Source organism: Microbacterium neungamense, from assembly GCF_024971095.1.
In the GTDB taxonomy this organism is placed as follows: domain Bacteria; phylum Actinomycetota; class Actinomycetes; order Actinomycetales; family Microbacteriaceae; genus Microbacterium; species Microbacterium neungamense.
This window is the reverse complement of record NZ_CP069717.1, coordinates 55,474-283,563: the sequence shown is the minus strand read 5'-3', so window position 1 is coordinate 283,563 and position 228,090 is coordinate 55,474. Positions and strand designations below refer to the sequence as shown.

Genomic DNA, 228,090 nt, shown 5'->3' with positions numbered 1-228,090 from the left:
CTCCTCGATCGGGCTGACGCGCTGGATCCCGGCGTTGTTGACCAGGATGTCCACGTCGGCGAGCACCTCCGCCAGCCGGTCGTCGGCGACGGCCGCAGGGTCGAGCAGGTCGACGGTCCAGGCGGAACCGCCCATGGCATCCGCGGCCGCCTGGCATCCGTCGCGGTCCCGGTCGGCGACGACGACGTGGGCGCCGCGCGCTGCGAGCGCGTGCGCGACGGCGAGGCCGATGCCGCTCGCGCCGCCGGTGACGAGGGCGCGTCGTCCGGCGAGCGGCCTCCCCGACACGGGCACCGCGCCCGCCCCTGCGTCCAGCTCAGCGGATGCCATCGCCGACCCTGGCGGTGGTGAGCCCGTGCGCGCGGGCGTCGGCGTCGTCGACGTCCTGCAGCGCGATGCCCCGGGTCTCCTTCAGGGTGATCACGGCGACGGCTGTGATGGCGCAGGCGATCGCGACGTAGATCGCCACCGGCACCCCGGAGCCGTACTGCTGCAGCAGCGCGGTCGCGATGATGGGCGCCAGCGAGCCGGCGACGATGGAGGTGACCTGGTAGCCCAGCGAGACGCCCGAGTACCGCATCCGGGTGGGGAACAATTCGGCCATGATGGCGGGCTGACCCGCGTACATCAGCGCGTGGAAGCAGAGGCCGATGGTGACCGCGGCGATGATGACGAACGGGTTCAGGGTGTCGAACATCGGGAAGGCGAAGAAGGCCCACGAGGCGCCGAGCACCGCACCGGCGAGGTAGACCGGACGGCGGCCCAGGGCATCCGACAACCGGCCGACCTGCGGGATCACCAGGAAGTGGATGACGTGCGCGACGAGCAGCGCGAGCAGCAGCTGGCTGGTGTCGTACGCGTGCACGGTCTTCAGGTACACGATCGAGAACGACACGATGATGTAGTACAGGATGTTCTCCGCGAAGCGCAGGCCCATGGCGCCGAAGATGCCGCGCGGGTACGTGCGCACCACTTCGAGCACACCGTAGCGGGTGGCCTTGCCGGCCTCCACCTGAGCGCGGGCCTCGAGGAAGATCGGCGCCTCGCTGACGTGGGTGCGGATGTAGTAGCCGATGACCACGACGATGGCGGATGCCCAGAACGCGACCCGCCAGCCCCAGCTCTGGAACTGGTCGGCGGGGAGGATCCACGACATGCCGAGCAGCACGAGGGTCGCCAGCAGGTTGCCGACCGGGACCGCGGCCTGCGGCCAGCTGGACCAGAAGGCGCGCGAGCGGTCCGGGCTGTGCTCGGCGACCAGCAGCACGGCGCCGCCCCACTCGCCGCCGACGGCGAAGCCCTGCACGAAGCGCAGGATCACCAGCAGCACGGGCGCCCAGTATCCGATGGCGTTGAAGCCGGGCAGGCAGCCCATCAGGAAGGTGGCGACGCCGACCAGGATGATCGTGATCTGCAGCGTGTGCTTGCGGCCGAGCCGGTCGCCGATCTGTCCGAACACGATGCCGCCGAGCGGCCGCGCGATGAAGCCGACGGCGTAGGTGAGGAACGCGGCGATGATGCCGTCCAGCTCGGTGCCGGCGTTCGGGAAGAAGAGGGTGCCGAAGATCAGCGAGGCGGCGGTGGCGTAGAGGAAGAACTCGTACCACTCGACGACGGTGCCCACCATCGAGGCGGCCACGATCTTCTTCAGCCCTGAGGTCTCGGTCTCGGGCGGGGTCGTCCTGTTGACGCTCATCGATGCACTCCTTCGTGATTGCGCGGATGCCCTCGTCGGCATCCGCCAAGCGGTCCGGCAGCCCTCCTGAGGGCCGGCCTCCGTCAGTATGGGCACGACGCCGCGTGTGCATCAATGACCAGAGCGGCACATATCGAGTGCAGAATTGCACACATGGTTCCTGGAGCCGCCTCTCCGCATCCGGACGATCTGCTGATCCTCCTCGCCGTCGCGCGCACCGGCCGCTTCACCACCGCCGGCGAGAGCCTGGGTCTGAACCACACCACCGTCTCGCGACGTATCGCCGCCCTGGAGAACGACCTCGGCGGACGCGTCCTCGCCCGCGCCACCGGCGGCTGGGAGCTGACCGACCTGGGGCGCCGCGCGGTGCGCGCCGCGGAGGACGTCGAGGCGGCCGTCGCGACGATCCACGAGGGCGAGGAGGAGGCCGACCAGATCGCGGGCGTCGTGCGGATGTCGGCGACGGACGGGTTCAGCGCGTTCGTGGTGGTGCCGGCGGTCGCGGAGCTGCGGCGACGGCATCCGCGGCTCAGTGTGGAGATCGTCAACGTGACCCGCCGCGCCCTGCAGCACCGCTCCGGACTGGACCTGGAGGTCGTGGTCGGGCAGCCCCAGGTGCACCGCGCGGAGGCGATCCGGCTCGGCGACTACGTGCTGGGCATGTACGCCTCGCGCGACTACCTCGCCGAGTACGGCACGCCGTCCGGCATCGGCGAGCTCAGCCGGCATCCGCTGGTGTACTTCGTCGACTCGATGCTGCAAGTCGACGACCTGGACGCCCCGCGGCGGCTGGTGCCCGGGATGATGGACTCGCTCAGCTCCACCAACGTGTTCGTGCACGTCGAGGCCACCCGGGCGGGGGCCGGAATCGGCTTCCTGCCGTGCTTCATGGCCGACCGTCATCCCGACCTGGTCCGCCTGCTGCCGGAGGAGTTCGCGGAGCGGCTGCCGTACTGGATGGTGCTGCGGCCGGATTCCCTGCGCCAGCCCGCGGTCGCGGCGGTGGCGGATGCCCTGCGCCGGCGCACCGCCGCCGTGCAGGACGCGCTCCTCGGCCGCGGCGCTCACGCCGACTGAGCAGCGGGGACGGGTGTGACAGCACGTCGCCGGTAGGCTGGTCCCCGGCATCCGACCGATCTTTCCCTGAGGAGCACACGCATGGGCGCACACGACGCCGTCATCGAGATCCCGCGCGGCAGCCGGGTGAAGTACGAGGTCGACCACGAGACCGGGCGAGTCCACCTCGACCGCGTCCTGTACACGACGTTCGGCTACCCGGCCGACTACGGGTACTTCGACAACACGCTCGGCGAGGACGGCGACCCGCTGGACGTGCTGGTGCTGCTCGACCACACGATCTTCCCGGGCGTCGTGGTGAACGTCCGCCCGGTCGCCGTGCTGAAGATGAGCGACGAGGCCGGCGGCGACGACAAGCTCGTCGCGGTGCTGTCGAAGGACCCGCGCTGGCAGCACATCCAGGACATCGCCGACATCCCGGAGTACACCAAGAAGGAGATCGAGCACTTCTTCGAGCACTACAAGGACCTCGAGCCCGGCAAGTGGGTCAAGGTCGACGCGTGGGGCGACGCCGCCGAGGCGCAGCGCATCCTCGACGAGGCCATCGAGCGCTTCGGCTCGCAGGGCCACTGACCCCGCGGGACGCTGAGCCTGTCGAAGCGTCCGCCTCAACCCCGGACGCTGAGCCTGTCGAAGCGTCCGCCTCAACCCCGGACGCTGAGCCTGTCGAAGCGTCATACACACACGAAACCCCCGGTCACCGCCGGGGGTTTCGTCGTTCGGACGCGATCAGATCGCGCCGCGGTCGGCGAGGAACGGATACGGGTTGATGGTGCCCCATCCGCGGTACACCTCGAAGTGCAGATGGCATCCGTAGGAGCGGCCGGTATTGCCCGCCCAGCCGATCACCTGGCCGGCGGAGACCCACTGCCCGTAGCCGACGCCGATCGAGTCGATGTGGGCGTAACCGGTCGAGACGTCGCCGTGGTTGATCCTCACGTATTTGCCGTAGCCGCCGTTCCAGCCGGCGTAGGTGACGGTGCCGGATGCCGCGGCGAAGATGGGCGCGCCGCATCCGTTGGCGAAGTCGAGGCCCTCATGGAAGCTCGAGCTGCAGTAGCCGTTCGAGCAGTTCGAGGCGCGGGGACCGTATCCGGAGGAGATCCAGCCGCCATGCGGGCGGACCCAGCCGCTTCCGCCGCCGCCTCCTCCGCCGCCACCGCCGCCTCCGCCGCCGCCACCGCCACCGCCACCGGCGTTGTTGCGGGCGGCCTCCTCGGCCTCACGGCGACGACGCTCCTCTTCGGCCTTGCGGCGCGCCTCCTCCTCGCGGCGGATGCGCTCGCCCTCCTGGTAGGCGGCGACGGTCTGCGCCGTGGTGTCCTTGAGCGCGGCGAGCTGAGCCTCGAGGGTGACGAGGTTCGCCTGCTTCTCGGCGAGCGCGGCCTGCGCGGCATCCGCTGCCTGCTGCGCCTTGATCATCTTCTCTTCGGCGATCTTCTGCAGCCGGTCGCGCTCGTCGCGGGCGGCCGCCGCCTGGTCGCTGAGCGCCTGGGCGGAATCGCGCGCGGCGACGGCGTTGTCGTAGACCGAGCGGTTGAACTCGAGGAACTTGTCCATCGTGCCCAGCCGCGTGAGCAGGTCGTCGGCGCTGTTCGCCGAGCCGGAGAAGAAGAGCTCGAGTGCGGCGTCATCGCCGCCGTTGCGGTAGAGCTGCGTGGCGACCTGGCCGGCCTTGCGGGAGCTCTCCTCGGCGATCTTCGCCTGCTCGTCGGCCTGCGCCTGGAGCTCCTCGGCCTTGCGTGCCTGGTCGAAGTAGGCCTGCTGCGCCTCGTAGAACTCCTGTCCGGCGACGCGCGCGGCCTCCTCGGCGGCGGCGGCCTGCTCGGTGAGGGTCTGGATGAGTCCCTGGATGCGGGAGATCTCAGCGGCCTTGGCGGCCTCGTTCTGCATCGCCGCCTGCACCTCGTCCCAGCTCGGGTACGTGGCCGCGTGGGCGGCGCTGATGCCCGACGAGACGCCGAAGGCGCTGATCGCGACGGCGCTCAGCGCGCCGAGGGCGAGGGCGCCGCGGCGGCTGACCTTCGCGGTGTGCCAGAGGGCGCGTCGTTCGGCGGGGCTGGGCGCGCAGCCGCATTCCTCGGATGCCGTCGGGGTAGCATCCTTCGTCGCTTCGTCGTTCACTCGGCCCCTTCCGCCGGTTTCACACACGTAACAGTAACAACAAGCGTCACGTTTGCAACAGGAAGCGCACGATCCTGCCCGGCCGCGCGGACACACGTGCCTCCTCCATGGTGCGCCCGAAACGCCCGGGATGCGAGTAGCTGTGCGCTCGATTCGCGTTTCGCCGCACGGATCCCTTATGCTTGAGCGTCGGCAAGGGAAACCTTCACCGGGAACCCTGCGGCCCCATCGTTTAGCGGCCTAGGACGCCGCCCTTTCACGGCGGTAGCACGGGTTCGAATCCCGTTGGGGTCACTCATCCGATACAATTCAATAGTTCTGGCCCTGTAGCGCAGTTGGTTAGCGTGCCGCCCTGTCACGGCGGAGGTCGCGGGTTCAAGTCCCGTCAGGGTCGCTCCGAGCGACGGGCCTTCTTTCGAGGAGGCCTTTCGTCTAGGACGCGACAGGCTCGCCCGTCGCGCGGCTCTGTAGCTCAGTTGGTAGAGCGTTCGACTGAAAATCGAAAGGTCACCGGATCGATGCCGGTCGGAGCCACACCCTGAAACCCCCGGTCCCCCGGGGGTTTCCTCGTTCCGGACCATCCCGCCCTTTCCGGTCGCCCCTCCCCGGTCGTTGAGCGAGCACCGCCGCAGGCGGAGCGAGACGAAACGCCCCGCCCGAACTCGCGGTCGTGCACCGGTGGCACTCGCTAGACCCTCAGGCCGCCGCGGACCGCGCTCGGCTTCCGGATCCGGAGAGTACCCGCGAGAAGCGATCGCAGGGACGGGCGTGAGGTAACCAGTACGCCCCAAGCTGCCGGCCGGTGGAGACCTGGGGGTACCCGTTGAGCATCGTCCAGCTGTCGACGCCGTTGTCGACTGCGAAGTTGTTGCCCGTCGACTGGGGCGTCCGGAACGCTCGCTACAGCGTTGAGCGTGTTCAAACCGAAGCGGCCGAACGAGTCTCACCCACGGTATTGAGCACCAGCGTGCAAAGCCGTCGACGCCCCCGTTCCACTGGGTCATGGGGCACCGTTCATGCCCTCAGGGCGCCAACGAGATGCTTCAGCGGCCATGACTGCGCGTGCCCGGGAAAGCCGAGCGAGCTTGCCAGGGTTCTTGTCGAGATTGATCGGCAGCCTGAAGTGGACGATGACTTCAGTCTCGACCCGGCCGAGCGGCACCGGAACGCCCGCGGGCGCTGGCCAGACCGCGAGCGTCAATCGGGCATGCATCCATTCACTGAGCCGCGCGTCTCCCCCCTCCGCCAGGGCGTAATTGGCGAAGCGCTCAGGCCGAGCGAGGTTGCGGGGCACCGCCTGCAGGTCGAGGGTGTCGCGCAAGAGCGCCGCGAACGACCGGCGGACGGTCGAGCTCCCGGTGCGGGGCTTCGCCTTCGGGTTGGTGGCGAAGTGGTCGTTGATGTCACGGGAGACCAGGCTGTCCTCGGCCTTCCCGACGTATAGCGGCCGGTTCAGCACCGGCTCGAATTGGAGGTCGCTCCACGCTTGCTCGTCACCGTAGATGGCGTACAAGCCGGGGCAGGCCGGTACTTGCTGCGCTGCATCCGCGATCGCCCAACGCTCTCCGCTGAGCGCTAGGACTGCAGCTGCGGCAAGGTCATGCGGTGAGGGCGCGAGCGTGCTCACCGCCGAATTCCTGCGGAAGTGTGCGCGGACCCTGTGCGTCAGGATGGGGTGAGACACCAGCACTGCTGACCTTCGCACTGCACGGGGCGAGAACGGACCAATACTGAGATGACGATGACGGTTGCTGACGTCGGCACCGATGATGGGGCTATGGCTCCTCGTGCTGACCGGCCCAAGAGGCGGACGTTCACCGCCGAGTTCAAAGCGGCGATCCTGGCCGAGTACGACGCCGCGGACCGCTCTGGGCGTGGGGAGATCCTGCGCCGGGAGGGCCTGTACACCTCCCACATCATCGAGTGGCGCAAGGCCGCGGCCGCCGGCTCGCTGTCCGGGCTGGGCAGCAAGCCGCGGGACCGGCGCGAGCGGGAGCTGCAGGCGCTACGGGCCCGGGCGGAGAAGGCCGAGGCCGAGCTGGCCAAGACCAGGGCGGCGCTGGACCTGATGGGAAAAGCACACGCGCTCTTGGAGACGCTCTCCGAGAGCGCGGACAAGCCGCCGCGGTCGCCGCGGTGATCAACCCGGCCGTCGACGGGCTGGCCGAGCACGTCGGCACCGCGGCTGCGTGCGCGCTGCTGGGTCGCTCCCGCGCCAGTCACTACCGGGCCAAGAACCCGCCACCGCCACGTCCACGGACACCGCGGCCGGCACCGGCGAACAAGCTGTCCGCCGCCGAGCGGGCCCACGTGCTGGCCGTGTTGACCAGCCAGCGGTTCGCGGACAAGTCGGTCGCCCAGGTCTGGGCCACGCTGCTGGACGAGGGCACCTACCTGTGCTCGATGTCCACGATGCACCGGATCCTGCGCGAGCACGACATGGCCGGGGAACGGCGCCGGCAGGCGAGCCACCCGCCCCGGACCCGGCCCGAGCTCGTCGCGACGGCGCCGGGGCAGGTGTGGAGTTGGGACATCACAAAGCTCAAGGGGCCGGAGCGGGGCGTGTACTACGACCTGTACGTCGTGCTCGACATCTTCTCCAGGTTCGTCGTGGGCTGGACCATCGCGGCCCGCGAGGACGCCGAGATCGCCAAGAACCTGCTCGAGCACGCCATGGGCATCCATGGCGTGCCGGAGGCGATCCACGCCGACCGCGGGACCTCGATGACCTCCAAACCGGTCGCTCAGCTGCTCGTCGACCTCGGGGTGGCCAGGTCGCACTCCCGCCCGCACGTGTCGAACGACAACCCTTACAGCGAGGCGGCGTTCAAGACGCTGAAGTACGCCCCGGTCTTCCCCGAGCGCTTCGGGTCCCTGGCCGACGCCGGCGCGTTCGCCGAGCAGTTCTTCGCCTACTACAACCACGAGCACCGCCACTGCGGGATCGGGCTGCACACCCCCGCCAGCGTCCACTTCGGCACCGCCGGGCAGGTCCGCGCCCAGCGCCAGACCACCCTGGACGCGGCCTACGCCGCCCGTCCCGAGCGCTTCGGCCACCGCCGACCCCAGGCGCCCACGCTGCCCGAGGCCGCCTGGATCAACCAGCCCTCACAGGAGGCCCTCATACAGACCGCCTGACGGAATCTGTCTCACCCGCCTTGACACTTTCCGGGACGTCGTCGGCCTCTTCAGGTGTCAGTTCCCAGCGCTGGTTCTTGGGGTGATCAGGGTAACGCTGGCGCAGGTACCGACGCACTGTGATTCCCGGTCGATCACCGTCGTTGTGCCCGAGCTCACGGCCGAGTTCGGCTGGGGTGATGACGTCGTGCGATGTGCTCATGAGGTCATGATGCACGATGCCCTCGCTGACCGCATTCGCCCTGATAGCCCGCGAAGTCCCGCGGTGATCCGATGAGGGTCGCGGGTTCTCTGGAGGTATCGGTGAGCGACCAGCTGCTCCGCAGATCACACGGCGTGCTCATGCCGCCAGCCAAGCCGCGCAGCCCAGCCCGAGTCCGAGTCCGAGGGAGTCTCCGCCCTCCTCCGGTCGTTGAATGCGCATCGCCCCAGGCGGAGTGAAACGCAGGCCATACGGCAATGACCCCGGCGTCCTACGGAATCACCTCGGCCATGACACCGCGAAGCCAGCCCGTGCTCGTCTCGCCGTCGATTGTGGGCCTCAACGGATTCCACCACCAGTCGACCGTGGTTCCGTCGGTCCACCCTGCGGCTTCAAACTCATTGTCGTTGCAGCTAGGCGCGAGCATATCCAATCGTGAGGCTGGTGAGGATCGCGGAACGCTGGGGCGAGGTCAGCCGCTGCAGAGGCCGGTCACCCTCCGCTAACCTCGGCTGAGAGTGACCCGACGATGGAGGAAACATGGGCCTGTTCGACAAGGTGAAGGACGCTGCCTCGCAGGCGGCCCAAGCTGGCATCGAGAAGGCACGAGCTGCCGTGCCCGGAGTGGCGCCTGCTGTTCCGACCGACTTCGCGCCGGCTGCTCCCGAGCCCTCTGAGCCGCAGCCGGTCTTGGAGCTGGAGAGCCACATCGACGGCAGGAACGCCAAGGTGCGGTTGTGGCCTGACCGACTGGAGTGGGAGCGTCCCCGCGGCGTCTCCGGCGGGAAGATCACCGCCGGCCTGCTGACCGGCGGAGCGTCGCTCCTCGTCACCGGAGTGAAGGGCGGCAACGACGAGCACGAGATGGTCCTGCTCAAGCACGTCACGAACGTCACCAGCCGCAAGGACGGCCTGATGTATTACGCCGTCGACGTGCAGACCTCGTCGGGAGCGGTGGTGAACACGATCACGTTCCGAGTGAGTAAGGACGAGGCCGCGCAGTTCCGGTCGGCGATCCTCAGCGCGATGCAGGAGCAGGAGGCGAAGGCTTCGGCGCCGGCGGTCGTTCAGGCCGCGGCACCCGCACCGGCGCCGGCCGCAGTTCCGGATCTCACCTCACAGCTGCAGCAGCTCGCAGCTCTCCGCGACGCTGGCGTACTCACCGAGGAGGAGTTCGCGGCAAAGAAGGCAGACATCCTGTCCAGGATCTGATCCTGTTTGCAGCACGCTACGGCGAACCGCCCGGACGACGATGGCCGGGCGGTTCTTCGATATGTAGATGCGGCCGACGCAGCGTCTCACCCAAACTGATCCATTCGCACCCCGGCTCTGACCCTGATCTGGCCGAACTCCTGCTCGGGTGGCTTCGATTGAGGACCCGCCTCACTCCGGCACCCCCTTCTCGCCGTACTGCCCGGCGATCCAGCGGCAGATCACCTCGACCACGTACTCCTTCTCCGCGGCATCCAGGTCCCTACCGGCGGGAATGCCGTGCCATTTGCTCAGGCAGGCGCGGCAGCAGGTGGCGGTGGCGTGCTGGGCGACGAAGACCGGATGCCCCCGGTACGGCGTCTGGCGGCCGTCGTTGCGGGGCGCGGCGGGCGCGAGCCTGGTCTCGATGATCTCCGCGGCATGCCGGCGGACCGTCGCCATGCCGCGGAGGTCGACGATGGCGCGGTCGCGGCCGTACAGGCGGAACTTCGCGCGGAACGGGTGCTTCCCGATCCGCTGCAGCCGTGCGTCGAGCTCATCCATCGCCACGTCGCTCACCCTAGGCCCGACCGCCGACACCCGGCGCGGCCGGCCACGACGGACCCGGCATGCGCAGCCAGCGCCACGCGTCAGCCTCATCCGGCATCCCGGAACCCCGGCAGCACCCACGACGCCACGGCCAGCACCGCGAACGCACCCGCGCACACGGCGACGGCGACCGTCACACCCACCTGGTCGACGATGCCGCCGATCGCGGCCGGCGCCAGCGGCGCGAACGCCCCGGTGACCAGCGTCACGGCCGACTGCGCTCGCCCCACCAGTTCGTCGGGACACCGTCTCGACACCTCGCCGAACACGGATGCTGTCACCGCCGGCGCCAGGAAGAACGCCGCCGCTCCGAGCATCCCGATCACATACGGCGAACGGACCGGCAGGATCGCCACCGTGGCCGACACGTCGACGAGCACCGCGACCTGCAGAATGCGCGCAGGCGGGAGCCGTCGCTGCACTGCCGGCGTGAGGATCGCCCCGGCGAGGCCGCCGGCGGCGCTGATCGCGAACATGGCTCCGATCTCCGCAGGCTCCGCACCGCGATCACGGGCGAAGATCAGCAGGGCGAGACCGACCGCCCCGAAGACCGCGGTGAGGGCCGACACCCAGATCGCCGCCGTGAGCAGGAATCTCTCCTGCCGCACCCATCGCCATCCGGCCAGCACTCCGGCCCGCCGGGCATCCGCCCTCGAGGCGCGAAGCCCGCCCGTCCCGCGCATCGCCGCCACGAGCGCCGCGGAGACCACGTAGGAACCCGCATCCACCAGGAACGGCAGCGCCGGCCAGACCCCGTACAGTGCACCGCCGAGCGCCGGGCCGATCAGCCCTGCGAGGGCCGACCGCGACTGCATCCGCCCCACGGCGAGCGCCCGCTCCCCCGGCTCGACGATCAGCCGCAGCAGCGAGAACTCGGCCGGACCGAACATCGACCCCAGTGCGACCTCCACAGCGACGGCGATGAGGATGAGCGGCAGCGAGATCGAACCGACAACCACGGTCACGGCGAGCGTCCCGACCACGAGCGCCCGCGCCGCATCCGCGAACAGCATCACCCGCCGGTAGCGGAAGCGATCCGCGACGACCCCACCGGGCAGTCGCGTGACCAGGCCGGTCGCCGCGGTCACGGTGCCCACCAGACCGGCCTCGAGCGCCGTCCCGCCGATGTCGAGCACCAGCAGCGGGTACGCCAGCGACGACACGCTCGTCCCCAGCGCCGACAGCGCCTGCGAGATCCACAGCAGCGCGACGTTCGCGCGGGACGTCCCCATAGCGGGAAGCCTAGGCACAGGCCCGCCGGCCGCGTCAGTGCCGGTTCGCCGCTGGTTCGGTTCAGCGAGGCCTCAGCACCGGCCCGCCGCGTCAGTGCCCTGATACCGTACCGGGAGCCGCCCCTTCCCCGCCAGGAGCCATGCCCACCGAACGCCGCCGCCGACTGCTCGCCTCCGTGCACCGGGTGATCCGCACCGACCCGTCGCAGGTCGCCCCCACCCAGGCGCTGCCGGTGATCGACGACGCCCGCATCCTGAAGATCCTCGACCTGGCCATGCGCATCGGCGAATCGCTGTTCGCCGTCGGGGCATCCGCGCACGACGTCGCGTTCGCGATCACGCGCGTCGCCGACGCCTACCACCTGCACTGCGTCCAGGTCGACGTCACCTACAACTCGATCACGGTGTCGTACCACCGCGGCGACGAGGACCGCCCCACCACCCTGCTGCGCGTGGTGTGAGTCGCCTCCCCCGACCACGCGAAGCTGCAGCGGCTGCAGGCGCTGCTCGTCGAGATCGACGACGGCCTCGACCTGGATGCCGCACGGACGGCCTTCCGCGCCATCCGCGGCATCCCGTTCCTGTACCGGCCGGTGGTCGTGATCGTCGCCCGCGCGCTGCTCGCGGTCGGCGTCGCCCTGATGTTCGACGCCGCGCCCGTCATCGTGCTGCTGAGCTTCATCGCGGCGCTGTGTGCGGCGTTCACGCAGGCCGGACTGGCGCGGATGCAGGTGCCGTCGTTCTTCAGCCAGATCGCGGGCGCCTTCGTGACGACCGTGGTCGCGCTCATCGTCTCCGCGCTCGGCACCGCCGGGATCGAGCCGTTCACCGGCATCCGTCCATCCATCATCGTCGCCTCCGGGATCGTGCTGATGCTCGCCGGCCTCACCGTGGTCGGCGCAGCGCAGGACGCGATCGACGGGTTCGCGCTCACCGCGGGCGGGCGCATCCTCGACCTCACGATGCAGACCATCGGGGTCGTGCTCGGCATCCTCATCGGCCTCGAGTTCGCCCGCGTCCTCGGCTTCGGGATGTCCACGCCGATCGAACCGATCCCGTTCGGCCCGCTCCCCGCCCAGCTCGCCGGGGCGGCGATCGTCGCCGTCGCGGTCGCGCTGTTCAACGGCGCGGGCCTGCGGATCATCCTCGTCAGCGCGGCCCTCAGCCTGATCGCGATCGCGGGCTACAACGGGATGCTGCTGCTCTCGGTGCACGAGGCCGCGGCGAGCGCGATCGGCGCCCTGCTCGCCAGCTTCACCGGCATCGTCGTCGCGCGACGGATGCACGTGCCGTCGGTCGCCGTGACGACCGCCGCCATCGTGCCGCTGGTCCCCGGACTCGCCGTCTTCCGCGGGCTGCTCGGGCTGATGCAGTCCGACGGGACGGCGGAGGGGATGCTGGTGGGCGTCGGACCGCTCGTGCTCGCGGCATCCATCGGCATCGCGCTCGCGGCCGGCGCCTCGTTCGGGCTGTTCCTGGGCACGCCGGTGCAGGCCACCCTCTCCAGCGTCGCCAAGTCGCGCGCGCGGGTGCGGCGGTAGGGACGCCGCCGAGAATCAGCCACGCGCGCGAGAATCAGTCCGCCGGGCTGATTCTCGCGCCGGGAACTGATTCTCGCGGGTAGGCCCGTCGCCGGGCCGCGGTTCAGACCACGTCGTCGTCCACCACGGTGCCGTCGACGGTCCTGCGGTTGCGGCGGACAAGCAGCATGATGATGCCGATCAGGAAGACGACGGCCCCGGCGCCCATCAGGATGTAGCCGATGAGGTCGAGGTCGGCCCACTCCACCTGCACGTTGATCGCGAAGGTGAGGATGGCGCCGATGACGAACAGGACGATTCCGGTGCCGATGCTCATACGAGTTCTCCTTCCGGGACGCGAGTCGCCTGCAGGCGCCGCACTCCCCACGATCCGCGGGAAGCGGCCGGGGAGGGAGGGGCTTGACACCCGCCCCCGAGGCTTGCCGTTGCGCATGAGACGGCGCTGTCAGCACACTGTCTCACGCAGTACGGCAGGTTTCGCCGGCCGCCGCCGCGGCCGGGGGCGCGGTGCGCTACCTCCGCGCGGCCACCGGGGGCCGCAGCACCAGCACCACGACGATCGCCACCAGGATCAGCGCCGTGAGGGTCACCGACAGCGGCAGGATCGGGTCGAACAGCACCAGCAGCGCGCCGAGCGGCACGACCGTGTTCACCACCCGGTCGGCGTTGTCTCGGATCGCGACGAACCAGACCGCGAGCAGGAACACCGCGATCGGCACCGACACCGTGAACGACGCCGCAACCCCGTCGAGCTCGGAGGCGCCGGTCAGCCGATCGATCTCCACCTCCACACCGGCGGAGAACGCGGCGGCCGCGGCGAAGATCAGATAGTGCGTGTACCCGTACCGCAGTGATCGCCGGAGGGTGAAGATGGCCCGGTGGTGCGGCGGCCAGAAGTAGATCCACCACAGTGCCGCCGTCGCCACCAGCGTGAGCACGGCGATCGAGATGAGCGGCCCGAGAGCGTCCACCTTCTCGATCGCCCCGATGATCGCGTTGGACGAGGCCAGCAGGCTCTCGCCCAGCACGATGAGGGTGAACAGTCCGTAGCGCTCGGTGATGTGGTGCGGATGCCACGGCGTCTGCCCCCGCAGCTCCGCCACCACCGGCACCGCGATCTCGACAAGAGCGAGCACGATGAACACCACCATCTGCGCCTCGGCGGGCACGAACAGGAATGCGATCCAGAGCAGCTGCGCGATCGCGATCCCCAGCGCGTACAGCCGGGCCGTGCGCCGCGTGGCATCCGACGCGCCCGAGGCCCGCAGCCACTGCACGATCATCGCCACCCGCATCACCACGTAGGCGAGCACGAGCACGGTGAAGTCGTGGTGGTGAAAGGCCGGGCCGATGCCGGCGGCAAGCACCAGCACGCCACCCATCTGCACGATGGTGAGCACGCGATAGAGCCAGTCGTCGGTGCCGAACGACGTGGCGAACCAGGCGAAGTTCATCCAGGCCCACCAGATGCCGAAGAACACCATGAGGTACATCGACACGCCCTCGACCGGATGCCCGGCTGCCAGCTCGTGGTGCAGCTGCCCGGCCGCGGTGCTCACGGCGACGACGAACACGAGGTCGAAGAACAGCTCCAGGGGGCTGGCGGTGCGGTGCGGCTCGTGCGGGTAACGCGGTCGCATCCGGAGCAGGCGGAACCGCGCGGTGTCGGCGTTCTCGGTCACGGGCAAGGATAGCGAGGGCGCGTCCACGGACGCCTCCCGCGTCTGCGCTCACGATCCGACCCGCGTCAGAGCTCCCCCGGGCGCATCGCCTCGGCGTCGATCGCCTGCACGATCCGCTGGCCCGCCGTGACGACCGGCGGCTCCCCGGCATCCCGCCGTCGACGCGGCGCGTACACGACCAGCGCGTGGAACAGGAACCGCGCGAAAAACGCCACCACGAGCGACAGCGCGGTCGCCAGCACGCTCGAGATGTGCCAGGACTCCACCATCAGCGCCATCACCGGGATGCGCAGCGCCGCCTCGACGTTGTTGAAGGTGAAGGATGCCGCGAACCGCACCCACAGCCGCGAGGCATCCGCCCGCACGTCGTCGAAGACGAAGCGCTCCTGCAGCACGAAGTTGCCGATGATGGTGGCCTCGGCCCCGACGATCGCGGCCCAGATGTAGTCCACGCCCAGGCTGGTGAGCAGCCACATGATGCCGATGTTCGCGATCGCCCCGATGCCGCCGATGAGCGCGAACAGCGACATCTTGCCGAACCGCAGCCGTGCCAGGTGCGCGACGAACGTCGCCCCTTGACGGATGCTCGCCTTCGAGGTGCCGTGCCGGCGCTCCCCGAACGCCATCGGCACCTCGGCGACGCGCACGTCCGACCGCACCAGGATCTCCAGCAGGATCTTGAAGCCCTGCGGTCGCAGCGCGGCGAGGTCGAGACGGGAGCGGTCGACCAGGAAGTACCCGGTCATCGGGTCGGTGCTGCGCCACAGCCTGCGGGGGAACATCGCCCGCGCCAGACCGGTCGCCGCACGCGAGACGCCGAACCGGAGCGCCGTGCCCAGGCCCGCGGCGTTCCCGCCGCCGACGTAGCGCGACGCGGCGACGACGTCGGCATCGCCGCGCTCGTACCGCTCGAGCAGCTCGGGCAGGAGCTCGGGCGGATGCTGCAGGTCGCCGTCCATGACGATGCAGACGTCGTGCGCCGCCTCACGCAGGCCGACCACCACGGCTCCGCCCAGCCCGCCGGTGTTGACGTCGCGGTGGATGCCGCGGACGGGCAGCGGTGCGGATGCCGCGACCCGGGTCACCTCGCCGATGGTGCCGTCGCTGCTGTCGTCGACGAACAGGATCTCCGCCTCACGGCCCTCGAGCGCCGCCGTGACCCGCCGGACGAGCTCGGCGACGTTGTCGCGCTCGTTGAAGGTCGGCACGATCACCGTGACGGGTGCGCCCACGTGCTTCCCTCCCGATCCGCGTGCCGTGTCCGGCATCCATCGTTTCACGTCCGTCTGTGCGTCCGTCGCACTCGGCGCCCTCCCTGCCGGCACGTCCTACCCTGGATGTATGACTTCTCCCGCATCCGACACGATCACGATGTTCGGCGCCGACTGGTGCCGCGACTGCATCCGCACGAAGAAGCAGCTCGACGAGCTCGGCATCGAGTACACCTACGTCGACCTGGTCGCCGACCCGGCCGCCGCGGAGGTGGCGAAGGAGATCTCGGGCCGCACGAACATCCCGGTGGTGGTCTACCCGGACGCCTCGCACCACGTCGAGCCCTCGAACGCGGACGTCGAGGCGAAGCTGCGCGAGCTGTCGCTCATCTGACGGGCCGGCCCGCCGCGGCGAAGCGGTCGGTCGCCTCGCGGAGGGCGCGCGCGATGCCGGGCTCGGATGCCGCGTGCCCGGCGTCGTCCACGATGACCAGCTCCGCCTCGGGCCACGCCCGGTGCAGATCCCACGCGGTCATCATCGGCGTGCACACGTCGTAGCGCCCCTGCACGATGACGGCCGGGATGCCGCGGATCGCGTCGACGTTCTCGATGAGCTGTCCCTCGCGCAACCAGCCGCCGTGCATGAAGTAGTGGTTCTCGATCCGCGCGAACGCGGTGGCATCCGCCGGCTGCGTCATCCGCTCGATGAGCTCCGCATCCGGCCGCAGCGTGATCGCCGTGGCCTCCCAGCGCGTCCACGCCTGCGCCGCCGGCACGTGCACCGCCGGGTCGGGGTCGAACAGCCGGCGATGGTAGGCCTCGATCATCCGGCTCCGCTCGAGCACCGGGATCTGCTCCTCGTACCCCGCCCAGGCGTCGGGGAAGAGAGCGGATGCCCCGCCCTCGTAGAACCACTCCAGCTCGTGCTTGCGGAGCGTGAAGATCCCGCGCAGGACCAGGTCGCTCACGGCATCCGGGTGCGTCTGCGCATACGCGAGCGCGAGCGTGCTGCCCCACGAGCCGCCGAAGACCTGCCAGGTCTGGATGCCGAGGTTCTTGCGCAGCAACTCGATGTCGGCGACGAGGTGCCAGGTCGTGTTGTAGCGCAGGTCCGCGGCGGGGTCGCTGGCGTGCGGGGTGCTGCGGCCGCATCCGCGCTGGTCGAAAAGCACGATCCGGTACTTCTCCGGGTCGAAGAAGCGCCGGTGCCAGTCCGAGGTGCCGCCGCCGGGGCCGCCGTGCAGGAACACGACCGGCTTGCCGTCGGGGTTGCCGCTGCACTCCCAGTAGACGCGGTTGCCGTCCCCGACGAGCAGCTCGCCCGTCTCGTACGGTTCGATCGGCGGATACAGGGCGTCCAGGTTCATTCGTGTCCCTCCCCGGCCCGGTGCTGCTGGGCCACCTCTCACCGTAGCGCGGCGGGCGCGGGCCCGCGGGCGACGCGGCCTAGAGCTGGTCGGCGGGGACCGCGAACGTGTCGCACACGCCGAGGCCGTTCTTGTAGCCGTTCGCGAACCAGTACTGACGCTGCTCGCTCGTGCCGTGCGTGAAGCTCTCCGGGTTGACGAAGCCGGACTGCTCCTGGATGTGGTCGTCGCCGACCGTGAACGCCGCGTTCAGGGCATCCTGGAGCTGGGCTTCGGTGGGCGTCTCGAGGTAGGGCACGCCGTTCTCGTCGGTCAGCGTGGTGACATCGCCGAGCCACGCGCCGGCGTAGCAGTCGGCCTGCAGCTCCATGCGGACGCCGTTGCTGTCGGGCCCGGTGCCGTTGTTCGGATGCTGCTGCATGACGCCGGTGATGTTCTGGATGTGGTGCCCCCACTCGTGCCCCACGATGTAGAGCTGCGCGAGCTCACCGGCGCTCGCGCCGAACTGCTCGCGCATGATGTCGAAGAACGTCGGGTCGAGGTACACGCCCTCCTCGGGCGGGCAGTAGAACGGTCCGACCGCGTTGGACGCGGTGCCGCACTGCGTCGGCGTCTGGCCGTCGACCACCGTCATCGTGGGGGCGCGGTAGCCGTCGACGTGCTGCGCCCAGTAGTCGTCGAGCACGACCTGGGCTCCGGCCATGCGGCAGTCGTCGCGGGTGTTGGCGTCCTCGCCGGTCTTGCACTCCAGGATCGCCTCCGAGGTCGGCGCCGGCACCGGCGCGCCGCCGCCCCCGAGCAGTCCGGTGAGGTCGACCCCGGTGAACATGCTGATCAGCAGCACCGCGATGCCGCCCAGACCGACCACCCCGCCGCCGGCGATGGCCGCGTTGCGGCCGCGGCGTCGCGTCGAGTGGCCTGAGATGTCGGCATCCGGATTGAAGGTCATGTAGGAACGGTACTCCGCCCCTCCGGGCCTGTCGAAGGGCGCCGGTCGCGACGTACGCTCGAACCATGACGACGACGATCACCATCACCGGCGCGGGCGGGCAGATCGGCTACGCGCTGCTGTTCCGGATCGCGGCCGGCGACATGCTCGGCCCCGGCGAGCCCGTCCGGCTGCGGCTGCTGGAGATCCCGCAGGGCCTGGCCTCCGCCGAAGGCGCGGCCCTGGAGCTGCAGGACGGCGCGTTCCCGCTGCTGGACGACGTGGAGGTGACCGACGACGCGGCCGTCGGCTTCGACGGCTGCGACATCGCCCTGCTGGTCGGCGCGCGCCCGCGGGGGCCGGGGATGGAGCGGAGCGACCTGCTCACCGCGAACGCCGGGATCTTCGCCCCGCAGGGCAGGGCGATCGCCGAGAACGCCGCCCCGGGAGTGCGCGTGGCCGTCGTCGGCAACCCGGCGAACACGAACGCTCTCATCGCGGCCTCCGCCGCCGAGGGCATCCCCGCGGAGCGGTTCACCGCGCTCACCCGGCTCGACGAGAACCGCGCCCGTGCGCAGCTGGCGCTGACGCTCGGCGTGCCGGTCGCCGAGGTGCGGCGCGTGACCATCTGGGGCAACCACTCGGCGACGCAGTTCCCCGACATCTCGCACGCCACGGTCGGCGGCCGCCCCGCGGCGGAGGTGCTGGCGGAGCGCGTCGGCGACGTGCGGGCTTGGCAGGAGGAGACCTTCATCCCGCGGGTCGCGAAGCGCGGCGCCGAGATCATCGAGGTGCGCGGATCGTCGTCGGTGGCATCCGCAGCGAGCGCGACCATCGACCACGTGCGCGACTGGGTGCACGGCACCGCCGACGGCGACTGGACGAGCGCGGGGATCGTCTCGCGCGGCGAGTACGGGGTGCCCGAGGGGCTGGTGTCGTCGTTCCCGGTGCGGTCGGTCGACGGCCGGTGGCAGGTGGTCGAAGGTCTCGAGATCGACGAGTGGGCGCGCACCCGCATCGACGCGTCGGTGACCGAGCTGATCGAGGAGCGCGACGCGGTCCGCGAACTCGGCGTGCTGTGAACGGGTCCGCCCGCGCGGACCGGGCGTGAGCGCGGATGCCGGCGCCCTGCGGCATCCGTCTGCGGCGTCCGGCGTCCCCGGACTCAGGCAGAATGGATGCCGGAGGTGCGACGATGAGCGATGCGACGACGACGGAGACCGGCGAGGTCGACGCCGCGCTGACGAGTCCGCTGCATCTCCCGCATGCAGCGGCGGAATGCCCCCAGTGTCTTGCGAACACCGAGCACGACTGGTGGTCGGCCCGGCCGGAAGGCGCACGTCTCGTGGGTCTGGTCGTGGCCCGTGAGGGCATGCCGTCGGTGGTGGAGCAGCGTGACGAGCTGGCGCGCTTCGGCGTGCCGATCGAAGGGTTCCGGCATCCCGCGCCGGAGATCCTGGAGAGCTGGAGCGACCGCCTCGCCCGGCTGATGGACACCCTGCAGCGCGGCGACGTACTGGTGGTCGCGAACGTGCATGCGCTCGGCCGCGACCTCGACGAGGAGACCCGCACCGTGGCGGAGCTGCGGCGCCGCGGCATCATGGTGAAGGTGCTCGGGCACAAGGCGCGCCACCTGGCGGACGCCGGACGCTGAGGTCGGACCTCAGTCGCCGTCGGCGTCGCTCTGGCTGCGCAGCGCTTCGTCGTCGAGGAGCGGCAGGTCCGCGCGGGTGATCACCTGCGAGGTGACCGCGTATTCGACCAGCCGGGCGCGGCGGTTGGTCGCGAGCTTGCCGGGGCCGCCGCGGAGACCCTGCACCCCCATGCGGTCGAGCTTGTCGCAGACGTTGTCGAGCTTGCGGTTGAACTTGCTCATCGTCCAGCCCAGGCGCTTGGCGGCCTCGCTCGAGGACGGCAGCTCGTTCATGCTCACGCCCTCGCGGCGCAGCATCGGCTCGGCGAGGGCGACCATCAGCTGCTTCTGCATCGGGGTGAAGCTGACCGGCATGACCGTGGTCTCGCCGCTCATCGACGCCTCCACCTGGTGGGACACCTCGTACGGCGCCTCCTCGGTGTGCAGGCTCAGCTCGTAGGTGATCGGGCCGGCCGTGAACACGATGACGTTGCGCTCGAACACGAGCGGCATCCGCGCGCCCGGCGACAGCCACGACTGCACGGCTCCGCCTGCGCTCGAGATGGTGGCCGCGAGGCGCACGCCGATGTTCGCCAGCCACCACAGTCCGTCGCGGTGCTGCAGTTCGAGGAAGTGGCGGTGCAGATACGGGTTGTCGTCGATCTCGAGGTCGCCTTCGCGGCCGATGATGAACGGATGCCCCGAGGGCACGTCGAACCATTCGCCCGCGAACTCGAGCCGAAGCGGCGGAACCCGCTTCGTCGTCGTCGCGGAGCCCCCCTCGAGCCCGGTCCCGGAATTCACATCAGTCACGTCGCGACCCCCTCGGCACATATCCTGCCACGGGGGCCCGGTCGACGGAGTCAGTGGCCGATGACGCCCTGCAGGTCGACCGCGACCTGGATCGCAGGGATGGTCTCCCGCTTGTGCAGGTTCTCGACCTTCGCGGCGCCGCCCAGCGAGAGCAGCGGCACGAAGATGAACGACTGGTCGTAGGGCAGCTCACCGTGCGCCGCAACAGCCTCCGGGAAGATCTCGGCCTTCAGATCTTCGAGGATCAGTTCGTCCTCGACCCGCCGGAACAGACTGCGGAAACGGCTTCCGAGTCCCACGGTGGTGCCCAGGCGGTAGAGGATGGCCGTCAGTCCCGGACGGCTGGGTTCCCACGTGATGAGGTCGCCGAGCCCGGTGACCATGATCGGGATGGCGATCCCGTCGCCCTGGGTCTTGCCGATGCAGTCGCCGACCTCGGTCTCGTAGAGCTTGGGGTCGATGATGCGCAGGAAACCGTCCGCGAAGGTACCGTAGCCGTACTTCTCCCAGACTTCGACGAGTTCGTCCGGAACGCGTCCCCGGTACTCCTCGACGATCTCGGCCGGAACCGGCGCGTGCGGAACGAAGTCAGCGATCTCAACCATGGTTCAAACCTATCGAAGGATGACGTTGATGAAGGTGTTGTCCAGATCCACGCCCGGATTCGCGTTGAGGTAGTCGATCACGGCCCGATCGATGTCGCCGACGCGGCTTCGCCACTGCGAACCGAGTGAGGAATTGATGCGGGTGTCTCCGACGCGTGAGATGTCGGTGACGTCCCCGCCGGCGATTCCATCCAGCCGATGCAGCGCCGCCTGGCTCTTGAGCCATTCCTGCGCCTTCTTGGTCGCTTCGTCCTTGCTGAAACCCTGGTCTCGCAGGTCGTCATACATGTCTCGGAATGCGTCATCGCGCGCGTTCTGCTGCGCCCGGAGCGAGTCCGAGGTGCGCCCGTTCTCGAGATACTCGATCCGGTTCGCCAGCCAGTCGGACAGCGGCATCCTCTGCAGCGTGTCCATCTGCTCGTCGTACTGCCTCTGGTACTCCGCCGAGTCGTGCTTGCTGTTCCTCTTGAACCGCTTCAGCTTGACATCGACCTTGCCGTCGTAGTTGTCGAGGTCGCGAACCTGGCGCACGACAGTGTCGAGGTGGCCGTCGAGGTTCGCGGTGAGCTGGTGCAGCTTGTGGTCTGCGTGAGCGAACCCCTTCAGCGCGGCCTGCTTGAGTTCGCGGATGATGGGTTTGACCGCGCTCATCAGTCGTCCCCTCCGAAGTCGAGGGCGGAGAACTCCGCGAAGAACGTCGACGTCAAGGTCTGGATGTCCGCACCATGCACCTTCATCGTCGACTGCGCCTCCTCCAGCGCCTGCAGATCCGCGTAGAACTCATCCGAGTCCCCGGCCGTGGACTCCACCATCGGCGCATCCAGAATCGCGTCGATCACTGCCGGCAGCTCCTCCGCCAACGGCTCGATCGCCATCGGCGCGAGCTGATTGATCAGCTGCTCCACCGCGATGTCCACCGCCGCGTTCAACAGCTTCTTCTTGATCAACAGCATCGGCCCGGCGCCCGCCGCCGTGATCGGGTTCGTCAGCATCGCCACCAGCGTGATCATCGTCGACGTCACATCCACGATGACCTTGATCTTCAACGCCAGAATCGCATCCGCGGCGACGTCCATCGCCGTCGCCGCCGGCGGCATGATATCCACCAGCTTCTGCAGATTCTGCGACCGGTTGGCATTCCACGCGCTCAACGTCGCCGGCCCCGTCTGCCCGCGCATCGCCGCGCCGATGTCGCCGTTCATCTTCCGGTCGACGGCCTGGATCACACCCTCCAGATCCGACCCGAAATTGCGCACCAGCGTCGCACCCTTGCGGACCTCGTCCTCATCCACATCCGGCCACTCGAACCCGAGCTTCTCCATCACCCAGACGAGCTCGTTCGGCAACATCATTCCCACGGCGCCACCTCCTGAATCGAGGGTACTTTCCGGTCATCGAGGCCACCATGGGTAGCACTTCCCACCCGCACAGCTCCGCCGGCCCTCGCCATCAGTCCCCGGGGACGTCGAACTCGATGCTCACGAACCGCGAATCGGGGATGGTCTTGATCTCGACCTTCGCGCCGTCCAGCGCGCCCGGCGGCAGGTCGAATCGCGTCTCGAGCTCGGCCTGGCTGAGCGCGCTCAGGGCATCCGCTTCGCCGGCGGGGGCGAGGAAGCTCATATCGCCCGCGCTCTTCGCCCCGTACTTGTCCGGGCTGTCCTGCCCGATCGCGTCCTCATAGAGCTCTTCGACGAGCTGTCCGGGCACCTTCTTCGGCGTGCCCTTCACCTCGTCCGCGATGTCGCCCGGCAGCGACCTCACCTCGTTGCCGACGGAGCGGCCGAGATCGCGCGCCAGGTCGTAGTCGGGGTCGCGGTGCCGCGGCTGGTACCCGCGCAACTGCGCGTCGACCCCTCGGCTGACATCGCGCAGGACGTGGTACTCCTTGGCATGGGAGGTCGGCTTCTTGCCGTCTCGTCCACATCGCCCACCGCGCCCTCGACGACCGGGGCGTCGAGCATCGCCGCGACCAGTCCCGGGACCTGCTCGGCGAGCGGCTCGAGCGTCAGCGGCCGCGGTCCGGGAGGTCGCGCGCTGTCGAAGACGCCTCAGTCCTCGGATGCCCGGGGAGGATCCCCCGGCACGAAGTACCGCAGCGGAGAGAGCCCGGTGCGCACGACGGCGTCGCCTGCGGCATCCAGGAACTGATCCATGGTCGCGACGCTGAGCGCGCCCGACGGGTCGGCGATGATCACGTTGTCCACGACGGGGAGGAGCGTCGCGGTCCCCTTGGGCCATGCCGCGAACGTCGTGGTGACCCCGCCGTCCAGCACCCGGATCTTCGGATCCGCCAGGTGCACGTCCGGTCGCTGCAGCGCGACGGACTGTGCCTCGTACGCGCGAACGGCGAACAGCCTCAGCACCCGCTCGAAACGCATCTCCAGCGACGGATGCCGCTCGCGCCACGGGTACGGAGCCCAGGCGCCGTCCGAGAGCACCACTGGATGCGCGCTCACCAGTCGCCCGCCCTCGTCGTAGAGCTGCTCCGCCAGGTCCAGCACACGGGCGATCCCCGTTTCGTCGTCCGTGCCGACGATCGCGAGCCGCTGCCGGGAGAGCGCGAAGACGACCGGTGATCCGGTCACGTCGCCGACGTCGATCCGGGACGGTTCGACGAGCACGGATGCCGCCACCTGCTCGTCCTCGATGAGGATCACCCCGTCCACAGGGTCCGGAACGGAACCGGCGGATGCCACGGCCGCCGCGACCATCTCGGCGAACGGCTGCGACCAGGCTTCGGCCTGCCCTTGCGTCACCGCGGACCCGTCGCGCTCGTCAAGACCCACGAACAGCTCGCCGCCGACGTACTCGACGCGCGGATGCGCGTCGCCAGGGGCGGTGATCGCGAGCACTCCGAGCTCACTCGCGCCGTAGACGCGCGCGACCGCGTCCACGGTCAGGTTCCCGAACGTGCCTGTCATGCGTCCCGCTCCTCTTCCTCTGCCGCCAGACTACCGGCGGCATCGGCGTCCGCTCCTGCCGCGTCCGGCCCGATGCCGGTCCGAGCCGCGTAGAGGTTCACGACCTCGTCCCAGGACCAGTTCACGTCGATTCCACGGACCGCCTTCCCGGCCCGTCGTTCGGTCACCCAGCCGGCCGGCACCACATGCATGGCCAGCGACATCGTGCCCTCCTGCTCGACCCCTGCCCACACCAGCGCCAGCCCGACGGTCTCCGAGTACGTCCAGAAGTTCACGCGCTGCGCCCCGGCCGCATGGAGCGCCGCCGTGTACGAGCCGATGCTGTCCCCTCGATGCCCACGGAGATCGTCGAGAACCCGCCAATTGCCCGCCCAGTACATCGCTGCGGACTGCACCTGGGACGCGAAGGCGGCGATCTCCTCGGTGGAGACGCCCGCCCCGCCGGCTTCCCCTCGCCATGCCAGCGGCAGGATCCGGGCCTGACCGCGCACCAGTATCGGGTTGCTCGGCGCGATCCAGCCATCGTCCTCGGCGTCGAAAACGGCCGAAGGCAGGCCGTCCGGACCCAGCATCAGCGTACGACCCTCGTACGGAAGCAGCGCTCCCGCAGTGACAGACGCGGGGCCGAAGGCTGCCGCATCGTCTCTCTCCAGGTCCATGTCCAGGTTCACGCGCGCCTGCCTAGATGCTGAACTCTCGCGGGCTTCCCGGCCACTGCGAGGGCATGTACTCGCCGTTGCGCAGTCCTCTCGCCGTCTCCGGGATGTCGATCACGGCCTCCGGGATGCCGGTCGGGAGATATCCTCCGGGGATCCATTTCTCCGTGTCGGTACCGCCTTCATTGCCGGACGGCATCCGCAGGCCGTCCAACTCGTGGGGCGCGAAGTCCCGCAGTTCCACCTCGGCACCCTCGAAGAACCCGTCGGGCAGCCCCAGCGCCTCAGCAAGCTCAGCGGGGCTGTTAACCTGCTGCATCAGGGTGTTCAGCTGATCCGTGGGAAAGACGTACGTGGTGTTGTCGTTCCCCGGCCCGTAGTTGTCGAGGCTGTCCTTCTTGTAGATCCGCGTAGCGCCGTCCGCGAACTGGTCGAGGTGCTTCGCGATGTAGTCGGCGTCCAGATACTCGTGCGGGTCGGGTCGGTTGCCTTTCCCCCAGGCGACGACCTCGTTCGGCTCCCACTTGCCGTCCTTCTTCCAGCCGTCCTTGAGCGGATGCACGATGTCCGGCGAGTCGAGGTTCTGCACCTCGCTCGTATTGCGGTGCTGCTTCTTGCCGTGCTTGCGGAACATCTCCGCCAGCTGCTTCACATGCACCGGAGCGTCATCCAGCGCGCGCAGCAGCGGCTTGATCGCTTCGTCACCGATGCTTCTGCCCATGTCTCAGTCCCCCGTGATGTTCAAGCTCGAAAGGTCCGCGAGCAGCCGCTCGGTCAGCGTCTCGACATCCGACGCATGCATCTCCATCTCGCTCTCCGCCTGCTCCAGCGCCTGCAGATCCGCGAAGAACTCGTCCGGGTCACCCGCGACCGCCTCCACGATCGGCGAGTCCAGCGCCGCCATCACGACACCCGGCAGCTCCTCCGCCAGCGGCTCGATCGCCATCGGCAGGAGCTGATTCAGCAGCTGCTCGATCGCGACATCCACCGCCGCATTCAGCAGCTTCTTCTTCAGGATCAGCATCGGACCGGCGCCCACCGCCGTGATCGGGTTCGTCAGCATCCCGACCAGGGCGATCATCGTCGTCGTGACATCCGCGATCACCTTGATCTTCAACGCGAACACCGCGCCCGCCGCGATGTCCATCGCCGGCGGCACCGGACCCAGCAGATCCACCAGCCGCTGCAGGTTCTGCGACCGGTTCGTGTTCCACGCGCTCACATACGCCGGGCCCGCCTTGCCCCGCATCGCCGCGGCCAGGTCGCCGTTCACCTTCCGGTCCATCACCTGGATCTTCGCCTCGAGGTCGTCGCGGAAGTCGCTGACCATCCCCGCACCCCGGCGCAGCTCGTCCTCATCGACATCCGGCCAGTCGAACCCGAGCTTCTCCATCACCCAGATGAGCTCGTTCGGCAACATCATTCCCACGCGAAAACCTCCGCCGACGACCCTATGCGCCGGCGGGATGCCGTCGCGATGGGGAGAACAGCCCACATCCGCCGCGTCACTTCACGGCCGCCCACTGCACGATGCCGTACGTGAGGGGCGCCAGAGCGCCGTTGCGGGCGGTCACGCCGGTCACGTCACGGTCGACGATCGTGATCCGCGGGTTCGTCGCGATCGGCAGGGCCAGTGCGGCGCGGACGATCGTGGACTCGATCAGCGCGCGGATGTCGCGCGCCTCGTAGACGTCGACCGTCTGGGCGAGCTGCGCGATGAGCGTGTCGCGCTCGGCATCCGCATGCCCGGTGACGGATGCCCGGCCCTGCGTGCCCCACTGCGCGGCGATCTGGGCCGGAGATTCCGGGATCGGCACCCGGGCGATCACCGCGTTCCACCCGCGCTGCGCCAGCGCACCGTCGACGTCGTCGCTGCCGCAGTCGGCGACGCCCCACCCGGCCTCGGCCGCAGCACCCCGCAGCGCGGTGAACGCCCCGGCGGCGAACTCGCTGCCGCGGTCGTACAGCACGCACACCCGGGTTCCCGGGCCCACACCGGCGGACTGGCGCTCGAGCGCCGGGTCGTCGCTCTGTGTGCCGAGGGTCTGGGCGAAGCCGGAGTCCTCGTTCACGATGTCGTAGGCGCGGGAGCCCGGGGCGGACACCATCGACGTGGTGGCGGTGTAGGCCGCGGCCCATTCACCCCCACCCGCTTCCGCGAGCGCCCGCACCGGAAGGGCGCGGAGGAAGGCGGAGCGGGCCCGCTCGTCCGCGAACACTCCGGCCGGGTTCAGCAGCACCGCCCAGACGGTGCCGTCGTGCGTGGTCTGCACGGCGAAGTCCCGGCGTTCGAGTTCGCGGATGACCCCGCGGTTGGACGCCACCGGGGTCACCTGGGCGATGTCCAGCCGGTCGCCGATCGCGCCGGCGGGATCGCTCCCCGGCGGGACGAGCTCGATCCGCGCGACCTGCGGGGTGACCGCCCCACGATAGGACGGGTTGGGAACCAGCGTCACGCTCTGACCGGTCTCCTCGTCGCGCACCCGGTCGACGAGGTACGGGCCGCTGGAGAGCCGCAGGTCCTCCGGGATCGCCTTCTTCTCGGGCAGTGCGAAGCCCTCGTTCCACACCGCGGCGAGATCGTCGAGAGCCTCGGGGTCGGCCTCCTGGATCGCGCGGATGACGGCCTGCTTCGCCTCCATCGCGTCATCCGTCCCGAACGCCCGCCTGCCGGCGACGTGCGCGGGCACCGGGGCCGTCACCGCCTGCTGCCAGTCGATCGCCGGCTGCGGGAAGGTCACCTCGATCGCCCGCGCGAACTCGTCGACCTCCGGGACCTCGAGGGCGATCTCGGGCGCGTGCGCTCCAGCATCCGCACCCTCCTCGTCCCGCTCGAAGAGACCAGATGCCCCGGCCCAGCCCAGCAGCAGATCGGCGGCGTCGAGGGGGATGCCGTCCGACCAGGTGGGCTCGGCGAGGTCGTACCGCACCGTGAACGGGTCCTCCGACACGATGCGGACCGCGCCGAAGCTCTCATCCGGGACGAACTCGCCGTCGACGACGTCGCCGAAGTCGGCGCGGATCGTCTGGGCGATGTCGATGTTGCCGGGTGTGGGCGAAGCCAGGGCGTTCACGGAGGTGAACCCGCCGCTCCATCCCACGGCGACCTCCGTGCCGGGCACGACGGTCTGCGGCAGCGCCGGCGCGCAGGCGACCAGGCCTGCCGCCAGCAGCACGACCAGCGGTCCCGCGATGCGGCGATGCGCTCTCATCGCGTCGCTTCAGACGAGGTCGGTGCCGTCGTCGCTCTCGGCCGCCATCTCGCGGAACCGCTCGCTCTCCTCGCTCTCGAGCCACGCGCGCGCGTGCTCCAGCAGGATGGCCGGCGACTCCTCCGCCTCCTCGGCGGTCGAGAACGGCCCGATCGTGTCCTCGGAGGGGCGCTCGTCCGCGCGCACCACCGACTGCGTCGAGAGGTTGTACCAGTAGTAGCTCTGCGTCCCGCTCATCAGCCCCGTGCTCCGATCATCTTCCCGATTCTATGCGCCGCCCTCGGCGGTCCCACACAGAAGGCGGCCCGCGCAAAAGGAGAGGTCGCGACGCCGGTCCGTGACCGACGCCGCGACCTCTGCCGATGCGATGGCTCAGCCGCCGGCGAGCTCCGAGTCCTTGTCGCGGATGGAGTCGGCCATGCGGTCCAGAGCGTCGGCCATGTCGTTGACGGCCTCAGCGGCGTCGTCGAGCGACGAGGTGAGCTCCTGGTAGGCCGTGTTGTACGCGTCCGAGGCGTTCTCGGTCTTGAACCCGTCCTGGACGAGCTCGTCGATGATGCCCTGGAGCTCCTTCAGGGTGTCGCCGATGGAGCTGCGACCGTCGCGGAGTCGCGCAGCCGCGCCCTCCATCTCGCTGTACGTTGCACCGAAATCGTGTCCGGCCATGAGAACCGCCTCCCGCGTTCGTCTTGTTCAGGCCCCTTCGGCCTCTCTCACGACGAGGTTAGCCAATCATCCCCACCCCGCAAACGGGGAGCGGTACCCATGCACCTCTACCCATTCGCCGGGGTGGCGGGGACGAACGGCACCTGCATCGTGATGGCGCGGCCCGCCTGCACGAAGATCCCGCGCCCGACCGGGAAGTCCGTCCGCTTGACGCGGCCGAACGGGGTCTTGAAGATCGCGTCGCCGTCGTAGGTGTCGGGCTTGAGCACGATCCCCTGCCGACCCGTCTTCCACTCGCCGAGCACGCCGATGCTGCCGCTGGCGCGGCTGATCTCCGCCTCGCCGATGAGCAGGTGGTCGCTGTTGTTCATCGCCTGCAGCAGCGTCCGCATCTGACGGTCGGCCGGGCCGTCGGCCAGGTGCGGGATGTCCTCGATGACGATCATGATGCGGCCGCCGGGGTTGTCGGCGACGACGAGCTCGGCCAGCTCCGCGGCGAGCTCCTTCTCGTCCTCGGGCTTCGTGGCGCTGCGCACCCACGGGCGGAAGTCCTTCAGCTCGGCGCGGCGGCTGCCGAAGTGGTACATCCGCACGTTCGGGTCGAAGCGCTCCATGGCCACGATGAGCGCCCGCAGCGTGTTCGTGCGGCCGGAGGCCGGCGGCCCGGTGATGACGAACGACCCGATCGGCTCGAAGCCGTGCGGGGCGAGCGACTCGTCGGCCACGCCGAACACCGGCATCCCGTCCACCTGCGCGGGCATGTCGGATGCCGGCACCATGGTGGGCAGCGCGCCGATCTCGGGCAGGTCGCGCACGCCCTGCTCGCGGAGCCGATCGCCGAGCGCGCTGAGCGCCTTGGTCTGCTCGACCGCGTTCGACGTGCCGCCCAGCACGGCGATCTGCGCCTCGTGCCCGTCGATCACCGCGCGACCGGGCACCGACTGCTCGTCCAGGACGTCCCGGGGCACGCCCAGCAGCATGTACTGGCTGGCATCCCCCATCCGCAGCACGACGCGACGCGAGATGTTCGAGGCGACCGCGCTGGGCACGGCGTTGCCGCGGTCGGTGGTGATCACGGTGTGCAGGCCCAGCGTGCGGCCCTCGCCGAGGATCCGCATGAAGATGCGGTAGAACGGCCCGCGGCCCGGAGCCACCTCCCAGTCCTTCTTGAACTCGGGGTAGTTGTCGATCAGCAGCAGGATGCGCGGCATCCGCGGGTCCCGCAGTTCGCGGTACTCCTGCACGGATGCGGCGCTGGCCGCCGCGAACGCCGCGGAGCGGCGGTCCATCTCGCGGTCCAGGGTGCGGAACAGCCGCTGGATGCGCTCGACGTCGCCGCCGTCGACCACCGAGCCGACGTGCGGCAGCGCCGACAGCGCCGACAGCGAGCCCGAGGCGAAGTCGAGGCAGTAGACGTGCACGCGACCGAGGTCGGGGCGCATGCCGGCGGCCGTGCCGATGGTCTTCAGCAGCGTCGACTTGCCCGAGCCGGAGGTGCCGTAGATCACCAGCGAGCCGTCCCGGTCGGGCACGAACACCGCCGGCTCCTGCAGCTGCTTCTCCGGCACGTCGACCATGGCGATCGGGATGCGCGTGTCGCCCTCGTTCGGCAGGTCGCGCAGATCCACCAGCGGCGAGAGATCGTCCAGCCAGGGGCGGCGGGGCCGCTGCAGCCGCGCGGCATCCGCGGCCCGGATCAGGGTCGACACGATGCGCTTCTGATCGTTCGGGCCGAGGTCCTCCTCGTGGGCATCCGACTCGGCGGGACGGTCCGGCTCCCACTCGCGGGTCGCACCGAACCGCAGCTCCGCGACGCGCACCTCGGCCGCGGCCGCGTCGTCGTCGGTGCTCCAGCCGCCCGTGTAGGCCGACTGGAACGGCACCAGACGGCCGGGGCCGGTCTTCGCGATCGCCCGGCCCGGGATCGACGGCGGGAAGGTCGCCGCGATGGCGTCATCCACGACGTCACGGGAGTCGGACTCGTCCGCCATGCGCAGGGCGATGCGGAGGTTGGTGTTCGCGCGCAGGTTGTCCTTGATGACGCCGGCGGGGCGCTGCGTCGCCATGATGAGGTGGATGCCGAGGGACCGGCCGCGCTGGGCGATGTCGACGACGCCGTCCACGAACTCCGGCATCTCGGATGCCAGGGCGGCGAACTCGTCGATGACGAGCACCAGCGCCGGCGGGCACTCCGGGTCCTGGCGCTTCTCGAGCTCGAGGAGGTCCTTCGCCTTCTTCCGGTTGAGCAGATGCTCGCGGTGCTGGAGCTCCGCGCGGAGGCTGGTCAGTGCGCGGCGGACCAGGTGCGGGCTCAGGTCCGTCACCAGGCCGACGCAGTGCGGCAGCTCGACGCAGTCGGCGAAGGCGGAGCCGCCCTTGTAGTCGACGAAGAGGAAGGTGACCCGGTCGGGGCTGTGCGCGGCGGCCATGCCGAGCACCCACGCCTGCAAGAACTCCGACTTGCCGGCGCCGGTGGTGCCGCCGACGAGGGCGTGCGGTCCGTGCGTGCGCAGATCCAGCGCCATCGCGTCGCTCGCCCCCTGCCCGATGATGGCGCGGAGGGTGCCTGCCTTCTTCAGCCGGGGACGCGGCGCGGGCGTCCGGTCCACGATGGTGTTGTTCTGCCGCCACCGCTCGATCACCACCTGCGGGTCCTCCGCGATCGCGGGGTCCACCAGCTGCAGGAACATCACCGAGCTGGGGATGTCGGAGGCGTCGTGCACCACGGTGCTGGCGTCCACGACCGGCGCGAGGCGGCGGGCGAGCATCTGCATGTACGCGTTGGAGACGCCCTCGACCTTGACGTGCTCGAACTTCTCGCCGTTGCGGACCAGGCCGACCTCGGCGTCCTCGAGGCCGCCGGTGACGTCGATGTAGCTGCGGCAGACGGCGGGCAGCGACTCCACGGTCGGGGAGATGAAGACCGCGTGCACACCGCGATCCGCGCCGCGCTCCAGCACGTCGGTGAGCCGCCCGCGGTCGACGGGGGCGTCGCTGGTGACGAACACGATCACCGAGACCGGCGGGGTGTTCTTGTGCTCGCCGGCCGCGCGGGCGACGTCCGTGCCGTACAGCAGCGGATTCCAGTCCTCCTTGAACGGGCCGCGCGGCTCACCGCCGCCCTCCGGCCCCGCCCGCAGGACGTACTCCTCGAGGCTGCTCAGCAGCGCGGCGGCGGTCGGGGCCGAGTCGGCGAGGGCCATGTCGCGGAACGGGCTGCGCTCGCTGGAGGTGTGCGGCATCCACTTCAGCCAGTCCAGCTCCGGCGTCCACGCCGAATCCGCGAACGCGACGGCGACGACGTCGTTCGGCGCGTGCATCCCGAACAGCTGCACCGCGAGCCCGCGCATGGCGTCCGCGACCGGAGCGTGGGGTCCGGCGACGCCCACGGAACCGGCATCCGGGAGCGTGTCGAACACCGGCACGTCGTCGACGAACTCGTAGCGCTCGCGCAGCCGGTCGACGCGTTCGATGAACTCGGGCAGCCCGTCCGGGACGTCGGCGTCGTCGATCCGGTTGCGCGCCGGGAGCCGGCAGCTGCCGAGCCGCACGCCGAGGAAGTTCCAGTGCTCGGGGCGGCGCGTCCACAGCATCGGCCCCAGACGCATCGCGTGGTCGAAGACCTCCGCGACGGGGGGCGCCTCGGCGTTGCGGGCCTGCTCCTCCTCCGGCTTGCCGTGGAAGAGGTCCTCCTCGAGCTGCTCGAACTGCCGCTCGAAGAGCAGGAACTCGTGGTTCTGGCTCTTCTTGCTCTGCACCGACTGGTTGATCAGGTTGCCGAACGCCATCAGCGGCGTCATCACGATCAACAGCAGAGAGCGGGGGTTGCCGTTCATGGCGTACAGCGCCATGCCCATCAGGATCGGCGCGACCAGGATCGGCCAGGGGAACATCTTGCCGATCTTCTCGGTGGGCAGCCGCGGCGGCTTGAACAGCGTGCCCGGGTAGCGCACCTCGACCCGGGGGCTGCGGTTGAACAGCAGCCCCCCGCCGCGCTCGATGATCGGCTCCTCGGCGGCCGAGCCGTCGAAGGAGCGGGCCAGGCGGAGCACGAGCGTGGTGCCGCCGATGACGAACGGCTCGCCCTCCTCGATGCGGACACGCTGCACCGCGATGCCGTCCACCAGCACGCCGTTGGCGGAGTTCAGGTCCACGACTTCGATGTGCGTGCCGACCTCCAGGCGCGCGTGCCGCTTGGAGACCATCGGGTCGGAAAGGACGACGTCGTTGGAGGCGTCGCGGCCGAGGAACACGTGCCCGGACGCGATCGGGAACTCCTGCCCGGCGAGCGTCCCGCCCACCGCGCGGAGCACGCCGACGATCTGGCGCTGTCCGGCGGACGCGTAGTCCGGCCCGTAGTTGAGAACGGATGCCGCGAAGCCGGAGCCGATCGGCGCTTCGCCGATCGGGACGTCGGGCTGCAGCGGCACCAGACGATCGCCGGTGGGCGGCGCCACCGCGAGCGTGAGGACATCGCCCTCGGCCACCGGCGTCGACCGCGTCGGGTCGGCCTCGGCGATGTGTCGCGCCACATCCCCCGCCGTGGCGGTGGAGTCGGTCGTGATCACGATGTCGACAGGGTCGCCCGCCTGGCGGTGCAGGGTCAGCTTCAGCCTCATCCGTTGTCCTCAGTCACGCTCTGTTCGTCCGTCGTCGTCATCGTCCGCCGCTCGCATCCGCGCTCATGCGCACGACCGCCGCGACCCGGTCGCCGAGGCGGATCATGTCGCCCTCGGTGGTCACGATCGGCCGGCCGGCCGCGATGCCGTACTCGGTGCCGCCGCGGATGAGCCCCGAGCCGTTCGTGGACCGGCAGTCGACGACCTCGAGCCCGCCCTCCACCGGCCGCACCAGCAGGTGCGTCTTGGAGAGCGAGCGGGTCTCGTCGGGCAGCGGGATCGGGCGCGCGCCGGGGTGCTGCGCCGCATCGGGGTTGCGCCCGAGCAGGACCGGCTCGGCGATCGGGATGCTGTCGCCGGTGTCGAACCGCAGCCCGAAGCGCACGGCCGGCGCGCCTTGCGGGGCGGGGGCCTGCGCCGGCTGCGGGGCGGGGGCGGGCGCCGGCTGCGGGGCGGGGGCGGGCGCCGACGCGGGACTCTGTACCACGGCGGGCTGGCCTGCCGGTGCGGGCTGGGCGGCGGGAGCCGGCTGCGGCGCCGGCGCCAGCGCGGCGACGGGTGCGGCCGCCGGCGCGGATGCCGGGGCGGCGGGCACCACCGGCACCACGGGCGATGCTGGGGACGACGACGGCACGGGAGCCGACGGCCGGTCGGACGCCTCCCGTGCGCGCGGGTCATGTGGCCGGGCCACGCCGACGACCCCGGCGCTCAGCCGGCTGCCCGGCCGGTACTCGGGCTGCGCTCCCGGGTCCACCGGCGTCGCGAGCGAGGGCAGCGGGGCGCGCTCCGGCACCGGTTCGGCCTTCACGGCTTTGCGGGCCACCCGCATCCGCTTCTCGTCGTACGGGTGCAGCCCCTTGCGCACGTCCACGAGCCACACGTTCGTGGCCTTGTCGTGCCAGCCGCGTCCGCGGCCCTGCGGATCGAACGTGGGCGAGATCAGGAAGGCGGGGGCCAGCAGCGGGATGAGCCCGGCCGCGGAGACCATGAGGAAGCGCAGCAGCACGGGGCCGACGCCGGGACGCTCCAGCGTGCGCACGTTCACCGTCCGGATGCCGGCGACGGCCTTGCCCACGGTCACGCCCTTGCGGCCGTGCAGGATCAGCTGCACGACGCCGAAGACGAGGGTGAGCAGCACCGTGATGGCGGCCATCACGACCGCGAGCGTGAAGTCCGGGTGGTTCAGGAACCCGTACGGCGAGACCGCTCCGGTGGCGAGCTTGAGCAGCAGCGGGACCCCGCCGAGCCACAGCGGCAGCTGCAGCAGCAGCCAGATCGCGCCGTCGCAGGCGGCGGCGAGGGCACGGCGGCCGAACGGCGCGCGCCGCAGTCCGAGCGCAGCCGCGTACGCGGGGTCGGGTCGTCCCGCCGCGTCGACGCCCTCGATCGTCGGCTTCTTCTCGTCGATCTCCCAGATCTCCTGAGTCACTCGACGCATCCCCTGCTCTCCGGTGAGGCCCGCCCGTCGGCGCGCTTGAGGATGACCTCGATGCACGTGCGCTCCGGGTGCGCGCCGGGGAGCGTGACGGTGTTCTCGGTGGTGTTCGCGGGATCCCCCGGCCCGTCCAGCGTCACCTGGTACCAGATGTAGGAGTCGCCCTCCTGCGGATCGGGGTTGGTCCAGCGGAAGCTCACGGTCTCGCCGCTCCGGCTGCCGGTCAGCTCGGTCACCGGGGGCACGATCGCGGAGATCGGATCCTGCGGGTCGACCGGCTCGGCAGAGGTCTCCGCCGGTTCCGGCACGAGCATGTCGGCGAGGGAGCTGCTGAACCAGAGCACCAGGACGAGCATCAGCACGCCGAGGGCGGTGATCAGCCAGCCCCACCAGGGCATCCCCCTCGAGCGCTTGTGCTCGACGGATGCCGACGCCGGCGCGGCCTCGGTCGCGGCCGCCGCGGCCTGCGCCGCCGGGGCCTCGGGGGCGAGGATCGTCGGCGGGCGCAGGAGGGTGCGGTCGTCCTCGGCCGCCGGCGCGGGAGCCTGGCTCGGGGCGTACGACGGCGGCGGGGCGGCCGGCGGGGACGCCGGCGGCGCGTCGAAGCGCGGAATGCCGCCGGGGCCGGCATCCGGCCGCTTCCGCTCCGTCGCGGCGGACGGTCGCGTCGCCGTCTGCGCCTCCGGGCTGATCGACTGCACCTGCCGCACCCGCGTCAGTCCGTCGCCGTCGTCCTCGACCTCGTCCGGGTGCGGATGCTCGTCGACGATGTCGATCGGCGTGACCGAATGCGCCAGCTCGATCTGCACCTTCTGCAGCGCCCGCGCGAACGCGACCGCGCTCGGATAGCGGTCGTCGGGATTCTTCGCCATCGACCGTTCGAGCACGGCCTGCAGACTGTCCGGAGAGTCGGCCCGGTTCAGCCGCGGCAGCGCGGCGCGCTCGATGCGCTCGATGAGGTCGGCGCTGGTGTTGCGCTCACCGGGGCGCTCGAACGGCGAGCGTCCCGCGAGGAGGGTGTACAGGGTGGCGCCGAGCGCCCAGACGTCGGTGCGCGGGCCGCTGGTGGGCGGGTCGGCGAACGACTCCGGCGGCGACCACGGGATGGACATGCCGGATGCCTCGCCGGTCGCGCCCGTGGTCGAGGCGATCCCGAAGTCGGTCAGCGCGGGCCGGTTGTACTCGGTGACGAGGATGTTGGCCGGCTTGATGTCGCGGTGCAGCACCCCGGCGCGGTGCGCCGTCTCCACGGCACCCGCGACCTGGATGCCCACGCGCAGCGCCTCGGCCACCGAGAACGGCTCCCGACGGGCACGGATCTGCAGGTTCGGGCGCGGGCAGTACTCCATCACCAGGTACGGCCGGCCGTCCGCCGCGACGCCCGCCTGGTAGATCGTGACGATGGCCGGATGCGTGGAGAGCATGGCCATCACGTTCGCCTCGTCGGTGAACTCCTGCGCGGCTCCGCTGGAGATCCGCTCGGCGAGCAGCACCTTCACCGCCACGCGGCGGCGGGGCATGTGCTGCTCGTACAGGAAGACGTCGGCGAACCCGCCGGTGCCGAGCGGCTCGAGGTAGGTGAAGCCGGGCAGGTCCGGCGGCGGAGAGGGCGGCCGGTTCACGGCAGATCCTCGAAGGCGACTGTCACGCCGTCCCCGAGGTCGACCACGTCGCCGGACACCACGATGGTGGGCTCACCCGGGTGCAGACGCACCGGATCGGCGCCGGCGCGCAGCAGAGTGGAGCCGTTCGTGGTGTGCAGGTCGACCACCACGGCCGTGTCGCCCTCGGGCCGGATCTCCAGGTGGCTGCGGGAGATGTCCTGCTGCGGGCTCTCCACGGCCACCAGGTGCGGCATGTTCGCCCCGCTCGCGCGGGTGGAGCGCGGGCGGCGGCCGATGATCACGGTGCGGTCGAGCGTGACGACCTGTCCGGTGGACACCCGGATGCGGCCCGACGGCGCGACCGGGATGACGGCGGTGGGCGCCTCCGGCGGCGCGGCCGGCGGAGCCTGACGCAGATTGCGGAGCTCGGATGCCGCGATGGTGGCGCCGTCGTGGTCGCCGAAGACCGGCGGTGCCGGAGCCGGCGAGACGGGAGCGGGCGGCGCCGGCGGCTTCGGCGGGGTGTGCACGGTGGCGCCGAAGAGCTGGTCGAAGTCGTCCTCCGCCGGGGCGTAGGTGACCTCGGTGGGCAGCAGGGTCACGCCGTTGTCGGCTGCGGGCGCCGCAGGCTCGGACTCTGAGCTCGTCGAAGGCTCCGGGGAAACAGGGGACGCTTCGACGGGCTCAGCGTCCGGCTGGGACTCGGACCCTGAGCTTGTCGAAAGGTGGGACGCTTCGACGGGCTCAGCGTCCGTCTGGGGCTCGGCGCCCGTCGCGGGGAAGACGGGCGGGGCGAGCGGGTCGGAGTCGGCGCGGAGGTCCGCCTCGGCGGAGGCGGCGAGCACGATGCCGCTCTGCAGCGGGAGTGCGGCCGGCGAGGCGGGCTCCTCGGCGGCGATCTCGACCCGCGTCGCGTTCGCGGCGAAGCGCTCGCTCCAGGTGGTGACGTCCGCTCCCGACACGGTCTCGCTGCCGGCATCCGCGGTGACCGTCACCGCGACCTCGCCGCGCACGGCGACGCGCACATCCTCACCCTCGGCGATCGCGGCGGCGAACGAGGGCATGCCGGTGAACGATCCGGCGCCGCCCGCCAGCACGTCGATCGCGGTCGCCAGGCTCGGCTTCTCGGCGAGCCGGTCCCACAGCGCGCGGACGATCTCGCCCTCCGCCTCGGCGGGCACGGTCACGAGCACGCCCGGCATGGCGATCAGGTACCACGATCCCGGTCGGTAGGTCGTCTGCATCAGCGGGTCCCTCCTGCTGCGATCTCACGCCGGTGCGTGTCCGCGTCGATGTCCGTCTCGTCGTCCGCCTGCATCGGCGTTCCCGGTCGCGACGCGACCGCGACGGCGTCCACCACCACGACGGTGATGTTGTCCCGTCCCCCCGCGCGCAGGGCCTCGTCCACCAGCGCCTGTGCGGCGGCCTGAGGATCCGGCTCGTCGTAGAGGATCTCACGGATCCTCGCGATCGGCACCTCGGACGACAGTCCGTCCGAGCAGATCAGCATCCGGTCGCCGAGCTCGGCGGGGAACAGCCAGTAGTCCGCCTCGCCGGTGCTGCTGGCGCCGATCGCCCGCGTGATGATGTTGCGGCGGCGGTCGGTGAGCGCCTCCTCGGCGGTGATCTCGCCCGCCTCGATGAGCTCCTGCACGACGGAGTGGTCGACCGTGATCTGCTCGAGCTCGCCGTCCGCGAGGCGGTAGGTGCGCGAGTCGCCGATGTTCAGCGCGAGCCAGTACCCCATCCCGTCGACGGAGGCGATCACCACTCCGCTCAGCGTGGTGCCGGCCCGGCCGTCGAGGGCGCTGGAGAGGCTGTCGACGGCGGCGTGCGCGCGGGCGACGGCGAGCCGCACGTCGTCGAGCTCGAGCGCGGTGCGCCCGATGAACGGGAGGAACTCGGCGATCGCGGTGGCGCTCGCACGCGCGCCCGCCTCGTGTCCGCCCATGCCGTCGGCGACGAGGAACACCGGCGCGCTGGCCAGGTGCGCATCCTCGTTCACGGAGCGGCGGACGCCGGGGTGGGTCGCCGATCCGGGCGCGGCGACGAGGGGAAGTGTCATGCGTAACCGCCGATCGTCACCACGCGATCGCCGATCTCGATCGCGTCGCCGAGCCGCACCGGCACCTGCTGCCCGGCCGGACAGGCGATGCGCTGACCGTCGCGGACGATCGTCATGCCGTTCGTGGAGTGCAGGTCGCGCACCCACCCGCCGGATGCCTCGGCCGCCGCCTCGAAGTGCGTCTTCGACAGCGACAGGGTCTCGTCGCGGACGGCGACGGCCAGCGCCCCCGGCTCCGCGTTCGGGTTGCGGCCGAACACCGTGCGCCGCGAGACGGTGACGCGGGTGCCGTCGTCCCAGGTGAAGACGAGGCGATGGCCGGGGACGCTGATCCGCGTCTCCTCGATGTCGTCGGCGGCATCCGCCGCGGATGCCGGGGCCGCCGGAGCCGGGACCGCGGGAGGTTCGACGGCCGGCGCGGGCACGGCGGGCGGCTCGACCGCGGGCGCCGGCTCGGCCGGGGTGGCGGGTTCCGGCACCGGGGATGCCGGCGGCGCGGGCGCCGGAACGGCGGGCAGGTCCGGCCCCGGGGCGGCCGGGGCGGCGGGCGGCGGCACGGCAGGACCGGTGGGTGTCTGCGGTGCCGGCGGGGCGTCCGCGCGCTGCGGCGGGCCGTCCTGGGTGACGCCGGGGACGAACGCGATCAGCCCGGCATCCGGCGCCGCGCTCGGCGCGGGACGGTGCTGCAGCTGCGTCTCCTCGATGTCGCTCACCGGCGCTGCGGCGGCCGGGGCTGCCGGCTCTGGCAGCGGCGGGCGCGGCGGCGCGGGGAACGCCGGCTGCGGGAACGCCGGCTGCGGGAACGCCAGCGCCGACGGGGCCGGATCGGCGGGCTGCCGGGAGGCCGGGCTCGCCAGGTCCGGGCGGGCCGGTACGGCGGAGGGCGGCGTCGGGAACCCGGGCGGGGGCGTCCGCTCGAACGCGGGCTGGGGAAGGGCCGGCGACGCGGGCGCGGTCATCGCGTCGGGCGTCCGCGCGGTCCTGGCGTCGAGCATGAGGGAGCCCGCCACCTTGTCGTGCCAGCCCTGGAATCGGCCCGAGCCGTCGAACAGCGGCGTGAAATAGCCGACCACGATCGAGGCCGCCAGGCCGAAGATGACGTTCCGCAGCAGCGTACGGCCGAACCCCAGCGGTCCGCCGTCGTCGGCGCGCACCAGGCGCAGACCCTGCGCCCGCATCCCGATCGACCCCGAGCGGGACTGCATCAGCGTGTACACGACGAACCAGCCGAGCATCAGCAGGCTGATCAGGGGGGCGCCGAGCGCGAGCGTGGCCAGCATCCCCTCGGGCGAACCGGAGAGCGTGGCCGCGACCACCAGCACCGTCCCCAGGACGATGCCGAGACCGGCGGCGATCAGGGCGTCGATGACGTAGGCCACGGCGCGCCGTGAAACCGGGGCGACCTGCCCGAACGCAACCTGTGTCATGACGTCGTCTCGCTCTCCGCTGGGGTGGATGTGGTGGTCTCGATGCTGGCACGTCCGCCGCGCACGCGCGCGGCCGCGGCGTCCTTGAGCTCCTGCAGGCGCCCGCTGATCGCGCTGCCGCCGAGCACCGAGCGCAGGTTCAGCCGCGCCTTGGTGCGCTTCCAGAAGCCGGCCTGCGCGCCAAGGCCGGCGACGATTCCGTCGACCTCGTTCCAGAACGCGTCGACCTCCTCCGGCGTGGGCTCGGCGGGTCCGAACACCTCGGCGTCGGCGCGGTCGGCCAGCGCGGTGACGGCGGGTACGGTGAATGTCTCGGCGACGCGGGCCGCCTCCTCGGTGCGGGTGGCGCCGGCAGGCAGGCGCGCGCCGTAGTCGATGGCGCGGTCGGTGAGCTCGTCCCAGCCGCCGCTGATCCGGTCGGCGGTACGCTCGGCCGCACGGCGGGCGCGCCGCTTCGCCGCCTTCCAGGCGCCGATCACGATGAACGGGGATGCCAGCAGCGCGAGGATCGCGAAGGAGATCCCGGTGATCGCCAGGATGGTGCCGATGATGCCGAGGATGTTCAGCGACTCGTCCTCGGACTCGCGGTCGTCCGGCAGCGTGGGCGGCAGGTCGACCGGCTCCTGCGGCGGGGGCGGCGGCTGCAGCACCTGCGGCTTCGGGTCCACCCGAGGCTTGGTGTTCTGGTCGTTGGGCACCTTGTCCTCGGGCGGCGTCGGGTTGAAGGTGAGCCATCCGAAGCCGGCGAAGTTGATCTCGGTCCAGGCGTGCAGGGTGTCGCCGGTGGCTTCGAAGACAGCCTGGTCCTTCTGCTCCTCGTCCGGGTAGAAGCCCATCACGACGCGCGCCGGGATGCCGACCTCGCGCGCGAGCAGCGCCATCGCGACGGCGTACTGCTCGTCGTCGCCGATCATCTGGTCCCCGCCGAGGAGGGTGGAGATGCGCTCGGAGGTGTGGCCGGCCCGCGAGATCACCTCACCCTCGAGGCCGTGGCTGAAGAAGCCACCCTCGGCGAGGAAGGTCTCCAGCGCCCGCACCTGCTCGATGGGCGTCTCGGCGCCGGCGACGATCTCGGATGCCAGGGCGGAGAGCTCCTGCGGGACGTTGCTCTGCTTGGGCATCGGCACCTTGCCGAAGTCCGCGTCGCCCAGCCGGTCGTCGTCGGGAGTGGCCGGGATGATCGTCTCCACCGTGTAGGCGTCGCCGCGGGCGAGCTTCGAGGTGGCCACCGCGGTGCCGGTGGCGGGGTTGTAGTAGGTGCTGCGGCGCAGCTCCTCGGCGCGGTCGCCCTGGAAGCGGATCGCCGAGACGTGCCCGGCATCCGGCACCCACACGGCGTTGTACTCCGCGATCTCGATCTTCAGCGTGGCGGGCACGCCCTCCGCATCCGGCGCCATGTTCGAGCGCAGCGGCGTGAACGCGCTCGAGGATCCCGGTCCCCCGTCGGTGACGTTGTAGACCATGCCGTCGAACTGATCCATGGTGCCGATGCGGATGCGGGCGTCCTCGGGGAGTCCGCGCACGGTGAACAGCGTCTTGTTCTTGTGGTCGCGGACGTGCTTGCGGAACGACTGCAGCGGGCTGGGGTAGTCGCGGATGTCGAACGGCGGGATGATCACGTCCCGGAACACGTGGCGGGGCTGCTGCGGGGTCGCGAACGCGCTCGTGGCGACGCCGGCGCCGCCGGCGATGACGAGCACCGCGGCGCCGGCGACGATCCGCCGCATCCGCATGTGCGCGGCGCGCGCCGGGTCGACCTCGCCCACCGACACGGCGGCGTTGCGCGGCGCCCAGATCTGCCGCACGGCGAGCCAGACGATGGAGAGGACGGCCACGAGGAGCCCCTGCGCCACCGGCATCGCCGGCTCCGGGGTGCCGAGGGCGATGACCAGCGCGAGCGTCGCCGCGACGGGCAGGAGGGCCCACACGACGCGCTCCAGGCGCAGCGCGAGGGACGCGGTGACGGAGCTCGCGACGAGCGCGAGCAGGAACGGCACGATGAGGTGACCGTCGGCGGCCGACACCGGAGCCACCGTGGTGAGGAGCTGCTTCCAGGAGGTCACCACGCCGAGCGCCAGCAGCCGCAGCGTCTCCAGGCTGGGGAGGAACCCGAGGAGGGCGGTGTGCGGCAGGGCGAGCGCGCCGCCGAACACGAAGTAGGCGGCGATGACCAGCCCGGTGACGATGAGCACGCCCCATCGGCGGAGGGCGCAGACGGCGGCGATGGCGAGGCCGAGCAGGATGCCGCCGACCGCGGCCGGCAGGTAGGACGGCCCCGCGAACGTGGGCAGGAAGCCGACCATCGCGACGCCGATGAGCAGCGCGGTCATGCCGAGATCGAGGATCCAGCGGCGCGGGGCGAGAGTCATGCGAGCACCTTCCGCAGGGCGAGCGGGATCTGCTCGAGCGCACCGACGGAGACGACGTCGGCATCGCCGATGCGGCGCAGGGCGGGCAGGTCGACCGACGTGTCGGCGACGACGACCATCACGCGGGCGCCGAACGGCAGCCGCGAGCAGGCGAGGCGGAGGTCGTCCGGGGACACCTTCGACCCGCAGACGAGCACCACCACGCTGGCCAGGGGCATCGTCGCGGCGACGACGCCGGCCAGCTCGGCGACACCGCCCTCGCGCGGCCTGCTGCTCTCCAGCGCGGAGAGCGAGTCGAGCATCTGCTTGCCGGTGCGAGCGGGCAGCTCCCGGCCCTGCACGCGCAGGTCCACGCGCTGGGAGTCGCGGAGGGCGCGCAGGCCGATCGACCCGGCGGCCGAGATGCCGAGCTCGAAGTCGTCATCGGAGGCGTAGTCGCCGGTGGAGCGGGACAGGCCGATCACGAAGTGCGAGCGCCGGGTCTCCTCGAACTGGCGCACCATCATCACGCCGGTGCGCGCCGTCGAGCGCCAGTGCACATGGCGGAGGTCATCGCCCGGCTGGTATTCGTTGAGCGCGTGGAAGGACACGTCGTCGCGGGACAGGTCGGTGGCCGGCAGCCCCTCCAGATCGCGCAGGTAGCCGAGGGACTGCCCCTCGAACAGGATCGTCCGCGGGTGCACGTACAGGTCGACCGGATCGTCGCGGCGGTGGGCGCGTTCGAAGAGGCCGAGCGGATCGCCGCGCACGACGCTCACCGGCCCGACCTTGACCACGCCGCGCTTCTGCGTCGGGATGGCGAACAGCTCCTCGGCCTCCTCGCCGGGGGCGAGGCGGCCGATGCCGAACTCGCCGCGTCCCGACCCGACGGGCAGCACGACGCGGGAGGGCAGGATCGCCCGGGTGCCGCGGTTGGCGAGGGTCAGGGCGCCGACGGCGCGCTCCCCCACCACGACGCGGGTGCGCGCGAGGTCGAGGGACACGTCGTACTCGGTGCGCCCGATGAGGAACAAGGAGCACAGCACGAGGACGATGGCCATGACGGCCGCGGCGACGGTGAGCTCGACCCATCCGAGCAGCTGCCCGGTGATCCAGAACAGCGCCGTGGTGCCGATCAGCACCCACGCCAGCGGACGGATCACCGCGGCGATGCGGCGGAGACGCTCGAGGACGCGCACCCCGATGACGGCCGCGATGTCACGCCACCCGGCGTCTCGCTCCGTGGTCGCGGGTGCCGCCGGAAGCGTCTCCGCCGTCATCAGGCCGCCGCTCGGGCCTGCGGTGCGGCGACGCCGTCGAGCACACGGGCGATGACGGCGTCGGCCGTCGTGCCGGCGAACTCCGCCTCAGCGTCCAGCAGCAGGCGGTGCTGCCAGACCGGGCGGGCGAGGGCCTTGATGTCGTCGGGCAGCACATAGTGCCGTCCGTGCGCGGCGGCCCACACCTTCGCGATGCGGATCATCGCGATCGCCCCGCGGACGGAGACGCCCAGGCGGATGGCGGGATCGGTGCGGGTGGCCTCGGCGAGCTCGGCGACGTACCGCAGCACCGCTGCCTCGACATGTGTGGTGGCGCCGAGGTCGGCCATGTCGGCGACGGCGCTGGTGGTGATGATCGCCGACAGGGATGCGGACGGGTTGCGGTGCGACGCGCCCCGAAGGATGCTCTCGGTCACCTCGAGGTCGGGGTAGCCGATCGAGGTCTTGATGAGGAAGCGGTCCAGCTGAGCCTCCGGCAGCTTGTACGTGCCGGCCTGCTCGATGGGGTTCTGCGTGGCGATCACCAGGAACGGACGTCCGGTCTCGTGGGTGACGCCGTCGACGGTGACGCGGGATTCCTCCATCACCTCGAGCAGCGCCGACTGGGTCTTCGGCGAGGCGCGGTTGATCTCGTCGGCGAGCACGATCGACGCGAAGATCGGGCCCTTGTGGAACTGGAAGCGGTGCGACTGCTGGTCGTAGATCGTGACGCCGGTGACGTCGGACGGCAGCAGGTCGGGCGTGAACTGGATGCGGGAGCTCGTGCCCTGCACGGTGGCCGCCAGCGCCTTCGCCAGGCTCGTCTTCCCGGTGCCCGGGGCGTCCTCGAGCAGCACGTGCCCCTCGGCGAGCATCGACGCGAGCACCAGGCTCACCACGTCGCGCTTGCCCTGCACGGCCTTGTCGACGTTGTCGACGAGGCGGTGGAAGGTCCCCTGGAACCAGGCGGCCTGTTCGGGTGTCATCGTCATCGGTTCATTCCTCTTGTGTGTTCCGTCCGTCTGCTGGGCACGGCTAGGGCCGTGGCCAGAATCTCTTCTCGGTGTCGACGTCGTCCCCCCAGCCGGCGATGTCGACCCAGACGTCCACGCCGTCGCGACCCTGCCAGCAGGAGATCTGCGTGGATCCGCTGCCGTCGAAGTTGACGGTGTGCGAGCTGCTGCCGATGGTGCCGTAGGCGCTGGACTTGCACCACACCTGCTTGGACCCGATGTTCAGGTTCTTCCAGTTCACGACGAACATCCGGCATCCGTTCACGCAGCTCTCGGGCGCGGGGTCGCCCTGCGTGACCCACACCTCGGGGGCGGGCGGGGCATTGGTGGTGGCGGATGCCGACGCGACCGGCGTCCACTGGCCAGCGGCGTCCTGCGCGCGCACCTGGATGCTGTGGGTCTCGTTGTAGCCGTTGCCGCGGACGACGGACCCCTCGATCGCGGCGTCGCGCCAGCCGTTGCCGTTGATGTTGATCTGGGTGAGCACGATCGCACGGCCGTTGTCGGAGACCCGGGCGTTCCAGCTCAGTTCGACGCTGGTACCGAGGTTCCGGGCTCGGGCGACCGGAGCGTGCGGCGGACCGTACGGGATCTCGGAGATGGCGTTCGAGGGCCCGCTGGCGTACGCCGATCCGCCGACGTTCGACACCGCGCGCAGCTCAACCGTGTACCGGGTGCCGTTGGTCAGGCCGCCGATCACCTGGTTCCCGGGCAGGCCCGCCCAGCCGCCGCCGTTGAGGCGGTACTGGTAGCTGACCTCGGTCGTCCGGGCGCCGTTGCGGTCGCCGGGGGTGTATTCGATGCCGAGAGCGCGGTCACGGGCGTGCACGGCCGTGAGCCTCGGCGGGTCGGGTGCGATCACGCCGCGGCGCTCCGCGGACGGCGGGCTGAACTCGCCCCAGCCCGCCTTGTTCTGCGCGCGGATGCGGTAGGTGTACGCCGTCTCGGAGGTGTCGACCACGACCGCCTGGCTGGTCGCCCCGGCCGCCGGATAGAGCGTGTCCACCACGGTGCCGCCGCGGAGCACATCCAGCTGGTAGCCGTCGATCGCATCGCCGTTGCTGTTCGGAGCGACCCAGTTGACCTGCATCTGGGCGCGGTCGCCGACCGGCGCGAGCTCCTGCGTGGTGGGCGCGGCGGGCTGCAGCGGCGGCCCCGCGGGGATCTCCGCGGTCGACCAGGCGCTCCAGCTGGAGGGCTCGGGGGCGCGGTTGTGCGCCTGCACGCGCACCTTGTAGCTGGTGCCGTTCTCCAGACCCTCCCAGACCAGCGAGTTGCCGGTGGTCTCCTTCTGCGCGATGCCGGACGGCGGCACCGGGGAGATCTCGAGCGTGTACCGATCCACCGGCGACCCCGGAGTGGTCGGGGTGGTCCAGGCCACCTTCAGCGACTTGTCGCCGAACGCCAGGGTGGGCGGGTTCGGGGTGTCCGGCCGGGCATCCGGGCGGGCCGGTTCGGATGTGCCCGACGGCTCCGACTCGCCGACGCGGTTGGTGGCCGTCACCTGGAAGGCGTACTCGACGTTGTTGGTGAGCCCGTCCAGGGTGCATGTCGTCGAGGAACACTGCTTCGAGTAGGGGTTCCCCTGCACCGAGCGCACCGTGTAGTGGGTGATCTCGGCGCCGTTGTTGGACGGCGGCGTGAACGAGACGACCACGGTGCGGTCCTGCACGCTGGTGACCGACGGGGTGCCGGGAGCCTCCGGCACGCCCTGCACCGTGACCACGATCTTGCCGTTCGCCTCGCGGTCGGGGTCCTCGGTCGCATCCTGGATGCGGTAGGCGACGACCAGCGTGCCCACGAACTTCGCGCCCGGCGTGACGACGACCTCGTCACCGCGCACGTCGACCCGGCCCTCGCCGGATTCCGTCGCGGCCGACAGGATCTTCAGCGGCGTCTCCGGGAACGGGTTGAAGTCGTTCGCGAGGACGGGGACGGTGATGGACTCCCCCTGGTCGGCCTCGGCGATGGTGTCGGTGTTGGCCGCCGGCATGGCACGGTTCGAGGCTGTCACCCGCACGGTGACGGTGCCCTCGATCGGCTCGGTCTCGCCGTCGCTGATGCGCAGCGTCAGGGTGACGCCGGTGCCCTTGCGGGCGTTCGAGGATGCCTGGACCGACAGCTTGTCTCCGTCGATGCTCGCCGAGACGCCGCTGCCCTCGCCGTCGACCAGCGTGTAGCGGTGCTTGCCGGCGTCCTCCGGGTCGGGGTCGGTGGTGAGCTTGCCGAGGTCGAGCACGGTGGCGTCCTCGCCCGGCGACACGTTCACCTCGCCCGAGACGAACGTCGGCTGCTGGTTGTCCGGCGGCAGCACGGTGATCGGGATGGTCAGGGTCGCCTTGCGCCCCTCGGGGTCGTCGGGCCCGGTGCCGTCGGTCACCTCGAAGGTCAGACCGTCTTCGCCGAAGTATCCGGGCGCGGAGGTGTAGACGAGGGTGCGTTCGTCTTTGACGAGGTTCGAGCCGTCCGCGTGCGCGGCGGTCACTTTCGCGTGCTCGGTGATCACCACGGACCCGCCCCCGGCGACGGTGACGTAGTCGTCCAGCGGCAGCTCCTTCGTCTCGCCGCTGACCACCTCCACCGGCTTCGTCGAGGTGAGCGTGGGACGCAGCCCGTCCACCGCGGGGACGAAGATGAACGCGGATGCCGCCAGCCCGTCCTGATCGGTGAGGGTGTAGCGGATCAGCTGCATCTCCTCGCGGACGGTGACGCGCACCGTGCCGTTCTTCTGCACCGTCGCGCCCTCGCCCACCTCGAGTTCCAGCGCCTCGGTGGTGCCGTCGGGGTCCTCGTCGTTGCCGAGGATGTCGATCTCGGCGACGAGTGAGTCCTCGGCGATGTCCGTGGGCAGGACGCGATCGTCACGGGCGATGGGCGCCTGCAGCGGCACGTCCTCGTCGACGGTGATCTGCAGCACGGCGGTGGCGGTGGCACCCCGGCTGTCGGTGATCGTGTACTGCAGCGACGTCTCGACGGCGCGGTCCGGTGCCTGCACCAGGACCCGGTCGCCCGAGACGCGCGCCGACAGGCCGCCGACCTCCGGCGTCTCCAGGCCGTTCTTCACGAGCGCGACCTGATCGCCCTCGGGGTCGGAGTCGTTCTCCAGCACCGGCACCGCGATCTCCCGGCCAGGGCGCACCACCACGGCATCCTTCACCGCGTACGGCGCCTGATTCGCCTGCTCGGCCGGAGCGATGCCGACCCGGATGGTCGCGGTGCCCTCCTTGCCGAGCCGGTCGCGGACGCGGTAGGTGAACGTGTCGACGCCGCTGGAGTCGTCGAAGGCCTCGTAGCTGAAGTAGTTCTGGGCGGTCTCGGTGATGCGGCCCTTGGTGGGGCTGGAGGCCAGGCCGAGCAGTTCGACCGAGTCGCCGTCCTCATCGATGCCGTCCAGCGGCACGGCGATGTTCACCTCGGTGCCGGCGAGGGCGCGCGCGGTGATGTCCCGCGGCCGGGGAGCGGCGTTCTTCTCCTCGTTCACCGGGAGGATCTGGATGGTGATGTAGCCGGCATCCTTCTGCTGCCGCGAGTCGACGACCTCGTACGTGGCGTAGACCGTCTTCGCCTCGGGGCCCGCCTTGAATCGCACGGTGTCCTGCGAGACGAACGCCTCGCCGTCCTCCGGGTCGACGAGCGGTTCGATCAGCTCGGGGGCGACGTGCATCGCGTCGTCGTTCGGGTGGGTGTCGTTGTCGAGCACGGGGATCGTCACGACGTCCCCGGCACGGACGACGACCTGGTCGTCGTTGGCGACCGGCGGCAGGATCTCGTCGGGCGCGGGGATCGGGATGACCACCACCTCGCCCTCGGCCGACTGGGCGCCGTTCGAGATGCGGTAGGTCAGCCGCACCTGCTCGTCGAGCGCACCCTGGTCGGTGATGCGCAGGGTCTCGTGGTTCAGCACCGAGACCGAGATGCCGCTGCCCGGTTCGACCGTCACGGACTGGACGACGAGGATGCCGCCCGCCGGGTCGGTGTCGTTGCCGAGCACCCCGATGAGGACGTCGCCGCCGATGGGCAGCAGGGCCACGTCGCGCACCGCGACCGGGGGCTGGGTCTTGTCGGCGGCCTCGGTGACGTCGACCCGGACGATGCCGCGGCCGTTCTTCGCCCCCGCCGTGACGAGATACTGCACGTAGTAGACGCCGGGTGCGGGGGCGCTGAAGGTGAAGGTCTTGTTGGCGAAGTCGGCCTGCACGGTGGCACCGGGGACCTCGTCGACGCGGGCGAGGCGGAGGGGTTCGCGGCCGCTGCTGGTGTCGTTCGCGAGCGGCGAGACCGTCACCTGCTCGCCGACGCGGGTCACCACGTGGTCCGCGTTCGTCTTCGGGTCGGTCGTCCCGGGCGGGCGGACGTCGAGGACGATCGTGCCGGTGGCCGTCTCGCCGAGACCGTCCGCCACGGTCACCTGGACATCCTTCCGGCCCTGCAGGCTGGCCACGGCGTGGTAGGTGATCTGGCCGTCGGTGGTGAAGTCGACCTCGTCGCCGGGAGCGGCGATGACCTCCTTCAGATAGATGTCGTCGCCGTCCGGATCGATCCAGTCCGGAAGGATGTTGTACGACACCGTCCCACCCGACTCCACCGCCAGCGTGGTCTTCCGCTTCGGAACCGGTGCACCGTTCTGATCCCAGTCGTGCACCGAGACCGTCACCGTCGCGGTGTCCTTCCCACCCCGACCATCATCGGCCTCGTACCCGAACGATGCCGACCCCGACGCATCCTCCTCCACCGCCATCTGCAACGACGCCCCGTTGTGGATCGGCTGCACCGACCCCAGCGACGGCCCCTCCCCCGTCACCGTCGCCACCAGCACGTCACCGTCCGGATCGTTGTCGTTATCCAGCACCGGCAGCACCGCCGTGCCCCCCGGACGCACCCCGAACGAATCATCCTCCGCCACCGGCGGAGTGTTCACCTCACTGCGCTCAGGAAGAGTGGTCTCCACCGTCTCCTCGGTGGTCTCCTCCTCGTTCTCCGTCTCCCCCTCCGGCGGAGTGATGTCATTCCAGTTGTCGACCCGCTGCAGACTCTCATCCGCCGTCCACGCCGCACCACCGACCGCATCGTTCAGGATGATCACATCCCGATTCACCCGGAACGTCAGCGACGACGCCCCCTCCGCGCCCTCGATCCCCGCGACCACATCACTGGACTCCCCCGGGCACTCCCGCACGAACATCGCCGACCCGGCCCACGCCCCATACACGCAGCCCCGCAACGACACCGGCACCGCCGGCGACCCCGACCCCCCGGCATCCGTCACCTGCGGCTCCCCGCCATCCAACGGCACCCGCACCAACGACGACCCCGTCGCCACCGCCACCGCATCCCCCGGCGCCGACGCGTACTGCAACACCGCATCCTCCGCCGCACCGATCTCCGTCCGGAACCCACCCGGCGTGGTCACCACACCCGCCGCATCCAACACCACCGGCACCCGACCCACGGCCGTCACCTGCACCGGGCCCTCAAGCTCCCCCACCGACGACACGGCCGGCTCCAACGGAGCACCCTCCGCATCCACCGGCACCGTGACGACCTCACCGCGCGACCCCGACACCCCGAACACCGTGCCATCCCGCGCCACCACGACATCCGAAACCTCGCCCAACTCGGCCACCGGCTCGGCGCCCTCGATCTCGAAGCCCGCGATGCCCTTCACCGGCACCACCCAGAGCTCGCCCGACCTGCGGTCCAGCACGGCCACGGTCTCGTTGCCCAGCGCCACCTCCGCAGACCCGGGGACCCCCGTGCTGTCACCGAGCGCGATCCGCGCCGGATCCACGGCCGTGATCGCGGCATTGCCCTTGTCGACGACCACCACATTGGTGCCGTCCTGCAGGATGTCGAAGTCCTCACCCGAGGTCCGCAGACCCCCGTCGAGCACCGTCGACTCGTTGTTGAAATGCCCCACCAGCAGGCTCGACGACTTCGTGATCCACACACCGCCATCGTGCAGATCCACCTTCGTCGTCGGGAACCCGTCATAGCTGAACGCCATCGTCGTGATCGCGACCACGCCCGCCGTCACGCCCGCGGCGGACGCGAGCGTCTTCGGGCGCGCCCGCAGCCACGACATCGCCTTCATTCCCGGTTCCCCCTGTGGGATCGCTCTTCATCGGAGTTCACGCCGCCCCGAGGATGGGCCCACGACGCACCGGAACATCCTAACCGGGGCGTTCGCCGGGCGCCGATGGGGAGATATGCCCCAATCCCCGCTCGGTCCGTACATGGTCGTGACGGCGGCGGTGTTCACGATCGTTGCGCCGCGCGCGAGCACCGGGTCGGGACGCTGCTCGACGCTCCAGTCGTTCAGCTGCGCGGACCAGTGCGTGTGGCTGTTCAGCATGACGACGTTCGGGTTCTCCGCCACCAGCGCCGCGAACCGCTCGGTGTCGGCGCCGAAGTCGTTCGCGTAGAAGCGGGCATAGGTGCCCGACACCGAGTACGGCAGCACGTGATGGGAGAAGAGGAGCACGGGCTTGCCCTGCTCGCGCCAGTGCGCGAGTCGACCCTCGAGCCAGGCGAACTGCTCGTCGGACAGCTCCACGAACGGCCCGGCGCCGGTCTTGGCGGCGTAGTCGTAGAACTCGCTGCCGATCCAGAGTAGCGGCAGTTCGCCGTCGACGAGCACCTCGCCCCAGAGTCCGCCCTGGCCGCCTACCCCGCGCATGCCGGTGCGGTCCAGGAACCGGTCGAGGTATACGTCCGACCCCTCCCAGCCGTAGAACTCGTGGTTCCCGGCGGTCGAGACGACCGTTCCGTACTCGTCGCCACCGCCCGCGCGGAACGCGCTCAGATAGGCGTCGTAGTTCGCGGTCGCGCCGTTGCTGACGAGGTCGCCGTTCACGACGAGGGTGTCGGCCGGATGCGGCAGCGACCGCAGCCCGGGAAGCACGAGGTCGCGCATCCGGGTCGTCGCGCCCTGGATGTCGCTGAACACGTCGACGGTCGCCTTCGGCGCCTCGTCGTCGGCCAGGGGCCGGAGGGGACGGACCACCTGGACGTCGTCGATCATCCACGACCCGGCGGCGCCCTCGGTGCGCAGCTCGAAGCGGATCGTCATCGACTTCGCACCGGCCGGGACGACGACGCGGAGCCGCGGCTGCGCGGACTCCTCGTCGCTGCCGGCATACTGGCGCAGCACGACCGGGGCACCGCGGTCGAAGGCGACGGTCACCGTGCCGGTCTGCGCCGCGCCGCGGGCACGGTAGTGGCTGTCGAAGCGCAGCTCCAGCTCGTCGCCGCCTTCGACGGCGATGGGGCTGCTCGTCAGCGAGCCGGCGAGCGCGGCATCCGTCGCCTCGGCCACCGCGATGGTGCCGGATGCCCGGGTGAACGCCTGCCGGCGGTCGGTGCCGTGAGCGGCGACCACCTCGGAGAGGGTGGAGCGCTGCCAGGCGCCGTCGACCGTCCACGGGTCGGTGGCGCCGTCGAAGCCGTCGAACCAGACGAGCCGCTCGGTCGTGACGCGGGACGCGGCGGTCGGATCGGTGCCGGCCGCCGCGGCCGCGGGCGAGATCACGGCGGTGACGAGCAGGGCGGCGGATGCGGAGATCGCGCCAAGGGTGCGTCTGGGTGCCATCACTTCTTCCTGGGAGTGAAGGGGAATGCGTCGCCTTCGAGCATGCGAGGCGGTGAGAAGTGCAGACAACTTCCCGCGCGGATGTTCGCGCGGAAGTCACCGGGGCCGGTCGTCGCGCGGTGACGGCACAGTGAAGGAACGGTGCAGTGAAGGAACGGTGCAGTGAAGCAAGGGTGCAGTGAAGAGGAACTGTGCACCGATGTCAGCCGGCCGCGGCCGCCCGCCAGCACCCTTCGACGTGGTCGTCGACCATGCCGGCCGACTGCATCAGGGCGTACATCGTGGTCGGGCCGACGAACCGGAAGCCGCGGCGGCGCAGCTCGCGGCTGAGGGCGTCGGATGCCGGGGTGACGGCGGGCACGTCGGCGAGCGTGCGCGGCCGCGGCCGCTCCGAGGGGTCGGGGGCGAACGACCACATCAGCGCGTCGAGCTCCCCCTCCGCCATGCCGGCGACGAGGGAGGCGTTGGCGATGGTGGCCTCGATCTTCGCCCGGTTGCGGATGATGCCGGCATCCGTCATCATCCGTTCGACGTCGTCCGCGCCGAAGGCGGCGACGGCGACCGGGTCGAAACCGGCGAACGCCTCACGGAAGCGCGGGCGCTTGCGGAGGATCGTGATCCAGGACAGCCCCGCCTGGAAGCCCTCGAGCGCCATCTTCTCGAACAGTGCCCGGTCGCCGTGCAGCGGGGTGCCCCACTCCTCGTCGTGGTACCGACGGTACTCGGCGTCGTCGCCCACCCAGGCGCAGCGGGCGCGGGCATCGGGGCCGGTGCGGAGGGATTCCATCCCGCCACGCTAGCGCCGGCGCCCCCCGGTCGTTGAGCGAGCGAAGCGAGACGAAACGCCCCGACGGAGAAGGGGCGCGCCACCCCCGGTCGTTGAGCGAGCGAAGCGAGACGAAACGCCCCACGGAGCAGTGCGTTTCGTCTCGGTCGGCTTCGCCGCCTCGCTCAACGACCGGAAAGACGCTTCTTCAGCTGCTTCTCGGTGATCGGGGCGTTGCCGGAGGCGCGGAGAGCGGCGTAGTGGGCGCGCGCCTCGTCCTGCCGCTGCTCCTCGATGCCGGACGCGATCGGGGCGCGGACGTGCTCGGGCTCGTAGCCGAACGCGGCCACCAGATCCAGCGCGTGCGGACGCAGCCGGGCACACAGCCGGTCGATGTACCGCGACACGGCGGCTGCCCGCTGCGTCGACAGCCGCCCGTTGATGAGGTACCAGGCCAGGTGCTTCTCGATGACGTGCAGCCCGAACAGATCCCGCAGCCAGGTCAGCACCTGCTTCGTGCCGGCATCCGTCGTCTGGTGCACGACATCGGTGAACGCCTCCCACTGCAGCAGCTCGCCGTGCGCGCGGGCGGCCTCGATGAGCTCGGCCTGGTTCTCGTTGAACAGCCTCTCGCCGAGCACCCTGTCCTTGCCGGCCGCGCGCAGCCGGCCGGCGATGTCGGCGACCATCTGCTGCACGCGCTCGGTGAGCAGCTCGTGCTGCTGCTCCTCGCGCAGCCCGAGCTCCACCGAGCGCGACACCTGGCCCAGGTCCGCCACGGCCTGGCCGAGCGCGCGGAGCCCGGCACCGTGGAACACCTTGCCGGCGGTCTGCCCGACCGCGTAGGCGGCGAGCGCCCGGGCATCCTTCCCCTTGAACTGCGCCGCGAAGTCGGAGAGCAGCCGCTTGCCGACCAGCTGCAGCAGCACGTTGTTGTCGCCCTCGAAGGTGACGTAGATGTCGAGGTCCTGCCGCAACCCGACCAGCCGGTTCTCGAACATGAACCCGGCGCCGCCGCACGCCTCGCGGCACTCCTGCAGCGTGTCGAGGGCATGCCAGGTGGACAGCGGCTTGAGCGCGGCGGCGAGCGTCTCGAGGTCCTCGCGGTCGTCGGGGGTGTCGGTGCGGCCGGAGAACACGCCGTCGAACTTCTGCAGGAACTCGTCGTGCGCGAAGATCTGCGCGTAGGTCGTCGCGAGGCGCGGCAGCAGGCGCCGCTGGTGCTTGCCGTAGTCGAGCAGCACCGTCTCCTGCCCGTCGGCGCCGTCGAACTGGCGGCGCTGCGTGGCGTAGGTGATCGCGATGTGCAGGCCGAGAGCGGATGCCCAGGACGCGGCGCCGTCGAGCGATACGCGGCCCTGCACGAGCGTGCCGAGCATGGTGAAGAAGCGGCGGCCCGGGCTGTCGATCGCGCTCGAGTAGGTGCCGTCGGGGGCGACGTCGCCGTAGCGGTTCAGCAGGTTGGTGCGCGGGATGCGCACGTGGTCGAAGCTGAGCCGGCCGTTGTCGATGCCGTTCAGGCCGCCCTTGAGCCCGTCATCCTCACGGCCGATGCCGGGCAGGTCCGTGCCGTCCTCACCGCGCAGCGGCACGTAGAAGCAGTGCACGCCGTGGTTCACGCCGTTCGTGATCAGCTGCGCGAACACCGTGGCGGCCACGCCATGCAGGGCCGCGTTGCCGAGGTACTCCTTGGTCGCGCCGCGGAACGGCGTGTGGATGACGAACTCCTCCGTCTCCGGGTCGTAGGTCGCGGTGGTGCCGATGGATGCCACGTCCGAGCCGTGCCCGATCTCGGTCATCGCGAACGCGCCGGGGATGGAGAGGTCCATGATGCCCGGCAGCCACCGCCGGTGGTGCTCCTCCGTGCCCAGCTGCAGGACGGCGGAGCCGAACAGGCCCCACTGCACCCCGGACTTGATCTGCAGGCTGGGGTCGGCGACGACGAGCTCCTCGAAGCCGGCGATGTTGCCGCCGTTGTCCTCCTCGCCGCCGAACGCCTTCGGGAAGGCCCGGTGCACGGCGTTGTTCTGCACCAGCAGGTGCAGCTGCGACAGCACGCGCTCGCGGTGCTCGTCCTTGCCGAGCGCGTCGTCGCGCCAGAACGCCGGGTCCTTGATCATCTCGCGGGCCTTGCGGCGGGTGTCGGCCCACGTGCCGAGGAGGCGCTCGGTGACCTGAGCGACGTCGATGCGGATGTCGTCGTACTCGGCGGATGCCGGATCGGGGCGGACGGCGGCGTCGACCATGGCGGTTCCTCTCGAAGGATGTCGGGACACCCTCATGGTAGGACTGCCACAACGGCCGTCGAAGTCGACTGTGGAGTCGCGCCAACCGCGGGGAGGGACCTCCTCCGCCGCGATTGTCGCGACTCCACAGCCCTCCGGGTCAGATGCTCAGGCCGTGCCCGAACCGGAACAGCGGGTCGGCGGTGTCGAACGGCACGTCGGGCCGGGACTCTTCGACCGCCGCCATGGACCGCGGCAGGTCGAAGGGCAGTCGTCCCTTCGCCTCGGCCGCGCCGGTGAGCACGTCGAGCAGGGCCGCACCGGACGCCCCCCAGTTGACGGTGATCGCGGAGGCGGAGCTGACGAACGGCGTGAGGATCGCCGGGCGGTCGCACAGCACGTCGACCACGGTGGCGACCTGGTCGGCCACCGCGCGCACGTGGGCGACGACGTCCTCGGGGAAGTCCAGCGAGCCCGCGTGGAAGAAGTTCTCGAACGCCGTCGCACGCTGCTCGTACGGCGCGTGCAGCCGGATCACCGCGAGGTCGGCATCCGCCGGGGAGGAGACGACCTCGCCGTACGCGGCCGCCACCTCGGGCTCGATCCCCTCGACGTACAGGCGGCGCCCGCGAGCTGCGGGGAGCACGCCGTCGTTGGTGAGCACCGTGATCGAGGCGCGCTGCGCGGCCTCGCCGGCGGCGCGGAAGTCGGCGCGCCCGACGATCGCATCCGCGGCGTCCTCGTCCACGTACGGATTCTCGAACAGGCCGAGCGCGCGCATCCGGACCGCGCCGCCGACGCGCTGCGCGAGCTGCCCGCGGACGCCGAGGAGAACGCGGCGAGCGAGGCGGGGCTGATCGAGGTGTACGCCGTGCTGTCCTGTGAGGCGGTGCCCGCCGGGCATCCGGCGCACGACTACTTCGCCGGGCGGTTCACCCGCACGATCGAGCACTTCGCCGAGCTGTTCCGGCTCGCCCAGCGGGACGGCGACCTGCCCTCGCACCGCGACCCGGAGCAGGAGGCGGTGTGGCTGGTGGCGCTGTGGGACGGCCTGCAGTACCGCTGGCTGTACGACCGGGACGCCGTGGACGTCGCCGCCCACCTGCGCGCGCACCTCGACGACGTGCTCCCGCGCTTGTGAGCGACGGACCGCAGTTGCTACGGTTTTCGCTACGCGACGGAGCGAACCGGCCTCGCCGCACACGTGTCCATGAGACGCGGATGTCCGGCCACCGACTCGCGGCGTCCCGTCGCCTCGTCATGGGAGCACCCCCGCTCCTCCCCGCCGCGCTCGCGCGGTGACCCGGCCGGTCATTCGTCAGGATCGGCCGCGAGCCGAAGCGGTCCACGAGCATCCCGCCGAAGACCGCGCCGACGACGGAGCCGACCATGATCGCGGCGTTCACGAAGCCGGTCATCAGCGGGTCGAGGCCGAACTCCTCCTTGACGGCCGTGATGCCGAAGGCGAGGGAGGAGAAGTCGTAGGCGTCCATGAAGATGCCGCCCAGGGCGAGGATGATGATCGCCTTGGTCCGCGTGCCCTGCGATCCCTTCTCGGCGAGCAGGGCGTGCACGTCGCGGGAGGTGCGGATGACGGTCGGCGCGGTGACGGTCGCGCGGGTACTCATGGGCTCGGCGTTGCTCATGTGCGCCCACACTACGGCCTGTCATGACATCTCGCCGCGCGGGATGTCACATCGCGAAACACGGATGCCGGAGCGCTTCGGCGGCGCGGAGCCTGCCGCGGATGCGGCCAGGTCAGGCGCCCGCGCCGGCGATGACGGCGAGCACCGCCTCGCCGTAGGCCTCGCGCTTCTTCTCGCCGATGCCCGTGATCCCGGAGAGCTCGGCGACGGACGCCGGCCGGTGCGCGGCGAGCGCGCGCAGCGTGGCATCCCCGAACACGATGTACGCGGGGACGCCCTGCTCGCGCGCGGTCTCGGCACGCCAGGCGCGCAGCGCCTCGAACACGCCGCGGTCCGCCGCATCCACCGTGTCCGCCGCCGACGCCTCGCGCACGCGTCCCGCGCTCACCCGGCCGATCGAGTCGCGCCGCAGCGGCACCGCCGTCTCCCCGCGCAGCACGCCGGCCGCGCCCTCGCCGGGCGCGAGCGTGCCGTACTCTCCCTGCGCGACGAGGATGCCGCGGGCGAGCAGCTGCCGGATGACGCTGCGCCAGTCCTGCTCGGACAAGTCGGCGCCGATGCCGTAGGTGGCGATCCGCTCGTGCCCCATCTTGCGGATGCGGTCGGTGGACGAGCCGCGCAGGATGTCGATCAGGTGGCCGGCGCCGAAGGCCTGATTGCGCTCGCGCTTGAGCCGCACGATCGTGGAGAGCAGCTTCTGGGCGGGGATGAGGCCGTCGAACGTCTCCGGCGGCTCGAGGCAGGTGTCGCAGTTCCCACAGCGGTCGACGGCGTCGGCGCCTTCGCCCGCGGATCGGGTTCGGTCCAGGCTCTGCCCGAAGTAGTTCAGCAGGTTCTGCCGGCGGCACTGCACCGTCTCGCACAGTGCGAGCATGGCGTCCAGGTGCTGGCCCATCCGCATCTTGAAGGTGCGGTCGCCCGGGCTCTGGTCGATGAGCCGCCGCTGCTGCACGACGTCGCCGAGGCCGTACGCCATCCAGGCGATGGACGGCTCGCCGTCGCGGCCGGCGCGTCCGGTCTCCTGGTAGTAGCCCTCGACGGACTTCGGCAGGTCGATGTGAGCGACGAACCGGACGTCGGGTTTGTCGATGCCCATGCCGAAGGCGATCGTCGCGACCATGACCACGCCGTCCTCGCGGAGGAACCGCGCCTGGTTCGCCGCCCGCACCTCGGCCGGGAGCCCGGCGTGGTACGGCAGCGCGTCGACCCCCTGCGCGACGAGGTGATCGGCGGTCTGCTCGACCGACTTGCGGCTGAGCGCGTAGACGATTCCGGACGGCGCGGCCCCCGCCGGCGCGTCGGGCAGCAGTTCGGGCACGCTCCGGATGAACGACAGCAGCTGACGCCGGGGGTCGACCTTCGGCACGATCCGGTACTGGATGTTGGGCCGGTCGAAGCTCGCCACGAAATGCTTCGCGTCGCCGAGCTGCAGGCGCTCGGTGATCTCGCGGTGTGTGGCCTTGGTCGCCGTCGCCGTGAGCGCCATCCGCGGCACCCCGGGGAAGCGCTCGGCGAGATCGCCGAGCGCGAGGTAGTCGGGGCGGAAGTCGTGCCCCCACTGCGACACGCAGTGCGCCTCGTCGATGGCGATGAGGCTGAGCACTCCGCGCTGCAGCAGGCGCGTCGTCTGCGGGCTGGACAGACGCTCGGGGGCGACGTAGAGCAGGTCCAGCTCGCCGGCGAGATAGGCGCGCTCGGTGTCCGCCCGTTCCTGCGGCGACTGGGTGGAGTTCAGGTACGCCGCGTTCACGCCGTTCGCGCGTAGCGCGTCGACCTGGTCGTGCATGAGCGCGATCAACGGGCTGATCACGAGACCGGTGCCCGGCCGGACCAGCGCGGGCACCTGGTACGTGACGCTCTTGCCACCGCCGGTCGGCATGAGCACGACGGCGTCGCCGCCGGCGACGACCTGGTCCACGATGGCGGCCTGGTCGCCGCGGAACTCGTCGTACCCGAACACCGTGCGCAGCGCCTCGAGCGGCGTGGCGTACCGGGCGGGTGCGGCCGTCGGAGTCTGCGGCACGTCGCGGGCGGGCGCGGCAACGACGCGGGTCGCCGCGGCGGCGGGCGCCGGGGGCGCGCCCCAGTCGAGCGGGGGCGCGTATCCGTCGTCCGGCGGAACCCAGTCCATGGGCTCGGGCGCGCCCTGATACGGATCAAGGAGGGGATCGCCCCACGGCTCGTCGTCGTACGGCAGATCCTCGTACGGATCGCGGGAGGCCTGCGGCATCCCTCCACCCTAACCATCGCCGACGACGCCGGGACCCGCTCTCCACAGCCCGGGCCGCCGTGTGCGGGCGTAGGTTGGACGCGTACGCCGGAAGGAGCCGCCTTGGCAGACATCACCGTGACCCGCAACGACGACGCGTCCCGCTACGAGATCCACCACGACGGCACGCTCGCCGGTTTCGCCGAGTTCGACCGCCGTCCCGGCGAGATCCGGTTCACGCACACCGAGGTCGATCCCGCCTTCGAGGGCAAGGGCCTCGCCGGCCGGCTCGTCCAGGACGCGCTGGCGGATGCCGTGGCATCCCGCGACACGATCGTGCCGTACTGCCCGTACGTGCGGAGGTACCTCGAGACCCACGACGTTCCCGGCGCCGACGTCCGCTGGCCGAAGCGATGATCGGCCGGCACCGCGTCCTGCTCGAACCGCGCGAGGTGCCGCTCGGCGGGGTGCGGAACATGCACGTGCTGCGCACGCTGCCGCACCGGAACCTCCCCACCATCGGGGCGTGGTGCTTCCTCGACCGCTTCGGACCCGCGCAGGTGCGGATGCGTCTGGAGCCGCATCCGCACATCGGACTGCAGACCGTCACCTGGCCGCTCGTCGGGGAGATCCGGCACCGGGACAGCGTGGGCAGCGACGTCGACCTGCGTCGCGGCCAGCTGAACCTGATGACCGCCGGGAACGGCATCGTGCATTCCGAGTACTCCGTGGGCGAGGATGCCGGACCCCTCGACGCCCTGCAGCTGTGGGTCGCCCTGCCGGAGGGTGCGCGCACGCACGCGCACGGCTTCGAGCAGCACACCAGCCTGCCCGCGGTGCAGCTGGCCGCCGCCGAAGGCGAGGACGCGACCGCGATCGTCGTGCTCGGGCGATTCGCCGGCGTGGACTCCCCCGCCACCGTGCACACCCCGATCGTCGGCGCGGAGGTCCGGGCCACGGCCGGGTCGCGGGTGGCGCTGCCGCTGGATGCCCGGTGGGAGCACGCGGTCCTGCTCGTGGAGGGCGACGCCGAGGTGGACGGGCATCGCCTGGACGTGAACGGCATGCTGTATCTCGGCGACTCCCGGGACGACGTCGAGGTGTCGACGGATGCCGGTGCCCTGCTGTTCCTGCTGGGCGGGGAGCCGTTCGCCGAGGACCTGGTGATGTGGTGGAACTTCGCCGCCCGCAGCCACGACGAGATCGTCGAGGCCCGGGAGGCGTGGGAGGCCGCCGGCGCCTCCGGCTCGGACCGCTTCGGGCACGTCCCGGGGCACGGGGAGGAGCGCATCCCGGCCCCGCCGATCCCGCCGGTGCGCCTGCTCCCCCGCATCCGCAAGCTCTGACCCGAGCCGCCGGCCCGCCGCCGCCGCCCTCTGCCGCACCGCCGCCGTCACCCCGCCGGGAGAAGAACGCACCGCGCAGCGCCCCGCGGATGCGGGAAGCTCCCGCCGACGGAGAGGGCCGACCCCGCCGGGAGAAGAACGCATCGTGCAGCGGCCCCGCGGATGCGGGAAGCTCCCGGCGACACAACGGCGGCGAGCGCCGCGGGCGGGGCCGGAGACGCGGGAAGGCCGGATGCCCGGCGAGGGGCATCCGGCCTTCCGTGGCGCGTCAGCGCGCGTCGACCGTGACGATCGTGCGCACGTCGGAGTCGCCGTACTGCACCACGCCGAGGTGCTTACGGGCGTCCAGCCCCGACCAGCTGAGGTCGTAGCTCGTCGCCTCACCGCGGGTGACGGTCAGCGGGTTCGGGGTGGCCGTGAACCCGCCCTCCCCGGCCGGCTGCACGTTGGCGTAGGTCATGTCCCACGTCATCGGGCCGGTGGTGGAGTACATGTTCGCGACGACGAGGTACGTGCCCGCCGTCGGCGACGGGATGGTCACCTGCTCGTCCGCCGCACCGGTCGCCGACTGCCAGCGCTCGTAGTAGCGCAAGTCCTCCGGCGACACCACGCGGTACACGGTGAGGTCGAGGTCGCTGCCCTCGTCGTCCGAGGAGTCGAGGTCGAACCGCGAGAGCGTGGTGCCCTCGGGCACCTCGACGATCCACGACACGTCCTTGTTCTCGTCGCCGGACTTCTCGTTCCCGGAGTGCCCGGGCACGGGGTTCGCCTCGTCGACCAGCAGCTCGAACGGCGTGAGACCGCTGAGGTTCAGCGGCAGCTCCCCGTCGACGCCGGGGGTGATCTCCACCGTCGTGGAGCCGTCGGCACCCGTCGCGGCGACCTCACCCGGAGCGGCGGCCGTGACCGGGAACACCGCGATCGGCGAGCGGACGTCGCCGCCCTCGCCCTTCCAGGTGAGCATGCCCGTGGCCCACTGCTCGGCCGGGGCGCCGGCGTTGTCGAAGGTGACCGTGAAGGTCTGCGACTCGCCGGCCTCCGAGAACGTCAGCGTCGACGGCTCGACCGTCGCGTTCACACCCGGCACCGACACCTCGGCGGTGTAGGTGCCCGGCGCGGTCGCGGTCACCGTGCGGGTGACCGTCTGCGCACTGGCGAGCATGCCGATCGAGATCGATGCGCCGTTCAGGTCGCTGCCGTCGATCGGCTCGATGCCGTCGAAGTCCGCCAGGCCCTTGCCCTCGATGAACGCGGCCCAGTCCGCCGGTCCGCTGAGATACAGCAGGCCGGGCTCGAAGTAGCGCGTCGGGTCGACCTGGCCGGCGCCCTGCGCGAACGGGTCGGTGTTCGCCGAGCCGTCGGCGTCGACCGTGTCGCACGCCGTGGTCATCAGCGCCGACTTGATCTCCGCCGGCGTGGCATCCGGGCGCTCCCCGAGGTACAGCGCGGCGAGGCCCGCCACGTGCGGCGAGGCCATCGACGTGCCGGACAGGATGCCGTAGGTCGGCTCCCCCTCCGCGGCGTTGTGCGTCGCGGCGAGGATCGCCACGCCCGGTGCGGCCACGTCCGGCTTCATGATGTCGGAGCCGTCCGCGTTCATCGGGCCACGGCTGGAGAAGCCGGCGACCTGCGGCACCGGCGTGGTCTCACCGGTCACGTTCTCGCCGATCAGCGTGATCGGACGGTCGGCGCCGCCCTGCACGTACGCCAGCACGGCGTCACGGTGCACCGAGGACAGGTGCACGGTGGGCACCGCGTGGAAGTCGTTGTCCAGCGAGTCCGCACCGCCGGGCACGTTCACCAGGACCATGCCGATGCCTCCGGCATCCTTCACGACCTGCGACTTCTCGGCGCGCGCGTTGCTGCCGCGATCGCACACCACGATGTGCCCGGCGACCTTCGCCGCGTCCAGCGTGCCGGGCAGGCACAGGTTCGCGCCCTCCGCCGCGGCGGCGTCGCCGGCGTAGATCGAGGGCCCGGTGACCTCCTCGCCGAACGGCACGCTCACCGAGGCGCCGGCCTCCTCGAAGCCGTCGAAGCGGACGGTGCCCTCCCAGGTCGGGATGGTGGATGCCGCGACAGTGGTGTACCAGGGCGAGGCGTGGTCGGCCGTGGCCGGGTCCGGGCCGCTGTTGCCGGCGCTCACGGCGACGAACACGCCGGCCGCCGCCGCGTTGAAGAACGCGATGTCGTCGGGCTCAAGGACGCTCGTGGCCGCCCCGCCGCCGATCGAGTAGTTGATCACGTCGACGCCGTCCGCGACGGCCGCGTCGATCGCGGCGACGAGGTCGCTCAGCGCGCAGATGTCGTCGTCGCTGACGCTGGTGTCCGGGCCGACGTAGCAGGCCTTGTAGGCCGCCACCTTCGCCGCCGGCGCGACGCCGGAGATGGTGCCGAAGTCGACGCCGTTGACGGATGCCGGAACCCCGAAGTTCCCGGCCGCGGTGCTCGCGGTGTGCGAGCCGTGCCCGTCGCCGTCGCGCGGGGACAGGTAGTCGTGCTGGAAGTCGAAGCCGGCCGCCTGAGCGCCGGTGTGGAAGTACCGGCCGCCGACCAGCTTGGTGGAGTAGTCGTTCTTGTTCCACTCCTGGCCCCGCACGATCGGGCTGCGGAAGGTGCCGCCGTCCGCCTTCTGGTAGACGACGTGGTCGCCGTCCGCGTACGGCTGCCCCTGGGACTTCTTGTGGTCCTTCTTCTTCAGGCCGTGCCCCGCGAAGGACGGGCTCTCGGGGGCGATGCCGGTGTCGATCACGCCCACGACCACGCCGTCACCGGCGGTGCCGACGCCGCCGATCTCCTCCCAGACGCCGCCGGTGCCGTCCACGTCGGAGCCGAGGCCGAGGAAGTCGGTGGACGACTGCGCCTGCGGATGCCGGATCTCGTCGGGGAACACGCCGAGGACGTCCTTGGATGCCCGGAGCGCGTCCACCTGCTCACCAGTGAGCTCGGCACTGAAGCCGTTCAGGGTGACCTGGTAGCTGGCGTCCGGGGTGACGCCGGCCTGCTGGGCGAGCTTGCGCTGCTCGTTCTTCAGGTGCGCGATGTACTTCTGCGAGTTCTCGGAGTGGGCGTCCAGCTGCTTGCCCTTCTCCGGCTTCGTCGCGCGGAGTCCCTTCGCGTCGCCGTCGTAGGTCGCGAGCGGGTCGCCCTTCAGGACCACGATGTAGTGGCCGGGGGTGCCCTCAACCGGCGCGGGGTGTGTCACCCCCTCGTCCGCGAATCCTGCTGTCGCCGTCGATCCGATGAACAACACGGCCAGGGATGCGGCCGCTGTCGCCCTGAGGGGTGTTCGTCTCATGAGCTCTCCCGATGTGTCCGATGCGGCGTCGTCGCCACAACGTCGCTCAACCTACCCGGCATCGCGGACAGCACGCCACCGCACACGGCGGACGCCGCAGATCGGCCGCGTCGGACCCCCGCCGATAGGCTGAACCGGTGAGCACCCGCACCGTTCTCAGCACGCGCGCGCTGCTCGTCTGCGCGGCGATCGGCGTGGCGACGGGCATCCTGGGCGGCGTCGCCGGGCTGCTCACGGTGCCGGTGATCGCGGGGCCGCTCGCGTTCCTGTACGGCCTGGTGCTGGGGGTGCACGTGCTGCCCGGCATCGTCGCGCAGGAGGTGCTGCGCCAGCCGCTGGTCGCCCTGGTCACGCATGTGATCGCCGCGCTCATCTCCAGCGCGTTCAACCCCGCCTGGACGGTGCGCTTCATCGGCACGGCCCTGCTGTTCGGCGCCGTGCAGGAGGGCGTGGCGGCGCTCACCCGGTACCGGTCCTGGGGCGCCTGGCGCTTCTTCGTCTCGGCGATCGTCATCGGCGGCCTCATCGGCGTGATCGTCTGGTTCGCCGTCGACCTGGAGCGCTTCCCCGCCTGGGCGCAGCTCGCCTATCTCGCGTTCTCGCTCGTCGGGCCGGTCGCCTGGACCGCGGTCGGGCTCGCGACCGGCTCAGCGCTCACGCGCGCGGGCGTCACCCGGCGCTGACCGTCCGCCCCGCCGGATATCGTGGAGGGCATGTCCCGCATCCTCGTCCGCCGTCCCTCGCCCCGTCTCGCCGAAGGCGAGCTCACCCACATCGAGCGCGTCCCGGTGGACGCGGAGCTCGCGCAGCGGCAGTGGGAGCAGTACGTCGACGCGTACCGGTCCCGCGGCTGGGACGTGGTCGAGATCGAGCCGGCGGATGCCCACCCCGACGGCGTCTTCGTGGAGGACACCGTGGTGATGTTCGGCGACCTGGCCGTGCTCACCCGCCCCGGCGCCGACTCGCGTCGCGGGGAGATCGACACCACCCGGGCGGCGCTGGAGCGCGCGGGCATCCCGTTCGAGCGGATCGAGGAGCCGGGCACCCTCGACGGCGGCGACGTGCTCAAGGTGGGCCGCACCGTCTACGTCGGACGCACGCTGCGCACCAACGATGAGGGCATCGCCCAGCTCGACGCGCTGCTCTCGCCCCGCGGCTGGACCGTTGTCCCGGTGCCGGTCACCAAGGTGCTGCATCTGAAGAGCGGGGTCACCGCGCTGCCCGACGGCACCGTGATCGGCTACCCGCCGCTGGTGGACGACCCGTCGATCTACCCGGAGTTCCTGCCGGTGCCCGAGGAGCACGGCACCGCGGTGGTCGTCCTCGACGACGACACCGTGCTGATGTCGTCCGACGCCCCGCAGAGCGCCCAGCTGTTCCGCGACCGCGGCCTCACCGTGATCGAGACCCCGATCAGCGAGTTCGAGAAGCTCGAGGGCTGCGTCACCTGCCTGTCCGTCCGCGTCCGCGACTGACAGTGCGCGGCGCACGCGGCCCCGACATGACGGTGCGGGTGCGCGTCATCCGCTGACGCGCACCCGCACCGCTTCCGTTCAGCGCCCGTCGGCGACCGGGGCGCCCTCCTCCGCGGCATCCGCGAGCTCCGCCGCCGCCCGGCGGGGGACGATGACCGCCGGGACCGGCGAGTGCCGCACGACCTTTGTCGCGTGCGACCCGATGAAGACCCGCGCGAGCGGTCCGAGCGTACTGGAGCCGACGACGAGCACATCCCCAGCGCGCCACTCCACGTCCTCCAGCGCGGTGGCCCAGGAGTCGCCCAGGCCGACGACGGCGCCCTCGAGCCGGGGCGGGCGCGGCAGCGCCGCGACGTCGTCGAGCAGGGAGCGGACGTGGTCCTCGATGTCGCGCACCCACTCGTCCGCGATGCCGCGGTCTGCCGAGCGGCCGACGCCCGCGGTCACGCTGCCGGAGGGCGTCACGGCGAACGAGGCGATCCGCAGCGACGCGCCGATGGTCCCCGCGACGACGGCGGCTCCCCGCACGACGTCGGCGGCCGCATCCGAGCCGCCGTAGGCGGCCGTGACGCGCGTGACCCGCGCGGCACCAGACGCCCGGAAGCCGCGGGGCGCGATCGCGACCGGCACCGGCGACGCGTGCAGCAGCGCGTCGCTGACCGAGCCCAGCGAGATCTGCCCCAGCGACCCGGCCGAGGACGAGCCGAGCACCACCAGGTCGGGCTTGTGCTCCTCGATCAGCTCGAGCAGGCCCTTGTGCGCGGAACGGGCGGTGTGCTGCACGAACGTCGCCTTCACGCCGACGAGCACGGATGCGGCGTGGTCGAGCACCACGTCGGCGGACTGCCGCACGTGATCGCGCCACTCGCGGTCGGTGTTGTGGGTGAGCGGCGACCACGACTGCGGCAGCACCGCGGCGACGACCAGCGGGGTGTCCAGCGACCGGGCCAGCATCGCGGCCAGGTGCATCACCGAGGTGGAGCGCTGCCCCGGGCTGACCCCGACGAGAATGCTCATCGGTCGGCGTCCTTCGGCTGCACCACGGTCGAGGTGAACGGCACGTCGGCCGGCTCGGGGGCGCCGCCGAGCACCGAGTGCCGGCGCCCGTAGAACCAGTAGAACACCAGCACCACGGCCGTCCAGACGACGAACACGATGATCGTGATCGGGCGCAGCTGAGAGATGATCCAGAGGCAGCCGAGGATGGACAGGATCGGGATCAGCGGGTGCAGCGGCAGGGTGAAGCCGCGCTCCATGTCCGGCTCGCGACGGCGCAGGATGATCACGGCGACGGCGACGACGAGGAACGCCACCAGGGTGCCGATGCTGGTCATCTCGAGCAGGAAGTTGATCGGGACCAGGGCCGCGAGGACAGCGATCACGGCGGTGACGATCATGGTGTTCGCGGCCGGCGCCAGGGTGCGGCGGTCGACGCGGGCGAACACCGGGGGCAGCATGCCGTCGCGCGACATCGCGAACAGGATGCGGGTCTGCCCGTAAAGGGTGACCAGGGTGACGCTGAAGATCGAGATCACGGCGCCGGCGGCGACGACGGTGCCGGGCCAGGACGATCCGATGATCGCCTCGAGGATCGCGGCGAGGCCGGCGCTCTGGCCTTCGAACTTCTCCGGCGACTGCGCGCCGACCGCGGAGATGGCGACGGCGACGTACATCACCACGACGACGAGGAGGGCGAACAGGATCGCGAGCGGCAGGTTGCGCTTCGGGTTCTTCGCCTCGCCACCGGCGGTGGACACCGCGTCCAGGCCGATGAAGGAGAAGAAGATGAGACCGGCGGCGGCGACGATGCCCTGGAACCCGGCGGGCGCGAAGTTCGCGAAGTGGTCGGCGTTCCAGCCGGTGAGCGCCACGGCGACGAAGAACAGCAGCACGGCGACCTTGATGACCACCATCACGGCGTTCGCGGTGGCGGACTCGCCCGCGCCGCGCAGCAGCAGCAGGCCGCAGAGCACGATCACGATGACGGCGGGCAGGTTGATGATGCCGCCCTGCTCGGGGGCGTTCGACAGCACCTCGGGGATGCGGAAGCCGAAGAGGTTGAACAGCAGCTGGTTCACGTACTGCGACCAGCCCACCGCGACACCGGCGGTGGAGACGCCGTACTCGAGCAGCAGGCAGGCCGCGACGCCCATCGCCGGCGCCTCGCCGAGGGTCGTGTACGCGTAGGAGTAGGTCGATCCGGACACCGGGACGGAACCGGCCAGCTCCGCGTAGCAGAGCGCCGTGACGCCGGCCACGGCCCCGGCGATCACGAACGACCAGACCACGGCGGGTCCGGCGATCGGGACGGCTCCGGAGAGGACGTAGAAGATGCCGGTGCCGATCGTGGCGCCGATGCCGATCATCGTGAGCGCGAACAGGCCGATGCTGCGCTTCAGATGCGAGTCCTCGACCCCTTCGAGCGGGGCGGGTTTGCGGCGGAGAAGCTGGTGACGCACAGAGGTCATGAGTGTTTGCTCCCGGGTATACAGCGCCGGTCCGCGTTGACCGACCGGTCGATGGTACCCGCGATGCGAATTTTTGACAATTGCGTCAAAGATCGCGGGCGAGCAGCTCGTCCCAGGTCTCACGGCGTACCACGGCCCTCGCCTCGCCGTCCCTGGCGAAGACCACAGGCGGACGCCGGGCGCCGTTGTAGTTGTTCGCCATGGTGTGGGTGTAGGCGCCGGTGGCCGCCACGACGAGGAGATCCCCCACCTTCGCCTCCGGCAGACGGATGCCGTCGATGAGCACGTCGCCGCTCTCGCAGTGCCGCCCGACGACGATCGTGTCCTCCGTCGCCTCCTCGGTCATGCGGGCGGCGAGCGCCGCCTCGTAGCGCTGGCCGAACATCGCCACCTCGAGGTTGTCGCCCATCCCGCCGTCGACGGCGACGAAGGTGCGTGCGTCGCGCTTGACCGTGGTGACCGTGTACAGCGTCGCGGCGGTGGCGTTCACCATGCTGCGTCCGGGTTCGATGATGAGCTCCGCGGATGCCGGCAGGTGGGCGCGGGCCGCGTCGATCAGCGCGTCCAGGTATGAAGCCACCGAGGGCGGCTGCTCGGCGTACGTGTACCGGGCGCCGAGCCCGCCGCCCAGGTCGTACACCGGGAACTCGCCCATCGCCGCGAGCGGCTCGATCGCCGCGGCGAGCTCGGCGGGCTCAAGGATCTGCGAGCCGACGTGGGCGTGCACGCCCCGCATCCGCAGTCGGTCGCTGCGCTCGATGCGCGTGATCAACGCGCGGGCGGCATCCGGCGTGAGCCCGAACTTCGACCCGAGCTGGCCGGTGGCGACGTGCGGATGCGTGGACGAGACGATGCCGGGCACGATCCGCACCAGCACGTCCTGCCTCCGCCCTGGCGGCACGATCGCCTCCAGGCGGTCGACATCGTCGGCGTTGTCGACCACCACGAGCCCGGCGCCGATCCGCACCGCGTACTCGATCTCGTCCGTCGACTTCGCGTTGCCATGCAGCACGATCAGGGCCGGGTCGACGCCCGCCTTGACGGCGCTGCGCAGCTCCCCTCCGCCGGCGACGTCGAGCCCGAGTCCCTCCTCCACCATCACCCGCTGCACCGCCGTGGCGGGGAACGCCTTGGACGCGAACACCACCCGCGACCGCGGCCAGCGCGCGGTCAGCCCCTCCCGGTACTCGCGGGCCCGCGCGCGCAGCGCCGGCTCGGCGACGACGATCGCGGGGGTGCCGAACTCGCGGGCGAGGTCGTCCACGCGGCATCCGGAGATCCGGAGCACGCCGTCCTCGACGTCGGAGCCGGGCGGCAGCAGGGACAGCAGGTCGTTCATGGCGCTCCTTCGGGTGGGCGGCTTCACTCTAGCGGCGCCCAGCCGCGGCACGAGGGGAAGCGTCGGATGCCAGGTGAGGTTGGGCTAAGTTAGGTGTGCCGGCGCGCGCCGGCAGCCGCACCGAACCGGGTTCTCACCGTGCACTCCTCCCCGCCTCTGCTCCGCGTGCGTGACCTCAGCGTCACCCACGCCGGTGCCGCGAGGCCCTCGCCGCAGGCGGTGTCCTTCGATGTGCATCCCGGCGAGGTGGTGCTGCTGCTCGGACCGAGCGGATCGGGGAAGTCCACGCTCACGCTCGCGCTGAACGGGCTCGTGCCGCAGTCGGTGCCGGCCGAGCTCTCCGGCACCGTCGTCGTCGCCGGGCGCGACACCCGGTCGACCCCGGTCGCACAGCTGAGCACGGATGTCGCGATGGTGTTCCAGGATCCGGACGCACAGCTGGTCACCGGCACGGTGCTGGACGAGGTGGCCTTCGCGCTGGAGAACCTGCTGCTGCCGGTGCCCGAGATCCTGCACCGCAGCGAGCAGGCGCTGCGGCAGGTGGGCCTGTGGGAGCGGCGCTCATGGAACCCGGATCTCCTCTCCGGCGGCGCCCGTCAGCGGCTCGCGATCGCCTGCGCGCTCGCAATGCGCCCGCGGGTGATCGTCCTCGACGAGCCGACCGCGAACCTCGACCCGCGCGGCATCGACGACGTGTACGACGCGCTGTCGACGCTGGTGACCGATGCCGGCAGGGCCGTCGTCCTGGTGGAGCACAACCTGGACGCCGCGATGCGGTTCGCGACCCGGGCGATCGCGCTCGACGCGGAGGGCCGCATGGCCTTCGACGGCCCGGCGGCGCAGGTGATCCGCGAGCACGCGGAGGAGCTGCTCTCGCTCGGGGTGTGGCTGCCCTCGAGCACCCTGGCCGCGTTGCGGCTGCGCGCTCTCGGCGCGTGGAGCGGACCGCTGCCGGTCACTGCGGAGGAGTTCGCGGAACGGATGCCGGGGACACGGCGGGGTCCGGGCGGGGCGCCGGCCGACGCGGAGCGGTCCGCGGCCGGGCACTCCGCGGCCGGGCCCTCCGTAGCGGAGCGCTCCGCGGGGGAGCGCACCGAGCCGGCCGTCGTCGTGCGCGATCTCGTGGTGCGCAAGGGCGGGACGAGCGTGCTGACGGTGGAGTCGCTCGACATCCCACGGAGCGCGTTCACCGCGGTGATCGGCGTCAACGGGGCCGGCAAGACCACCCTCATCCAGGCGCTGGGCGGCGTCGCGCCGCCCCCGCGAGGCACGGTCCGCGTGGCCGGGATCGACGTCGGCGCGGCCTCACCGCGCCGGCTGGTCTCGCGGATCGGGTTCGTCTTCCAGAACCCGGAGCACCAGTTCATCGCGCACACCGTGCGCGATGAACTGGCCCACGGCCTGCGGCTGCAGCACCGCCCCGCCGCCGAGATCGACGCCCGCGTGGATCAGATGCTCGACCGGTTCGGTCTCGCCGGCAAGGCCGGCGTGCATCCGTTCCTGCTGTCGGGCGGGGAGAAGCGGCGGCTGTCCGTGGGCACGGCGCTGATCACGCAGCCGGAGGTGCTGGCGCTGGACGAGCCGACGTTCGGTCAAGACCGCGCCCGGGCCGCCGAGATGCTCGAGCTGCTGACCGGACTGCGCGCCGACGGCACCACGATCGTGATCGTCACCCACGATCTGCAGCTCGTCGCCGAGTACAGCACGCACGCCGTCGTCCTCGCCGGCGGCCGGCTGCACGCCGCCGGCGAGACGGCGCGGCTGCTCGCCGACGAGGCCCTGCTGCACGGCGCCGGACTGCGAATGCCGCCCGTGCTGCGGATGCTCAGCGCCGCCGGAGCCGCCTCATGACCGGCACGCCGCCGCCGGAGGCGAGGATCGGTCGGGGCTCGGAGGCGGGGACCGGACGGCAGCCGCTGGCGGCGGCCGGCCGGGACCCGTACGCGGAGATCTCCGCTCCGGCATCCCGCTTCCTGCACCACCTCAACCCGCTGGCCAAGGTGGGCGCCGTGCTGCCGGCCATGGTGCTGCTGGTCTTCACGCGCGACCTCGTCGCGCCCACCGCGTTCCTCCTGCTGGCGTACCTGCTCGTGCTCACCGGAGCGCGCCTCACCGCTCGCGCGCTCGCGCTGCTGCTGCTCGGGATGCCGATCGCCGTCGCCGTGGTGACGGTCGGGTTCGCGATCTGGGTCGACCCCGCTCAGGTGGCGGACACGCCGGCGGTGCTGACGCTCGGCGGGTGGACGCTGCATCAGGGCGCCCTCGCCGTGGGACTGGCCACCGGGCTGCGGCTGGCTGCGATCCTCGGCCTGGCCCTGATCGGCGGGCTGAGCACCACCGGCCCCGATCTGGTGCGCGCCGCCGTGCAGCAGCTGCACGTGCCCTACCGGATCGGGTATACGGCTCTGGCCGCCTATCGGTTCGTGCCGCGGTTCCGGTACGAACTGTCGGTGATCCGGGCGGCGCACCGAGTGCGCGGCCACCACGGCGGACGCGGACCGTTCGCGCGGCTCGCCCGCGGCTGGGGGTACATCGTCCCGCTGCTGGCGAGCGCCATCCGGCACGCCGAGCGCGTCGCCCTGTCGATGGACTCCCGCGCCTTCGGCGCCCACCCCACCCGCACCGAGCGGCACCTCGTGCCCTTCCAGATCCGGGACGTCGTGTTCATCGCGGCAGTGCTCGCGGCATCCGCGCTCATCCTCGCGCTCACCTTCCCCTGGCAGCTCCCCTGACGCTCAGCGCGTGCTCAGCGCTTGCCCGCGATCTGGCGACCGACGATCTCGCGCATGATCTCGTTGGTGCCGCCGTAGATGCGGTGCACCCGGGCGTCCAGGAAGGCGCGGGCGATCGGGTACTCCATGATGTAGCCGTATCCGCCGTGCAGCTGCACGCAGGTGTCGAGCACCTCCCATTCGCGTTCGGTGGCCCAGAACTTGACCTTCGCCGCCTCCTCGGCGGAGAGCCTGCCGTCCTTGTAGGCCATCAGCGCGCGGTCGATGTACGCCCACAGCGCGTCGACCGTGGTGGCGACGTCGGCGAGCTGGAACCGGGTGTTCTGGAAGTCGATGATCCGCTCGCCGAACGCCTCGCGGTCGCGGGTGTAGGCGACCGTCCAGTCCAGCGCGGCCTGCGCGGCGGCGGCGCCGGCCACCCCGATCGACAGGCGCTCGAGCGGCAGGTTCATCATCAGCTGCACGAAGCCCTGACCCTCGGTGCCGCCGATGAGGTTCTCCGCCGGCACGAACACGTCGCTGAAGCTGAGCTCGGCGGTGTCGTGGCCGTGGAAGCCCATCTTGTGCAGCTTCTTTCCGTGCTCGAAGCCCTCCATGCCGTTCTCGATGAGCAGCAGGCTGAACGCGTCGGGCCGGTTGCCCTCGCCGGTCTTCACGAAGGTGACGACGAGGTCGGCGGTGGCACCCGAGGAGATGAAGGTCTTGGCGCCGTTGACGATGTAGCCGCCGTCGACCTTCTTCGCCGTCGTGGTGATGCCGCGCAGGTCGCTGCCGGCGCCGGGCTCGGTCATGGCGAGGGCGCCGATCACCTCGCCCGTGGCCATGCGGGGCAGCCACTTCTGCTTCTGCTCCTGCGTACCCATGTGCACGAGGTAGGGCACCGCCAGGTCGTCCTGGATGCCGAAGGCACCCGCGAGGGATCCCGCGCCGGCGGCGATGACCTCCTCCATCACCACGGTGCGGAAGCGGTAATCCTGCAGCATGCCGGCGCCGCCGAACTCCTCCGGCACGGACAGCCCGATCAGGCCCGCCTCGCCCGCGGCGCGCATGGTGTCCCGGTCGATCTCCCCGTCGGCATCCCACTTCTCGCGCGCCTCGTTTGTGACGTGGCGCTTGATGAAGTCCTTCACCAGGTCGCGGAAGGCTTCGTGGTCCTCTTCGTAGATGTCCCGTTCCATGGCATCCTCTCGCCTGAAAATGCGTCGTCGCACCCGCGATTCTAGGTCTGCGCACGCCGCACCGGCAGTCGATTGTGGGAATGCATCCCACAATCCGTGACACTCGGTTCCGACGTTGTGGGATGCCTCAGGACCCGGTCAGAACGGGTAATCGGGTGCCGGCGGCAGGCCGAAGAAGTCCTCCAGGCTGCGGTATCCACCGTGATGGTAGGCAGCCGCGAGCTGGGGACCGATGTAGCGCAGATGCCACGGCTCAGGGGCGTAGCCCGTCGTCCCGGTGGCGCCGCTCTCGTAGCGGACGATGAAGCCGAACTCCCACGCGTGCTCGGCGACCCAGCGCCCCTGGGCGGTGCCGCCGAAGTCGTCGAGCCCGCCGCATCCGTCGTCGCAGGCCACCAGGTCGACGGCGAGGCCGGTCTGGTGCTCGCTGTGCCCGGGTCGCGCCGAGCCGGCATCCGCCTCCTGCTGGCCGAGATCGCGCACATAGTCGGCGTACGTGCTCTGCTGCAGCCCGTAGGAACGGTAGCCGTTGTTCGCGCCGAGCACCCCCGCGCCCGCACCCTGCGAGGCCGCCGCCATCGCGGCGAGCGCCTGCGCCACCTCGGGCCGGACGTCGTCGGAGGGGGATGTGGAGCGCACTTGATACGGCTGGAGGGAGGCCGGCACGAAGTCGACCGGCGACAGCGGTCTGCCCTTGTTCACGACCACCCAGAGCCGCGCGGGGTCGGAGAGGGAGATGCACGGCGCGTTGCCCGTGGTGACTGCCGCGCGGAACGCCTCGCCGCCGCCGAACGCCGCGATCGCCGCCTCGTCGTCGCCGGAGGCCAGCGCCGCCTGCACGCCGGCATCCCCACAGGGATCGGCGACCGGCTGCTGGGCGACGTCGGGGGCGGGCAGGCGCAGCGCCGCAGCGGGCACGGGCGGCGTCACCGGCTCGGCGACGGGCGCCGCGGCGAGCGCGCCGAGCGAGGCGGCGGCCGTGAACAGCAGTCCGAGCGGGACCGCCACCGACAGCGCGGCGGGGCGCGACGCAGCGTGCCGGGGCTGCGTGACGGGCATGGTTCCATTGTGCCCCGGATGCGGGGCGTTTTCGATGGTCGTAGAGAGATTCGATGAGAGCTTGACTTCTGTTCGATTCTTTGTTCGACTGTGAGCATGCGGTGGCAGGGACAGGCGATCGACGAGACGGATGGCGACGCGCTGCCCGGCCTTGAGAACCGCAGCGGCCTGGTGCGATCGGTGACGACGCCCGAGTTCGCCGGCGTCACCTTCCACGAGGTGCTCGCCCGGTCCGCGCTGAACCGGGTGCCCGGCCCGTCGCGGATGCCGTTCAACTGGACGATCAATCCGTACCGCGGCTGCAGTCACGCCTGCGTCTATTGCCTGGATCCCGCGACGCCGGTCCTCTGCACCGACGGCCGGCAGCGGCCGATCGGGGAGCTGGAGGTCGGCATGGAGATCATCGGCACGGAGATCATCGGCACGGAGATCATCGGCACGGAGATCATCGGCACGGAGATCATCGGCACGGAGATCATCGGCAGGGAGATCCTCGGCGCGGAGCGACGCGGCGCGTACCGCCGTTACGTGCGCACGAGTGTCGAGGCGAAGTGGTCCACGCGGAAGGCCGCCTACCGGGTGACGCTCGCCGACGGGACGACGCTGATCGCGAGCGGCGATCACCGTTTCCTCACCGAACGGGGGTGGAAGCACGTCGCCGATGCGCACGAGGGTCAACGTCCCCATCTGACGTCGAACGACCGGCTGATGGGGCTCGGGACGGGATTCTTGGCGGAAGCCGACCTGACCGGTCTCGAAGGAACCGCGGTCACCTCGGTCGCCGACCTGGTGTCGATCGAGCCGCTTCCAGGCGTCCGGGATCTGGTCGACATCACCACGGGTACCGGAGATTTCGTGGCCAACGGCGTGATCAGCCACAACTGCTTCGCTCGCGGGACGCATGAGTATCTCGATCTGGACGGCGGGGCGGATTTCGACTCGCAGATCGTGGTGAAGACCAACATCGTCGAGGTGCTGCAGCGCGAGCTGCGGCGCGGATCGTGGCAGCGCGAGACGGTTGCGCTCGGAACCAACACCGACCCGTACCAGCGCGCCGAGGGGCGGTACCGGCTGATGCCCGGGATCATCCGTGCGCTCGCGGACTCGGGCACGCCGATGTCGATCCTGACCAAGGGGACGCTGATCCGTCGCGACATCCCGCTGCTCAGGGATGCGGCCACGCAGGTGCCCATCGACGTGCAGATGTCGATCGCCATGTACGACGACGCGTTGCAGCACTCGATCGAGCCGGGCACACCGACGACGCAAGCGCGGCTCGACACGGTGCACGCGCTCACGGATGCCGGGTTCCGCGTCGGCGTCTTCCTCATGCCGGTGCTCCCCCATCTGACCGACTCGATCGCCGCGATCGACGACGCGCTGCGGAGGATCAAGGAGGCCGGCGCCGACCATGCGGTCTACGGTGCGCTGCACCTGCGGCCGGGTGTGAAGCCGTGGTTCTTCCAGTGGCTTCAGCGCGAGCGGCCCGACCTCGTGTCGTCCTATCGGGGGCTCTACCCGGGCGCGGCGGTCGAGGCGCCGAAGGCGTACCGGCAATGGCTCGCGAAGCGGATGCGGCCGCTCATCCGCGCCCACGGCCTGCACGCGCAGTCCGAGCAGGAGCACGACCAGGCGCGCAGCATCCTGCGCATGCGAACCGCGCCTCCCGCAGCGACGCCGGCCCCGGCTCCCACGCTGTTCTGACACCCTCCACCCGTTTGGGGCGGGATTTCACGTTCGGGGCGGGCCAGAGCCGCCCCGAACGTGAGAATCCGCCCCAAACCTCGGAGGGACCGGGAAGGTGTCAGGACGTGAGGGCGGCGTCGGTCGGCATCCGTCCGGCGATCTCCTCGATCACGTCGTCGCCGGGCTGCGCCGTCTCGAACGGTGCGTCGATCTCGGCGCGGTCGAGCAGGTCCTCCATGCGGCGACGACGGTGCCGGGTGATCAGCGTGACCACGCGGCCCTGACGCCCGGCGCGGCCGGTGCGGCCGGCGCGATGCAGGTACGTCTTGTACTCGTCGGGTGCGTCGGCCTGGACGACGAGGTCGATGTCATCGACGTGGATGCCGCGGGCGGCCACATCCGTCGCGACGAGCACCTGCACCTTGCCGGAGGTGAGCTTCTGCAGATTGCGCGTGCGCTTGGCCTGGTTCAGATCGCCGTGCAGCGAGACGGCGGCGATGCCGGCGTCCTCGAACTGCTCGGCGAGCATCTCGGCGTAGGCGCGGGTGCGCGCGAACACGAGCGTCTGCCCGTCCCGGTCGACCAGGGAGGTGAGCACCTCGGCCTTGTCGCGGTGCTCGATCACGAGCACGCGGTGGTCGATCGTGCTGGACTCCTGGGTCTCGCCGGCGACCTCGTAGACGGCCGGGTCGACCAGGAACTCGTCGACGAGCGCGGCGACCTCGCGGTCGAGGGTCGCCGAGAACAGCAGCTTCTGACTGCCCTCCCCGGTGCGGCGGAGGATCCGCTGCACCGGCTCGACGAAGCCCAGCTCGCACATGTGATCGGCCTCGTCGAGCACGACGATGCGCACCTCGGAGAGGTCGAGCTTGCCCTGGTCGATGAGATCCTCGATGCGGCCGGGGGTGCCGATCACGATGTCGACGCCCTTCTTCAGGGCACCGACCTGCCGCGCCTGCGGGACGCCGCCGTAGATCTGCGTCGTGAACAGGCCGACGCTGCGGGCGATCGGCTGCACCGTGCGGTCGATCTGCAGGGCGAGCTCGCGGGTCGGGGCGAGGATGATCGCGCGCGGCTTGCGTCCGATCTGGCGGCGGGTGCCCTTCTGCGAGGTCAGGATGCTCTCCACCAGCGGGGCGCCGAAGGCGATCGTCTTGCCCGAGCCGGTGCGGCCGCGGCCGAGGACGTCGCGACCCGCCAGGATCGGCGGGATCGTCGCGGCCTGGATCGGGAACGGCTTCTCGGCCCCCATGTTCGTGAGGATCTCGGTGATGTTCGAGCCGAGGCCGAGGTCGGCGAAGGTCACGTCCGCGACCTCGCCGGCCTGCACGGCCTGGGCCTCGAGCCGCTCGTGCACGACGTCCTCCGCCTGCTCGCGGGCTGCGGATGCCGTGCCGGTCCAGTCGCTCCGGGTGGGACGGGTCTCGCGGGCGGGACGCGCCGGGCGGTCGTCGCGGTCGGTCCGGGCGCGGTCGGCGCGCACGGTCCGCGGGCGGTCGTCGCGATCGAAACCGGGACGGTCGGCTCGACGGTCGTCGCGGTCGAAACGGGGACGCTCGGTACGGTCGCCGCGGTCGAAGCGCTGTCGGTCGTCCCGCTCGAACCGCGGACGGTCGGTGCGGGCGCGATCGTCACGGTCGAAGCGCTGTCGGTCATCGCGCTCGAAGCGGGGACGCTCCGCACGATCCGCGCGCTCGAACCGCGGACGCTCCGTCCGCTCGAACCGCGGACGCTCCGCCCGGCGGTCGCCGCGGTCGAAGCGCTGTCGGTCGTCCCGCTCGAACCGCGGACGCTCCGCCCGGCGGTCGTCGCGCTCGAAGCGCGGGCGCTCGGCTCGATGGTGCGGCGCTTCGCGGCATCCGCCCTCGGCGCGGTTGCGGATGCCGCGGGCCTCGTCGCGGCCGGCCTTCTCCGGCGCGGTCCAGCGGCGCTTGGGCGCGCCGGACTCCGTGTCGGCGGGTCGGTAGCCGCGGTGCTTCGGGCTGATCAAGCCCGGTCGGCGGTCACCGCCGAACGGCCGCCGCTCGCCGGCATCCGCCCTCTCGTCACGGCCGCCGGGACGAGGGCCGGCATGGCGGTCGTGGAACGGGGTCTTCTTCGCGCCGTAGCGGGGGTCGAAGTTGCGCGCGGGGCGTCCGCCCTTGGGCTTGCTGTTCTTGGGCATGGTGTTTCCTGACTGTCTCTGACACGAGAACAGCATCCGTCCGCGCAGAGCGCGGACCGCGCGCACAGAGCTCAGCGCGCGGCGGACATACCCGGGCATCCGTCGGCCGGGGCCATTCATGTGATGGTTGATGAACCATCGGCCCCTGGACTCACAAACGGAGTGCGCACACTCGCAAACGAACCGCCCCTCGAGGGGGCGGATGTCCGAAGCCGACCCGATCAGTCTACCGCCCTGACCTGGGAGACCTCCGGGTCGTACGATGGCGACGTGACTTCCCCCACCGGCATCCAGATCCACCTCCGGCGCGGCGACGTGACCGCGCAGATCGCGCAGGTCGGCGCCTCGCTCCGCCACCTGACCGTGGGCGGCGTCACCATCGTGCCGCCCTACCCGGAGGACGAACCGACGCCGATGTGCTCCGGTGTCGTGCTCGTCCCCTGGCCGAACCGCATCCGCGACGGGGTGTGGCAGGACGGCGAGACCACGCGCGCCCTCGCCGTCAGCGAGCCGAAGTTCCGCAACGCCAGCCACGGACTGCTGCGGTTCACCGCGTACGAGATCGCCGAGCAGACGGATGCCGCGGTCACGCTCGCCGCTTCCGTGGTGCCGCAGACGGGGTACCCGTACCTCCTCGAGACGTCGGTGCGCTATGCGCTGACGGATGCCGGGCTCGAGGTCGAGCACCGTCTCACGAACCGTTCGGCCGAGGCCGCGCCGGTGGCCCTCGGGACGCACCCGTTCCTGACGATCGGCGACGTGGACCCGCGACAGCTGGTGCTGCGGATCCCCGCCGAGACGTACTTCGAGACCGACGAGCGGATGCTGCCGGTCGGCGAGTCCCCGGTCTCGAGCGGCACGGACCTGCGCGCAGGTGTCCGCATCGGCGATGTGCAGCTGGACACCGGGTTCGCGAACCTGCGGCGGGACGCGGACGGGCGCGTGCGTTCCACGCTCACCGCCCCGGACGGACGCGCGGTCACGCTGTGGCAGGGCGAGGGCTTCGACTTCGTGCAGGCGTTCACGACCGACCGGTACCCCGGCCAGCCCCTCGCGGTCGCGGTCGAGCCGATGACCGCGCCGGCCGAGGCCTTCAACTCCGGACGCGGGCTGCGCCGCCTCGCGCAGGACGAGACCTGGCGGCTGCACTGGGGCATCGAGTTCGCCTGACCGGCGGGGTCAGCCCACGTCGCGACCCGGGCCCGCCGCGGTGCGATCCGCGCGGCGGGCGGCGCGGCGCTCCTTCGCGCCCTCGACGAGGTTGTACAGCGTCGGCAGGACGATCAGGGTCAGCACGGTCGAGGACACCAGTCCGCCGATCACGACGATCGCGAGCGGCTGGGAGATGAAACCACCGTGTCCGGTGATCCCGAGCGCCATCGGCGTGAGCGCGAAGATCGTCGCGAGCGCGGTCATCAGGATCGGCCGCAGGCGCTTCTCACCCCCGGCCATCACCGCCTCGGGCGTGGAGAGCCCCTTCTCGCGATACTGGTTCACGAGGTCGACCAGCACGATCGCGTTCGTCACCACGATGCCGATCAGCATCAGCACGCCGATCAGCGACGCCACTCCCAGCGGCACGCCGGTCACGATCTGCAGCAGGATCGCCCCGGTCGCCGCGAACGGCACCGACACCAGCAGCAGCAGCGGCTGCCGCAGCGACTTGAAGGTCGCCACCATCACGACGTAGACGATGAGGATCGCCGCCAGCATCGCCAGCCCCAGCTGCGAGAACGACTCGGCCTGCTGTTCGGCGACGCCGCCGACGGTCGCGCGGGCGCCGTCGGGCAGGTCGACAGACGCGATCGCCGCGGTCACCGCCGCCGTGGCGACGGCGAGGTCGTCGGATGCCGGCGGCACGGTGATCGTGGCGGTGCGCCGCCCCTGCTCGGTCGAGATCGAGGTCGGCCCTTCGCGCTGCTCGACCACTGCGATCTCCGCCAGCCGCACCGGGCCGGCGACGGTCGGCACGAGGAGCTCGCGCAGCTCGTCCACGGTCGCCGGCGGCTCCGCCGCGACCAGGTAGACGGTCAGCGTGGTGTCGTCGATCTCGACCGTGCCGAGCTGCTGCGCTCGCATCGCGTTCGACACGATCGACCCCACGGCCACCTCGGACAGTCCGCGCTCCGCGGCGGCGGCGCGGTCCACGACCACCGCGATGTAGGGCAGCGACGCGGCGAGGTTGTCGGTGACGACGCCGACGCCCTCCCGCTCGCGGAGGTCGGCGACGAGGGCATCCGTCGCCTGGCGCAGCGCCTGCGCGTCGGGAGCCGTGACCGTCACCTCGATGTCGCTCGACCCGAACCCGCGCGACCCGCTCACGGTCACCTCCCCGACGCCGTCGAGCTCGTCGATGGACCGCTGCACCCGGGCGCGCAGCGCCTCCTGATCCTCGCCCTCCGCGGTCTGGATCGAGTAGGTCACGCCCGCGCCGCCGGAGAACGCGTCGCGCAGCGCCGAACCGCTCGAGCCGATCGACGCCTGGACGTGCTCGATGCCGTCCACCTCGGCCAGCGCGTCCTCCACCTTCGCGGCGGCATCCGACTTCGCCTGCAGGCTCGCGGACGGGCCGAGGTCCTGACTGACCGTCATCGTGTTCTGCCCCGAGTCGCTGAGGAAGTTGACCTTCATCAGCGGGGCGGCCGCCAGCGTCGCGCCCAGCACGAGCACCGCGAGCACGACCGTGATCGCCGAATGCCGCAGCGTCCAGCCGAGGATCGGGCGGTACAGCCGCTGCAGCGGCGTCGGCGGCGCCAGCGGGCTCTCCGGATCGATCCGGCGGCCGTCGGCGTCGCGCAGCGGCCTGCCCGGCCGCAGGAACCAGTACGCCAGCACCGGCACGATCGTGAGGGCCACCAGCAGGGATGCGGTCATCGCGATCGTCACGGTCATCGCGAACGGGCGGAACAGCTCGCCGACCATGTCGCCGACGAACACGATCGGCAGGAACACGGCCACCGTCGTGATGGTCGACGCCGTGATCGCCGCGGCCACCTCGCGCACCGCGAGACGGATGGCCTCGGCCTTGTCGGCGCCCTCGACGTAGTGGCGCTTGATGTTCTCGATCACGACGATCGAGTCGTCGACCACCCGCCCGATCGCGATCGTCAGCGCCCCGAGGGTGAGCACGTTGAGCGAGTACCCGAACGCCTGCAGCCCGATGAACGTGACCAGCACCGAGGTCGGGATCGAGATCGCGGTGACCAGGGTGGAGCGGATCGACAGCAGGAACACCAGGATCACGACCACCGCGAACGTGAGCCCGAGCAGCCCCTCGGTGGCCAGCGTCTCGATGGACTGCTGGATGTACGGGGCCTGATCGAAGACGACCGTGAACTCGGCATCCGGGAAGGCGTCGGCGAGCCCGTCGAGCGCGGCGAGCACGCCGCTCGACACGTCCACCGTGTTCGCCGCCGGCAGCTTCGTCACCGCGACCGACAGCGCGTCCTCCCCGTCCACGCGCGACAGCGAGGTGACCGGGTCGCTCGTCCGCGCCACCGTCGCGACGTCGCCGATCACGGCATCCGTCCCCACCAGGGGCAGGGCGGCGATCTCGCCGACGGAGGTGATCTTCGCGCCGGTCTGCACAGTGAGCGTGCGGTCGCCCTCGGTGATGTCGCCGCCGGGGAACAGCGTGCCGTTCTGCTGCAGCGCCTGCGCGATGGCCTGGGTGCTCGCGCCCGCGGCGGCGAGCCGTGCCGGATCGGGGGTGATCGTGATCCGCTGTCCGGTGCCGCCCACGATCTGCGCGGTGTTCACGCCGTCGACGTCCTCGAGGTCGGGGATGACGACGCTCTCCAGGTCGGCCTGCGCGGATTCGGCGTCGTCGAAGCCGGTCACCGCGATCTGGATCACCGGGAAGTCGTCGATGGAGACGCTGAGCACCTGCGGCGCGACATCCGCGGGCAGCTGCCGGGCGATCCGGTTGATCGCCTGCTGCATCTTCTGCTCGGCGGTGGCGAGGTCGGTGCCGTACGCGAACATCGCCTGCACGACCGACGCGTCGGTCGTGCTGGTGGCGCTGGTCGACTCCAGCCCGGGCACACCCTGGATCGCGGTCTCGATCGGGGTGGACACGTCGTTCTCGACCACCTCGGGCGAGGCGCCCGGGTAGTTCGTCATCACCACCAGCGCCGGCAGCTCGAGCGACGGGATGAGCTCCTGCTTCAGGTCGGTGAGCGCGAGTCCGCCGAAGACGGCGGCGACGATCGTGATCAGCGCGATCAGCGCGCGGTTGCGCAGGCTCAGGATGGCGAGTTTCGACACCGACGTCCCCCGTTCTGCACGTTGGTACCCTACCGCCTGATTCAGGGCCTGAGTGCCGCCCCCAGCGCGAGCCCCAGCGCCGCCGCGAGGACCCCCAGCAGCAGCATGCCGAGCGCGTTGACCACGGATGCCGGCCGCTCCCCGTCCCGCCACAGCGCGACCGTGTCGATCATCGCCGTGCTGAACGTCGTGTAGCCGCCGAGGAACCCGGTGCCGAGGACGAACGCGGACCCCGGCAGCGCCCCGGTGAGGACGCCGAGCAGGAGGGAGCCGGAGAGGTTGATCACGAACACGCCCCACGGGAACCGGGTGCCGGCGAGCCGGGCGACGCCGATGTCCACGACGTAGCGCGCGGCGGCGCCGAGACCGCCGGCCGCGGCCGCCAGCAGCAGGACGAGCGGGCTCACGGCGCATCTCCTGCCCGGCCCTGCCCGGCCCCGCCGCCGAGCCGCAGCCCGGCCGCCGCGGCCGCCAGGCCGAGCGCGACGCTGCCAACCGCGTACGAGACGGCGAGCAGGGGCGCCGAGGTCCACAGTTCGACCGTGCCGACGGCGAGCGCGCTGTACGTCGTGAAGCCGCCGAGCACGCCGGTGCCGAACAGGAGCCGCATCTCTTCCGCCGGCACCCGCGCGGTGACGACGCCGAGCAGCAGCGCGCCGAGGACGTTCGCGACGAGCACATCCCACGGGAGCGCACCGGCGGGCAGGGCGAGGCCGAGCAGCATCCGCGCGGCCGTCCCCAGCGTCCCGCCGACGGCGACGAGCAGGACGCGGAGCGGGGTCACGCGGCCACTCTAGCCGCCGGGGGCCGGGTCCCCGATCCGTCGTCCGGGGACGGGGCCCGTCTTCCGGGACGACCTCGGCGAGGCGTTCCGTAGACTCGGCGGTGGGGGCGACCCGCCGAGCCGAGCAGGAGGACGACCCGCGCGTGATCACGAGAAGGGCCTTCGGCTGGGCGCGTCTGCTCACGGCGGCCGTGTGCGTCGCGGCCCTCGTCCACCGGCTCCTCTGGGGCCTCGGATCGCAGTCGCTGGCGAGCCAGAACTTCTTCGCCTACCTGACCATCCAGTCGAACGTCGCCTTCGCCGCGCTCGCCGTCATCGCCGGGATCATCGCCCTGCACACCCCCGAGGATCCGCCGTGGCTCACCACGGCCCGGGCGATCGTGCTCAGCTGGACGATCACCGCCGGGCTCGCGTTCGCTCTGATCGTGTGGCAGGCGGGCATGCGCGGCATCCCGATCACGGTGCCCTGGTCGGACGTGGTGCTGCACTTCGTGCTGCCGGCGTGGACGGTCGTGGCGTGGATCCTCGGCCCGGGGCGGCGGGCGGCGTCATGGCGGATCGTGCCGTTCGTGCTGCTGTACCCGATCGGATGGGGGCTGTTCACGATCTGGCGGGGCACGCTGATCGGCTGGTACCCGTACTACTTCCTCGACCCGCGGCAGGTCTCCGGCATCGCGGAGCTCGCCGCGACCTGCGCCGTCGCGCTCGCGATCTTCGCGCTCGTCGCGACCGGCCTCGTGGTGCTCAGCCGGGTCTACCCGACGGTGCCCGCCGAGAACGGAGGCTGAGCGACCGCCCCTGTCGTTGAGCGAGGACGGCGCAGCCGACCGAGACGAAACGCACTGTGCGACCGCCCCTTCGGTCGTTGAGCGAGGACGGCGGAGCCGACCGAGACGAAACGCACTGTGCGACCGCCCCTTCGGTCGTTGAGCGAGGACGGCGCAGCCGACCGAGACGAAACGCACTCCCCCGGACCCGGCGTTTCGGCTCGTCAGGCGGGGTCCGGGGCGACGAAGGCGAGCGAGGCGCGCGCCGCATCCTCGGCCTCCCGGTCACCCAGGGCGGCGAAGCCGACGGCATCCGGCCCGCCCACGAGGCCGACGAGGATCGGCTCGCCGATCGCGATCTCCAGGTTGAGCCACGTGCGGATCGGCCCGTCCCCGCCGACGATGTGCCAGATGGCGGCACCGGCGTCCCAGAACGGCTCGTCGAAGCGCAGCCACACCGTCTCCACCGCGCCGGAGGCGAGCAGCGAGATCGCGCTGCGGTGCTCGAACGGCAGCTCCGGATCGAACTCGATGCCGTCCGTCTTCAGCACCCCGAGCGGCACGGTGACGATCACGCGGTCGAACGACTGCGACTCCCCCGTGCCCAGCCGCAGGCTGACGCCCTCCTCGTCGTGGACGATCCGCACCACCGGTGCGCCCAGCGCGACGTCCAGATCCTTCGCCGCCTCGGCGACCAGGGCGCCGACGTCGCCGTCCGCGCCGGTGAGCGCGGGGGCCAGGAAGGCGGGCGGATGCCGGGTGGACGCCCGCGAGGCATCCGCACCGGTCGTCGCCTCGAGCCAGGCGAGCGCCGCGACGAGCGCCGGATCCTGCAGGTCGGCGCCCACGGCGATCAGCGCGTCGGTGAGCGGGGAATCCGCGGGCTGCTGCTGCGCCTGCGCGATCGCGCCCTCGAGCACCGCGCCGTCCACCGGCGGGACGGGACCCTCCGCCGACCAGCCGGTCGCCGAGTCGAACGCGATCTCGCCGATCCCGAGGTCGAGCAGCCGGTCGCGCAGCGCGTCCGCCTGACCCTGCACCGTGAGCCAGGCGCCCAGCTGCACCGGCAGCGGCCAGTCGTCGTCGATCACCGAATGGATGCGGCCGCCGATCCGGTCCCGCGCCTCGAGCACGGTCACCCGGTGCCCGGCGTCGGCGAGCACGCGCCCGGCGACCGCTCCGGCGACCCCCGCACCCACGACCGCGATCCGCTCCTCGTCGCCGGCGACCTCGATAGCCGCCTCGGCGGCCCGGCGTCCGGAGTCCACGGCCCCGAGCACGGTGGCCGGGCGTCCGGCATCCGTCGCCTCCCCGGCGAAGAACAGGCGGTCGCCGACGGGCGCGGCGAGCGCTTCGCGGTGCTGAGGGTCGCCGCCGGCCGGGATGTAGCTCATCGACCCGCGCGCGTACGGGTCGGCCGACCAGCGGCTGCGCGCGAGACCGGCCGGCCGGGGGACGGCGCCGGGTGCCGGCGGGGGCGTCGGGCCCGGCGAGGACGTCCGGGTCGCGGTCGGCCGGGGGCTCGCCGACGGCGCCGGCTCCCCGGTGCACGACGCGAGCAGCACCGAGACGGCACCGACGCCGGCGCCGACGAGCAGAGTGCGGCGCGTGATGCTCATCGTGCTGCCAGACTAACCCCCGCCCGGCCCGAACGCGCGCCCCGGCCGTCCGGAACGGAAGCGACCGGCGTCAGCCGCCCGCCGCCTCGGGAGGAGAACGCGCGGAGGGGAGGAGCCTCAGCCCGGAAATCACCTCCCGAGCGTGAGAACTCCTCCCCTCCGTGTGTGCGTCAGCGGCCTACAGGTTGGCCTCCGCATAGATGCGGAGCGCGTCGCGGACGAACTCGGCGCCGGCCGTGCCGCCCTCGCTCGTGGCGTAGTTCGCCCCGAAGCGCGGGTCGGCGACGTACATCTCGCCGAGGCCGATCACGTAGCCCTTGACGTCGCCGCCCGGCGCCGCGGCGGGCGTGCCGCCGATGCCGGTGAGCCACTCGACGTGACGGCGGGCGAGCGCCTGCGCCTCGTCGGATGCCGGGTCGACGCCGCGCTCGGCGGCGGCGATCCAGTCGCGGCCGAGGTCGGAGGCGCGCTGCTGCCAGGCGGCGCGCTCCTCCTCGGTCATCCCGCGCCACCAGCGGTCGCCGTCGGCGTAGGCCTTCTTTCCCCAGCGCTCCTCCACCTCGTCCTTGTACTGGGTGTGGTCGAAGCCGTCGAACATGTTCTCTGCCATGAGGGGTCCCCCTCCTTTCAATGCGGTGATGGTGTTCTCGACGGAGGCGATCTGCCGGTTCAGCCGGTCCTGCTCCTGGCGCAGCCAGGACAGGTGCGCCTCGAGAGCGGATGCCTCGCTGCGCTCGCGGTCGATCACCTCGGCGATCTGCGGCAGCCCGAGTCCGAGCTCGCGCAGCAGCAGGATGCGCTGCAGGCGCACGAGCGCGGCCTCGTCGTAGTGCCGGTAGCCGTTGTAGGCGATCCGCGAGGGCTTGAGCAGCCCGATGTCGTCGTAGTGACGCAGCGTCCTGCTCGTGGTGCCCGCGATCCGGGCCACCTCCTGAATCGACCAGTCCATGGCATCCCTCCTCTCGTTCCGTTGATGCTCGTTCCGTCGCTGAGTCCACCGTAGAAGTTGACGCAACGTCAAGGTCAACTCCTCCCCCCGGGAAATCTCCGTGCGAATCCGGCCTCCGGTCGCTACGGTCGAACCGTGCCCGAAGACGTCACCCACCCGCTCGCCCTCGCACCGGTGATCGCTCCGCCCGCGACCGTCGACGGCTTCGTCGCCGAGTTCCTGCGCAACCTGAACTTCGATCGCGGTGTTGCCCTTTCCGCCTCGACGCCGAACGACCGCTACCTCGCTCTGGCGTACACCGTGCGCGACTACCTGATGTCGCGCTGGCTGGAGGACCAGCGGCACCAGATGCAGACCCAGGCGAAGGGCGTCTGCTACCTGTCCGCCGAGTACCTGCTCGGCCGTCAGCTCGACAACAACCTGCTCGCCAGCGGGCTCGCCGGGGTCGCCGCCGAGGCGATGTCGGCCTGCGGCCTCGACCTCGACGAGCTCCGCGAGCTCGAGATCGAGCCCGGCCTCGGCAACGGCGGCCTCGGTCGCCTGGCGGCATGCTTCGTCGACTCCCTGGCCACGCTCGGCGTGCCGAGCATCGGCTATGGCATCCGCTACGAGTACGGCATCTTCCGGCAGACCTTCGTGGACGGACAGCAGGTCGAGCAGCCCGACACCTGGCTCGATCTCGGATCGCCGTGGGAGTTCCCGCGGCCCGAGCACGCGCAGCTCGTCTCCTTCGGCGGGCGCACCGAGACCTACGACGACGCGGGCGTCACCCGCAGCCGGTGGATCCCGGCGTGGAGCGTGCGCGCCGTGCCGTACAACTACATGGTCCCCGGCTTCCAGAACGGCCGGGTGAACACGCTGCGGCTGTGGAGCGCGGAGGCGACGGATGCCTTCGACCTGCGCATCTTCAACTCCGGCGACTACGAGGAGGCGGTCCGGGCCCGCACCTTCGCCGAGAACATCTCCAAGGTGCTCTACCCGGAGGACTCCACCCCGCAGGGCAAGGAGCTGCGGCTGCAGCAGCAGTACTTCTTCGTCGCGGCATCCCTGCACGACTTCCTCGACCACATGCTCGCCGAGGGCTACGACCTGGAGGCCCTCCCCGAGCGGGTGATCTTCCAGCTCAACGACACGCATCCGGTCATCGCCGTGCCCGAGCTGATGCGCGTGCTGGTCGACGAGAAGGGCATGGCGTGGGATGCCGCGTGGCGGGTCACCCAGGGCTGCTTCGCGTACACCTGCCACACCCTGCTGCCGGAGGCCCTCGAGGTCTGGCCGGTCGAGCTGCTCGGGCGCCTGCTGCCCCGGCACCTCGAGATCATCTACCGGATCAACGAGGAGTTCCTCGACCGGGTGCGCGAGCGCTTCGGCGAGGACGAGCGCCGCATCCGGGACATGTCGATCATCGCCGAGTCGCCGGTGCGCGCGGTGCGGATGGCGCACCTGGCCACCGTCGCCGGCGCGCGCGTGAACGGCGTGGCCGAGCTGCACTCGCAGCTGCTGCGCGACACCGTGCTGCCGGATTTCGCCGCGTTCGCGCCCGAGAAGTTCACGAACGTCACCAACGGGGTCACCCCGCGCCGCTTCCTGCGCCTGGCGAATCCGGGGCTGTCCGAGCTCATCACGGCGGCGATCGGCGACGGCTGGATCACGGATCTGGAACGGCTGCGCGAGCTGGAGCCCTTCGCCGACGACGCGGACTTCCGCGCCGCGTTCGCCCGTGTCAAGCACGACAACAAGCGCCGTCTGCGCGACGTGCTGCAGGCCAGGGACGGGTTCGAGGTGGGCGACGGGCATCTGCTCGACGTGATGGTGAAGCGCCTGCACGAGTACAAGCGGCAGCTGCTGAAGGTGCTGCACGTGGTCAGCGCGTACGAGGGTGTCGTGTCGGGCCGCGTCCCAGCATCCGCCCTCACGCCGCGGACCGTGATCTTCGGCGCGAAAGCCGCGCCGGGGTACGCGATGGCGAAGCGCATCATCCACCTCATCAACGCGGTGGGCGCGGTGGTGAACGCCGACGAGCGCCTCGAGGGGCGATTGCGGATGCTGTTCCCGCCGAACTACAACGTCACCCTCGCTGAGCGCGTGATCCCGGCGGCCGACCTGTCCGAGCAGATCTCCCTCGCCGGCAAGGAGGCCTCCGGCACCGGGAACATGAAGTTCGCGCTCAACGGCGCCCTCACGATCGGGACGGACGACGGCGCGAACGTGGAGATCCGCGAGCTCGTCGGCGACGAGAACTTCTTCCTGTTCGGGATGCGGGAGCCGCAGGTCGCCGAGCTGGCCCGCCGCGGCTACCGCCCGCGCGACTTCTACGAGAGCGACGAGGGTCTGCGCCGCGCGATCGACCTGATCGCCTCGGGTGCGTTCTCGGGCGGCGACGCGGCGGTGTTCGCGCCGGTGGTCGCGAACCTGCTCGACGAGGACCGGTTCATGGTGCTCGCGGACTACGGCTCCTACATCGCCGCGCAGGAGCGGGTGGATGCCGCATACGCCGACCCGGATGCCTGGACCCGCTCGGCGATCCTGAACGTCGCCCGGTGTGGCTTCTTCTCGTCCGACCGTTCGATCCGCGACTACATCGACCGCATCTGGCACACCCCGCCGCTCGGCTGAGACCCCTCCCTGACGGCACCCACCCTTCCCGGCACATTGTGTCGCGTCGTGCCCTTCCCGCCACATTGTGTCACGTCGTGCGGGTTCGATGGTGGCTCACCCGCACGACGTGACACAAAGTGACGGAACTCGAGGGTTGACAAGGTCGAGATATATCGTGTTACGCTCGGTGCAACGCGATATATCTCGTTATCGCGGAACAGGAGAGAGCAGACATGACCGAGAAGTGGCTCATCGCCCCGGGCGAGGAACGCGTCATCGACATCGCCGCCGCGTCGCGCCTGAAGGTCGGGCTCGTCGGCGGGCAGGTCGACATCGTCGCGCACGACGAACCCGGCATCCGCATCGAGGTGCGCGGCGTCACCATCAAGGACCTCCGCGTCGAGTCCGACGGCAGCCAGGTCGAGATCGACCACCCGCAGCTGGGCTGGGACAACTTCCTGGAGGTGTTCCGCAACTTCGGCTCCGGCGGCCCGCGTGCCGAGGTGAGCGTCGCAGTGCCCCGCGGCATCGCCCTCACCCTCGGCGTCGTCAGCGCCGGGGCGCTGGTCTCCGGCATCCGCAACGACGTCCGGCTGAACACCGTCTCGGGCGAGATCATCGCCGACACCCTCGCCGGCGACCTCACCGTCAACTCCGTCTCCGGGGACGTGCAGATCCGCGGGCTGGTCGGCTCGATCAACGCCAACAGCGTCTCCGGCGACGTGGCGGTGACCGGCTCGCTGCGCAAGGCGACCATCGACACGGTCTCCGGGGCGATCCTCGTGGACGCCATGGGCGACGTGAACACCATCAACCTCAACGCCGTGTCCGGCGCGAGCACGATCCGGCTGGACGAGAGCCTCGCCGCCAACTACGTGCTGCGCTCGCTCAGCGGCAAGATGCTCGTGGACGGCGTGGAGCGCTCCAGCGGAGGCCCCAGCTCGTACAGCGGGCAGACCGGCGAGCTCGCCGGCAGCTTCGTGGATGTCCGGGCCAACTCGGTCTCCGGCGCCATCACCGTGCTGCGCCGGCCGCAGACCTCGGTCGCCGACGACGCGGAGTGGGAATCATGAGCCCCGCGGTGTTCTCGCACGGCGACCTGCGCCTGTACCTGCTGTCGCTCCTCGCCGAGTCGCCGCAGCACGGGTACGGCATCATCCAGGCGCTCTCCGACCGCACCGGCGGCACGTACACGCCGAGCGCCGGCACCATCTACCCCCGGCTGGCGAAGCTGGAGGAGGAGGGCCTGGTCACGAAGACCATCGAAGGCCGCACCACGATCTATGCGATCACGGATGCCGGCCGCGCCGAGCTCGAGGCGCGCCGCGGCGATCTCGCCGGGATCGAGGAGGGCCTCGCCGACTCGGTCCGCCTGATCGCGAACGAGGTGCGCCAGAGCGTGCAGGAGGCGATGAAAAGCCTGCGGGCCGATCTCGCCGCGGCGGCGCACGAGGAGAAGCGGTCGGCGTCGCGGGCGCGCGCGGCATCCGTGCGCGACGAGGCCGTCGAGAGCCGGGAGAACCTGCACCGGGCGGATGCATCGATCAACGCCTTCCGGGCGCGCGTGCGCGCGGACCTGCGCACGCACGTCGCCCGCGGCGGGAGGCTCCCGACGTCGGTCGTCAGCGCCCTCGAGGACGCGATGGATGCCGCCGCCCGCGCGGTCACGGAAGCGCTGGCGGATCCGGGTCGCTGACGCGTTTCGACTCGCTCCGCTCGCTCCACGACCGGGCACCCGCTCACCGGTCGCCTCGATCCGCTCGCTCCACGACCGGGCACCCGCTCACCGGTCGCCTCGATCCGCTCGCTCGACGACCGGGCACCGGCTCACCGGTCGTTGAGCGAGCACGCCGAAGGCGAGCGAGACGAAACGCCTATTCGGGCCAGAACCGCCTATTCGGGCCAGATCTCCTTCTGGTCGTCCGGCACCAGGTCGTGCTGCGGCACGACGAGGATCGACCGGTGCTGACGGTGCGCGAGCCGCGCGGCGACCGATCCGGTGAAGAACTCGCGGATCGACTCGCCGATCCCGCGCTTGCGGGTGCCGATCACGATGAGCTGGGCGTCGAGCTTGTTCGCGAGCTGCTTGATCGCCAGGGCGGGGTCCCCGACGAGCTGCCGGGCCGTCCAGGTGAGGCCGCTGTCGCGCAGCTTCGCCTCCGCGGCCTTCTGCACCTCTTCGAACTCGGCCACGCCCGCCTCGATGTTCAGGTCGATGGGCGCCGAGTGCACGTAGCCGTCCGGGTCCTCGTAGGTGACGAAGCGCGTGACGTCGACGTGGACGACGACGAGCGGCGCCCCGAGGAGTCGGGCGTAGCGGACCGCCTCGTCGAGCACGTGCTCGGGCTGGCCGGGCTGGACGCCGACGATGACGGCCTTCTGCAGGGCGGCGTTCTGGGCCGCTTCTTCGGATGCTGTGGGTGCGGAATCTGTCATGGCGATCGTTCCCTTCACCGGGCTGGAGGACGGCTTCGGCCTCTGGCGTGCGTGGTATCCTGAATGCTACTCTTACCGGCCGCGAGCCGGTGCCATGAATAAGCATCGGGCCCCGCACAGCCCGCTGCTGAACTCGTAAGGGGGTCTCGCGCATGGGGCGTGGCCGTCAGAAGGCGAAGCACACAAAGATCGCTCGCGAACTCAAGGCGTACAGTCCTGAGGTGAACTACGCGGCGCTCGAGCGAGAGCTCGCGCACCCGAGCACCGAGGACGACCCGTACGTCGACCGCTGGGCCGACGAGTACGCCGACGAGGACGAGGACGAGCTCGAACGAGCCTGATCCCGTTCCCGAGGCGGACGACACGGGCCGGCATTCGCCGACCGCACAACCGCACAACCGCACAACACAGCAAGGAGCCGCCGGGTCACCGCCCGGCGGCTCCTTCGCGTCGGGTCACGCCCAGCGGATGGACGAGGCCCGGTTCCGCCACGACCCCATGTCGCTGCTGTAGCTGTAGTACCCGTAGTAGGCGCCGCTGAAGCTGGTGTGCTCCCAGACCCGGGTGGCGCAGCCGTTGTAGCTCCGGAACGAGTCGATGTCGTCGTTCCAGCCGATGCTGCCCAGGTTGGAGAAGCTGTACGAGTAGCCGGCGCTGCACGGGTTGCTCGCGGTCGCGGTGTAGGAGCGCCCGCCGTACCCCGGGTACGAGTAGATCGTCCCGAGCGCGTAGCTGGCGGCCGCGCTGACGGATTCGTCGCGTTCGCGGAGGATCAGTGCGCCACGCTCTGGCGCGTCGGCATCCTCGCCGAGGGCGACGCCGCCTCCGCTGCACCCGGCGGAGGGCACGACGTGCCGACGCTGTTCACGTGCGTCCTCGCGGACGGACGCCTGGGCGTCTTCCCGGTCGAGGGCGCCGCGACCTGCGACCGACTCGGACTGCGCGAGCCCTGACCGCGGTCCTCACCACGGCCCGTGGCGGCGCTCCCACTCGTCCTCGACGGTTCCGCGGCGGCCGGCCATCATGCCCGCCGGGATGGCGCCGAGGAGCAGGGCGACGATCACCAGCAGCGGCACAGCCCATCCGCCGGTCGCCTCGTGCAGCACGCCGACGAGCACCGGGAAGATCGCGGCCACCGTGTATCCGACGCTCTGCACCAGGCTGCTCAGCAGCACCGCGCTCTCGGCGGTGCGCGAACGGATGCTGATGAGCACGAGGCTCAGCGGGAAGAGCAGACCGGCCAGGCCGTAGAGCACCACCCAGAGCCAGAGCAGGGCCGGCGTCGGAGCGATCAGCAGGCCGACGAGCCCGCCGGCGCCGCCGAGCGCGCCGAGCAGGAACAGCGGCCGTGTGGCCTGGAACCGCACCACGAGCACCGGGACGAGCATGGATGCCGGAAGCCCGATGAGCGCGAACAGCGACAGCAGCAGGCCGGCGGTGGCGGCACTCACCCCGGAGACGTCGATGAGGATCGCGGGCAGCCAGGCGAAGGCGACGTAGGCCATCGTCGCCGAGGTGCCGAACGTGACCGCGAGGGCCCACACCAGTGGGAGGCGCAGCAGCCGGGCGAACAGCCAGCGGTTCTCGGGTGAGGTGGCGATCGGGCCGGTGGCGGTGACGTCGGAGCGCGGATGCGCCGGCGTCTCGTCCTCGCCGGCCGGGCGCGCGCCCGGCGACGCCGGAGCGACGACGGACTCGGCCGACGACGACGCGGCCGCGCCGCCGCGCTGCTGCACGAGCATGACGAGCCAGGGGATCACCCCCGCCACCGCGAAGACCGCCCAGAGCGCGAGCGAGACGCGCCAGCCCGCGGCATCCGCCACCGGCACCGCGACCAGCGGCGGCACGAACGTGGAGACCGCCATCGCCGTCGTGTACAGCGTCATCATCACGCCGATGCGGTCCGGGAAATGCGCCTTGACCAGCGGAGGCAGCAGGATGTTGCCCATCCCGACGCCGGCGAACACGAGAGCCGTGGCCAGCAGCAGCGTCGTCGCGTCACCGGCGAGGCCTCGCAGCAGCAGACCCGCGGTGATGGCGGTGAGGGCGACGATCGTCAGTCGCTCCAGGCCGAGCCAGCGCTCCAGGATCGGCGTCAGCAGGCCGAAGACGGCGAAGCACACCGGCGGCAGCGTGCCGATCACGCCGACCACGGCGGAGGGCAGCGGGAAATCCGCCGCGATGTGGTCGATCACCGGCGACAGCGAGGCGACCGCTGAGCGCAGCGAGAATGCACAGAGCAGGATGCCGAGGACCGCGAGCGCCCGCCCGCGCCAGAGCGGTCGGCCCGTCGACGAGCTCGGGGGCCGACCCCCGCTTATGACGACTGCGACCTCTCCACCCAGTCCAGGTATTCGTCGGTCACGGTGCCCGTGACGTACCGGCCGTCGAAGCAGCTCATGTCCAGGTCGGTGAGCGAGGAGCCCTCGATGATCGCGGCCTTGAGGTCCTCCACCTCCTGGTAGACGATCCGGTCGCAGCCGAGCTCCTCCGCGATCTCGGGGATGGTCCTCCCGTGGGCGACCAGCTCGTGACGCGAGGGCATGTTGATGCCGTAGACGTGCGGATGCCGCACCGGCGGCGCCGCGGACGCGAAGATGACCGACGTGGCCCCGGCATCCCGCGCCATCTGGATGATCTGCTTGCTCGTCGTGCCGCGCACGATCGAGTCGTCGATGAGGAGCACGTTCTTGCCGCGGAACTCCGACGACATCGCGTTCAGCTTCTGCCGCACGCTCTTCTTGCGCACCGCCTGCCCGGGCATGATGAAGGTCCGGCCCACGTAGCGGTTCTTGTAGAAGCCCTCGCGGTACTCCTTGCCGAGCTTGCGTGCGACCTCCATCGCCGACGGGCGCGACGAGTCCGGGATCGGCATGACCACGTCGATCTCGTCCAGCGGCACGTGCTTGGCGATGGTGTCGGCGAGCCGCTCCCCCATCCGCAGCCGGGACTCGTACACCGAGACGCCGTTCATCACCGAGTCGGGTCGCGCGAGGTACACGTACTCGAACGCGCACGGGGTCAGCTGCGTCTCCTCGGCGCACTGGCGGGTGAACAGCTCGCCGTCGTTCGTGATGAACACGGCCTCGCCCGCCTCGACCTCGCGCACGATCTCGTAGTCGCCGTTCTCCAGCACCAGCGACTCGCTGCTGACCACCCACTCGTCATGCAGGGGCGTCGCGGGGGACGCGGAGCCCGTCGAAGCGTCGGCGCCTCCGGCGTCCACGGGCGTCGCCTTGCGGCGCCCGAGGATCATCGGACGGATGCCGAAGGGGTCGCGGAACGCGAGCAGGCCGTAGCCGGCGATGATCGAGATCACCGCGTAGGCGCCCTCGATGCGCTTGTGCGTGCGGGAGACCGCCTCGAAGATGCGCTCCGGGTCGAGATCGACGGTGGAGGTGGTGGCCTGCAGCTCGTTCGCGAGCACGTTCAGCAGCAGCTCGGTGTCGCTGGACGAGTTCAAGTGCCGGCGGTCGCGCCGCTCCATGTCGGCGGTGAGCTCACGCGTATTGGTGAGGTTGCCGTTGTGCACGAGCACGATGCCGTAGGGCGCGTTCACGTAGAACGGCTGCATCTCCTCCTCGCTGGAGGCGGTGCCCTTGGTGGCGTAGCGGACGTGCCCGAGGCCCACGCTCCCGAGCAGCGACCGCATGTCGCGGGTGCGGAAGGCCTCGCGCACCATGCCGCTGGCCTTCGCCATGTGCATCACGCCGTTGCGTTCGGCGGTCGCGATGCCGGTGGCGTCCTGGCCGCGGTGCTGCAGCAGCAGGAGCGCGTCGTAGATGTCCTGGTTGACCGGGCCGTTCCCGACCATTCCGACGATGCCGCACATGGAGTGTTATGTCATCCGTTCTTTCACTGGCCGCGGGCGCTGTCCGGGTACGCGCCCACCAGGCGCACCGCGCCGCCGTCGACGCCCTTGGCGCCCTCTTCGAAATCCCCGTCGGGCCGCGCTCCGGTGTGCACCGTGGCCACCTGCCACGCCGGGATGCCCTCCGCCTGGGTCGCCGCGATCGCGGCATCCTTCCGGTCCTCGGCGACCACGGCGAGGAAGCCGATGCCGAGGTTCCAGGTGCCCTCGGTCTGCTCGAGGGGCGTGCCGGAGACGTCGGCGAGCACGCGGAAGACCGCGCTCGGCGACCAGGTCGACCGGTCCACCTCCGCCCAGCTGCCGCGGGGCAGCACGCGGGCGAGGTTCGCGGCGATGCCGCCGCCGGTGACGTGGCTGAGGGAGTGCACGCCGCCGGGCACCGCGTCCAGCAGACGCAGCAGCGGCGTCGTGTACAGGCGGGTGGGCTCGAGCAGGGCCTCGCCCCACGTGGTGCCGAAGTCGGGGGCGTTGTCGCCGTAGGAGATCCCCGCGTTCGCCACGATGTGGCGCACGAGCGAGTAGCCGTTGGAGTGCAGGCCGCTGGAGGCCAGGGCGATGACGGCGTCGCCGTCCTGCACGCGGTCGGCGCCGAGCACGGCATCCGCCTCGACCACGCCGGTCGCCGCACCGGCGACGTCGTAGTCGCGCGGGCCGAGCAGGCCGGGGTGCTCGGCGGTCTCCCCGCCGACGAGCGCGGTGCCGGTGGCCGCGCACGCGTCGGCGATGCCGCGGACGATGTCGGCGATGCGCTCGGGCACCACCTTGCCGCACGCGATGTAGTCGGTCATGAACAGCGGCTTCGCGCCGACCACGACGATGTCGTCGACGACCATGCCGACCAGGTCCTGCCCGATCGTGTCGTGCTTGTCGATCGCCTGCGCGATCGCGACCTTGGTGCCGACGCCGTCGGTGCTGGTCGCCAGCAGCGGGCGGGCGTAGCCGCGCAGGGCGCTGGCATCGAAGAGGCCGGCGAAGCCGCCGACGCCGCCGAGCACCTCGGGCCCGTGCGTCGCCCGCACGGAGGTCTTCATCAGTTCGACGGCGAGGTCGCCGGCAGCCGTGTCGACGCCGGCCGCGGCGTACGGGTTGGTGGGGGATTCTGCCACCAGACAAGACTACCGGGCGTGTCCGCGACCCGGCGCCGCGCCGGCGGATGCCCCGGCACCCCCGACCGACCTACGATGGGGCCATGGTCGACAAGCCGCAGTGGCTGATCCGCGAGGACGCGAGCACGCCGGTGCTGGTCGCGCTCGCTCTGCGCCAGCTGCTCGGCGTCCGCGCCCCGGACGACCTGCCGGCCCTGCGCGGCCTGGAGGTGCGCGCACCGGACGCGGCGGAGGCGAACCCGGCTGTGGAGCGGCAGTGGCGCGACTTCTGGGACATGACCGTGGAGCCGCGCGCGCACCGCTCCGATGTGCCGCTCGAGCTGGTGGACGGCTTCGACACGCTCGTCGCCCTGCCGGCGACCGGGGCCGAGGAGCTCCGCGAGGCGATCGTCCCGCACGCGGAGACCGCGCTGCGGTACGCGCACGACGCGCGCCGCCGGTACGTGGACTCGGTGAGCTCCGCCGGCGACGCGTACCGCGCCTACGCCAGCGCGATCGCCGAGTTCGAGCGGGAGGTGGGCCGGCGCGCTCACTCCTTCGAGCTGAACGTGCAGGTGCTGCCGTTCACCCAGCGCGGCATCTGGTGGATCGGCGCGCTCACGGTCGCCGTCACCGACACGCTCCGGCGCGACGTGGTCGCGTTCGACGTGGCGATCCGCCCTGTGATCGGCGAGCTGGCCTGACGGCGCGGGCTCGTGGCGGCGAGGCTCAGTCGGCGTCGGTGACGCGCTCGTGGTCGACGCGCACCACGCGGGCATGCTTGCGCGAGGCGCGGTCGAGCATCAGCGCGACGATCCCGCCCGCGGCGATGCCGATCGGCACGGTCCACAGCAGCGCGAACCCGAACACCTGGCCCGGCGGGTAGACGACGTCGAGCGCCTGGGACGGCTCGTAGCTGCCGACCGCGGTGAGGATCGCCGCGGTGATGATCCCGAGCACGACGCCCAGTCCGATGAACACGCCGTAGCGCGGGACGGGACGGATCCGCGCCTCGACGGTCTCGTGGGTTGCGTTGCGGGCCATGCCTCCATTGTCCCACGACCCGCGCGCGGTGTCCCGGGTCGGTCGGGGGGCCGCGCCCCGGCCCGGGCCGGGGCCGGCTAGGGCCGGAGGGGCAGCAGGTCGGACAGATCGGCACGGATGCCGGATGCCCGCACGCGGCCTGCGGCGACGGCATCCGCCCACTGCTCGGCGCCGGTGGCGAGGGCGATCCAGGTCGCGGCATCCGTCTCGACCACGTTCGGCGGCGTGCCGCGCGTGTGCCGCGGACCCTGCACCACCTGCACCGCACCGAAGGGCGGCACGCGCACCTCGACGCTGTTGCCCGGCGCCTTCTCGTCGAGCAGCTGCAGCAGGTAGCGCACCGCGGTGGCGGTGTCGTTCCGCGCAACGGTGCCGGCGGCCACGGCGGCGAGCGCGGCACGGCCCTGTGCGACGTCGATCCTGCGGGCGGGCATGGCATCCAGGGTACTTTCCGTGCTGTGTCCTCGGCGCGGCGAAGCGACGTAGGCTCGACAACGATGAGCCCTGCAGCCGAGACGCTCCGCGGAGCGCGCGCCGAACTGGCCGCCGCGGCCGGGCGCGCGGAAGACCTGCCGTCGCGCTTCGCCCCCGTCGTCGGGCCTTCCCGCCCGGCGGCGGTGCTGATGCTGTTCGGCCGCCTGGACAGCATCCCGGCCGGCACCGATGAGAGCACGGTCGCGGCCGACCTCGACGTACTGCTGCAGCGACGCTCGGCGACCCTGTCCTCGCACGCCGGCCAGGTCTCGTTCCCCGGCGGACGCCGCGACCCGCAGGATGCGGATGCCGTCGCGACGGCGCTCCGCGAGGCGCGGGAGGAGACCGGCCTCGATCCCGCCGGAGTGGAGGTGCTCGGCGTCCTCCCCGACCTGCCGGTCATGCCCAGCCGCTACATCGTCACCCCGGTCCTCGCCTGGTGGCGCTCCCCCTCCCGGGTCGCCGCGGTCGATCACGCCGAGACGGTGGACGTGTTCCGGGTGCCCGTCGCGCAGCTGCTCGAGCCCGCCAACCGCTTCACGTCCACGGTGCACCGCGTCGGGCGCACCTTCCGCGGGCCCGCGTTCGATATCGACGGCACGATCGTGTGGGGCTTCACGGCGATGGTCCTGGACGGCCTCTTCGACGCGGCCGGGTGGACCCTCCCGTGGGACCGTTCGGTGGAGCGCCCCCTCGAGCCGTGATCCCGCGTGGTCATCGACGGGAGCGGTGACCGCCCTGCTCGGTAGGCTGGCGGCATGAAGATCCTGGTCCTCGGTTCCGGCGCGCGCGAGCACGCGATCATCCTGTCGCTGCGGTCGGAGCACACCGCGCACGAGATCTTCGCGGCCCCCGGCAACGCCGGCATCGCCCAGGATGCGACGCTCGTCGACGTCGACCCGCTCGACGGCGCCGCTGTCGAGGCCTTCGCGAACGAGCACGCCATCGACCTCGTCGTCATCGGCCCGGAGGCGCCGCTCGTCGCCGGCGTCGCGGACGTGCTGCGCGAGCACGGCATCCCCGTCTTCGGACCCGGCCGGGCCGCGGCGCAGCTGGAGGGCTCGAAGGCGTTCGCCAAGCGGATCATGGAGGCGGCGGGCGTCCCCACCGGCCGGGCCGTGCGCGCGGCATCCGTCGCCGAGGTCGAGGCGGCCTTCGACGAGCTCGGCGCCCCCCACGTGGTGAAGGCCGACGGCCTCGCCGCCGGCAAGGGGGTCATCGTCACCTCCGACCGCGCCGAGGCGCTCGCCCACGCCGAGCACTACCTGCCGTCGGGCCCGGTGCTCGTGGAGGAGTTCCTCTCCGGCCCGGAGGTGTCGCTGTTCTTCCTCAGCGACGGCGACACCGTGCGCGCGCTCAGCCCCGCGCAGGACTTCAAGCGCGCCCATGACGGTGACGAGGGCCCGAACACCGGCGGCATGGGGGCGTACTCGCCGCTGCCGTGGCTCGCCGAGCAGTTCGGCGGGGAGGACGAGTTCGTGGCGCACGTCACCGAGCGGATCGCGCTGCCGGTGATCCGGCAGCTGGACGCCGAGGGCACGCCCTTCATCGGGCTGCTCTACGCCGGCCTCATCCTCACGCCGGCCGGGGTGCGGGTGATCGAGTTCAACGCCCGGTTCGGCGACCCGGAGACGCAGGTCGTGCTGCCCCGGCTGCGCACGCCGCTGTCGGAGCTGCTGCTGGCGGCGGCATCCGGCACTCTCGAGGCCCAGCCGCAGCCCGAGTTCTCCGACGACGTCGCGATCACGGTCGTGCTCGCGAGCGAGGGCTACCCGGAGGCGCCGCAGACCGGCCGGCTCATCGAGGGCCTCGAGGAGGCGGCATCCGTCGAGGGCGTGCGCATCGTGCACGCCGCGACCGGCGGGCCGGATGCTCCCGGCGGCGCCCTGGTCGCGACCGGCGGCCGCGTGCTGAACGTCGTGGCGACGGGTTCGGACTTCGCGGATGCCCGGGACCGGGCGTACCGGGCGATCGAGCGGATCCGCCTGGACGGCGCTCACTTCCGCCGCGACATCGCCGCCCGCGTCGCCCGCTGATCAGCCCCGGCGTCCCGGCACCGGCGTGTCGTTGCTGGGACGGATGCGGGTCAGAGCGCGATCCAGTAGCGGCGGAGCGCCGGATGCCCGGCATCCGCGGCGTCGATGACGTCCTCGAGCAGGCCGCCGGCGCCCTCGATGGTGCGCGCGGAGCCGACGTTGTCGTCGTCGCAGGTGAGCATGACGCGGTCGTGCCCGGCGGCGCGGGCCCGGTCGAGCACGAGCCTGAGGGCGGTGCGGGCGATGCCCTCGCGGCGGCGCGACGGCCGCACCGAGTAGCCGATGTGCCCGCCGACGCGGCGCAGATGGTCGTTGAGCTCACGGCGGAACGCGATGAAGCCGACCACGCGGCCGTCGTCCGTGATCCAGTAGTGGTCGCACGGGACGTGGCCCTCGGGCAGGTCGGCGCCCGGACGGCTGTACAGCGCAGCCTTCGCGATGAACGCCTCGCAGCTGAGCCGGTCCGGGCGCACTCCGCGGTCGAGACCGGCGCCGTCGATGTGCACGTCGCCGAACTCGGCGACCGTCTCCGCCCAGGAGTCGAAGAGGTCGAGGGAGGGGGATGCCAGCGCGATCGTCATCCGCTCAGTCAAGCACGGGTGCCGCCGGTGTCCTGACGGTACCGCCCGAGGAACAGCGACGCGATCAGCGCCAGGGCCAGCACCGCGGCCGGCAGCAGCATCGCCTGGGCCATGCCGGCGGAGAAGCCCTGCGCCACGGCATCCGGCAGCGTCCCGCCCCCGAAACCGGTGGGCGCCTCGGCCAGGCCGGGAAGGTTGGCCTCCAGCCGGTCCTGCATGAACGCGGCGATCGCGGCGGAGCCGACCACCGAGCCGATCGTGCGCGTGGTGTTGTAGATGCCCGCGCCGGCGCCGGCCTGCCGCGGCGGCAGCTGCCGGGTCGCGGTCGTGGCCAGCGGGCCCCACATGCCGGCGTTGCCGACGCCGAGCAGTGCGGACGGGAGCAGGAACATCCAGACCGGCGTGCCCGGGTTCATCAACGCCGCGTTCCAGAGCACGCCGCCGGCGACGCACAGCAGCCCGGGGATGAGGATGAGCCGCGGGTCGATCCGGTCGAGCAGCTTGCCCGCCAGCGGCGCGAGCCCGCCGGAGATCACCGCCATCGGGATCATCAGCAGCGCCGCCTGGGTGGGCGTGAGGCCGCGTGCCAGCTGCAGGAAGAACATGAACGGCAGCGACATGCCGGTGACAGTGAAGCCGACCGCGGCGATCGCCACGTTCGCGCCGGAGAAGTTGCGGTCGCGGAACAGCTCCAGCGGCACCAGCGGCTCGCTGCGGGTCACCGCCTGCTGCGCCACGAACACCGCGAGCACGACGACCCCGGCGATGATGAGCCCCCACACCGAGATCGGGCCGGCGATCACGCCCCAGTCGTACTTCTCGCCCTCCTGCAGCCCGAACACGATGAGGAACAGCGCCACGGCGCTGAGCACCACGCCGACGACGTCGAACCGGTGCGCGTGGGTCTCCAGCCTGGGCACGAACAGCCACGCGAGCACGAACCCGGCGATCCCGACCGGCAGGTTGACGAAGAAGATCCACTCCCAGCCGAGGGCGTCCACGAGGAAGCCGCCGAGCAGCGGCCCCACCAGCGTCGCGACGCCCGCGGTCGCGCCCCACAGCCCCATCGCCGCGCCGCGGCGCTGCGCGGGGAAGGTGCGGGTGATCACCGCCATCGTCTGCGGCGTCATGAACGCCGCGCCCAGCCCCTGCACCGCCCGCGCCGCGATCAGCCCCTCGAGCGTCGTCGACAGACCGCACCAGAGGGACGCCGCGGTGAAGACGGCGAGGCCGATGAGGTAGATGTTCTTCGGCCCGAACCGGTCGCCGAGCCGCCCGGTGATCAGCAGCGGCACCGCATAGGCGAGCAGGTAGGCGCTGGTGACCCAGACGACGTTGTCGAGGTTGTTGGTGTCCGGGTCGAGCGCGGCCTTGATGGCGGGGTTCGCCACCGACACGATGGTCGTGTCCACGAGGATCATGAAGAACCCGATGACGAGCGCCCACAGCGCCGGCCACGGGCTCCGGACGGTCGTCTCGGATGCCGCGGGAGAAGTCACCCGGCCACGGTACACCCGGCATCCGACGACGCCCGCGGACGCCGAGCCCCGCGGACGCCGAGCCCGTCGGACGCCGAGCCCGTCGGACGCTGGGCCCGTCGAAGCGTCCGGCCCCCGGCGATGCGATGATGTGGGGGTGAGCACTCCCTCCGAGAACCCCGCACCGAGCATCCCCGGCTGGCGGCACATCTACTCCGGCAAGGTCCGCGACCTCTACGCGTCGGAGGATCCCGGCGACACCCGCATCCTCGTGGTGGCGTCCGACCGGGTGAGCGCGTTCGACCACGTGCTCTCCCCCGGCATCCCGGAGAAGGGGGCGCTGCTGACCCGGCTCAGCCGGTGGTGGTTCGACCGCCTCTCCGACGTCCCGAACCACCTCGCCGACGGCGAGCCGCCCGCATCCGTCGCCGACCGCGCGATGCTCGCGCAGTCGCTGGAGATGCTGCCGATCGAATGCGTGGTGCGCGGATACCTCACCGGGTCCGGGTGGGCCGAGTATCGGGCATCCGGCACCGTCTGCGGCATCCCCCTGCCGGCCGGACTGGAGAACGGCGACCGCCTGCCCGAGCCGCTGTTCACCCCCGCATACAAGGCCCCGATGGGGGAGCACGACGAGAACATCACGTACGAGCGAGCCGCCGAGCTGGTCGGGCCCGAGCGCGCGGCCGAGCTGCAGGAGGCGTCGCTGTCGATCTACCGTCGCGCGGCGGAGATCGCCGAGGCGAAGGGGCTGATCCTCGCCGACACCAAGTTCGAGTTCGGTCTCGACGCCGACGGCACCCTGCGCCTGGCGGACGAGGTGCTCACCAGCGACTCGTCACGGTACTGGGATGCCGAGGCGTGGCGCACCGGCGCCACCCCCGAGGAGCGGATGGCGAGCTTCGACAAGCAGATCGTGCGCGACTGGCTGGCCTCGCACTGGGACAGGCAGGGCGAGCCGCCGGCGCTGCCGGACGAGATCGTGGAGCGCACCGCCGACCGGTACCGGGAGCTGATCGACCGGCTCACCGCCTGACGGCATCCGCCACGCGGCGGCATCCGCCCGGCATCCGCCCGGCATCACGCACGCCGAACCACGCGCTTCACGCGGAACCACGCAATACGGGCGAAACGGGCGGTTCCGCGTGAAGTCCGTGGTTCCGGGCGGGGGTGCGGATGCCCGGGGCCGTGGTTCCGGGCGGGGGTGCGGATGCCCGGGGCGCGGGCGATAGGGTTTTCCACGGTCCAGAACCCCACCCCGGAGGAGCCCCCATGCCGTTGTGGCAGATCCATGGCGACGGCCGCACCGTCGCGCCCGGCCAGGTCGTCAAGCCCGAGGAGCGGCTGAGCTGGCCGGCGACGATCGCGATCGGCGCCCAGCATGTCGTGGCCATGTTCGGCGCGACCTTCCTGGTGCCGATCCTCACCGGATTCCCGGTGTCGACGACCCTGCTCTTCTCGGGTCTCGGGACGCTGCTGTTCCTGCTGCTCACCCGCAACCGGCTGCCCAGCTACCTCGGCTCGTCGTTCGCGTTCATCGCGCCGATCACGGCGCTGAACGCCGGGCAGGCGCTGGAGACGGGCGAGCAGATCGCCCAGGCGCTCGTCGGGGTGGCCGCGGCCGGCATCCTGCTCGCGGCGATCGGCTTCCTGGTGCAGGCGGTCGGCACCGGCTGGATCGACCGGCTGATGCCCCCGGTGGTGGCCGGCTCGATCGTGGCGCTGATCGGGTTCAACCTGGCGCCCGCCGCGTGGAACAACTTCAAGGCGCAGCCCGAGCTCGCCACCGTCACGCTCGTGGCGGTGGTCCTGTTCAGCGTGCTGTTCCGCGGGTTCCTCGGCCGCATCTCGATCTTCCTCGGCGTCGTGGTCGGCTACCTCGTCGCCGTCGCCACCGGGCAGGTCGACTTCTCCGCCGTCGGGGATGCCGCGTGGATCGGGTTCCCCGACTTCCATCTCGCCGCCGTCGCCGACCCCGCGGCGTGGGCGCTGGTGCCGATGTTCCTGCCCGTCGTGCTGGTGCTCATCGCCGAGAACGTGGGACACGTGCGCGGCGTGGCGACGATGACGGAGGACCCCTCGATCAACCGCCGCACCGGCCGCGCCCTCGTCGCCGACGGCCTGGCGACCACGATCGCGGGCGGCTTCGGCGGATCGGGCACCACCACCTACGGCGAGAACATCGGCGTGATGGCCGCGACCCGGGTGTACTCGACGGCGGCGTACTGGGTGGCCGGCATCGTCGCGATCCTGCTCGCGTTCTCGCCCAAGATCGGCGTCATCTTCAACACCATCCCCGCCGGCGTGCTCGGCGGGGTGACCACCGCGCTCTACGGGCTCATCGGCGTGATCGGCATCAAGATCTGGGTGGACAACCGGGTCGATTTCTCCCGCCCGGTGAACCAGTACACCGTGGCGGTGTCGTTCGTCATCGCGATCGCCGGGTTCGCGATGGGCTGGGGAGCGTTCCAGCTCGGCGCGATCGTCCTCGGCACGGTCGCCGCGCTGCTGATCTACCACCTGGGCAACGCGATCGCCCGGTGGCGCAGGACCGGCGCCGACGACGGCGGCCCGATCCCCGCGGTCGGCCCGCTCGGCGGCGACCCCGAGTAGCGCACCCTCTCTACGGCCACACACCCTCCCCCTACGGCCACAATGTGTCCCGTCCTGCGGGTTCGCGGTGCGACCACCCGCAGAACGGGACACAATGTGGCGCGAGTCAGGGGAAATCGCTCAGCGCCGGATGATGCGCTGCTCGATCGCTGCGGCGACCGCCCCGGCCCTGGTGTCGACGCCGAGCTTGGCGTAGATGTGCGAGAGGTGCGACTTGACCGTCGCCTCCGACACGAACAGCGCCTTCGCCAGCTCGCGGTTGCCCAGCCCCTCCGCCAGCAGCTCGAGCACCTCCACCTCGCGCTCGGTCATCCGCGGCTCCGGCGACGCGGCGCGCCGCATCAGCACGCCCGCCACGGAGGGGGCGAGTGCCGGCTCCCCCTTCGCCACCGCACGGATGCCGGCGAAGAGCTGCTCCGGCGGGGCATCCTTCAGCAGGTAGCCGGCGGCCCCAGCATCCAGGGCCCGCAGGATGTCGGACTCGCTGTCGTACGTGGTCAGCACGAGCACCGCAGGGGCGGGGTCGAGCTCGCGCAGCCGCGCGGTCGCCGCGATGCCGCCCACGCCGTCGCCGAGGCTCAGGTCCATCAGGACGACATCCGGATGCCGCTCGGCCACCACCCGCACGGCCTCGAGCGGAGGCCTCCCCGACCACCTCGAGGTCGTCGCTCGACTCGATCAGCGCGCGCACCCCGGCGCGCACCACCGGGTGGTCGTCCACGAGCACCAGCCGCAGCGTCATCCGGCCTCCCTCCCCCGCGCCGGGAACACGGCCGACAGCGTCGTCCCCTCCCCCGGCGCGTTCTCGATCTCCAGCGTGCCGCCGACGGCGGCGATGCGCTCCGCGATGCCGTCCAGCCCGCGGCCGCGGCCCTGCGCGCGGCGCTGCGCAGCGGCCTGTCGCATCGCCGGCTCGCGGGCGTCGAATCCGATCCCGTCGTCGCGGACGTCCAGCCGCAGCTCCTCCGGCTGAGCGGTCAGGCTGACCACGGCGCGGTGCGCGCGCGTGCTCGGCGACGTTCGCGAGGGCGCCGCGGGCGGTGCGGATGATCGCGGATGCCACCGGCAGCGGCACATCGGCCGGCGCCCCGTGGCTGCGGAACTCGACCGGAAGGCCCTGCTGCGCGGCATCCGCCACCACCTTCTGCAGAGCTGCGGGCAGCGACCCGGCGGTGCCGTCGAGCTCGCCCGGGGCGAGATCGCGCACCATGCGGATGCCGGCATCCGACGTCTTCGTGAACGACGTGATCATCGGCCCGGACGGCGCCGCCTACTTCACCGACTCGAACGACCCCCGCATCTACCGCGTCGCGCAGACCGACGGCGCGTGGACGGCGACGGTGTGGGCGGATGCCGCCGGCACGATCACCCGCCAGCAGGGCTTCAACCTCGGCGGCATCGAGGTGGCGACCGACGGCAGCGCGTTCATCGTCGCGCAGGGGAACGTCGGCAAGCTGTGGCGGTTCGGCATGGACGGCAGCATCGCCGAGATCCCGACCGGCGGGGCGAACCTCGTCAATGCCGACGGGCTCGTGCTGCAGGGGACGACGCTCACGGTCGTCCGCAACTTCTCCCGTGTGATCACCGAGCTGCGGGTCGCGGCCGACGGGTCAGGCGCGAGCCTCATCGCGGAGACCCCGAGCTCCCCGACGCGGGTGCTCACCACCGCCGCCGAGCTGCGCGGCGAGATCCTCTACGTCGACAGCGAGTTCGGCCCGAACCCGCCGGTGCCGCCGTACGAGGTCGTCACGAACCCGTTCAGCTGAGGCGGCGGCGTCGCCGTCGGGGTCGCCCGCGCGCGTCGCGCCTCCAGGACAGGACGTCTCGCCGGGACAGGAGGAGCCGCCACGGATCGTCCTGCACCCGCGAGACTTCCTGTGCCGGGGAGCAGGCGGATGCCGGGGAGAGGGCGGATGCCGGTGCGGGTGGCCGTCGGGACGGCATGGCGGTCAGACGATCCGGGCGATCACGGCATCCGGGGCGACGGTGGCGCCGACCTCGACGGCGTGCGCGAGGACACCGGAGCGGTGGGCGGTGACCGGGGTCTCCATCTTCATGGCGTCCAGCACCGCCACCGCGTCGCCCTCGGCGACCTCGGCCCCGTCCTCGACGAGCCAGCGCACCAGGGTGCCCGGGGCGGGCGCGCGCAACGCGGCCGGGTCGGATGCCGACGCCCGCCCGGCATCCGACGACGAGGCATCCGCACCTCCCGCACCGAACGCACCAAGCCCGCCCGCACCGAACGCGCCGGCAGCGGCACCCGCCGCGAACCCCCGCAGCAGGCTCACCGGCAGCCCGAGCGTCACCCGCCGGCCGTCGATCTCGACCGGGAACCGCTGCAGGCGCTGCTCGTCCTCCGGCGCCGGGCGCAGCTGCGGCTCGAGCCGCGGCAGCAGGGCGCTCTCGATCCACTGCGTGTGCACCGCGAAGCCGGTGGTCGAGAACTCGGGCTGCGCGATCGCGAGCCGGTCGAACGGGACGACCGTCGCCGGGCCGTCGATCCGCAGCTCGCGCAGCGCGCGGCGAGCGCGCACCAGGGCGGCGTCGCGCGAGTCGGCGTGCACGATCAGCTTGGCGATCATCGAGTCGAACGCCGGCTGCACGGCATCCCCCGCCTCCACGCCGCTGTCCCACCGCACCCCGGGGCCGCCGGGCACGCGCAGGTCGTCCACGCGGCCGGGGCTCGGCAGGAAGCCGCGGCCCGGATCCTCGGCGTTGATCCGGAACTCGAACGCATGCCCCCGCGGCTTGGGCGTCGCGGTGAGCGAGACCCCCTCGCCGAAGGCGATGCGGAACTGCTCCCGCACGAGGTCGACGCCGGTCACCTCCTCGGTCACCGGATGCTCGACCTGCAGCCGCGTGTTCACCTCGAGGAACGAGATCGTGCCGTCCGCGGCGAGCAGGAACTCGACCGTGCCGGCGCCGCGGTAGTGCACCTCGGCGCAGATGCGACGGGCCGCGTCGTGGAGGCGCTGGCGCTGGTCGGGCGTGAGCCCCGGCGCCGGCGCCTCCTCGATGAGCTTCTGGTTGCGGCGCTGCATCGAGCAGTCCCGGTCGCCGACGACGATCACATCGCCGTGGCCGTCGCCGAGCACCTGCACCTCGATGTGCCGTGGGCTCTCCAGGAACCGCTCCACGAAGCACTCGCCGCGCCCGAAGGCGGCGACGGCCTCGCGGGTGGCCGCGTCGAAGGCATCCGCCACCTCGGCCCGGTCGCGGACAACCTTCAGGCCGCGGCCGCCGCCGCCGTACGCGGCCTTGATCGCGATCGGGAGGCCGTGCTCCTCGGCGAACGCGACCGCCTCGGCGGGGCCTGCCAACGGACGGTCGGTGCCGGCGGCGAGCGGCGCCCCCACGCGCTCGGCGATGCGCCGCGCGGTCATCTTGTCGCCGAGGGCGTCGATGCTCTCCGGGGTGGGGCCGATCCAGACCAGCCCGGCGTCCTCGACCGCGCGGGCGAACGCGGCGCTCTCGGACAGGAACCCGTAGCCCGGATGCACCGCGTGGGCGCCGCTGCGCTGCGCGGCGTCGAGGAGCGCCGTGATGGACAGGTACGTGTCGGCGGCCGTCGTGCCGCCCAGGCCATGGGCCTCGTCGGCGAGACGCACGTGCAGGGCATCCGCGTCCTGGTCGGCGTACACCGCGACCGACGCGTACCCCGCCTCGGCGCATGCGCGGATGATGCGCACGGCGATCTCGCCCCGGTTGGCGATCAGGATCTTCGTCATGTCAGGCCTCTCCGGTGATGCGGAAGCGGATGCGGGCGCCGGGCGGCAGCTGCCCGGCCAGATCGAGGCAGCGGTCGGTGACCGCGCCGATGATCGGATACCCGCCGGTGAGCGGGTGGTCGGGGAGGAACAGCACGGGCTGCCCGTCCGGAGGCACCTGGATGGCACCGGTGACCGCCCCCTCACTGGGCAGCTCGCCGGTGATCGCCCGCTCCAGCGGCGTCTCGCCGTGCAGGCGGATGCCGACGCGATCGGAGCGCGGCGTCACCTCCCAGTCCTGCCCGGTCAGCGCGGCGAGCGCCGCTTCGGTGAACCAGCCGTCGCGCGGCCCGAGCGTGATCTCCAGTTCGACGGTGTCACCGGATGCCGGCAGGGGACGCGGCAGCGGAAGCGGATCGACCGCGTGCGGGGCCGTGCGCGGGTCACCCGTCGCGACGACGTCGCCGGCACGCAGCGGCGCGGGCCCGAGACCGGCGAGCGTGTCGGCGGAGACGCTGCCGAGGGCCGCCGGGGCGCGGATGCCGCCGCGCACGCCGATCACGTAGCGCAGCCCGCGCGACGGATGCCCGAGCAGCAGCTCGTCGCCGTCGGCGACGGCGAACGGCTCGCCCTGACGGATGCCGCGGGCGAGGCCGTCACGGTCGGTGAGGGTGAGGTCGCCGAGCGCCCCGGTCACCGCGGCGACGCCTTCGCCGTGGAAGCGCAGCAGCGCGCCGCCGACGCTCTCCAGCACGGCGGCGTCGGGGCGGTTGCCTACCGCGCGGTTCGCGTCGCGCAACGCGGTGCGGTCGGCGGCCCCGGCCGCGGAGACGCCGAGCGCCGCATGACCCGGGCGACCGAGGTCCTGCACCAGCAGCTGCAGCGAGCTCCGGACGACCTCGACCGAGCCCTCCCCGGAGGGTTCGGACGCTGAGCCCGTCGAAGCGTGCTCCGTGGAGCGGGGCTCTGACGGACGGCGCGTTTCGTCTCGCTCGCCTTCGGCGTGCTCGCTCAACGACCGGGAGGGCGCGTGCTCCGTGGAGCGGGGGCCTGACGGACGGCGCGTTTCGTCTCGCTCGCCTTCGGCGTGCTCGCTCAACGACCGGGAAGGGGCGGCGTGCTCGCTCAACGACCGGGAGGTGGGGCGGGCGGATTCGAAGCGGACGGCGGTGCCGGGGGCGAGGAGGGCGGGCGGGTCACGGTCGATGTCCCACATCCGGGCGTCCGTGCGCCCGATGAGCTGCCATCCGCCGGGACTCTCCCTCGGGTACACGCCGGTGAAGTGCCCGGCGAGCGCGACCGCCCCGGCCGGCACCCGCGTGCGCGGTGACGGCCGCCGCGGCACGTCGAACAGCGGATCGTCCCCGACGAGGTACCCGAATCCGGGCGCGAACCCGGCGAACGCCACCCGCCACTGCGCCGCGAGATGCCGGGCGATCAGCTCGTCGACGCTCACGCCGAGCAGCGCGGCGACGTCCGCGAGGTCCTCGCCGTCGTAGGTCACCGGGATGGTCACCTCCCGCGTGTGCGGCGCGTGCGCGGCATCCGTGCTCGTCGATGCCAGCTCGGCCGCGAGCTCCCGCGCGGAGACGCGCAGCGGGTCGAACCGCACGAGCACCGTGCGCGCGCCGGGGATGAGCTCCTCCACGCCCCGCACGCCCGCCCAGGCGAGGTTCAGCCGCATGGCCTCATCGAGGTCGGCGGCTTCGACGAGGAGGGCGCGGTCGGAGGCGGTGAGGATGCGCATCAGACCACGTACTCCGCATCCGGCACGTCGGTGACGAACATGTACCCCGGTGCGTGCGTGACCGCGAACGGCGGCTTCGACGCCATGATCGCCGCCTGCGGGGTGACGCCGCAGGCCCAGAAGACCGGAACCTCGCCCTCGCGCACCTCCGGCGGGTCGCCGAAGTCCGGTCGCGACAGGTCGGCGATGCCGAGGGAAGCCGGGTCGCCGATGTGCACCGGGGCGCCGTGCACGGCGGGCGTGCGGCCCGAGATCCGCACCGCATCCGCGACCCGCCCCGCCGGGATCGGCCGCATCGACACCACCATCTCCCCGCGGAGCCTTCCGGCCGGCGCGCACGGCACGGTGGTGCGGTACATCGGCACGTTGCGGGCGAGCTCCTGGTGCCGGATCGGGATGCCCGCCTCGGCGAGGCCGGCCTCGAAGGTGAAGCTGCATCCGATCAGGAACGCGACGAGGTCCGGATGCTCCGCCCAGGCGTCCCGCGCGTCCGTCTGCTCGGAGACGAGCTCGCCGTCGCGCCAGATGCGGTAGCGGCCGATATCGGTGCGGATGTCGCTGCCGGGCGCGAGCGCGGACGCGACCTGGCCCTGCTCGATGACCTCGAGCACAGGGCACGGCTTCGGGTTGCGCTGCGCGAACAGCAGGGTCTCGAACGCCCAGTCCGCGGGCACGGCGATCAGGTTCGCCTGGGTGAGCCCGGGGGCGACGCCGCTGGTCGGCTCGGCGACGCCCTGCCGGTACGCGGCGCGGGCGGCGCGGGCGGCGGCCAGCTGCTCGGGTGTGGCGCGGACGGGCACGTCAGACTCCCGCGAACGGCGCGATGGTCACGCCGGCATCCTGCAGCATCCGCTTCGTCTCCGCCGCCATCGCGACCGAGCCGGGACTGTCGCCGTGCACGCAGATCGACTGCGCCTGGACGCGCACATCGGTGCCGTCGATCGCGCGGATCACGCCCTCCTGCGCCAGTCGCACCATCCGCTCGGCGACCGCGGCCGGATCGTGCAGCACCGCGCCTTCCTGAGCGCGGGAGACGAGCTGCCCGTCCGGCTGGTAGGCGCGGTCGGCGAACGCCTCTGCGGCCACCGTCAGACCGGCCCGCTCGGCGATGTCGAGGACGACGCCGCCCGCGAGGCCGAGCAGCACCAGACCGGGGTCGACGGCGCGGATGGCGGTGACGACGTCCTTCGCCTGCCGCTCGTCCCGCGCGATCGTGTTGTACAGCGCACCATGCGGCTTGACGTACGCGACGGTGCCGCCGACCGCCGTGGCGAGGGCGGCGATCGCACCGAGCTGGTACTCGACGTGGGCCTGCAGGGTCGCCGAGTCCACATCCATCGGGGTGCGGCCGAAGTTCTCGTAGTCGCGGTAGCCCGGGTGTGCGCCGATCACCACGCCGCGGGCGACGGCGGCGGCCAGCGTGGCGCGGATGCCCTCGGGGCTGCCGGCGTGGAACCCGCACGACACGTTCGCACTGGTGACGATCTCGAGCATGCTCTCGTCGTCGCTGACGATCCGGTCGGGGACGTTCTCGCCCAGGTCCGAGTTGAGGTCGATGGATGCCATGTCACGCTCATCCGTTCGTGATGCTGTCACGCGCCGACGCCGAGGAAGGCGAAGATCTGCGTGAACGAGGCGAAGCCCATGTACCAGGTCAGGGCGGTGATCAGGGTGCCCGCGATCAGCAGCCACAGCGGGTACTTCCGCGCCCCGAGCAGGTCGCGGCGGAACCAGCCGATGTACATGAACACGGTGAGCCCGAAGGGAAGGATGAGTCCGTTGAATCCGCCGACGAACACGAGGATCGCCGCCGGCGCGGTGCCGACCGAGACGTACACGATGAGCGAGACGACGATGAAGATCACCGTCGCCCACTGCAGCGACCAGCCGCCGAGGAACCGCTTGTGGAACGTGGAGAGGAAGGTCGCCGAGGTGTACGCCGCGCCGATGACCGAGCTGATCGCGGCAGCCCAGAAGATGGCGCCGAAGATGCGGATGCCGGTCTCGCCGAGCACGGCGCCGAACGCCTGCCCGGCCGGGTTCGCGGCCTGTCCGGAGAGGTCGAGCGTGACGCCGGAGGCGACCACGCCGAGGATCGCCAGGAACAGCACGTAGCGCATGATGCCGGTGACGAAGATGCCGTTCGCGGCGGCGCGCATGACCGGTCCGGCGTGCTCCGGTCCGACGTGGCCGGAGGCGAGGTACCGGTGCGCGCCCGAGTAGGTGATGTACCCGCCGACCGTGCCGCCGACGATCGTCGTGATGGTGGCGAAGTTCAGCTCGTCCGGCACGAACGTCTGCCGGATCGCCTCGCCGACCGGCGGCTGCGCGATGAACGCCACCAGCAGGGTCATCCCGATCATGCCGATGCCGAGGATGATGAGCACGACGTCCATCACCGGCCCGGCCTTCTTGACCAGGAAGATGACGATCGCCAGGGCGGCGGTGAGCAGCCCGCCGAGCTTGGTGTCGATGCCGAGCAGCGCGTTCAGGCCGAGCCCGCCGCCGGCGATGTTGCCGATGTTGAACGCCAGCCCGCCGATGATGACGAGCACGGCGATGACGTGGCCGGAGAACGGGATGGCGCTGTTGGCGAGCTCGCCGGCGCGCTTGCCCGAGGAGGTGATCATCCGCCAGATGTTCAGCTGCACGGCGATGTCGATGATCACCGAGACGAGGATCGCGAACGCGAAGGCGGCGCCGAGGGTGGCGGTGAAGGTGGCGGTCTGGGTGATGAAGCCGGGGCCGATGGCGGAGGTCGCCATGAGGAAGATCGCACCGATCACGGCGCTGCGGCCGGCGCGCTTCTTCGCGGCGGCCAGCCGGGCCTGGTCTTCGGCGGTGACGGCAGCGGGGGTCTGCTCGGACATGAGGTGTCCCATCGTCGTTGGTGGGTGTCGGATGCACCGAGTGTAGAACATCTTCGGTCGAATTGTTCAACAATCTTCGGATGCCTGCGGCGAGCCGGTATCGTCGCGGGCATGGACGACGTGGCACAGCTGAGCGATCTCGCGCGCGCCCGCGGTCTGCGGGTGGCGGTGGCGGAGTCGCTGAGCTCGGGCAAGCTCGCCAGCGCCGTCGACGCGGGCGAAGGGGCATCCGACTGGTTCGCCGGCGGGATCGTGGCCTATTTCACCGAGGTCAAGGAGCGCGTCCTCGGGCTCGCGCCGGGGACGGACCCGTGCTCCGCGGAGTGCGCCGAGCAGCTGGCGTCCGGCGCGCGCGCGCTCTTCGACGCCGACCTCTGCGTCTCGACCACCGGCGTCGGCGGGCCGGGCCCCGAGGGCGGGCATCCGCCGGGCACCGTGTACCTCGGCTGGGCGACGAGGACGGATGCCGGGCACCGTCATCTCGCTCTCGACGGCGATCCGGCTCAGGTGCTCGACGACACGGTCGCCGCGGCCGTGCGGCTGCTCGCGTTCCACGCCCGGGGCTCGGAGTGATCCACCAGGCCGTGCTGGCCGATGTGCTGCGGCAGCGGATCATCGACGGCGACTTCGCGCCGGGGTCGCGGCTGTCGGAGTCGGCCCTGGCGGAGCAGTTCGAGGTGTCCCGGAACACGCTGCGCGAGGCGTTCCGGGTGCTGGCGGAGCAGGGCCTCGTCGAGCACGTCCCGCATCGCGGGGTGTCGGTCGCGTCGCCGACGATCGCCGACGTGGTGGACATCTACCGCGCCCGGCGCGTGATCGAGTGCACGGCGCTGCGGCAGGCGGAGCCGGAGCATCCGGCCGTGCAGCTCATGCGCGACGCCCTGGCGGATGCCGAGGCGCACCTGCCCAGCGAGGAGTGGCGGCGGGTGGGCAGCGCGAACATGGCCTTCCACGACGCGATCGTCGCGCTCGCGGACAGCCCTCGGCTGGCCCGCGCGTACCGCAACGTCGCCGCCGAGCTGCGGCTGGCGTTCCTGGAGATCGACGAGCCGCGGGCGCTGCACGAGCCGTTCGTCCGGAGGAACCGCGCTGTGCTCACGGCGCTGCTCGAACAGGGTCCGGAGGCCGCCGCCGAGGAGCTCGAACGCTACCTGATCGCCTCCGAGCGGACCGTCCTCGGCGCGTTCGCCCGGATGGGCAAGCACTGACCCGGGCACCCTCCGGTCGTTGAGCGAGCACCGCCGCAGGCGGAGCGAGACGAAACGCACTGGCACGATAGAGCGTTTCGTCTCGGTCGGCTCCGCCGTCCTCGCTCAGCGGTTCCCTCCGGTCGTTGAGCGAGCACCGCCGCAGGCGGAGCGAGACGAAACGCACCGACTCGGATGGAGCGTTTCGTCTCGGTCGCGCTTCGCGCGTCCTCGCTCAACGACCGGGAGGGGCTCAACGACTGGGGAGGGCGCGGGCGGCGATGATGCGCTGGTATTCGCGGCCGGAGTCCTTCACGATCCGCTCCTGCGTGTCGTAGTCGACCCGCACGATGCCGAACCGCTTCTGGTAGCCCCACGCCCATTCGTAGTTGTCCAGCAGCGACCAGGCGAAGTATCCGCGCACGTCCACGCCCTGCTCGATCGCGTCCAGCGTGGCGGCGAGGTGGTCACGCAGGAAGGCCGTGCGCTCGGCATCCGGAACCCGCCCGTCCTCCACCACGTCGTCGTAGGCGGCGCCGTTCTCGGTGACGTACAGCGGCACCGCACCGGCGTACTCGTCGGCGACGCGGCGCAGCAGCCGGGTCAGGCCCTCCGGCTGCACCTCCCAGCCCATGCCGGTGCGCGGCAGACCCCGCTCCACCCAGTGGATGCCCTCGTGCGACGGGAACGGCGACGCGGTCTCGCGCTGCTGCCCCTCAGCCTCGTGCGGGTTGCCCTCGGCGTCGCCCTGCGGATGCCCGGAGAGCAGCTCCCCGTGGTAGTAGTTGATGCCCAGCGCGTCGAGCGGGGTGGAGATCGCCTCGAGATCCCCGGGCTGCACGGCGTCCTGCCAGCGCAGCACGGCCTCGGAGTCGACCTTGCGCAGATCGCGCACGACGTCGTCGGGGTAGGCGCCGCGGAAGATCGGGGCGAGGAACCAGCGGTTGAACTGACCGTCGATGCGGCGGGCGGCGTCCAGGTCGGCGGGGTCCTGCGGGTCGGCAGGATCGGCGACGGTGAGGTTCAGCGTGATGCCGAGGTCGAGTTCGGGCGCCCGCTCGCGCAGCGCCTCGACCGTGCGGCCGTGTGCGAGCAGCAGGTGGTGGGCGGCGAGCAGGCCGTCGGCGACGTCGACGCGGCCCGGCGCGTGCACGCCCGCGGTGTAGGACAGGAACGACGAGCACCACGGTTCGTTCAGCGTGGTCCAGTGCTGCACGCGGTCGCCGAGCGCGTCGTGCACGGAAAGGGCGTACTCCGTGAACCGGTCGACCGTGTCGCGGCTGGTCCAGCCGCCGCGCTCCTCGAGCGCCTGCGGCATGTCCCAGTGGTACAGCGTGAGCCACGGCACGATACCGGCCTCGAGCAGGCCGTCGACGAGGCGCTGGTAGAAGTCGACACCCTTCGGGTTCACCGGGCCCCCGTCGGGTCGCACCCGCGACCACGAGGTCGAGAACCGGTACACCTGCAGGCCCAGCTCGGACATCAGCGCGATGTCCTCGCGGTAGCGGTGGTAGTGGTCGCAGGCGACGTCGCCGCTGTCGCCGTTCACGACGGCGCCGGGCACGCGGGCGAACGCATCCCAGATGGATGCGGTGCGGCCGTCTTCGAACGCCGCGCCCTCGATCTGGTAGGCGGCCGTGGCCGCACCGAACAGGAAGTCCTCGGGGAAGGATCGAGTCATGGGGGCCATGTTCTCATCCGGACCCCCGGTGCGCACCGGTCGTCTTCCTCGGTCTGCGGCGCGCCGGCGCCCTCGGGTAGCCTTGCCGGGTGCATCCCGAACTCGCCCGTGCGGAGACCCTGATCCGCTCGATCCCCGATCACCCCGAGCCGGGCATCCTGTTCCGCGACATCACGCCGCTGCTGGCGGATGCCGCGGCGCTGCGCGCCACAATCGACGCCCTGATCGCGCCGTTCGCCGGCGGGTTCGATGTCGTGGCCGGGATCGAGGCGCGCGGGTTCCTCCTCGCCGGGGCCGCCGCGATGGCGGCCGGCGTGGGCCTGGTGCCGATCCGCAAGGCCGGCAAGCTGCCGCGTCCTGCGGCATCCGTCGACTACGCCCTGGAGTACGGCACCGCGACGATCGAGATGCACGACGACCTGCCCGCCGGGTCGCGGGTGCTGCTGATCGACGACGTGCTCGCCACCGGCGGCACGCTCGCCGCGGGACGGCACCTCCTCGAGCGGCTCGGGCACACGGCCGCCGGGGTGGCGGTGCTGTTCGAGATCGACGGCCTCGGCGGCCGAGACGCGGTGGGCGAGCTGCACACGGTGTTCCACTCGGCCTGAGCCGGCCGACGCCGACGGACCCTTCACCCGTCGCCGTCGGTCGCCCGGATCGCGACCGCGGTGTGCGCCATCTGATTCATCGCCACGAGGACCCGGTTCTGCGCGGCCGCGGCGACGAGCAGGTTGCGGGCGACCTCGTCGAGTGTGCCCTCGGGGTGGATCGAGTCGATGTCGTCGACGGCGATCGGCTCCAGCATCCGCGCGTACCGCACGAGATCCTCATCGGTGTACGCGTAGCCGACCCGCGCCGACCCCTCCAGCGCCACCGCGAGGGCGCGGGCTGCGGCGCTGTCGGCCCCGCCCCAGCCGACCCGTTCGGCGACCGTGCGGATCTGCTCCGCGAATGTCGGGTCCGCGTCACCGACCGCGAGCCCGGTCGCGAGCAGCTGGCAGTTCTCCATCACCTCGAGCGGACTGACCGCCGGGTCGTCGATGAGCGCGGTAAGGGCACGGATGCGGTCGATCGAAGCGTCGAACTCGGCCCGCAGCGTCTGGATGAGCGCGACCCTGTGCAGATGCTTCCGGCCGTATACCGCCGTCGTCTGGTTGCGCAGCTCGCCGGGCGGGAGGATGCCCTCCCGCATCCAGAACTTCAGGCTCGCGATGCTCGCTCCCGTGACGCGGGACAGGTCGCTCAATCTCACGGCCGCTCCTTCGCGTGGGGCATCGGATAGCGGATCTGCTCGCCGCTATCCAGGATGCACAGGTTGGATAGCGCCCGTATCTTATCGAGCATGGACCTGCACACCGCCCTCATCGTCGTCCACGCCGTGGCCGCGTCGTTCGTCATCCTCGTCGGGCCCGTGAACATCCTTCGCCGCCGCAAGGACGCCGCGCACCGTCTGCTCGGACGCACCTTCGCGCTCATGCTCTACCTGGTGTGCGTCTCGGGGATGTTCATCTACTCGGCCGGGTTCTCGGTCTTCCACGCGTTAGCGATCTTCACCTTCATCACGACGACGCTCGGCATCCTCGCGATCCGCCGCGGCAACGTGATCGCGCACCGCGCCAACATGATCGGCTCCTGGGCGGGGACGGTGACCGCCGGCGTCTTCGCGGCGACGATCCCGGGGCGGGCCATCCCCGCCCTCGCCGTCGACGAGCCCGCCCTGTTCTGGGCGATCGTCGCCAGCATCATCGTCGCCGCGATGGCCTGGATCGCGATCGTGCTGTCGCCCGCCTCGCGCCGCCGCCTGGATCGTGCCCGCCGTCAGCGCGGCGGCGGCGCAGCGGTCGAGGGCGGGGCATCCCCGCGCTCGATCGCCGCCCGCACCGACATCGCAGCGTGAGCCAGATGGCTGATGGCCAACAGCTGCTGGGCGCGGGCGCGCACCGCGATCAGCATCCGCCGGGCGACGACATCTGCTGAGCCGTCGGGACCGAGCGCGGCAATGTGCCGGTGGGCGAGCGGCTCGAGGGCATCCGCGTACTCCATCAGCTGCTCCACGCTGTAGTCCAGCCCGACGGCCGCGGCCTGGGCGAGCGCGTAGGCCAGGCCCTGCTCGGCCGCGCTGGGATAGGCGTGCCAGTCGCGGATCCGCATCAGCTCGTGGGTCCGCTGCCGGTAGGGCTCGTACGCGGGGTTCGTCGCCACATCCTCCGGCGCTCCGATCACGAACGCCTGACACGCCCTCATCACGTCCAGCGTGGTGGACGCCGCGTCGTCGATGAGTGACGTCAGTGTGCGGATGGCCGCGATCGAGGCGTTGTAGTCCTCGCGCATGGTGCGGATCAGCAGCACGCGGTCCACGTGGCGCTGCTCGTACTCGGCGGTGGTCTGGTTGCGCAGACGACCCCCGGGGAGGATGCCCTCGCGGAGCCAGTGCTTCAGCGTCGTGATGCCGACACCGGTGGCGCGGGAGAGCTCGCTCAGCTTCACCGGATCTCCCCCCTTGGAGAGTGCAACGCTCCGCTAATCTCCAGGATGCGCGTCTCGCCCTCCGACTCTAGCCTGAATGCCTGGGGATCTCGCCGCGTCGCCACGGGCCTCGGCGATGCGGCGGCCGGGTCATCGGGGGACGACCTGGCCGTCCGGGCGGAGGGACTCCGGAGGGGGCCCACCCACCCCTCCGCCCGGACGTCGATCCGGCCGCATCCGGCCGGGCGATACACTGATACCGCCCCCTCCCGCGACTTCCGGAGCCTCGAATGCCCACCATCGTCGTCGACGTCATGCCCAAGTCCGAACTGCTCGACCCGCAGGGGAAGGCGGTCAGCGGCGCGTTCGCCCGGCTGGGCGTCGACGCTTTCAGCGATGTGCGCATCGGCAAGCGCTTCGAGCTCACCGTGAACGGCGAGGTCACCGAGGACGTGCTCGCCGAGGCGCGCCGGATCGCCGACGAGGTGCTCTCCAACTCCGTGATCGAGGACGTCGTCGGCATCGAGGTCGTGGAATGACCGTCCGGATCGGGGTCATCACCTTCCCCGGCTCGCTCGACGACGTCGACGCTCGCCGTGCGGTGCGTATCGCCGGCGCGGAGCCGGTCGCCCTCTGGCACGGCTCGCACGATCTCGAGGGCGTGGACGCGCTCGTCCTGCCCGGCGGCTTCAGCTACGGCGACTACCTGCGCTCGGGCGCGATCGCCGCGCTGTCGCCGATCATGGCCGAGGTGAAGGATGCCGCGGCGTCCGGGATGCCGGTTCTGGGCATCTGCAACGGCTTCCAGATGCTCGTCGAGGCGCACCTGCTGCCCGGCGGCCTGATCCGCAACGACCACCAGCACTTCGTCCGCCGCGACCAGCGGCTGACCGTGGAGAACAACGACACCGCCTGGACGAACGTGTTCTCCCGCGGGCAGGAGATCATCATCCCGCTGAAGAACGGCGAGGGCGGGTACATCGCCGACGAGGAGACCCTGGACCGCCTGGAGGGCGAGGGCCTGGTGGCGTTCCGTTACGCCGGCGTGAACCCGAACGGCTCGCTGCGCGACATCGCGGGACTCACGAACGAGGCCGGGAACGTCGTCGGCCTGATGCCGCATCCGGAGCACGCCACCGAGCCCGGCTTCGGCCCGGACACGCCGGCCGCGATGCGCAGCGGCGTGGACGGCCTCGGCTTCTTCCAGAGCGCGATCAACGCCGTCGCCCGCCTCGCCGCCTGACGCCTCCCGCCCGGGCATCCGCCCCCGGCGTCGACCGACGCACTCGCTGCGCCGGATCACCTCGTCCACGACCGCGGGGCCCGCACGTCGGCGGCGCCTCCACGGCGATGAACCCGCGCATCGCCCGCCTCGTGCGCCGCCAGATCGAGCGGATGCTCGCCGGCGAGCCGCCGGTGAACATCGTGCTCCCGGCCTCCTGATCCGGTCGAATCGCTCAACGGGCGGAAATCCGGCCCGAACACAGCGAATCAGGCGATTCGTACCCGGAGAGCGGTCGGACTGTAAGCGTTTGCAGTAGCCTGTTCCCCATGGCACAGCTCGAACAGCTCGAACAGTCCGCAGCCCCCGGCTCGGAGTGGTGGCGCACCGCCGTCATCTACCAGATCTACCCCCGCTCCTTCGCCGACGCCTCGGGCGACGGCATCGGCGACCTGCCCGGCATCACCGCCCGGCTGGACGCGCTGAAGGACCTCGGCGTCGACGCGATCTGGCTGAGCCCGTTCATGGTGAGCCCGCAGAAGGACGCCGGATACGACGTGGCCGACTACCGCGACGTCGACCCGCTGTTCGGCACGCTCGCCGATTTCGACGAGATGCTCGCGCAGGCGCACGCCCGCGGCATCCGTGTCATCGTCGACCTCGTGCCCAACCACTCCTCCGACCAGCATCCGTGGTTCCAGGCGGCGCTGAAGGCGGGCCCGGGCAGCAAGGAGCGCGCCCGCTACGTGTTCCGCGACGGCCGGGGGGAGAACGGCGAGCTGCCCCCGAACAACTGGGAGAGCGTGTTCGGCGGCGGCATGTGGGAGCGCGTCACCGAGGCCGACGGCACCCCCGGCCAGTGGTACCTGCACATCTTCGACGCCACCCAGCCCGACTTCGACTGGACCAACGAAGAGGTCAAGGAGGAGTTCCGCAGCATCCTGCGGTTCTGGCTCGACCGCGGCGTCGACGGCTTCCGCGTCGACGTCGCCCACGGCATGGTCAAAGAGGCGGGGCTGCCGGACTACGCCCCCGTGGCGGATGCCGACTCGATGGGCGGCGGCGAGGAGAGCGTCCCGTACTGGGGCCAGGACGGCGTGCACGACATCTGTCGCGACTGGCACGAGCTGCTCGCCGAGTACGACGGCGACCGCGCTCTGTGCGGCGAGGCCTGGCTGCCGACGCTCGCGCAGACCGCGCTGTGGGTGCGGCCGGACGAGATGCACCAGACCTTCAACTTCCCGTACCTGATGACGCCGTGGGACGCCGAGTCGCTGCGCGACGTCATCCGCGAGTCGCTGGAGGCCTTCGGCGGCGTCGGCGCCCCGAGCACGTGGGTGCTCTCCAATCACGACGTCGTCCGACACGCGTCGCGCCTCGCGCTCACCGCGGAGAACCCGCAGGGCGAGGGCATCGGCCCGAAGTCGCCGGGCAAGCCCGACCCGGTCGTGGGCCTCGCGCGCGGACGCGCCGCCACGACGCTGATGCTGGCCCTGCCCGGCTCCGCCTACCTCTATCAGGGCGAGGAGCTGGGTCTGCCCGAGGCGATCGAGATCCCGGACGAGTTCCGGCAGGACCCGACCTGGTTCCGCACCGGCGGCAAGCGATACGGCCGTGACGGATGCCGGGTGCCGATCCCGTGGCAGGCGGATGCCCCCGCCTTCGGCTTCAACGACACCGGGAAGTCCTGGCTGCCGCAGCCGGCGGAGTGGGCGCGCTTCGCGCGCGACGTCGAGGAGAAGGACGACGCGTCCACGCTGAACCTGTACAAGCGCCTCATCCAGCTGCGTCGCGAGCACGCGCTCGGGTCGGGGTCGCTGGTGTGGGAGGATGCCGGGGAGCAGGCCGTCGCCTTCCGGCGCGGCGACCTCCACGTGATCGCCAACCTCGGCGAGGAGCCGATCGAGCTCGGCGATGTGGAGTTCGTGGTGCAGAGCCGGCCGTTCGCCGGCACGGCGCTGCCGCCCGACACGGCGGCGTGGTACCGGAAGGCCTGAGGATGCGATGAGACTCGCCGTTCTGCGTGAGACAGGGTCGAGGACGCCCTGCCTCATGCGGAACGACCAGTCTCGGAAGGGAGAGGACACGACATGGTGAGCATCGACGAGGTCGCCAAGCTCGCCGGCGTGTCCACGGCGACGGTGTCGCGCGCGCTGAGCGGCCGCGGCCACGTGTCGGAGGCGTCCCGCGAGCGGGTGCGCGTGGCGGCCGAGACGCTCGGATACGTCGTGTCGTCGCGGGCGTCCAGCCTGGCATCCGGCCGCACCCGTAACATCGGCGTGATCGTGCCGTTCCTCGACCGCTGGTTCTTCAGCACCGTGCTGTCCGGGGCGTCCACCGCCCTGATGCGGGCGGGCTACGACATCACGCTGTACAACATCACCGCCGACGCCGATGTGCGTCGGGAGGTGTTCAGCACCTTCCTGCGCCGTCAGCGGGTGGATGCCGTCATCGCCGTGTCGATCGAGCTGGATGAGGGCGAGACGGAGCAGCTGCTCGATCTCGGGCTGCCCGTGATCGCGATCGGCGGCCCGAACCCGCGCCTGAACACGCTCACCGTGGACGACACCGCGGTCGCCGAGCTGGCCACCCGGCACCTGCTCGGCCTCGGCCATCGCGACATCGCCCACATCGGCGCGAATCCGGAGTTCGACCTCGACTTCCACATCCCGACCCAGCGCCGGCTCGGCTTCGAGCGGGCGCTGGCGGATGCCGGGATCACCCCGAACCCGGCCTTCCTCGAGCCGGCGGACTTCACCGTGGACGGCGGCTTCCGGGCCACCAAGCAGCTGCTCGGCCGGCCGGGTCCGCGGCCGACCGCGATCTTCGCGGCATCCGACGAGATGGCGATCGGCGCGATCCTCGCCGCCCGCGACCTCGGCTTCCGGGTGCCGCAGGACCTGTCGGTGATCGGCATCGACGGGCACGAGCTCGGCGAGTTCTTCCAGCTCTCCACCGTCGACCAGTTCCCGATGGGGCAGGGCGAGCGGGCCGCGAACGCGGTGCTCGCGCAGCTCGAGGGGACGACGGATGCCGCGGCAGCGGCCGCCGAGCTGCCGTTCGAGCTGATCGTGCGAGGGTCGACCGCGCGCGTCTGAACCGGTCCGTCATACTGGGGCGATGGACCTGATCAACCAGTTCGTGCTCGACGCCGGCGACAAGCTGTGGACCTGGATCGTCTTCCCGATCCTCGCCGTGCTCGGGGTGTACTTCACGCTGCGCTCAGGAGTCGTGCAGTTCCGGCTGATCCCGGAGATGTTCCGCACACTCACCGACCGCACGCCGACGGATGCCGACGGCCGCCCGCAGTCGGTGTCGGCCTTCCAGGCGTTCACGATCTCGGCGGCATCCCGCGTCGGCGTCGGCAACATCGCCGGCGTCAGCACCGCGATCGCGATCGGCGGCCCGGGCGCGGTGTTCTGGATGTGAACGATGGCGTTCATCGGCGGCGCCTCGAGTTTCATCGAGTCGACCCTCGGCCAGGCGTTCAAGGTGCGCGACCGGGACGGCTTCCGCGGCGGCCCGGCCTATTACATGCAGCACGGCCTGAAGGCGCGATGGATGGGCATCCTGTTCGCGGTCGTGCTCATCCTGTGCTTCCCGTTCTCGTTCAACTCCCTGCAGGCCAATACGATCAGCGCCACCGTCTCCGGCAGCTTCGGCGGCGAGGTCGGCTGGATCCCGTGGGCGGTCGGGGCGGGGCTGGCGGTGCTTACCGCGCTCGTCATCTTCGGCGGCCTGCGCCGGATCGCGTCGGTGTCGCAGGCGGTGGTGCCGCTGATGGCGCTGCTCTACCTGATCCTCGGCCTCATCGTCGTCGGCCTGAACGTCGAGCGGCTGCCCGAGGTGTTCGTCTCCATCTACACTCAGGCGTTCGGCTTCAACGAGGTCGTCGGCGCCACGCTCGGCACCATCATCATGGTCGGCGCGAAGCGCGGCATGTTCTCCAACGAGGCCGGCCTCGGCTCGGCGCCGAACGCCGGCGCGACGGCCGCCGTCACCCACCCGGTCAAGCAGGGGCTGGTGCAGACCCTCGGCGTGTACTTCGACACCTTCCTGGTCTGCTCCATCACCGCGTTCATCGTGCTCGTGGCGACACCCGACCTGGCCGGTGCGGAGCGGGGCATCGTGCTCACCCAGAACGCCCTGGTCGGGTCGCTGGGCACCTGGTCGAACGTTGCCCTCAGCGTGATCATCTTCCTGCTGGCGTTCAGCTCGATCATCGGCAACTACTACTACGGCGAGTCGAACATCGAGTTCATCAACGCCAAGCCGGCCGTGCTCACCGCGTACCGGGCGCTCGTCGTGGTCGTCGTGTTCCTGGGTTCGATCGCCTCGGCCGACCTGATCTGGAACACCGCCGACGGCATCATGGGCGTGATGGCGATCATCAACCTCGTCGCGATCGCGCTGCTGTCCGGGGTGGCGTTCAAGCTGCTGCGCGACTACACCGAGCAGCGCCGCGCGGGCCTGGACCCGGTGTTCACCCGGGCCCGGATGCCCGAGGTCACCGGCATCCAGTGCTGGGAGGACGAGCTCTCGGTGACCGGCCCGGTGCCGATGGCGGGGCGCGGCGCCGCGCGGCGCTGAGCGCGCTCACGCCCCCCGGCATCCGCCTCCCCCCGGACGTCCGTGAGGATTCCGTCAGGAGATCCCGCGCAGCCGTAGGGATTGCGTGAGGAACGTCCGTGCGCGCCCGCACCGCGCGTAGCGTCTCTCGCCGTGGATGCGAAGGATCTCTCGGAAGCCCCGCAGCTGGCCAAACGGCTGATCATCGGCGAACCGCTCACCACCGAGCAGGTCGACGAGCAGCTGCTGCGCAAGCGCATGGCCCTGCCGATCTTCGCCTCCGACGCGCTCAGCTCGGTCGCGTACGCGCCGCAGGAGCTGGTGATGATCCTCGCGCTCGGCGGCCTCGCGTTCCTCAGCTTCGCACCGTGGGTCGCCGCGGCGGTCGTGCTGCTGCTGACGGTCGTGGTGCTCAGCTACCGGCAGCTGATCAAGGCGTACCCGTCCGGCGGCGGCGACTACGAGGTGGCCTCGAAGAACCTCGGCGAGATCCCCGGTGTCACCGTCGCCGCGGCCCTGCTCGTCGACTACGTGCTCACCGTGGCCGTGTCGGTCGCCTCCGGCGTGGACAACATCATCTCCGCCGTGCCGCAGCTCGACCCGGTCCGCGTCGAGCTCGCCGTCGGCTTCGTGCTGCTGATCGTCGTGATCAACCTCCGCGGCGTGCGCGAGGCGTCGCTGGTGTTCGCCATCCCGACCTACGTGTTCATCGGCTCGGTGGGCGTGATGATCGTCACCGGCATCGCCCGCACCCTGCTCGGCGACCCTCCGGTCGCCTCCAGCGCCGCCTTCGGCATGCACGCCGAGGACCTCAGCCAGGCGGCGGTGATCCTGCTGGTGCTGCGCGCGTTCTCGAGCGGATGCTCCGCGCTCACCGGTGTGGAGGCGGTGTCGAACGGCGTCCCGGCGTTCCGCGCCCCGAAGGTCCGCAACGCGCAGCTCACCCTCACCATGATGGGCGGCATCGCGATCGCCCTGTTCTCGGGCCTCACCGCGCTGGCCCTGATCTCCGGCGTCCACTACGCGGAGAACCCGTGCGCGCTCGTCGGCTTCGACTGCACCACCCCGCAGCCCAGCCTGATGGCCCAGGTCGCCGCCGCGACGTTCGGCGGCAGCAGCATCCCGTTCTTCATCATCCAGGCGGCGACCGCGTGCGTGCTGCTGCTCGCCGCCAACACGGCCTTCAACGGCTTCCCGCTGCTGGGGGCGGTGCTGGCCCGCGACGGCTATGCACCGAAGGCGCTGAACACCCGCGGCGACCGCCTGGTGTTCTCGAACGGCATGATCCTGCTCGGCATCGCCGCCATCGCGGTGCTGATCGTGTTCCAGGCGCGGCTGACCACGCTGATCCAGCTCTACATCATCGGCGTGTTCGTCTCGTTCTCGCTCGGCCAGATCGGCATGGTGCGGCATTGGCGACGGATGCTCCGCGCCACCGCGCCCCGCGGGCCGTCGCTTCGGGCATCCGAGCGCCGCGCCGCGCTCACGGGCCTCGCGATCAACGCGATCGGCGCCGTGTTCACGGTGCTCGTCCTGGTGATCGTGACGATCACGAAGTTCACCCACGGCGCCTACCTGGTCTTCTTCGCGATCCCGTTCCTGGCGCTGCTGATGGTGGGCGTGAAGCGCTACTACCGCGACGTCGAGCACGAGATCCGTGTCGACGACGCCGTGCACTTCGGCTCGAGCGGCGACCTCGCCCTCATCCTCGTCAACCGGCTGCAGAAGCCGGTGCTGAAGGCGATCGACTATGCCATCGCGGCCGAGCACGACACCACCCTCGCGATCCACGTCGCGCTCACCCCGGAGGACGGCGAGCAGCTGCAGCGCGAATGGGCGGAGAGACGGATGCCGGTGCCGCTGGTCATCCTGGACTCGCCGTACCGCTCCTACGCGCAGCCGGTGGCGGAGTTCATCGAGAAGTACCGCGAGAAGCACGGGTCGAGCGTCGTGACCGTGTACCTGCCGCAGTACATCGTCGGGCACTGGTGGGAGGCGCTGCTGCACAACCGGCGCGCCCGGCGGATCGCCGGCCAGCTGATGCTGGTGCACGGCGTCTCGATCACGCTGGTGCCGTGGCTGCTGGACTCGTCCGAACTGATCTACGGCCGGCGGTCGCGACCGGTGCCCGGGCAGGAGCGGGCGGGGCGGCCGGTCGTCGCCACCGGCCGGCGGGCGCAGCGACCGGCGGGTCCCCCGGACGCCGCCGTCGAGGCCGGCGCGGGACGGGGAGTCTAGGATGCGAGCGGGAGGGGACATGACCGGTGTCAGGAAGCCGGCGGCCCAGGCGATGAGCGACGGTCGCATGGGCACGGTGCTGCCGCGGATCGCCGGCGGCGCCCTCGGCTGGCGACGGCAGGTCGCCGGGTTCGCGGTCGCGCTGATCGGCGGACCGCTGCTCACCTGGGTCCTCTTCACGCTGCGCAGTCCCGAGTCGATCACCGCGGAGGTGCTCTGGTACCAGCTGCTCGTGGTGGTGGTCGCCCTCATCGGCGGGCTGTTCCCCGCCGTGTTCGCGGCCGTGCTCTCCGGTCTGACGCTCGACCTGCTGTTCGTCGCGCCGCAGTTCTCGATCACGGTGGAGCATCCGCTGCACGCGGTCGCGCTCGGCCTGTACGTGATCAACGCGGTGCTCGTCAGCCTCATCGTCAGCGCCGCGGCGCGGCGCGGCCGGGCCGCGATCCGCGCGACCGCGGAGGCGGAGCTGCTCGTGTCGGTCGCCGGCACGGTGCTGCGCGGCGAGAACGCTGTGCAGGCGCTGATCTCCCGGGCCCGGGAGGCGTTCGGCCTCAGCGGGGTGCGGCTGCTCGCACCCGACGGCGAAGTCATCGCCCTCGACGGCGAGCCGGTGCGCGACGGCCGGTTCACGCCGGTGCCGGTCGGCCGCGACGACGCCGGCCACCCGCGGGCGACGCTGGAGCTGCACGGCGGGCCCCTCGAGCCGCCCGCCCGCCGGCTGCTGGACGTGATCGTGGCGCAGCTGGCGGCCGCCCTCGAGCACACCGACCTGAGCGCGACCGCGAAGGAGGCGGAGGCGCTGGCCGAGACCGACCAGGTGCGCAGCGCGCTGCTCTCGGCTCTCAGCCACGACCTGCGCCGGCCGCTGGCCTCGGCGATGGCCGCCGTCGGCGGACTGCGCGCCGCCCACGACCTCTCACCCGCCGACCGCGACGAGCTGATCGCCACCGCGGACGAGAGCCTGTCCACGCTGTCGGCCCTGATCACCGACCTGCTCGACGTCAGCCGGGTGCAGGCCGGCGTGCTCGCGGTGTCCCTCACCGCGACGGATGCCGAGGACACGGTCCTCGCGGCGCTGGACGAGCTGGGCCTGACCCCCGAGGACGTCGAGCTGGACCTCGACCCCTCGCTGCCGCCGCTCCTCGCGGACCCCGTGCTGCTGCAGCGCGTGCTGGTGAACGTGCTCGCGAACGCGCACCGGCACGCCCCGGCGGGCACCACGGTCGTCGTGGCGACCGCCCGGAGGGGAGGCTTCGGCGAGATCCGCGTGATCGACCACGGCGCCGGGGTGCCTCCGGAGCGGCAGCGCAGCATGTTCGCCCCGTTCCAGCGGTTCGGCGACACCGACAACACCACCGGCCTCGGCCTGGGTCTCGCCCTCTCGAAGGGGTTCACCGAGGGGATGGGCGGCACGCTCGCCCCCGAGAGCACCCCGGGCGGCGGGCTCACCATGGCGATCTCGCTGCCGCTGGCCCCGGCATCCGCTCGTCCGGACACGACCGGGGAGGACGCCTCGTGAAGCTGCTGATCGCCGACGACGACCCGCAGCTGGTGCGGGCGCTGCGCATCACCCTGGCCGCGCACGGCTATGAGGTGGTCGCGGCGGCCGACGGGGCGGAGGCCGTGACGATGGCCGCGCAGACGCATCCGGACATCATCCTGCTCGACCTGGGCATGCCGCGTCTGGACGGCGTCGAGGTGATCCACGCACTGCGCGGCTGGACGCGCGCGCCGATCATCGTCGTCTCCGGCCGCACCGGTTCCGCCGACAAGGTGGACGCGCTGGACGCCGGCGCCGACGACTACGTCACCAAGCCGTTCCAGGTGGACGAGCTGCTCGCCCGGCTGCGCGCGCTGGCCCGGCGCACCGCCCCGGATCCCGCCGCCGGGGCGGCGGTGGTGCGGTTCGGAGACGTCGTGGTCGACCTCGCGGCGCGCCTGGTCACCCGCGACGGAGATCCCGTGCACCTCACGCCCACGGAATGGCGGATGCTGGAGCACCTGTGCCGGCATCCGGGCGCGCTGGTCACCCGGCAGGAGCTGCTCCGCGAGATCTGGGGCACCGATCAGGTGTCGGACTCCGGGTACCTGCGGCTGTACATGTCCCAGCTGCGCAAGAAGCTCGAGCGCGAACCGGGCGCCCCCGTGCACCTGCGCACCGAGGCCGGCATGGGCTACCGGCTGGTGCTGTCGTGAGCGCCGGTGTGATGGCGCCGCGCACCGGCCGCCACCACCCGCTCGCCCCCGCCCAGGCCATCGCGACCGGATTCGGCACGACCATCGTGCTGGGGGCGCTGGTCCTGATGCTGCCGATCTCGTCCGCCGGGGCTCGCTGGACCGGTCCTGTCGAGGCGCTGTTCACCTCCACATCGGCGGTCTGTGTGACCGGCCTCATCGTCGTCGACACCGCCGTGTACTGGAGCCCGTTCGGCAAGATCGTCATCATGCTGCTCATCCAGCTGGGCGGGCTGGGGATCATGCTGTTCGCGGCGCTCGTCGGCATCGCCCTGGCGCGACGGCTGTCGGTGCGCTCGCGCCTGATCACCAGCACCGAGACGAAGTCGCCGGATGCCGGGAACGTGCGCCGGCTCGCGGCGGGCATCCTGGCCACCACCCTCGTGATCGAGGGGGTCGTCGCGGTCCTGCTGTTCCTGCGGTTCACGACCGGCCACGGGTACGACCCTGCCCGAGCCGCCTGGCACGCCGTCTTCCACGCGGTGTCCTCGTTCAACAACGCCGGGTTCGCCCTGTACAGCGACAGCCTGATGGGCTTCGTCACCGACCCGTGGATCACCCTCCCGCTGTGCGCGGCCACCATCCTGGGCGGTCTCGGCTTCCCGGTGCTGCGCCAGCTGCGCCGCGAACTGCGCCGCCCGCTGCACTGGACCATGAACACCAGGATCGTGCTCGTGGGCACCGCCGCGCTGCTGGCGGTCGGGATGCTGAGCGTCACGGTCACCGAGTGGGACAACCCCGGCACCTTCGGCGCCCTGGACCCGGCGTCGCGGCTGCTGGCCGGCTTCGTGTACTCGGTGCAGGCCCGCACCGCCGGGTTCAACTCGGTGGACATCGCGCAGCTGCACGACGAGACCTGGCTCATCACCGACGTGCTGATGTTCATCGGCGCCGGGCCCGCCGGCACCGCCGGCGGCATCAAGGTCACCACGTTCGCGGTGCTGTTCTTCATCATGTGGACCGAGCTGCGCGGCGGCGCGGCGGTGAACGTGTTCGGCAAGCGGCTGTCCCGCGCGGTGCACCGCGAGGCGATCACGGTGGTTCTGGTCGCGATCGCCGCCGTGATGGCTGGCGTGATCGCGATCCTCGCGATGACGGAGCTCGACCTCGACAAGGTGCTCTTCGAGGCGGTGTCGGCGTTCGCGACCGTCGGCCTGTCCACCGGCATCACCGCCGACCTGCCGGCGGCGGCGAAGCTCATCCTCGTCGCGCTCATGTTCCTCGGCCGGCTCGGCCCGCTCACCCTCGGCTCCGCCCTCGCCCTGCGCGAGCGGCGCATCGCCTACGAACTCCCCAAGGAGCGTCCCGCGATCGGCTGATCACGGATGCCCATCACGAAAGGATCCGCCCGTGTCCACCTTCCTGTCGTTCGGCCATGACGCCCGCCGCATCGCCGAGGCCGACTCCGTCGCCGTCATCGGGCTGGGCCGCTTCGGCACGTCCCTCGCCCTGGAGCTGATGGCTTCCGGGACCGAGGTGCTCGGCATCGACGGCGACGAGGACATCGTGCAGGCGCTGAACGGTGAACTCACCCAGGTGGTCCGCGCCGACTCCACGAAGCTCGAGGTGCTGCAGCAGCTCGCGATCGGCGATTTCGATCGCGTCGTCGTCGCGATCGGCAGCGACATCACCGCCTCCATCCTCACCGCCTCGCTGCTGCTGCAGCTGCAGGTACCGGTGATCTGGGCGAAGGCCGTGGACGAGCGGCACGGCGCCGTGCTCGAGCAGCTGGGCGTGCACCGCGTCATCTACCCGGAGAAGGATATGGGCCGCAGAGTCGCCCACCTCGTGCGCGGGGCCGCCGCGGACTACCTGGAGATCGACAAGGGGTTCGCCATCGTGAAGACGACGGCACCGCGGTCTCTGCACGGCGTGACCCTCGCCGACGCCGCGGTGCGGGCGTCCCACGGTGTCACGGTCGCCGCGCACCGCTCGGAGGAGGGCTCGTGGACCAACGCCTCCCCCGAGACCGTCCTCGGTGCCGGGGACACTGTGCTCGTGGTCGGCCCGATCGCGAAGGTCGAGCGCTTCGCGCAGCTGCGGTGAAGCGGAGGACCTGCATGCGCGGCCGCGGCTCGGCAGACGACAAACCGGCCGAACCCCGAAGGATCCGGCCGGTTCGAGTCGCAGGGCGCTCAGAGAGCGCGGATGTTCACCGCCTGCATGCCCTTGGGGCCGCGCTCGGGGTCGAACTCGACCTTCTGGTTCTCGCGGAGCTCCTTGAAGCCCGACCCGGCGATCGCCGAGAAGTGGGCGAACAGGTCGTCCGAACCGTCGTCCGGAGCGATGAAGCCGAAGCCCTTCTCCGAGTTGAACCATTTCACAGTGCCAGTGGCCATGTGCTTCTTCTTTCTGTTAATCGGGCCGCTTGCGCGACCGGGGGCGCCGCGCCGGAACTTCCGGCGGGCACGATGAGGGGTCTGGGAGCGGGAGGCCACGGCGGCGGCATCCGCTTCGGGGTCGAAGGCGGCGACAGCGGCCTCGGCATCCGGGAGGGAGTCGAACCGGCCGAGCCGCTGACCGCGCGGACCGTGGGCGAAGACGCCGTCGGGGTCGACGACGACATGACCGGCGTACTCGCCGGATCGGGTGGCGACCCGGACATCGATGTCCGCGTCACGCCAATGAACGAGGCCGGGGGCGCATTCCCCGCAGCCGACTGCGTAGGTCAAGAAGTGTGCTTTCGGTGGATCCGTGCCGAACAGAAGCGCAGAGATCGGATCCTGGGTGTTGATGCCGCACACGTCGCGGGAAGCGATCGCGGGCTGTGCTGAAAAGTAGGCCTCCGGTGGGAGGGACGCTTCACCATAGCACGCCGACCTGGGGATCCCTACCCAGCCTTCACCGTCGGCGCGGCGGTGCGCGCGAGCGCGTCGGCGACGAACGCCGCATCCCTGCCCGCGCCGCCGATCAGGGTCGAGGTCAGACCGAACTGGAACGGCAGGCCGAGGAAGGCGAGGCCGTCCACGTCGGTGGACAGCCCCCGGATGTGCGCGGGCAGGCCCCGATCGTCCACCGCGAGACCTTCGACCCAGCCCAGGTCGGACCGGTAGCCGGTCGCCCAGAGCACGGCGTCGCACTCGACGACCCGCCCGTCCTCGAGCACCGGCAGCCCGCCGGAGACACCGGTCATCCGCGGTCCGCGCGCCGCGCCGGCCTCGTCCAGGTCCCGGGCGGTGATCCCGATCAGGGGCGCGCCGGCGTAGGGCGCCCGGAGCGCGGCCTTCCGTCCGATCGGCGTCGCCCGGGTGAGCACCCGGTGCAGGAAGGCGAACCAGGCCGTGCCGGCGACGGCGAGCAGGCGGCGCGGGATGCGGGGCCTCGGCCGCCCGGCGACCGTGACATCCCTGCCGGCGCGGGCGAGCTCGACGCCGAGCTGCACGCCGGAGGTGCCGCACCCGACGACGAGCACCCGCCGCCCCGGCAGATCGTCCGGCCGGCGGTACTCCGACGTGTGCCGCTGCCGGATCCCCGGGTCGAGCTCGGCCGCCGCAGCCGGAACGCGGGGACGGCTGTCCCCGCCCGTGGCGATCACGACGCGCCGGCTGCGCCACGAGCGCTCCGCGGTGCCGACGACGAATCCTCCAGACGGGTCGGCGGTCACGCGGGCGACCCGGGTGCCGGTGTGCAGCGGGACGGCGGCGCGCTCGGCGTAGTCGTCGAGGTACCCGGCGAACTCGGCCGCCGTCGGCCGGTGCCGGGGCGGCGCCGGGAACGGCATCCCCGGCAGGGCGTCGAACCGCGCCGGCGTGAACAGGCGCAGCGAGTCCCAGCGCCGGCGCCAGACGTCCCCCGGCGCGTCGTCGCCGGTGAGCACCTCGTGCGCCACGCCGCGGTCGCGCAGTTCGCGGCTGAGAGCGAGGCCGCACTGACCTGCGCCGATGACGAGGACGTCGGTGTCCATGACACGCTCCTTAGAACGTGATTCCATTTGATAGAACGCTGTTCTAAGAACATGGAGCAGGCCACGGCAAGACCTTCTCGCCGGCACGCGGCGCAGGCGGCGACCGGCGCGGCCATCGTGGACGCCGCCGACCGGCTGTTCCGGCAGCACGGCTACGTCGCGACCACGATCGGCATGATCGCGCGGGAGGCCGGCGCAGCCGTGCAGACCGTCTACATCACCGTCGGCGGCAAGGCCGCCGTGCTCTCCGCCGTGCTCGATCGCAGCGCGGCGGGCACCGAGGACAGGCCCGTGGTGGAGTTCCTCGCCGACCGGATCGACCGCGCCGGCGACGCCCGGGCGGTGATCGCCGTCCTCGCGGACTGGCTGGCCGAGGCGAACGCGCGCACCCACGCCGTCCACCGGGTGATCGCCCAGGCCGCCGCGGTGGACCCTGAGATCGCCACCCTGCAGACCCGGCGAGCGCAGCAGCGGCTGGAGCGCTACGGCCGCGCCGCCGTCACGCTGCGCGAGCGCGGCGGTCTGCGTCCCGAGCTGTCCGACGCCGAGGCCGCGGCGACCATCTGGTCGATCGGGTCGCCGGCGACCTGGGAGGCTCTCGTGCTGCAGGCCGGGTGGAGCACGAAGACGCACCGGGACTGGATGGAGCGCACCCTCCGCGCAGCGCTGTTGACGGAGGCGGCCGGCTGACCGATCGGCTCCTCACGCTGCGGAGCATCCGGTGTTGTCCTCTGCCTCGATCCCTGTCAATATAGACGCGGATCAAAACAGGACCGCCCGTGAGCGCGGCGGCGACAATGCGGGAGCTGATCGCATGACGAGCACGGCACTCGCCGATGAACCGGTGTGCACGCCGACGGCCGCGCACGCCATCGGCGCCGAAGCGGCAGCCTCGGTCGCGAGCGCGCTCAAGGCGCTGTCCGAGCCGCTGCGGCTGCGGATGCTCTCCGCCATCGCCGCCGACCCCCGCGGCGAATGCTGCGTGTGCGACCTGGCGGCCCTCGCCGATGTCTCGCAGCCGACCGTGTCCCACCACCTAAAGGTGCTCAAGGAGGCCGGCATCCTGCGCTCCGAGCGCCGCGGCACCTGGGTGTGGTACCGCATCGAGCCGCGGCGGCGCGCCGCCGTCACGGCGCTGCTCGAGGCGTTCGCCCCGGCCGCCGTGGGGACGCCGGATGCCGGCGAGCCGCACGCCGCTCGCCTGCCCGACCTCGACGGCCGCGTGACCCGCCTCGCGGAGCAGCTCGCCGCCGAGACGCCCGCGTTCGCCCCGGATGCCGTGCTGCAGATCGTCCGCGAGTCGTACACCTCGCTGGCGCGCAGCGCGAGAGTGACCTCGGCGCTGATCCCGCTGACCGAGCGCTTCGCCCGCCAGCGCCTCGCCGATCTGCGCCGCGCGGGTCTCGGCCCCGATCGCGCGGCATCGGCTCCACAGGTGCTGTTCGTGTGCGTCGCGAACGCCGGCCGGTCGCAGCTGGCCGCCGCGCTGGTGAACAGCATCAGCGGCAGCCGCGTGATCGCGCGGTCGGCCGGTTCCCAGCCCGCGGACGCCGTGCATCCCCACGTGCGCACGCTGCTCGCTGAGATCGAGGGGGACGCCGCGGCCGAGCGCTTCCCCAAGCCGCTCACCGACGACGCGGTCCGCGCCGTCGACGTCGTCGTCACGATGGGCTGCGGCGACGTGTGCCCGGTGATCCCGGGGGTGCGCTACGAGGACTGGGCCGTGGGCGATCCCGCCCTGGCATCCGCCGAGGGCGCCCGCGCCATCCGCGACGACATCGCCGGGCGCGTCCGCGCTCTGCTCGCCACCCTGGACATCCCCGAGGAGACCCGATGACCGACGCCAAGCCCTCCGTCCTCTTCGTCTGCGTGCACAACGCCGGGCGCTCGCAGATGGCCGCGGGGTTCCTCCGCGAACTCGGCGGCGGACGCATCGAGGTGCGCTCGGCCGGCTCGATGCCGGCATCCGACATCAACCCGGTGGCCGTCGCGGCGATGGCCGAGGTGGGCATCGACATCGCCGGCGAGCAGCCGAAGGTGCTCACGACGGATGCCGTGCAGGCCTCCGACGTCGTGATCACGATGGGCTGCGGCGACGCCTGCCCGTTCTTCCCCGGCAAGCGCTACGAGGACTGGAAACTCGACGACCCCGCCGGTCAGGGCATCGAGGCGGTGCGGCCGATCCGCGACGAGATCCGCCGCCGCGTCGAGGAGCTCGTCGCCGACCTGCGGGGCTGACGCCGGCATCAGCGCGGTGGTACCGTCGCCGCATGGACGCCGTCTCGCTCGGCCCGATCGGCCAGATCTCCCGCTCCGTCGACGACATCGCGGCCGCCGAGGCGTGGTACCGGGATGTGCTCGGGCTGCGCCACCTCTACACGTTCGGCACGCTGAGCTTCTTCGAGTGCGACGGCACGCGACTGTTCCTCTCCCAGGGCGACGGGCCGGTGCACGAGGAGTCGATCCTGTACTTCCGGGTGCCGGACATCGAGCGGGCGCGGGCCGACCTCGGCGAGCGCGGGGTCGTCTTCACGCACGAGCCGCAGCTCATCCACACCCACGAGGACGGATGCCAGGAGTGGATGGCCTTCTTCACCGACCTGGAGGGCCGCCCGCTCGCCCTGATGGAGCAGCGCCGGCCGGAGTGACGTCGCGGGGTTCCGCACGCTTCCGCGGGCCATCCGGACGACATCCGCCCGGCGTCCGGGGAATGACCCTCGCCGTCCCTAGGATCAAGGCGTGACCCTCCCCGCTCCGCGCCCCCGCCGGTACTCCCGCCGGCGGCGGCGCCGTCTGACGTTCACCGTGATCGGCGCCGTGGCGCTGGCGGGTGCCGCCGTCGCCGCGTTCGCGCTGATGCCGGCCCTGCGCGGAGAGCAGTCCCCGGCATCCGGCGAGCGCACGGCGGCCGGCGCGCCGACGCCGACGCCGACACGGCGCACGACGAGCTGGACGCGTTCGTCGACGGGCGGCTGTACCTTCCGCCGCGGTCCGTGATCGTCACCGACGACGACGCCGACCCGACCTGGTTCGACCTGGCCGTGCCGGTGGTGGTGAAGCACAAGGTCCTCACGACGTCGTTCGTGATCACCGAGTACCGACAGGACCCGTCGCCGTCGCCCTACGTGCTGCAGCGCTCGCACACGCACGACATGCACGAGGCGGGCGAGAACGGCCGCGGCCGGATGACGAACTGGTCCGCCGAGCAGATCGCCGCCGACCTGGAGACCTCGGCCGCCATCCTCGGCGCCAAGGAGGTCGTCGCGTACCCGTTCGGTCACTACACCGAGACCACGAAGGAGGGCACCGCGAAGGCCGGCTTCACCTTCGGGCGCACGATCGAGTGGGGCTACGTCACCCCGGGCACCGACAAGCTGGCGCTCCCCGTGATCCGGGTCAACTACGGCGACTCCGTCGACGCCCTCGCGTCCTGGATCGGCTGACGGCGCGCCTGGCCCCCAGCCCCACCCACCCGGAGCCCCATCCATCCGCAGCCCCACCCACCCGTCGCGACACATTGTGTCCGTACCTGCGGGTGCCCGTCGGGACGACCCACCCCTCGGGACACAATGTGTCAGAACGTGCGGGTGGACGCCGAGCCGTCGGAGCGTCACCGCTCGCTAGGCTCACCCGTATGGCCATCGACCTCGAAGCGCTGTACACCGACCTGCACCGGCATCCGGAGCTGTCGTTCCAGGAGACCCGCACCGCCGGCATCGCCGCCGCGCACCTGCGCGACCTGGGACTCGAGGTGCACGAGGGCGTCGGCGTCACCGGCGTGGTCGGTGTGCTCCGCAACCCCAAGCGCGGTCAGGGCGGCGAGCCCGCCCAGGCATCCGGCCCGGTCGTCTGGCTCCGCGCCGACATGGACGCCCTCCCGGTGAAGGAGGACACCGGCCTGCCCTACGCGTCCACCGCGACCGGCGTCGACCCCGACGGGCACACCGTGCCGGTGATGCACGCGTGCGGCCACGACATGCACGTCACCGCGATGATCGGCGCCGTGGAGCGCCTGGTCGCCGACCGCGCTGAGTGGCACGGCACCGTCGTCGTGATCATCCAGCCCGCCGAGGAGTTCGGCGCCGGGGCCCGCACCATGCTCGACGACGGGATGCTGGCGCGCTTCCCCCGCCCGGACGTGGTCCTCGGGCAGCACCTCACCCCGCTGCCCGCCGGCGTGATCGGCGTGCGCCCGGGGCCGCAGATGTCGGCATCCGACGGCATCCAGGTGGTGATGCACGGCCGCGGCGGGCACGGATCCCGGCCACACGCCACCATCGACCCGATCGTGATGGCCGCCTCCACCGTGATGCGGCTGCAGACCGTTGTGTCGCGCGAGGTCGACCCGCGGGAGCTGGCGGTGGTCACCGTCGGGGCGATCCACGCCGGCACCAAGAACAACATCATCCCGGCGGATGCCACGCTGCAGCTCAGCCTCCGGTACCCGGACGAGGCGCTGCGCGACAAGGTCCTCGAGAAGGTAGAGCGGGTGATCCGGGCGGAAGCCCTGGCATCCGGAGCCGAACGGGAGCCGGAGATCTCGACCCTGCACACCCTCCCGGCGACGATCAACGACCCGGATGCCACGGCGCGGGTCGTCGCCGCGTTCCACGAGGAGTTCGGCGAGCACGCCGTCGTCGACCCGGGGCTGTTCACTGGAAGCGAGGACGTGTCGTGGTTCGCCCGCGACGCCGGCGCGCCGCTGGTGTTCTGGTTCTGGGGCGGCATCGACCCCGACGACTACCGGGCCGCCGCGCGGGCGGGGACGGTCGACCGCGACATCCCGACCAACCACTCCCCGTTCTTCGCGCCCGTCCTGCATCCGACCATCGACGTCGGCGTCACCGCGATGACCACCGCCGCCCGCACGTTCCTGGGCTGATCCCCCCGGCGACACATTGTGTCGCGTCGTGCTGGTCCGGGGCGCGACAACCCACCTCACCGGACACAATGTGGCGGGAAGGGCAGGTCGTCCCGGGAGTCAGGCCTCCAGAGCCCGCTGGTTCACGGCGTGCGCCTCGTGGTGCAGCCGCTCCATGCGCAGGTCGAGCTCACCGGCGGCCTCGGCCGCCTCGGTGAGGCTCTGCACCAGATGGCTCGGCACCTGCCCCTGGAACTTGTAGTGGATCTTGTGCTCCAGGCTCGCCCAGAAGTCCATCGCGATGGTGCGGAACTGCACCTCGACCGGCACCGGCACCGGTCCGGTGGAGAGGAACACCGGCACCTCGACGATCGCGTGCAGGCTGCGGTAGCCGTTCGGCTTCGGCTGGGCGATGTAGTCCTTCACGATCTTCACGGTGACGTCGTCCTGCTGGGTGAGCAGCTGGAACAGCCGGTACACGTCGGAGACGAAGCTGCACGTGACCCGCACCCCGGCGATGTCGGTGATCTCGCGACGGATGGTGTCGAAGTCGGGCTCGATGCCCTTCCGCGCAACCTTCTCGACGATGCTGTCCGGCGACTTCAGCCGGCTCTTCACGTGCTCGATCGGGTTGTACGCGTGGTTGTGGGTGAACTCGTCGCGCAGGATGGAGATCTTGGTCTCGACCTCCCGCATCCCGAACTCGTACTCCCGCAGGAACCGTTGGAACGCGTCTCGCAGTTGCCTGGCCTCCGCGATCGCGGCGGCGTCGACGGGAACCGTGGTCATGTCTTCGACGTTACGCACAGGTGATCGGAATCGCCTGGGCGTTCGCGGCCGGCGGACGGATGCCGTCGCGGCACCGTGATCGGATGCCATCGGTCACACCGCGATCGGATGCCATCATCACACCGCGATCGACAGCGCAGCCGTGTAGCCGTCGTCGACGCTGCCGGTCATCGTCGCCAGCTGCAGGATGCCGCCGTCATCGCCGAACACGTTGTCGCCGGTGAGCGTCACCCGCGAGGCGTTGCGCACGCTCGACTCGTACCCCGAGGTCGCGTACACCTTGGCGTTCGTCTCCTCGGGCAGGGCGATCTGCGAGGTCTTCACGATCGGTCCGGTCGCGACCGCCGTGGCGACGTCCTGATACACCTCGAAGTGGATGTGCGGCCACCGGCCGGAGTAGCACGCCGGGTAGATCGACCGGAAGCGCACCGTGCCGGTGTCGTCGGTCTCCTGCACGCCGCGCAGGTAGTTCTCGTTCTTCGCGGCATCCGAGTACAGCGAGTAGTTGCCGTCGCGGTCACAGTGCCAGAGGTACACGCCGGCACCCGCCATCGCCGCGCCCGTGGTGGCGTCGCGGACGGTGAGCACGATGTCGAGCGGGACGCCCTCGGCCGTCGTGGCCGACGAGCCGAAGCTGGAACGGATGTCGCTGCGCACGATGCCGGAGTCGTCGAGCACGTTCACCCCGTTCGAGCCGTCGGCCGGGTAGGGGCCGGCGGTCTCGTTCGGCACCTCCCCCTCGAGGAGGTCGCTGTTGTCCTGTCCGGTCGGAGCGCCGCCCTGGCCGCCGTCGGGCGGGGCGGGGCGACCGTCGGTGCCCGTGGTGCTCGTGCTATTCGCGCCGGTGTCGGAGGGCGGTGCGCACGCGGCGAGCAGCGCCGTCGCGGCGATCCCGCCGAAGATCCCGAGCGCCCGCCGGCGGTCGATGAGCGTGCGGATGTCGTAGACGAGGCCGCGGTGGTCCTCATCGATCTCGTGGCCGTTCGCGTCGAGCCAGCGGGGGTCGGTGGAGTTCATGGTGTCGTCCTTTCCCAGGGGAAGAGAACACCACGTGCGTCTGGGGCGCGTCGATGCCCCGGCTATGCGGATGCCCAGAACGCCGAGCGTTCGCGACTCGCGCTGTTGCCCGCGCGCCGCGGGGAGGATCCCGCACGCGCGACGACCTCCCGCGATGCGGAAAGCTCCCGGCGACCGGCATCCGCCCGACCGCCGGGAGAATCGCGCACCCCCAAGGCCCGCGGGAGGTGCGGCGGGCGGGCCGCCCGCTCCGGGCTACGCGTCCCGCGATCTCCAGAGGAGCCAGACGAAGTACGGGGCGCCGAGGAGGGCGACGACCAGGTCGGCGGGCAGCTGGGCGGGGGCGAGCACGGTGCGGCCGATGGCATCCGCCGTCCCGACGAGCACGGCACCGAGCAGCACCGCCACCGGGATCACTCGCGTGTGCCGGGCGCCGACGAGGGCGCGGGCGGCGTGCGGGGCGACCAGCCCGACGAAGCCGACCACGCACGCCTGGCTCGCCGGCGAGGCCGGCACCATCACCGCGCTGCGCCGGCACCTGGTGCGCGACCTCGGCGTCGACCGCCGCTCGGTCGCGTTCATGGGCTACTGGCGCGCCGGCCGAGCCGAGAGCGCCTGACCCGGGGCGCCTGCCCCGGCGACTCCGGCGGGCGCCGTCAGTTGCGCCGTCGCATCTCCTCGGCGAGCTCCGGGTTCCCGCCCTCGACGTGCCGGATGATGTTCTCGCGCACCTCGGGCGTCTTGTTCTGGCTGAGCTTGGCGCGCGTCGAAGCGCGTCACCCGCATCCGCAGACCCACCGTGCCGCGGGCGATGCGCCGTGTGCCCTCCTCGTCCTCGGCGAGGCTGCGTCCGCCGGGCCGGCCGTGCTCGAAGTGATCGGTGAGACGCGAGAGCATGGCGTAGTTCTCCTCGAACCCGAGGATCTCCGGCACCCCGTACAGGTGCGCGGTGAGGTGGTTCCAGGTCGGCACGAGGTCGCCCGGGGCGTACCAGCTGGAGGACACGTAGTCGTGCGGCCCCTGCACGATCACGAGGATCTCGTGCCTGCCGAGCTCGTGCAGCTCGTCGTCCGGACGCCCGAAGTGGCTCACGATCGTGATGCCCTCCCGGTCCTCCTCGTCGATCAGGATCGGGTAGTGCGAGGCGACGAGCCCGGTGGACGCCGGCGAGACGAACGTCGCCCACGGATGCCGGCGGATCAGCTCCCTGACCTCGTCGACGTCGTCCATGATGTAACGCGGCGTGTGGCGCATGGATCACCCCTTCCGGTGCTCTCGGGTCCCGTCCGAGTCAAGCACCTCCGCCGAGCGACGTCACGTACGCGAGCGCTTCGCGCACCAGTGGCGTCCACCGGGCCAGGGTGCCGTCGCGGTCGGCGGCCGCGGGCACGGAGATCCACTCGCGCATGGTCCGCTTCCCCATCGTGACCTCGGATGCCTCGCCGGCGGCGATCAGCTCGAGGGCCCGCTCGCGCGGCACCTTCGTGATCATCCGGTCGTCGGCGCCGAGGAAGGCCACGATCTTTCCGTCGGCGCGGATGCCCGGCCGGCGGAACATCGTACCGATATCGAGCATCCCGTCGTGGTCGAGCATTCCGGCGATCTCCTGCAGCAGCTCCTCGTCGGCGATCATCGCCGCTCCTCCCTTTCGGCGACCCTCACGGCCTGATCGCTCACGGTGGCAGTCTAGGGCGGGGCCCCGGCATCCGTTCGGGGCCCGGGCCGTCGGCGTCCGGCCCCCGGCATCCGTTCGGGAGGAGTTCTCACGCTCGGGAGGAGGAATCCGGCCCGGCGATCCGCCGCTGGCCGAGTTCTCCTCCCGAGCGTGTGCGCCGGTCAGCGGAACCGGCGCAGCCGCAGGCTGTTGCCGACGACGAAGACGCTCGAGAACGCCATCGCGGCGCCGGCGATCATCGGGTTCAGCAGGCCCAGGGCGGCCAGCGGCAGCGCCGCGACGTTGTAGCCGAAGGCCCAGAACAGGTTGCCCTTGATGGTGGCGAGGGTGCGGCGCGACAGCCGGATGGCATCCGCCGCCGCACGCAGGTCGCCGCGGACGAGGGTGATGTCGGATGCCTCGATCGCGACATCCGTGCCGGTGCCCATCGCCAGGCCGAGGTCGGCCTGCGCGAGCGCGGGGGCGTCGTTGACGCCGTCGCCGGCCATCGCCACGACACGCCCCTCCTGCTGCAGCCGCCGGACGACGTCGACCTTGTCGGCCGGGAGCACCTCGGCGATCACCTCGTCGATGCCCACCTCCGCGGCGATGTGCCGCGCGGCCGCCTCGTTGTCGCCGGTGAGCAGCACCGGGGTCAGGCCCAGGTCGCGGAAGGAGGCCACCGCCTCGGCGCTGGTCTGCTTCACCCGGTCGGCGACGACGATCACGCCGCGGGGTGCGCCGTCCCAGGCGACGAGCACGGCCGTCTGACCGGCGGCCTCGGCACCTGCCTTCGCGTCGAGGAGGCGCGTCGAGGGGTGGATCGCCCAGTCCTCCAGCAGCGACAGCCGCCCGACGAGCACGGCGCGTCCCTCGACGACACCGCTGACGCCGCGGCCCTCGGTGTTCTGGAAGGACTCGACGGGAGGGAGGGTTCGGGAAGCGGAACGCGTTTCGTCTCGGGCGGCTCCGCCGTCCTCGCTCAACGACCGGGAAGTGCCGTCCTCGGTGGACGACCGGGGCGCCAGGGCCGCGGCGGCGACGGCGCGGGCGATCGGGTGCTCGGAGGCGTGCTCGACCGCGCCGGCCAGACGGAGCAGCTCCGCGGCATCCGTCCCCTCCTCGGGGATGACGTCGACGACGCTCATCCGCCCCTCGGTCACCGTCCCGGTCTTGTCGAGCACGATCGTGTCGACGCGACGCGTGGACTCCAGCACCTCCGGGCCCTTGATCAGGATGCCCAGCTGCGCCCCGCGCCCCGTGCCGACCAGCAGCGCCGTCGGCGTGGCGAGACCCAGCGCGCACGGGCAGGCGATGATGAGCACGGCGACCGCGGCGGTGAACGCGGCCGAGAGCGGGAATCCGGCGCCGATCCATGCGCCCAGCGTGGCGACGGCGATCGCGATGACGATCGGCACGAACACCCCGGAGACACGGTCGGCGAGGCGCTGCACCTCGGCCTTGCCGGTCTGCGCCTCCTCGACCAGGCGCGCCATCTGCGCGAGCTGCGTGTCCGCGCCCACCCGGGTCGCCCGCACGACGAGCCGCCCGCCGGCGTTCACCGTCGCGCCGGTCACGGCGTCCCCGGCGCCGACCTCGACGGGCACCGACTCGCCGGTGATCATCGACCGGTCCACCGCGGAGGACCCGGACACCACGACCCCGTCGGTCGCGATCTTCTCCCCCGGGCGCACCACGAACTCGTCGCCGACGTGCAGCTCGGAGATCGGGATGCGGGTCTCGGCGCCGTCCCGGATCACCGCGACGTCCTTGGCGCCCAGTTCGAGCAGGGCCCGCAGCGCGTCGCCGGCGCGGCGCTTGGCGCGCTTCTCGAAGTAGCGGCCGGCGAGGATGAACATCGTGACGCCGGAGGCCACCTCGAGGTAGATGTTGCCGGCGCCGTCGCTCGGGGCGATGGTCCACGAGAAGCCGTGGATCATGCCCGGCTGCCCGGCGGTGCCGAGGAACAGCGCGTACAGCGACCACAGGAACGCCGCCGAGGTGCCGAGGCTGATCAGCGTGTCCATGGTGGCGGAGCCGTGGCGCAGGTTCAGCCAGGCGGCGCGGTGGAACGGCCACGCCGCCCAGACGACGACCGGTGCCGCGAGGGTGAGCGACAGCCACTGCCAGTACGGAAACTGCAGCGCGGGGATCATCGCCAGCAGGATCACCGGCACCGACAGCACGATCGATCCGATCAGCCGCTGCCGGAGGGTGCGCAGCTCGGGGTCCTCGGCGGAATCGTCGGACGTGCCGTCGGTGTCCGCGGGCGGGGCCGGGAGCGTCGCGGTGTACCCGGCGCCCTCGACAGTCGAGATGAGCAGGGCCGGATCGACGGGTCCGTCGGCGGTGACCTGCGCCTTCTCGGTGGCGTAGTTGACGGTCGCGGTGACCCCGTCCAGCTTGTTCAGCTTCTTCTCGATGCGCATGGCGCAGGAGGCGCAGGTCATCCCGCCGATCTCGAGTTCGATCCGGGTCTGCTCTGCGGTGCTCATGATGCTCCTCGACGTGGTGTTCGTGGTGACGGATGGGCGGGCTCAGTGGCTGTGGTCGCCGGAGCCGGTGTCGTCGTGGCCGGAGTCGCCGCCGGTGTCGCCGCCGTCGTCATGTCCCGTGCCGCCGTGACCGTGCCCGGCGTCCTCGCCGCCGGACGCGGCCGCTCCGACCGTGTCGACGACGAACGGCACGGACCGCACGACGCCGCCGATCTGGAAGTCGAAGTACAGCAGGTACCGGCCGTCGGTCGGGACGGTGGCGGCGAAGCGCACCTCCGGCCCGGACGTGTCGCCGGGCTCGGGCTCGTCGCCCTCCGGGTGCACGTGCGCGTAGCCGAGGTCTCCCTGACGGAGCGCGACGAGGTGGCCGAACGCACCGAGGTACGGCTCGAGCTCGGTGACGGGCTCTCCGCCCCGCGAGACCGTGATGGTGAGCTCGGATGCCGCGCCGGCGGCCAGCTCGCCGCTCAGGTGCAGGTCGTAGCCGTCGACGGTGGCGTGCGCGGTCGGCTGCGGGTCGACGGGCCGCAGGTCGCCGGCGACGTCGATCGTGCGGGCGAGGGTCACCGGCTCGGCGCCGGAGGCCGTGAAGTCGGCGAACAGGCGATAGCTGCCCGCCGCGTCCCAGCTCCACGGCAGCGACCAGGTGCCGTCGGCCGCCCGCTCGGGATGCACGTGCCGGAAGTGCGCGCCGTCGGTGCGGACGACGATGAGGTGCAGCTCCTTCTCGTGCGCGACGTCGTACGCGGTGACCGGTGCGCCGTCGGCGCCGAGGATGCGGAAGCTCAGCGACCCCTGCTCCCCGACGGATGCCGGAGCCGCGACGGCGTCCAGCACGAACCCGCCGTCGGCGAGCGCGAGGCCGCCCAGGTGGCCGGCGCCGTGCCCGGCATCCGCTCCGGCCGAGGCGCCGTGTCCGGCGCCGCCGTGTGCGTTGTGATCCTTCATGTCCTGCTCCTCCTGCGAAGCCGCGGTCTCGGTGGCCGCGGGGGTGGCGATGCCGTCGGGCGCGAGAGCGCCCGCTGCGGCTGCGGCGAGGCCGAACACCGCCACCAGCCCCACGCCGAAGAGGCCGAGGCGTGCCGCGGCGTTCATCAGGCGGACTCCGCCTGGTAGCCGGCCTCGTCGACCGCGGCGATGACCGCGGCGGGGTCGACGGGCGCGGACGAGGAGACGACGAGCCGTCCGGTCTGCGCGCTGACGTCGATGCTCTCGACGCCGGGGACCTTCGCGACCTCCTCACGAACGGACATCTCGCAGTGGCTGCACGTCATCCCGGTCACCTGGAACTCGGTCGTGGTCATGTTTCTCACCTTCCTGTTCGCGATACCCCTCTGGGGTGTTCACCAGGGTACAACAGATACCCCACTGGGGTATTCCCGCAAGGTGTCGTCGGCGAGGATTTCAGCACGGCTGCCGCTGTGCCGGACGCGTTCTGCCGGTTCTCAGGCGCCGACGCGGCGGGTGGCGGCGACGGCGGCCTCGGTGCGGGTGGTCACGCCGAGCTTGCGCAGGATCGCCGAGACGTGCACGCTGACGGTCTTACGCTGATGAACAGCCGTTCGCCGATCTGCCGGTTGCTCAGCCCCTCGGCCAGCAGGTCCAGGACCTGGCTCTCGCGCGCGGTCAGCTCGGCCAGCGCGGGTGCCGCGGGTTCGCCGGAGAGGCCGGATGCCAGGGCGAGCTCGTCCGCCTCCTGCTGCAGCCGGGCGTTGCCGATCGCGGCGGCGATCTCGCGGGCGGCCGACAGCGCAGATGCCGCTTCGGCGCGCTCCCCGTCGTGGATCAGCCGTCGCGCGAGGTCGAGGCGCACGACGACCCGGAATGCGGCCGGCATGTCGTCCTCGTCCGTCACCGGCAGCGCGGCGCGGAGCACGTCGGGGGCGCCGTCGAGCAGGGCGGTGAGCACGACACTCCAGCCTTCCGGGCGCAGCCCCGGCGGCAGCGCCGCCCAGGCGGTCCGGACGGATTCGGCGAGCGCCGCGGCATCCGGCATCCGCCCGTCGGCGCGCACGGCGCTGACGACCCACCCGGCCTCCAGCAGCAGCCGCGAGGCGTGCCCGATCAGCGGCCCGTCGGCGGCGAGGAACCGGCGGATCACGGCGGCGGCCTCCTCGGCCTCGCCGGCGCCGAGGTGGATGGCGAGCTCGGTGCTCAGCAGGGAGTACTCCACCTGGCGCTCGAACGGGGCGACGGCGGCCATCGTCTCCCGCCATTCGGCGAGCAGCGCCCTCGCCTCGGCGATCCGTCCCCGCCAGGCGAGGACCCGCATCCGGGTCGCCATCGTGTACACCCGGAAGATGCGGTGGGTGCGGAAGGTGAGGTCGCGCGCCAGCAGCTGCTCGGCCCGATCGACCTCGCCGAGCTGCAGCAGCGGTTCGGCGACGTTCTGGGTGAGGATCGAGCCGGTGGTGCGCTCCACGCCGAGGGTCCGTGCGCGGGCGATCCCCTCCTCGGCGACCCGCACGGCCTCGCGGTGCCGCCCGAGGTGGTGCAGCACGTCGGAGTAGTTCACGTAGTAGCGCAGACGCGCGGAGTCGTCGGTCGCCCGCTGCCAGGAGAGCCGGTAGTCCTCCAGACCGCCCTCGACGTCGCCGCGGTGCACCCGCGACGCGGCCCGCGTGTTCGCCGCGATCGACATCTGCGAGTGGTCGCCGAGCCGCTCGGCGATCCGGTACGCGGCGTCGGCGGTCTCGATGGCCTCGTCGATGCGCGCGGCGACCATGTGGCGCCCGGCGAGCAGGTTCAGCACCGAGGCCCGGAGCCGGTCGTCGTCCAGGCCGTCCATGGCGGCGAGCGCCTCGGCCAGCAGCTCCGCCGCGCCGGGCCGGCCGAGGTTCTGCAGGTACAGCGCCTTGTCGCGCAGCAGCCGCACGTAGACCCCGCGGTCGGACGTCGCCGGGTCGACCTCGTCGAGCGCGAGGTTCACCACGGCGAGGGCGCGCTCCCCGTCGCCGGCGTTGCGCAGGATCGACCCGAGCCGGCGCAGCAGCGAGACCCGGTCGATGCCGGCGGCGGCCGCGGCATCCGGCACCTGGTCCCACAGCTCGAGCGCGAGCTCGCCGAAGCGGGCCGCGGTCGAGAACGCGTAGCTGGCCTTGGACCGCTCCATCGCGCCGATGGACGCGGCGAGCGCACGAGGAGCGTCGTGCGCCTGATGCCAGTGGTAGGCGAGCGCCGACTCCAGGCAGGCGCCGGGCGCGGCGGCCCGGATCTCGAGCGCCTCGGCGTAGGCGCGGTGCAGCCGGGCGCGCTCCCCGGGGAGCAGGTCGTCGTGCACCGCTTCGCGCAGCAGTGCGTGCCGGAACCCGTACGAGTCGTCGGGCCGCACGGCGAGGATCGCCGCCGCGGCGGCCTCGCGGATGCCCTCGTCGAGCCGCTCGTCGGGGAGAGCTGCGAGGTCGGCGAGCAGCTCGTGCGGAACCGGGGCGTCGGAGGCGGAGGCGATGCGCACCACGCGCTTCGCGTCATCGCCGAGCCGGTCGAACCGGGCCAGCAGCACGTCGCGCAACGACTCGGGCAGCGGGCCGAGGGCGTTGCAGGAGAGCTCCTCGACGAAGAAGGGCACCCCCTCGGACCGGTCGAGCAGGCGGGTGAAGACGGCGTCGTCGACGGGGCCGCTGAGCGCTTCGACCATCGCCCGCACCGCGACCGGGTCGAGCCGGCCGAGCGCGATGCGGTCGAGCAGACGCGCCCGCTCGGCCTCGACCAGGAAGCTGCGGACGGCGCCGCCGCGGCGCACCTCGTCGACCCGGCAGGTGAGCACGAACAGCACGCCGTGCCCGGACACCGCGCGGAGCAGGAACGACAGCATGGCGAGCGTGGCGTCGTCGGCCCAGTGCAGGTCCTCGATGAGGACGACCACGGGGCGGCGCGCGGCGGCGGCCTCGAGCAGGGTCGCGATGGCCTCGCGGAGTCCGTCGGGGGTGACGGCGGCGCGGTCGACCGGGCCCAGCTCGGGCAGCAGCAGTCGCAGCGCGGCCCGCGCGGGACCGGCGGCCTCGGCCGTCGTCTCTTCGCCGAGTTCGGCGAGCACGCCGCGCAGGATGGCCGGGAGCGGCGCGTACGGCGCGGGAGTCGCACCGTAGTCCACGCACCAGCCGGTGAACACCGCGGCACTCGTCTCGGCACGGGCGCGGAACTCGCGCAGCAGCCGGGTCTTGCCGATGCCGGCCTCGCCGGAGACGAGGACGGATGCCGTCTCGCCGGCTGCCGCGCGGCGCAGCGCGGCGTCGAGCAGACCCAGCTCGGCGTCGCGTCCCACCATCTCGGCGGTCGGTGCGATGAGAGGCATGCTCTCATCGTGCCACCGGCCACCGACATCGGGGCCGGTCCGGCCGAGGACCTCGGGGCCGTCGACCGGGCCCGGGGTGGGCGCGGGTGCCGGCAGGGATGCCCGTGCGGATGCCGGGGCGGATGCTCGGGCGCCGCGCCGCTCTCGCGGAAGCGTCATGCGGCGGAGGAGCACAACGCGGGCTCCGCCGCGGCGTCCTGGTGACCGGGCCGGTCCGCGTCCGGGACGGATGCACCCGCGGCAGCCGCCGGCGCGGCCGACCGGCCCGAGGCCTCCGCGTCCGCCGCCGGCGCCACCGCGCCCGCGCCCGCGGCATCCGTCACCGAGACGGCAGCGCCCGCGGCATCCGTCGACACATCCGCCCGCCCGTCCGCGACCGGCGCGACCGGCGCGACCGCGCCCGCGGTCCGACCGCGGAAGAACCCCCGCAGCCGGGTGGTCCAGCGCTCGCGCGGGATGAGGCGCTCAGGCTGCTCGAGGATCCGGCGACGGCGCTCGAGCTCGGCCTCCAGGCGCTCCGTCTCGAGGACGTTGATGCGGTGGGTGAGGTAGGGATGCTCGTACATGGGATCTCCTTCTCCGACACCCCTACGCTCCTCGCTGAGGCCCCCGGCGGGCATCGGGCGGATGCCCTATCTTCCCGGCCGGGGGCCTCAGATGCGCGCCGCTCACCGGCGGCGCGGGCCGCGGGTCAGGGGGTGTCGCCCACCGCGTGCGGACGCGGCAGGGTGAGCATGGTCCCGGTGTCGGTGAACTCCTGCTGGATCTCCTCGTTGTGCCGGTAGGTGAGCAGGCTCACCACCACTGCGGCGACGGTCGCGAACACGAACGCCGGCAGCATCTCGTACAGGCCGGTGTCCAGCGCCTTCCAGATGAACACCGTCGCGGCGCCGACGAACATGCCGGCGAGGGCGCCCCAGCGGGTGAGCCGGCGCCAGAACAGGCTGAGCAGGATGATCGGCCCGAACGCGGCGCCGAACCCGGCCCAGGCGAACGACACCAGTCCGAGGATCGTGTCGTTCGGGGTGATCGCCAGCACGATCGCGACGATCGCCACCACCAGCACCGCGAGCCGGCCCATCAGCACCAGTCGCTTCTGCGACGGCGGGGTCTTCCGCGCCACCTGGTAGAGGTCCTCGACCAGCGCCGAGGAGCACACCACGAGCTGGCTGGAGATCGTGCTCATGATCGCGGCGAGCACGGCGGCGAGGATGAGGCCCGCGATGAACGGATGCATCAGCGTGGTCGACATCAGCAGCACCACGGTCTCCGGGTTCTCCAGGTCGATGCCGCGCTGCGCGAAGTAGGCGATGCCGACCAGGCCCGAGATGACCGCGCCACCCATCGACACGACCATCCAGCTGATGCCGATGCGCCGCGCGCTCTTCGCCTCCTGCGGCGAGCGCAGCGCCATGAACCGGACCACGATGTGCGGCTGCCCGAAGTACCCGAGGCCCCACGCTAGCGCGGAGACGATCGACAGCACCGTCGCGCCGGTGATCGCGCTGCCGCCGAGCAGCGACAGGTGGCCCGCGCCCGCGGCCTCCGCGATGAGGCTGCCGGTCTCCCCGAAGCCGCCGATCGCGATGATCGCCGCGACCGGGACGACGACGAGCGCGACCACCATCATCAGCCCCTGCACCACGTCGGTGAAGGAGGCGCCGAGGAAACCGCCGAACAGCGTGTAGAGCAGGGTGATGCCGCCGACGAACAGCATCCCGACCATGTAGTCGCCGTCGAAGGAGCTCTCGAAGAACACGCCCGCCGCCACCATGCCGGAGGAGATGTACAGCGTGAAGAAGACGAGGATCACCAGGCCCGACAGGATGCGCAGCATCCGGCTGGTGTCGCGGAGCCGGTTCTCGAAGAAGCTCGGCACCGTGATCGAGTTGCGCGACACCTCGGTGTACGCACGCAGGCGCGGCGCGACGAGGAGCCAGTTCAGGTACGCGCCGATCGTGAGGCCGATCGCGATCCAGGCCTCGATGAGCCCGGCGGCGAAGATCGCGCCGGGGAGGCCCATCACGAGCCAGCCGGACATGTCGGACGCGCCGGCGCTGATCGCGGCGACCCACGGCGGCAGGCTGCGGCCGCCGAGCATGTAGTCCTCGTGGTCGTCGGTGCGCCGGTACGCCAGGTAGCCGATGAGCAGCATGCCCGCGAAGTACAGCCCCAGCGCGGCGTAGGTGAAGATCTGGTCGGACATCCTCGTCCCCTTTCGAACGGATGCGGCTGCCTCCGATGATGCCGCACCGGCCGCGGCGGAACCAGACGCCGCCCCGGCGTTCGTGCGTACGCTGTGAGTATGGCGGACGTCGCGGAGGTGCTCGGGGAGCTCGCGGCCCTCGAGGACCCGAAGATGCGGGCGGTCAACGAGCGGCACGGCGACGCGCACGGCGTGAACCTCACGCAGCTGCGCGGGGTGGCCAAGCGGCTCGGGATGGATGCCGGTCTCGCCCGGGCGCTGTGGGACTCGGGGGATGTCGCGGGTCAGCTCGTGGCGCTGCTGATCCTCAAGCCGCGTGAGGCGGATGCCGCGGAGCTCGATCGGATGCTGCGCAGCACCCGCAGCGCGAAGGCGCACGACTGGTTCGTGAACTACATCGCCCGGAAGTCGCCGCACGCGGAGGAGATGCGGGTGCGCTGGCTGGACGATGCGGATGCTCATGCCCGGGCAGCCGGCTGGTCGCTGACCACCGACCGGGTCGCGAAGAAGCCCGAAGGGCTCGACCTCGACGGGCTGCTCGACCGGATCGAACGCGAGCTTCGCGATGCGCCCGCGCGGGAGCAGTGGGCGATGAACGAGACGCTTGCGACGATCGGCATCCATCATCCCGCGCTGCGCGACCGGGCGATCGCGATCGGTGAGCGGCTGCAGGTGCTCGCGGACTACCCGACGCCGCCGGGATGCACCTCCCCGTTCGCCCCGCTCTGGATCGCGGAGATCGTCCGCCGCCGCGAGAGCTGACCCGGCGCGGACGCCCGGGACGCTGAGCCCGTCGAAGCGTCCGCTGAGCCCGTCGCCCCGGACGCCGTGCCCGTCCGGACGCTGAGCCCGTCCCCCCCGGACGCTGAGCCCGTCGAAGCGTCGCCCGCCTCAACGCAGCGGCGAGCGCCGGGCCGACGGCCGCGAGGCATCCGGTGCGAGCACGCCGACCACCTGCACGAGCGTCGACAGCCACAGCAGCGCGAGGCCGGTGACGATGCTCTCCAGCACCGTCACCGAGTACACCCGCGCCATCGCCAGCGCCGCGGAGACGGCGACGAGCACGACCAGCCCGACGGTGACGGCCCGGAGCAGCCCGGGCGCCTCCGGCATCGCCGACGCGGTGAGCACGGCCGCGAGCACGAGCAGGACGACCGCGGCGATCGCGGCGATCGTGTGCACGGGGCGCAGGGTGTCGATCGGCAGCAGCCCGACCGCGGCGAGTGCCGCTCCGGAGGCCGCCCAGGCCGCCACGACGCCCGCGATCCGTGGGAGCGCGTCGTCGCCGAGCATCCGGTGCAGGTCGCGGCCGAGGTACGAGCCGACCGTGGCGACGAGGAGCCCGGCGATGATGAGCGTCCCGTTGAACGCCCACGCTCCGGCGCCGATGCCGAGCTGGGAGAAGTTGCGCTCCCACCAGCCGGGGTCGGTGGCGGTGATCATCGCGAACAGCGTGCCGATGACGAGGAAGCCCGACAGCAGACCGGCGATGTCGCGGGTGCGCAGACGGATGCCGGCGCGGAACGCCGGCCGCCCGCCGACGGCGGAGGCCACGCCGACGAGAACCCCTCCGCCGAGGGGCGGCAGCTCGAGCCCGTGCAGGCCTGCCGCGAGCACCTCGCCGGCGAGGAGCACGCCCAGCCCGGTCACCGCCGCGAACGCGAGCGTGAGGGCCACCGACGACAGGTCGGAGACGACGGCCTGCCAGGGCGGCATCGGGCCGGTCTCGCCGCGGCGGTGCATCAACGTGCTCGTGACGAAGGCGCCCGCCGCGATGATCCCGGCGATCGCGGCGGCCGGGATGATCACCGAGCCGTCGCCGGCGAACGGTCGGGCGGCGCCCCAGAGCACCGCCGTGCCGGCCGCGGCGCCGATCACGAAGCAGATGATCGTCGCCCACAGCCCCCGGCCCAGCTCCCGCAGCGCCTGCTCCCGCGCCTGCCCACCGTGCCCGTCCATCCCCTCCATCGAAGCACGGCCCGCCGACAGGATGCGGATGGCGGACCGGGAACGGCGCCGGCGCGGCGCCGGGAGGGTGCAAGGGAACTTCCGCGGCGCCGCAGCACGGGGCGCGGCGCGCCGGCCCGGCCCCCCGCCCCCCGGGCATCCGCCCTGGGGCATCCGTCGCGAGCGTCCCTCCCCGGGCATCCGTCCCCGGGCATCCGCGCCCGGACAGCCGTCCCGCCTCGGGACCGGCCCGGCCGCGACTAGCGTGAGAGGCATGCGCATCCCCGCCGCGATCCGCACCACCCGACGGGCCTCGCTGCTGCAGGTCGTGAAGTCGGCGGCGGCGACGATCGCGGCCTGGCTGCTGGCTGGCTGGATCGTGCCCGGTCAGCTGCCGGTCTTCGCGGCGATCGCCGCGCTGCTGGTGGTGCAGCCGAGCGTGAACCAGTCGCTGGCGAAGGCGCTGGAGCGCAGCACCGGCGTCATCGTCGGCGTGGTGATCGCCGTCCTGCTCGGCCTGCTGCTGGGCTCGCCGAGCTGGATCGTGCTGCTCGCGGTCGTGGTGGCGATGCTCACGGCGTGGGCGTTCCGGGCCAGCCCCGGCACCGGGAACCAGGTGGCGATCTCGGCGATGCTGGTGCTCGCGCTGGGGTCGTCCAGCCCGGAGTACGCGGTGGCCCGCATCGCCGAGACCCTGATCGGCGCGCTGATCGGGATCGTCGTGAACGCGCTGATCGTGCCGCCGGTGCTGGTCGCGCCGGCCCGCCGGGACCTCGGCCTGCTCGGCGCCGAGCTGGCCGCGACCCTGGATCGGCTCGCCGAGGCGCTGCCGACTCCGCAGACCGCGGCCCGGCTGCAGGAGCTGATGCTGCAGGCGCGGCTGCTGCGGCCGATGCGGGATGCCGCCGAGGCATCCGTCGTCGCCGGCGAGGAGTCTCTCGCCCTCAACCCCCGCCGTTCCCGCCATCGCGACGACCTGGCCGAGATGCGCCGGCTGCTCGACATGCTCTCGCCGGTGGTCACGCAGGTGATCGGGATGACCCGGGCGTACTTCGACCACTACGACGACAGCATCGCCGACGAGCCCGCGGTCGCCGCGATCGCCGAGCAGCTGCGCCGGGCCGGGCACGACGTGCGTCTCGCGGTGCAGGTGGCGGACCTGTCCCCCGAGCCGGATGCCGTCACCTCGGCGATCCCGGCGCTCACCGCCCCGCTGGTCGTCCGGCCGCCGGCATCCGATCACTGGATCCTCATCGGTTCGCTGCTCGAGGACCTCCGCCGCATCCGCGGCCAGCTGCTGGGCGAGCGCTAGCGGCTTTCGAATCGCGCGAATGGCCCCGATTCGGGCCGAATCGGGGCCATTCGCGCGATTCCAACGGTGGATGAAAGGATCGGGGGATGACCGTCCTCGATCCGTCCGCCGTGCGCGGCGCCGATGCGGATGCCGTGTACGCGGCGTTCACCGAGTGGGCCGAGGGCACCGGCATCCGCCTCTACCCGGCGCAGGACGAGGCGCTCATCGAGATCGTCTCGGGCAACAACCTCATCCTGTCCACCCCGACCGGCACCGGGAAGTCGCTCGTCGCGGTCGGCGCGCACTTCGCCGCCCTCGCCGCGGGCCGCCGCAGCTACTACACCGCGCCGATCAAAGCGCTGGTGAGCGAGAAGTTCTTCGCCCTCGTGGACATCTTCGGCGCGGAGAGCGTCGGCATGGTCACCGGCGACTCGGCCGTGAACGCGGACGCCCCGATCGTGTGCTGCACCGCCGAGATCCTCGCCAACCTCGCCCTCCGCGAGGGGCCGGACGCCGACGTCGGGCAGGTCGTGATGGACGAGTTCCACTTCTACGGCGACCCCGACCGCGGCTGGGCGTGGCAGGTGCCGCTGCTGACCCTGCCGCAGGCGCAGGTGGTGCTGATGTCGGCGACGCTCGGCGACGTCACCGACCTGGCCGCGGACCTCACTCGCCGCACCGGCCGCGAGACCGCGACCGTCACCGGCGTGGAGCGCCCGGTGCCGCTGCACTTCTTCTACGCGACCACGCCGATCCACGAGACCATCGAGGAGCTGCTGTCCACCGGTCAGGCGCCCGTGTACATCGTGCACTTCTCCCAGGCGGCGGCGATGGAGCGCGCGCAGGCGCTCGCCAGCGCGAAGGTCGCCACGCGGGAGCAGCGGGACGCCATCGCCGAGCTCATCGGCGGGTTCCGCTTCACCACGGCGTTCGGTCGCACGCTGTCGCGGCTGCTGCGGCTGGGCATCGGCGTGCACCACGCCGGCATGCTGCCGAAGTACCGCCGTCTCGTGGAGCAGCTCGCCCAGCGCGGACTGCTCCGGGTGATCTGCGGCACCGACACGCTCGGTGTCGGCATCAACGTGCCGATCCGCACGGTGCTGCTCACGGCGCTCACGAAGTTCGACGGGCAGCGGATGCGGCAGCTGAACGCGCGCGAGTTCCACCAGATCGCCGGACGCGCCGGTCGCGCCGGCTACGACACCGCCGGCACCGTGGTGGCCCAGGCGCCCGAGCACGAGACCGAGAACCTGGCGGCGCTGAAGAAGGCCGGGGACGACCCGAAGAAGAAGCGGAAGATCATCCGCAAGAAGGCGCCCGACGGCTTCGTGTCGTGGGGCGAGCCGAGCTTCCGCAAGCTCATCGCGGCGGAGCCCGAGACGCTGACCTCGCACATGCAGATCACGAGCGCCATGATGCTGAACGTGATCGCGCGCGGCGGGGACGTGTTCGCGAATATGCGCGCACTCGTATACGACAACCACGAGCCGCGTTCGCGGCAGCGGCTGCTGGCCCTGCGGGCGATCGGGATCTTCCGCACCCTGGTGGAATCCGGGGTCGTGGAGCGCGACGGCGACGGCATCCGACTCACCGTCGACCTCCAGCCGAACTTCGCACTGAATCAGCCGCTGTCACCGTTCGCCCTCGCGGCCTTCGAACTGCTCGACCCGGACGACCCCACGTTCGCGCTGGACGCGATCTCCATCGTCGAGGCGACCCTGGACGACCCGCGGCCCATCCTCAGCCAGCAGGAGTTCCTCGCCCGAGGCGAGGCGGTCGCGGCGATGAAGGCCGAGGGCATCGAGTACGACGAGCGGATGGAGCTGCTCGAGGGGATCACGCATCCCAAGCCGCTCGAAGAGCTGCTCACCGCCGCCTTCGACGTCTTCGCGACCGCGCAGCCGTGGATCCGCGACTTCGAGCTGCGGCCCAAGTCGGTCGTGCGCGACATGTATGAACGGGCCATGTCGTTCGGGGAATACGTCGGGTTCTACAAGGTCGCCCGGTCCGAGGGCGTGGTGCTGCGGTACCTGTCGGATGCCTATCGCGCCGCCTCCCAGACCATCCCCGAGCATCTCAAGAACGACGACCTGCGCGACCTGATCGAGTGGCTCGGCGAGCTCGTGCGGCAGGTGGACTCCTCGCTGCTCGACGAGTGGCAGGAGCTCGTCTCCGGGCATCCGGTGTCCCACGCCGACGAACCGGTCGTGCCCCCGGCACCGAAACGGCTCACCACGAATGTCCGCGCCTTCCGCATCCTGGTGCGCAACGAGCTGTTCCGCCGGGTCCAGCTCGCCGCGCGCGACGACCTCGACGCGCTCACCGAACTCGACCCGTCGTTCGACGGCTGGGCCGACGCGCTGGACGCATACTACGCCGAGCATGACGAGATCCGCACCGGCCCGGATGCCCGCAGCTCGAAGCTCCTGATCCTCGACGAGTCGCCGCGGGCCGGCCGGGTGTGGACCGCCCGGCAGATCCTCGACGACCCGGCCGGCGACCATGACTGGGGCATCTCCGCGACCATCGACCTCGACGCCTCGGACGCGGCCGGCGAGGCCGTGATCACCGTCACCGCCGTCGACCGACTCTGACCCCGCGCGCCCCCGACCGTTTTGGGGACGGGCCGGGCCGGTCCAGTTCGGGGGTCGACACGCCAGATGTCGGACGGATGCCGTCGCCCGGCCCGACCGGTGGCGTGTCGACCCCCGGAGTGTGCACCCACGTGGGTGCGGGGCGGGTCAGGCGCGGGGCGCCGCGACGGAGCCGCGCGGGATCAGCTCCTGGGGCAGGGTGTGGACGGATGCCGGGGCATCCGACCCCTCGATCCGCTCGATCAGCAGCCGCGTCGCCATCGCACCGAGCTCCCGCTCGGGCTGCGCGATCACGGTGATGCCGGGGTCGGTCACCGAGGTCCACGGCGCGTTGTCGAAGCCGACGAGGGAGACGTCGTCCGGAATGCGCAGCCCGAGCTCGCGGATCGCCCGGAACGCCTCGATCGCGATCACGCTGTCGGAGGCGATGATCGCGGTCACGGCGCTCGGCCCGGTGATCAGCTCGGTGACCATCCGCCCGATGCCGTCCACGCCGGCGCCGAGGCGCACGAGCGCGAGCGGGTCCGGAACGCCCGCCGCCCGCAGCGCGGACGCGTACCCCCGGACGCGGTCGTCGATCACCGACGACACCAGGCTGGGCCGGAAGGTCAGTCCGTCGTCCTGCCAGACCGCCCGCGGCGCGATCGGATCCGGCTCGACCAGGGTCGACACGTACGCGATGCGCCGATGCCCGGCGTCCAGCAACACCTGCGTCAACCGGGCGGCGCCGTCGCGGTTGGCGGCGACGACGGCATCCGCATCGAACCCGTGCACGAGACGGTCGAAGAACACCACGGGCCGCCCCGCGTCGACGATCCCCTCGTAGTTCGCCGCGCGCAGCGAGGATGCCGGGGCGATGATCAACCCGTCCACCCGCTTGGCGAGCTGCACCTCGATGGCCTTGAGCTCAGCCTCCACGTCCTCGCGGGAGTTGGAAAGGATGAGGTCGTACCCCGCGGCCTCGGCGACGTCCGCCGCTCCGCGCGTCGCCTGCGAGAACGCGGGGTTCTCGATGTCTCCGACGATGATCCCGATCGTGTTCGACCGGCCGGTGCTCATGCTCCGCGCGACCTCGTTCGGACGGTATCCGAGCTCCGCCGCGGCATCCTGCACCCGCTGGCGCACCTTCGCGCTCACCGCGCCGTAGTCGCCCAGCGCACGGGCGGCCGTCGCTTTCGAGACCCCTGCGCGCCGGGCCACATCGGCCACGGTCGCGCCGCGCCGGTCGCCGTTTCCGGGGCGACGACCGTCCTCGCTGCCTGCGTTCGCGGCCACGGGCCGCCTCCTTCGCGTCGTCGTCCGACCCAGCCTATTGACGCCCGGGCCGGACGCATGTATTCTCCTGGAAACCCCGATTGAGACCGGTCTCAATCCTAGACGAGACCGACGAGGCCCGAAAGCCTCCCGACAACGCAGTCCCCCAAGAGAGGAGCCACACCGTGGCCAAGAAGTTCCTGTTCCGCCGTGTCGCGGTCGCCGCGGCGGTCGCCGGGATGCTCGCGCTCACCGCGTGCGCCCAGAACAACAGCACGCCGTCCGGCGGCGAGACCGCCGACGACAACCCCTACGGCCTGATCACCCCGGGCCAGATCCGCGTGGCCAGCCTCGGCGACGCCAAGCCCTACACCTTCACCGACGAGTCCGGCGAGTTCACCGGCTTCGACGTGGAGCTGTTCCGCGACGTGGCCGAGCGCATCGGCATCGAGGACGTGGTCTTCACCGGCCAGGACTTCTCCGGCCTGCTCGCCGCGGTCGCCAACGGCCAGTTTGACGTGGGCGTCGCCGCGATCGGCATCACCGAGGAGCGCAAGAAGACCGTCGACTTCACAGACGGGTACCTCGCCGGCTACCTCACCGTGATGGCCAGCCCCGACTCGGACATCTCCGACGAGGACAGCCTCGCCGGCAAGCGCCTCGGCGTGGTGCAGGGCACCCTGCAGGAGGCCTACGCGGTGAAGAACTTCACCGAGACCGAGCTGGTGCGGTTCCCCGACAACAACGCCGCCATCTCCGCGGTGAACAGCGGCGCCATCGACGCGCACTTCCTGGACTACGAGGCCGCCAAGGAGTACGCCGCCCAGTACGGCCTGGAGAACGCGATCGACATCCCGTCGTTCGACGCGCCGGCCGGCTTCGCGATCGCGAAGGGCAAGGACGAGTTCCGCGAGGCGCTGAACGACGCGCTGCACGACGCCATGGAGGACGGCACCTGGAAGGAGCTGTACCAGAAGTGGTTCCCGGGCTCCCCGATGCCTGAGCAGTACCTGCCCTCCGACGAGCAGACCGGCGAGCAGGGCGACTCCGAGCAGGGCGAGAGCGGCGAGTAATCGCCTCGGGATGCGGGGCCCGGGCCTGACTGACCGGGCCCCGCATTCCGAAGGGAGATCCTCATGGACTGGCTCGACAACATCATCAAGACGTTCTTCGATTTCGAGGCGATGCTGCAGGTGCTGCCGCAGCTGCTCGGAACCGGGCTCGTGAACACGCTGGTGATCTCGGTGTGCGCCACGGTGCTGGGCATCGTGATCGGCATGATCCTGGCGATCATGGGCATCGCCCGCAGCCCCTGGCTGCGCATCCCGGCCCGCGTCTACACCGACATCTTCCGCGGCCTGCCGGCGATCCTCACGATCCTGCTGATCGGTCAGGGCTTCGCCCGGATCAGCCAGCAGATCTTCGGCCCCTCCCCGTACCCGCTGGGGATCCTCGCGCTGAGCCTGATCGCCGGCGCCTACATCGGCGAGATCTTCCGCGCCGGCATCCAGTCGGTGGAGCGCGGCCAGCTCGAGGCCTGCCGCGCTCTGGGCATGACCTACGGATCCGCGATGCGCCTGGTCGTCGTGCCGCAGGGCATCCGCCGCGTGCTCCCCGCTCTGGTGAACCAGTTCATCGCGATCGTGAAGGACTCCTCGCTGGTGTACTTCCTCGGCCTGCTGGTCAGCGAGCGCGAGCTGTTCCGCGTCGGGCAGGACGCCGCCGTGCTGTCCGGCAACCTGTCGCCGCTGGTCGCGGCCGGCGTCTTCTACCTGATCATCACCGTGCCGCTGACGCACCTGGTGAACTACTTCGACAACCGCTTCCGCACCGGGCGCCGCAAGGCCACCCCGCCCAAGAGCGGCCTCGAGGAGGTCGCCGAGACCCTCAGCCCCACCTTCACCCGCGGAGAGAACACATGACGTACACCTCGCCCCAGCCGGTCACCGACGGCCGCTTCTACGAGGGCTCCCGGCTGCAGATCCAGAACCTCGTGATGGCGTACGGCGACGTCGACGTCATCCGCGACGTCTCCCTCACCGTCGAGCCCGGCACGACCACCTGCATCATCGGGCCGTCCGGTTCGGGCAAGTCCACGCTGCTGCGTGGCGTGAACCGCCTGCACGAGCCCAAGTCCGGCCGCATCCTGCTCGCCGACGACGACGCGCTGGCCCTCAAGCCCGACGTGCTGCGCCGCCGGGTGGGACTGGTGTTCCAGCACTTCAACCTCTTCCCCGACCACACCGCCCTGCAGAACGTCGCGCTCGCCCTGCGCAACGTCAAGCGGATGCCGAAGGGCGAGGCCGAGCGGATCGCGATGGCCCGGCTCACCGAGGTGGGACTGGCCGAGCGCTCCGACCACCGCCCCCGCGATCTCTCCGGCGGTCAGCAGCAGCGCGTGGCGATCGCCCGCGCCTTGGCGATGCAGCCCGAGGTGATGCTCTTCGACGAGGCCACCAGCGCCCTCGACCCCGAGCTCGTCAAGGGCGTCCTCAACCTGATGGCCGAGCTGGCCCAGCGCGGCATGACCATGCTCGTCGTCACGCACGAGATGGGCTTCGCCCGCAAGGTCGCCGACCAGGTGGTGTTCATGGACGAGGGCAGGGTCGTCGAGGCCGGCACCCCCGACCAGATCTTCGACGACCCGCAGAGCGATCGCCTGAAGCTCTTCCTCTCGGAGGTGCTGTGATGACGGATGCCGCAGCGACGCCGATCCGCACCGCGATCGTCGGGTTCGGCACGGCCGGCCGATTCTTCCACGCGCCGTTCCTCGCCGCCGACCCGGCGTTCCGGATCGACGTGATCGTCACCGGCAGCCAGGAACGGGCCGCGCAGGCGCTCGAGGAGCACCCGCAGGCTCGCATCCTCCCCGACGCGGACGCGCTGTGGGCGGATGCCGGCGACATCGACCTCGTCGTGGTCGCCTCGCCCAGCGGCACGCACGCCGAAGTGGCCGAAGCCGCGCTGCGCGCGGGCTGCCACGTCGTCGTCGACAAGCCGTTCGTGGCGGATGCCGCGGAGGGCGAGGCGCTGATCGCCCTCGCCGCCGAGAAGGGGCGGATGCTGACGGTGTTCCAGAACCGCCGCTGGGACGGCGACTTCCTCACGCTCCGCCGCCTGGTCACGGACGGCCGGCTCGGTGAGGTGCGCCGCTTCGAGTCGCGTTTCGAGTGGTGGCAGCCCACACCCAAGGAGGGCTGGAAGTCCACCGCATCCGTGGCCGACGCCGGCGGCATCCTGTTCGACCTGGGTCCGCACCTGATCGACCAGGCGCTGCAGCTGTTCGGCCCCGTGCGCGACGTGTACGCCGAGATCGAGACGCGCCGCGCGGGCGTCGCAGCGGACGACGACGTGTTCCTCGCCCTGGTGCACGAGTCCGGGGTGCAGTCGCATCTGTGGATGAGCGCCGTCGCCCCGGTGCACGGCCCGCGCTTCCGCGTACTGGGCAGCGAGGCCGGGTACACGTCCTGGGGTCTGGACGGGCAGGAGCCCGCGCTGCGCAGCGGCGGCCGCCCCGGTGACGCCGGGTTCGGCGAGACGCCGGAGGAGCGCTGGGGCACGCTCGGCGCCGGCGGCGAGAGCGAGCGCATCCCGACCGCGCGCGGCGACTACGGCGCGTTCTACGCGGGCGTCGCCGCGGCCCTCACCACGGATGCCCCGGCGCCGGTCGACCCGGCAGACGCGGTCGAGGGCCTGCGGCTCATCGCCCGCGCCCGCGAGGCCGCCGGACGCTGAGACCGTCGGCGGACGCTGAGCGGAACCCGGACGCTGAGCCCGTCGGCGGACGCTGAGCGGAACCCGGACGCTGAGCCCGTCGAAGCGTCGCCGGGCATCCACACGAATCGACTACGAGTAAGGAACATACGCATGTCTGCATCACGACCGGAGAACATCGTCGTCATCGGCGGCGGCATCCTCGGCGTCTCCACCGCGGCGCACCTCGCCCGCGCCGGCGCCACGGTGACCCTCGTCACGGCCGGATCGCTCGCCGACGGGGCATCCGGGCGCTCGATCGCCTGGCTGAACTCGTCCGGCGACCGCTCCGCCGCCTACCACTACCTGCGGCTGCTGGCCCTCGACCGCTACCGCACCTGGGCCGCGCGCCACCCGGAGAGCAGCGCCTACCTCCGCTTCGACGGCGCGATGAAGTGGGCAGGTCCCGAGGAGAGCTTCCGCGAGACCTTCGCGTTCGAGCGCGCCAGCGGGTACGACGCGGTGTGGATCGACCGGTCGCAGGTCGCGGCGCTCGCACCGGATGTGAACCCGGATGCCGTCGCCGAGGAGGGCGCGATCTTCAACCCGGGCGAGGGCTGGGTCAACCTGCCCGACCTCATTGCGGCGCTCGTCGCCGAGGCACGCGGCAACGGCGCGACCGTCGTCGAGAACGCCGGTGAGGCGCGCGTCGACGTGCGCGACGGCGTCGTGACCGGCGTGATCCTCGCCGACGGCTCGCGCCTGGACGCCGACCGCGTCGTGCTGGCGACCGGCCCGGCCGTGCCCGCGCAGCTCGCCGAGCTCGGCGTCACGGTGCCGGATGCCTCGCCCGCCGCCTTCGTGCTGTTCACCGAGCCGGTGGACGTCGAGGTGAAGACGGTGCTGAACACGCCGCGCGTGGCCGTGCGTCCGACGCCGGACCGTCGCCTGGTGCTGGACGCCGGCTGGGCGGAGGAGTCGATCGTCGTCGGTGAGGACGGCTCGATCACGGTGCCGGATGCCTCGGTGCAGGGCCTGCTCGAGGAGGCCTCCAAGGTGCTCGCCGGCAACCCGGTGCTCACCGCGAGCCGCGTCGGGGCCGGGTGGAAGCCGATCCCGGGCGACGGCGAGCCGGTCGCGGGCGCGGTCCCGGGCATCGACGGCCTGTACACGCTGTTCACGCACTCGGGCGCGACCCTGGGCCTCATCCTCGGCGAGCTGATGGCCGAGGAGGTGCTGACCGGTCAGCCCTCGCCGGTGCTGGCCTCGTTCCGCATCGAGCGCTTCGACGAGAACAGCACGCCGACCCAGGTCGGCACGGATGCCTGGGCCCCCGTGGCCTCCGGCCGCTGACCCCGCAACCCCGCCAACCCTCCACCCTCCCGACCACCCGGGTCGCCGGGGACCCGGCGACCCGGCCTCCCGCCGACCCGGCCTCTCCGGGTTTGGGGCGGATTCTCGTGTTCGGGGCGGTTCTCCCCCGCCCCGAACACGAGAATCCGCCCCAATCGGGTTAAGGGGTCTTGACGGGGCACCCGCCGCACCCTACCGTTGTCATTGTACGGAATGACTGTTCCGCATTCCGAAACTCAGATCCGGGCACGGGCCCGGCGACGGGAGGAGTCGACATGGCCGATCAGCACGATGCCACCACCGACGGCGCGGCGGCCCCCGTCATGCCGCTGTTCCCGAGCGTCAGCGTCGACCCGGACTTCCACCTCCCCAGCGAGCGCCGGGTGTGGGCCGAGGCCTTCCGCCACCTCTTCCCCCGCGCCTCCTGATCCTCCTCCCACCGCACAACCCGCCGGGAGGATCCCGCATCCCCCGCACCACTGCGCGGTGCGTTCTTCTCCCGGCGACGCCGACGACGCCGATCGCCGGGAGAATCCGGCATCTCCCAGCACCCCCGGCCATGGCTCAGGAACCGCACCGCCGCAGCCGGAGCGGGACGGAACGCCCGTCCAGAGCCTCGCCGCCCGGGCATCCGTGACATTGTCGGCACCCCGGCGTATCGTCTGCCGCAGAAGCGACGGAGGAGATGCATGACCGGACACCACGAGATCGAACGACAGGGCATCGTGCCCGCCTACCTGCTGGCACGACTGGCCGAATCGGACCGCTTCCCCCGCGCCGCGCAGGCCGCGCGGCAGACGCTCATCGCCGGGCGGCCGACCTTCCGCTCCGCGCTCGAGCTGTCCATCGACGAGAGCGGCGCGCTCGTCGCGGAGCTGACCTCCGCCCCGAACCGGACGATCTTCGACGCGCAGAACACGGAGCGCCTGCCCGGCGTCATCGTCCGCTCCGAAGACGAGCCGCCCGTGGCGGATGCCTCGGTGAACGAGGCGTACGACGGACTCGGCGCCACGTTCCGGCTGCTGCTGGATGCGTTCGAGCGCGACTCGCTGGACGGCGCCGGCGCGCCTCTGCACGCCACCGTGCACTACGGCGAGGACTACGACAACGCCTTCTGGGACGGCACCCGGATGGTGTTCGGCGACGGCGACGGCGAGGTGTTCCGCGGGTTCACCCGCTCAGTGTCGGTGATCGGCCACGAACTCGGCCACGGCGTGATCCAGAGCGCGTCGGGACTGGAGTACCAGGGGCAGGCGGGGGCGCTGAACGAGTCGATCGCCGACGTCTTCGGCGCGCTGACCGAGCAGTATCTGCTCGAGCAGACCGCCGACGAGGCCAGCTGGCTCATCGGCGAGGGCATCTTCACGGATGCCGTGCAGGGCCGGGCGCTCCGGTCGATGATCGAGCCGGGCACGGCGTACGACGACGACGAGCTCGGCAAGGACCCGCAGCCGGCGCACATGCGCGACTACGTCGAGACGCAGGAGGACAACGGCGGGGTGCACATCAACTCCGGCATCCCGAACCGCGCCTTCGCACTGACCGCACGGACGCTGGGCGGCAACGCCTGGGGCGACGCCGGCGCGGTCTGGTACCGGGCGCTGGTGAGCGACCTGCCGAAGCGGGCGACCTTCACCGAATTCGCCGAGACGACCCTTGCGGCAGCCCGGGACCTCGGGGATAACGTGGAGGCGGCGGTGCGCGACGCGTGGATCGCCGTCGGGGTGATCGAGGATGCTCGAGTACGAGAACGCCGCTGAGCCGGACGGCTCGGACCACGGGGACGCCGAATCGGCGGTCCTGATCGTCGTCGTGCGCAGCGGCGGGATCGCGGGGATGCGCCGGCGCTGGCTCGTGCGGCCGGAACCGCCCGAGGCCGACCGGTGGGTCGAGCTCGTCAGGCGCTGCCCGTGGGACGAGGCGCCGGGCGATGATCCCGTCGGGGCGGACCGCTACGTGTGGCGGATCTGGGTGCGGCTGCCGGATGAGCGCCGGGAGACCGAGATCCCGGACTCGCGGCTGGACGGCGCGTGGCGCGAGCTCGTCGAGGCGGTGCGCGAGGCCGGGCGGCCCACACCCGCGTAAGGCCCGACGCCCGCGCCCGTATGAAGCGGTCGGCCTCGCGGTGGTGGCCCCGGATGGCACGCGGTCCGCCAGGAGTGAGGACCGGAGAGAGCGAAGGAACGAAGACCGGAGAGAGCGAAGGAGAGCAGCATGGCGCAGAAGATCGTGCCGAATGTGTGGTTCCAGGGGTACGCCGAGGAGGGCGGCGCGTTCTACGCGGATGCCCTGCCGCGAACGGCATCCGACGTCGTCTCGCGCTACCCGGACGACGTGCCCCGCTGGCAGGAGGATTTCGCCGGGAAGGCGCTCACGGTGGACGTCGTGGTGGACGGATACCGGATCACGCTGATCAACGCGGGACGAGAGTTCACGCCGAACCCGTCGATCTCGTTCATCCTCAACTTCGACCCGCTGCTGTTCGACGGCGAGGAGGGCGCGCGCCGCGCACTCGACGACACGTGGGCGGCGCTCTCCGACGGCGGCGAGGTGCTGATGGCGCTGGACGCCTACCCGTTCAGTGCCCGCTACGGCTGGGTGCAGGACCGGTACGGCGTGAGCTGGCAGCTGATGCTGACCGATCCGGCCGGCGACCCCCGGCCGTTCGTCATCCCTCAGCTAATGTACACCGGCGCGGTGCAGGGACGCGCGCGGGAGGCGGCGGAGTTCTACATCTCGCTCTTCGACGACGCCGCGCTGGGCACGGTCGTGCCGCGTCCGGAGGGCGAGGCGGGAGAGGTGCTGTTCGGGGAGTTCCGGATCGGCGATCAGTGGTTCTCGATGATGGATTCCGACATCGCGCACGACTTCGGGTTCACTCCGGGGGTGTCCCTCGAGGTGCGCTGCCGCGACCAGGCCGAGATCGACCGGCTGTGGGAGGCGCTGTCGGCCGTCCCCGAGGCCGAGCAGTGCGGATGGCTCGCGGACCGGTACGGCGTGAGCTGGCAGATCGTGCCGGAGAACATGGGCGAGCTGATGTCGCGCCCCGGCGCCTGGGAGCGGCTGCTCGAGATGAAGAAGCTGGTCATCGCCGAGTTCTGAGCGCGGCGGCGACAGCCTCCGCGAGCCGCGGCCTCCGGCGGGGAGCAGAATGGACCGATGGGTGTCTTCTCCGAACGTCCCGAGCAGCAGCGCCAGGACTGGGCCGGCCTGCCCTCCGAGCCGTACGACGTGACGGATCCCCCCGAGCGGCTGGACGAGGCACCCCGCCTCGCCCCGGACGACCTCGGGTTGGGTGCGCAGTACTCGAGCGTGGTGATCCCGGTCGCCCCGCCGGCGCCGGAGGCCGCGGATGCCTCGGACAGCGGCCCCGGCCACGGCGACGTCGGCCGCGGCGACGCCGACGGCGACGGCGACGACGAGCCGGAGCGCTGAACGGGAGCCGCGCTCAGCGCGGTTCGCCCGGCACCGGCCAGCGCCCCGTCCGCTCCCGGAACTCCATGGCCGCGAACAGCGGCGACATGTCGAACATCGCGGGGTTGAGGGTGAGCCGCGTGCCGTCGACGGATCGGATACGCAGGTTCGGCCGACCGCCCATGGTCCGCATCCGATACTCGACGATGTCGGCGTAGGCGATCCGCTTCTCACGACCGAGGAGGGTGCGGAAGCGCACGGCATCCGCGTCCGGCGCGACGTACCAGTTCCGGTACAGCAGCACGAGCAGGACGCCGCCCGCGAGGATCGCGACGGCGGCGATCCGCATCGGCAGCAGGCCGCGGTCGTCCACGGCCTCCGAGGCGTCGCCGGCGGTGAAGGCCGCAAGGCCCATCAGGATGCCGACAGCCACCAGCAGCCAGCCGATGACGGCGACGAGCCTGGGCATCCGGATGCGGTCGGGGAAGTCCTTCGCGCGGTTCGGATGCGTGCGGCCGTTCCACACCAGCAGCGCGATGAGCGCCAGGACGACGAGCACGATCGCGAGCTTGAGGACGAAGGCGGACACCCCACGACGCTACCGCGCGGGCGGTGGGGGCCGCGCATCGTACGGTGGAGGGATGACGATCATCGCCGCCGCCGACGGGTCCGCGCTCGGCAACCCCGGCCCGATGGGCTGGGCCTGGTACATCGACGAGAACCGCTGGGCGGCCGGCGGGTCGCCGCACGGCACGAACAACCAGGGGGAGCTGCAGGCGGTGCTGGAGCTGCTGCGCGCGACGGCCGGCACCGAGGAGCCGCTGCTGATCGAGTGCGACAGCCGGTACGTCATCGATTCGGTGACGAAGTGGATGCCGGGGTGGAAGCGCCGCGGCTGGCGGAAGTCCGACGGCGGCCCGGTGCTGAACCGCGAGCTTCTGGAGGGCATCGACGAGGCGATGCGCGGCCGCGAGGTCCGGTTCTCGTGGGTGAAGGGGCACGCCGGGCATCCGGCGAACGAGGCGGCGGATGCTCGCGCGAACGCCGCCGCGAAGGCCTACCAGCTCGGCGACGAGCCGCGGCGCGGACCCGGTTTCTCGACCGCGACGGATGCCGGTGCCGCACTCGCCGGCGCCGTCGCCGTCCAGGCCGCCGCGACCGCCACGAACGCTGCCCCCGTCACGGCCGCTCAGCCCGCCGCGGACGCTGAGCCTGTCGAAGCGTCCGCGCCTCGCCCGCCCGCACGCTCCGCCGCCCCCGTCACGGACGTTGAGCCCGCCGCGGACGCTGAGCCTGTCGAAGCGTCCCCCCGCTCCTCCTCCGCCCCTCCCCTGTGGGCCGAGCCCGCCGATCTCCTCGACGCCTTGGACGCCGAGGCCGCGGCATCCACCCCGATCGAGCTGCGCGTCGCCCTCTCCCCCGAGGAGCACGCCCGCCTGCGCGACCGCGCCGACGCGCAGGGCGTGTCCCTCGAAGAGGCCCTCCGCCGCCTCATCTGACGCCAACACCGGAGGTCGAGACCCGCGGCATCCGGCGCGTCGGAGCTGGCGTGTTCCGGCCTCTCGCCGCTTCGTCATCGTCATACGCTGGTGACGGCCGTTATCCGGGGGGACCATGGCGTTCGGCGACATCATCTCCGTGCTCGCGCTGCTCTTGGCGCTGCTGAGCCTCATCGTGTCCGGATGGCTCGTCGTCATCGAGCACCGACGTGACGAACGGGCTCGGGAACGAGAGCGCCGGGAGCAGGCAACCCTCGTGCAGGCCTACGTCGCGGAGTTCGCCACGCCGGATGCGCCGAGGCGCTGGGGCATCGTGGTGATCAACGCCGGACAGTCCAGCGTCACCAACCTCCTCATCTGGACGCGCTCGAAAGTCGATCCGGAACGCCGCGCGAACGGCGAGCTGCCGACGGCCGGGCGATACCTCACGGTCCCGCCCGGTCGGTACTTCATCGAGAGGGCGGAGGCCGGTGCCGCCTATCCATGGCGCTTCCCGGTTGTCCTCCGCGACGACGAGCGTCCGCAGCCGATCATGAACACGCTGGATTGGCTGGTCGAGAAGTTCGAGTTCGCGGATGCCAACGGGCAGTGCTGGCGTCGGACCTATGATCCGACCGCGGTGGAAACCGGCGACCTCTCCGCCATCGACGGCTCAGAGTTGTCGAAGCCTCGCTTGGGACGACCCCAGCGCCGCTAATCCGCCTGCCAGACTCTCGTCATGTGGATCGGGTGGATCGAGTTCGACATCCTGCTGGGCGACGTGCACTCGCTCAAGGAGAAGCGCAGCGTGATCCGGCCGCTGATCGCCGACCTCAGCCGCCGCACCGAGGCGTCCGCCGCCGAGGTGGGTTCGGCGGATCTGCACCGCCGCACGCAGATCGGCGTCTCGGTCGTCGCCGCGCACGCCTCGCACGTCCGCGACGTGCTGGATCAGGCCGAACGGATGCTCGTCGAGCAGCATCCGGAGGTCACGCTGCTGTCCACCCGCCGCGGCCTGCACTCCAGCGAGGACTGACGGGACGACGCGGGGCCGGCCGACCCGCGACGGATCGGCCGGCCCCGCCCGATCAGACCGTGAGTACCGCCGACTCGAGGCGGCTGTACGAGGCTTCCATGCCGTCGGCCATTCCGGTGGCGAGGATGGCGTCGCGGGTCTCCGCGTCCGGGAACTCCATGAGCACGGTGATGAGTGTCGCGCCGTCCTCTTCGTAGAAGTTGATGTCGTTGAGCACGTCGGGGCCGTCGGTGCCCTGCATCCGCTCGAGCTGGACGGCGCGGCGCGGCGCATCGACGAGCAGCATCTCGCCCTCGAACCCGAACGGTTCGCCTTCGGTGTCGCCGACCGGCGCCCAGGAGGTGCGGTAGCGGTCGCCCGCGGCCAGGCCGACCTCGCACTCCGTCATCTCCCAGCCGTCGGGGCCGAGCATCCAGCGGCGAATGAGGTCGGGATCGGTGTGCGCACGCCACACCATGTCGCGCGGTCCGTCCACGAGCCGGGTGATCCTCACGTGCGTGTCGTCGAGCAGCTCGACCCGTGTGCCCTTGCCCTGGGCGTACTCGCGGAGGTCCTGCAGCACCGCGTCCAGCTGGCTCATCGCCATCCTGGTGCCCTCGACGGCGCCCATCGCGACAACCTGCTCGAGCGCGTCGATCGATTCGAAGTGGGTCTTCGTCACCATCCGGGTTCCTTCCGCGGCCGGCTCGAACGTGAACACCATCCGCATGGTGGGGAACTCGGTGGTGGGGTTCCCGTTCTCGTCCGTGAACCCGTCGAGCACTTCGAAGCGGTGCGGCTCCTCGATCGCGAGGAACTCCCAGTACCCGGAGGACCGCTCGCCGCGCGGGCCGGTCATCGTGTACGTCGCGCGGCCGCCGACGGTGTGGTCCCAGGCGGTGAAGGCGGCAGGCCACCCGGGAGGGCCCCAGAACCGTTCGAGCTGCCGCGGGTCGCTGTACGCGGCCCAGACCCGCTCGACCGGGGCGGCCAGGTCGGCCGTGACGGTCATCGTCAGGTTCTCGGTGTCGGTGGTGACGTCGGTGACAGGCATTGTCAGTCTCCTTCTTGGGTGCGTTCGGCGTTTCGTTCCTCGGATGCCGGCGGCTCCGCCAGCAGGTCGTCGAGGCGGGCGATGCGCGCCCGCCAGAGTTCCTCGTACCGGGCGAGCAGGGCCCGGGCGCGCGCGATCATGTCGGGGTTCGCGCGGACGAGCCGCTCGCGTCCCTCGGCGCGCTTGACGATGAGCCGCGCCTCCTCGAGCACGGCCACATGCTTCTGGACCGCGGCGAAGGACATGTCGTAGTCGCGCGCCAGCTCCGAGACGGACTGCTCCCGCTCGATCGTCCGGCGCAGGATGTCGCGCCGGGTCGCCGTCGCCAGTGCGTGGAACACACGGTCGATCTCCGCTTCACTGAGTTCACTTCGTACAACCATTTGGTTGTACGTTAGGACGCCGCGGATGCCGTGTCAAGACCTTCTTCCCGCGGTCACGCCGAGCATGGCTGGAGAGCCGGACCCTCTGCCCGCGGACGCACCGCCTCGGCGATCGCGAGGGCGACCGTGGCGGCCAGGATGACGAACGCCGCTGGCAGCGGCAGCATCATCGGACCGCCGGCCCCGACGAGGGCTGCTGCCGCACCCGCACCGATGGCGATGCCGCCGTTGAACAGCACCGGGATCAGTGCGCCTGCGAAGTCGCGATGACGGATGCCGGCGATACGCAGGATGAGCGTCTGGGCCAGCGGGGGAAAGGCTCCGGATCCCAAGCCCCAGAGCAGAACGACGAAGACCGAGACCATCGGAGAGGACGCGACGGAGGAAGCCGCCACGGCGAACGCCGTCACCGCGAGGGAGACGCTGAGGCCCTTGACCGTGCCCTGTCCGACACGGGCGGCGGCGACGAGCCCCGCCGCTGATGCCGCTCCGAAGACGAGCAGCACCGTGCTCATCCCACCCGGGAGCGCCGTCGCCGCGGGCGCGGCAAGCCGAGTGAGGAATGTGTAGGCCCTCGAACGGTTGCGGCCCTGCTCGGTGCGGAACTGGAGGGGCTTGAAGACCGGATCGCGTGCCTGGCCCGCAGCCGCGACACCATCCGCGAGTATCTGGCGCGGACCGAGGCGGACGCCGCGCAGGGCTCAGCTGCCTGAGCTCGTCCCGCCGATTCGGAGGGCGCGTCGCGCTGAGGCACGCGACCGCCTACGTCCACCTGAGCTGCACCCGCGGAAAACCCAGACGGACTGCCTGCCGCCCGGCGCGTCGCCCGCGCGACACGCCGCCTCGAGCACGAGTGGTCTGGGTTCTCCGAGAACGGCATCCTGTCCGGGGGCTCGCAACCGCCACCCGTCACGGATGCCCGACGCGCACCTCATCGACCACGGCCTGCCCGACCGGCTCCCCGAGCATCAGACCCAGCTCCACCAGCACGATCCGACCACACAGCCGCGGACCGTCGCCGCGGGTGAGACCGGTTTTCACCGCACCGAAGGTCACCGTGGTCTCGGCCGGCAGGACGACGCCATCCGACGCACCGGTGTCCGGGTCGAGCCCACTGGGCAGGTCGACGGCGATCACGCGCGGCCTCGCCGGCAGCAGAACGCCCACGGCATCCCGCGCCGCACCTCGCAGGCCACCGCGCGCGCCGATGCCGAGGATGCCGTCCACGACGAGGTCGTACGCCGCCGGCTCGAGGTCGGAAAGGGAGATCGGCGCGGCACCGGCATCCGTCGCCGCGGCGAGCGCCTCCTCGTGCAAGCGGTCCGCCGTACGCAGGACGTCGACCCGCACGCCCCGCTCGGCCAGTGCCGCCGCCGCGAACAGCGCGTCGCCGCCGTTGTCGCCGGCGCCGGTCAGCACCAACATCCGCTGCGGCGGATGCTCCGCGACCTGCTCGGGGATCGTTTCCGCGATCACCTCCGCGATCACCTCGGCAAGGGCGGCGGCCGCGCGGCGCATCAGCGGCACCCCGGCGGCGAGGAGCGGAGCCTCGGCCGCGCGCACCGCGGCGGCCGTGTAGGTGGGAGCGGACTCTGCCATGCGGCCACAGTAACGCCGGAGCGCTCAGAGCTCCGCGGTGAGCCGGCCGATCGCGTCGACCACCAGGTCGGCGAACCGGTCCTGGTCGATCCCGAGGGCAACGCGCGTGCGGAAGTCGGTCTGCCGCTGCGCCGAGCCGTCGCTGTGATGCATGCCCGGGACGTCCGCGAAGTTCACCACGGTCGTCCCGCGAGTCCACTCGCCCCGCAGCTCCACCCGGACGTCCGCCGCCGCGGTCGTGAGAACCGCCGGGTCGATGAGCGCGGCGATGCAGCACGCGTCGTGCACGGGAGGGAAGTCGAACTCGTACTGCCGCCGGTAGGCGTCGCCGACGAAGCCCCAGATGTCCAGCGCGAACCCGGCCACCGGCCCGCCGATCGCACGCACCCGCTCCTGGAGCTCGGCCGTGGCGAGCGCCTGATGCGTGGTGTCGAGACCGACCATCGTCACCTCCCAGTCGGCGCGGAACACCGCCTCGGCCGCCTCCGGATCGGCGTAGACGTTGAACTCGGCGTGCGGGGTGACGTTGCCGCGCGTGTGCGCGCCGCCCATGAGCACGACGGACTTCACCCGATCGGCGATGCGCGGCTCGGTGCGCAGCGCCAGCGCGATGTTGGTGAGCGGCCCGACGGGGACGAGGTTCACCGTGCCCGGCTCGTGCGCCATAACGGTGTCGATGATGAACTCGACGGCGTGCCGAGGATCGAGGTGGAACGCGGGCTCAGGAAGCACGGGTCCGTCGAGGCCCGTGTCACCGTGGATGTCCTCGGCGATCACCTGCGTCCCGACGAGCGGTCCCGCGGATCCTCGCGCGACGGGGACACGGATGCCGGAGACCGTGCACACCGACAGGGCGTTGCGGGTCACCTTCTCCAGCGTCTGGTTGCCGGCGACGGTCGTGATGCCGAGCAGGTCGATGGCCGGGTTGCCGGCCGCCAGCATGATGGCGATCGCGTCGTCGTGGCCGGGGTCGCAGTCGAGGATGACCTTCTCCATGGGCCCATTCTTCCCCAGCATCCGTCCAGTCCCGGCGCCGGACTCAGGCACCCGGCGCCGGCCCACGGGCAGCCGCCCGTCGCGGGCTCAGGCGCGTCCGCCCGGCGCGCCGAACACGGCGTGCAGCAGCGGCACCGCCGACGCGCACATCAACACGACCCCGAGCGGAGCCGCGGGCGCCAGCAGCAGCGCGCCGCCGATGAACAGCCCGGCGAACAGGACGGCCGACACCGCCCGCCGGCCGATGCGCACCAGCCGGTCGAGGCGGCGCTCGAGCGCGGTGGTGTCGAACGTGAGCGTACCGGCGTCGAAGCGGCTGATCAGCGAGTCCACGCGCTGCGGCAGCCGCCACAGGATGCCGGCGTTCGTGAGGGTCTGCCTGCCGAGGTCCTGCGCGAATCCGCCGCTCTCGTCGCGCAGCAGCCGCCCGGCGTACGGCTCGACCGGTTCCCAGATGTTGAAGTCCGGATCCAGCGAGCTGCACATCCCGGAGGTCAGCGAGACGGCGCGCATGAGCAGCAGCAGCTTCTCGGGGAACTGGACGGGCAGAGCCCGGACGGTGTCGCCGAACTCGACGGCGAAGTCGCGGAACTCGCGCGGGTCCACGTCGCGCAGCTGGTTGAACCCCATCCCGCCGAAGCGCGCGAACAGCACGGTGAGGGCCCGCTCGAGTTCGACGGTGTTCGCGGCGGGCAAGAGCACCCCGATCTGCCGGGCCGCGGCGACGAGACCGCGGCTGTCGCGCGAGGCCACCGCGATGACCAGGGTGCGCAGGCCCGCACGGATGCCGTCCGGCACCTCCGCCATCATCCCGAAGTCCACGAACGTCAGCCGCCAGCCCCTCCCGGCATCCGGCGTCACGAAGATGTTCCCCGGATGCGGATCCGCGTGCACGAACGAGTGGGTGAACACCTGGTCGAGCATCACCTCGGCGAACACCTGCGCGACCTCGGCGGGGTCGATCCCGGCATCGCGGAGGCCGCGATGGTCGTTGATCTTGATCGCGGTGACGTCCTCGAGCGTGAGCACGCGGCGCGTGGTGCGCTCCCACACGACCTGTGGCGCGCCCACGCGGGGGTCGCCCGCGAAGCACTCCGCGAAGCGCTCGGCGTTCGCGGCCTCGTGCAGGTAGTCGATCTCCTCGTGGCAGGTCTGCGCGAACTCCTCGACGAGGGCGGGGGCGTCGACGCGGTCGGCGACGATGCGGATGCGGCGGAGCCAGCCGGCCACCCGCCGCAGCGCGGCGAGGTCGACCGCCACGATGCCGTCGATGCCCGGTCGCTGCACCTTGACGACGACGCGGTCGAGCCCGGTGTCGGCGGCGTCGGATGCCGAGAGCGTCGCGCGGTGCGCCTGCCCGAGGGATGCCGCGGCGACCGGCACCGGCTCGAACGACGCGAAGGCGCGCTCCAGCGGCACGCCGAGCTCGGCTTCGGCGAGCGCCCGGATCTCCGGGAAGGGCACGGGCGGCACCTCGTCCTGGAGACCGGCGAGTTCGGCAGTGATCTCGGGCGGCAGCACGTCCAGCCGCGAAGAGAGGAACTGCCCGACCTTGATCATCAGTCCGCCGAGCTCGACGGCGAGGTCGCGGAACCGGCGGGCCAGGCGCAGCATCCGGGCATCCCGCGTGCCCTCGGCGAGACGCACGAAGCCGACGCGCGGGAGCACGAGCTCGAACCACCAGATCTGCACCAGCGCACGCGCCGCGAACGACAGGATGCGCCGGTACCGCGCCCGATGGTTCATCCACCCTCCCCCGTCCTGCCCCGCCTGCGGACGCTGAGCCTCTCGAAGCGTCCCCGCCACACCCGGACGCTGAGCCTGTCGAAGCGTCCCCGCCCGGCCACTGCCGGACGCTGAGCCTGTCGAAGCGTCGCCGGGCCCTTCGACAAGCTCAGGGTCCACACACCCGCACCCGCCCCTTCGGCAAGCTCAGGGTCCGAAACCGCATCCGGACCCTTCGACAGGCTCAGGGTCCGAGCCGGAGCTCGAACCCTCAGCTCTTGGCGAGGATCGAGTACAGCCTACGGCGGGCCTCGTCGATCACGGCGACGGCTTCGGTGACCTGCTCCGGAGTGCCGGTGCGGGCGACCTGCGCGGCCGCGGCCGCCAACTCCATCCCCGCCTTCGGCAGTGCGGCGATGTGTCCGCCCGGCCGCGACCCGAACGCCTCCCACGGCGCGGGCTTGCCGGCGCTCTCCGCCACGGCCTCGCGCCCGGCCTCGGTGAGCGTGTAGGTCTTGCGACCGTTCTGCTCCTCGGCGCTGATCAGGCCCTCGTCGGCGAGCAGCTGCAGGGTCGGGTAGACCGATCCCGCGCTCGGCTTCCAAGCCCCGCCGCTGCGGTCCTCGATCTCGTGGATGATCTGGTAGCCGTGCATCGGCTCCTCCGCGAGCAGCGCGAGCACGGCCGCGCGGACGTCGCCGCGCGCCATGCGCGAGGGCCCGACGCGCTGCTCGAACGAGTTCTTCAGCTGCTCCATCGCGTCCCAGATGGCGGCGCCCGGATTGCCTCCGAATCCACCGCCGCCGAAGCCGCGTCCGCCGAATCCCCCGGAAGAGAACGAACCGTCCATGGTGACCTCCTCGATCGAACGATAGTCAACGATATGTCGTCAACTGCACCGACGGAAGAGGGCCCTCACAGCCCTCCGCCGGCCCCGGGCCGGCCGAGCCGCGAGCCATCGCCGCCCGCCGCGCCCGGCCACGTCCCGTGAAGCTGGCCGCCCGCATCCGTTCACCTCACGGTGCCCCGCGGTTCACCAACCCGTCTTACTCTGGGTGCGGCCACGCGACCGCGCTTAAGAGATTTGCGTTTCTTTGTGCGTTGGCTACAAGAAATGGGTAGTGTCGGATAGGACACACCCTCGAAGGCGAGAAAGGACGACCATGGCCGACATGCGGAAGAGGCGCTGGACCCTCATCGGGGCGGCGACGATCACGGCACTGGCACTCACCGGCTGCACGGCTGCCGCGGAGCCGGCCGGCGAGGCCACGGAAGGCGGAAGCGGCGGCGACGAGGGCGGCACCCTCATCGTCTACACCAACTCCAACAGCGACGGTCGCGGCGAGTGGATCGTGGAGAAGGCCAAGAAGGCGGGCTTCGACATCGAGATCGTCGGGCTCGGCGGCGCGGATCTCACCAACCGCATCATCGCCGAGAAGAACAACCCGGTCGGCGACGTCGTCTTCGGCCTGAACAACATGTTCTTCGAGCAGCTCAAGGCCGAGGAGGCCATCACCGCCTACGAGCCGGAGTGGAGCGGCGAGGTGCCGCAGGAAGCCGGCGACGCGAAGGACGGCGCCTACTGGCCGCTGGTCGAGCAGGCCATCGTCACGGTCTACGACGAGAACCGGGTGACCGACCCGCCCGCCGACCTCGAGACGCTGTGGACCGACGAGACCTACAAGGGCCGCTACGAGGTGAACCCGGCGCTCGGCCAGGCCACCCCGCAGCTCGTGCTCGCCAGCATCCTCACCGAGAACCTCGACGAGGACGGCGACCTCGGTGTCAGCGACAAGGGCTGGAAGCTCGTCGAGTCGTACTACACCAACGGCTCCCCCGCGGTCGAGGGCACCGACCTGTACGCCCGGATCACCCGCGGCGAGGTCGACTACGGTGTGCTGCCGTCCAGCGGCATCGCCGCCCGCGACGCCGAGTACGGCACGAAGACGGGGATCATCGTCCCCGAGTACGGCGTGCCGTACGTCACCGAGCAGATCGCCCCCATCGCCGGCTCGGGCAACGAGGAGCAGGCGCAGGAGTTCATCGACTGGTTCGGCAGCGCCGAGGTGCAGGGCGAGTTCGCGGCCGAGTTCAACGCCATGCCGGTCAACGAGGGCGCCATCGACCAGGCCAACCCTGAGGTCGTCGAGCTGATGGAGAGCCTGCCGCGCCAGGAGATCGACTTCGACTTCGTCGGCGAGCACCTCGGCGAGTGGGTCGAGAAGGTCACGCTCGAGTACATCGGCTGAACGAGCTGAACGACGGAATGACGCGATGATCCGGTTCGACGACGTCGAGGTCGCCTTCGGCGACCACACCGCGGTCTCGCATCTGGACCTGGAGATCCAGGAGGGTGAGTTCTTCACCCTCCTGGGTCCGTCCGGATGCGGCAAGACCACCGCCCTTCGTGCGCTGGCCGGCTTCATCGAGCCCACCGGCGGCCGCATCCACATCGCCGGGCGCGACGTCACGCGCGTGCCGAGCGAGAAGCGCGGCGTGGGCATGGTGTTCCAGAACTACGCACTGTTCCCGAGCATGAGCGTGCGCGACAACATCGCGTTCGGGCTCGCCATCCGCAAGGTGCCCAAGGCCGAACAGCGCCGGCTCGTGGACGAGGTGGCCGAACGCACCGGGCTCGCCGCCTCCCAGCTCGACAAGAACGTCGCCGAGCTCTCCGGCGGTCAGCAGCAGCGCGTCGCGATCGCCCGCGCGCTCGTGCTGACTCCGCGCATCCTGCTGCTCGACGAGCCGCTGTCCAACCTCGACGCCAAGCTGCGCGTCCAGCTGCGCCAGCAGTTGAAGGAGCTGCAGCACCAGGTCGGCGTCACCACGGTCTACGTCACGCACGACCAGGAGGAGGCGCTCACCCTCAGCGACCAGATCGCGGTGCTCGAGTCCGGCCGGCTGCAGCAGGTCGGCACCCCCGAGGAGATCTACGACCGCAGCGCCACCGCGTTCGTGTGCCGGTTCATCGGCGAGAGCAATCGCCTCACCTCCGGCATCCTCGACCGGATCGCGGATGCCGGAGGGCTCGACGCCTCCGCCGAGAGCTACGTCCGCCCCGAGAAGCTGCACCTGGCCGGCGTCGACGATCCGAGCCCGGCATCCGCGGTGCTGGACGGCACCGTGACCGGCCGCACGTACCACGGCAGCCACAGCGTGTACACGGTGGCGGTGGCGGATGCCGCGCTGCGCGTGAGCGTCCCGGCGGGGGCGGGCACGCGCCGGTGGGACGCCGGCGACGCGGTGCGGATCGGCGTCGACCCGCGCTGGGTGCTGCAGTATCCGGCGGTGTGAGATGAACGACCCGAAGACCCCCGTCCCGCCGCCCGAGGCAGCGCTGCCCGGTGAGGCCGGCCTGCTCACCGGCGTCGCGGCATCCGACGTCACCCGCGAGCGCGACGGCGAGCGCGATGGCACCGGCGAGCGCGGCGAGCGTGGCGCCGCCCGCGCTCGGGGGCGAAGGACGCGCGGTTCGCGGAGCGGCAGCGCCGGCGGCATCCGTGCCATGCTCCGCTCACCCCTCGCCTGGGTGACCGGCGTTGTCGTGCTGTGGTTCGCGGCGGCGTTCCTCGTGCTGCCGAACGTCGTGCTGCTGGGCACCACGTTCTTCCCGGACGGCGAGTTCAGCCTCGGCGCGATCGAGAAGCTGCTGCGCAGCGAGAGGGCGATGCGCACCCTCGGCAACAGCTTCCTGCTCGCGGTGACCCTGTCGATCACGGTGAACGTCGTGGGCGTGTTCATCGTGCTGGTGACGCAGTACTTCCGCATCCGCGGCGCCCGCCTGCTCTGGCTCGGCTACGCGACCACCCTGATCTACGGCGGCATCGTGCTCGCCGCCGGCTACAACTTCATCTACGGACGGTTCGGGTTCGTCACCAACCTGATGGCGAACCTGAACCCCGACCTGAACCGTGACTGGTTCTCGGGTTACTTCGCCGTGGTGTTCGTGATGACCTTCGCGACGACCACGAACCACATGCTGTTCCTGTCGTCGTCGTTGGCGAAGGTCGACTACGCGTCGATCGAGGCCGCGAAGCTGATGGGCGCCTCGTCGTGGACGATCCTGCGCCGCATCGTGCTGCCGGTGATGAAGCCGATGCTGTTCGCCGTCACCGTGCTCACCTTCCTCATCGGCCTGGGCGCGCTGACCGCCCCACTGGTGCTCGGCGGACCCGACTTCCAGACCGTGGCGCCGCTGATCATCGACCTGTCGCGCAGCCCGATCACCCGCGACATCGCGGCACTGCTGGCGATCATCCTGGGCGTCGCGACGATCATCCTGCTGGCGATCATGAACCGCGCCGAGAAGTCGGGCGTGTACTTCTCGGTCGCGAAGGTGGCCACGCCGATCCAGAAGCAGCCGATCCGGAACCCCGTCGCGAACGTCGTCGTGCACGTGATCGCGTATCTGCTCTGGGTGATCTACCTGATCCCGGTGGTGCTGATCGTGGTGTTCTCGTTCGTCGACGCGCGCAGCATCCTGGCCGGGTCGATCACGCTCGACAGCTTCACGCTGCAGAACTACATCACCGTGTTCAGCAGTGCGGCGGCGCTGCGGCCGTTCCTGGTCAGCGTCGTGTACAGCGCGCTCGCGTCGGTGGTCGTCGTCGGCGGGCTGCTGTTCGTGGCACGGATGCTGCAGAAGCACCGCAACGCCGTCACCGCGTTCCTGGAGTACGTGCTGCACATCCCGTGGATCCTGCCGATCGTGCTGATCGCGCTCGGGCTGGTGATGGCCTTCGACAGGCCGCAGGCTCTGGTCGGGAACATCGTGCTCACCGGTACGCCGGTGCTGCTGCTGATCGCCTACATCAGCGTGAAGATCCCGTTCACGCTGCGGCTGCTGAAGGCGGCGTTCGCGTCGGTGCCGGACTCGCTGGAGGACGCGTCCCGCATCCTCGGAGCGCGGTCGCTGACCACGTTCCGGCGGGTGCTGATCCCGCTGGTGCTGCCCACGGCGGCGGCGATCACGGCGCTGAACTTCAACAGCCTGCTCGACGACTACGACGCGGCGATCTTCCTGTACCACCCGCTGTACCCGCCGCTGGGCGTCGCGATCCAGGAGAGCACGCGCGGCGAGAACAACCTCGACGCCATGCCGATCACGTTCGTGTACACGGTGCTGCTGATGGTCATCATGGGTGTCACGATGTACCTCGTGTATGGACGTGGTTCGCGCGTTGGGGCACCGCGGCGGGTCGCGCGGCGGGCGCGGTCGAGGGGGTCGCGCTCGGCATGAGCGATCCGCGTTCACCGCTGCACGTCACGATCAACGACGTCGCCTCCGCCGCGGGCGTCTCGCGGGCGACCGCCACGCGAGCGCTGAAGGGCGAGGGGCGGATCGCCGAGGAGACCCGCCGCCGCATCCTGAAGACCGCCGAGCGGCTGGGATACGTGCGCAACACGATGGCCGCCGAGCTCGCCGCCGGCCGCACCCGCACGGTCGGGCTGATGCTGCGCGATGCCAGCAACCCGGCGTACGGGCTGCTGTTCTCGCTGCTGCAGGACGAGGCGCACCGACGCGGGCTCGATCTCGTGACGGTGACCGTCGGGATCGGGGCCGACCAGCAGGGGGCGCGGCAGGTGGACGCCCTGCACCGGCTGCTCGGGATGCGCGTGGCCGGGCTGATCGTCGCGACCGGCGGGGTGACCACCGAGCAGCTGCAGCCGTTCGCGGATCAGGTGCCGATCCTGCGCGCCGGGCGGGTCGAGGCCGAGGGCCGGATCCACGCGGTGTACTACGACGAGCAGGCGCACGGACGGATGCTGGCCGCGCACCTGCTCGGGCTCGGGCACCGGCGGGTGGCCGTGCTCGCGGCGGGTCCGGAGTACTCCTTCACGGAGCAGCTGCGGGCGCGGGCGATGCAGGAGGCGCTGACGGATGCCGGGGCCGAGGTCACCATGATCGCCGCGGGCGCGCGGCCCGAGGACGGCGTGCCCCAGGCGCTCGACGCGCTGCGGGCCGGGGCGACCGCGGTGATGTGCGCGTCGGATCCGCGGCAGCTGGCGATGCTGCGAGCCGCGCGGGACGCCGGCATCGACGTGCCCGGCGGGGTGAGCGTGACCGGCTGCGACGGCGTGCTGCCCGGGGCCGATCTGCTGGGACTGACGACGGTGCGCATCCCCGTGGAGCAGGTCGCGGCCGCGGCCGTGGAGACCATGCAGCGGCTGCTCGGACCGGATGCCCCGGAGGAGACGGTCCGGCGCGGGTTCGCCGGCGAGCTCGTGACGGGGGCGACCGCTGCCGCGCCCCGAGCCGACCCATGACCCGACCGTGTCGGGAGACGACCGTGTCCGCACACCAGGAAAGAGCATGATCCTCACCGAGCATCCCCGCCCCTCGCACACCTTCGTGCACCTCTCGGACACCCACCTGCCCGCCGAGCGCACGCCGCTGTACGGCGGAGCGGACGCCGACGGCAACCTGTCGCTGCTGCTGGAGCGGCTCGTCGACAGCGGTCTGCGCCCCGACGCGCTGCTGCTCACCGGCGACCTCACCGACAAGGGCGACCGCACCGCGTACCGGCGGCTGCGCGGGCTGGTCGGCGAGGCCGCGTCCACCCTGGGCTGCCCGGTGGTGTGGGCGGCAGGCAACCACGACGACCGCGCCGCGTTCCGCGCCGAGCTGCTGGACGGCGACGGCGACGAGCCGATCGTGTCGGTGGACTGGTTCGGCGGCCTGCGCGTGATCGCGCTCGACTCGACCGTGCCGGGAGCGCACTGGGGCGAGATCGATGACGAGCAGCTCGCCTGGCTCCGCGGAGAGCTGGCGACGCCGGCGCCGGCCGGCAGCATCCTGCTCATCCACCACCCGCCGCTGCCGACCGTGCTCGATCTCGCGGTGACGGTCGAGTTGCGCGGCCAGGCCCGTCTCGCCGACGCGATCGCCGGTACAGATGTGCGCGCGATCCTGTCGGGGCACATGCACCATCCCTCGTTCGGCACGTTCGCCGGCATCCCGGTCGCGGTCGCCTCGTCGAGCGCGTACGGCCAGGACCTCGCCCAGCCGCCGGGCGCGACCCGCGGGCAGGATGCCACGCAGGGCTACAACCTCGTGCACGTGTACCGCGACACGATCGTGCACTCCGCGGTGGGGCTGGAGCGCGGGTCGGATGTCGGTGAGCCGGTGGCCCCCGAGGAGGCACAGAGACGGATCACCGGGGCGGGGATCGGCTGGCGGGACTGAGGCCCCCGGTCGCGCCCGGTCGCGCCCTGTCGCGCCCTCGGTCGTTGAGCGCCGCGCCCCCGGTCGTTGAGCGCCGCGCCCCCGGTCGTTGAGCGAGGGAGCCACAGGCGACCGAGACGAACGCCGGCGCGCCACTCCCGGTCGTTGAGCGAGGGCGCGCAGCGACCGAGACGAAACGCGCCGCCGCCAAGAGGCCGCGTACCCGGTCTCGACTTAGCCGGCCTCCCCCGTCTACCCGTGACCTCCATCGATCTCTGTCGATGCTCCGCGCGTACGGGCGTTGCGGTGGAAGATCTCGGACCTTCCGGTGCCCGCTTCTGACCGCAGCCTGCCGCCTGGCGAAGGCTGCGCGTTGGCTGACGTCATGTGATATCGAGGAGCTCTCGCGCCTGTCGGCCAACGGACCGAGCTAGACACCGCGCCTACCTATGCCGACACCAACTGCATGAGTTCGGCGTAGCTGGTGACCACACCGTACTTCACAGCCGCGCTGTTGTCGCGTTCGAGGGCTTCGAAGTACTTGCGGGCGCAGTCGATCTTGGCATTCTCGACGCCCTTCAGCTGCAGCGACGACAGAGACCCCTTGGTCTCGGCCACGAAGTACACGTGCTTGACGCTGCCTTCGGTGAAGGCGATCGCCCAGTCTGGGTTGTAGTCGCCGACCGGCGTCGGGATGAAGAATCCGCGCGGCAGCTTCGCGTAGACCGCGACTTCGGTGCTCGTATCGAGGGCGGAGACGAAGTCACGCTCGACCTTCGAATCGGTCACGACGTAATCGTAGACGTGGCGCTTGAGCCGCTGACCCGCCTTAGTGAAGTCCTGCGCCGTCTGGTTCTGGGTGAAGATCGTCGAGTCGAAGCGGTCCTCCAGCGTGTCGTACGTCAACTTGTTGACGATCAGCGTCGCCTTCTGCTCATTGATAATGCGCGCCGTCTCAGTTATGAACTGCTCCGGATTGAGCCGGAACTTCGCGAAGGTCGATGGCTTCACGTCGCGAAGAATCTTCGCGACGGTGCGCCGCGTGAGGTGGGTCTTCTCTGTGATCTCACCCAGCAGGTCGTACTTCACCTGTGACCTCGCGCTCAGCTCCTCGGTGTGCGTGCGCGTTTCCGACACGGTGAAGCCCGTGCCGCGTTCGAGCGCGTCGACATCCAACGCGTCGCGTTGACTGCCCGTCTGCACGACGTACTGCAGCGATGCCACGTGCAGCTGCGCATCGAGCGCGTCGACGCAGTTGTCGATCAGCTCGCTCGAGTCGAAGTCGACCTGGTACACGACACGGTGGTTGATGCGATTCCAGAGTGCCTGGAACTCCTTCTTCTCGAAATTCTCCCGGTTGAATGGGATCGGCTTCGGCTTGCGATCATTCCTGGGAACCGGCATGTCGAGGTACAGAGCGTCGACCAGCGGCAGGAGGAAGTCGACTACCGGCGCGAGTGCCTCGGGCGCCGGAGCGAGCTCTCCCACCTCACGCGCGTCCTTATACGCCTGTGTGACCGTGTCGTCGTCGCCGATGTAGTCGTTCTTGATCAGATACCGCACCAGCTGCTTCGCCAGCGCCTCGTCAACCAGCGCCTCGATGCCCGACCCATCGCGATAAGTGCGACCCGTGAAGTACTCTTCGGTCGCCTTCCGAGGCCGCGCGGAGAGCGAGGCGGCGATCTCGTTCTGCAGGCCGTCGACGAACTCCTGGTATGACTCGTCGCACACGACCGTGAGCTCGTTGATCTCGTGCACGGTGGCAGGATGATCCATCCGCTCACCGTGCTGGTTCACCGCGATGCGGAGGCCGCGCCCAACCTCTTGGCGACGCGACACCGAGTTGTCACTCTTCTTGAGCATCCCCATGACGAAGACGTTGGGGTTGTCCCAGCCCTCGCGGAGCGCGGAGTGCGAGAACAGGAAGCGCAGGGGAGTCGCGAGGTCGAGCAGCTTCTCCTTGTCCTTCAGGATCAGGTCGTAGTCGCCCGCCTCGGTAGCCTGCCCCTTCTCGTCCCCACGAGCGGCGATCCTCGGATCGATCTGGCGTCCCGTCTTCTTGTCGATCGAGAAGTACCCGCCGTGCACGTCGCGCGCGGCGTCGCGGCGCAAGTATTCCTGGTAGATCGCGAAGGCATCGTCCATCTCAAGCTCGGCGAGCACCTCGGCTCGGATCAGTTCGTACTCCTCCTCGAAGATTCGCGCGTAGTCGCCGAGCGTGTCCTCGCGGTCGTAGTCGCGGTACTTCGCGACCTCGTCAATGAAGAACAGGGAGAGCACCTTGATGCCCTGTGGATGGAGCGTGCGCTCCTTCTCGATGTGGGACCGGATGACCTCGCGTATCTGGATGCGACGTTTCTGCTCCTCGGTCACGTCGAGCGTGGCCTCACCTGCGTGAAGGACATCACCTGTTGACAGCTCGATGATGTCGCGCACTGCGTCGACATCGGTGACCACGAGATCCTTGTACGCCTCGACGCCGTTCGCCAGGTCGTGCAGCCTGCTGCCCTTGGTGACGCGCTTCACGAGCCGCCGGATGCCGGTGCCCGTCTGCACCTCCATCTCGATGCGCGCGGTGGGCGGCGCGCCCTTCTTCACCTCGATCGCGTCAAGGTAGATGTAGGCGGTGGAGCCGGCCAGGCCCCGCACGGTAAGGCCGCGCACGCCGATCTTCTTCACCAGCTTTGCGTTGTACGCGTCGACCGCGTCGAGTCGGTACACCTTGTTGTATTCGTGGAACGGCTTGTGCGTCGCGGAGTAGCGCAACACCATCAGCGGATCGAACTTCGCCAGCGCTTCGAGCGAGGCCGATGCCTTCTTCGGCTTGCCCTTGTTGTCGAACTCCTCGCCGAAGCGCTGGGGCTCGTCAATGATGACGATCGGTCGGTTGGCGCTGATGACGTCGATCGGCCTGCGGGACTGGAAGTCGTCGAGCTCGTCGTAGATGCGCCGCTGGTCCTTGCCGGTGGCATTGAAGGCCTGGATGTTGATGATCATCACCTGCACCCCGGCATCCGAGCTGAACCGCTCGAGTTCGTGCAGTTGCGCGGAGTTGTAGATGAACGCGCGCGGCTTGGTCTTGTACTCCTCCATGAAGTGCTCAGCCGTCACATCGAACGTCTTCTTGACGCCCTCGCGGATCGCGATCGACGGGACGACGACGATGAACTTCGACCATCCGTAGCGGCGATGCATCTCCATCATGGTCTTGATATAGACGTAGGTCTTGCCGGTTCCCGTCTCCATTTCGACTGTGAGGTTCGGCGCACCTGGCGCGGCCTTGCTCGTCGCGAGTTCGGTCGACTGATTCAGACCCTTGCCCGCCTGGATTGCTCGGATGTTCGCGAGCAGCTGGCTCGCCGAGAGTGCGATGGGGGCGTTGCGCAGACCGGGGCCGAGCTCGATGGTCGTCTGGCCATCCTTCGCACGACCGGGATCGATACGGTAAGTGACGCCGGCGTCCTTCAACTGGCCCGCGAATACGTCCACGACCGCGTTGACCGCGTCGGTCTGATAGTCCTGCGTCTTGAACTGAAGTTTCATCCGGGCCTCGTTCAGATGGTCTTGACGGAGGTGTCCGGCGACACCTCGGCGAAGACCTGCTCGGCGTTGATGCGCTCGGCGTCGGTCGCGAACCCGTCGTCGCGGAACACCGCGCGCACCGGCTGCCGCTCGGCAACCGCCCGCACGACTGCCGGCGTCACGCTCTCGTCGAAGCACGCGATGAGCCCACCGTCGTCGACCACGAACACCTCGCGCCCGTCAATCTGCTCCCGTCGAATCGGGAGGGTCAGTTCGAGGCCCCAGTCGAGGAGCACCTGGAAGAGGAGGTCCTCGCCCGTGCGGTCGGGCTTAATGCTTGACGCGCGCTCACCGAGGTCGAGCTGGTTCGTCTCGTCTGGTGTGCGGAGGACGTCCGCCATGTTGGTGGTGTCAATTCGGAATGCGCGATAACCCTGTGGTTGCGGCGAAGCCGCCTCAATCCGGCGCAGACGATCACGAGCAATATCAGCGATGGACCCGTAACCGGCCGCAGCCGCTGGGCTCCCCGCAGGTACCCGTTCCGCAATTTGCACGAGAATGAACCGCCTCGAGCTCTGTGTGGAGACATTCAGATCAATAACAGCGTGCGCGGTAGATCCCGACCCGCCAAAGAAATCGAGGATGATGTCGTCGGGACCAGTCAAATAGGCGATGAGCCTACGAAGATCTTTCCAGTTCTTCGGGTTGTCAAAGACGCGCCCGCCCATGAGTGCGTGAAACTCGACCGCGGCAGTCTGTGCATAGCTATAGTGAACTGACCCCATAACGAGACCTTCCGACTCAAACAGGTACCGTATTTGGCGAGGTAGGGTGGTCTCGTCGGGGCCGAAAACCACCCTTCCTTCAGCGACCGCCTTGTCGAACGATTCCTTCTTCGGGTAGCGCCAGCCGCCCTCGGGGACCTTGCATGGCTTGCCGGACACCGGGTGCAGCACAACATAACGTGGTCCGCCGCCACCAGGCCACGAGATGTTCCCATCGTCGCGGAAAGGGCCACGAGGTCCCACCTTACTAAAGCGCCCCAATTTCCGTCGCTCATCTGTCGCAGGGAACGATGATGTCCACTTGCGCCATCCAACCTGAATGGCATCCCAATCCTCGCCGTACTGGGCGCGAAGCTTGGAGTACTCGGCGCGAGCTTCCTCGATGCCCTGTTGCGGTTCACGAAGGCGCGTGCCCAGATCGGAGAGGACTTGCTTCGATCGAGCATACACAAGCATATACTCGTGCCCGACCGAAAAGAACCTTGCATCGTTCTTCCTGTTGCGATCCCACACCAAAACCGCGAGCTTATTCTCGGCGCCAAGGACCTCGTCGAGGAGAATCTCCATCGCGGAAAATTCAGCATCGTCGATACTGATTACGATGTAGCCGTCCTCGGTGAGTAGATTTCGGGCCAGCTTGAGGCGAGGATAGATCATGTCAAGCCAGTCTGAATGAAACCGACCATTCGACTCCGCGTTCGTCGCCAACCGCGCTCCCGACTCGTCAAGCATGCTAGACCGCGCCAGATACTCCGCCGTGGTCTGCGCAAAGTCGTCGTTGTATACGAAGTCGTTCCCCGTGTTGTACGGCGGGTCGATGTAGATGAGCCTGACCTTGCCCAGGTACGACTCCTGCAGCAGCTTGAGGGCGTCGAGGTTGTCGCCCTCGATGAAGAGGTTCTCGGTGGTGTCGAAGTCGACCGATTCCTCGCGCACGGGGCGGAGGGTCTTCGCGATGGGGGCGTTGGCTGCGAAAGCGGCGGCCCGCTTGCCGGGCCAGTCGAGCTGGTAGCGCTCCTGCGGGCCCTCGACGATGTGGTCGGAGAGCTCCTGCCGCAGGGCATCGAAGTCGATCGCGCGCTTGACCGCGCCGTCGGCGTCGCGGGTCTCGGTCACGACACTCGGAAACAGCTCGGCGAGCTTGTCGATGTTCGCCTGGGTGAGGTCGGGCGATGTCATGCGCAGTTTCTCCAAGGGGTGCTACCTCTGTGCTTCGAGCTCGCTCCGCAACGCAGTCAGCGCGCGGCGGATTTCGAGCTTGCGGTTGAGTTGGGGTTCGTTCCGGAGCCGGCGTTCGGCGGCGGCGACCTGTCGTTCGAGCTGGTCGATGCGCTTCAAGCGACCGGCCAGCTCCGCCGGGCTCTCGGCCGCGCGGCCGGCGACAGGGAGCAGCGGCTCGAGGATCGCCGCGTACAGCGCGGACAGGGTGATCGCGGTCGGCAGCGGCGCGCGCTCGTGGCCCGAGGGCATCCATCCGGTCGAGTGATACGTGCCCGACTTCTGCATCGCCGCGGTCATCCGGGTCTCTGCGTCGCTGCGCGCGATCTCGAAGACGAGCGGAAACGCAACCGCGTTGTCGATTGCGGCGAGCACGGCGGTCGACACGTCCTCGCCCTTGGCCGTAACGCGGAAGACCTGTAGCTCGGGTACCTCATCGTCGCCCGGCACGTTAACGGTCGACTCGGCGAGCTTGTACGCCCACTCGACGCTCGCCACTTCGTCGACGAAGCGCTCGCGCACGGCCGTGGTCACGGATCCGTGCGCGTAGAGCTTCTCCTTCGGCACGCGACGGCCGAAGGCGGCCGCCGCGGGCCACGCATACAGCACGTCAGCCATGCCGCGCCTCGCGGTCGACGACAGCGATGAAGGCGAGCAGCTCGAAGTCATCGAGCCCCGCGATGCCTTGCGTGAGCGCGGTCGTGGTGCCGGGCGTGAAGAGGCTGTCGATGTCTCGCTCGTCGGTGACCTCGATCATCGAGCGGATCGCGTCGGTCAGCAGGCCCGAGTAGGTCGCCATATCGACACCGTCACGCGTTGCCTCATTGAAAATCGCCGCGACGTCCGCCACGGGCTCGTCCACGCCGCGGCATCCGGCACGCAGCAGGTCAAGCAAGCGCTTCGCCTCCGTGTGGTCCGCCACGACCTGACCCTTATCGTCGAGGTAGACGAGGTAGTGCGGGTGCAGGCGGTTGCCCCGGTTGACGTCGTCCGGCGCGTTCACGTTGCGCAACGCGAAGATCGCGCCCGGCACGAGCCCCTTGGCCGGGTCCGCGGGGATCACCGCATGCAGGCCCTTCGGGCTCCGCGCGAGGTCGCCGTGCTCCTTGATGTAACCAAGCAGGTCCATACGGAAGTCGTTGAGGCCGAGGTCGGTGATTGAGACGCCAGCGCGCACGTCCTCGAGATCGATCACGTCGTCCTGCAGTCGCCGCAGCTGCTCGCGCCGGTAAGCAGCTTCGGCACCGCCGGGATCGAGCACGTTATCGTCTCCGGTACCCGCGATATTGGCGATGGTCATCCGGCCCTCTACGCGCTCCTTCAGATTGATGTACGCGTCGAGCGAGATGTCCGGCCAGAAGTTGACCAGCTGGATGACCTGGTTTATGGACCCGATCCGGTCCACGCGACCGAAGCGCTGGATGATCCGGACAGGGTTCCAGTGAATATCGTAATTGATCAGGAAGTCGCAGTCCTGCAGGTTCTGCCCCTCGCTGATCACATCGGTACCGATGAGCACGTCGATCTCTCGCGTCTCCCCGGGCATCGTGAGGTCGCGGCTTTTCGAGCGCGGCGAGAAGAGCGTCATCGCCTCCTGCGCCCCGAATCCGGTGCCGAGCGTCGTGCGCACACCGTGGTTGCCGCCCGTGATGACGGCGGTCTCTAGGCCGTGTCGTGCGAGGACGGGCGCGAGCTCGCGATACAGGTACTCGGCAGTGTCGGCGAAGGCCGAGAAAACTAGAACCTTGCGGTTGGGGCTGCCGTTGGGCTGAGTGTTGAGCGGGTTCGCGACCTTCTCCTCGATCGTCGTGAGCAGCCGGCGCAGCTTGAGGTCGCGGTCGGGGACGACGCGGTTCGCTTCATCGAGCAACCCGCAAAGCACCTCGCGATCGACCGCGAGATCGTGGCGCCACAACTCGGTGTCGATGTCGCGGAGCGCGATCTTCACGCCTCCGCCGACGAGGAACGCGCTCAGCTCGGCATCGTCCTGATCGTCCGTGTCGAGATCAAGCCCGGCATCCCCGACGCCCTCCACAGTTTCGCCACGCTCAATCTGGGCGAGCGTCGCATCGGTGATCCGGTCGATCCGACCGAGCGTGAGCCGGAACGCCTCGACAGAGCTCTCGAGGCGCTTGAGCAGGTTCACGGTCATGAGCTTCCGGATGCCTTCTTGACGCCCCTTCAGCCCCGCGCCACCGACAAACTTGTCGACGTCCTCGTAAATCGCTCGGCGGCTCGCATGGACGTAGTCGAGGGGTCGATAGACCGCAAGTGTGAGCAGTTGCAGGCGCTCGAAGATCTCGTCGAACTTCGGGACGTCGGCGATATCCGTCAGCGGTTCCCGGATCGCTTTGGGGGGCAGACGCTTCGGGAAGGCGCCGATGTCGGTCATGTCGTAGAACGCCTGGATGTGCTTGCGCGACCGGGCGATCGTGACGGCGTCGAGCAGCTCGAAGAAGTCGAAGTCGAGCATCTGCAGGATGCGATCCGTCGTGCGCTGCGCCGGATCGAGCTTCGACCAGTCGTTGAACGCGCGTTGCGCCTCGCGAAAGACGTTCTCGACAGTGGTCGAGAGCGTCAACTGCTTCGCGAGATCCTCGCTCTCGCCCTCGTAGGCGAGCTGCAACTGGTTCTTGAGATCGTTGAAGCGGTTGTTGACCGGGGTGGCCGATAGCATCAGCACCTTGGTCTTCACGCCCTCGCGGATCACCTGGCGCATGAGCCGCTGGTAGCGGCTCTCTCGCTCGTGCGCGTAGTCCGCGTTGCGGAAGTTGTGCGACTCGTCGATCACGACGAGATCGAAGTTGCCCCAGTTGACGCGGGCGAGGTCCTTGCCGAGCGACTCGCCGCGAGTTCGTGACAGGTCCGTGTGCGCCAGCACGGTGTAGCCGAAGCGGTCCTCGTGGAACAGGTTCGTCGTGTACGGCGAGTTGTAATTCGTCCAGTTCTCGGCGAGTTTCTTCGGAGCCAGCACCATCACGCTCTTGTTGCGCAACTCGTAGTACTTGATCACCGCGAGCGCCGTGAACGTCTTCCCCAGGCCCACGCTATCGGCCAGGATGCAGCCGTTGTACGTCTCGAGCTTATTGATGATGCCCGTCGCGGCGTCGCGCTGGAAGTTGTACAGGCTCTGCCAGATCTTCGTGTCCTGATAGCCGGTGCGGTCGTTCGGCAGCACGTCCTCAGTGATGTCGTCGAGGAACTCCGAAAACAGGTTGTAGAGGATCAAGAAGTAGATGCGCGCAGGGCTGTTCTCGGCATAGACGCTCGCGATGTGGGCTCGCACTGCCTCGGTGACGTCGATGAGCTGATCCGGATTGTTCCAGATCTGGTCGAACAGCGTCAGGAAGTGACGAGCTTCGTCCTCGCCTTCGAACTTTGTGACCGTGTTCGAAATCGCATCGCCGCGCTCGTACCCAAGATCTGCTGTGGTGAAACCCTGCAGCTGGAAGTAGGCCGCCGCGTTGTCGACAACCGCCATGCCCTGCATCGGCGCGCCCGTAGCGTTGGACCGGAACGTCACTCTGCGCCGAACCCATTCGGCGCACTCCCGGGCGATAGCGCGCTGGGTGAGCTTGTTCCGCAGCCGGATCTCGAACGCAGACCCATACAGTGTCGACTCAGCATGCGGGATGAAGAACTCTCTCCGCTCTCGACGGATCCGGTCGGTCGCCTTCTCCGCCATGAAGGACGGCGAGGTGAAGATGAACTCAAGCTCTTCGATACTCTCGAGTTCATCACGCAGCGCCTCGAAGGCGAAGATCGAAAACGCGGATGCGGCAACCCGTACCTTAGAGCGTGGCGCAAGCGTCGACTTCAGATCATCGCCAAGCAATATGCCGACGTTATCGATGATGCGCATCTCAGACACCCTCCCTCCCCGTCCACGACATTCAAACGGATCCGGTGTCGGATTCGCCGTCCTGAACGTTCGCGCGACAACGGCGCCGGTCTGCCGGCATGTCGACGATAGCGGCTCGGACAACGGCCGACAGCCAAGGCTTAACCATGTGTCTCCAAGCGAATCAAGCCGTGTGCTGACGCTGCCGATCCTATCTGCAGAACGAGGCGGTCTTGCGCTCGCCTGAAGGCGCACGGCACCGACCACATGACCTCGGCAACGCCGCTCAGGTAGCCCAATAGATCCGCGGTCACCATGGGCCGCGCCCAACTCGAATCCGCTCCGCGACGTCGAGTGCCACGTCGGCCGCATCGCCAAGCGCTGAAGGGGTTCTTCGAGCGCTTCTTCGGCCCCGCTGCGGTACTGGATTAGCGTTCAAGCATGGTGCACGTCGTTGGAGCGGTGATCGTCAAGGACGGCCGCGTGCTCGCGGCGCGGCGCGGCGAACAGATGAAGTTACCTGGCACGTGGGAGTTTCCTGGCGGGAAGCTGGAGCCATGCGAGTCAGAGCAGTCTGCCCTCATGCGTGAGGTTCAGGAGGAGCTCGGCGTCCACGCCCTGGTCGGGGAACACATCGAGACGACGGCACACGAGTATCCGTTCGGCAACGTAACGCTCAGCACGTACTACGCAACGATCACGTCGGGTGAGCCAGCCCCAACCGAACACGCAGAGCTGCGATGGTGCGCTGCCGACGAGCTTGCCGAACTGAATTGGGCTCCGGCCGACATTCCGACGGCACGGCGAGTCATTGCGCAGTTACGCTCGGCGCGGCAAGCTCGTAGTTGAATCCGTTGCCCTCCTTGAACACGAGACCGAGGTCAACCGACTCAAGGTAGTCACGTAGGTCCGCGCTCGGGCGGTCCGGAAGCAACACGGCGCACCTTAGACCGTCGAGATGTACATGGCGCCGGGTAATCCAGTCCCCGACTTTGAGGCGGAGCGGGTGAGCGGACATAAGCAAACTCTAGGGCTCAGGTGTCCAGGCGTCGCGCCGCGCTTCGAGTCTCGCAAGCGGCCACCCCGCTCGCGCGAAACTCAGCACCCAGCACGAAACGTGGCGCTGTGCGCTGATTCTCGTGCAGAAGGCCAAGTCTCGCGGCGATGCACCTCCCTCCCGCCTACGCTCGAAGACATGACACACGCGGACGTGACGACCCCGGCCGACGCCGACGCCCTCGCCGCTCGCATCCTGCAGCCGCGGGAGCGTCCGCTGGTGCTGGTGTCGACCGACCACGACGGCGGATACGCGTTCGACGTCGACCGGCTGCGCGCCGAACTCGACGGCATCGCCGACGTCATCACCCTCGCGACCGGCACGGCCTCGAAGCGCCTGGAGTCGCTCGTCCCGCCGAAGACGCAGGTGTTCAACGGCGCCGCCCGCTCCTACCCACCAGACTTCGGTGCGAACCCGAACTGGACGCGCTCGCACCTGCGCTTCCCCGGCCAGGCCGGCACCGACGACCTCATCCACGACGCCATGGCGCAGACCGGGCGCCGCACCGTCGAGTCGGCGCCGGGCCCCGGCATCCGTCGCGCCCGCGGCATCGTCCAGGGCTTCGTCGCCGACGGCACCCGCGCGATCGTGCGGCTCGACGACGGCACGGCCGTCACCGCCACCGCCACACTGCTCCCGCCGGACGTCCCGCTGATCGCGGCGCTCGTCGTCGGCGAGCCCGTCAGCGGCGTCCTCGAGGGCGGCGAGCTGCACCCCGAGCCCCTCGTCCCCGACCTCGACGTCTTCACCGACGGCGCGCACACGCTCGCGCTCGTCGTGAAGGTCACCGAGCTGCGGGCCACCGTGCAGCTGCATCCGCGGCTCCCCGTGGTGCTGCGCCGGCGTGACGTCGGCGCCGAGGACCGCCCGGTGAGCGACCTGCTCGCGGTCGGCGACGTCGTCCGGGTGCGCGTGCACCGCAAGCCCGGCGGCGAGATCGCACTGAGCGTCGCCGACGCCGACCCGGAGGCCCCGCTGGTCCCGCCTCTCGCGCTCGTCGCGGGCGGCGCGCCCTGGCTCAGCGAGGACCGCCCGCGTCCATCGGACTCGGGGACGGATGCCGAACAGCCGGCATCCGCCGCTCATCGCGACCGAGGCGCCGAACCTGCCACCCGCCACGACGTCGCCGCCCTGGCGCACGAGGTCGCTGCGCTGCGGAGCGACCTGCTCGCGTTGACGAACCTCGTCGCCCGGTCGAACGGGTCGAACGCGTCGAACAGCGGCGCGGAGTCGCAGCTGCGTGCCGAGAACGAGCGGTTGCGCGCCCACCTCGCGCAGGAGAAGGCGGAGCGGGCGGGTGCGGAGGCGCGGCTCGCCGAGCTGTCGGAGGACCGCCGCGAGACCGGCCGCGCCCTGCGGGACGCCCGCCGCGCGGCCGAGCGCGCTCACGTGGACCCCACGCCCGAGGGCATCCGTCTCGAGATCGAGCGCACCTGGGGCATCCGCACGGCTCCCGGCGAGCGCACCCGCTGGCCGCTGCGCGAGTACTCGCTGGGTCCCGGGTTCATCGACTCGCTGGCCGGGCTCGATGAGACGCAGCTGAGCAAGGCCGTGCGCGCCTGCGTGGACGCCATCACCGGACGCGACCGGGAGATCCCCGCGCGCGAGCTGCACCGGCTGCGCACCGGCGAGGGCGGCGACGACGCGTACGTGGTGCGGGCCGACGGCGGCCGCTGCTGGCGCTCGTCGATCGAGCAGAACGCGCCCGGCGCGCGGCGGCTGCACTACTGGGAGCTGCCGGGCGGGGTGATCGAGCTCAGCCGCGTGGTGCACCACGACGACACCCGGCCGTGACGCGGCATCCGTGACTCTTACGGGGTCTTGTGGGCCGACGCCGGATGGCGTTGCATGGGGAGCGTTCCGTCACGAAGGAGGATCGCCATGTCGGTCGCACGTGTCACCACCATCACCGCCCGCTCCACGGAGAGCTTCGAGGCCGCCATCCAGGAGGGCGTGTCGCGGGCGAACGAGACCCTGCGCAACGTCAGCGGCGCCTGGGTCAAGGAGCAGCAGGTCATCGTCGTCGACGGCGGGATCACCGAATGGCAGGTGACCCTCGAGGTCACCTTCGTGCTCGACTGATTCGTGCTCGACTGATTCCCTCGAGGGACGGATGCCCGGGGGCAGGGCATCCGTCATGAACCGCCGCGCGGTGAAGCGGGCGGCACACGCCCTCTCGGTTCAGGCGCGCTCGGGAGCTTCGTCCGCCTCGCCGGCGCCGCCCGACGCTGCGGACTCGCCCGGCGCGCCGGCCTCGTCGTGCTCGGCGTGCGGCGTGCCGAGGCGTCCCCGCGAGAGCTTGTTCACGATGAGGGCGATCGCGCCGTCGCCGGTGACGTTGGTCGCCGTGCCGAAGCTGTCCAGCGCGATGTAGGCGGCGAACATCAGGCCCACCTCGGCCTCGCCGAAGCCGAGCATCTGCACCAGCAGCCCCGCCGCGGCCGCGATCGCGCCGCCGGGCACGCCCGGGGCGGCGATCATCATCACCGCGAGCATGAAGATGAACGGCAGGAAGCTGCCGACCGTGACGTCGCCGCCGGTGATCAGCAGCACCGCCACCGAGAAGCAGGTGATCTTCACCATCGAACCCGACAGGTGGATGGTCGCGCACAGCGGGATGACGAATCCGGCCACGGCATCCGTCACGCCGTTGCGCTTGGCGGACTCGAGCGTCACCGGGATCGTCGCCGCCGACGACGAGGTCCCGAGGGCCGTGACGTACGCGTCGCGCATGCCCCACAGCGCCTTCAACGGGTTCACGCCCGCGATCACCCCGGCGACGGTGTACTGGATCAGCAGCACGACCACGGTCAGCGCGAACGAGACGACCACGACGAGCAGGAACTTCGTGATGACGTCGACCGCCGAGCCGCTGTGCGAGAGGTCCATGAAGATGCCGAAGATGTACAGCGGCAGTGCGGGCACGATGATCCTACGGATGAGCGCCTCGATGATGGCGCGGAACTCGATCGCCCCCTGCAGCACGACCTTGCTGCGCATGGCGGTCAGGCCGATGCCGATCACGAAGGCCAGCACGAGCGCGGACATGACGTCCATGACCGGGGCGAGCACGATCTCGGTGGCGCCGCCGTCCGAGGCCGCCACGACGGAGAAGTACGGCGCGAACGGCGACGAGCTCTCGTCGAACGAGATGCTGCCGGATCCGCTCAGGAACGCCGTGAACAGCCAGCGGCTGACCACGTAGGCGAGCAGCCCGGCGAGCACCGTGGAGACGTAGGCCATCACCGCGGTGAGACCGAGCCAGCGGCCGGCGCCGCGGCCGAGCTCGGCGATCGCCGGGGTGACCAGGCCGAAGATGATCAGCGGCACGGCGAATCCGAGCAAGCCCGAGAAGATCGAGTTGTAGGTGAGGAACACGTTGCCGAGCCAGAGCGGCATGATCGGACCGACCAGCACGCCGAGCACGATGGCGATGAGGATCCACCCCAGCAGCGGGATTCGCAGCAGCTTCATGAGCACCCTTCACGATGAGCCGGCCGGGACGTTCCCGGCCCCGGATCCGGGCGTGACCATGGGAGATCCGCCCGGGCCATGGTAGTGGATGCCCTCGCCAGATGGCGTGCCCGCGTCGGCGCGGGGATGCGGGTCGGTCCGTCCTGCGTCGCGGAGTGAGCCTTACTGCTTCGCCAACCGCACGGTCACGGTGGCGTCCAGAGCAGTGACGTTGTAAGAGATCTCACCTTCCGTGTACGTGAAGGTCTTCGTGTCGTCGCTCGACGCCATGATCGACGTGTTGGTCTTGCTCTTGTCGTTCACGGAGTCCCACGTGAATGTCGTTGAACCGTCCCGAGGGACGTCGACGGTGCCCGCCCAGTAGAGCGCGGACATGTCCGGTCCGTTCCAGTAGACCTCGATCGTCGAGCCTGTGATGGTCGCGGTCTGAAAGCTCTCCTCGGAGTTCGCGTTCGTCTGCTTCCATTCGCCGGTGAGGTCGACCGGCTCCGGCTTCTCGGTCTTAGCCTCCGGCGAGCCCGAATCGGCCGACGACTGCGACGCGGGCTTCTGCGCCGAGGGCGTTGCATCGCCCGAGCAGGCGGCGGTACCCAGCCCCAGGAGCGTGAGCAACGCGATGACGGCTACGGTCTTGTCGGCCGAGGATTTCATGATGTCCTTTCACAACTTCTGCGTGGGGTTACGCGGGTAGATGCCAAATCTTCGTCGCCCCGATACAGTGTGATCCAACCGATCCATGCGGATAACTAAGGGCCACGGAAGCATATCGTCGAGTACGCAGCAGCGAGACATCGAGCAGGCGCAGGACCGGTGCCTTCGGCACATGTCGCCGAGGGCGAATCGAGCGCTATCTCACGAGGAGGACAGAATGTCCGTTCCAATCCCTCCCACCGATGGGCCATCTCCACAGCTCCCGCCCCCAAGCCCGCCATCGGGCCCGCCATACGGTGGGCCATCTCCGCAGTTCCCGCCCTCGGCCCCGCCATCTGCTCCGCCGGCGCCATGGCGACTCGCAAGCTCCACCGCATCCGAGCCACCGTACGGTGTACCACTTCCGGCAGCACCAGATGGCCCGGTCGGTCCGCCCGACGAGAAGCCGAATGTTCTCGCCCTCATCGCGATGATCCTCGCCATCATCGGGCTCGTCTTCGCGTGCATCCCAGGCGCGCTTGTGGTCGGCTGGGTGCTTCTGCCGATCGCTTTCGTGTTGAGCATCGTGTCGCTATTCCTCAAGGGCAGCCGGAAGTGGATGGGTGTCGTCGGTCTGATCGTCTCGGTCGTCGGCACGGTCATCGGGTTCATTGTGTTCTTCGCGGTGGTCACCACGTCGTTCGATGACGCCTTCGGCAGCCCCGAGACCGCAGTAACCGAGCAGGCCGACGACGCAGAGACAGACACGACGTCTGAGACCGATTCACAGACGGCCGCGCCGGTCGATGCTCGGAAGGATCTGGTGCTCGTCGAGACAGCGTTCGGTCAGAGCAGCTACGACCCGACTGTCTGGTGGTATGTAGCCATCTTCGAGAACCCCAACCAGGATTACGTGTTCGCCAACACCGGCATCGATGTCGAGGCGGTGGACGCCGCCGGCACGATCCTCGATTCATCGAGCGACTACCGCACGATCTTGTCGGGTCGTTCAGCGGTGTCCGGAATGTTCTTCTCCGTCGGGGGCGGGCAGATCGCGAACATCGACGTGCGGGGACCGGCGGCAACCGAAGCGACCCGTTCCCCAGCTTCAGAAACCGGATCCTTCCAGATCACGGAAGTCGTGCCGACCACCGACGATTATTCGACCTCCGTCCATGGGAAGGTGACGAGCTCCTTCAGCGCAGATCAGGAACTCGTCCAGATCGTGGTTGTCGCTCGCGACGGGACCGGCAAGATCATCGGGGCTGAATCGGGATACATCGACCGTCTGCCGACTGGTGGAACGGCGCAGTTCGAAGTGAACTTCTTCGACCCGCTGCCGGGTGACACCCAGTACGAGGCCTACGCGATCCTCTGATACTCGTTTGCGGGGCGAGCGCTGTCGATCCGGCCACACTCGGCGGGGGACGATGTCGTGCAGTGAGCTGTTCGCCACGGTGGCATGCTGGTACTCAGCCCCGGCCGCCGACGCGTCCGCCGCGACGCGTCCGCGGCAAGGCGCGGATGAAGGGCACCGCGGAGATGAAGGAGGTCGCGCCGATGGCATCCGATGAGACGAGCGAGCCGCCGGCCGTCACCGAGGACCGCCTGCGACGGGAGATCGCGCGTGTGCTCGCGGATGCCGCGCCCGAGGACTGGACCGCGATCCGGTACACGGCCGCCACGGTCGGCGGGATCGCCGACGTCGACGTAGGACGCCCAGGTCCGCGAGTACGGCGATCTGCTCCTGCGCATCTGGGGCCTTGCCAGTCATGAGCAGCTCGCGATCGCGTTCGCCCTCGCTGCCTCCGCCACCCTCGAGGAGATCGAGACGGCGCTGTCGTCGGACGACGGACGGCCGCTGCTGGGCTGAGCTCGGACGCGGGTTCGGGTGCCGGGTCGGTGCCGCGGGTGTGGGGGATGCCGTCGGCCGGATGCCGCGGGCAGGCTTGCGGTGGGGCGCCGACTCGATCATCCTTGCGCCACGGGAGGAACGCGCATGGACACCGCACAGCCAAGGCCCCGCCCGCACTGGGCGACGATCCCGAACGCCATCACGCTCCTCCGTCTCCTGCTGATCGCACCGGCGTTCGTCCTCATCGTGCGCGGTGAGTTGCCGGGGCTGGCCCTGGCTCTGCTCGCCCTGTTCGGGACGACCGACTGGGTCGACGGCTTCCTGGCCCGCCGGCTCGGCCAGACCAGCGCGTTCGGGGCGCTGTTCGACCCGGTCGCCGACCGGCTGGGCGTCGGCGCCCTCGTGCTCGCGCTCGTGATCGGCGGACATCTCCCGGCCTGGGTGGTGCTCGTCATCGCCGGGGTCGATGTCACCCTCCTGATCGTGAGCGTCGCCACGCGCCTGCGGGTCACGCCCGCCAGCTCGCGGCTCGGCAAGCTGCGCACCGCGATCCTGATGGTCGGCCTCGTCCTCGTCGGCGTCGGCCTTCTCCCGGCGCTGGACGCCGTGGGCACGGTCGGCCTCGTCGTGACCTCGGTCGGGGCCGTGCTCCACATGGTGACGGGGATCGGGTACTTCCGCGAGATGGTCACCGGGGGACGAGAGGCGGCGTAGAACGCCGGGCACCGGCATCCGGAACCGCGCCGGTAGACTGGACCCGCCCCGCCTCCCTCTCCTCCAGGAGTCCGCGTGACCGCCGCCCCCGAAGCATCCGCCACCACCCACGTCCCCGACTCCGTCGAGAACGCGATCGCCACTCCGGACAAGGAGCAGCCGTACGCGGCCCTCGGTCTCAAGGACGACGAGTACGCGAAGATCAAGGAGATCCTCGGCCGCCGCCCCACGTCGGGCGAGTTGGCGATGTACTCCGTGATGTGGTCGGAGCACTGCTCCTACAAGTCCTCGAAGAAGTACCTGCGCCGGTTCGGGCAGAAGGTCTCCGAGGAGATGAAGAAGCGCCTCATGGTCGGCATGGGCCAGAACGCGGGCGTCGTCGACATCGGCGAGGGCTGGGCGGTGACCTTCAAGGCCGAGTCGCACAACCACCCGTCGTTCATCGAGCCGTTCCAGGGCGCCGCGACCGGCGTCGGCGGCATCGTCCGCGACATCATCTCGATGGGCGCCCGCCCGGTGGCCGTGATGGACGCGCTCCGCTTCGGCGCCATCGACCACCCCGACACCCCGCGCGTGGTGCACGGCGTGACCGCCGGCATCAGCTTCTACGGCAACTGCCTGGGCCTGCCGAACATCGGCGGCGAGACCGTCTTCGACGCCGTCTACCAGGCCAACCCGCTCGTGAACGCCCTCGCCGTCGGCGTCCTCCGCCACGAGGACCTCAAGCTCGCCAACGCCACCGGCGTGGGCAACAAGGTCGTCCTGTTCGGCGCCCGCACCGGCGGCGACGGGATCGGCGGCGCCAGCATCCTGGCATCCGACTCCTTCGACGAGAGCGGCCCGACCAAGCGCCCGGCGGTGCAGGTGGGCGACCCGTTCGCGGAGAAGGTGCTCATCGAGTGCTGCCTCGAGCTGTACCAGAAGGAGCTCGTCGAGGCGATCCAGGACCTCGGCGCCGCGGGCATCTCGTGCGCCACGAGCGAGCTCGCCGCGAACGGCAACTCGGGCATGCACGTGTCCCTCGACAACGTGCTGCTGCGCGACCCCACGCTGACCGCTGAGGAGATCCTCATGTCGGAGTCGCAGGAGCGGATGATGGCGATCGTCGCCCCCGAGAAGCTCGACGCGTTCATGGCAGTGGTGGACAAGTGGGAGGTCGAGACCAGCGTCCTCGGCGAGGTCACCGGCGACGGGCGCCTCGTCATCGACTGGAAGGGCGAGCGCATCGTCGATGTCGACCCGTCCACGGTCGCGGTCGACGGCCCGGTCTACGACCGTCCGGTCGCCTACCCGGCGTGGCTGGATGCGCTGCAGGCGGATGCCGCGGAGAACCTGCCCCGCTCGACCGAGCCGGCCGAGCTGCGCGCGCAGTTCCTGAAGCTGGTCGGCTCGCCGAACCTCGCCGACACCTCCTGGATCACTAACCAGTACGACTACTACGTGCTCGGCAACACCGCCCTCGCTTTCCCCGACGACGCCGGCATGATCCGCGTGGACGAGGAGTCCGGCCTGGGCTTCGCGATCGCGACCGACGCGAACGGCCGCTACTGCCAGCTCGACCCGTACGCCGGTGCGCAGCTCGCCCTCGCCGAGGCGTACCGCAACGTCGCCGTCACCGGCGCCGAGCCCACCGCGATCACCGACTGCCTGAACTTCGGCTCTCCCGAGAACCCGGAGGTCATGTGGCAGTTCGGGCAGACCGTGGACGGTCTCGCGGACGGATGCTACGAGCTGGGCACCCCGGTCACGGGCGGCAACGTGTCGTTCTACAACCAGACCGGTGACACCCCCATCCACCCGACCCCGCTGGTCGGCGTGCTCGGCATCATCGAGGACGTCTCGCGCCGCATCCCGTCGGGCTGGCAGGACGAGGGGCAGAACATCTACCTGCTCGGTACGACGTCGACCGAGCTGTCCGGCTCGGCCTGGGCCGATGTCATCCACGGGCACCTCGGCGGGCGCCCGCCGGCCGTGGATCTCGGCGCCGAGAAGCGGCTCGCCGGGCTGATCGCGGCGGCGCGCGACGAGTGGCTGATCTCCTCGGCCCACGACCTGTCGGCGGGCGGCCTCGGGCAGGCGCTCGCGGAGGGCGTCATGCGCTTCGGCGTCGGCGCACGCGTGTGGCTGAACGAGATCATGGAGCGGGACGAGGTGGATGCCGCGACCGCGCTGTTCTCCGAGTCGACCGGCCGCGTGATCGTGACCGTCCCGCGCGAGGAGGACGTGAAGTTCCGCGGGCTGTGCGAAGGCCGGGGCTACCCGGTGCTGCGCATCGGGGTCACGGACTCGGTGCCGCAGCTCGAGGTGCAGGACCTCTTCACCGTCTCGGTCGAGGAGCTCCGCGAGACCTCCCGCGCCACCCTGCCCGCCGTCTTCGGCCCGACGGTGACCGAGCCGGCTCCCGGTCGTTGAGCGCAGCGAGACGGGACGCACCCCCGGTCATTGAGCGACGAGCGGAACGAGGAGACGAAACGTGACGGACATCCGCGATCCGGACGAGGACTACGGCGACCTCGGGGAACGCCGCACCCGCCGCATCCGCATCGTCGCCTGGGTGACGATCGTCGCCCTCATCGTCGTCGGCGGCGGCGCCACGGGTCTGAGCCTGCTCTTCGGCTGAGCGCGCCGCTCGGGCATCCGCGTCACCTCGCCCGATGCGCGCGCGGAACCGCGCTGTCCACGCGGAACCATCCTGTTCGAGCGAATTCGATGGTTCCCGGTGAAGAAGGTGGTTCCCCGCGGCGGCAGCCGGGTTGCCCCGTTGGCTCTCCACAGCAAGCGGGTTCGAGCGATCTCTCCACAGGGGCCGTCCGCACCTGACTCGCGCGCCTCCTGATGAGGGTGGCTCTCCGAAGGATGTGTGACATCCGAAGGAAGGAGGCCACGATGACCGAGGCCAAGCTGGATCTCATCACGAAGCTGCTGGCGAAGGCGGAGAGCACGACGCCGGAGGAGGCCGAGGCGCTCACCGAACACGCGGAACGCCTGATGCTGAAGTACGGCATCGAGCAGGCGCGCATCGATGCGCGGCGTGCGGAGCGCGGGCAGCCGCAGGAGGAGATCGTCAAAGAACGGATGCTGTTCACGGGCGTCTACGCGCGAGACGTCCGCGAGATCGGCGCCGGGGTCGCGAATGCGCTGGACAGCATCCGTCCGCTGTACGGGGAGCGGCCCGGTGGAGGCATGCTGCTGTTCCTGGTCGGCTACGCCTCCGATGTGCGGCAGGCGAGGCTGCTGATCGAGAGTCTGCAGGTGCAGGCCATGGTCGCGATGCGGGCGTGGTGGGCGATCGAGCGCCACCGGTACTGGTGGGAGCCGGATGCCGAGAAGCGGAGGGCGCGGAGCGGATTCCTGCGCGGATTCGGCGTCGGTGTCGCGGCGCGGATCCGGGAGAACCGGCGGGCGATCGTCGAGGCGTCCGGCACCGGGACCGACCTCGTGCTGGCGTCGCGACGCGAACGCGTGGACGCCGTCGCCCGCACGATGGCCCGCGGGTACGCCCGGCGGCGCCAGGGTGCCGACGCCTACGCGTTCGCCCGCGGACGCATCTCCGGGAGCGAGGCGAACACCGGCGAGCGGGCCGTGCCGCCCGGCGGCGGCGCGGGACGCGGGGAGTGACCGCGGATGCCGGCACTGGGCGTGCACTCGGGGGGGCGAGCGGGGCAGGCGAGATCCAGGTCTTCCTGAACGCCGGCATGGACGGCATCTTCAGCGACCACCCGGACATCGCCGCCACCGTCGGCTGAGTCCCTCGCACAGGCCCCGGGGCTGCTGCGTCCGCCGCAACACCCCGGGGCCCTCTGCTCCCCACCGGACGCTGAGCCCGTCGAAGCGTCGCCCCGCCCCACGGACGCCAAACCCGTCCAAGCGCCGTCCCGTGCCACGGGCCGTGTCCCCCACCCGGCGTATGCTGAGCCCGGAATGGAGGCGCCCATGACCATCCAGCCCATCGACCTCGCCCCCGACGCCAACATCGAGGGATACCTGATCGGCTCCCCGGTGAGCATCATCCGCGAGTTCACCGCCGCCGCCGGCGCTGGCCCGCGCCTGCACCGGCATCCGTACGCGGAGACCTTCATCATCCACCGCGGCCGCGCACTGTTCACCGTCGGCGAGGAGCGGGTCGTCGCCGTCGGCGGACAGATCCTCGTCGCACCGGCGCTGGTCGCGCACCGCTTCGAGGTCCTCGACGGCGGCACCTACGAGGCCACGCACGTGCATGCGAACGACCGCTTCGTCACGGAATGGCTGGAGTAGCCGGCCGCCATGGCTGACCGCCGCCGGGAGCTGCTCGACGCCATGCGGGCGGATGCCGCGGCGCGCGCCGAGGCCGCGGCATCCGCTCTCGCCGAGCTGGTGCGCGACCGGCAGGGCACGAACGACGACGACGAGCACGATCCCGAGGGCGTGACGCTGTCGTCGGAGTGGTCACGGCTCACGGCGCTGTCGGATGCCGCCACCGCCGAGCTGCGGCAGGTGGATGACGCGCTGTCCCGGCTGGAGGCCGGCACCTACGGCATCTGCCTCGGGTGCGGGAAGCCGATTCCGGTCGAACGGCTGGAGGTGCGGCCGTTCGCGGAGAGGTGCGTGCCGTGTGCGGAGGCGTCCCGGCGGTGAGGGTCTGCGGAGGGCGCTTCGTCTCGCGGCGGCTTCGCCGTCGCTCGCTCAACGACCGGGGAAGGGGAACGCCCGCGGGAAGGGGCGCTTCGTCTCGCGGCGGCTTCGCCGTCGCCCGCTCAACGACCGGCCCGGGAACGCGGGGCGGTAAGTTCGGAGCATGCGATCCCATGACCGCGCGGTCACCCTCCAGGACATCGCGGACCGCCTCGGGGTCTCCCGCTCCACGGCGTCGTTCGCGATCACCGGACGCGGCCGCGTGTCGGAGGAGATGCGACGCCGGGTCCTCGAAGTGGCTGACGAGCTCGGATACCGCCCGAACACCGTCGCCCGCAACCTCCGCGGCGCCCGCACCGGCATGCTCGCCCTGCGCCTGCCGCCGGACAGCACCACGATGGCGTACTACACCGAAGCCGCCTTCGGCGTCGTCGAGGAGGCCGAACGCGCAGGCCTCATCGTCTTCCTGCTCACCACGGAGCCGGAGCCGGAGCGCTTGCGCCATCTCCCCGCGGATGCCGTGATCATCCTCGACCCCGCGCTGGACGACCCGGTCGCGCGCACCATGCTCTCCGGCCGGATCCCGGTGATCACCGGCGAGCCGGTCCCGCACGGGCTGCCCGCCGGCAGCGGCGAGATCGTCAGCGACCACGCATCCGCGATGCGCGAGCTCCTCGATCACCTGGCCGAGCGCGGCGCACGCCGACCCGCCATCGTCTTCCCCGACCTGCAGAACCATTGGGCGTTCACGGTGCGCTCGGTCTTCGAGGCGTGGTGCGCGGAGCACGGCATCCGTCCCCGTGTGGCGGAGGTGGCGCATCCGGCCGGCTGGGCGCTGCTGCTCGACTACCTGTTCCTGCCGATGATCAACTACCTCATCATCGGCGATCGAGGCCGACGGCGAGTTGCCGGTGCGGCTGCGGCTCTCCCCGTGGTGCGAGCCGCACATGACGGATGCCGAGGTCGACGAGCTCATCGCGATGCAGGGCCGCGGCGGCCGCCGCTATCGGATCGAAGGCATCAAGCTGTTCATCGACGGCACGGTCGAGGGCGGCACGGCCTGGCTCGCCACGCCGGATTCGGAAGACGAGGGACTCGCCTCCACGTGGCCGGATGCCGAGACGTACGCCGCCCGCATCCGCCGATTCCACGCGCACGGCGTGCCGACCGCCACGCACGCGATCGGCGAGCGCGGCATCCGTGTCGTCGCGGAGACCCTGGCAGGCCTGCCGGCGGGCGGGCCGCAGCACCGCATCGAGCACCTGGAATCGGTCGAGGACGACGTCATCGCGCTGATCGGCCGCAGCGGGATCGCCGCGAGCATGCAGCCCACGCACTGCACGCACCACGTCCGCCCGGACGGCAGCGACGACTGGTCGCGCCGGCTGGGGCGCACCCGCGCCGAGCGGGCCTGGCGCACCGGCGATGTGCGACGCAGCGGCGCGATCCTCGCGCTCGGCTCGGACTGGCCGGTCGCCGGGTTCGACCCGTGGGAGATCATGGCGGATGCCCGGGCGCGGCGCCCCGTCGCACAGCCCGCCGCCGAGCCGGTGCGGCCCGACCAGGGGCTCACCGCGCTCGAGGCGCTGGAGGGGTACACCACCCACGCGCACCGCGCGATCGGTGCCGAGGGCGGACGACTGGTGCCCGGGGCGCCGGCGGATCTCGTCATCGTGGACCGCGATCCGCTGGTGGCGACGCCCGAGGAGCTGCTGGGCACGCGGGTGCTGCTGACGATGGTGGAGGGCGCGGCGACGGCGGGGGCTGCGTAGGAGCGCGTTTCGTCTCGGGTGCCTTCGGCTCCCTCGCTCAACGGCCGGGAGGGGGCAACGACCGGGAGGGGGACGGTCAGTGGGAGTCGGACTTGCGCGCGCCGGCTTCGAGGACGTCGCCGGCGGGACGCTCCTTGTGACCGCCGAACTGCATCCGCATCGCGGAGAGCACCTGGTTGGCGAAGTGGTCCTCGTCGCGTGAGGCGAAGCGCTCGAAGAGGGACGCCGCCAGCACCGGCACCGGCACGCCGACGTCGACGGCGGCCTTGACCGTCCAGCGCCCCTCGCCGGAGTCGGAGACCCGGCCGGCGAGTCCCTCCAGCGTCGGGTTCTCGTGCAGCGCGGCGGCGGTCAGATCGAGCAGCCACGACGAGATCACCGAGCCGCGGCGCCACAGCTCCGCGACGGCGGCGGTGTCGATCGGGAACTGGTAGAACTCCGGCTCCTCCAACGGCGCGACCTCGGCGGAGTGCTCCGCCTCGCGCACCCCGGCATCCGCGTTCTCCAGCAGGTTCAGTCCCTCGGCGATCGCCGCCATGATGCCGTACTCGATGCCGTTGTGCACCATCTTCACGAAGTGCCCGGCGCCCGCCGGGCCGCAGTGCAGGAAGCCCTGCTCCTCGGGAGCCAGGTCGCCGGTCCGTCCCGGCGTGCGCTCGATCTCCCCGGCGCCGGGTGCGATCGTGCGCAGGATCGGCTCCAGGTGACGCACCGCGGCATCCGACCCGCCCACCATCAGGCAGTACCCGCGCTCGAGGCCGAACACGCCGCCGCTGGTGCCGATGTCGACGTATTCGATGCCGCGCTCGCGCATCGCGGCGGCGCGGCGGACGTCGTCGCGGTAGTTCGAGTTGCCGCCGTCGATGAGGATGTCGCCCGGTTCCAGCACCGCGGCGACCTCGTCGGCCACGGCTCCGGTGAGCGAGGCGGGCACCATCATCCACACCACGCGCGGGGTTTGCAGCTTGGCGGCCAGATCGGGGATGCTGTCCGCGCCGGTCGCCCCTTCCGCGGCGAGCGCGGCGACGGCATCCGCATTCACGTCGTAGACGACGCAGTCGTGTCCGTCCCGCATGAGGCGACGGACGATGTTGCCGCCCATCCGTCCGAGTCCGATCATCGCCAGCTGCATGTCTGCTCCTCCCGAGGCGGGCGGCTCGCGCGGCGAGCCCGGTCGAGGGTCATCCTCGCATGAGCACGCGCCGCGCTCAACGCACCCGCGGGCGCCGGCTCGTCGCCGCAGGCGCCCTCCGGTCAGCGCGCCGCGACCGCGCCCGGGTGCTCGGCGAGGTGCGAGACCGCCGCGAGTCCCGTCCACAGCCGCTGCAGCCGCTCCACCATGTCGATCGAGCGATCGAGCAGCCACTGCTGCTGCAGCCCGTCCGCAGCCGCGATGATGAGGTCGACGGCGGCATCCACGTCGAGGTTCTCACCCAGCTCGCCGGTCGCCTGCGCGTGATGCACCGCCCGCCGCATCCGCTCGCGCACCCACGCGTACCGCTCGGTGAAGAACTCGTGCGCCGGATGCCGTCCGACGCTCGCCTCCGCGATGACCTTTCGGGAGGGGGATTCCCGGCTTTCCGAGAACACCCGTATTCCAACTCCCGAAAGTGACCGGCAATTACGAGACCGCCGGACCGCGAATGGAACGCTCGGTGAACGGATGGTGAGGCGGGTGGCCGGCCGGATGGATGCTGCGATACCAGCGCCTTCTGCGACCCGAACGCCTCGCTCGGACGACCGGCTCAGTCGGCGATGCGCACCTCGAAGCCGGCGTCGCGGAGCGCCTCGCGCTCGGCATCCGGGATGCCGGCATCCGTGAGCACCATCGGGAACAGGTGCGCCCCGCCGACCGCGGCGAAGGCCTCCGCGCCGACCTTGGCGGAGTCGGCGACGATCACCGCGCGCCGGGCCCGCTGCGCCATGAGCCGGTTCACCGCAGCTTCGCGCTCGTCGTGCGTGGTCGCGCCGGCGGATGCGGAGAGGCCGTTCACGCCGATGAAGGCGATGTCGAGACGGATGCCGCGCAGCAGCTGTTCCACGAAGGGCCCGACCAGCTCGTAGCTGCGCGCGTGGATCACCCCGCCGGTGACGACCACCTTCAGCTCGGGACGCATGGCAAGCTGGGCGGCGATGTTCACCGCGTTCGTGACCACGGTGAGGCCCTGCTCGGGCAGGTCCTCCCGCGCGGCGAGCGCGGCGGCGATCGCGGTCGTGGTCGTGCCGCCGGACAGGCCGACGGCGCTGCCCGGGGCGACGAGGGCGGCGGCCGCGCGGGCGATGCGCTCCTTCTCGTCGGTGCGCTGGTGGCTCTTGTACCGGATCGGCAGCTCGTACGCCACGGACTGCGCGACCGCTCCGCCGTGCGTGCGGGTGAGCAGGCGCCGTTCGCTCTTATGATCGTTTAACGGCGGTACCGATCAGAATACCGCACCGACGGTTGCTGGCGTCTGAGGCGTTCCCGGCCGGTCGGCGGGGTGGGCTCTCGCCGGTGGGGGCCTTCCGCATCCGAAACACCCTCGCGCGGTGCGGAATGCTCCCGGCGGCATCCGCAACCGGCCGCACGCGCGGCGGGCGCGGAGGGGACGGATGCCCGAGGCGCGGGATCACCGGTTCTCGGCGGCCTCCGAGTGGTGACGGATGACCTCGGCGACCACGAAGTTGAACCACTTCTCGGCGAACTCCGGGTCGAGGTGCGCCTCCTCGGCGAGCGCGCGGAGGCGGGCGACCTGCTGCTCCTCGCGGGCCGGGTCGGATGGCGGCATCCGATGCTCCGCCTTGAGCCGGCCGACCTGCTGCGTGCAGCGGAAGCGCTCGGCCAGCATGAAGATCAGAGCGGCGTCGATGTTGTCGATGCTGGCGCGCAGACGCAGCAGCTCGTCGCGGGCGGCTTCAGCGGTCATGATCCTCCAAGGTCGGCGTAGCTACGACGATAGCGATCCGGCACCGGTGTGTGACGGCCGGCCGGGTGCCGGTCGACCGGGTGCCGGTCGACCGGGGACCGCGCGGTGTCAGGCGCCGTGCTCAGCGGACCGGCAGCACCTGGGTCGGTGTCGGCACGGTGGCGACGTGACGGACGTCGCGCGGGGCGCCGGTGCGCTCGTCCAGGTCGACGACGGCGACCGTGTTCGACCGCTGGCCGGACACCAGCAGCGTGCCGTCGTACACGAGGTGGTGCCGCGGCCAGTCGACGCCGGACTCGGTGACCGCGAACGGCTCGAGCGTCTCCCCCGAGCCGCGCACCCGCAGTGCGGCGAGGGTGTTGCTGCCGCGGAGGGCGGTGTACAGCGTGGCGCCGTCGCGCGAGCGGGCGAGCTCGGCGGGGAAGTCGGCGCCGATCTGCGCGATGGGCGTCACGGTCGTCGCGCCGACGAGATCCCAGCGCCCGTCGGGACCGGATGCCAGGGTGAAGACCTCGCAGGAGTACTCGGTGACCACGTGGAGATGGCCGCTGGGGTGCAGCACCATGTGCCGCGGCCCGGTGCCGCGCGGGAGGGCGACCTCGTGGTCGATCGCGAGGCCCGCGCCGCTCGGGCGCCAGATCCGCACCAGGTCGAAGCCAAGGTCGGTCGTGGCGATGCGCCCGTCGGGGAGGAACACGGCGGCGTGCGCGTGAGAGGAGCGGGGGTCCTCTCCGGCCGGCACCGGGTAGGGGTCGGATGCCGCCGCGCCGGCGCCTGGCCGAGCGGCATCCGTTCCGTCATCGCCGTCCTCGCCCGTGTCGCCGCCGAAGAGGGCGGTGCGCAGCGCGGCCGCGGCATCCGCCTGCGCCGGCACGATGCGGCCGTCACGGTCGAGGCCGTACCGGACGACGCGGCCGTCGCCGTAGCAGCTGGCGATCAGCATCCGTCCGTCCGGCGACACCGAGAGGTGGCACACGGCCTCGCCCGCCGGGACGGGATCGCCGAGCGGGCGCAGCGTGGCGGCATCCGTGCGGGCGAAGGCCTGCACCGATCCGGCTCCCTCGAGGGCCGCGTACACGATGTCGAGCACCGGATGCGGAGCGAGCCACGAGGGCGAGGCGACCGGCGCCGCGACGCCCCGGTAGGCGAGCGTCGTCGGACCGCGCCCCTCGTCGACCGCGAGGAAGCCGATGCCCTCGGCGTCGCCGTCCATGTCACTGCCGTACCCGCCGACCCAGAACCGCGTCATGCCCCCATCCTCCCCCGTCTCCCCCACCCCCCGCGTCCGCGCGCCCCCCGCGCCCCGCGCCGCGCGCCCCCCGCGTCTATTTGTGCTGTTCTGCTGCTTCAGCGCACGCTAGGCAGCAGAACGGCACAAATAGACGGAGAAGGGCCGGGGCGTTCTCAGTCGAGGAGGTCGTGGCGGACGATGACCTGGTCGCGCTCCGGGCCGACGCCGATGACGGAGATCCGGGTGTTGCTCATGCCCTCGAGGGCGAGCACGTAGTCCTGCGCGTTCTGCGGCAGGTCCTCGAACGTGCGGGCGCCGGAGATGTCCTCGCTCCATCCGGGGAAGTACTCGTAGATCGGCTTGGCGTGGTGGAAGTCGGTCTGGTTCACCGGCACCTCGTCGAAGCGCGTGCCGTCCACGTCGTAGGCCACGCACACCGGGATGCGGTCCAGACCGGTGAGGATGTCGAGCTTGGTGAGCACGAGGTCGGTGATGCCGTTGATCCGGGTCGCGTACCGCGTGATCGGGGCGTCGTACCAGCCCACCCGGCGCGGCCGGCCGGTGGTGGTGCCGAACTCGAAGCCCTGCTTGCGCAGCCACTCGCCGTGCTCGTCGAACAGCTCGGTCGGGAACGGACCGGAGCCGACGCGGGTGGTGTAGGCCTTGACGATGCCGACGATGCGGTCGAGCCGGTTCGGCCCGACGCCGGACCCGGTGGATGCCCCGCCGGCGGTCGCCGACGAGGACGTCACGAACGGGTAGGTGCCGTGGTCGACGTCGAGCATGGTGGCCTGCCCGCCCTCGAACACGACGACGTCGCCGCGCTCGAGCGCCTCGTCGAGGAGGAGGGCGGTGTCGGCGACGAGCGGACGCAGCCGCTCGGCGTAGGACAGCAGGTCCTCCACGATCTCCTCGCACGTGATCGCACGCCGGTTGAACACCTTCACCAGCAGGTGGTTCTTCTGGTCGAGGGCGCCCTCCACCTTCTGCCGCAGGATGTTATCGTCGAAGAGATCCTGCACCCGGATGCCGACGCGGTTGATCTTGTCGGCGTAGGCGGGGCCGATGCCGCGCCCGGTGGTGCCGATCATGCGCTTGCCGAGGAAGCGCTCGGTGACCTTGTCGAGCGTGCGGTGGTACTGGGTGATGATGTGGGCGTTCGCGCTCACCTTCAGCCGGGAGATGTCCACGCCGCGGGCGGAGAGCGCCTCGAGCTCGCTGAAGAGCACCTCGAGGTCGACCACGACGCCGTTGCCGATCACAGCGTTCACGCCCGGGGTGAGGATGCCGGAGGGCAGCAGGTGCAGGGCGTACTTCTCGTCGCCGACGACGACGGTGTGCCCGGCGTTGTTGCCGCCGTTGTACTTGACGACCCAGTCGGTCCGCTCGCCGAGCAGGTCGGTGGCCTTGCCCTTGCCCTCATCGCCCCACTGGACGCCGACGATCACGATTCCTGGCATGGGTGGACCCCCCTGAAGCTGCCGCTGTTCGCCGGGTTTGCACCGGCCGATGAGCTGGCCCGAACGGGCGCCCCCATCCTATCGGAGGCGTGTCGGCGCCCCGGTGCTCGAGATCCCGAGCCCGCGGCTCGCTAAGGTGACCTGCGGAGGCAGAGATGACCAGGTGGTGGCACCTCGCCCGGCTCGCGGCGGCCGCGCTCATCCTCGCGGCGATCCTCGCGCAGCTGCAGCGCACGCTCGGGATCGCCCTGCGGTCCGAGACGCCCTGGGGATCGACCGCGCCCGGCCCGCGCGACGATCTCCGCCCGCGCGACGATCTCGGACGGCGGGCTCAGTGGCCGGGCGTGAACCGGATCGGGAACCGCACCGGCCCGGTGTTCCCGGAGACCGGGAGCCACTCACCGGGACCGTCGGGCTCGGCATCCGGCATCCGCTGGGCGAGCAGCGGCAGCGCGACGGACATGTCGGTGCGCGCGACGAAGTGACCCAGGCAGTGGTGGATGCCGCCGCCGAAGCCGGAGTGCAGCGGGCGGTCCTCCACGCGGATGTCGAAACCGGGCTCGTCGCCCATCCGGGACGGATCGGTGCCGATCGCGTGCGACAGCACCTGCACGATGCCGCCCTTCGGCACGTGCAGGCCGTTCAGGTCGACGTCCTCGGTCGCCTCACGGGTCACCCAGGTCACCGTCGGGTTGACGCGCATCACCTCCTCGACGGCGCGGCCGCCGAGTTCCGGATGCTGCGCGAGCAGCGCCCACTGATCCGGATGCGCGAGGAACGTCTGCAGGGCGAGGCCCAGCTGGTTGCGGGTGGTCTCCATCCCGGCGAACGCGAGGAAGACGAGCGCCACGCTGAGCTCCCGGCGGCTGAGCTGGGACTCGGTCCCTGAGCCTGTCGAAGGGGTCCCTGAGCCTGTCGAAGGGGTCCCTGAGCCTGTCGAAGGGTCGTGGGCCTGCACGAGCGTGGTGACGAGGTCGTCCTGCGGCCGGGCGAGGCGGTCCTCGATCACCTCCTCGATGTAGCCGGTGAGTCCCTCGAGTGCCGCCTCGATGCGGGGCAGGTCGTCGCGCACGCGGATGCCGAAGGACTTGCCGAGGTCGTCGACCCAGTGCGCGACCTGCGGCCACTCGTCGTCCGGCAGACCGAGCAGGTAGCAGAGGATGCGGGAGGCGTACGGTTCGGCGAACTCGGAGACGAACTCGACGCGACCGCGCGGGGCGAACGCGTCGATGAGCTCGTTCGCGAGGGCCTGGAACCGCGGCCGCATCGCCTCGATGGTCTTGTTGCGGAACGCCGGACCGAGAAGCTTCCGCAGCCGCAGGTGGTCGGCCCCCTCCAGGCTCAGCAGCGTCTCGCCCCACCACTGCTGCCACGGCCCGTCGTGGATGCCGTTCTGCGCGGGCCAGCGTGCGTTCCCCTGCTGGAAGCGCCGGTCCTTGAGCAGCGCCGTGCCCTCCTCGTAGCGCAGCACCGCCCAGCCGTAGGGCGTCTCCGCGTACCAGCTGGTGTCGCGGGCCTCGTGCACGACGTCGGAGTTCACGTCGAAGGCGGTGTCGGCGAGGTCGAGGAACGGCACTGTTCGCATGCTCGGAGCATAACCGCGCGGAGCTCGGCATCCGGCGACGATGACACGGCGTGGGTGGTTCTCCCCATGTGCGCGGCGCCGCGCGCCCGGTTAGGGTGCTCGCAGAGGAAGTGCCGTACGAGGAGACCGATGAGCGCGATCAAACCGATCATCCGCGAGCTCAAGCAGGCCGCCCTCCGAGGTTTCGCCCACGCGGACCGCAAGCTGCACCAGGTCACCGCGAACATCGCCGATCACGTGGACACCGTGGTCCGGCAGGTGCGGTCGCAGGACCGCTTCGACGACAGGCCGGACACGCCGCGCACGCCCGAACCGGGCACGCAGCTGGGCCGGGGCGAGCGCGACGACCTCGCACGCGGCGGCCGCTACTCCGTCGTCTTCTTCGACGGCCGAGCGCAGCGGGACTACTACGAGACGGAGAACCCGACGCTCGGTGCGGAGGGGCGCCCGTTCTGGGTCATGCCGCTCGAGGACGGCGCACACGTCTCCAGCGCGTCCGACGCCGCACGCGCGACCGGCATGTCTCCGGCGACCATGCGCGCTTACACGGGGTACGAGATCGACTGGACCACGGGCGATCCGGACCTGTCCCGGCCGGTGACCAACCCGGACGACCGCGCCATCCACGGGATCGTGTTCCCGAACGACGCCGCACCGCCGCAGCGCACCGCGACCGCGGCGGACGCCGACGGCTGGGCGCACTTCCTCGAAGGAGGGCACACCGCCGTCAACACCGGGTCCGGGTACATGCTCAACGACGTGCGCGAGTTCGTCATGGACGGCGGATCGGTCGTACCGCCGGGCTCGTTCGGATTCCAGATCGGCCTCGACGGCTCCTGGAACGTCACCCGTGCCTTCTGACCTGCCCACTAATCTGGGAGACGGCGTGCGACGAGAAGTCGGGACGATCCGGCCGCCGGAAGTTCGGAGCGTGAGATGAGTGACCACCGCAAGGCGATCCCGGCCGTGGAGCGGGCGATCCTCGGTGCGCGGCAGGGAACGCTGACGCCGGAGACGGCGCTGTGGGCCCTGGCGGCCGCCGAGGTGTACTTCCTCGCCGAGGACGAGCCGAAGGGCGCGAGCCTCCCTGAATCACCGGTGCTCCTGGAGCGCGAGGGCCATCAGTTCCTGGCCGTGTTCACGTCGGGCGACGCGATGACGACGTACCTCACCGGCAAGCGAGCGGCCGTGCGCATCAACGGATTCGAGCTGCTGCAGCGGATTCCGCCGTCGGTCGGCGTCGTGGTCAACCCCGGCGCCGACGCCGCCCTCGAGCTGCCCGCGCAGGGCCTGGCGGAGTTCGTCCACGACGTGCGGAACACCCCCGCTCCATGACACGGCACACCGTCATGGTCAGCCTGTGGCAGCGCGCGGAGCTGCTGGCCGAGGACGACGGATGGTCCATGGTGGTCGACGACCGCTGGTTCGAGCGCATCGACGAGGCGGAGGTGCTCGCGCGATTCGGCCGCGGCGCGCTCGACCGCCGGGCGGCGCGGGGATCGGATCGTGAGAGCGGCTACGACCGCCGTGCCCCGCTGATCGCTGAGAGCGTCTCCGAGGCGATCGAACGCCGCGGGTGGACGGTCGAGGCGAGCGACCGGCTGTCGTTCCGGGCGACCGCAGCGGGCGCGCGGATCGACGTGGAGGCGCAGCCCGGGCGGGACATCCGGGTCCGCGCGCAGGTGGCTGAGCTCACGGTGGACGAGCGGACGGAGGACGTCTCCGCCGTCGAGCAGAGGCTGCTCGATCTCACTGCCGGAGACCGCTGAGCGGCGCAGGGGCGGGTGCTCCCCCGGGGGCGCCCGATAGCCTGTACCGGGGGATCTGCGGTCGTGGCCGGTCCCCGACGCAGGAGGAGAGACTGAATGACCGATGTCCCGGTTCCCGGATCCACCTCGTCGGCGCCGCCCCCGCCGCCGGCGATGCGCACGCCTCCTCCGCCCTCGGCACCCGCCGCTCCCGCCGCGCAGGACGCGAAGGCCCCGCTCTCCCGCGACGAGCTGGTGCGCGCGCAGCGCATCCTGAAGATCATCTCGGATTCGTACTCGGTGAAGATGGTCGGCCAGGACCGGCTGCGCACCAGCCTGCTCGTGGCGCTCATCGCGGGCGGGCACATCCTGCTCGAGAGCGTCCCGGGCCTGGCGAAGACGACCGCGGCGTCGACGCTCGCCGACACCGTGAAGGCGAGCTTCAAGCGCATCCAGTGCACGCCCGACCTGCTGCCCAGCGACATCACCGGCAGTCAGATCTACGAATCCGCCACCGGGTCGTTCCGCACCGTCCTCGGTCCCGTGCACGCCAACTTCGTGCTGCTCGACGAGATCAACCGCTCCAGCGCGAAGACCCAGAGCGCGATGCTCGAGGCGATGCAGGAGCGGCAGACCACGATCGGCGGCGAGATGCATCCGCTGCCCCGCCCGTTCCTGGTGATCGCGACGCAGAACCCGATCGAGCAGGAGGGCACCTACGAGCTTCCCGAAGCGCAGATGGACCGCTTCCTGCTCAAGGAGATCGTGGAGTACCCGAGCCCCGCCGAGGAGTTCGAGATCCTGAACCGGATCGACTCGGGCGTGCTCAACCCCGACCGGCACGTGCCGGGCGCGATCAGCCTCGACGACGTGCAGGACCTGCAGGAGATCGCCTCCCGGGTGTACGTCGACCCGGCCGTCCGGAACTACATCGTGCAGCTGGCCTACGTCACCCGCAATCCGGCGCCGTACATCGGCGAGGAGCGCGCCCGGTTCATCAAGTACGGCGCCAGCCCGCGTGCGAGCATCGCCTTCCTGCAGGCGTCGCGCGCCCTCGCTCTGCTCAGCGGGCGCACGCACGTGCTGCCCGAAGACATCCGCGCCCTGCGCCACCTCGTACTGCGCCACCGCGTGCTGCTCACCTTCGAGGCCGACGCCGAGGGCATCCGCAGCGAGGAGATCATCGACCAGATCTTCGCCTCGGTGCCGACGCCCTGACACGTCGACAGGCTCAGTGACCACAGGCTCAGGAACCGATGACCATGCTGATCACGCAGGTGAAGAGCCGCCTCTTCATCCGCTCCACGCAGAAGTCGGTGCACGCGCTGGACGGCGCGTACGCCTCGCTGCTGCGCGGGCGCAGCCTCGACTTCGAGGACCTGCGTCCGTACGAGTACGGCGATCAGGTGCGCGACATCGACTGGCGGGCGACCGCCAAGCACGGCTCACCGCTGATCAAGCGGACCAAGGCGACCCGTCGGCACACGGTGCTCTTCGTCGTCGACACCGGCCGGGGCATGAACGCGCTGGCCGAGGATGAGCGGTCCAAGCGCGAGCTCGCCATCCTCGCGGTCGGTGCGCTCGGGTTCCTCACCGTGCGGCACGGCGACGACTTCTCCGTGGTCCACGGCGATGCCGGCGGCCGGCGCCGACGGGCCCCGGGCGGCACCGAGGGCGCGCTTGAGCACGCGCTGCGCGCGATCGACCGGGCCATCGCCGAGAGCACGGCGCCGAACGACCGCGAGTCGCTGCTCTCCTTCGTGGCGCGCACCATCGCTCGGCGCATGATCGTCGTCATCGTCACCGACGAGGCGCCGGTCACCGAGGAGACGGAGCGGATGCTGCGCCGGCTGCGCGTCCAGCACGACGTGCTCTGGATCACGCTGCGCGACGCGCATCCGGTGCTCGGCCGCAGCACCCGCACCCGCCGTGACGTGGACAGCGGCTGGGTGGTGCCCGACTTCGTGCACGGCGACGAGGAGCTCATCCGCGCCGTCGACGCGCAGGAGGCGGCCGACACCGCCCACCGCCACGACGTGCTGCGCCGCCTCGAGATCACGCACGCCGAGCTCACCGGCCTCGACGACGCCGTGCCGGCGCTGCTGGCCATGCTCAACCGGAGGTCGCATGCCCGCCTCTGACGAGCTCTATCCGCCGGTGCAGTACGGCTGGGGCTGGCTGCTGCTGGCCCTCGGCATCCTCGCCCTGCTCGCCCTCGCCACCTGGCTGGTGATCGTGCTCACCCGCCCGCGGCGCAGCATCACGCTGACCGGGGCGGCGCCGATCACGCTGCTCACCCCCGACGTGCTGTCGCAGCTGCGCGGGGAGTACCTCGCCGAGGTGCAGCGCATCGAGGACGCCTACCGCGCCGGCGCCCTCGACCCGCGCCGGGCGAACCTCGAGCTCAGCCGGGCAGTGCGCGCATTCGTCAACGAGTACTCCGGCCTGGAGGCGCCGGTGCTCGCCCTCGACGACCTCGTCGCCCGCGGCGTCCACCCGGCGCTCATCGACGCGATCCGGCGGCACTACTACCCGAGCATCTTCCAGCGCGGGCCGGCCATCGACCCGATCTACGGCGCCGAAGCCGCCCGGAAGGTGGTGACGACGTGGCACTGAACACCTGGTGGCTGGTCCTCGTCGCCGTCGGCGTGCTGGTCGCGGCGGTGGTCGTCGGCATCCTGCTCGGCCTGCGCGCGGGGCGGCGGGACCGGGCATCCGCACCCGTGCTGATCTCGCGGGCGGAACGGATGCGGGCGCTGCCCGCCTTCCGGCAGGCGGTGCGCCGACGGATGACGCTGCTCGCGGGGGTGCTCGCGCTCGGCGCGGTGGCGGTGCTGCTCGGGGGCGTGGTCGCGGCGCGGCCGATGTCGGCGCAGACGATCCAGCCGGTGAACAACAGCCGCGACATCATGCTGTGCCTCGACGTCTCCGGGTCGATGTCGGACGTCGACGTCGAGGTGCTCGGGGTGTTCCTCGAGCTGCTGGACGGCTTCGAGGGCGAACGGATCGGGCTGACCATCTTCAACAGCTCCCCGGTGCAGGTCTTCCCCCTCACGGACGACTACGTCTTCATCCGGGAGCAGCTGCAGCGGATCCGGGAGAGCTTCGACTACACCAGCGAGACGCCCGAGCACTGGGTCGGCACCCTGAACGGGCCGGGCGCCTCGCTGATCGGCGACGGCCTCGCGGCCTGCACCATGCGCTTCGACCACCTCGACGACGAGCGCAGCCGCTCGGTGATCCTCGCCACCGACAACGAGCTCGCCGGCGCCTCGATCCTCACCGTGGAGGAGGCCGCCCTGTACGCGAAGTCACGGGGCGTCCGCGTGTTCGCGATCAACCCGGTGCAGGGCAAGGACGCGCAGGTGAGCGCGCAGCTGACGGATGCCGCCCGTCTCACCGGCGGGGAGTCGTACGCGCTCCGCGACACCACCACGGTCGGCGACATCATCACCGAGATCCAGAAGCAGGAGGCGACGGCGCTGAAGGGTCAGGCCCAGGTCGTGTGGGTGGACACCCCGAACCTGTGGATCGCGCTGACCCTCGTCGCCCTGCTCGCCTTCCTCGTGCTGGTCTGGAGGCTGCACCTGTGATCCTCCAGCCCGTCCTGCATCCGCTCCTGCTCGTGCTGCTGTGCGCGCCGGTGGTGTTCGTCGTCGTCCGGGAGATCGTGTCCCGGTCGTTGAGCGAGCGCAGCGAGACGAAACGCCCCGACCCTCCGACGCGCTCAGGCTCCACCCCGCGCTGGCTCTGGCCCCTGCGCCTGCTCATCGTGCTCCTCGCGTTCGTGATGCTGCTGCGTCCCGGCATCCCGGGCGGCACCTCGCAGACCCTCGCGACCGACACCGACATCGTGCTGGTCGTGGACAGCACCGCGAGCATCGTCGCCGAGGACTGGAACGGCGACGAGCCGCGGCTCACCGGCGTCCGCGCGGACGTGCAGGCGATCGTCGACGAGTATCCGGGGGCGCGCTTCGCCCTGATCACCTTCGACGCGTCGGCGCAGCTGCGCCTGCCGCTGACGACGGATGCCACGGCGCTGATGTCCTCGCTCGAGGTGATGCGCCCCGAGGTCACCGACCAGTCGCGCGGCAGCTCGATCGGCATCGCGAACCGGATGCTCGCGGACACCCTCTCCGCTGCCGCGAAGTCCTCGCCGGACCGTTCGCGCATGGTGTTCTACTTCGGCGACGGCGAGCAGACGGCGTCCTCCGAGCCGGAGTCGTTCGGCTCCAGCGCCAAGTACGTCGACGGCGGCGCGGTGTTCGGGTACGGCACCGCCGAGGGCGGGCCGATGATGAAGACGACCGGGCGCGGGGACGACGCTTCGACGGGCTCGGGGTCGGGCGGCGAGTACATCGAGTACCAGGGCGCGCCGGCCCGCTCCGTCATCGACGAGGACGCCCTGCGCACGATCGCCCAGGAGCTCGGCGTCGAGTACCAGCACCGCACCGCCGACACCGCTCCGCAGCTGCCGGAGGCGCCCACCAGCACCACCGACTACTCGTCCTCCGGCGAGGTGGGCAACGTCATCGAGCTGTACTGGATCCTCGCCCTCGCCCTCGTCGCCCTCCTCGCCGTCGAGTTCGCCCGCGCGACGATGCTGGTGACGCGGATGCGCGGCCTCGCGGCATCCGCCACCGAGGGAGGTGACCGATGACCGCCCCCACCCAGGCCGACGCCGCGGCCGCCCTGCTCGCATCGAATCGCCGCCGGCGCCGCATCCGTCGCTGGATCGCGATCGGGACCCTCCCCCTGACCCTCGCCGCGCTGTTCTTCGCCGGCAGGATCCTCAGCATCTACGCGTTCGCGCACCAGGCGATCAGCTCGTACATCGTCGGCGAGTACGCGGAGTCGGAGGCGGCCGCTCGCGGGCAGGACTGGCTGAACTGGTTCGAGCCGTTCAAGGCGCCGTACAACATCGGCACCGCGCTGGCCGGCGCCGAGAAGCTGGGCCCGGCGCGCGCCGAGCTCGAGGAGGCCCTCCCCCTGGCCCCGGGGCTCGACGTCTGCTACGTGCGGATCAACCTCTCCCTCGTCATCGAGCGCCAGGGCGACGCCGCGCAGGCCGACGGGGATGCGGCCAAGGCCGCCCAGCTGTACGGCGAGGCGCTGGAGATCACGGTGGAGACCCCGGAGGAGTGCAACAGCGAGCAGGCGCAGAAGCAGTCGCCGGACCCGAACCGCGACATGAGCGACACTCTGGAGCAGAACGAGCAGCGCCAGCAGGAGAAGCAGCAGCAGAGTCAGCAGGAGCAGGAGCAGCCGCAGCAGGGCGAGCAACCGCCGCAAGAGGAGGAGCCGCAGCCCTCGCAGGAGCAGCTCGACGACATCGAGGAGCGCCTGAACCAGGGCCAGCAGGAGCGCGAGGATCAGCTCGGCGGCGGCGACGAGGGCGGCGGAGGAACGGACAAGCCGTGGTAGACAGGCAGCGTTCGCGATACGTCGGCGGCTCGGAGGGCGCGCCCCCGCCGCCCCCGCCCGGCGGGTACCGCGGGGCCAGGCGCACCGCCGTCACCGCCGGCCTCCCCGCCGGTGCTCCCGCAGCGCCGGCGACGCTCACGCACACCGAACCCGCGTTCGCCGAGAAGCGCCCGGCGAACGTGCTGGGGCTCGTCGCCATCTCGGTCGTGGTGCTGTTCACGCTGACGCTGCTGCTGCTGATGCTCGCCGGCGGCACCGACGCGCTCTACGGCGTCACGATGATCACGCTGCAGCTGGTCGTGGTCGGCGTGGTCATCGCGGCCCTCGCCACGGCGCGGGGGCGGATGCTCGGCGCCATCGCCCTGGCGGTGACCCTGCTGTTCAACGTCGCCACCGTCGGCGCGATGGGGGCGCTGCGCGCCGCGGCCGTGCACGACTACGACGGCACCAAGACGGAGGAGCAGAAGCACGAGCAGGCGTATCCGGGCATCCGGGGCACGTCCTCGCGCGACATCCTCGACCAGCGCTCGCTCGAGCAGGTGCAGTCCGACGGCGACGCCCTGATGGCCGAGATCCGCGACCGACTCACCGCCGAGTACGGCTTCAGCTGGGTGGAGTCGGGGGCGCGCGACATCAGCCCGGAGCGCAACGGCTACGGCGGCGAGTCGATGCTGAAGCGGTACACCTCCACGGTGTGGACCACCGCAGAGCCCGTCCGCGACAACGAGCGCAAGCGCGCCGTCATGCGCACGATCGACGAGGTGCTGCGCGCGCACGGCATGTACGACCTGTACGCCCTGAACGAGCCCGGCTCGGGGATCTCCGACGACATGGTCGCCAAGCTGTACGGGTCGGCCGATCCCGAACAGCAGCACACCTGGGAGTGGTACAGCGACGCCTACCCCGACCCCATGCTGCTGTACGTCACCGTGTACGACCTGTCCAAGGACCGCACCGGCGACCTCCTCGCCGAGCGCCGCAGCTACCACGAGGAGAACGGCGAGCCGCTCGAGGGCGTGCAGCTGGTGATCCACGCCCGCCAGCTGCTCGGCGAGGGCGACCGGGCCGAGTTCGAGGAGCGCCTGAAGGAGTACCCGGGGTTCTGAGGCGGGTGCGCCTCGGCCTCGAGAGGGTCCGCCGAGACCTCCCCTCGCCCTCTCGGGAGGAGGCGAGAGGGTCCGCAGAGACCTCCCCTCGCCTTTTCGGGAGGAGTTCTCGACCTCGGGAGGATGCTGTGGGGGCGGATGCTCCTCCCGAACGGGAGTTCTCCTCCTGAACGTGCGGCGGGCGGCAGGTTATGCGGCGAGCGCCGCCGGCCGTCGCCCCCGCCGTTCCCCGTCCCGCATCGCGATGACAGGATGATCGGATGCGACAGGGAGCGGTCGGGCACGTGCGGATCGTCGTGCGGGACGGGCGGCGACTGGTCGAGAAGCGCATGACCGATCCGGTGCGGCACGGCACGGAGGTGCGGGCGCTGCGGGCGCTGTCCGGCTCCGGTCTGCCCGTTCCGGAGATCGTCGCGGAACGGCCGGGATCGATCCTGATGACGCTGCGCCCGGGGCGGCGGCTGGACTGGGAGTCCGCACACGTCGGCGATCCGCTCCGCGAGCTCGCGCGCGCCGCCTGGGCCGCCGGCCGGAAGGACCCGCACTCGGCCGCCGCCCTCATCGACGCGTACGGCGCCGAGCCGGCCGCGGTGCGCGCCTGGTATCCGATCCACGCCGCCGAGCTGTGGCTCTGGTTCGCCGAGGCCGGGCCCGCGGAATACCTCGACCGGCTCACGGCCGAGCTGCGGGCCTGGCCGGATTGACCGCCGACGCACGGCCGGGGGCGCCGCATCCCCGCCGATAGACTGAGAGCCATGTCCAAGGTCCTCCAGTCCCTCCCCGTCGGCGAGCGCGTCGGCATCGCGTTCTCCGGTGGTCTCGACACCTCCGTCGCCGTCGCGTGGATGCGCGACAAGGGTGCCGTGCCGTTCACCTACACCGGCGACCTGGGGCAGTACGACGAGGACGACATCGCCTCGATCCCCGGCCGCGCCCTGGAGTACGGCGCCGAGAAGTCGCGCCTGATCGACTGCAAGACCGCGCTGGTCGAGGAGGGCTTCGTCGCCCTCGCCTGCGGCGCCTTCCACATCCGCTCCGGCGGCAAGACCTACTTCAACACCACGCCGCTGGGCCGGGCCGTCACCGGCACCCTGCTGGTGCGCGCCATGAAGGAGGACGGCGTCGACATCTGGGGCGACGGCTCCACCTACAAGGGCAACGACATCGAGCGGTTCTACCGCTACGGCCTGCTGGCCAACCCGCGCCTGCGCATCTACAAGCCGTGGCTCGACGCCGACTTCGTCACCGAGCTCGGGGGACGCAAGGAGATGAGCGAGTGGCTCGTCGCGCACGGCTTCCCCTACCGCGACTCGGCCGAGAAGGCGTACTCCACGGATGCCAACATCTGGGGCGCCACGCACGAGGCGAAGACCCTGGAGCACCTCGACGTCTCGCTGGAGACGGTCGACCCGATCATGGGCGTGAAGTTCTGGGACCCGCAGGTCTCGATCGACGCCGAGGACGTCACGGTGACCTTCGACGGCGGGCGCCCGGTCGCGATCAACGGCACCGAGTACACCGACCCCGTCGAGCTGGTGCAGGAGGCGAACGCGATCGGCGGACGCCATGGCCTCGGCATGAGCGACCAGATCGAGAACCGCATCATCGAGGCGAAGTCCCGCGGCATCTACGAGGCGCCGGGCATGGCCCTGCTGTTCATCGCCTACGAGCGCCTGGTCAACGGCATCCTCAACGAGGACACCCTCGCCACCTACCACGAGCAGGGCCGGCGCCTGGGCCGCCTGATGTACGAGGGCCGCTGGCTGGAGCCGCAGTCGCTCATGCTGCGCGAGTCGATCCAGCGCTGGGTGGGTTCGACGATCTCCGGCTCGGTGACCATCCGGCTGCGCCGCGGCGACGACTGGACGATCCTCGACACCGTCTCGCCCAACCTCTCCTACGCTCCCGAGAAGCTGTCGATGGAGCGCGTCGGCGACGCCGCCTTCGGCCCGGTCGACCGCATCGGTCAGCTCACCATGCGCAACCTGGACATCGCCGACTCCCGCTCGCGCCTCGAGCAGTACGCCGGCCTCGGCCTGGTCGGCGGCGCGACGGGCGAGCTCGTCGGCCGTGTCACCGCGGGCGAGGCGGGCGAGATCACCGAGGCCGTGCACGGCTCGGTCTCGGAGCCGGACGAGGCCTTGACGGATGCCGTCGACGCGGCATCCGAGGGCGCGGCCTTCGACTCCGGCACGGACTGATCCGGCGTCCTCCGCTGCACTTCGGGGGTCGACACGCCAGATGTCGGACCGTTCCCACGGTTCGGTCCGACATCTGGCGTGTCGACCCCCGTTTCGTATCCGTGGAACGGATGCCCGGGGCACTAACTTGCACGGTCATGTGCAAGTTACGTACACTGGAGGCATGACCCCCGCCCGCCCGCCCCGCAGCGACGCCCGCGCCAACCGCGCCGGCATCCTGAACGCGGCCCGCCACGCACTCGCGAGCGACCCGCACGCGTCGATCGATGCGATCGCGCGCAGGGCCGGACTGTCCCGGCGCACGCTCTACGGGCACTTCGTCGACCGCGACACCCTGATCCGCGAGCTGATCGCCTCGGGCGCGCAGCGGTTCAACGCCATCGCGGCATCCGTCACCGACACGGATGCCCGGCTCGCTCTCGCCCGCCTGGCTGCACGGCTCTGGCGCGAGGCGGCGCACGTGCAGGTCGCGGCGGCGTTGGCCCTGGACGACGCGCACGTCGCCCAGACCGCGCAGGCCCTGGCCCCGCTGCGCCGCGCGGTCGCCGATCTCGTGCGCCGCGGGCAGGAGGACGGCACCTTCCGCACCGACCTCGCGGCGCCCACGCTCGCCCGGCTCATCGAGGAGATCGCGCGCACGGTCGTGGCGCGCACGGATGCCTCGTCCCCGGCCGCCGCCGATCTCGTCGTGCGCACCCTGCTCAGCGTCGCCGGCCTCTCCTGGCGGGAGGCGGATGCCGTGCTGCGCGCCCACCCCGACCTGCTCGACCCGGCCGAGGAGGACGCATGAGGATCGTGCTCGACCGCGTTTCGAAGGGACGCCGCGGCCAGGCCCTGCCGGAGATGTCGCTGAGCTACGAGACCGGTGAGGCCCGCTTCGTGCTCGCCGAGACCGAGCAGCGCCCGACAGTGCTCGGCCTCATCGCCTCCGGGCGGATGAGGCCATCCACCGGTCGTGTGACGATCGACGACGATGCGGATGCCGCGGCGCTGCGGCACCGGGTGGCGCTCGTCGACGCCCCCGACGTCAGCGATCCGCATCCGGACGTGACCGTCGCCGCCGTCGTCGGCGAGGAGCTCATGTTCGCCGGCCGTGCGGCCACCCCGGTGCACGCGCGGCGCTGGCTGGAGAACCTCGGCTTCCCGGACCTCGCCGACGCCCCGATCGGCACCGTCGATCCGGCCGCGCGGGTGCGGATCCTGTGCGAGCTCGCGGTGCTGCGGGAGGGCGTGGAGGGGCTGGTGCTCGTCTCCCCCGACCGGCACGGCGGGCGCCCCGACGGCTGGTGGCGCATCTCCGCCGAATTCGCCGAGCGTGGCTACGCCGTCCTGGTGATCGTCGGCGGCGTCGCCGCGGCTGTCCTCGCCTCGTTCCCTTCCCGGTCGTCGAGCGAGCACGAACCCTCTCGGTCGTTGAGCGAGCACGCCGAAGGCGAGCGAGACGAAACGCGTTCCGCGGCAGACTCCCGCTCCGCGTCGGATGCCTCCGCGCGAGACATGCCCCCGCACGCCTTCGGCGTGCTCCCGCCAGACCCGATGCCAGCTCGCGCGGAGGCATCCGGCGCTCCACTCGACCTCGACGGGCCCCCCACCTCCCGGTCGTTGAGCGAGCACGCCGAAGGCGAGCGAGACGAAACGCGTTCCGCGGGTCGGGAGGAAGGGACGACCGGAACGGAGGAGGAGGAGGAGCGATGAAGGTGCCGTCCATGATCGCGGCGGAGCTGCGGCGGCTGACCGCCAGTCCGATGGCGGCGATCGCCCTGGTGGCGCTGATGTGCGTGCCCATCCTCTACGGCGGCCTCTACCTCTGGGCGAACCAGGACCCGTACGGCCGGTTCCCCGACGTGCCGGTCGCACTCGTCGTGGAGGATGCCGGAACCGACCCTTCGACGGGCTCAGGGTCCGGGGCCGAGGCATCCGCCCCCGAGAACTACGGGCAGAAGGTCGCCGACAACCTCCTCGAGGACGGCGCGTTCGACTGGCGCGTGATGACGGCGGCCGAGGCCGAGCGGGCGCTCAAAGACGGCACCGTCGACTTCACCGTCACCCTCCCCGCCGACTTCTCCGCAGCGCTCGCCTCCGCCGGGGGCGATCAGCCGCACCAGGCGCTGATCGAGCTCGAGACCAACGACGCCAACAACTACCTCGCCTCGACCATCGGCAGCCAGACGGTCGAACGCATCCGCCGGTCGGTCGCCGAGATGGTCGGCTCCGAGGCCGCGGAGCGCCTGCTCACCGGCCTCAGCGACGTCCGCGGCAAGCTGTCCGAGGCCGCCGACGGCGCCACGCAGCTGTTCGACGGTGCCGGCACCGCGCACGACGGCTCCGCGACCCTGGCATCCGGGCTCGCCACTCTCGCCGACGGCACCGGCACCCTGGCGGACGGCGCCCAGCGGCTGGCCGACGGTGCCGCGCAGGTGCGCGACGGCAACGCCCAGCTCGCGGATGCCGCGGGCCGAGCCGCCTCGCTCGCGCAGCAGGCGACCGACGCCCTGCCCACCGCGCGTGGGGATCTCGCGCAGGCGATGGCCGAGCAGGGCCTGACCCCGGAGCAGATCGACACCGTGCTGAGTCGGCTCGACCCGGTGGCCGACCGGCTCCGCGAGGGGAACACCGCCGCACAGGAGGCGGCCGGCAAGGTCGAACGGCTCGCCGAGGGCGCCCGCTCCGTCGCGGACGGCGCCCGGCAGCTCGCGGACGGCGCCCGCAGCGCCGCCGACGGCGCGGCATCCGCTCGCGACGGGGCCGGCACCCTGCGCGACGGCCTGGACACACTGGGCGAGGGCATCGGCACGCTCCGCGACGGCCTCGCCCAGGGCGTCGACGCGATCCCGGCCTCCACCCCCGAGCTGCGCGCCGCCCAGGCCGACACGATCGCCGATCCGGTGTCGGTCTCGAGCGACAAGGTCGCCGCCGCGAAGGACTACGGCCAGGGCCTGGCCCCGTTCTTCGCGGCCCTCGCCGGCTGGATCGGCATCTACGCGCTGTTCCTCATCGTCAAGCCGATCTCGCGTCGCGCCGTCACCGCCCTGCACTCCCCCGTACGGATCACGCTCGCCGGCTGGCTCACCCCCGCCGGGCTCGGCGCGCTGCAGATGGTCGGCCTGCTCGCGGTGCTCGGCTTCGCCCTCGGCTTCGACTTCCAGCACCCCGGCGGCTCGCTCGGGGTCATGGTGATGGCATCCGCCACCTACGCCGCGATCATCCTCGCCCTCAACGTCTGGCTCGGCTCGGTCGGCCAGTTCATGGGCCTGGTGCTCATGGTGCTGCAACTCGTCACCGCCGGCGGCACGTTCCCCTGGCAGACGCTGCCGGCGCCGCTGTCCACCCTGCACCACGTGCTGCCGATGGGATACGTCGTCGACGCCATGCGTCAGCTGATGTACGGCGGCGATCTGCACCGCGCGCTCTGGGATCTCGGGGTGCTCGGCGTCTGGCTCGTCGGCGCCCTCGTGATCGCCGCGATCGGCGTCACCCGGATGACGCACCGGCGCACCCTGCGGGACCTGCAGCCGAGCCTGATCGGGTGACCTGGCACCCACGGAGCGCACGCGACGGAGTACGACAGGAGCGAGTGGCATAGGATGCCAGGGCACGCGCGTGCCGACACGCGCACCCGGACTCCGTGAGACGGAGTCCCACCGCCCGACCCGGAGGTGTCCGTCCATGACGACCGAACCCGCGGCATCCGCCGTTCCCCGCCACCCGCTCAGGGCCCGCATCGGACGGATCGTGTTCCTCGTGATCGCGCTCGTCGTCGTCATGGCCGTCGCCGCGGCCTTCACCGTCACCTGGACCATCCACCGCTCCTTCCCGCAGACCGCCGGCGAACTGACGCTCGACGGCCTGGACGGCACCGTCTCCGTGCAGCGCGACGATCTCGGCATCCCCACGATCACCGCCGAGTCCACGCACGACCTCTTCTTCGCGCAGGGGTTCACGCACGCGCAGGACCGCTTCTTCGAGATGGACTTCCGCCGGCACGTCACCGCCGGGCGGGTGGCCGAGATGTTCGGCGCGTCGCAGGCGGCGACGGATGCCTTCCTCCGCACCCTCGGCTGGCGCGCCGTCGCCGAGCAGGAGGTGGAGGCCCTCGACGACACCACGCGCGGGTACTACCAGGCGTACGCCGACGGGGTGAACGCGTACCTCTCCTCGCGCTCCGGCGCGGACCTGTCGCTGGAGTATGCCGTTCTCGGCATCCAGAATCCGGAGTACGAGCCGGAGCCGTGGGAGCCGGCGGACTCCGTGGCCTGGCTGAAGGCGATGGCCTGGGACCTGCGGACGAACATCGAGGACGAGACCGCCCGCGCCCTGCTCGCCGCCGACCTGCAGCAGCAGACCGGCGACCCGGCCGCCGTGAACGCGCAGCTCGAAACGATGTACCCCGGGTATCCGTTCGCCGACAACCCCGTGATCGTGCCGAAGATCTCGAGCCTCCCCGCGAGCGGGACGGATGCCGCGCCCGCGGCGGCCACGACCGGCGAGAGCCAGGCATCCGACGCCCTGATGACCGTGGAGTGGCAGCAGGCATCGGATGTGATCGAGGCGGCGAGCCTGCTCCTCGGCTCCCCCGGCGAGGGGATCGGCTCGAACTCCTGGGTGGTCTCGGGCGACCTCACCGAGAGCGGGAAGCCGCTGCTCGCGAACGACCCGCACCTGGGCGCCTCGCTGCCCTCGGTCTGGTACCAGGTGCAGCTGAAATGCGCGACGGTGACCGCGCAGTGCCCGTTCGACGTCGGCGGATTCTCCTTCTCCGGGCTGCCGGGGGTGGTGATCGGGCACAACGAGCGGATCGCGTGGGGCTTCACCAACCTGACCACCGACGTCACCGACCTCTACATCGAGCGCGTGCAGGGCGACAGCTACTGGCGCGACGGCGCCCTCGTCCCGCTCGAGGTGTCCACCGAGACGATCGAGGTCGCCGGCGGCGACGACATCGAACTGACCATCCGCCGGACGGTGCACGGGCCGCTCATCTCCGACCTCACACCGGACATGACCGCGATCGCCGACGGTCCCGCCGTCACCGACGGGAGCGCGGGCGCGACCTCCCTCGCGGACGACGGCATGCCGGATGCGGAATACGCGGTCAGCCTGCGCTGGACCGCCCTCGACCCGGGCACCACGGCGAGCGCGGTGTTCGCGATGGCGACCGCCCAGGACTTCGAGGACTTCCGCCGCGCCGCCGCGCTCTTCGACGTGCCGGCGCAGAACCTGATCTACGCCGATGTCGACGGCAACATCGGCTACCAGACCCCGGGACGGCTGCCGGTGCGCGGGGCCGGGGACGGCTGGCTGCCGCAGCCGGGCTGGGACAGCGCCTACGACTGGACCGGGTTCATCCCGTTCGAGGAGCTGCCGGTGTCCTACAACCCGGCATCCGGGTACATCGTGACGGCGAACAACGCCATCGTCGACGACCAGTACGCGCACTTCCTGTCGCGGGACTGGGACCACGGCTATCGCGCGAACCGCATCGCGCACCTCCTCGAGCGCCGCGCCGCGGCGGCCCCGCTGACCGCGCAGGACATGCGCGACATCCAGGCCGACGAAGAGATGTGGATCGGCAAGCGCCTGGCGATGGCGATGGAGGGCGTGACCGTCACCGGCAAGGGCCCGAAGGCGGCCGTGGATCTGCTGCGCACTTGGGACGCGCAGAACGACGCCGACTCCCCCGCGGCCGCGTACGCGAACGCCCTGTGGGCGCACCTGGCCCGCAACCTCTTCACCGAGCGCGAGGTGCCGCTCCCGGTCGACGACCAGGGCAGGCTGTTCACGGTGGTCGCCGCCCTGCTGGACGACCCCACGCACCCGCTGTGGACGAACGAGCGGATCGACGTCGACGGCATGGAGGAGATGCTCTCCCGCTCCGCCGAGGACGCCTACCGCCAGCTGCGCGAGCTGCAGGGCGAGGACGTGCGGCTGTGGCGGTGGGGCTCGCTGCACGCCCTGCAGCTGCGCAGCGAGACGCTCGGCTCCTCCGGCATCGCGCCGATCGAGGCGCTGTTCAACCGCGGCCCGTTCCCGGTCGGCGGCGGCGGGTCGGTCGTGAACGCCACCGGATGGTCGCTCGGCAGCGGGTCGTACGCGACCGAGACGGTGCCGTCGATGCGCATGGTCGTCGACCTCGCCAACTTCGACGCGTCGAGCTGGAACCAGCTGACGGGCCAGTCCGGCCACGCCTTCCACCAGCACTACACCGACCAGACCGCGGACTGGGCCGCGGGCGTGCAGCGGCCGTGGCCGTTCACCGCGAAAGCCGTGACGCGGGCGGCCGTCGACACGCTGGTGCTGCGGCCGGCCGGATAGCCTGGGAGGATGCCGGAACGTCTGCTCGCCCCCGAGGGCACGCCCGCCGTCATCGAGGAGTTCACATCCGGCGGGGCCACCCTGGTGTCCGAGGACTTCGGCGTCGGCGACCATCCGATCGTGCTGCTGCACGGCATCGGCATGGGCCGCAGCGTCTACATCGACCTGGTGTCGCGGCTGAGCGGCCGGATCATCGGCCTCGACCTGCCCGGGTTCGGCGAGGCGCCCGAGCCGGAGCGGACGCTGACGATGGAGCGGCACGCCGACCTGGTCGCGGCTTTCCTCCGCGACCGCGGGATCACGGACGCCGTGATCATCGGCCATTCCATGGGCGCGCAGATCGCGGCCGAGGTGGCCGCCCGGCATCCGGACGTCGTCTCCGGCCTCGTGCTCGCCGGCCCGACCGTGAACAGCGCCTCGCGCAGCATCCGCGCCCAGGCCGGTTACCTGCTCTTCGACCTGCTGCACGAGC

Annotated in this window: 202 protein-coding genes, 3 tRNA genes and 9 pseudogenes (2 of these 214 cut by a window edge); 107 read left to right on the top strand and 107 right to left on the bottom strand. The window is 71.1% G+C overall.

The features are described from left to right. Positions 1 to 330: the start of a 3-hydroxybutyrate dehydrogenase gene (locus tag JSY13_RS01360; RefSeq protein ID WP_259607233.1), read on the bottom strand. Its footprint begins 480 nt before the window's first position; 330 of the gene's 810 nt are visible here — the first part of the coding sequence; the start codon lies at positions 328 to 330; its stop codon lies off the left edge, out of view. Then, entirely contained in the window at positions 317 to 1,696 is a 1,380-nt protein-coding gene (locus JSY13_RS01355; protein WP_259607231.1) for an MFS transporter, read from the bottom strand. The genes JSY13_RS01360 and JSY13_RS01355 overlap by 14 nt, the downstream gene beginning before the upstream one ends. A gap of 153 nt (positions 1,697 to 1,849) precedes the next feature. Between JSY13_RS01355 and JSY13_RS01350 the strand changes: the two genes are divergently transcribed. Both JSY13_RS01350 and ppa read left to right on the top strand, forming a co-directional pair. Next, on the top strand, positions 1,850 to 2,773 hold the full coding sequence (locus JSY13_RS01350; protein ID WP_259607230.1) for a LysR family transcriptional regulator: 924 nt from the start codon (positions 1,850 to 1,852) through the stop codon (positions 2,771 to 2,773). An 81-nt stretch (positions 2,774 to 2,854) separates the two neighbouring features. Then, complete coding sequence (ppa, locus tag JSY13_RS01345) at positions 2,855 to 3,346, top strand: inorganic diphosphatase (protein ID WP_259607229.1); 492 nt, start codon at positions 2,855 to 2,857, stop codon at positions 3,344 to 3,346. Between the two features lie 156 nt (positions 3,347 to 3,502). Here ppa and JSY13_RS01340 read toward each other — a convergent pair whose 3' ends face one another. After that, positions 3,503 to 4,897, bottom strand: a complete 1,395-nt coding sequence (locus JSY13_RS01340) for a peptidoglycan DD-metalloendopeptidase family protein (RefSeq protein ID WP_259607228.1) — start codon at positions 4,895 to 4,897, stop codon at positions 3,503 to 3,505. Positions 4,898 to 5,118: 221 nt separating this feature from the next. On the opposite strand from JSY13_RS01340, the gene JSY13_RS01335 reads away from it, so the two are divergent. The 3 genes from JSY13_RS01335 to JSY13_RS01325 all read left to right on the top strand — a co-directional run bounded on the left by JSY13_RS01335 (position 5,119) and on the right by JSY13_RS01325 (position 5,431). Then, positions 5,119 to 5,191: transfer RNA gene (locus tag JSY13_RS01335), tRNA-Glu, on the top strand. Between the two features lie 26 nt (positions 5,192 to 5,217). Then, positions 5,218 to 5,291, top strand: a tRNA-Asp gene (locus tag JSY13_RS01330). A gap of 67 nt (positions 5,292 to 5,358) precedes the next feature. Beyond that, positions 5,359 to 5,431, top strand: a tRNA-Phe gene (locus JSY13_RS01325). A 466-nt stretch (positions 5,432 to 5,897) separates the two neighbouring features. Here the strand turns inward: JSY13_RS01325 and JSY13_RS01320 are convergent. Beyond that, positions 5,898 to 6,524, bottom strand: a complete 627-nt coding sequence (locus JSY13_RS01320; RefSeq protein ID WP_259607227.1) for a GIY-YIG nuclease family protein — start codon at positions 6,522 to 6,524, stop codon at positions 5,898 to 5,900. Positions 6,525 to 6,638: 114 nt separating this feature from the next. Here JSY13_RS01320 and JSY13_RS01315 point away from each other — a divergent pair. Then, a protein-coding gene (locus JSY13_RS01315; RefSeq protein WP_432806446.1) for an IS3 family transposase occupies positions 6,639 to 8,035 on the top strand; the annotation gives its coding sequence in 2 pieces (ribosomal slippage) (positions 6,639 to 6,975 and positions 6,975 to 8,035; 1,398 coding nt in all). On the opposite strand, the gene JSY13_RS01310 is transcribed toward JSY13_RS01315, so the two are convergent. Next, the gene (locus JSY13_RS01310) at positions 8,019 to 8,237 is read right to left on the bottom strand and encodes a hypothetical protein (protein WP_259607226.1); all 219 of its coding nucleotides are present in this window, start codon (positions 8,235 to 8,237) and stop codon (positions 8,019 to 8,021) included. The two genes, JSY13_RS01315 and JSY13_RS01310, sit on opposite strands and share 17 nt — an antisense overlap. A gap of 540 nt (positions 8,238 to 8,777) precedes the next feature. On the opposite strand from JSY13_RS01310, the gene JSY13_RS01305 reads away from it, so the two are divergent. Next, positions 8,778 to 9,449: an SHOCT domain-containing protein gene (locus tag JSY13_RS01305; protein ID WP_259607225.1), complete on the top strand. Its 672-nt coding sequence runs from the start codon at positions 8,778 to 8,780 to the stop codon at positions 9,447 to 9,449. A gap of 171 nt (positions 9,450 to 9,620) precedes the next feature. Here JSY13_RS01305 and JSY13_RS01300 read toward each other — a convergent pair whose 3' ends face one another. Together JSY13_RS01300 and JSY13_RS01295 are read right to left on the bottom strand one after the other, a co-directional pair. Next, positions 9,621 to 9,992 carry a DUF4186 domain-containing protein gene (locus tag JSY13_RS01300; RefSeq protein ID WP_259608234.1) on the bottom strand — a complete coding sequence of 124 codons (372 nt, stop codon included), beginning with the start codon at positions 9,990 to 9,992 and terminating at the stop codon, positions 9,621 to 9,623. Between the two features lie 92 nt (positions 9,993 to 10,084). Continuing rightward, on the bottom strand, positions 10,085 to 11,269 hold the full coding sequence (locus JSY13_RS01295; RefSeq protein WP_259607223.1) for an MFS transporter: 1,185 nt from the start codon (positions 11,267 to 11,269) through the stop codon (positions 10,085 to 10,087). A gap of 140 nt (positions 11,270 to 11,409) precedes the next feature. Here JSY13_RS01295 and JSY13_RS01290 point away from each other — a divergent pair. Together JSY13_RS01290 and JSY13_RS01285 are read left to right on the top strand one after the other, a co-directional pair. Beyond that, positions 11,410 to 12,267: pseudogene (locus tag JSY13_RS01290) on the top strand (threonine/serine exporter family protein); the annotation flags it as partial. 33 nt (positions 12,268 to 12,300) lie between these two features. Then, positions 12,301 to 12,810, top strand: coding sequence for a threonine/serine exporter family protein (locus tag JSY13_RS01285; RefSeq protein ID WP_259608233.1), 510 nt, complete (start codon positions 12,301 to 12,303; stop codon positions 12,808 to 12,810). Between the two features lie 103 nt (positions 12,811 to 12,913). Here the strand turns inward: JSY13_RS01285 and JSY13_RS01280 are convergent, their stop codons facing one another. From JSY13_RS01280 to JSY13_RS01270, 3 genes are all read right to left on the bottom strand, one after another. After that, the gene (locus JSY13_RS01280; protein WP_259607222.1) at positions 12,914 to 13,126 is read right to left on the bottom strand and encodes a DUF6458 family protein; all 213 of its coding nucleotides are present in this window, start codon (positions 13,124 to 13,126) and stop codon (positions 12,914 to 12,916) included. Between the two features lie 196 nt (positions 13,127 to 13,322). Continuing rightward, on the bottom strand, positions 13,323 to 14,450 hold the full coding sequence (locus tag JSY13_RS01275) for a low temperature requirement protein A (protein WP_432806456.1): 1,128 nt from the start codon (positions 14,448 to 14,450) through the stop codon (positions 13,323 to 13,325). A gap of 107 nt (positions 14,451 to 14,557) precedes the next feature. Beyond that, a complete protein-coding gene (locus tag JSY13_RS01270) occupies positions 14,558 to 15,760 on the bottom strand; it encodes a glycosyltransferase (protein ID WP_259607220.1) in 1,203 nt (400 codons plus the stop codon). A gap of 73 nt (positions 15,761 to 15,833) precedes the next feature. Here JSY13_RS01270 and JSY13_RS01265 point away from each other — a divergent pair, with 73 nt between their 5' ends. Further along, on the top strand, positions 15,834 to 16,097 hold the full coding sequence (locus tag JSY13_RS01265) for a glutaredoxin family protein (protein ID WP_259607219.1): 264 nt from the start codon (positions 15,834 to 15,836) through the stop codon (positions 16,095 to 16,097). Here the strand turns inward: JSY13_RS01265 and pip are convergent. Together pip and ypfJ are read right to left on the bottom strand one after the other, a co-directional pair. Next, positions 16,090 to 17,070, bottom strand: coding sequence for a prolyl aminopeptidase (gene pip / locus JSY13_RS01260; protein ID WP_259607218.1), 981 nt, complete (start codon positions 17,068 to 17,070; stop codon positions 16,090 to 16,092). The genes JSY13_RS01265 and pip overlap by 8 nt on opposite strands. Before the next feature lie 79 nt (positions 17,071 to 17,149). Beyond that, complete coding sequence (gene ypfJ / locus JSY13_RS01255; RefSeq protein ID WP_259607217.1) at positions 17,150 to 18,019, bottom strand: KPN_02809 family neutral zinc metallopeptidase; 870 nt, start codon at positions 18,017 to 18,019, stop codon at positions 17,150 to 17,152. A 65-nt stretch (positions 18,020 to 18,084) separates the two neighbouring features. Between ypfJ and JSY13_RS01250 the strand changes: the two genes are divergently transcribed. After that, a complete protein-coding gene (locus JSY13_RS01250; protein WP_259607216.1) occupies positions 18,085 to 19,080 on the top strand; it encodes a malate dehydrogenase in 996 nt (331 codons plus the stop codon). Positions 19,081 to 19,193: 113 nt separating this feature from the next. Continuing rightward, positions 19,194 to 19,652, top strand: a complete 459-nt coding sequence (locus tag JSY13_RS01245; RefSeq protein WP_259607215.1) for a recombinase family protein — start codon at positions 19,194 to 19,196, stop codon at positions 19,650 to 19,652. Between the two features lie 9 nt (positions 19,653 to 19,661). Here JSY13_RS01245 and JSY13_RS01240 read toward each other — a convergent pair whose 3' ends face one another. The 26 genes and pseudogenes from JSY13_RS01240 to JSY13_RS01115 form a co-directional block, all read right to left on the bottom strand. Then, positions 19,662 to 20,444 carry an FHA domain-containing protein gene (locus JSY13_RS01240; protein WP_432806425.1) on the bottom strand — a complete coding sequence of 261 codons (783 nt, stop codon included), beginning with the start codon at positions 20,442 to 20,444 and terminating at the stop codon, positions 19,662 to 19,664. 50 nt (positions 20,445 to 20,494) lie between these two features. Then, the gene (locus tag JSY13_RS01235) at positions 20,495 to 21,049 is read right to left on the bottom strand and encodes a GAD-like domain-containing protein (protein ID WP_259607214.1); all 555 of its coding nucleotides are present in this window, start codon (positions 21,047 to 21,049) and stop codon (positions 20,495 to 20,497) included. Between the two features lie 9 nt (positions 21,050 to 21,058). Next, entirely contained in the window at positions 21,059 to 21,700 is a 642-nt protein-coding gene (locus JSY13_RS01230; protein ID WP_259607213.1) for a polymorphic toxin type 15 domain-containing protein, read from the bottom strand. Further along, positions 21,700 to 22,401, bottom strand: coding sequence for a WXG100-like domain-containing protein (locus tag JSY13_RS01225; protein ID WP_259608231.1), 702 nt, complete (start codon positions 22,399 to 22,401; stop codon positions 21,700 to 21,702). Before JSY13_RS01225 ends, JSY13_RS01230 begins: the two co-directional genes overlap by 1 nt. A 97-nt stretch (positions 22,402 to 22,498) precedes the next feature. Further along, on the bottom strand, positions 22,499 to 22,891 hold the full coding sequence (locus JSY13_RS01220; RefSeq protein WP_259607212.1) for a hypothetical protein: 393 nt from the start codon (positions 22,889 to 22,891) through the stop codon (positions 22,499 to 22,501). Between the two features lie 209 nt (positions 22,892 to 23,100). Beyond that, entirely contained in the window at positions 23,101 to 23,973 is an 873-nt protein-coding gene (locus tag JSY13_RS01215; protein WP_259607211.1) for a hypothetical protein, read from the bottom strand. Further along, on the bottom strand, positions 23,970 to 24,644 hold the full coding sequence (locus JSY13_RS01210; RefSeq protein WP_259607210.1) for a hypothetical protein: 675 nt from the start codon (positions 24,642 to 24,644) through the stop codon (positions 23,970 to 23,972). The genes JSY13_RS01215 and JSY13_RS01210 overlap by 4 nt, the downstream gene beginning before the upstream one ends. A 10-nt stretch (positions 24,645 to 24,654) precedes the next feature. Next, on the bottom strand, positions 24,655 to 25,350 hold the full coding sequence (locus JSY13_RS01205) for a hypothetical protein (protein WP_259607209.1): 696 nt from the start codon (positions 25,348 to 25,350) through the stop codon (positions 24,655 to 24,657). A 3-nt stretch (positions 25,351 to 25,353) separates the two neighbouring features. Next, complete coding sequence (locus tag JSY13_RS01200; protein WP_259608230.1) at positions 25,354 to 26,052, bottom strand: WXG100 family type VII secretion target; 699 nt, start codon at positions 26,050 to 26,052, stop codon at positions 25,354 to 25,356. 82 nt (positions 26,053 to 26,134) lie between these two features. Continuing rightward, entirely contained in the window at positions 26,135 to 27,841 is a 1,707-nt protein-coding gene (locus JSY13_RS01195; RefSeq protein ID WP_259607208.1) for an ABC transporter substrate-binding protein, read from the bottom strand. Between the two features lie 9 nt (positions 27,842 to 27,850). Then, positions 27,851 to 28,078, bottom strand: coding sequence for a hypothetical protein (locus JSY13_RS01190; RefSeq protein ID WP_259607207.1), 228 nt, complete (start codon positions 28,076 to 28,078; stop codon positions 27,851 to 27,853). A 135-nt stretch (positions 28,079 to 28,213) separates the two neighbouring features. Continuing rightward, a complete protein-coding gene (locus JSY13_RS01185) occupies positions 28,214 to 28,507 on the bottom strand; it encodes a WXG100 family type VII secretion target (protein WP_259607206.1) in 294 nt (97 codons plus the stop codon). A 107-nt stretch (positions 28,508 to 28,614) separates the two neighbouring features. Then, complete coding sequence (locus JSY13_RS01180) at positions 28,615 to 33,126, bottom strand: type VII secretion EssC family protein (protein WP_259607205.1); 4,512 nt, start codon at positions 33,124 to 33,126, stop codon at positions 28,615 to 28,617. A 37-nt stretch (positions 33,127 to 33,163) separates the two neighbouring features. Beyond that, positions 33,164 to 34,555 carry an RDD family protein gene (locus JSY13_RS01175; RefSeq protein ID WP_259607204.1) on the bottom strand — a complete coding sequence of 464 codons (1,392 nt, stop codon included), beginning with the start codon at positions 34,553 to 34,555 and terminating at the stop codon, positions 33,164 to 33,166. After that, on the bottom strand, positions 34,552 to 36,183 hold the full coding sequence (locus JSY13_RS01170; protein ID WP_259607203.1) for a serine/threonine-protein kinase: 1,632 nt from the start codon (positions 36,181 to 36,183) through the stop codon (positions 34,552 to 34,554). The genes JSY13_RS01175 and JSY13_RS01170 overlap by 4 nt, the downstream gene beginning before the upstream one ends. Then, positions 36,180 to 37,409, bottom strand: a complete 1,230-nt coding sequence (locus tag JSY13_RS01165; protein ID WP_259607202.1) for an FHA domain-containing protein — start codon at positions 37,407 to 37,409, stop codon at positions 36,180 to 36,182. Before JSY13_RS01165 ends, JSY13_RS01170 begins: the two co-directional genes overlap by 4 nt. Beyond that, positions 37,409 to 38,230 carry a PP2C family protein-serine/threonine phosphatase gene (locus JSY13_RS01160; RefSeq protein WP_259607201.1) on the bottom strand — a complete coding sequence of 274 codons (822 nt, stop codon included), beginning with the start codon at positions 38,228 to 38,230 and terminating at the stop codon, positions 37,409 to 37,411. The genes JSY13_RS01165 and JSY13_RS01160 overlap by 1 nt, the downstream gene beginning before the upstream one ends. Continuing rightward, the gene (locus tag JSY13_RS01155; RefSeq protein ID WP_259607200.1) at positions 38,227 to 39,657 is read right to left on the bottom strand and encodes an RDD family protein; all 1,431 of its coding nucleotides are present in this window, start codon (positions 39,655 to 39,657) and stop codon (positions 38,227 to 38,229) included. Before JSY13_RS01155 ends, JSY13_RS01160 begins: the two co-directional genes overlap by 4 nt. After that, a complete protein-coding gene (locus tag JSY13_RS01150; RefSeq protein WP_259607199.1) occupies positions 39,654 to 42,026 on the bottom strand; it encodes a transglutaminase TgpA family protein in 2,373 nt (790 codons plus the stop codon). Before JSY13_RS01150 ends, JSY13_RS01155 begins: the two co-directional genes overlap by 4 nt. Further along, on the bottom strand, positions 42,023 to 43,285 hold the full coding sequence (locus JSY13_RS01145; protein WP_259607198.1) for a DUF58 domain-containing protein: 1,263 nt from the start codon (positions 43,283 to 43,285) through the stop codon (positions 42,023 to 42,025). Before JSY13_RS01145 ends, JSY13_RS01150 begins: the two co-directional genes overlap by 4 nt. After that, on the bottom strand, positions 43,285 to 44,256 hold the full coding sequence (locus JSY13_RS01140; RefSeq protein ID WP_259607197.1) for an AAA family ATPase: 972 nt from the start codon (positions 44,254 to 44,256) through the stop codon (positions 43,285 to 43,287). The genes JSY13_RS01145 and JSY13_RS01140 overlap by 1 nt, the downstream gene beginning before the upstream one ends. A 43-nt stretch (positions 44,257 to 44,299) precedes the next feature. After that, on the bottom strand, positions 44,300 to 50,368 hold the full coding sequence (locus tag JSY13_RS01135; RefSeq protein WP_259607196.1) for an Ig-like domain-containing protein: 6,069 nt from the start codon (positions 50,366 to 50,368) through the stop codon (positions 44,300 to 44,302). Positions 50,369 to 50,395: 27 nt separating this feature from the next. Continuing rightward, entirely contained in the window at positions 50,396 to 51,865 is a 1,470-nt protein-coding gene (locus tag JSY13_RS01130; RefSeq protein ID WP_259607195.1) for a metallophosphoesterase family protein, read from the bottom strand. Positions 51,866 to 52,067: 202 nt separating this feature from the next. After that, on the bottom strand, positions 52,068 to 52,652 hold the full coding sequence (locus JSY13_RS01125; protein ID WP_259607194.1) for a DNA-3-methyladenine glycosylase I: 585 nt from the start codon (positions 52,650 to 52,652) through the stop codon (positions 52,068 to 52,070). A 164-nt stretch (positions 52,653 to 52,816) separates the two neighbouring features. Further along, entirely contained in the window at positions 52,817 to 54,877 is a 2,061-nt protein-coding gene (locus JSY13_RS01120; RefSeq protein WP_259607193.1) for an acyl-CoA dehydrogenase family protein, read from the bottom strand. A gap of 139 nt (positions 54,878 to 55,016) precedes the next feature. Beyond that, positions 55,017 to 55,628, bottom strand: a pseudogene (locus JSY13_RS01115) (glycoside hydrolase family 3 C-terminal domain-containing protein); the annotation flags it as partial. Positions 55,629 to 55,727: 99 nt separating this feature from the next. Between JSY13_RS01115 and JSY13_RS01110 the strand changes: the two are divergent. After that, positions 55,728 to 55,997 (top strand): TetR family transcriptional regulator C-terminal domain-containing protein, encoded by a 270-nt coding sequence (locus tag JSY13_RS01110; RefSeq protein ID WP_259607191.1) that lies wholly within the window; start codon positions 55,728 to 55,730, stop codon positions 55,995 to 55,997. A 238-nt stretch (positions 55,998 to 56,235) separates the two neighbouring features. On the opposite strand, the pseudogene JSY13_RS12500 reads toward JSY13_RS01110, so the two are convergent. Continuing rightward, positions 56,236 to 56,349 (bottom strand): annotated as a pseudogene (locus tag JSY13_RS12500) (hypothetical protein); the annotation flags it as partial. Positions 56,350 to 56,614: 265 nt separating this feature from the next. Beyond that, entirely contained in the window at positions 56,615 to 58,732 is a 2,118-nt protein-coding gene (gene recQ / locus JSY13_RS01100) for a DNA helicase RecQ (protein ID WP_259607189.1), read from the bottom strand. 102 nt (positions 58,733 to 58,834) lie between these two features. Between recQ and JSY13_RS12495 the strand changes: the two genes are divergently transcribed. Together JSY13_RS12495 and JSY13_RS01090 are read left to right on the top strand one after the other, a co-directional pair. Continuing rightward, complete coding sequence (locus JSY13_RS12495) at positions 58,835 to 59,128, top strand: GNAT family N-acetyltransferase (protein ID WP_336297696.1); 294 nt, start codon at positions 58,835 to 58,837, stop codon at positions 59,126 to 59,128. After that, on the top strand, positions 59,125 to 60,057 hold the full coding sequence (locus tag JSY13_RS01090) for a pirin family protein (protein ID WP_259607188.1): 933 nt from the start codon (positions 59,125 to 59,127) through the stop codon (positions 60,055 to 60,057). The genes JSY13_RS12495 and JSY13_RS01090 overlap by 4 nt, the downstream gene beginning before the upstream one ends. Positions 60,058 to 60,325: 268 nt before the next feature. Here the strand turns inward: JSY13_RS01090 and JSY13_RS01085 are convergent, their stop codons facing one another. Continuing rightward, positions 60,326 to 63,262 (bottom strand): S8 family serine peptidase, encoded by a 2,937-nt coding sequence (locus tag JSY13_RS01085; protein WP_259607187.1) that lies wholly within the window; start codon positions 63,260 to 63,262, stop codon positions 60,326 to 60,328. Positions 63,263 to 63,492: 230 nt separating this feature from the next. On the opposite strand from JSY13_RS01085, the gene JSY13_RS01080 reads away from it, so the two are divergent. Together JSY13_RS01080 and ddaH are read left to right on the top strand one after the other, a co-directional pair. Next, positions 63,493 to 64,038: an ECF transporter S component gene (locus tag JSY13_RS01080; RefSeq protein WP_259607186.1), complete on the top strand. Its 546-nt coding sequence runs from the start codon at positions 63,493 to 63,495 to the stop codon at positions 64,036 to 64,038. Positions 64,039 to 64,068: 30 nt separating this feature from the next. Next, the gene (gene ddaH, locus JSY13_RS01075) at positions 64,069 to 64,830 is read left to right on the top strand and encodes a dimethylargininase (RefSeq protein ID WP_259607185.1); all 762 of its coding nucleotides are present in this window, start codon (positions 64,069 to 64,071) and stop codon (positions 64,828 to 64,830) included. A 78-nt stretch (positions 64,831 to 64,908) separates the two neighbouring features. Here the strand turns inward: ddaH and JSY13_RS01070 are convergent, their stop codons facing one another. The 3 genes from JSY13_RS01070 to lysA all read right to left on the bottom strand — a co-directional run bounded on the left by JSY13_RS01070 (position 64,909) and on the right by lysA (position 68,637). Further along, complete coding sequence (locus tag JSY13_RS01070; protein ID WP_259607184.1) at positions 64,909 to 65,847, bottom strand: universal stress protein; 939 nt, start codon at positions 65,845 to 65,847, stop codon at positions 64,909 to 64,911. After that, entirely contained in the window at positions 65,844 to 67,298 is a 1,455-nt protein-coding gene (locus JSY13_RS01065) for an amino acid permease (RefSeq protein ID WP_259607183.1), read from the bottom strand. The genes JSY13_RS01070 and JSY13_RS01065 overlap by 4 nt, the downstream gene beginning before the upstream one ends. Positions 67,299 to 67,383: 85 nt before the next feature. Further along, positions 67,384 to 68,637, bottom strand: coding sequence for a diaminopimelate decarboxylase (gene lysA / locus JSY13_RS01060; protein WP_259607182.1), 1,254 nt, complete (start codon positions 68,635 to 68,637; stop codon positions 67,384 to 67,386). 165 nt (positions 68,638 to 68,802) lie between these two features. Here lysA and JSY13_RS01055 point away from each other — a divergent pair, with 165 nt between their 5' ends. Both JSY13_RS01055 and JSY13_RS01050 read left to right on the top strand, forming a co-directional pair. Then, entirely contained in the window at positions 68,803 to 70,488 is a 1,686-nt protein-coding gene (locus tag JSY13_RS01055; RefSeq protein ID WP_259607181.1) for an ABC transporter ATP-binding protein, read from the top strand. A 65-nt stretch (positions 70,489 to 70,553) separates the two neighbouring features. Continuing rightward, positions 70,554 to 71,369, top strand: a complete 816-nt coding sequence (locus JSY13_RS01050) for an energy-coupling factor transporter transmembrane component T (protein ID WP_259608228.1) — start codon at positions 70,554 to 70,556, stop codon at positions 71,367 to 71,369. Between the two features lie 14 nt (positions 71,370 to 71,383). Here JSY13_RS01050 and JSY13_RS01045 read toward each other — a convergent pair whose 3' ends face one another. Continuing rightward, on the bottom strand, positions 71,384 to 72,547 hold the full coding sequence (locus JSY13_RS01045; protein WP_259607178.1) for an acyl-CoA dehydrogenase family protein: 1,164 nt from the start codon (positions 72,545 to 72,547) through the stop codon (positions 71,384 to 71,386). A 138-nt stretch (positions 72,548 to 72,685) separates the two neighbouring features. After that, positions 72,686 to 73,606 (bottom strand): M15 family metallopeptidase, encoded by a 921-nt coding sequence (locus tag JSY13_RS01040; protein ID WP_259607177.1) that lies wholly within the window; start codon positions 73,604 to 73,606, stop codon positions 72,686 to 72,688. Positions 73,607 to 73,702: 96 nt separating this feature from the next. Here JSY13_RS01040 and JSY13_RS01035 point away from each other — a divergent pair, with 96 nt between their 5' ends. Next, entirely contained in the window at positions 73,703 to 75,310 is a 1,608-nt protein-coding gene (locus tag JSY13_RS01035) for an Rv2578c family radical SAM protein (protein WP_259607176.1), read from the top strand. Positions 75,311 to 75,410: 100 nt separating this feature from the next. Here the strand turns inward: JSY13_RS01035 and JSY13_RS01030 are convergent, their stop codons facing one another. Continuing rightward, a complete protein-coding gene (locus JSY13_RS01030; protein ID WP_259607175.1) occupies positions 75,411 to 77,456 on the bottom strand; it encodes a DEAD/DEAH box helicase in 2,046 nt (681 codons plus the stop codon). 270 nt (positions 77,457 to 77,726) lie between these two features. Here JSY13_RS01030 and JSY13_RS01025 point away from each other — a divergent pair, with 270 nt between their 5' ends. After that, the gene (locus JSY13_RS01025; protein ID WP_259607174.1) at positions 77,727 to 78,626 is read left to right on the top strand and encodes an aldose 1-epimerase family protein; all 900 of its coding nucleotides are present in this window, start codon (positions 77,727 to 77,729) and stop codon (positions 78,624 to 78,626) included. Between the two features lie 9 nt (positions 78,627 to 78,635). Here the strand turns inward: JSY13_RS01025 and JSY13_RS01020 are convergent, their stop codons facing one another. Genes JSY13_RS01020 through JSY13_RS01010 form a run of 3 tightly spaced genes read right to left on the bottom strand, consistent with a single transcriptional unit; the run spans position 78,636 to position 82,506 of the window. Continuing rightward, complete coding sequence (locus JSY13_RS01020; RefSeq protein ID WP_259607173.1) at positions 78,636 to 81,722, bottom strand: efflux RND transporter permease subunit; 3,087 nt, start codon at positions 81,720 to 81,722, stop codon at positions 78,636 to 78,638. 41 nt (positions 81,723 to 81,763) lie between these two features. Then, positions 81,764 to 82,129, bottom strand: a complete 366-nt coding sequence (locus JSY13_RS01015) for a fluoride efflux transporter FluC (protein ID WP_259607172.1) — start codon at positions 82,127 to 82,129, stop codon at positions 81,764 to 81,766. Further along, positions 82,126 to 82,506, bottom strand: a complete 381-nt coding sequence (locus JSY13_RS01010; protein WP_259607171.1) for a fluoride efflux transporter FluC — start codon at positions 82,504 to 82,506, stop codon at positions 82,126 to 82,128. The genes JSY13_RS01015 and JSY13_RS01010 overlap by 4 nt, the downstream gene beginning before the upstream one ends. Positions 82,507 to 82,607: 101 nt before the next feature. On the opposite strand from JSY13_RS01010, the gene JSY13_RS01005 reads away from it, so the two are divergent. Beyond that, positions 82,608 to 83,294, top strand: a complete 687-nt coding sequence (locus JSY13_RS01005; RefSeq protein WP_259607169.1) for a Pr6Pr family membrane protein — start codon at positions 82,608 to 82,610, stop codon at positions 83,292 to 83,294. Positions 83,295 to 83,497: 203 nt separating this feature from the next. Here JSY13_RS01005 and JSY13_RS01000 read toward each other — a convergent pair whose 3' ends face one another. Then, entirely contained in the window at positions 83,498 to 84,892 is a 1,395-nt protein-coding gene (locus JSY13_RS01000) for a flavin monoamine oxidase family protein (protein WP_259607168.1), read from the bottom strand. A gap of 178 nt (positions 84,893 to 85,070) precedes the next feature. Then, positions 85,071 to 85,841, bottom strand: a complete 771-nt coding sequence (locus tag JSY13_RS00995) for a MerR family transcriptional regulator (protein WP_259607167.1) — start codon at positions 85,839 to 85,841, stop codon at positions 85,071 to 85,073. Between the two features lie 135 nt (positions 85,842 to 85,976). On the opposite strand from JSY13_RS00995, the gene JSY13_RS00990 reads away from it, so the two are divergent. From JSY13_RS00990 to JSY13_RS00980, 3 genes are all read left to right on the top strand, one after another. Further along, positions 85,977 to 88,457: a glycogen/starch/alpha-glucan phosphorylase gene (locus JSY13_RS00990; protein WP_259607166.1), complete on the top strand. Its 2,481-nt coding sequence runs from the start codon at positions 85,977 to 85,979 to the stop codon at positions 88,455 to 88,457. Positions 88,458 to 88,672: 215 nt separating this feature from the next. Beyond that, entirely contained in the window at positions 88,673 to 89,512 is an 840-nt protein-coding gene (locus tag JSY13_RS00985) for a DUF4097 family beta strand repeat-containing protein (RefSeq protein ID WP_259607165.1), read from the top strand. Continuing rightward, positions 89,509 to 90,135, top strand: coding sequence for a PadR family transcriptional regulator (locus tag JSY13_RS00980; RefSeq protein ID WP_259607164.1), 627 nt, complete (start codon positions 89,509 to 89,511; stop codon positions 90,133 to 90,135). The genes JSY13_RS00985 and JSY13_RS00980 overlap by 4 nt, the downstream gene beginning before the upstream one ends. Before the next feature lie 197 nt (positions 90,136 to 90,332). Here JSY13_RS00980 and JSY13_RS00975 read toward each other — a convergent pair whose 3' ends face one another. Beyond that, positions 90,333 to 90,875: a universal stress protein gene (locus JSY13_RS00975; RefSeq protein WP_259607163.1), complete on the bottom strand. Its 543-nt coding sequence runs from the start codon at positions 90,873 to 90,875 to the stop codon at positions 90,333 to 90,335. Between the two features lie 152 nt (positions 90,876 to 91,027). Here JSY13_RS00975 and JSY13_RS00970 point away from each other — a divergent pair, with 152 nt between their 5' ends. Then, a complete protein-coding gene (locus tag JSY13_RS00970) occupies positions 91,028 to 91,216 on the top strand; it encodes a DUF3073 domain-containing protein (RefSeq protein ID WP_259607162.1) in 189 nt (62 codons plus the stop codon). Positions 91,217 to 91,330: 114 nt separating this feature from the next. On the opposite strand, the gene JSY13_RS00965 is transcribed toward JSY13_RS00970, so the two are convergent. The 4 genes from JSY13_RS00965 to purM form a co-directional block, all read right to left on the bottom strand. After that, the gene (locus JSY13_RS00965) at positions 91,331 to 91,723 is read right to left on the bottom strand and encodes a hypothetical protein (RefSeq protein ID WP_259607161.1); all 393 of its coding nucleotides are present in this window, start codon (positions 91,721 to 91,723) and stop codon (positions 91,331 to 91,333) included. 114 nt (positions 91,724 to 91,837) lie between these two features. Next, a complete protein-coding gene (locus JSY13_RS00960) occupies positions 91,838 to 93,196 on the bottom strand; it encodes an MFS transporter (protein ID WP_259608227.1) in 1,359 nt (452 codons plus the stop codon). Beyond that, complete coding sequence (purF, locus tag JSY13_RS00955) at positions 93,193 to 94,707, bottom strand: amidophosphoribosyltransferase (RefSeq protein ID WP_259607160.1); 1,515 nt, start codon at positions 94,705 to 94,707, stop codon at positions 93,193 to 93,195. The genes JSY13_RS00960 and purF overlap by 4 nt, the downstream gene beginning before the upstream one ends. Positions 94,708 to 94,730: 23 nt before the next feature. Next, entirely contained in the window at positions 94,731 to 95,852 is a 1,122-nt protein-coding gene (gene purM, locus JSY13_RS00950) for a phosphoribosylformylglycinamidine cyclo-ligase (RefSeq protein WP_259607159.1), read from the bottom strand. Positions 95,853 to 95,935: 83 nt separating this feature from the next. On the opposite strand from purM, the gene JSY13_RS00945 reads away from it, so the two are divergent. Further along, complete coding sequence (locus tag JSY13_RS00945; protein ID WP_259607158.1) at positions 95,936 to 96,535, top strand: zinc-binding alcohol dehydrogenase; 600 nt, start codon at positions 95,936 to 95,938, stop codon at positions 96,533 to 96,535. Positions 96,536 to 96,560: 25 nt separating this feature from the next. Here JSY13_RS00945 and JSY13_RS00940 read toward each other — a convergent pair whose 3' ends face one another. Then, positions 96,561 to 96,875: a potassium transporter Trk gene (locus tag JSY13_RS00940; RefSeq protein WP_259607157.1), complete on the bottom strand. Its 315-nt coding sequence runs from the start codon at positions 96,873 to 96,875 to the stop codon at positions 96,561 to 96,563. A 77-nt stretch (positions 96,876 to 96,952) separates the two neighbouring features. After that, positions 96,953 to 97,309 (bottom strand): sterol carrier family protein, encoded by a 357-nt coding sequence (locus tag JSY13_RS00935; RefSeq protein WP_259607156.1) that lies wholly within the window; start codon positions 97,307 to 97,309, stop codon positions 96,953 to 96,955. A gap of 63 nt (positions 97,310 to 97,372) precedes the next feature. On the opposite strand from JSY13_RS00935, the gene JSY13_RS00930 reads away from it, so the two are divergent. Beyond that, positions 97,373 to 98,053 carry an NUDIX hydrolase gene (locus JSY13_RS00930; RefSeq protein WP_259607155.1) on the top strand — a complete coding sequence of 227 codons (681 nt, stop codon included), beginning with the start codon at positions 97,373 to 97,375 and terminating at the stop codon, positions 98,051 to 98,053. A 54-nt stretch (positions 98,054 to 98,107) separates the two neighbouring features. Then, on the top strand, positions 98,108 to 99,385 hold the full coding sequence (gene purD, locus JSY13_RS00925; protein ID WP_259607154.1) for a phosphoribosylamine--glycine ligase: 1,278 nt from the start codon (positions 98,108 to 98,110) through the stop codon (positions 99,383 to 99,385). Positions 99,386 to 99,435: 50 nt separating this feature from the next. Here the strand turns inward: purD and JSY13_RS00920 are convergent, their stop codons facing one another. Together JSY13_RS00920 and JSY13_RS00915 are read right to left on the bottom strand one after the other, a co-directional pair. Next, positions 99,436 to 99,966 carry a GNAT family N-acetyltransferase gene (locus tag JSY13_RS00920; RefSeq protein WP_259607153.1) on the bottom strand — a complete coding sequence of 177 codons (531 nt, stop codon included), beginning with the start codon at positions 99,964 to 99,966 and terminating at the stop codon, positions 99,436 to 99,438. A gap of 8 nt (positions 99,967 to 99,974) precedes the next feature. After that, positions 99,975 to 101,465: a DHA2 family efflux MFS transporter permease subunit gene (locus JSY13_RS00915; protein ID WP_259607152.1), complete on the bottom strand. Its 1,491-nt coding sequence runs from the start codon at positions 101,463 to 101,465 to the stop codon at positions 99,975 to 99,977. 136 nt (positions 101,466 to 101,601) lie between these two features. On the opposite strand from JSY13_RS00915, the gene JSY13_RS00910 reads away from it, so the two are divergent. Next, positions 101,602 to 102,480 carry a phosphoribosylaminoimidazolesuccinocarboxamide synthase gene (locus JSY13_RS00910; RefSeq protein ID WP_259607151.1) on the top strand — a complete coding sequence of 293 codons (879 nt, stop codon included), beginning with the start codon at positions 101,602 to 101,604 and terminating at the stop codon, positions 102,478 to 102,480. 236 nt (positions 102,481 to 102,716) lie between these two features. Beyond that, a complete protein-coding gene (locus JSY13_RS00905; protein ID WP_259607150.1) occupies positions 102,717 to 104,057 on the top strand; it encodes a uracil-xanthine permease family protein in 1,341 nt (446 codons plus the stop codon). A 120-nt stretch (positions 104,058 to 104,177) separates the two neighbouring features. Here the strand turns inward: JSY13_RS00905 and JSY13_RS00900 are convergent, their stop codons facing one another. Both JSY13_RS00900 and JSY13_RS00895 read right to left on the bottom strand, forming a co-directional pair. Further along, complete coding sequence (locus JSY13_RS00900; protein WP_336297695.1) at positions 104,178 to 104,684, bottom strand: LuxR C-terminal-related transcriptional regulator; 507 nt, start codon at positions 104,682 to 104,684, stop codon at positions 104,178 to 104,180. A gap of 111 nt (positions 104,685 to 104,795) precedes the next feature. Continuing rightward, entirely contained in the window at positions 104,796 to 105,134 is a 339-nt protein-coding gene (locus JSY13_RS00895) for an ATP-binding protein (RefSeq protein WP_336297715.1), read from the bottom strand. Between JSY13_RS00895 and JSY13_RS00890 the strand changes: the two genes are divergently transcribed. Beyond that, positions 105,104 to 105,823 (top strand): NHL repeat-containing protein, encoded by a 720-nt coding sequence (locus JSY13_RS00890; RefSeq protein ID WP_259607148.1) that lies wholly within the window; start codon positions 105,104 to 105,106, stop codon positions 105,821 to 105,823. The genes JSY13_RS00895 and JSY13_RS00890 overlap by 31 nt on opposite strands. Positions 105,824 to 106,006: 183 nt before the next feature. On the opposite strand, the gene JSY13_RS00885 is transcribed toward JSY13_RS00890, so the two are convergent. The 5 genes from JSY13_RS00885 to JSY13_RS00865 are packed head-to-tail and all read right to left on the bottom strand — an operon-like array spanning position 106,007 to position 112,381. After that, positions 106,007 to 107,785, bottom strand: coding sequence for an acetyl/propionyl/methylcrotonyl-CoA carboxylase subunit alpha (locus JSY13_RS00885; protein ID WP_259607147.1), 1,779 nt, complete (start codon positions 107,783 to 107,785; stop codon positions 106,007 to 106,009). A gap of 1 nt (position 107,786) precedes the next feature. Next, a complete protein-coding gene (locus JSY13_RS00880) occupies positions 107,787 to 109,511 on the bottom strand; it encodes a 5-oxoprolinase subunit B/C family protein (protein ID WP_259607146.1) in 1,725 nt (574 codons plus the stop codon). After that, positions 109,511 to 110,311, bottom strand: a complete 801-nt coding sequence (locus JSY13_RS00875) for a putative hydro-lyase (RefSeq protein ID WP_259607145.1) — start codon at positions 110,309 to 110,311, stop codon at positions 109,511 to 109,513. Before JSY13_RS00875 ends, JSY13_RS00880 begins: the two co-directional genes overlap by 1 nt. Position 110,312: 1 nt before the next feature. Next, on the bottom strand, positions 110,313 to 111,077 hold the full coding sequence (locus JSY13_RS00870; protein ID WP_259607144.1) for a LamB/YcsF family protein: 765 nt from the start codon (positions 111,075 to 111,077) through the stop codon (positions 110,313 to 110,315). Positions 111,078 to 111,103: 26 nt separating this feature from the next. Continuing rightward, on the bottom strand, positions 111,104 to 112,381 hold the full coding sequence (locus JSY13_RS00865) for an NRAMP family divalent metal transporter (protein WP_259607143.1): 1,278 nt from the start codon (positions 112,379 to 112,381) through the stop codon (positions 111,104 to 111,106). A gap of 111 nt (positions 112,382 to 112,492) precedes the next feature. Here JSY13_RS00865 and JSY13_RS00860 point away from each other — a divergent pair, with 111 nt between their 5' ends. Both JSY13_RS00860 and JSY13_RS00855 read left to right on the top strand, forming a co-directional pair. Next, positions 112,493 to 112,954 carry a CinA family protein gene (locus tag JSY13_RS00860; protein ID WP_259607142.1) on the top strand — a complete coding sequence of 154 codons (462 nt, stop codon included), beginning with the start codon at positions 112,493 to 112,495 and terminating at the stop codon, positions 112,952 to 112,954. After that, entirely contained in the window at positions 112,951 to 113,589 is a 639-nt protein-coding gene (locus tag JSY13_RS00855) for a GntR family transcriptional regulator (protein WP_259607141.1), read from the top strand. The genes JSY13_RS00860 and JSY13_RS00855 overlap by 4 nt, the downstream gene beginning before the upstream one ends. A 232-nt stretch (positions 113,590 to 113,821) precedes the next feature. On the opposite strand, the gene JSY13_RS00850 is transcribed toward JSY13_RS00855, so the two are convergent. Beyond that, complete coding sequence (locus tag JSY13_RS00850) at positions 113,822 to 115,258, bottom strand: glycoside hydrolase family 1 protein (protein ID WP_432806424.1); 1,437 nt, start codon at positions 115,256 to 115,258, stop codon at positions 113,822 to 113,824. Between the two features lie 80 nt (positions 115,259 to 115,338). Here JSY13_RS00850 and JSY13_RS00845 point away from each other — a divergent pair, with 80 nt between their 5' ends. Further along, positions 115,339 to 115,857, top strand: a complete 519-nt coding sequence (locus JSY13_RS00845) for an adenine phosphoribosyltransferase (protein ID WP_259607139.1) — start codon at positions 115,339 to 115,341, stop codon at positions 115,855 to 115,857. Positions 115,858 to 115,880: 23 nt separating this feature from the next. Here the strand turns inward: JSY13_RS00845 and JSY13_RS00840 are convergent, their stop codons facing one another. Beyond that, positions 115,881 to 116,501, bottom strand: coding sequence for a MerR family transcriptional regulator (locus JSY13_RS00840; RefSeq protein ID WP_259607138.1), 621 nt, complete (start codon positions 116,499 to 116,501; stop codon positions 115,881 to 115,883). 90 nt (positions 116,502 to 116,591) lie between these two features. On the opposite strand from JSY13_RS00840, the gene JSY13_RS00835 reads away from it, so the two are divergent. Further along, positions 116,592 to 117,146: a DUF2306 domain-containing protein gene (locus tag JSY13_RS00835; protein ID WP_259607137.1), complete on the top strand. Its 555-nt coding sequence runs from the start codon at positions 116,592 to 116,594 to the stop codon at positions 117,144 to 117,146. On the opposite strand, the gene JSY13_RS00830 is transcribed toward JSY13_RS00835, so the two are convergent. Next, positions 117,068 to 117,736, bottom strand: a complete 669-nt coding sequence (locus tag JSY13_RS00830) for a MerR family transcriptional regulator (protein WP_259607136.1) — start codon at positions 117,734 to 117,736, stop codon at positions 117,068 to 117,070. The two genes, JSY13_RS00835 and JSY13_RS00830, sit on opposite strands and share 79 nt — an antisense overlap. A gap of 269 nt (positions 117,737 to 118,005) precedes the next feature. Between JSY13_RS00830 and purS the strand changes: the two genes are divergently transcribed. The 11 genes and pseudogenes from purS (at position 118,006) to JSY13_RS00775 (ending at position 130,025) form a co-directional block, all read left to right on the top strand. After that, complete coding sequence (gene purS, locus JSY13_RS00825; protein ID WP_259607135.1) at positions 118,006 to 118,254, top strand: phosphoribosylformylglycinamidine synthase subunit PurS; 249 nt, start codon at positions 118,006 to 118,008, stop codon at positions 118,252 to 118,254. Then, a complete protein-coding gene (gene purQ, locus JSY13_RS00820) occupies positions 118,251 to 118,958 on the top strand; it encodes a phosphoribosylformylglycinamidine synthase subunit PurQ (RefSeq protein ID WP_259607133.1) in 708 nt (235 codons plus the stop codon). The genes purS and purQ overlap by 4 nt, the downstream gene beginning before the upstream one ends. Positions 118,959 to 119,038: 80 nt before the next feature. Continuing rightward, a pseudogene (locus JSY13_RS00815) lies at positions 119,039 to 119,158 on the top strand (hydroxyacid dehydrogenase); the annotation flags it as partial. A gap of 108 nt (positions 119,159 to 119,266) precedes the next feature. After that, the gene (locus JSY13_RS00810; protein ID WP_259607132.1) at positions 119,267 to 120,934 is read left to right on the top strand and encodes a glycoside hydrolase family 13 protein; all 1,668 of its coding nucleotides are present in this window, start codon (positions 119,267 to 119,269) and stop codon (positions 120,932 to 120,934) included. Between the two features lie 93 nt (positions 120,935 to 121,027). Then, complete coding sequence (locus tag JSY13_RS00805) at positions 121,028 to 122,035, top strand: LacI family DNA-binding transcriptional regulator (RefSeq protein WP_259607131.1); 1,008 nt, start codon at positions 121,028 to 121,030, stop codon at positions 122,033 to 122,035. Between the two features lie 22 nt (positions 122,036 to 122,057). After that, a pseudogene (locus JSY13_RS00800) lies at positions 122,058 to 123,527 on the top strand (alanine/glycine:cation symporter family protein). 237 nt (positions 123,528 to 123,764) lie between these two features. After that, complete coding sequence (locus JSY13_RS00795; protein WP_259608226.1) at positions 123,765 to 125,744, top strand: APC family permease; 1,980 nt, start codon at positions 123,765 to 123,767, stop codon at positions 125,742 to 125,744. A gap of 79 nt (positions 125,745 to 125,823) precedes the next feature. Next, positions 125,824 to 127,263: pseudogene (locus tag JSY13_RS00790) on the top strand (sensor histidine kinase); the annotation flags it as partial. Next, positions 127,260 to 127,940 (top strand): response regulator, encoded by a 681-nt coding sequence (locus tag JSY13_RS00785; protein WP_259607130.1) that lies wholly within the window; start codon positions 127,260 to 127,262, stop codon positions 127,938 to 127,940. The pseudogene JSY13_RS00790 and the gene JSY13_RS00785, both read left to right, overlap by 4 nt. 11 nt (positions 127,941 to 127,951) lie before the next feature. Then, positions 127,952 to 129,298, top strand: coding sequence for a TrkH family potassium uptake protein (locus tag JSY13_RS00780; RefSeq protein WP_259608225.1), 1,347 nt, complete (start codon positions 127,952 to 127,954; stop codon positions 129,296 to 129,298). A 31-nt stretch (positions 129,299 to 129,329) separates the two neighbouring features. After that, positions 129,330 to 130,025, top strand: a complete 696-nt coding sequence (locus JSY13_RS00775) for a potassium channel family protein (RefSeq protein ID WP_259607129.1) — start codon at positions 129,330 to 129,332, stop codon at positions 130,023 to 130,025. Positions 130,026 to 130,114: 89 nt separating this feature from the next. Here the strand turns inward: JSY13_RS00775 and JSY13_RS00770 are convergent, their stop codons facing one another. Together JSY13_RS00770 and JSY13_RS00765 are read right to left on the bottom strand one after the other, a co-directional pair. Next, on the bottom strand, positions 130,115 to 130,318 hold the full coding sequence (locus JSY13_RS00770; protein WP_259608224.1) for a cold-shock protein: 204 nt from the start codon (positions 130,316 to 130,318) through the stop codon (positions 130,115 to 130,117). Positions 130,319 to 130,809: 491 nt separating this feature from the next. Continuing rightward, positions 130,810 to 131,883, bottom strand: a complete 1,074-nt coding sequence (locus JSY13_RS00765; protein ID WP_259607128.1) for a flavin-containing monooxygenase — start codon at positions 131,881 to 131,883, stop codon at positions 130,810 to 130,812. 51 nt (positions 131,884 to 131,934) lie between these two features. Between JSY13_RS00765 and JSY13_RS00760 the strand changes: the two genes are divergently transcribed. The 7 genes from JSY13_RS00760 (at position 131,935) to JSY13_RS00730 (ending at position 136,765) form a co-directional block, all read left to right on the top strand. Then, on the top strand, positions 131,935 to 132,573 hold the full coding sequence (locus tag JSY13_RS00760) for a TetR/AcrR family transcriptional regulator (protein WP_259607127.1): 639 nt from the start codon (positions 131,935 to 131,937) through the stop codon (positions 132,571 to 132,573). 124 nt (positions 132,574 to 132,697) lie between these two features. Continuing rightward, positions 132,698 to 133,720 carry a metalloregulator ArsR/SmtB family transcription factor gene (locus JSY13_RS00755; RefSeq protein ID WP_259607126.1) on the top strand — a complete coding sequence of 341 codons (1,023 nt, stop codon included), beginning with the start codon at positions 132,698 to 132,700 and terminating at the stop codon, positions 133,718 to 133,720. After that, positions 133,717 to 134,121 (top strand): arsenate reductase ArsC, encoded by a 405-nt coding sequence (locus tag JSY13_RS00750; RefSeq protein ID WP_259607125.1) that lies wholly within the window; start codon positions 133,717 to 133,719, stop codon positions 134,119 to 134,121. The genes JSY13_RS00755 and JSY13_RS00750 overlap by 4 nt, the downstream gene beginning before the upstream one ends. 32 nt (positions 134,122 to 134,153) lie before the next feature. Beyond that, positions 134,154 to 134,531 carry a VOC family protein gene (locus JSY13_RS00745; protein WP_259607124.1) on the top strand — a complete coding sequence of 126 codons (378 nt, stop codon included), beginning with the start codon at positions 134,154 to 134,156 and terminating at the stop codon, positions 134,529 to 134,531. A gap of 91 nt (positions 134,532 to 134,622) precedes the next feature. Further along, positions 134,623 to 134,880, top strand: a complete 258-nt coding sequence (locus JSY13_RS00740; RefSeq protein ID WP_259607123.1) for a hypothetical protein — start codon at positions 134,623 to 134,625, stop codon at positions 134,878 to 134,880. Then, positions 134,877 to 135,326 (top strand): polysaccharide deacetylase family protein, encoded by a 450-nt coding sequence (locus tag JSY13_RS00735; RefSeq protein ID WP_259607122.1) that lies wholly within the window; start codon positions 134,877 to 134,879, stop codon positions 135,324 to 135,326. The genes JSY13_RS00740 and JSY13_RS00735 overlap by 4 nt, the downstream gene beginning before the upstream one ends. A gap of 191 nt (positions 135,327 to 135,517) precedes the next feature. Further along, a complete protein-coding gene (locus tag JSY13_RS00730; protein ID WP_259607120.1) occupies positions 135,518 to 136,765 on the top strand; it encodes an amidohydrolase in 1,248 nt (415 codons plus the stop codon). A 99-nt stretch (positions 136,766 to 136,864) separates the two neighbouring features. On the opposite strand, the gene JSY13_RS00725 is transcribed toward JSY13_RS00730, so the two are convergent. From JSY13_RS00725 to JSY13_RS00715, 3 genes and pseudogenes are all read right to left on the bottom strand, one after another. Further along, a complete protein-coding gene (locus tag JSY13_RS00725) occupies positions 136,865 to 137,533 on the bottom strand; it encodes a GTP pyrophosphokinase (protein ID WP_259607119.1) in 669 nt (222 codons plus the stop codon). A 117-nt stretch (positions 137,534 to 137,650) separates the two neighbouring features. After that, positions 137,651 to 138,550 carry a dioxygenase family protein gene (locus JSY13_RS00720; protein WP_259607118.1) on the bottom strand — a complete coding sequence of 300 codons (900 nt, stop codon included), beginning with the start codon at positions 138,548 to 138,550 and terminating at the stop codon, positions 137,651 to 137,653. Positions 138,551 to 138,805: 255 nt separating this feature from the next. Continuing rightward, positions 138,806 to 139,036: pseudogene (locus JSY13_RS00715) on the bottom strand (iron chelate uptake ABC transporter family permease subunit); the annotation flags it as partial. 1 nt (position 139,037) lies between these two features. Here JSY13_RS00715 and JSY13_RS00710 point away from each other — a divergent pair. Continuing rightward, positions 139,038 to 139,169, top strand: a pseudogene (locus JSY13_RS00710) (SIP domain-containing protein); the annotation flags it as partial. Here the strand turns inward: JSY13_RS00710 and JSY13_RS00705 are convergent. The 8 genes from JSY13_RS00705 to putP all read right to left on the bottom strand — a co-directional run bounded on the left by JSY13_RS00705 (position 139,136) and on the right by putP (position 149,199). Further along, on the bottom strand, positions 139,136 to 139,804 hold the full coding sequence (locus tag JSY13_RS00705; RefSeq protein ID WP_336297693.1) for an FMN-binding negative transcriptional regulator: 669 nt from the start codon (positions 139,802 to 139,804) through the stop codon (positions 139,136 to 139,138). The pseudogene JSY13_RS00710 and the gene JSY13_RS00705 overlap by 34 nt on opposite strands. A gap of 37 nt (positions 139,805 to 139,841) precedes the next feature. Next, on the bottom strand, positions 139,842 to 140,183 hold the full coding sequence (locus JSY13_RS00700) for a TfoX/Sxy family protein (protein WP_259607117.1): 342 nt from the start codon (positions 140,181 to 140,183) through the stop codon (positions 139,842 to 139,844). Between the two features lie 203 nt (positions 140,184 to 140,386). Then, positions 140,387 to 142,699, bottom strand: a complete 2,313-nt coding sequence (locus JSY13_RS00695; protein ID WP_259607116.1) for a heavy metal translocating P-type ATPase — start codon at positions 142,697 to 142,699, stop codon at positions 140,387 to 140,389. Between the two features lie 42 nt (positions 142,700 to 142,741). Then, positions 142,742 to 143,794 (bottom strand): DUF8832 domain-containing protein, encoded by a 1,053-nt coding sequence (locus JSY13_RS00690; RefSeq protein WP_259607115.1) that lies wholly within the window; start codon positions 143,792 to 143,794, stop codon positions 142,742 to 142,744. Further along, complete coding sequence (locus JSY13_RS00685; RefSeq protein WP_259607114.1) at positions 143,794 to 144,003, bottom strand: heavy-metal-associated domain-containing protein; 210 nt, start codon at positions 144,001 to 144,003, stop codon at positions 143,794 to 143,796. The genes JSY13_RS00690 and JSY13_RS00685 overlap by 1 nt, the downstream gene beginning before the upstream one ends. A gap of 191 nt (positions 144,004 to 144,194) precedes the next feature. Then, positions 144,195 to 147,152, bottom strand: coding sequence for an ATP-binding protein (locus JSY13_RS00680; RefSeq protein ID WP_259607113.1), 2,958 nt, complete (start codon positions 147,150 to 147,152; stop codon positions 144,195 to 144,197). Further along, a complete protein-coding gene (locus tag JSY13_RS00675; RefSeq protein WP_259607112.1) occupies positions 147,149 to 147,559 on the bottom strand; it encodes a hypothetical protein in 411 nt (136 codons plus the stop codon). The genes JSY13_RS00680 and JSY13_RS00675 overlap by 4 nt, the downstream gene beginning before the upstream one ends. Before the next feature lie 125 nt (positions 147,560 to 147,684). Beyond that, a complete protein-coding gene (putP, locus tag JSY13_RS00670) occupies positions 147,685 to 149,199 on the bottom strand; it encodes a sodium/proline symporter PutP (RefSeq protein ID WP_259607111.1) in 1,515 nt (504 codons plus the stop codon). A 99-nt stretch (positions 149,200 to 149,298) separates the two neighbouring features. Here putP and JSY13_RS00665 point away from each other — a divergent pair, with 99 nt between their 5' ends. Further along, a complete protein-coding gene (locus JSY13_RS00665) occupies positions 149,299 to 149,961 on the top strand; it encodes a DNA alkylation repair protein (protein WP_259607110.1) in 663 nt (220 codons plus the stop codon). A 129-nt stretch (positions 149,962 to 150,090) separates the two neighbouring features. Here the strand turns inward: JSY13_RS00665 and JSY13_RS00660 are convergent, their stop codons facing one another. Further along, positions 150,091 to 151,158 carry a DUF998 domain-containing protein gene (locus JSY13_RS00660; protein ID WP_259607109.1) on the bottom strand — a complete coding sequence of 356 codons (1,068 nt, stop codon included), beginning with the start codon at positions 151,156 to 151,158 and terminating at the stop codon, positions 150,091 to 150,093. 262 nt (positions 151,159 to 151,420) lie between these two features. Between JSY13_RS00660 and JSY13_RS00655 the strand changes: the two genes are divergently transcribed. Further along, complete coding sequence (locus JSY13_RS00655; RefSeq protein ID WP_259607108.1) at positions 151,421 to 152,458, top strand: FUSC family protein; 1,038 nt, start codon at positions 151,421 to 151,423, stop codon at positions 152,456 to 152,458. 86 nt (positions 152,459 to 152,544) lie between these two features. Beyond that, on the top strand, positions 152,545 to 155,034 hold the full coding sequence (locus JSY13_RS00650; protein ID WP_259607107.1) for a DEAD/DEAH box helicase: 2,490 nt from the start codon (positions 152,545 to 152,547) through the stop codon (positions 155,032 to 155,034). A gap of 147 nt (positions 155,035 to 155,181) precedes the next feature. On the opposite strand, the gene JSY13_RS00645 is transcribed toward JSY13_RS00650, so the two are convergent. Continuing rightward, positions 155,182 to 156,309: a LacI family DNA-binding transcriptional regulator gene (locus JSY13_RS00645; protein ID WP_259607106.1), complete on the bottom strand. Its 1,128-nt coding sequence runs from the start codon at positions 156,307 to 156,309 to the stop codon at positions 155,182 to 155,184. Positions 156,310 to 156,527: 218 nt separating this feature from the next. Between JSY13_RS00645 and JSY13_RS00640 the strand changes: the two genes are divergently transcribed. From JSY13_RS00640 to JSY13_RS00595, 10 genes are all read left to right on the top strand, one after another. Next, entirely contained in the window at positions 156,528 to 157,361 is an 834-nt protein-coding gene (locus JSY13_RS00640) for an ABC transporter substrate-binding protein (RefSeq protein WP_259608223.1), read from the top strand. 63 nt (positions 157,362 to 157,424) lie between these two features. Beyond that, complete coding sequence (locus JSY13_RS00635; protein WP_259607104.1) at positions 157,425 to 158,210, top strand: amino acid ABC transporter permease; 786 nt, start codon at positions 157,425 to 157,427, stop codon at positions 158,208 to 158,210. After that, the gene (locus JSY13_RS00630) at positions 158,207 to 158,977 is read left to right on the top strand and encodes an amino acid ABC transporter ATP-binding protein (protein WP_259607103.1); all 771 of its coding nucleotides are present in this window, start codon (positions 158,207 to 158,209) and stop codon (positions 158,975 to 158,977) included. Before JSY13_RS00635 ends, JSY13_RS00630 begins: the two co-directional genes overlap by 4 nt. Then, a complete protein-coding gene (locus JSY13_RS00625; RefSeq protein WP_259607102.1) occupies positions 158,977 to 160,023 on the top strand; it encodes a Gfo/Idh/MocA family protein in 1,047 nt (348 codons plus the stop codon). The genes JSY13_RS00630 and JSY13_RS00625 overlap by 1 nt, the downstream gene beginning before the upstream one ends. A gap of 132 nt (positions 160,024 to 160,155) precedes the next feature. Continuing rightward, a complete protein-coding gene (locus JSY13_RS00620; RefSeq protein ID WP_259607101.1) occupies positions 160,156 to 161,334 on the top strand; it encodes an NAD(P)/FAD-dependent oxidoreductase in 1,179 nt (392 codons plus the stop codon). Positions 161,335 to 161,609: 275 nt separating this feature from the next. Continuing rightward, a complete protein-coding gene (locus tag JSY13_RS00615; protein ID WP_259607100.1) occupies positions 161,610 to 161,762 on the top strand; it encodes a hypothetical protein in 153 nt (50 codons plus the stop codon). A gap of 261 nt (positions 161,763 to 162,023) precedes the next feature. Continuing rightward, a complete protein-coding gene (locus JSY13_RS00610) occupies positions 162,024 to 163,094 on the top strand; it encodes a M4 family metallopeptidase (RefSeq protein ID WP_259607099.1) in 1,071 nt (356 codons plus the stop codon). Then, positions 163,069 to 163,419 carry a protealysin inhibitor emfourin gene (locus tag JSY13_RS00605; protein ID WP_259607097.1) on the top strand — a complete coding sequence of 117 codons (351 nt, stop codon included), beginning with the start codon at positions 163,069 to 163,071 and terminating at the stop codon, positions 163,417 to 163,419. The genes JSY13_RS00610 and JSY13_RS00605 overlap by 26 nt, the downstream gene beginning before the upstream one ends. Positions 163,420 to 163,548: 129 nt before the next feature. Beyond that, the gene (locus JSY13_RS00600; RefSeq protein ID WP_259607096.1) at positions 163,549 to 164,436 is read left to right on the top strand and encodes a VOC family protein; all 888 of its coding nucleotides are present in this window, start codon (positions 163,549 to 163,551) and stop codon (positions 164,434 to 164,436) included. 57 nt (positions 164,437 to 164,493) lie between these two features. After that, a complete protein-coding gene (locus JSY13_RS00595) occupies positions 164,494 to 164,769 on the top strand; it encodes a hypothetical protein (RefSeq protein ID WP_259607095.1) in 276 nt (91 codons plus the stop codon). A 13-nt stretch (positions 164,770 to 164,782) separates the two neighbouring features. Here JSY13_RS00595 and JSY13_RS00590 read toward each other — a convergent pair whose 3' ends face one another. Then, entirely contained in the window at positions 164,783 to 165,337 is a 555-nt protein-coding gene (locus JSY13_RS00590; RefSeq protein WP_259607094.1) for a hypothetical protein, read from the bottom strand. A 52-nt stretch (positions 165,338 to 165,389) separates the two neighbouring features. Between JSY13_RS00590 and JSY13_RS00585 the strand changes: the two genes are divergently transcribed. The 3 genes from JSY13_RS00585 to JSY13_RS00575 all read left to right on the top strand — a co-directional run bounded on the left by JSY13_RS00585 (position 165,390) and on the right by JSY13_RS00575 (position 167,262). Continuing rightward, positions 165,390 to 166,247, top strand: a complete 858-nt coding sequence (locus tag JSY13_RS00585; protein WP_259607093.1) for a ribonuclease H family protein — start codon at positions 165,390 to 165,392, stop codon at positions 166,245 to 166,247. Positions 166,248 to 166,386: 139 nt separating this feature from the next. Beyond that, a complete protein-coding gene (locus tag JSY13_RS00580; protein ID WP_259607092.1) occupies positions 166,387 to 166,944 on the top strand; it encodes a hypothetical protein in 558 nt (185 codons plus the stop codon). A gap of 21 nt (positions 166,945 to 166,965) precedes the next feature. Further along, positions 166,966 to 167,262, top strand: coding sequence for a DUF503 domain-containing protein (locus tag JSY13_RS00575; RefSeq protein ID WP_259607091.1), 297 nt, complete (start codon positions 166,966 to 166,968; stop codon positions 167,260 to 167,262). Positions 167,263 to 167,314: 52 nt separating this feature from the next. Here the strand turns inward: JSY13_RS00575 and JSY13_RS00570 are convergent, their stop codons facing one another. From JSY13_RS00570 to JSY13_RS00540, 7 genes are all read right to left on the bottom strand, one after another. Continuing rightward, complete coding sequence (locus tag JSY13_RS00570) at positions 167,315 to 168,295, bottom strand: SRPBCC family protein (protein WP_259607090.1); 981 nt, start codon at positions 168,293 to 168,295, stop codon at positions 167,315 to 167,317. 2 nt (positions 168,296 to 168,297) lie between these two features. Beyond that, positions 168,298 to 168,678, bottom strand: a complete 381-nt coding sequence (locus JSY13_RS00565; protein ID WP_259607089.1) for an ArsR/SmtB family transcription factor — start codon at positions 168,676 to 168,678, stop codon at positions 168,298 to 168,300. A 53-nt stretch (positions 168,679 to 168,731) separates the two neighbouring features. After that, complete coding sequence (locus JSY13_RS00560) at positions 168,732 to 169,193, bottom strand: hypothetical protein (RefSeq protein ID WP_259607088.1); 462 nt, start codon at positions 169,191 to 169,193, stop codon at positions 168,732 to 168,734. A 394-nt stretch (positions 169,194 to 169,587) separates the two neighbouring features. Further along, on the bottom strand, positions 169,588 to 170,277 hold the full coding sequence (locus tag JSY13_RS00555) for an NAD(P)H-hydrate epimerase (RefSeq protein ID WP_259607087.1): 690 nt from the start codon (positions 170,275 to 170,277) through the stop codon (positions 169,588 to 169,590). A 24-nt stretch (positions 170,278 to 170,301) separates the two neighbouring features. Then, positions 170,302 to 171,273, bottom strand: a complete 972-nt coding sequence (locus tag JSY13_RS00550; protein WP_259607086.1) for a nucleoside hydrolase — start codon at positions 171,271 to 171,273, stop codon at positions 170,302 to 170,304. 87 nt (positions 171,274 to 171,360) lie between these two features. Further along, positions 171,361 to 173,019 carry an ABC1 kinase family protein gene (locus JSY13_RS00545; RefSeq protein WP_259607085.1) on the bottom strand — a complete coding sequence of 553 codons (1,659 nt, stop codon included), beginning with the start codon at positions 173,017 to 173,019 and terminating at the stop codon, positions 171,361 to 171,363. Between the two features lie 250 nt (positions 173,020 to 173,269). Beyond that, positions 173,270 to 173,848 (bottom strand): PadR family transcriptional regulator, encoded by a 579-nt coding sequence (locus JSY13_RS00540; protein ID WP_259607084.1) that lies wholly within the window; start codon positions 173,846 to 173,848, stop codon positions 173,270 to 173,272. Positions 173,849 to 174,161: 313 nt separating this feature from the next. Here JSY13_RS00540 and JSY13_RS00535 point away from each other — a divergent pair, with 313 nt between their 5' ends. The 5 genes from JSY13_RS00535 to JSY13_RS00515 all read left to right on the top strand — a co-directional run bounded on the left by JSY13_RS00535 (position 174,162) and on the right by JSY13_RS00515 (position 180,187). Continuing rightward, positions 174,162 to 175,247 carry an extracellular solute-binding protein gene (locus tag JSY13_RS00535; RefSeq protein ID WP_259607083.1) on the top strand — a complete coding sequence of 362 codons (1,086 nt, stop codon included), beginning with the start codon at positions 174,162 to 174,164 and terminating at the stop codon, positions 175,245 to 175,247. Between the two features lie 25 nt (positions 175,248 to 175,272). Continuing rightward, a complete protein-coding gene (locus JSY13_RS00530; protein ID WP_259607082.1) occupies positions 175,273 to 176,295 on the top strand; it encodes an ABC transporter ATP-binding protein in 1,023 nt (340 codons plus the stop codon). A gap of 211 nt (positions 176,296 to 176,506) precedes the next feature. Next, on the top strand, positions 176,507 to 178,240 hold the full coding sequence (locus JSY13_RS00525; RefSeq protein WP_259608222.1) for an ABC transporter permease: 1,734 nt from the start codon (positions 176,507 to 176,509) through the stop codon (positions 178,238 to 178,240). After that, complete coding sequence (locus JSY13_RS00520; RefSeq protein WP_259607081.1) at positions 178,237 to 179,268, top strand: LacI family DNA-binding transcriptional regulator; 1,032 nt, start codon at positions 178,237 to 178,239, stop codon at positions 179,266 to 179,268. The genes JSY13_RS00525 and JSY13_RS00520 overlap by 4 nt, the downstream gene beginning before the upstream one ends. Before the next feature lie 46 nt (positions 179,269 to 179,314). Next, positions 179,315 to 180,187 carry a metallophosphoesterase gene (locus tag JSY13_RS00515; RefSeq protein WP_259607080.1) on the top strand — a complete coding sequence of 291 codons (873 nt, stop codon included), beginning with the start codon at positions 179,315 to 179,317 and terminating at the stop codon, positions 180,185 to 180,187. 426 nt (positions 180,188 to 180,613) lie between these two features. On the opposite strand, the gene JSY13_RS00510 is transcribed toward JSY13_RS00515, so the two are convergent. The 4 genes from JSY13_RS00510 to JSY13_RS00495 are packed head-to-tail and all read right to left on the bottom strand — an operon-like array spanning position 180,614 to position 189,553. Further along, positions 180,614 to 183,709: a type III restriction-modification system endonuclease gene (locus JSY13_RS00510; RefSeq protein WP_259607079.1), complete on the bottom strand. Its 3,096-nt coding sequence runs from the start codon at positions 183,707 to 183,709 to the stop codon at positions 180,614 to 180,616. An 11-nt stretch (positions 183,710 to 183,720) separates the two neighbouring features. Next, positions 183,721 to 185,652: a site-specific DNA-methyltransferase gene (locus JSY13_RS00505; protein ID WP_259607078.1), complete on the bottom strand. Its 1,932-nt coding sequence runs from the start codon at positions 185,650 to 185,652 to the stop codon at positions 183,721 to 183,723. Positions 185,653 to 185,673: 21 nt separating this feature from the next. Next, positions 185,674 to 186,309, bottom strand: a complete 636-nt coding sequence (locus JSY13_RS00500) for a DUF4391 domain-containing protein (RefSeq protein ID WP_259607077.1) — start codon at positions 186,307 to 186,309, stop codon at positions 185,674 to 185,676. Continuing rightward, positions 186,302 to 189,553: a helicase-related protein gene (locus JSY13_RS00495; RefSeq protein ID WP_259607076.1), complete on the bottom strand. Its 3,252-nt coding sequence runs from the start codon at positions 189,551 to 189,553 to the stop codon at positions 186,302 to 186,304. Before JSY13_RS00495 ends, JSY13_RS00500 begins: the two co-directional genes overlap by 8 nt. A 420-nt stretch (positions 189,554 to 189,973) precedes the next feature. Here JSY13_RS00495 and JSY13_RS00490 point away from each other — a divergent pair, with 420 nt between their 5' ends. From JSY13_RS00490 to JSY13_RS00480, 3 genes are all read left to right on the top strand, one after another. Continuing rightward, on the top strand, positions 189,974 to 190,381 hold the full coding sequence (locus JSY13_RS00490) for a (deoxy)nucleoside triphosphate pyrophosphohydrolase (protein ID WP_259607075.1): 408 nt from the start codon (positions 189,974 to 189,976) through the stop codon (positions 190,379 to 190,381). Positions 190,382 to 190,727: 346 nt separating this feature from the next. Beyond that, positions 190,728 to 192,383, top strand: coding sequence for a hypothetical protein (locus JSY13_RS00485; RefSeq protein ID WP_259607074.1), 1,656 nt, complete (start codon positions 190,728 to 190,730; stop codon positions 192,381 to 192,383). Between the two features lie 87 nt (positions 192,384 to 192,470). Continuing rightward, on the top strand, positions 192,471 to 192,671 hold the full coding sequence (locus JSY13_RS00480) for a dodecin family protein (protein ID WP_259607073.1): 201 nt from the start codon (positions 192,471 to 192,473) through the stop codon (positions 192,669 to 192,671). Positions 192,672 to 192,770: 99 nt separating this feature from the next. Here the strand turns inward: JSY13_RS00480 and JSY13_RS00475 are convergent, their stop codons facing one another. Both JSY13_RS00475 and JSY13_RS00470 read right to left on the bottom strand, forming a co-directional pair. Further along, complete coding sequence (locus JSY13_RS00475; protein WP_259607072.1) at positions 192,771 to 194,063, bottom strand: dicarboxylate/amino acid:cation symporter; 1,293 nt, start codon at positions 194,061 to 194,063, stop codon at positions 192,771 to 192,773. 162 nt (positions 194,064 to 194,225) lie between these two features. Continuing rightward, the gene (locus JSY13_RS00470; protein ID WP_259607071.1) at positions 194,226 to 194,714 is read right to left on the bottom strand and encodes a hypothetical protein; all 489 of its coding nucleotides are present in this window, start codon (positions 194,712 to 194,714) and stop codon (positions 194,226 to 194,228) included. A 469-nt stretch (positions 194,715 to 195,183) separates the two neighbouring features. On the opposite strand from JSY13_RS00470, the gene JSY13_RS00465 reads away from it, so the two are divergent. The 11 genes and pseudogenes from JSY13_RS00465 (at position 195,184) to JSY13_RS00420 (ending at position 203,648) form a co-directional block, all read left to right on the top strand. After that, positions 195,184 to 196,071: a hypothetical protein gene (locus JSY13_RS00465; RefSeq protein WP_259607070.1), complete on the top strand. Its 888-nt coding sequence runs from the start codon at positions 195,184 to 195,186 to the stop codon at positions 196,069 to 196,071. Positions 196,072 to 196,217: 146 nt separating this feature from the next. After that, complete coding sequence (locus tag JSY13_RS00460) at positions 196,218 to 196,469, top strand: hypothetical protein (protein WP_259607069.1); 252 nt, start codon at positions 196,218 to 196,220, stop codon at positions 196,467 to 196,469. Positions 196,470 to 196,692: 223 nt separating this feature from the next. Further along, a complete protein-coding gene (locus JSY13_RS00455; RefSeq protein ID WP_259607068.1) occupies positions 196,693 to 197,262 on the top strand; it encodes a CDP-alcohol phosphatidyltransferase family protein in 570 nt (189 codons plus the stop codon). 75 nt (positions 197,263 to 197,337) lie between these two features. Then, entirely contained in the window at positions 197,338 to 199,674 is a 2,337-nt protein-coding gene (purL, locus tag JSY13_RS00450; protein ID WP_259607067.1) for a phosphoribosylformylglycinamidine synthase subunit PurL, read from the top strand. Between the two features lie 61 nt (positions 199,675 to 199,735). Then, positions 199,736 to 199,882: a hypothetical protein gene (locus tag JSY13_RS00445; protein ID WP_259608260.1), complete on the top strand. Its 147-nt coding sequence runs from the start codon at positions 199,736 to 199,738 to the stop codon at positions 199,880 to 199,882. A 266-nt stretch (positions 199,883 to 200,148) separates the two neighbouring features. Continuing rightward, positions 200,149 to 200,880: a DUF2786 domain-containing protein gene (locus tag JSY13_RS00440; RefSeq protein ID WP_259607066.1), complete on the top strand. Its 732-nt coding sequence runs from the start codon at positions 200,149 to 200,151 to the stop codon at positions 200,878 to 200,880. Beyond that, positions 200,877 to 201,008: a hypothetical protein gene (locus tag JSY13_RS00435; protein WP_259607065.1), complete on the top strand. Its 132-nt coding sequence runs from the start codon at positions 200,877 to 200,879 to the stop codon at positions 201,006 to 201,008. The genes JSY13_RS00440 and JSY13_RS00435 overlap by 4 nt, the downstream gene beginning before the upstream one ends. A 187-nt stretch (positions 201,009 to 201,195) precedes the next feature. Continuing rightward, on the top strand, positions 201,196 to 201,519 hold the full coding sequence (locus tag JSY13_RS00430; protein WP_259607064.1) for a cupin domain-containing protein: 324 nt from the start codon (positions 201,196 to 201,198) through the stop codon (positions 201,517 to 201,519). Positions 201,520 to 201,528: 9 nt separating this feature from the next. Then, positions 201,529 to 201,879, top strand: a complete 351-nt coding sequence (locus tag JSY13_RS00425) for a TraR/DksA family transcriptional regulator (RefSeq protein WP_259607063.1) — start codon at positions 201,529 to 201,531, stop codon at positions 201,877 to 201,879. Positions 201,880 to 202,039: 160 nt separating this feature from the next. Beyond that, a pseudogene (locus JSY13_RS12625) lies at positions 202,040 to 202,189 on the top strand (LacI family DNA-binding transcriptional regulator); the annotation flags it as partial. 574 nt (positions 202,190 to 202,763) lie between these two features. Continuing rightward, positions 202,764 to 203,648, top strand: a complete 885-nt coding sequence (locus tag JSY13_RS00420) for an amidohydrolase (protein WP_259608221.1) — start codon at positions 202,764 to 202,766, stop codon at positions 203,646 to 203,648. Between the two features lie 76 nt (positions 203,649 to 203,724). Here JSY13_RS00420 and gnd read toward each other — a convergent pair whose 3' ends face one another. From gnd to JSY13_RS00385, 7 genes are all read right to left on the bottom strand, one after another. Beyond that, positions 203,725 to 204,780, bottom strand: a complete 1,056-nt coding sequence (gene gnd, locus JSY13_RS00415) for a phosphogluconate dehydrogenase (NAD(+)-dependent, decarboxylating) (RefSeq protein WP_259607062.1) — start codon at positions 204,778 to 204,780, stop codon at positions 203,725 to 203,727. A 122-nt stretch (positions 204,781 to 204,902) separates the two neighbouring features. Continuing rightward, positions 204,903 to 205,238 carry a TetR family transcriptional regulator C-terminal domain-containing protein gene (locus JSY13_RS00410; protein WP_259607061.1) on the bottom strand — a complete coding sequence of 112 codons (336 nt, stop codon included), beginning with the start codon at positions 205,236 to 205,238 and terminating at the stop codon, positions 204,903 to 204,905. Between the two features lie 155 nt (positions 205,239 to 205,393). Next, positions 205,394 to 205,990 (bottom strand): DeoR/GlpR family DNA-binding transcription regulator, encoded by a 597-nt coding sequence (locus JSY13_RS00405; RefSeq protein ID WP_259607060.1) that lies wholly within the window; start codon positions 205,988 to 205,990, stop codon positions 205,394 to 205,396. A 264-nt stretch (positions 205,991 to 206,254) separates the two neighbouring features. Beyond that, positions 206,255 to 206,551, bottom strand: a complete 297-nt coding sequence (locus tag JSY13_RS00400; RefSeq protein ID WP_259607059.1) for a chorismate mutase — start codon at positions 206,549 to 206,551, stop codon at positions 206,255 to 206,257. A 121-nt stretch (positions 206,552 to 206,672) separates the two neighbouring features. Beyond that, positions 206,673 to 207,800: a lactonase family protein gene (locus tag JSY13_RS00395; protein WP_259607058.1), complete on the bottom strand. Its 1,128-nt coding sequence runs from the start codon at positions 207,798 to 207,800 to the stop codon at positions 206,673 to 206,675. A gap of 155 nt (positions 207,801 to 207,955) precedes the next feature. Further along, on the bottom strand, positions 207,956 to 209,242 hold the full coding sequence (locus JSY13_RS00390) for an adenylosuccinate synthase (protein WP_259607057.1): 1,287 nt from the start codon (positions 209,240 to 209,242) through the stop codon (positions 207,956 to 207,958). 331 nt (positions 209,243 to 209,573) lie between these two features. Then, complete coding sequence (locus JSY13_RS00385) at positions 209,574 to 210,827, bottom strand: cytochrome P450 (RefSeq protein ID WP_259607056.1); 1,254 nt, start codon at positions 210,825 to 210,827, stop codon at positions 209,574 to 209,576. A 129-nt stretch (positions 210,828 to 210,956) separates the two neighbouring features. On the opposite strand from JSY13_RS00385, the gene JSY13_RS00380 reads away from it, so the two are divergent. The 17 genes from JSY13_RS00380 to JSY13_RS00300 form a co-directional block, all read left to right on the top strand. Then, the gene (locus JSY13_RS00380) at positions 210,957 to 211,688 is read left to right on the top strand and encodes a hypothetical protein (protein WP_259607055.1); all 732 of its coding nucleotides are present in this window, start codon (positions 210,957 to 210,959) and stop codon (positions 211,686 to 211,688) included. A 75-nt stretch (positions 211,689 to 211,763) separates the two neighbouring features. Then, positions 211,764 to 212,162 carry an SseB family protein gene (locus JSY13_RS00375; protein WP_259607054.1) on the top strand — a complete coding sequence of 133 codons (399 nt, stop codon included), beginning with the start codon at positions 211,764 to 211,766 and terminating at the stop codon, positions 212,160 to 212,162. Continuing rightward, positions 212,159 to 212,596 carry a hypothetical protein gene (locus tag JSY13_RS00370; RefSeq protein WP_259607053.1) on the top strand — a complete coding sequence of 146 codons (438 nt, stop codon included), beginning with the start codon at positions 212,159 to 212,161 and terminating at the stop codon, positions 212,594 to 212,596. Before JSY13_RS00375 ends, JSY13_RS00370 begins: the two co-directional genes overlap by 4 nt. A 153-nt stretch (positions 212,597 to 212,749) precedes the next feature. Further along, the gene (locus JSY13_RS00365) at positions 212,750 to 213,793 is read left to right on the top strand and encodes an AAA family ATPase (protein ID WP_432806455.1); all 1,044 of its coding nucleotides are present in this window, start codon (positions 212,750 to 212,752) and stop codon (positions 213,791 to 213,793) included. A 38-nt stretch (positions 213,794 to 213,831) separates the two neighbouring features. Next, positions 213,832 to 214,716 (top strand): DUF58 domain-containing protein, encoded by an 885-nt coding sequence (locus JSY13_RS00360; RefSeq protein ID WP_259607051.1) that lies wholly within the window; start codon positions 213,832 to 213,834, stop codon positions 214,714 to 214,716. Then, positions 214,703 to 215,191, top strand: coding sequence for a hypothetical protein (locus JSY13_RS00355; protein ID WP_259607050.1), 489 nt, complete (start codon positions 214,703 to 214,705; stop codon positions 215,189 to 215,191). The genes JSY13_RS00360 and JSY13_RS00355 overlap by 14 nt, the downstream gene beginning before the upstream one ends. Beyond that, positions 215,182 to 216,168: a vWA domain-containing protein gene (locus tag JSY13_RS00350; protein WP_259607049.1), complete on the top strand. Its 987-nt coding sequence runs from the start codon at positions 215,182 to 215,184 to the stop codon at positions 216,166 to 216,168. The genes JSY13_RS00355 and JSY13_RS00350 overlap by 10 nt, the downstream gene beginning before the upstream one ends. Beyond that, positions 216,165 to 217,235: a vWA domain-containing protein gene (locus tag JSY13_RS00345; protein ID WP_259607048.1), complete on the top strand. Its 1,071-nt coding sequence runs from the start codon at positions 216,165 to 216,167 to the stop codon at positions 217,233 to 217,235. The genes JSY13_RS00350 and JSY13_RS00345 overlap by 4 nt, the downstream gene beginning before the upstream one ends. Next, positions 217,232 to 217,999 carry a hypothetical protein gene (locus JSY13_RS00340; protein WP_259607047.1) on the top strand — a complete coding sequence of 256 codons (768 nt, stop codon included), beginning with the start codon at positions 217,232 to 217,234 and terminating at the stop codon, positions 217,997 to 217,999. Before JSY13_RS00345 ends, JSY13_RS00340 begins: the two co-directional genes overlap by 4 nt. After that, positions 217,993 to 219,105 carry a hypothetical protein gene (locus JSY13_RS00335; RefSeq protein WP_259607045.1) on the top strand — a complete coding sequence of 371 codons (1,113 nt, stop codon included), beginning with the start codon at positions 217,993 to 217,995 and terminating at the stop codon, positions 219,103 to 219,105. Before JSY13_RS00340 ends, JSY13_RS00335 begins: the two co-directional genes overlap by 7 nt. A gap of 260 nt (positions 219,106 to 219,365) precedes the next feature. Next, entirely contained in the window at positions 219,366 to 219,809 is a 444-nt protein-coding gene (locus JSY13_RS00330) for a phosphotransferase (protein WP_259607043.1), read from the top strand. Between the two features lie 51 nt (positions 219,810 to 219,860). Next, on the top strand, positions 219,861 to 221,306 hold the full coding sequence (gene argG / locus JSY13_RS00325) for an argininosuccinate synthase (RefSeq protein ID WP_259607042.1): 1,446 nt from the start codon (positions 219,861 to 219,863) through the stop codon (positions 221,304 to 221,306). A gap of 163 nt (positions 221,307 to 221,469) precedes the next feature. After that, positions 221,470 to 222,096 carry a TetR/AcrR family transcriptional regulator gene (locus JSY13_RS00320; RefSeq protein ID WP_259607041.1) on the top strand — a complete coding sequence of 209 codons (627 nt, stop codon included), beginning with the start codon at positions 221,470 to 221,472 and terminating at the stop codon, positions 222,094 to 222,096. Beyond that, entirely contained in the window at positions 222,093 to 223,001 is a 909-nt protein-coding gene (locus JSY13_RS00315) for a hypothetical protein (protein WP_259607040.1), read from the top strand. Before JSY13_RS00320 ends, JSY13_RS00315 begins: the two co-directional genes overlap by 4 nt. Then, entirely contained in the window at positions 222,998 to 224,836 is a 1,839-nt protein-coding gene (locus JSY13_RS00310) for a YhgE/Pip domain-containing protein (RefSeq protein WP_259607039.1), read from the top strand. Before JSY13_RS00315 ends, JSY13_RS00310 begins: the two co-directional genes overlap by 4 nt. Positions 224,837 to 224,972: 136 nt before the next feature. Continuing rightward, the gene (locus tag JSY13_RS00305) at positions 224,973 to 227,618 is read left to right on the top strand and encodes a penicillin acylase family protein (protein ID WP_259607038.1); all 2,646 of its coding nucleotides are present in this window, start codon (positions 224,973 to 224,975) and stop codon (positions 227,616 to 227,618) included. A 9-nt stretch (positions 227,619 to 227,627) separates the two neighbouring features. After that, on the top strand, positions 227,628 to 228,090 hold the 5' portion of the coding sequence (locus JSY13_RS00300; protein WP_259607037.1) for an alpha/beta fold hydrolase. Its footprint extends 299 nt past the window's final position; the window shows 463 of its 762 coding nt (coding positions 1–463); it begins with the start codon at positions 227,628 to 227,630; the stop codon falls past the right edge of the window.

Coding starts and splice junctions, on each gene's coding strand:
- JSY13_RS01225 (WP_259608231.1), bottom strand. CDS start 22,401: ATGATGTTGCCGAACGAGCTCGTCTGGGTGATGGAGAAGCTCGGGTTC.
- JSY13_RS00865 (WP_259607143.1), bottom strand. CDS start 112,381: ATGTCCGAGCAGACCCCCGCTGCCGTCACCGCCGAAGACCAGGCCCGG.
- JSY13_RS00760 (WP_259607127.1), top strand. CDS start 131,935: ATGGAGCAGGCCACGGCAAGACCTTCTCGCCGGCACGCGGCGCAGGCG.
- JSY13_RS01355 (WP_259607231.1), bottom strand. CDS start 1,696: ATGAGCGTCAACAGGACGACCCCGCCCGAGACCGAGACCTCAGGGCTG.
- JSY13_RS00385 (WP_259607056.1), bottom strand. CDS start 210,827: ATGCGAACAGTGCCGTTCCTCGACCTCGCCGACACCGCCTTCGACGTG.
- JSY13_RS00685 (WP_259607114.1), bottom strand. CDS start 144,003: ATGACCACGACCGAGTTCCAGGTGACCGGGATGACGTGCAGCCACTGC.
- JSY13_RS00460 (WP_259607069.1), top strand. CDS start 196,218: ATGAAGGGCACCGCGGAGATGAAGGAGGTCGCGCCGATGGCATCCGAT.
- JSY13_RS01130 (WP_259607195.1), bottom strand. CDS start 51,865: ATGGCACCCAGACGCACCCTTGGCGCGATCTCCGCATCCGCCGCCCTG.
- ddaH (WP_259607185.1), top strand. CDS start 64,069: ATGTCCCGCATCCTCGTCCGCCGTCCCTCGCCCCGTCTCGCCGAAGGC.
- JSY13_RS00585 (WP_259607093.1), top strand. CDS start 165,390: ATGACGATCATCGCCGCCGCCGACGGGTCCGCGCTCGGCAACCCCGGC.
- JSY13_RS00625 (WP_259607102.1), top strand. CDS start 158,977: ATGACGGATGCCGCAGCGACGCCGATCCGCACCGCGATCGTCGGGTTC.
- JSY13_RS00805 (WP_259607131.1), top strand. CDS start 121,028: ATGGTGAGCATCGACGAGGTCGCCAAGCTCGCCGGCGTGTCCACGGCG.
- purD (WP_259607154.1), top strand. CDS start 98,108: ATGAAGATCCTGGTCCTCGGTTCCGGCGCGCGCGAGCACGCGATCATC.
- JSY13_RS01305 (WP_259607225.1), top strand. CDS start 8,778: ATGGGCCTGTTCGACAAGGTGAAGGACGCTGCCTCGCAGGCGGCCCAA.
- JSY13_RS00305 (WP_259607038.1), top strand. CDS start 224,973: ATGACGACCGAACCCGCGGCATCCGCCGTTCCCCGCCACCCGCTCAGG.
- JSY13_RS00890 (WP_259607148.1), top strand. CDS start 105,104: ATGATCGCGGATGCCACCGGCAGCGGCACATCGGCCGGCGCCCCGTGG.
- JSY13_RS00550 (WP_259607086.1), bottom strand. CDS start 171,273: ATGGAGAAGGTCATCCTCGACTGCGACCCCGGCCACGACGACGCGATC.
- JSY13_RS01190 (WP_259607207.1), bottom strand. CDS start 28,078: ATGAGCGGGACGCAGAGCTACTACTGGTACAACCTCTCGACGCAGTCG.
- JSY13_RS01165 (WP_259607202.1), bottom strand. CDS start 37,409: ATGCAGACGACCTACCGACCGGGATCGTGGTACCTGATCGCCATGCCG.
- JSY13_RS01030 (WP_259607175.1), bottom strand. CDS start 77,456: ATGCCCAAGAACAGCAAGCCCAAGGGCGGACGCCCCGCGCGCAACTTC.
- JSY13_RS00895 (WP_336297715.1), bottom strand. CDS start 105,134: ATGTGCCGCTGCCGGTGGCATCCGCGATCATCCGCACCGCCCGCGGCG.
- JSY13_RS01040 (WP_259607177.1), bottom strand. CDS start 73,606: ATGCCCGTCACGCAGCCCCGGCACGCTGCGTCGCGCCCCGCCGCGCTG.
- JSY13_RS01230 (WP_259607213.1), bottom strand. CDS start 21,700: ATGAGCGCGGTCAAACCCATCATCCGCGAACTCAAGCAGGCCGCGCTG.
- pip (WP_259607218.1), bottom strand. CDS start 17,070: ATGAACCTGGACGCCCTGTATCCGCCGATCGAACCGTACGAGACGGGC.
- JSY13_RS00850 (WP_432806424.1), bottom strand. CDS start 115,258: ATGGCCCCCATGACTCGATCCTTCCCCGAGGACTTCCTGTTCGGTGCG.
- JSY13_RS00395 (WP_259607058.1), bottom strand. CDS start 207,800: ATGACGCGGTTCTGGGTCGGCGGGTACGGCAGTGACATGGACGGCGAC.
- JSY13_RS01275 (WP_432806456.1), bottom strand. CDS start 14,450: ATGCGACCGCGTTACCCGCACGAGCCGCACCGCACCGCCAGCCCCCTG.
- JSY13_RS00640 (WP_259608223.1), top strand. CDS start 156,528: ATGCTCGCGCTCACCGCGTGCGCCCAGAACAACAGCACGCCGTCCGGC.
- JSY13_RS00365 (WP_432806455.1), top strand. CDS start 212,750: ATGCGCACGCCTCCTCCGCCCTCGGCACCCGCCGCTCCCGCCGCGCAG.
- JSY13_RS01070 (WP_259607184.1), bottom strand. CDS start 65,847: ATGAGCATTCTCGTCGGGGTCAGCCCGGGGCAGCGCTCCACCTCGGTG.
- JSY13_RS01135 (WP_259607196.1), bottom strand. CDS start 50,368: ATGAAGGCGATGTCGTGGCTGCGGGCGCGCCCGAAGACGCTCGCGTCC.
- JSY13_RS00575 (WP_259607091.1), top strand. CDS start 166,966: ATGTGGATCGGGTGGATCGAGTTCGACATCCTGCTGGGCGACGTGCAC.
- JSY13_RS00725 (WP_259607119.1), bottom strand. CDS start 137,533: ATGACCACGGTTCCCGTCGACGCCGCCGCGATCGCGGAGGCCAGGCAA.
- JSY13_RS00680 (WP_259607113.1), bottom strand. CDS start 147,152: ATGACGCTTCCGCGAGAGCGGCGCGGCGCCCGAGCATCCGCCCCGGCA.
- JSY13_RS00425 (WP_259607063.1), top strand. CDS start 201,529: ATGGCTGACCGCCGCCGGGAGCTGCTCGACGCCATGCGGGCGGATGCC.
- JSY13_RS00615 (WP_259607100.1), top strand. CDS start 161,610: ATGGCCGATCAGCACGATGCCACCACCGACGGCGCGGCGGCCCCCGTC.
- JSY13_RS00515 (WP_259607080.1), top strand. CDS start 179,315: ATGATCCTCACCGAGCATCCCCGCCCCTCGCACACCTTCGTGCACCTC.
- JSY13_RS00780 (WP_259608225.1), top strand. CDS start 127,952: ATGGCGCCGCGCACCGGCCGCCACCACCCGCTCGCCCCCGCCCAGGCC.
- JSY13_RS01150 (WP_259607199.1), bottom strand. CDS start 42,026: ATGACTCTCGCCCCGCGCCGCTGGATCCTCGATCTCGGCATGACCGCG.
- JSY13_RS00500 (WP_259607077.1), bottom strand. CDS start 186,309: ATGGCTGACGTGCTGTATGCGTGGCCCGCGGCGGCCGCCTTCGGCCGT.
- JSY13_RS00570 (WP_259607090.1), bottom strand. CDS start 168,295: ATGCCTGTCACCGACGTCACCACCGACACCGAGAACCTGACGATGACC.
- JSY13_RS00310 (WP_259607039.1), top strand. CDS start 222,998: ATGAAGGTGCCGTCCATGATCGCGGCGGAGCTGCGGCGGCTGACCGCC.
- JSY13_RS00465 (WP_259607070.1), top strand. CDS start 195,184: ATGATCCTCGCCATCATCGGGCTCGTCTTCGCGTGCATCCCAGGCGCG.
- JSY13_RS00605 (WP_259607097.1), top strand. CDS start 163,069: ATGCTCGAGTACGAGAACGCCGCTGAGCCGGACGGCTCGGACCACGGG.
- JSY13_RS01215 (WP_259607211.1), bottom strand. CDS start 23,973: ATGACAGGCACGTTCGGGAACCTGACCGTGGACGCGGTCGCGCGCGTC.
- JSY13_RS01350 (WP_259607230.1), top strand. CDS start 1,850: ATGGTTCCTGGAGCCGCCTCTCCGCATCCGGACGATCTGCTGATCCTC.
- ypfJ (WP_259607217.1), bottom strand. CDS start 18,019: ATGACCTTCAATCCGGATGCCGACATCTCAGGCCACTCGACGCGACGC.
- JSY13_RS01270 (WP_259607220.1), bottom strand. CDS start 15,760: ATGCCGGACACGGCACGCGGATCGGGAGGGAAGCACGTGGGCGCACCC.
- JSY13_RS00870 (WP_259607144.1), bottom strand. CDS start 111,077: ATGGCATCCATCGACCTCAACTCGGACCTGGGCGAGAACGTCCCCGAC.
- JSY13_RS00455 (WP_259607068.1), top strand. CDS start 196,693: ATGGACACCGCACAGCCAAGGCCCCGCCCGCACTGGGCGACGATCCCG.
- JSY13_RS01120 (WP_259607193.1), bottom strand. CDS start 54,877: ATGGTCGACGCCGCCGTCCGCCCCGATCCGGCATCCGCCGAGTACGAC.
- JSY13_RS00495 (WP_259607076.1), bottom strand. CDS start 189,553: ATGCGCATCATCGATAACGTCGGCATATTGCTTGGCGATGATCTGAAG.
- JSY13_RS00520 (WP_259607081.1), top strand. CDS start 178,237: ATGAGCGATCCGCGTTCACCGCTGCACGTCACGATCAACGACGTCGCC.
- JSY13_RS00390 (WP_259607057.1), bottom strand. CDS start 209,242: ATGCCAGGAATCGTGATCGTCGGCGTCCAGTGGGGCGATGAGGGCAAG.
- JSY13_RS01065 (WP_259607183.1), bottom strand. CDS start 67,298: ATGACCTCTGTGCGTCACCAGCTTCTCCGCCGCAAACCCGCCCCGCTC.
- JSY13_RS00665 (WP_259607110.1), top strand. CDS start 149,299: ATGGCGGACGTCGCGGAGGTGCTCGGGGAGCTCGCGGCCCTCGAGGAC.
- JSY13_RS00930 (WP_259607155.1), top strand. CDS start 97,373: ATGAGCCCTGCAGCCGAGACGCTCCGCGGAGCGCGCGCCGAACTGGCC.
- JSY13_RS00695 (WP_259607116.1), bottom strand. CDS start 142,699: ATGAGCACCGCAGAGCAGACCCGGATCGAACTCGAGATCGGCGGGATG.
- JSY13_RS00505 (WP_259607078.1), bottom strand. CDS start 185,652: ATGACATCGCCCGACCTCACCCAGGCGAACATCGACAAGCTCGCCGAG.
- JSY13_RS01000 (WP_259607168.1), bottom strand. CDS start 84,892: ATGAGCATCACGCGCCGCACTCTGCTCGTCGGCGCCGGCGTCGGTGCC.
- JSY13_RS00675 (WP_259607112.1), bottom strand. CDS start 147,559: ATGTACGAGCATCCCTACCTCACCCACCGCATCAACGTCCTCGAGACG.
- JSY13_RS00610 (WP_259607099.1), top strand. CDS start 162,024: ATGACCGGACACCACGAGATCGAACGACAGGGCATCGTGCCCGCCTAC.
- JSY13_RS00810 (WP_259607132.1), top strand. CDS start 119,267: ATGGCACAGCTCGAACAGCTCGAACAGTCCGCAGCCCCCGGCTCGGAG.
- JSY13_RS00985 (WP_259607165.1), top strand. CDS start 88,673: ATGACCGAGAAGTGGCTCATCGCCCCGGGCGAGGAACGCGTCATCGAC.
- JSY13_RS01205 (WP_259607209.1), bottom strand. CDS start 25,350: ATGGGCAGAAGCATCGGTGACGAAGCGATCAAGCCGCTGCTGCGCGCG.
- JSY13_RS00525 (WP_259608222.1), top strand. CDS start 176,507: ATGCTCCGCTCACCCCTCGCCTGGGTGACCGGCGTTGTCGTGCTGTGG.
- recQ (WP_259607189.1), bottom strand. CDS start 58,732: ATGCCGCAGGCCTCCCGCGATCCGTACGAGGATCTGCCGTACGACGAC.
- JSY13_RS00980 (WP_259607164.1), top strand. CDS start 89,509: ATGAGCCCCGCGGTGTTCTCGCACGGCGACCTGCGCCTGTACCTGCTG.
- gnd (WP_259607062.1), bottom strand. CDS start 204,780: ATGCAGCTGGCGATGATCGGACTCGGACGGATGGGCGGCAACATCGTC.
- JSY13_RS00315 (WP_259607040.1), top strand. CDS start 222,093: ATGAGGATCGTGCTCGACCGCGTTTCGAAGGGACGCCGCGGCCAGGCC.
- purQ (WP_259607133.1), top strand. CDS start 118,251: ATGACCGTCCGGATCGGGGTCATCACCTTCCCCGGCTCGCTCGACGAC.
- JSY13_RS01145 (WP_259607198.1), bottom strand. CDS start 43,285: ATGACGGCGGAGACGCTTCCGGCGGCACCCGCGACCACGGAGCGAGAC.
- JSY13_RS00320 (WP_259607041.1), top strand. CDS start 221,470: ATGACCCCCGCCCGCCCGCCCCGCAGCGACGCCCGCGCCAACCGCGCC.
- JSY13_RS00660 (WP_259607109.1), bottom strand. CDS start 151,158: ATGGACGGGCACGGTGGGCAGGCGCGGGAGCAGGCGCTGCGGGAGCTG.
- JSY13_RS00650 (WP_259607107.1), top strand. CDS start 152,545: ATGACCGTCCTCGATCCGTCCGCCGTGCGCGGCGCCGATGCGGATGCC.
- purS (WP_259607135.1), top strand. CDS start 118,006: ATGCCCACCATCGTCGTCGACGTCATGCCCAAGTCCGAACTGCTCGAC.
- JSY13_RS00555 (WP_259607087.1), bottom strand. CDS start 170,277: ATGGCAGAGTCCGCTCCCACCTACACGGCCGCCGCGGTGCGCGCGGCC.
- JSY13_RS00970 (WP_259607162.1), top strand. CDS start 91,028: ATGGGGCGTGGCCGTCAGAAGGCGAAGCACACAAAGATCGCTCGCGAA.
- JSY13_RS01310 (WP_259607226.1), bottom strand. CDS start 8,237: ATGAGCACATCGCACGACGTCATCACCCCAGCCGAACTCGGCCGTGAG.
- JSY13_RS00490 (WP_259607075.1), top strand. CDS start 189,974: ATGGTGCACGTCGTTGGAGCGGTGATCGTCAAGGACGGCCGCGTGCTC.
- JSY13_RS00880 (WP_259607146.1), bottom strand. CDS start 109,511: ATGCGCATCCTCACCGCCTCCGACCGCGCCCTCCTCGTCGAAGCCGCC.
- JSY13_RS00995 (WP_259607167.1), bottom strand. CDS start 85,841: ATGGACTGGTCGATTCAGGAGGTGGCCCGGATCGCGGGCACCACGAGC.
- JSY13_RS01280 (WP_259607222.1), bottom strand. CDS start 13,126: ATGAGCATCGGCACCGGAATCGTCCTGTTCGTCATCGGCGCCATCCTC.
- JSY13_RS01195 (WP_259607208.1), bottom strand. CDS start 27,841: ATGAGAGCGCATCGCCGCATCGCGGGACCGCTGGTCGTGCTGCTGGCG.
- JSY13_RS00545 (WP_259607085.1), bottom strand. CDS start 173,019: ATGAACCATCGGGCGCGGTACCGGCGCATCCTGTCGTTCGCGGCGCGT.
- JSY13_RS00595 (WP_259607095.1), top strand. CDS start 164,494: ATGGGTGTCTTCTCCGAACGTCCCGAGCAGCAGCGCCAGGACTGGGCC.
- JSY13_RS00905 (WP_259607150.1), top strand. CDS start 102,717: ATGCCGTTGTGGCAGATCCATGGCGACGGCCGCACCGTCGCGCCCGGC.
- JSY13_RS01285 (WP_259608233.1), top strand. CDS start 12,301: ATGTCCACGCCGATCGAACCGATCCCGTTCGGCCCGCTCCCCGCCCAG.
- JSY13_RS00920 (WP_259607153.1), bottom strand. CDS start 99,966: ATGACGATCGCGCTGGCATCCCCCTCCCTCGACCTCTTCGACTCCTGG.
- JSY13_RS01090 (WP_259607188.1), top strand. CDS start 59,125: ATGATCGGCCGGCACCGCGTCCTGCTCGAACCGCGCGAGGTGCCGCTC.
- JSY13_RS00940 (WP_259607157.1), bottom strand. CDS start 96,875: ATGGCCCGCAACGCAACCCACGAGACCGTCGAGGCGCGGATCCGTCCC.
- JSY13_RS00360 (WP_259607051.1), top strand. CDS start 213,832: ATGACCATGCTGATCACGCAGGTGAAGAGCCGCCTCTTCATCCGCTCC.
- JSY13_RS00975 (WP_259607163.1), bottom strand. CDS start 90,875: ATGACAGATTCCGCACCCACAGCATCCGAAGAAGCGGCCCAGAACGCC.
- JSY13_RS01140 (WP_259607197.1), bottom strand. CDS start 44,256: ATGACGATGACACCCGAACAGGCCGCCTGGTTCCAGGGGACCTTCCAC.
- JSY13_RS00470 (WP_259607071.1), bottom strand. CDS start 194,714: ATGAAATCCTCGGCCGACAAGACCGTAGCCGTCATCGCGTTGCTCACG.
- JSY13_RS00770 (WP_259608224.1), bottom strand. CDS start 130,318: ATGGCCACTGGCACTGTGAAATGGTTCAACTCGGAGAAGGGCTTCGGC.
- JSY13_RS00835 (WP_259607137.1), top strand. CDS start 116,592: ATGGACCTGCACACCGCCCTCATCGTCGTCCACGCCGTGGCCGCGTCG.
- JSY13_RS01160 (WP_259607201.1), bottom strand. CDS start 38,230: ATGACACTTCCCCTCGTCGCCGCGCCCGGATCGGCGACCCACCCCGGC.
- JSY13_RS01300 (WP_259608234.1), bottom strand. CDS start 9,992: ATGGATGAGCTCGACGCACGGCTGCAGCGGATCGGGAAGCACCCGTTC.
- JSY13_RS00860 (WP_259607142.1), top strand. CDS start 112,493: ATGGACGACGTGGCACAGCTGAGCGATCTCGCGCGCGCCCGCGGTCTG.
- JSY13_RS00380 (WP_259607055.1), top strand. CDS start 210,957: ATGAGCGCGATCAAACCGATCATCCGCGAGCTCAAGCAGGCCGCCCTC.
- JSY13_RS01250 (WP_259607216.1), top strand. CDS start 18,085: ATGACGACGACGATCACCATCACCGGCGCGGGCGGGCAGATCGGCTAC.
- JSY13_RS00730 (WP_259607120.1), top strand. CDS start 135,518: ATGGCCATCGACCTCGAAGCGCTGTACACCGACCTGCACCGGCATCCG.
- JSY13_RS00355 (WP_259607050.1), top strand. CDS start 214,703: ATGCCCGCCTCTGACGAGCTCTATCCGCCGGTGCAGTACGGCTGGGGC.
- JSY13_RS00375 (WP_259607054.1), top strand. CDS start 211,764: ATGAGTGACCACCGCAAGGCGATCCCGGCCGTGGAGCGGGCGATCCTC.
- JSY13_RS01125 (WP_259607194.1), bottom strand. CDS start 52,652: ATGGAATCCCTCCGCACCGGCCCCGATGCCCGCGCCCGCTGCGCCTGG.
- putP (WP_259607111.1), bottom strand. CDS start 149,199: ATGTCCGACCAGATCTTCACCTACGCCGCGCTGGGGCTGTACTTCGCG.
- JSY13_RS00935 (WP_259607156.1), bottom strand. CDS start 97,309: ATGCCCGCCCGCAGGATCGACGTCGCACAGGGCCGTGCCGCGCTCGCC.
- JSY13_RS00755 (WP_259607126.1), top strand. CDS start 132,698: ATGACGAGCACGGCACTCGCCGATGAACCGGTGTGCACGCCGACGGCC.
- JSY13_RS00945 (WP_259607158.1), top strand. CDS start 95,936: ATGGTCGACAAGCCGCAGTGGCTGATCCGCGAGGACGCGAGCACGCCG.
- JSY13_RS00765 (WP_259607128.1), bottom strand. CDS start 131,883: ATGGACACCGACGTCCTCGTCATCGGCGCAGGTCAGTGCGGCCTCGCT.
- JSY13_RS01265 (WP_259607219.1), top strand. CDS start 15,834: ATGACTTCTCCCGCATCCGACACGATCACGATGTTCGGCGCCGACTGG.
- JSY13_RS00690 (WP_259607115.1), bottom strand. CDS start 143,794: ATGAACGCCGCGGCACGCCTCGGCCTCTTCGGCGTGGGGCTGGTGGCG.
- ppa (WP_259607229.1), top strand. CDS start 2,855: ATGGGCGCACACGACGCCGTCATCGAGATCCCGCGCGGCAGCCGGGTG.
- JSY13_RS00330 (WP_259607043.1), top strand. CDS start 219,366: ATGCGACAGGGAGCGGTCGGGCACGTGCGGATCGTCGTGCGGGACGGG.
- JSY13_RS00430 (WP_259607064.1), top strand. CDS start 201,196: ATGACCATCCAGCCCATCGACCTCGCCCCCGACGCCAACATCGAGGGA.
- lysA (WP_259607182.1), bottom strand. CDS start 68,637: ATGAACGACCTGCTGTCCCTGCTGCCGCCCGGCTCCGACGTCGAGGAC.
- JSY13_RS01295 (WP_259607223.1), bottom strand. CDS start 11,269: ATGGGGACGTCCCGCGCGAACGTCGCGCTGCTGTGGATCTCGCAGGCG.
- JSY13_RS00565 (WP_259607089.1), bottom strand. CDS start 168,678: ATGGTTGTACGAAGTGAACTCAGTGAAGCGGAGATCGACCGTGTGTTC.
- JSY13_RS00440 (WP_259607066.1), top strand. CDS start 200,149: ATGACCGAGGCCAAGCTGGATCTCATCACGAAGCTGCTGGCGAAGGCG.
- JSY13_RS00340 (WP_259607047.1), top strand. CDS start 217,232: ATGACCGCCCCCACCCAGGCCGACGCCGCGGCCGCCCTGCTCGCATCG.
- JSY13_RS00620 (WP_259607101.1), top strand. CDS start 160,156: ATGTCTGCATCACGACCGGAGAACATCGTCGTCATCGGCGGCGGCATC.
- JSY13_RS00600 (WP_259607096.1), top strand. CDS start 163,549: ATGGCGCAGAAGATCGTGCCGAATGTGTGGTTCCAGGGGTACGCCGAG.
- JSY13_RS01035 (WP_259607176.1), top strand. CDS start 73,703: ATGCGGTGGCAGGGACAGGCGATCGACGAGACGGATGGCGACGCGCTG.
- JSY13_RS00885 (WP_259607147.1), bottom strand. CDS start 107,785: ATGACGAAGATCCTGATCGCCAACCGGGGCGAGATCGCCGTGCGCATC.
- JSY13_RS00540 (WP_259607084.1), bottom strand. CDS start 173,848: ATGGACGGTTCGTTCTCTTCCGGGGGATTCGGCGGACGCGGCTTCGGC.
- JSY13_RS00370 (WP_259607053.1), top strand. CDS start 212,159: ATGACACGGCACACCGTCATGGTCAGCCTGTGGCAGCGCGCGGAGCTG.
- JSY13_RS01245 (WP_259607215.1), top strand. CDS start 19,194: ATGAGCGATGCGACGACGACGGAGACCGGCGAGGTCGACGCCGCGCTG.
- JSY13_RS00485 (WP_259607074.1), top strand. CDS start 190,728: ATGACACACGCGGACGTGACGACCCCGGCCGACGCCGACGCCCTCGCC.
- JSY13_RS00700 (WP_259607117.1), bottom strand. CDS start 140,183: ATGATCGCCGACGAGGAGCTGCTGCAGGAGATCGCCGGAATGCTCGAC.
- JSY13_RS00705 (WP_336297693.1), bottom strand. CDS start 139,804: ATGCGCCACACGCCGCGTTACATCATGGACGACGTCGACGAGGTCAGG.
- JSY13_RS00480 (WP_259607073.1), top strand. CDS start 192,471: ATGTCGGTCGCACGTGTCACCACCATCACCGCCCGCTCCACGGAGAGC.
- JSY13_RS01180 (WP_259607205.1), bottom strand. CDS start 33,126: ATGAGGCTGAAGCTGACCCTGCACCGCCAGGCGGGCGACCCTGTCGAC.
- JSY13_RS00720 (WP_259607118.1), bottom strand. CDS start 138,550: ATGAACTCCACCGACCCCCGCTGGCTCGACGCGAACGGCCACGAGATC.
- JSY13_RS00635 (WP_259607104.1), top strand. CDS start 157,425: ATGGACTGGCTCGACAACATCATCAAGACGTTCTTCGATTTCGAGGCG.
- JSY13_RS00535 (WP_259607083.1), top strand. CDS start 174,162: ATGGCCGACATGCGGAAGAGGCGCTGGACCCTCATCGGGGCGGCGACG.
- JSY13_RS00750 (WP_259607125.1), top strand. CDS start 133,717: ATGACCGACGCCAAGCCCTCCGTCCTCTTCGTCTGCGTGCACAACGCC.
- JSY13_RS01045 (WP_259607178.1), bottom strand. CDS start 72,547: ATGGAACGGGACATCTACGAAGAGGACCACGAAGCCTTCCGCGACCTG.
- JSY13_RS00530 (WP_259607082.1), top strand. CDS start 175,273: ATGATCCGGTTCGACGACGTCGAGGTCGCCTTCGGCGACCACACCGCG.
- JSY13_RS01200 (WP_259608230.1), bottom strand. CDS start 26,052: ATGATGTTGCCGAACGAGCTCATCTGGGTGATGGAGAAGCTCGGGTTC.
- JSY13_RS00795 (WP_259608226.1), top strand. CDS start 123,765: ATGGCCCTGCCGATCTTCGCCTCCGACGCGCTCAGCTCGGTCGCGTAC.
- JSY13_RS00745 (WP_259607124.1), top strand. CDS start 134,154: ATGGACGCCGTCTCGCTCGGCCCGATCGGCCAGATCTCCCGCTCCGTC.
- argG (WP_259607042.1), top strand. CDS start 219,861: ATGTCCAAGGTCCTCCAGTCCCTCCCCGTCGGCGAGCGCGTCGGCATC.
- JSY13_RS01185 (WP_259607206.1), bottom strand. CDS start 28,507: ATGGCCGGACACGATTTCGGTGCAACGTACAGCGAGATGGAGGGCGCG.
- JSY13_RS00560 (WP_259607088.1), bottom strand. CDS start 169,193: ATGAGCACGGTGCTGCTCGTCTTCGGAGCGGCATCAGCGGCGGGGCTC.
- JSY13_RS00475 (WP_259607072.1), bottom strand. CDS start 194,063: ATGAAGCTGCTGCGAATCCCGCTGCTGGGGTGGATCCTCATCGCCATC.
- JSY13_RS01155 (WP_259607200.1), bottom strand. CDS start 39,657: ATGACACAGGTTGCGTTCGGGCAGGTCGCCCCGGTTTCACGGCGCGCC.
- JSY13_RS00655 (WP_259607108.1), top strand. CDS start 151,421: ATGCGCATCCCCGCCGCGATCCGCACCACCCGACGGGCCTCGCTGCTG.
- JSY13_RS00400 (WP_259607059.1), bottom strand. CDS start 206,551: ATGACCGCTGAAGCCGCCCGCGACGAGCTGCTGCGTCTGCGCGCCAGC.
- JSY13_RS00630 (WP_259607103.1), top strand. CDS start 158,207: ATGACGTACACCTCGCCCCAGCCGGTCACCGACGGCCGCTTCTACGAG.
- JSY13_RS00510 (WP_259607079.1), bottom strand. CDS start 183,709: ATGAAACTTCAGTTCAAGACGCAGGACTATCAGACCGACGCGGTCAAC.
- purF (WP_259607160.1), bottom strand. CDS start 94,707: ATGTGCGGCATCGTCGGAATGGTCGGGAACGGCCCGGTCAACCAGGAC.
- JSY13_RS01235 (WP_259607214.1), bottom strand. CDS start 21,049: ATGGTTGAGATCGCTGACTTCGTTCCGCACGCGCCGGTTCCGGCCGAG.